Annotated in this window: 191 protein-coding genes, 7 pseudogenes and 1 riboswitch; of the genes and pseudogenes, 131 read left to right on the top strand and 67 right to left on the bottom strand. The window is 70.1% G+C overall.

Translation table 11 applies throughout. The features are described from left to right. Positions 1-89: 89 nt before the first annotated feature. A complete protein-coding gene (locus tag ACFZDJ_RS30660; RefSeq protein ID WP_054235399.1) occupies positions 90-749 on the top strand; it encodes an HU family DNA-binding protein in 660 nt (219 codons plus the stop codon). A gap of 139 nt (positions 750-888) precedes the next feature. On the opposite strand, the gene ACFZDJ_RS30655 is transcribed toward ACFZDJ_RS30660, so the two are convergent. Then, complete coding sequence (locus tag ACFZDJ_RS30655) at positions 889-1,092, bottom strand: hypothetical protein (RefSeq protein ID WP_054235398.1); 204 nt, start codon at positions 1,090-1,092, stop codon at positions 889-891. A 93-nt stretch (positions 1,093-1,185) separates the two neighbouring features. Further along, positions 1,186-1,833 (bottom strand): 2-phospho-L-lactate guanylyltransferase, encoded by a 648-nt coding sequence (gene cofC, locus ACFZDJ_RS30650; RefSeq protein WP_391063653.1) that lies wholly within the window; start codon positions 1,831-1,833, stop codon positions 1,186-1,188. 145 nt (positions 1,834-1,978) lie between these two features. Between cofC and ACFZDJ_RS30645 the strand changes: the two genes are divergently transcribed. From ACFZDJ_RS30645 to ACFZDJ_RS30635, 3 genes are all read left to right on the top strand, one after another. Then, a complete protein-coding gene (locus ACFZDJ_RS30645; RefSeq protein ID WP_168511532.1) occupies positions 1,979-2,785 on the top strand; it encodes a 1-acyl-sn-glycerol-3-phosphate acyltransferase in 807 nt (268 codons plus the stop codon). Continuing rightward, the gene (locus tag ACFZDJ_RS30640) at positions 2,782-3,792 is read left to right on the top strand and encodes an NAD(P)H-dependent glycerol-3-phosphate dehydrogenase (protein WP_168511534.1); all 1,011 of its coding nucleotides are present in this window, start codon (positions 2,782-2,784) and stop codon (positions 3,790-3,792) included. Before ACFZDJ_RS30645 ends, ACFZDJ_RS30640 begins: the two co-directional genes overlap by 4 nt. A gap of 137 nt (positions 3,793-3,929) precedes the next feature. Next, the gene (locus ACFZDJ_RS30635; protein WP_168511536.1) at positions 3,930-5,087 is read left to right on the top strand and encodes a D-alanine--D-alanine ligase family protein; all 1,158 of its coding nucleotides are present in this window, start codon (positions 3,930-3,932) and stop codon (positions 5,085-5,087) included. A gap of 57 nt (positions 5,088-5,144) precedes the next feature. On the opposite strand, the gene ACFZDJ_RS30630 is transcribed toward ACFZDJ_RS30635, so the two are convergent. Continuing rightward, a complete protein-coding gene (locus ACFZDJ_RS30630; RefSeq protein ID WP_390933622.1) occupies positions 5,145-5,639 on the bottom strand; it encodes a DUF3515 family protein in 495 nt (164 codons plus the stop codon). 20 nt (positions 5,640-5,659) lie between these two features. Next, the gene (locus ACFZDJ_RS30625) at positions 5,660-5,893 is read right to left on the bottom strand and encodes an Lrp/AsnC family transcriptional regulator (RefSeq protein ID WP_103548548.1); all 234 of its coding nucleotides are present in this window, start codon (positions 5,891-5,893) and stop codon (positions 5,660-5,662) included. Positions 5,894-6,099: 206 nt separating this feature from the next. On the opposite strand from ACFZDJ_RS30625, the gene ACFZDJ_RS30620 reads away from it, so the two are divergent. Next, entirely contained in the window at positions 6,100-7,065 is a 966-nt protein-coding gene (locus ACFZDJ_RS30620; protein WP_054235392.1) for a thiamine-phosphate kinase, read from the top strand. 12 nt (positions 7,066-7,077) lie between these two features. Here ACFZDJ_RS30620 and ACFZDJ_RS30615 read toward each other — a convergent pair whose 3' ends face one another. From ACFZDJ_RS30615 to rpmB, 3 genes are all read right to left on the bottom strand, one after another. Continuing rightward, a complete protein-coding gene (locus tag ACFZDJ_RS30615) occupies positions 7,078-8,286 on the bottom strand; it encodes an FAD-dependent monooxygenase (RefSeq protein ID WP_391063859.1) in 1,209 nt (402 codons plus the stop codon). Positions 8,287-8,416: 130 nt separating this feature from the next. Then, entirely contained in the window at positions 8,417-11,494 is a 3,078-nt protein-coding gene (locus ACFZDJ_RS30610) for a BTAD domain-containing putative transcriptional regulator (protein WP_391063650.1), read from the bottom strand. A gap of 259 nt (positions 11,495-11,753) precedes the next feature. Next, complete coding sequence (gene rpmB / locus ACFZDJ_RS30605; RefSeq protein WP_003993230.1) at positions 11,754-11,939, bottom strand: 50S ribosomal protein L28; 186 nt, start codon at positions 11,937-11,939, stop codon at positions 11,754-11,756. A gap of 259 nt (positions 11,940-12,198) precedes the next feature. On the opposite strand from rpmB, the gene ACFZDJ_RS30600 reads away from it, so the two are divergent. Continuing rightward, positions 12,199-14,049, top strand: a complete 1,851-nt coding sequence (locus tag ACFZDJ_RS30600) for a DAK2 domain-containing protein (RefSeq protein ID WP_391063648.1) — start codon at positions 12,199-12,201, stop codon at positions 14,047-14,049. Between the two features lie 195 nt (positions 14,050-14,244). Here the strand turns inward: ACFZDJ_RS30600 and ACFZDJ_RS30595 are convergent, their stop codons facing one another. Next, positions 14,245-17,316 (bottom strand): tetratricopeptide repeat protein, encoded by a 3,072-nt coding sequence (locus tag ACFZDJ_RS30595; protein ID WP_391063646.1) that lies wholly within the window; start codon positions 17,314-17,316, stop codon positions 14,245-14,247. Then, complete coding sequence (locus ACFZDJ_RS30590) at positions 17,313-19,151, bottom strand: HSP90 family protein (protein WP_391063644.1); 1,839 nt, start codon at positions 19,149-19,151, stop codon at positions 17,313-17,315. Before ACFZDJ_RS30590 ends, ACFZDJ_RS30595 begins: the two co-directional genes overlap by 4 nt. 166 nt (positions 19,152-19,317) lie before the next feature. Here ACFZDJ_RS30590 and recG point away from each other — a divergent pair, with 166 nt between their 5' ends. The 8 genes from recG (at position 19,318) to mutM (ending at position 26,777) form a co-directional block, all read left to right on the top strand. Beyond that, positions 19,318-21,540 carry an ATP-dependent DNA helicase RecG gene (gene recG / locus ACFZDJ_RS30585; RefSeq protein ID WP_390933616.1) on the top strand — a complete coding sequence of 741 codons (2,223 nt, stop codon included), beginning with the start codon at positions 19,318-19,320 and terminating at the stop codon, positions 21,538-21,540. 39 nt (positions 21,541-21,579) lie between these two features. Continuing rightward, a complete protein-coding gene (gene rsmD / locus ACFZDJ_RS30580) occupies positions 21,580-22,167 on the top strand; it encodes a 16S rRNA (guanine(966)-N(2))-methyltransferase RsmD (protein ID WP_391063641.1) in 588 nt (195 codons plus the stop codon). A 26-nt stretch (positions 22,168-22,193) separates the two neighbouring features. Next, positions 22,194-22,673, top strand: coding sequence for a pantetheine-phosphate adenylyltransferase (coaD, locus tag ACFZDJ_RS30575; protein WP_306454782.1), 480 nt, complete (start codon positions 22,194-22,196; stop codon positions 22,671-22,673). 99 nt (positions 22,674-22,772) lie between these two features. Further along, positions 22,773-23,846 carry an ATP synthase F0 subunit B gene (locus tag ACFZDJ_RS30570; protein WP_384911890.1) on the top strand — a complete coding sequence of 358 codons (1,074 nt, stop codon included), beginning with the start codon at positions 22,773-22,775 and terminating at the stop codon, positions 23,844-23,846. A 172-nt stretch (positions 23,847-24,018) separates the two neighbouring features. Continuing rightward, the gene (locus ACFZDJ_RS30565) at positions 24,019-24,672 is read left to right on the top strand and encodes a DUF177 domain-containing protein (protein ID WP_168511552.1); all 654 of its coding nucleotides are present in this window, start codon (positions 24,019-24,021) and stop codon (positions 24,670-24,672) included. Positions 24,673-24,674: 2 nt separating this feature from the next. After that, entirely contained in the window at positions 24,675-24,848 is a 174-nt protein-coding gene (rpmF, locus tag ACFZDJ_RS30560) for a 50S ribosomal protein L32 (RefSeq protein ID WP_006139588.1), read from the top strand. A gap of 19 nt (positions 24,849-24,867) precedes the next feature. Then, positions 24,868-25,725 (top strand): ribonuclease III, encoded by an 858-nt coding sequence (gene rnc, locus ACFZDJ_RS30555; RefSeq protein WP_390933613.1) that lies wholly within the window; start codon positions 24,868-24,870, stop codon positions 25,723-25,725. 167 nt (positions 25,726-25,892) lie between these two features. Continuing rightward, positions 25,893-26,777, top strand: coding sequence for a bifunctional DNA-formamidopyrimidine glycosylase/DNA-(apurinic or apyrimidinic site) lyase (mutM, locus tag ACFZDJ_RS30550; RefSeq protein ID WP_391063637.1), 885 nt, complete (start codon positions 25,893-25,895; stop codon positions 26,775-26,777). A 31-nt stretch (positions 26,778-26,808) separates the two neighbouring features. Here the strand turns inward: mutM and ACFZDJ_RS30545 are convergent, their stop codons facing one another. Further along, positions 26,809-27,216 (bottom strand): winged helix-turn-helix transcriptional regulator, encoded by a 408-nt coding sequence (locus ACFZDJ_RS30545; RefSeq protein WP_391063634.1) that lies wholly within the window; start codon positions 27,214-27,216, stop codon positions 26,809-26,811. 101 nt (positions 27,217-27,317) lie between these two features. On the opposite strand from ACFZDJ_RS30545, the gene ACFZDJ_RS30540 reads away from it, so the two are divergent. Together ACFZDJ_RS30540 and ACFZDJ_RS30535 are read left to right on the top strand one after the other, a co-directional pair. Then, positions 27,318-27,926, top strand: coding sequence for an NAD(P)H-dependent oxidoreductase (locus tag ACFZDJ_RS30540; protein ID WP_390933611.1), 609 nt, complete (start codon positions 27,318-27,320; stop codon positions 27,924-27,926). A gap of 672 nt (positions 27,927-28,598) precedes the next feature. After that, the gene (locus ACFZDJ_RS30535) at positions 28,599-30,092 is read left to right on the top strand and encodes a protein kinase (protein WP_390933610.1); all 1,494 of its coding nucleotides are present in this window, start codon (positions 28,599-28,601) and stop codon (positions 30,090-30,092) included. A 550-nt stretch (positions 30,093-30,642) separates the two neighbouring features. Here ACFZDJ_RS30535 and ACFZDJ_RS30530 read toward each other — a convergent pair. After that, on the bottom strand, positions 30,643-30,918 hold the full coding sequence (locus ACFZDJ_RS30530; RefSeq protein ID WP_391063631.1) for a hypothetical protein: 276 nt from the start codon (positions 30,916-30,918) through the stop codon (positions 30,643-30,645). 86 nt (positions 30,919-31,004) lie between these two features. Continuing rightward, positions 31,005-31,247 (bottom strand): annotated as a pseudogene (locus ACFZDJ_RS30525) (transcriptional regulator NrdR); the annotation flags it as partial. A 159-nt stretch (positions 31,248-31,406) separates the two neighbouring features. Here ACFZDJ_RS30525 and ACFZDJ_RS30520 point away from each other — a divergent pair. Beyond that, positions 31,407-31,622: pseudogene (locus ACFZDJ_RS30520) on the top strand (hypothetical protein); the annotation flags it as partial. Here the strand turns inward: ACFZDJ_RS30520 and ACFZDJ_RS30515 are convergent. Then, a complete protein-coding gene (locus ACFZDJ_RS30515) occupies positions 31,616-32,611 on the bottom strand; it encodes a CAP domain-containing protein (RefSeq protein ID WP_391063629.1) in 996 nt (331 codons plus the stop codon). The pseudogene ACFZDJ_RS30520 and the gene ACFZDJ_RS30515 overlap by 7 nt on opposite strands. A gap of 140 nt (positions 32,612-32,751) precedes the next feature. Here ACFZDJ_RS30515 and ACFZDJ_RS30510 point away from each other — a divergent pair, with 140 nt between their 5' ends. The 4 genes from ACFZDJ_RS30510 to ACFZDJ_RS30495 all read left to right on the top strand — a co-directional run bounded on the left by ACFZDJ_RS30510 (position 32,752) and on the right by ACFZDJ_RS30495 (position 39,263). Continuing rightward, entirely contained in the window at positions 32,752-33,033 is a 282-nt protein-coding gene (locus tag ACFZDJ_RS30510; RefSeq protein WP_054235378.1) for an acylphosphatase, read from the top strand. 382 nt (positions 33,034-33,415) lie between these two features. Then, a complete protein-coding gene (locus tag ACFZDJ_RS30505) occupies positions 33,416-33,619 on the top strand; it encodes a hypothetical protein (RefSeq protein ID WP_028802434.1) in 204 nt (67 codons plus the stop codon). A gap of 213 nt (positions 33,620-33,832) precedes the next feature. After that, positions 33,833-37,591: an AAA family ATPase gene (locus ACFZDJ_RS30500; protein WP_391063626.1), complete on the top strand. Its 3,759-nt coding sequence runs from the start codon at positions 33,833-33,835 to the stop codon at positions 37,589-37,591. Between the two features lie 253 nt (positions 37,592-37,844). Further along, positions 37,845-39,263 carry a sugar porter family MFS transporter gene (locus tag ACFZDJ_RS30495; RefSeq protein WP_391063623.1) on the top strand — a complete coding sequence of 473 codons (1,419 nt, stop codon included), beginning with the start codon at positions 37,845-37,847 and terminating at the stop codon, positions 39,261-39,263. An 87-nt stretch (positions 39,264-39,350) separates the two neighbouring features. Here the strand turns inward: ACFZDJ_RS30495 and ACFZDJ_RS30490 are convergent, their stop codons facing one another. From ACFZDJ_RS30490 to ACFZDJ_RS30480, 3 genes and pseudogenes are all read right to left on the bottom strand, one after another. Beyond that, positions 39,351-40,322 carry an LLM class flavin-dependent oxidoreductase gene (locus ACFZDJ_RS30490; RefSeq protein WP_391063620.1) on the bottom strand — a complete coding sequence of 324 codons (972 nt, stop codon included), beginning with the start codon at positions 40,320-40,322 and terminating at the stop codon, positions 39,351-39,353. Positions 40,323-40,366: 44 nt separating this feature from the next. Then, a pseudogene (locus ACFZDJ_RS30485) lies at positions 40,367-40,829 on the bottom strand (cytosine permease); the annotation flags it as partial. Beyond that, the gene (locus ACFZDJ_RS30480) at positions 40,787-40,912 is read right to left on the bottom strand and encodes a hypothetical protein (protein ID WP_390933605.1); all 126 of its coding nucleotides are present in this window, start codon (positions 40,910-40,912) and stop codon (positions 40,787-40,789) included. The gene ACFZDJ_RS30480 and the pseudogene ACFZDJ_RS30485, both read right to left, overlap by 43 nt. A gap of 239 nt (positions 40,913-41,151) precedes the next feature. Here ACFZDJ_RS30480 and ftsY point away from each other — a divergent pair, with 239 nt between their 5' ends. Next, positions 41,152-42,360, top strand: coding sequence for a signal recognition particle-docking protein FtsY (ftsY, locus tag ACFZDJ_RS30475; protein ID WP_384911919.1), 1,209 nt, complete (start codon positions 41,152-41,154; stop codon positions 42,358-42,360). Positions 42,361-42,454: 94 nt separating this feature from the next. On the opposite strand, the gene ACFZDJ_RS30470 is transcribed toward ftsY, so the two are convergent. Then, a complete protein-coding gene (locus ACFZDJ_RS30470; RefSeq protein ID WP_382182880.1) occupies positions 42,455-43,117 on the bottom strand; it encodes a bifunctional DNA primase/polymerase in 663 nt (220 codons plus the stop codon). 458 nt (positions 43,118-43,575) lie between these two features. On the opposite strand from ACFZDJ_RS30470, the gene ACFZDJ_RS30465 reads away from it, so the two are divergent. The 6 genes from ACFZDJ_RS30465 to ftsH all read left to right on the top strand — a co-directional run bounded on the left by ACFZDJ_RS30465 (position 43,576) and on the right by ftsH (position 53,366). Further along, the gene (locus tag ACFZDJ_RS30465) at positions 43,576-45,051 is read left to right on the top strand and encodes a hypothetical protein (protein ID WP_385387600.1); all 1,476 of its coding nucleotides are present in this window, start codon (positions 43,576-43,578) and stop codon (positions 45,049-45,051) included. Positions 45,052-45,388: 337 nt separating this feature from the next. Then, positions 45,389-46,726 carry an ammonium transporter gene (locus tag ACFZDJ_RS30460; protein WP_384911925.1) on the top strand — a complete coding sequence of 446 codons (1,338 nt, stop codon included), beginning with the start codon at positions 45,389-45,391 and terminating at the stop codon, positions 46,724-46,726. Further along, on the top strand, positions 46,723-47,061 hold the full coding sequence (locus ACFZDJ_RS30455) for a P-II family nitrogen regulator (RefSeq protein WP_054235369.1): 339 nt from the start codon (positions 46,723-46,725) through the stop codon (positions 47,059-47,061). Before ACFZDJ_RS30460 ends, ACFZDJ_RS30455 begins: the two co-directional genes overlap by 4 nt. A gap of 26 nt (positions 47,062-47,087) precedes the next feature. Next, positions 47,088-49,538: a [protein-PII] uridylyltransferase gene (locus tag ACFZDJ_RS30450; RefSeq protein WP_390933604.1), complete on the top strand. Its 2,451-nt coding sequence runs from the start codon at positions 47,088-47,090 to the stop codon at positions 49,536-49,538. 161 nt (positions 49,539-49,699) lie between these two features. Next, positions 49,700-51,253, top strand: a complete 1,554-nt coding sequence (ffh, locus tag ACFZDJ_RS30445; protein ID WP_391063617.1) for a signal recognition particle protein — start codon at positions 49,700-49,702, stop codon at positions 51,251-51,253. 175 nt (positions 51,254-51,428) lie between these two features. Further along, on the top strand, positions 51,429-53,366 hold the full coding sequence (ftsH, locus tag ACFZDJ_RS30440; RefSeq protein WP_391063614.1) for an ATP-dependent zinc metalloprotease FtsH: 1,938 nt from the start codon (positions 51,429-51,431) through the stop codon (positions 53,364-53,366). 122 nt (positions 53,367-53,488) lie between these two features. Here the strand turns inward: ftsH and ACFZDJ_RS30435 are convergent, their stop codons facing one another. Beyond that, positions 53,489-54,316 carry a class I SAM-dependent methyltransferase gene (locus tag ACFZDJ_RS30435; protein ID WP_384911937.1) on the bottom strand — a complete coding sequence of 276 codons (828 nt, stop codon included), beginning with the start codon at positions 54,314-54,316 and terminating at the stop codon, positions 53,489-53,491. Positions 54,317-54,515: 199 nt separating this feature from the next. Here ACFZDJ_RS30435 and proS point away from each other — a divergent pair, with 199 nt between their 5' ends. The 18 genes from proS (at position 54,516) to ACFZDJ_RS30345 (ending at position 69,239) form a co-directional block, all read left to right on the top strand. After that, the gene (proS, locus tag ACFZDJ_RS30430) at positions 54,516-55,931 is read left to right on the top strand and encodes a proline--tRNA ligase (RefSeq protein WP_391063611.1); all 1,416 of its coding nucleotides are present in this window, start codon (positions 54,516-54,518) and stop codon (positions 55,929-55,931) included. A gap of 251 nt (positions 55,932-56,182) precedes the next feature. Next, positions 56,183-56,779, top strand: a complete 597-nt coding sequence (locus ACFZDJ_RS30425; RefSeq protein WP_054235363.1) for a hypothetical protein — start codon at positions 56,183-56,185, stop codon at positions 56,777-56,779. 308 nt (positions 56,780-57,087) lie between these two features. After that, positions 57,088-57,516, top strand: a complete 429-nt coding sequence (gene rpsP, locus ACFZDJ_RS30420; protein WP_060901212.1) for a 30S ribosomal protein S16 — start codon at positions 57,088-57,090, stop codon at positions 57,514-57,516. A 2-nt stretch (positions 57,517-57,518) separates the two neighbouring features. Then, positions 57,519-57,758 carry an RNA-binding protein gene (locus tag ACFZDJ_RS30415; RefSeq protein ID WP_005479813.1) on the top strand — a complete coding sequence of 80 codons (240 nt, stop codon included), beginning with the start codon at positions 57,519-57,521 and terminating at the stop codon, positions 57,756-57,758. Between the two features lie 107 nt (positions 57,759-57,865). Continuing rightward, a complete protein-coding gene (rimM, locus tag ACFZDJ_RS30410; protein WP_384911944.1) occupies positions 57,866-58,453 on the top strand; it encodes a ribosome maturation factor RimM in 588 nt (195 codons plus the stop codon). Continuing rightward, entirely contained in the window at positions 58,453-59,274 is an 822-nt protein-coding gene (gene trmD, locus ACFZDJ_RS30405; protein WP_391063608.1) for a tRNA (guanosine(37)-N1)-methyltransferase TrmD, read from the top strand. The genes rimM and trmD overlap by 1 nt, the downstream gene beginning before the upstream one ends. Before the next feature lie 131 nt (positions 59,275-59,405). After that, complete coding sequence (rplS, locus tag ACFZDJ_RS30400; protein ID WP_054235359.1) at positions 59,406-59,756, top strand: 50S ribosomal protein L19; 351 nt, start codon at positions 59,406-59,408, stop codon at positions 59,754-59,756. A gap of 45 nt (positions 59,757-59,801) precedes the next feature. Continuing rightward, positions 59,802-60,518 (top strand): signal peptidase I, encoded by a 717-nt coding sequence (gene lepB, locus ACFZDJ_RS30395; RefSeq protein WP_390933600.1) that lies wholly within the window; start codon positions 59,802-59,804, stop codon positions 60,516-60,518. Continuing rightward, on the top strand, positions 60,511-61,593 hold the full coding sequence (gene lepB / locus ACFZDJ_RS30390) for a signal peptidase I (RefSeq protein ID WP_390933599.1): 1,083 nt from the start codon (positions 60,511-60,513) through the stop codon (positions 61,591-61,593). Before lepB (ACFZDJ_RS30395) ends, lepB (ACFZDJ_RS30390) begins: the two co-directional genes overlap by 8 nt. Next, the gene (gene lepB / locus ACFZDJ_RS30385) at positions 61,478-62,428 is read left to right on the top strand and encodes a signal peptidase I (protein ID WP_168495963.1); all 951 of its coding nucleotides are present in this window, start codon (positions 61,478-61,480) and stop codon (positions 62,426-62,428) included. The genes lepB (ACFZDJ_RS30390) and lepB (ACFZDJ_RS30385) overlap by 116 nt, the downstream gene beginning before the upstream one ends. Before the next feature lie 80 nt (positions 62,429-62,508). Further along, positions 62,509-63,252 (top strand): signal peptidase I, encoded by a 744-nt coding sequence (gene lepB / locus ACFZDJ_RS30380; protein WP_390933598.1) that lies wholly within the window; start codon positions 62,509-62,511, stop codon positions 63,250-63,252. Next, positions 63,242-63,772, top strand: a complete 531-nt coding sequence (locus ACFZDJ_RS30375; RefSeq protein ID WP_390933597.1) for an NUDIX domain-containing protein — start codon at positions 63,242-63,244, stop codon at positions 63,770-63,772. Before lepB (ACFZDJ_RS30380) ends, ACFZDJ_RS30375 begins: the two co-directional genes overlap by 11 nt. 55 nt (positions 63,773-63,827) lie before the next feature. Next, on the top strand, positions 63,828-64,136 hold the full coding sequence (locus tag ACFZDJ_RS30370) for a DUF2469 domain-containing protein (RefSeq protein WP_003965949.1): 309 nt from the start codon (positions 63,828-63,830) through the stop codon (positions 64,134-64,136). A 145-nt stretch (positions 64,137-64,281) separates the two neighbouring features. Then, positions 64,282-64,653, top strand: coding sequence for a YraN family protein (locus ACFZDJ_RS30365; RefSeq protein WP_168495969.1), 372 nt, complete (start codon positions 64,282-64,284; stop codon positions 64,651-64,653). Next, on the top strand, positions 64,653-66,278 hold the full coding sequence (locus ACFZDJ_RS30360; RefSeq protein ID WP_391063605.1) for an ATP-binding protein: 1,626 nt from the start codon (positions 64,653-64,655) through the stop codon (positions 66,276-66,278). Before ACFZDJ_RS30365 ends, ACFZDJ_RS30360 begins: the two co-directional genes overlap by 1 nt. Beyond that, positions 66,275-67,423: a DNA-processing protein DprA gene (gene dprA, locus ACFZDJ_RS30355; protein ID WP_391063602.1), complete on the top strand. Its 1,149-nt coding sequence runs from the start codon at positions 66,275-66,277 to the stop codon at positions 67,421-67,423. The genes ACFZDJ_RS30360 and dprA overlap by 4 nt, the downstream gene beginning before the upstream one ends. Before the next feature lie 272 nt (positions 67,424-67,695). Continuing rightward, the gene (gene whiG / locus ACFZDJ_RS30350) at positions 67,696-68,538 is read left to right on the top strand and encodes an RNA polymerase sigma factor WhiG (RefSeq protein ID WP_067371119.1); all 843 of its coding nucleotides are present in this window, start codon (positions 67,696-67,698) and stop codon (positions 68,536-68,538) included. A gap of 143 nt (positions 68,539-68,681) precedes the next feature. Continuing rightward, positions 68,682-69,239, top strand: coding sequence for a TetR family transcriptional regulator (locus ACFZDJ_RS30345; RefSeq protein ID WP_390933714.1), 558 nt, complete (start codon positions 68,682-68,684; stop codon positions 69,237-69,239). Positions 69,240-69,470: 231 nt separating this feature from the next. Here the strand turns inward: ACFZDJ_RS30345 and ACFZDJ_RS30340 are convergent, their stop codons facing one another. Continuing rightward, complete coding sequence (locus tag ACFZDJ_RS30340) at positions 69,471-70,106, bottom strand: peptidoglycan DD-metalloendopeptidase family protein (RefSeq protein WP_391063599.1); 636 nt, start codon at positions 70,104-70,106, stop codon at positions 69,471-69,473. Positions 70,107-70,376: 270 nt separating this feature from the next. Here ACFZDJ_RS30340 and rpsB point away from each other — a divergent pair, with 270 nt between their 5' ends. The 5 genes from rpsB (at position 70,377) to ACFZDJ_RS30315 (ending at position 75,046) form a co-directional block, all read left to right on the top strand. Further along, entirely contained in the window at positions 70,377-71,306 is a 930-nt protein-coding gene (gene rpsB / locus ACFZDJ_RS30335; protein ID WP_390933553.1) for a 30S ribosomal protein S2, read from the top strand. Between the two features lie 95 nt (positions 71,307-71,401). Continuing rightward, positions 71,402-72,238 (top strand): translation elongation factor Ts, encoded by an 837-nt coding sequence (gene tsf, locus ACFZDJ_RS30330; protein ID WP_384911969.1) that lies wholly within the window; start codon positions 71,402-71,404, stop codon positions 72,236-72,238. A 179-nt stretch (positions 72,239-72,417) separates the two neighbouring features. Continuing rightward, positions 72,418-73,188, top strand: coding sequence for a UMP kinase (pyrH, locus tag ACFZDJ_RS30325; protein WP_101400921.1), 771 nt, complete (start codon positions 72,418-72,420; stop codon positions 73,186-73,188). Positions 73,189-73,358: 170 nt separating this feature from the next. Next, on the top strand, positions 73,359-73,916 hold the full coding sequence (gene frr, locus ACFZDJ_RS30320; RefSeq protein WP_384911972.1) for a ribosome recycling factor: 558 nt from the start codon (positions 73,359-73,361) through the stop codon (positions 73,914-73,916). Then, the gene (locus ACFZDJ_RS30315; RefSeq protein WP_391063596.1) at positions 73,916-75,046 is read left to right on the top strand and encodes a phosphatidate cytidylyltransferase; all 1,131 of its coding nucleotides are present in this window, start codon (positions 73,916-73,918) and stop codon (positions 75,044-75,046) included. The genes frr and ACFZDJ_RS30315 overlap by 1 nt, the downstream gene beginning before the upstream one ends. A 78-nt stretch (positions 75,047-75,124) precedes the next feature. On the opposite strand, the gene ACFZDJ_RS30310 is transcribed toward ACFZDJ_RS30315, so the two are convergent. Beyond that, positions 75,125-75,490, bottom strand: coding sequence for a DUF6479 family protein (locus ACFZDJ_RS30310; protein WP_248297003.1), 366 nt, complete (start codon positions 75,488-75,490; stop codon positions 75,125-75,127). Between the two features lie 151 nt (positions 75,491-75,641). Here ACFZDJ_RS30310 and ACFZDJ_RS30305 point away from each other — a divergent pair, with 151 nt between their 5' ends. The 3 genes and pseudogenes from ACFZDJ_RS30305 to ACFZDJ_RS30295 all read left to right on the top strand — a co-directional run bounded on the left by ACFZDJ_RS30305 (position 75,642) and on the right by ACFZDJ_RS30295 (position 76,579). Further along, a complete protein-coding gene (locus tag ACFZDJ_RS30305; RefSeq protein WP_391063593.1) occupies positions 75,642-76,082 on the top strand; it encodes a hypothetical protein in 441 nt (146 codons plus the stop codon). Positions 76,083-76,101: 19 nt separating this feature from the next. Then, a pseudogene (locus tag ACFZDJ_RS30300) lies at positions 76,102-76,269 on the top strand (NUDIX domain-containing protein); the annotation flags it as partial. 85 nt (positions 76,270-76,354) lie between these two features. Then, positions 76,355-76,579, top strand: coding sequence for a hypothetical protein (locus tag ACFZDJ_RS30295; protein WP_391063868.1), 225 nt, complete (start codon positions 76,355-76,357; stop codon positions 76,577-76,579). Positions 76,580-77,059: 480 nt separating this feature from the next. On the opposite strand, the gene ACFZDJ_RS30290 is transcribed toward ACFZDJ_RS30295, so the two are convergent. The 4 genes from ACFZDJ_RS30290 to ACFZDJ_RS30275 form a co-directional block, all read right to left on the bottom strand. Further along, positions 77,060-77,548 carry a hypothetical protein gene (locus ACFZDJ_RS30290; RefSeq protein WP_391063590.1) on the bottom strand — a complete coding sequence of 163 codons (489 nt, stop codon included), beginning with the start codon at positions 77,546-77,548 and terminating at the stop codon, positions 77,060-77,062. 674 nt (positions 77,549-78,222) lie between these two features. Continuing rightward, entirely contained in the window at positions 78,223-78,621 is a 399-nt protein-coding gene (locus ACFZDJ_RS30285; protein WP_391063587.1) for a DUF6234 family protein, read from the bottom strand. Between the two features lie 454 nt (positions 78,622-79,075). After that, the gene (locus ACFZDJ_RS30280) at positions 79,076-79,342 is read right to left on the bottom strand and encodes a DUF6959 family protein (RefSeq protein WP_391063584.1); all 267 of its coding nucleotides are present in this window, start codon (positions 79,340-79,342) and stop codon (positions 79,076-79,078) included. A gap of 678 nt (positions 79,343-80,020) precedes the next feature. After that, on the bottom strand, positions 80,021-80,779 hold the full coding sequence (locus ACFZDJ_RS30275) for a DUF6928 family protein (RefSeq protein WP_391063581.1): 759 nt from the start codon (positions 80,777-80,779) through the stop codon (positions 80,021-80,023). A 207-nt stretch (positions 80,780-80,986) separates the two neighbouring features. Between ACFZDJ_RS30275 and rlmN the strand changes: the two genes are divergently transcribed. From rlmN to ACFZDJ_RS30250, 5 genes are all read left to right on the top strand, one after another. Next, positions 80,987-82,093 (top strand): 23S rRNA (adenine(2503)-C(2))-methyltransferase RlmN, encoded by a 1,107-nt coding sequence (gene rlmN / locus ACFZDJ_RS30270; RefSeq protein WP_266586194.1) that lies wholly within the window; start codon positions 80,987-80,989, stop codon positions 82,091-82,093. A 91-nt stretch (positions 82,094-82,184) separates the two neighbouring features. Next, positions 82,185-82,303, top strand: a riboswitch (TPP riboswitch). Positions 82,304-82,382: 79 nt separating this feature from the next. Further along, on the top strand, positions 82,383-83,495 hold the full coding sequence (locus ACFZDJ_RS30265; protein WP_391063577.1) for a thiamine ABC transporter substrate-binding protein: 1,113 nt from the start codon (positions 82,383-82,385) through the stop codon (positions 83,493-83,495). Beyond that, positions 83,471-85,183 carry an ABC transporter permease subunit gene (locus tag ACFZDJ_RS30260; RefSeq protein WP_391063574.1) on the top strand — a complete coding sequence of 571 codons (1,713 nt, stop codon included), beginning with the start codon at positions 83,471-83,473 and terminating at the stop codon, positions 85,181-85,183. The genes ACFZDJ_RS30265 and ACFZDJ_RS30260 overlap by 25 nt, the downstream gene beginning before the upstream one ends. Continuing rightward, positions 85,183-86,346: an ATP-binding cassette domain-containing protein gene (locus ACFZDJ_RS30255; protein ID WP_391063571.1), complete on the top strand. Its 1,164-nt coding sequence runs from the start codon at positions 85,183-85,185 to the stop codon at positions 86,344-86,346. Before ACFZDJ_RS30260 ends, ACFZDJ_RS30255 begins: the two co-directional genes overlap by 1 nt. Positions 86,347-86,356: 10 nt before the next feature. Next, a complete protein-coding gene (locus ACFZDJ_RS30250; RefSeq protein WP_391063567.1) occupies positions 86,357-87,157 on the top strand; it encodes a maleylpyruvate isomerase family mycothiol-dependent enzyme in 801 nt (266 codons plus the stop codon). An 82-nt stretch (positions 87,158-87,239) separates the two neighbouring features. Here the strand turns inward: ACFZDJ_RS30250 and ACFZDJ_RS30245 are convergent, their stop codons facing one another. The 7 genes from ACFZDJ_RS30245 to ACFZDJ_RS30215 form a co-directional block, all read right to left on the bottom strand. Further along, positions 87,240-87,929 carry an LAETG motif-containing sortase-dependent surface protein gene (locus tag ACFZDJ_RS30245; protein ID WP_390933546.1) on the bottom strand — a complete coding sequence of 230 codons (690 nt, stop codon included), beginning with the start codon at positions 87,927-87,929 and terminating at the stop codon, positions 87,240-87,242. Positions 87,930-88,078: 149 nt separating this feature from the next. Continuing rightward, entirely contained in the window at positions 88,079-89,194 is a 1,116-nt protein-coding gene (locus ACFZDJ_RS30240) for an LOG family protein (protein WP_391063564.1), read from the bottom strand. A 98-nt stretch (positions 89,195-89,292) separates the two neighbouring features. Beyond that, the gene (locus ACFZDJ_RS30235; RefSeq protein WP_075031245.1) at positions 89,293-89,700 is read right to left on the bottom strand and encodes a VOC family protein; all 408 of its coding nucleotides are present in this window, start codon (positions 89,698-89,700) and stop codon (positions 89,293-89,295) included. A gap of 188 nt (positions 89,701-89,888) precedes the next feature. After that, positions 89,889-91,136, bottom strand: a complete 1,248-nt coding sequence (locus tag ACFZDJ_RS30230; RefSeq protein ID WP_391063561.1) for a hypothetical protein — start codon at positions 91,134-91,136, stop codon at positions 89,889-89,891. After that, a complete protein-coding gene (locus ACFZDJ_RS30225; protein WP_168511620.1) occupies positions 91,118-91,855 on the bottom strand; it encodes an ABC transporter ATP-binding protein in 738 nt (245 codons plus the stop codon). The genes ACFZDJ_RS30230 and ACFZDJ_RS30225 overlap by 19 nt, the downstream gene beginning before the upstream one ends. A gap of 189 nt (positions 91,856-92,044) precedes the next feature. Beyond that, complete coding sequence (locus ACFZDJ_RS30220; RefSeq protein WP_099920431.1) at positions 92,045-93,427, bottom strand: aspartate aminotransferase family protein; 1,383 nt, start codon at positions 93,425-93,427, stop codon at positions 92,045-92,047. Beyond that, positions 93,412-93,930, bottom strand: coding sequence for an Lrp/AsnC family transcriptional regulator (locus tag ACFZDJ_RS30215; protein ID WP_054235338.1), 519 nt, complete (start codon positions 93,928-93,930; stop codon positions 93,412-93,414). The genes ACFZDJ_RS30220 and ACFZDJ_RS30215 overlap by 16 nt, the downstream gene beginning before the upstream one ends. A 165-nt stretch (positions 93,931-94,095) precedes the next feature. Between ACFZDJ_RS30215 and ACFZDJ_RS30210 the strand changes: the two genes are divergently transcribed. After that, on the top strand, positions 94,096-95,535 hold the full coding sequence (locus ACFZDJ_RS30210; protein WP_168496093.1) for a gamma-aminobutyraldehyde dehydrogenase: 1,440 nt from the start codon (positions 94,096-94,098) through the stop codon (positions 95,533-95,535). A 472-nt stretch (positions 95,536-96,007) separates the two neighbouring features. Beyond that, positions 96,008-97,198, top strand: a complete 1,191-nt coding sequence (locus tag ACFZDJ_RS30205; RefSeq protein WP_168511622.1) for a spermidine/putrescine ABC transporter substrate-binding protein — start codon at positions 96,008-96,010, stop codon at positions 97,196-97,198. A 95-nt stretch (positions 97,199-97,293) separates the two neighbouring features. On the opposite strand, the gene ACFZDJ_RS30200 is transcribed toward ACFZDJ_RS30205, so the two are convergent. Then, the gene (locus ACFZDJ_RS30200; RefSeq protein ID WP_391063558.1) at positions 97,294-98,199 is read right to left on the bottom strand and encodes a helix-turn-helix domain-containing protein; all 906 of its coding nucleotides are present in this window, start codon (positions 98,197-98,199) and stop codon (positions 97,294-97,296) included. A 275-nt stretch (positions 98,200-98,474) separates the two neighbouring features. Here ACFZDJ_RS30200 and ACFZDJ_RS30195 point away from each other — a divergent pair, with 275 nt between their 5' ends. The 8 genes and pseudogenes from ACFZDJ_RS30195 to ACFZDJ_RS30160 all read left to right on the top strand — a co-directional run bounded on the left by ACFZDJ_RS30195 (position 98,475) and on the right by ACFZDJ_RS30160 (position 102,941). Next, entirely contained in the window at positions 98,475-98,798 is a 324-nt protein-coding gene (locus ACFZDJ_RS30195; protein WP_390933541.1) for a carboxymuconolactone decarboxylase family protein, read from the top strand. A 78-nt stretch (positions 98,799-98,876) separates the two neighbouring features. Then, entirely contained in the window at positions 98,877-99,284 is a 408-nt protein-coding gene (locus ACFZDJ_RS30190; RefSeq protein ID WP_168511628.1) for a cupin domain-containing protein, read from the top strand. 189 nt (positions 99,285-99,473) lie between these two features. Further along, positions 99,474-99,929, top strand: a pseudogene (locus ACFZDJ_RS30185) (zinc-binding dehydrogenase); the annotation flags it as partial. Positions 99,930-100,107: 178 nt separating this feature from the next. Further along, entirely contained in the window at positions 100,108-100,527 is a 420-nt protein-coding gene (locus ACFZDJ_RS30180) for a sortase-dependent protein (protein ID WP_391063556.1), read from the top strand. Beyond that, positions 100,524-101,135 carry a class F sortase gene (locus ACFZDJ_RS30175; protein ID WP_390933539.1) on the top strand — a complete coding sequence of 204 codons (612 nt, stop codon included), beginning with the start codon at positions 100,524-100,526 and terminating at the stop codon, positions 101,133-101,135. The genes ACFZDJ_RS30180 and ACFZDJ_RS30175 overlap by 4 nt, the downstream gene beginning before the upstream one ends. A gap of 146 nt (positions 101,136-101,281) precedes the next feature. Further along, complete coding sequence (locus tag ACFZDJ_RS30170) at positions 101,282-101,773, top strand: RNA polymerase sigma factor (RefSeq protein ID WP_054235333.1); 492 nt, start codon at positions 101,282-101,284, stop codon at positions 101,771-101,773. Next, entirely contained in the window at positions 101,757-102,269 is a 513-nt protein-coding gene (locus ACFZDJ_RS30165) for a hypothetical protein (protein WP_391063553.1), read from the top strand. Before ACFZDJ_RS30170 ends, ACFZDJ_RS30165 begins: the two co-directional genes overlap by 17 nt. Positions 102,270-102,359: 90 nt before the next feature. Next, positions 102,360-102,941: a helix-turn-helix transcriptional regulator gene (locus ACFZDJ_RS30160; RefSeq protein WP_390933537.1), complete on the top strand. Its 582-nt coding sequence runs from the start codon at positions 102,360-102,362 to the stop codon at positions 102,939-102,941. Positions 102,942-102,975: 34 nt separating this feature from the next. On the opposite strand, the gene ACFZDJ_RS30155 is transcribed toward ACFZDJ_RS30160, so the two are convergent. Further along, positions 102,976-103,974: an Lrp/AsnC family transcriptional regulator gene (locus ACFZDJ_RS30155; RefSeq protein WP_248297006.1), complete on the bottom strand. Its 999-nt coding sequence runs from the start codon at positions 103,972-103,974 to the stop codon at positions 102,976-102,978. A gap of 152 nt (positions 103,975-104,126) precedes the next feature. Then, positions 104,127-105,746, bottom strand: coding sequence for an MFS transporter (locus ACFZDJ_RS30150; protein ID WP_391063550.1), 1,620 nt, complete (start codon positions 105,744-105,746; stop codon positions 104,127-104,129). Positions 105,747-105,950: 204 nt separating this feature from the next. Here ACFZDJ_RS30150 and ACFZDJ_RS30145 point away from each other — a divergent pair, with 204 nt between their 5' ends. After that, positions 105,951-106,775 carry a methyltransferase domain-containing protein gene (locus ACFZDJ_RS30145; RefSeq protein ID WP_391063547.1) on the top strand — a complete coding sequence of 275 codons (825 nt, stop codon included), beginning with the start codon at positions 105,951-105,953 and terminating at the stop codon, positions 106,773-106,775. On the opposite strand, the gene ACFZDJ_RS30140 is transcribed toward ACFZDJ_RS30145, so the two are convergent. Further along, entirely contained in the window at positions 106,768-107,946 is a 1,179-nt protein-coding gene (locus tag ACFZDJ_RS30140; protein ID WP_391063544.1) for a serine hydrolase, read from the bottom strand. The two genes, ACFZDJ_RS30145 and ACFZDJ_RS30140, sit on opposite strands and share 8 nt — an antisense overlap. 337 nt (positions 107,947-108,283) lie before the next feature. Between ACFZDJ_RS30140 and ACFZDJ_RS30135 the strand changes: the two genes are divergently transcribed. Next, the gene (locus ACFZDJ_RS30135) at positions 108,284-110,014 is read left to right on the top strand and encodes a sigma-70 family RNA polymerase sigma factor (RefSeq protein WP_391063542.1); all 1,731 of its coding nucleotides are present in this window, start codon (positions 108,284-108,286) and stop codon (positions 110,012-110,014) included. 31 nt (positions 110,015-110,045) lie between these two features. On the opposite strand, the gene ACFZDJ_RS30130 is transcribed toward ACFZDJ_RS30135, so the two are convergent. Continuing rightward, a complete protein-coding gene (locus ACFZDJ_RS30130; protein ID WP_390933532.1) occupies positions 110,046-110,729 on the bottom strand; it encodes a glycerophosphodiester phosphodiesterase family protein in 684 nt (227 codons plus the stop codon). Positions 110,730-110,749: 20 nt separating this feature from the next. Then, a pseudogene (locus ACFZDJ_RS30125) lies at positions 110,750-111,903 on the bottom strand (adenosine deaminase). A gap of 63 nt (positions 111,904-111,966) precedes the next feature. Between ACFZDJ_RS30125 and ACFZDJ_RS30120 the strand changes: the two are divergent. After that, positions 111,967-112,842, top strand: a complete 876-nt coding sequence (locus ACFZDJ_RS30120; RefSeq protein WP_391063539.1) for a DUF4190 domain-containing protein — start codon at positions 111,967-111,969, stop codon at positions 112,840-112,842. 25 nt (positions 112,843-112,867) lie between these two features. On the opposite strand, the gene ACFZDJ_RS30115 is transcribed toward ACFZDJ_RS30120, so the two are convergent. Continuing rightward, entirely contained in the window at positions 112,868-113,458 is a 591-nt protein-coding gene (locus ACFZDJ_RS30115) for an NADAR domain-containing protein (protein WP_391063536.1), read from the bottom strand. Positions 113,459-113,636: 178 nt separating this feature from the next. On the opposite strand from ACFZDJ_RS30115, the gene ACFZDJ_RS30110 reads away from it, so the two are divergent. From ACFZDJ_RS30110 to ACFZDJ_RS30075, 8 genes are all read left to right on the top strand, one after another. After that, positions 113,637-115,160, top strand: coding sequence for a gamma-aminobutyraldehyde dehydrogenase (locus ACFZDJ_RS30110; protein WP_384912041.1), 1,524 nt, complete (start codon positions 113,637-113,639; stop codon positions 115,158-115,160). A gap of 100 nt (positions 115,161-115,260) precedes the next feature. Beyond that, positions 115,261-116,508 (top strand): extracellular solute-binding protein, encoded by a 1,248-nt coding sequence (locus ACFZDJ_RS30105; protein ID WP_390933529.1) that lies wholly within the window; start codon positions 115,261-115,263, stop codon positions 116,506-116,508. A gap of 89 nt (positions 116,509-116,597) precedes the next feature. Next, the gene (locus ACFZDJ_RS30100) at positions 116,598-117,749 is read left to right on the top strand and encodes a polyamine ABC transporter ATP-binding protein (RefSeq protein WP_391063533.1); all 1,152 of its coding nucleotides are present in this window, start codon (positions 116,598-116,600) and stop codon (positions 117,747-117,749) included. Then, positions 117,749-118,672 (top strand): ABC transporter permease, encoded by a 924-nt coding sequence (locus ACFZDJ_RS30095; protein WP_075031263.1) that lies wholly within the window; start codon positions 117,749-117,751, stop codon positions 118,670-118,672. Before ACFZDJ_RS30100 ends, ACFZDJ_RS30095 begins: the two co-directional genes overlap by 1 nt. Beyond that, a complete protein-coding gene (locus ACFZDJ_RS30090; RefSeq protein ID WP_168496130.1) occupies positions 118,673-119,473 on the top strand; it encodes an ABC transporter permease in 801 nt (266 codons plus the stop codon). 72 nt (positions 119,474-119,545) lie between these two features. Beyond that, on the top strand, positions 119,546-120,964 hold the full coding sequence (locus ACFZDJ_RS30085; RefSeq protein ID WP_391063530.1) for an FAD-dependent oxidoreductase: 1,419 nt from the start codon (positions 119,546-119,548) through the stop codon (positions 120,962-120,964). Between the two features lie 175 nt (positions 120,965-121,139). Beyond that, positions 121,140-121,592: a hypothetical protein gene (locus ACFZDJ_RS30080; protein WP_390933527.1), complete on the top strand. Its 453-nt coding sequence runs from the start codon at positions 121,140-121,142 to the stop codon at positions 121,590-121,592. Positions 121,593-121,703: 111 nt separating this feature from the next. Next, the gene (locus tag ACFZDJ_RS30075) at positions 121,704-123,512 is read left to right on the top strand and encodes a carbohydrate binding domain-containing protein (protein ID WP_391063528.1); all 1,809 of its coding nucleotides are present in this window, start codon (positions 121,704-121,706) and stop codon (positions 123,510-123,512) included. On the opposite strand, the gene ACFZDJ_RS30070 is transcribed toward ACFZDJ_RS30075, so the two are convergent. After that, positions 123,500-124,318: a phosphatase PAP2 family protein gene (locus tag ACFZDJ_RS30070; RefSeq protein ID WP_391063525.1), complete on the bottom strand. Its 819-nt coding sequence runs from the start codon at positions 124,316-124,318 to the stop codon at positions 123,500-123,502. The two genes, ACFZDJ_RS30075 and ACFZDJ_RS30070, sit on opposite strands and share 13 nt — an antisense overlap. A 200-nt stretch (positions 124,319-124,518) precedes the next feature. Then, positions 124,519-125,853 carry a 4-aminobutyrate--2-oxoglutarate transaminase gene (gabT, locus tag ACFZDJ_RS30065; RefSeq protein ID WP_385380677.1) on the bottom strand — a complete coding sequence of 445 codons (1,335 nt, stop codon included), beginning with the start codon at positions 125,851-125,853 and terminating at the stop codon, positions 124,519-124,521. A gap of 331 nt (positions 125,854-126,184) precedes the next feature. On the opposite strand from gabT, the gene ACFZDJ_RS30060 reads away from it, so the two are divergent. The 3 genes from ACFZDJ_RS30060 to ACFZDJ_RS30050 all read left to right on the top strand — a co-directional run bounded on the left by ACFZDJ_RS30060 (position 126,185) and on the right by ACFZDJ_RS30050 (position 132,166). After that, positions 126,185-128,626, top strand: coding sequence for an ATP/GTP-binding protein (locus ACFZDJ_RS30060; RefSeq protein ID WP_391063521.1), 2,442 nt, complete (start codon positions 126,185-126,187; stop codon positions 128,624-128,626). Between the two features lie 131 nt (positions 128,627-128,757). Next, entirely contained in the window at positions 128,758-130,419 is a 1,662-nt protein-coding gene (locus ACFZDJ_RS30055) for a PucR family transcriptional regulator ligand-binding domain-containing protein (RefSeq protein ID WP_390933523.1), read from the top strand. 301 nt (positions 130,420-130,720) lie between these two features. Further along, entirely contained in the window at positions 130,721-132,166 is a 1,446-nt protein-coding gene (locus ACFZDJ_RS30050; RefSeq protein ID WP_391063518.1) for an aldehyde dehydrogenase family protein, read from the top strand. 109 nt (positions 132,167-132,275) lie between these two features. Here the strand turns inward: ACFZDJ_RS30050 and ACFZDJ_RS30045 are convergent, their stop codons facing one another. Next, positions 132,276-134,828: an alpha-L-rhamnosidase C-terminal domain-containing protein gene (locus ACFZDJ_RS30045; RefSeq protein WP_391063515.1), complete on the bottom strand. Its 2,553-nt coding sequence runs from the start codon at positions 134,826-134,828 to the stop codon at positions 132,276-132,278. Between the two features lie 490 nt (positions 134,829-135,318). Next, positions 135,319-138,174 (bottom strand): glycoside hydrolase family 3 C-terminal domain-containing protein, encoded by a 2,856-nt coding sequence (locus tag ACFZDJ_RS30040; protein WP_391063512.1) that lies wholly within the window; start codon positions 138,172-138,174, stop codon positions 135,319-135,321. 375 nt (positions 138,175-138,549) lie between these two features. Between ACFZDJ_RS30040 and ACFZDJ_RS30035 the strand changes: the two genes are divergently transcribed. The 7 genes and pseudogenes from ACFZDJ_RS30035 to ACFZDJ_RS30005 all read left to right on the top strand — a co-directional run bounded on the left by ACFZDJ_RS30035 (position 138,550) and on the right by ACFZDJ_RS30005 (position 147,785). Continuing rightward, the gene (locus ACFZDJ_RS30035) at positions 138,550-140,247 is read left to right on the top strand and encodes an extracellular solute-binding protein (RefSeq protein ID WP_391063509.1); all 1,698 of its coding nucleotides are present in this window, start codon (positions 138,550-138,552) and stop codon (positions 140,245-140,247) included. Positions 140,248-140,274: 27 nt separating this feature from the next. After that, entirely contained in the window at positions 140,275-141,309 is a 1,035-nt protein-coding gene (locus ACFZDJ_RS30030; RefSeq protein WP_384912082.1) for an ABC transporter permease, read from the top strand. Next, the gene (locus tag ACFZDJ_RS30025) at positions 141,306-142,241 is read left to right on the top strand and encodes a carbohydrate ABC transporter permease (RefSeq protein ID WP_390933518.1); all 936 of its coding nucleotides are present in this window, start codon (positions 141,306-141,308) and stop codon (positions 142,239-142,241) included. Before ACFZDJ_RS30030 ends, ACFZDJ_RS30025 begins: the two co-directional genes overlap by 4 nt. 150 nt (positions 142,242-142,391) lie before the next feature. Beyond that, a pseudogene (locus ACFZDJ_RS30020) lies at positions 142,392-142,925 on the top strand (1,4-beta-glucanase); the annotation flags it as partial. Positions 142,926-142,945: 20 nt separating this feature from the next. Next, the gene (locus ACFZDJ_RS30015) at positions 142,946-144,793 is read left to right on the top strand and encodes a beta-galactosidase (RefSeq protein WP_391063505.1); all 1,848 of its coding nucleotides are present in this window, start codon (positions 142,946-142,948) and stop codon (positions 144,791-144,793) included. Further along, positions 144,790-147,036, top strand: coding sequence for a glycoside hydrolase N-terminal domain-containing protein (locus ACFZDJ_RS30010; protein ID WP_391063502.1), 2,247 nt, complete (start codon positions 144,790-144,792; stop codon positions 147,034-147,036). The genes ACFZDJ_RS30015 and ACFZDJ_RS30010 overlap by 4 nt, the downstream gene beginning before the upstream one ends. Positions 147,037-147,071: 35 nt before the next feature. Next, a complete protein-coding gene (locus tag ACFZDJ_RS30005) occupies positions 147,072-147,785 on the top strand; it encodes a hypothetical protein (RefSeq protein ID WP_168511683.1) in 714 nt (237 codons plus the stop codon). An 18-nt stretch (positions 147,786-147,803) separates the two neighbouring features. Here the strand turns inward: ACFZDJ_RS30005 and ACFZDJ_RS30000 are convergent, their stop codons facing one another. From ACFZDJ_RS30000 to ACFZDJ_RS29990, 3 genes are all read right to left on the bottom strand, one after another. Then, on the bottom strand, positions 147,804-148,295 hold the full coding sequence (locus ACFZDJ_RS30000; protein ID WP_390933515.1) for a hypothetical protein: 492 nt from the start codon (positions 148,293-148,295) through the stop codon (positions 147,804-147,806). Positions 148,296-148,412: 117 nt separating this feature from the next. Beyond that, complete coding sequence (locus tag ACFZDJ_RS29995) at positions 148,413-150,464, bottom strand: TIM-barrel domain-containing protein (protein ID WP_391063500.1); 2,052 nt, start codon at positions 150,462-150,464, stop codon at positions 148,413-148,415. A gap of 182 nt (positions 150,465-150,646) precedes the next feature. Then, on the bottom strand, positions 150,647-151,660 hold the full coding sequence (locus ACFZDJ_RS29990; RefSeq protein WP_391063498.1) for a substrate-binding domain-containing protein: 1,014 nt from the start codon (positions 151,658-151,660) through the stop codon (positions 150,647-150,649). Positions 151,661-151,978: 318 nt separating this feature from the next. Between ACFZDJ_RS29990 and ACFZDJ_RS29985 the strand changes: the two genes are divergently transcribed. The 4 genes from ACFZDJ_RS29985 (at position 151,979) to secA (ending at position 158,280) form a co-directional block, all read left to right on the top strand. Beyond that, on the top strand, positions 151,979-152,785 hold the full coding sequence (locus ACFZDJ_RS29985) for an endo-1,4-beta-glucanase (protein ID WP_384912099.1): 807 nt from the start codon (positions 151,979-151,981) through the stop codon (positions 152,783-152,785). A gap of 174 nt (positions 152,786-152,959) precedes the next feature. After that, on the top strand, positions 152,960-154,891 hold the full coding sequence (locus ACFZDJ_RS29980; RefSeq protein WP_390933512.1) for an acyl-CoA dehydrogenase family protein: 1,932 nt from the start codon (positions 152,960-152,962) through the stop codon (positions 154,889-154,891). A gap of 103 nt (positions 154,892-154,994) precedes the next feature. Then, positions 154,995-155,480: a hypothetical protein gene (locus ACFZDJ_RS29975; RefSeq protein WP_391063495.1), complete on the top strand. Its 486-nt coding sequence runs from the start codon at positions 154,995-154,997 to the stop codon at positions 155,478-155,480. Positions 155,481-155,496: 16 nt separating this feature from the next. Then, positions 155,497-158,280: a preprotein translocase subunit SecA gene (gene secA / locus ACFZDJ_RS29970; RefSeq protein ID WP_391063492.1), complete on the top strand. Its 2,784-nt coding sequence runs from the start codon at positions 155,497-155,499 to the stop codon at positions 158,278-158,280. A 21-nt stretch (positions 158,281-158,301) separates the two neighbouring features. Here the strand turns inward: secA and ACFZDJ_RS29965 are convergent, their stop codons facing one another. Beyond that, a complete protein-coding gene (locus tag ACFZDJ_RS29965) occupies positions 158,302-158,754 on the bottom strand; it encodes a lamin tail domain-containing protein (protein ID WP_168496180.1) in 453 nt (150 codons plus the stop codon). A 245-nt stretch (positions 158,755-158,999) separates the two neighbouring features. Here ACFZDJ_RS29965 and dxr point away from each other — a divergent pair, with 245 nt between their 5' ends. The 11 genes from dxr (at position 159,000) to ACFZDJ_RS29910 (ending at position 170,078) form a co-directional block, all read left to right on the top strand. Then, positions 159,000-160,274 carry a 1-deoxy-D-xylulose-5-phosphate reductoisomerase gene (gene dxr, locus ACFZDJ_RS29960; RefSeq protein WP_390933508.1) on the top strand — a complete coding sequence of 425 codons (1,275 nt, stop codon included), beginning with the start codon at positions 159,000-159,002 and terminating at the stop codon, positions 160,272-160,274. Continuing rightward, positions 160,271-161,575 carry a site-2 protease family protein gene (locus tag ACFZDJ_RS29955; RefSeq protein WP_391063489.1) on the top strand — a complete coding sequence of 435 codons (1,305 nt, stop codon included), beginning with the start codon at positions 160,271-160,273 and terminating at the stop codon, positions 161,573-161,575. The genes dxr and ACFZDJ_RS29955 overlap by 4 nt, the downstream gene beginning before the upstream one ends. Before the next feature lie 174 nt (positions 161,576-161,749). Next, positions 161,750-162,907 carry a flavodoxin-dependent (E)-4-hydroxy-3-methylbut-2-enyl-diphosphate synthase gene (ispG, locus tag ACFZDJ_RS29950; protein ID WP_095852303.1) on the top strand — a complete coding sequence of 386 codons (1,158 nt, stop codon included), beginning with the start codon at positions 161,750-161,752 and terminating at the stop codon, positions 162,905-162,907. A gap of 248 nt (positions 162,908-163,155) precedes the next feature. Beyond that, the gene (locus tag ACFZDJ_RS29945) at positions 163,156-164,004 is read left to right on the top strand and encodes a GNAT family N-acetyltransferase (protein ID WP_390933507.1); all 849 of its coding nucleotides are present in this window, start codon (positions 163,156-163,158) and stop codon (positions 164,002-164,004) included. Positions 164,005-164,160: 156 nt separating this feature from the next. Continuing rightward, positions 164,161-164,730 carry a GNAT family N-acetyltransferase gene (locus ACFZDJ_RS29940; protein WP_168511702.1) on the top strand — a complete coding sequence of 190 codons (570 nt, stop codon included), beginning with the start codon at positions 164,161-164,163 and terminating at the stop codon, positions 164,728-164,730. A 72-nt stretch (positions 164,731-164,802) separates the two neighbouring features. After that, positions 164,803-166,500: a proline--tRNA ligase gene (locus tag ACFZDJ_RS29935; protein WP_099943600.1), complete on the top strand. Its 1,698-nt coding sequence runs from the start codon at positions 164,803-164,805 to the stop codon at positions 166,498-166,500. Positions 166,501-166,669: 169 nt separating this feature from the next. Beyond that, entirely contained in the window at positions 166,670-167,017 is a 348-nt protein-coding gene (locus ACFZDJ_RS29930) for a hypothetical protein (protein WP_391063485.1), read from the top strand. Beyond that, positions 167,017-167,991, top strand: coding sequence for an FAD:protein FMN transferase (locus ACFZDJ_RS29925; RefSeq protein WP_391063482.1), 975 nt, complete (start codon positions 167,017-167,019; stop codon positions 167,989-167,991). Before ACFZDJ_RS29930 ends, ACFZDJ_RS29925 begins: the two co-directional genes overlap by 1 nt. Then, positions 167,988-168,587, top strand: coding sequence for a ferric reductase-like transmembrane domain-containing protein (locus tag ACFZDJ_RS29920; RefSeq protein WP_391063479.1), 600 nt, complete (start codon positions 167,988-167,990; stop codon positions 168,585-168,587). Before ACFZDJ_RS29925 ends, ACFZDJ_RS29920 begins: the two co-directional genes overlap by 4 nt. Beyond that, the gene (locus ACFZDJ_RS29915; protein WP_391063477.1) at positions 168,584-169,831 is read left to right on the top strand and encodes an NADH-ubiquinone oxidoreductase-F iron-sulfur binding region domain-containing protein; all 1,248 of its coding nucleotides are present in this window, start codon (positions 168,584-168,586) and stop codon (positions 169,829-169,831) included. Before ACFZDJ_RS29920 ends, ACFZDJ_RS29915 begins: the two co-directional genes overlap by 4 nt. A gap of 1 nt (position 169,832) precedes the next feature. Further along, positions 169,833-170,078, top strand: coding sequence for a ferredoxin (locus ACFZDJ_RS29910; RefSeq protein WP_391063474.1), 246 nt, complete (start codon positions 169,833-169,835; stop codon positions 170,076-170,078). Positions 170,079-170,090: 12 nt separating this feature from the next. On the opposite strand, the gene ACFZDJ_RS29905 is transcribed toward ACFZDJ_RS29910, so the two are convergent. From ACFZDJ_RS29905 to ACFZDJ_RS29895, 3 genes are all read right to left on the bottom strand, one after another. Beyond that, positions 170,091-171,032, bottom strand: coding sequence for an aminoglycoside phosphotransferase family protein (locus ACFZDJ_RS29905; protein ID WP_391063856.1), 942 nt, complete (start codon positions 171,030-171,032; stop codon positions 170,091-170,093). 90 nt (positions 171,033-171,122) lie between these two features. Further along, positions 171,123-171,614, bottom strand: coding sequence for a DUF4439 domain-containing protein (locus ACFZDJ_RS29900; RefSeq protein WP_391063472.1), 492 nt, complete (start codon positions 171,612-171,614; stop codon positions 171,123-171,125). Further along, a complete protein-coding gene (locus tag ACFZDJ_RS29895) occupies positions 171,611-172,153 on the bottom strand; it encodes a hypothetical protein (RefSeq protein WP_390933501.1) in 543 nt (180 codons plus the stop codon). Before ACFZDJ_RS29895 ends, ACFZDJ_RS29900 begins: the two co-directional genes overlap by 4 nt. Before the next feature lie 216 nt (positions 172,154-172,369). On the opposite strand from ACFZDJ_RS29895, the gene rimP reads away from it, so the two are divergent. The 9 genes from rimP (at position 172,370) to ACFZDJ_RS29850 (ending at position 184,482) form a co-directional block, all read left to right on the top strand. Then, the gene (gene rimP / locus ACFZDJ_RS29890; protein ID WP_384912140.1) at positions 172,370-172,876 is read left to right on the top strand and encodes a ribosome maturation factor RimP; all 507 of its coding nucleotides are present in this window, start codon (positions 172,370-172,372) and stop codon (positions 172,874-172,876) included. 2 nt (positions 172,877-172,878) lie between these two features. Then, on the top strand, positions 172,879-173,901 hold the full coding sequence (nusA, locus tag ACFZDJ_RS29885) for a transcription termination factor NusA (RefSeq protein WP_101400981.1): 1,023 nt from the start codon (positions 172,879-172,881) through the stop codon (positions 173,899-173,901). 90 nt (positions 173,902-173,991) lie between these two features. Then, the gene (locus tag ACFZDJ_RS29880; RefSeq protein ID WP_101400982.1) at positions 173,992-174,270 is read left to right on the top strand and encodes a YlxR family protein; all 279 of its coding nucleotides are present in this window, start codon (positions 173,992-173,994) and stop codon (positions 174,268-174,270) included. A 147-nt stretch (positions 174,271-174,417) separates the two neighbouring features. Further along, the gene (gene infB / locus ACFZDJ_RS29875) at positions 174,418-177,573 is read left to right on the top strand and encodes a translation initiation factor IF-2 (protein ID WP_384912146.1); all 3,156 of its coding nucleotides are present in this window, start codon (positions 174,418-174,420) and stop codon (positions 177,571-177,573) included. Between the two features lie 237 nt (positions 177,574-177,810). Continuing rightward, positions 177,811-178,104, top strand: a complete 294-nt coding sequence (locus ACFZDJ_RS29870) for a DUF503 domain-containing protein (protein ID WP_143609353.1) — start codon at positions 177,811-177,813, stop codon at positions 178,102-178,104. 33 nt (positions 178,105-178,137) lie between these two features. Continuing rightward, complete coding sequence (gene rbfA, locus ACFZDJ_RS29865; protein ID WP_054232827.1) at positions 178,138-178,593, top strand: 30S ribosome-binding factor RbfA; 456 nt, start codon at positions 178,138-178,140, stop codon at positions 178,591-178,593. Next, positions 178,590-179,495 (top strand): tRNA pseudouridine(55) synthase TruB, encoded by a 906-nt coding sequence (truB, locus tag ACFZDJ_RS29860; RefSeq protein WP_168496202.1) that lies wholly within the window; start codon positions 178,590-178,592, stop codon positions 179,493-179,495. Before rbfA ends, truB begins: the two co-directional genes overlap by 4 nt. Before the next feature lie 254 nt (positions 179,496-179,749). Next, on the top strand, positions 179,750-183,412 hold the full coding sequence (locus ACFZDJ_RS29855) for a trypsin-like peptidase domain-containing protein (protein WP_391063467.1): 3,663 nt from the start codon (positions 179,750-179,752) through the stop codon (positions 183,410-183,412). A 116-nt stretch (positions 183,413-183,528) separates the two neighbouring features. Then, entirely contained in the window at positions 183,529-184,482 is a 954-nt protein-coding gene (locus tag ACFZDJ_RS29850; RefSeq protein ID WP_168496204.1) for a bifunctional riboflavin kinase/FAD synthetase, read from the top strand. A gap of 160 nt (positions 184,483-184,642) precedes the next feature. On the opposite strand, the gene ACFZDJ_RS29845 is transcribed toward ACFZDJ_RS29850, so the two are convergent. The 8 genes from ACFZDJ_RS29845 to eccE all read right to left on the bottom strand — a co-directional run bounded on the left by ACFZDJ_RS29845 (position 184,643) and on the right by eccE (position 196,883). Continuing rightward, positions 184,643-185,647 (bottom strand): oligopeptide/dipeptide ABC transporter ATP-binding protein, encoded by a 1,005-nt coding sequence (locus ACFZDJ_RS29845; protein ID WP_391063465.1) that lies wholly within the window; start codon positions 185,645-185,647, stop codon positions 184,643-184,645. Continuing rightward, positions 185,644-186,663, bottom strand: coding sequence for an oligopeptide/dipeptide ABC transporter ATP-binding protein (locus tag ACFZDJ_RS29840; RefSeq protein WP_391063462.1), 1,020 nt, complete (start codon positions 186,661-186,663; stop codon positions 185,644-185,646). Before ACFZDJ_RS29840 ends, ACFZDJ_RS29845 begins: the two co-directional genes overlap by 4 nt. Then, positions 186,660-187,583, bottom strand: a complete 924-nt coding sequence (locus ACFZDJ_RS29835; protein WP_390933712.1) for an ABC transporter permease subunit — start codon at positions 187,581-187,583, stop codon at positions 186,660-186,662. Before ACFZDJ_RS29835 ends, ACFZDJ_RS29840 begins: the two co-directional genes overlap by 4 nt. Before the next feature lie 23 nt (positions 187,584-187,606). Further along, positions 187,607-188,674 carry an ABC transporter permease subunit gene (locus ACFZDJ_RS29830; protein WP_390933495.1) on the bottom strand — a complete coding sequence of 356 codons (1,068 nt, stop codon included), beginning with the start codon at positions 188,672-188,674 and terminating at the stop codon, positions 187,607-187,609. An 82-nt stretch (positions 188,675-188,756) separates the two neighbouring features. Beyond that, positions 188,757-190,628 carry an ABC transporter substrate-binding protein gene (locus ACFZDJ_RS29825; RefSeq protein WP_391063458.1) on the bottom strand — a complete coding sequence of 624 codons (1,872 nt, stop codon included), beginning with the start codon at positions 190,626-190,628 and terminating at the stop codon, positions 188,757-188,759. Between the two features lie 357 nt (positions 190,629-190,985). After that, entirely contained in the window at positions 190,986-194,324 is a 3,339-nt protein-coding gene (locus ACFZDJ_RS29820) for an SCO5717 family growth-regulating ATPase (RefSeq protein WP_391063455.1), read from the bottom strand. Positions 194,325-194,682: 358 nt separating this feature from the next. Then, positions 194,683-195,549 (bottom strand): hypothetical protein, encoded by an 867-nt coding sequence (locus ACFZDJ_RS29815; RefSeq protein WP_391063453.1) that lies wholly within the window; start codon positions 195,547-195,549, stop codon positions 194,683-194,685. 5 nt (positions 195,550-195,554) lie between these two features. Continuing rightward, entirely contained in the window at positions 195,555-196,883 is a 1,329-nt protein-coding gene (gene eccE / locus ACFZDJ_RS29810) for a type VII secretion protein EccE (protein WP_391063450.1), read from the bottom strand. Between the two features lie 197 nt (positions 196,884-197,080). Here eccE and eccB point away from each other — a divergent pair, with 197 nt between their 5' ends. The 8 genes from eccB to ACFZDJ_RS29770 all read left to right on the top strand — a co-directional run bounded on the left by eccB (position 197,081) and on the right by ACFZDJ_RS29770 (position 206,163). Beyond that, positions 197,081-198,610 carry a type VII secretion protein EccB gene (gene eccB / locus ACFZDJ_RS29805; RefSeq protein WP_391063447.1) on the top strand — a complete coding sequence of 510 codons (1,530 nt, stop codon included), beginning with the start codon at positions 197,081-197,083 and terminating at the stop codon, positions 198,608-198,610. Positions 198,611-198,677: 67 nt separating this feature from the next. Continuing rightward, positions 198,678-199,880 carry a type VII secretion-associated serine protease mycosin gene (mycP, locus tag ACFZDJ_RS29800; RefSeq protein WP_391063854.1) on the top strand — a complete coding sequence of 401 codons (1,203 nt, stop codon included), beginning with the start codon at positions 198,678-198,680 and terminating at the stop codon, positions 199,878-199,880. A gap of 185 nt (positions 199,881-200,065) precedes the next feature. Further along, on the top strand, positions 200,066-201,457 hold the full coding sequence (locus tag ACFZDJ_RS29795) for a PQQ-binding-like beta-propeller repeat protein (RefSeq protein WP_391063444.1): 1,392 nt from the start codon (positions 200,066-200,068) through the stop codon (positions 201,455-201,457). A gap of 299 nt (positions 201,458-201,756) precedes the next feature. Next, complete coding sequence (locus ACFZDJ_RS29790) at positions 201,757-202,227, top strand: hypothetical protein (protein ID WP_391063441.1); 471 nt, start codon at positions 201,757-201,759, stop codon at positions 202,225-202,227. Continuing rightward, positions 202,227-204,032, top strand: a complete 1,806-nt coding sequence (locus tag ACFZDJ_RS29785; RefSeq protein WP_390933488.1) for a WXG100 family type VII secretion target — start codon at positions 202,227-202,229, stop codon at positions 204,030-204,032. The genes ACFZDJ_RS29790 and ACFZDJ_RS29785 overlap by 1 nt, the downstream gene beginning before the upstream one ends. Before the next feature lie 93 nt (positions 204,033-204,125). After that, positions 204,126-205,343, top strand: a complete 1,218-nt coding sequence (locus tag ACFZDJ_RS29780) for a S8 family serine peptidase (RefSeq protein WP_391063438.1) — start codon at positions 204,126-204,128, stop codon at positions 205,341-205,343. Positions 205,344-205,454: 111 nt separating this feature from the next. Beyond that, the gene (locus tag ACFZDJ_RS29775) at positions 205,455-205,793 is read left to right on the top strand and encodes a WXG100 family type VII secretion target (protein WP_355486514.1); all 339 of its coding nucleotides are present in this window, start codon (positions 205,455-205,457) and stop codon (positions 205,791-205,793) included. A gap of 64 nt (positions 205,794-205,857) precedes the next feature. Continuing rightward, complete coding sequence (locus tag ACFZDJ_RS29770; protein ID WP_390933486.1) at positions 205,858-206,163, top strand: WXG100 family type VII secretion target; 306 nt, start codon at positions 205,858-205,860, stop codon at positions 206,161-206,163. A gap of 247 nt (positions 206,164-206,410) precedes the next feature. Here ACFZDJ_RS29770 and ACFZDJ_RS29765 read toward each other — a convergent pair whose 3' ends face one another. The 7 genes from ACFZDJ_RS29765 to eccCa form a co-directional block, all read right to left on the bottom strand. Further along, the gene (locus ACFZDJ_RS29765; protein ID WP_391063435.1) at positions 206,411-206,890 is read right to left on the bottom strand and encodes a hypothetical protein; all 480 of its coding nucleotides are present in this window, start codon (positions 206,888-206,890) and stop codon (positions 206,411-206,413) included. A gap of 145 nt (positions 206,891-207,035) precedes the next feature. Continuing rightward, positions 207,036-209,288, bottom strand: a complete 2,253-nt coding sequence (locus tag ACFZDJ_RS29760) for a DUF6571 family protein (RefSeq protein WP_391063432.1) — start codon at positions 209,286-209,288, stop codon at positions 207,036-207,038. After that, complete coding sequence (locus ACFZDJ_RS29755; protein WP_075031312.1) at positions 209,288-209,806, bottom strand: hypothetical protein; 519 nt, start codon at positions 209,804-209,806, stop codon at positions 209,288-209,290. The genes ACFZDJ_RS29760 and ACFZDJ_RS29755 overlap by 1 nt, the downstream gene beginning before the upstream one ends. A 313-nt stretch (positions 209,807-210,119) precedes the next feature. Beyond that, entirely contained in the window at positions 210,120-210,539 is a 420-nt protein-coding gene (locus tag ACFZDJ_RS29750; protein WP_391063429.1) for a hypothetical protein, read from the bottom strand. A 164-nt stretch (positions 210,540-210,703) separates the two neighbouring features. Continuing rightward, complete coding sequence (locus ACFZDJ_RS29745; protein WP_391063426.1) at positions 210,704-212,776, bottom strand: hypothetical protein; 2,073 nt, start codon at positions 212,774-212,776, stop codon at positions 210,704-210,706. After that, positions 212,776-213,225: a hypothetical protein gene (locus ACFZDJ_RS29740; protein ID WP_384923323.1), complete on the bottom strand. Its 450-nt coding sequence runs from the start codon at positions 213,223-213,225 to the stop codon at positions 212,776-212,778. Before ACFZDJ_RS29740 ends, ACFZDJ_RS29745 begins: the two co-directional genes overlap by 1 nt. A 131-nt stretch (positions 213,226-213,356) precedes the next feature. After that, a complete protein-coding gene (gene eccCa / locus ACFZDJ_RS29735) occupies positions 213,357-217,316 on the bottom strand; it encodes a type VII secretion protein EccCa (protein ID WP_391063423.1) in 3,960 nt (1,319 codons plus the stop codon). A gap of 410 nt (positions 217,317-217,726) precedes the next feature. Between eccCa and eccD the strand changes: the two genes are divergently transcribed. Next, the gene (eccD, locus tag ACFZDJ_RS29730; protein WP_391063851.1) at positions 217,727-219,235 is read left to right on the top strand and encodes a type VII secretion integral membrane protein EccD; all 1,509 of its coding nucleotides are present in this window, start codon (positions 217,727-217,729) and stop codon (positions 219,233-219,235) included. A gap of 77 nt (positions 219,236-219,312) precedes the next feature. Here eccD and ACFZDJ_RS29725 read toward each other — a convergent pair whose 3' ends face one another. After that, a complete protein-coding gene (locus tag ACFZDJ_RS29725; protein WP_390933480.1) occupies positions 219,313-219,651 on the bottom strand; it encodes a DUF397 domain-containing protein in 339 nt (112 codons plus the stop codon). A gap of 265 nt (positions 219,652-219,916) precedes the next feature. Between ACFZDJ_RS29725 and rpsO the strand changes: the two genes are divergently transcribed. The 5 genes from rpsO (at position 219,917) to ACFZDJ_RS29700 (ending at position 225,451) form a co-directional block, all read left to right on the top strand. Then, positions 219,917-220,204 (top strand): 30S ribosomal protein S15, encoded by a 288-nt coding sequence (gene rpsO / locus ACFZDJ_RS29720; RefSeq protein WP_037741887.1) that lies wholly within the window; start codon positions 219,917-219,919, stop codon positions 220,202-220,204. 387 nt (positions 220,205-220,591) lie between these two features. After that, a complete protein-coding gene (locus tag ACFZDJ_RS29715; protein ID WP_384923332.1) occupies positions 220,592-222,808 on the top strand; it encodes a polyribonucleotide nucleotidyltransferase in 2,217 nt (738 codons plus the stop codon). Continuing rightward, on the top strand, positions 222,805-224,184 hold the full coding sequence (locus ACFZDJ_RS29710) for a M16 family metallopeptidase (protein ID WP_384923335.1): 1,380 nt from the start codon (positions 222,805-222,807) through the stop codon (positions 224,182-224,184). Before ACFZDJ_RS29715 ends, ACFZDJ_RS29710 begins: the two co-directional genes overlap by 4 nt. Positions 224,185-224,210: 26 nt before the next feature. After that, positions 224,211-224,963: a 4-hydroxy-tetrahydrodipicolinate reductase gene (dapB, locus tag ACFZDJ_RS29705; RefSeq protein WP_390933479.1), complete on the top strand. Its 753-nt coding sequence runs from the start codon at positions 224,211-224,213 to the stop codon at positions 224,961-224,963. A gap of 32 nt (positions 224,964-224,995) precedes the next feature. Then, entirely contained in the window at positions 224,996-225,451 is a 456-nt protein-coding gene (locus tag ACFZDJ_RS29700; RefSeq protein ID WP_391063420.1) for a hypothetical protein, read from the top strand. A gap of 164 nt (positions 225,452-225,615) precedes the next feature. On the opposite strand, the gene ACFZDJ_RS29695 is transcribed toward ACFZDJ_RS29700, so the two are convergent. Both ACFZDJ_RS29695 and ACFZDJ_RS29690 read right to left on the bottom strand, forming a co-directional pair. Next, positions 225,616-226,173 (bottom strand): hypothetical protein, encoded by a 558-nt coding sequence (locus tag ACFZDJ_RS29695; protein WP_168511767.1) that lies wholly within the window; start codon positions 226,171-226,173, stop codon positions 225,616-225,618. A 122-nt stretch (positions 226,174-226,295) separates the two neighbouring features. After that, positions 226,296-226,535, bottom strand: a complete 240-nt coding sequence (locus ACFZDJ_RS29690; RefSeq protein WP_054232800.1) for a hypothetical protein — start codon at positions 226,533-226,535, stop codon at positions 226,296-226,298. A 216-nt stretch (positions 226,536-226,751) separates the two neighbouring features. Here ACFZDJ_RS29690 and thyX point away from each other — a divergent pair, with 216 nt between their 5' ends. From thyX to ACFZDJ_RS29675, 3 genes are all read left to right on the top strand, one after another. Beyond that, complete coding sequence (gene thyX, locus ACFZDJ_RS29685) at positions 226,752-227,492, top strand: FAD-dependent thymidylate synthase (protein ID WP_101403792.1); 741 nt, start codon at positions 226,752-226,754, stop codon at positions 227,490-227,492. Between the two features lie 210 nt (positions 227,493-227,702). Further along, positions 227,703-228,602, top strand: coding sequence for a 4-hydroxy-tetrahydrodipicolinate synthase (dapA, locus tag ACFZDJ_RS29680; RefSeq protein WP_390933478.1), 900 nt, complete (start codon positions 227,703-227,705; stop codon positions 228,600-228,602). A 137-nt stretch (positions 228,603-228,739) separates the two neighbouring features. Further along, positions 228,740-230,425, top strand: a complete 1,686-nt coding sequence (locus ACFZDJ_RS29675; RefSeq protein WP_168496264.1) for a ribonuclease J — start codon at positions 228,740-228,742, stop codon at positions 230,423-230,425. Positions 230,426-230,686 lie beyond the last annotated feature (261 nt).

The raw sequence follows: 230,686 nt of genomic DNA, 5'->3' as shown, positions 1-230,686 counted from the left end.
GTTTCGTGTTTGATTTGCGGTATATATCTGCCTAACGTGCGAAAAAGCTTGAACGCATTCGTTCGGGCAATGTCTCCGAAGGGGAAGACGTGAACAAGGCGCAGCTCGTAGAAGCGATTGCCGACAAGGTCGGCGGGCGTCAGCAGGCCGCCGACGCGGTCGACGCCGTACTGGACGCGATCGTCCGTGCAGTTGTCGGCGGGGACCGGGTCTCGGTCACCGGCTTCGGTTCCTTCGAGAAGGTCGACCGTCCGGCTCGTTACGCCCGCAACCCGCAGACCGGTGAGCGTGTTCGGGTCAAGAAGACCTCTGTGCCGCGCTTCCGCGCGGGTCAGGGCTTCAAAGACCTGGTGAGCGGCTCGAAGAAGCTCCCGCGTGGTGGCGAGGTCGCGGTCAAGAAGGCGCCCAAGGGCAGCCTGACCGGCGGCGCCGCGGCGACCGTGAAGAAGGCCGCGGCCAAGAAGGCCACCACCGCCAAGAGGGCGACGGCCGCCAAGAAGACCACCGCCGCCGTGAAGAAGACGGCCGCGAAGAAGACCACCACCGCGGCGAAGAAGACCACGGCGACCGCGAAGAAGACGACCGCCAAGAAGACCACGGCGACCGCCAAGAAGACCGCGGCGAAGAAGACCACCGCCAAGAAGGCGACGGCCAAGAAGGCCCCGGCGAAGAAGGCGACCGCCAAGAAGGCCCCCGCCAAGAAGTCGACGGCTCGCAAGACCACCGCCAAGAAGGCCACCGCCCGCTAGAAGCTGGGGCGCAGGGCAACTCACGCGCCGGGCCGGACTCCCACGGGGAGCCCGGCCCGCGGCGTGTCCGGGATCTGGTGAGAGTGCCTGGTCAGACGGTACGGCGAAGGTCTGGCGAAGGTGCGGTCGGAAGGTCCGGTCAGAAGGTCTGGAGCGTCACCAGGGTGATCCGGCGGGCCTCGCCGTCACCCTCGGTCTCGATGCGCACGCGCTGTCCCGGGCGCAGCAGCCTGAGCCCGCCGGCGTCGAACGCCGCGCCGTCGAAGGGCACCGGCGTGCCGTCGTCGAGCAGCACCTGTCCGCTACGGGTGTCGGGGTCGTACGTGTACGCGGTCGCCTGCATGCCGAAAGCCTATCCAGCGCCGGTGCGCGCCGCCGATGGGTCCGGCGGACCTGACCGGGCTTCGGGAACGCCGGTTCGCGTGGCCAGGTGCCTTCAGGTGCCGGGTTGGCCCGGGATCAGGAGTTTCGCCGCCAGTGTGGCCGTGCGCGGGCCCACCCCCAGGGCGAGCGCCGCGCGCAGATCGTCGCCGGTGTCCACGTCCTGGCGCACGGAATCCACCGCGGTGAGGAGGAGTTCCGCGGCTCCCGAGGCGCGATGACGGGCTCGGGAATCGGTGCCGAAGGCGGGGCGCAATTCCCGGCCGGGGGATGCGGCCAGCAGAGTGGTGCCGATTGCGGCCGCATCGGAGAGAAAAGCACGCGGGAATTCGGCGGCGGCATCGAGTACCCGGGTCAATTCCATGGGACGCAACGCGGGCAGATCGGCGTTCAGGGCGGCCACGGCGCATTCGGGACTTCGGGAGCGTACGGCCGCCGTCCCGTGCGCCAGCGCGGCGTTCAGACCGCCTCCCGGCTCGTCCGGCACGATCCACGCCCCCAGTGCGGCCAGCTCCCGCCCGGCCAGCGCGTCGTCCGTGACGACCGCCACATCGCCGACCGCCGCGCAGGCCAGCGCGGCCGCCACGGTGTCCTGCGCGAAGGCGAGGGCGAGTCCGGGGCGCACCGCGTCGGCGGCGGTGTCCGAGAGCCTGCTCTTGGCCCGCGCCAAGGCTTTGAGGGGGATGACCAAGGTCCACTGCACGAGCGCTCCGTTCCTCCCTTGTCGCGCCCATTGTGACCCGGCACCCCTGGCGGTCCGGACGTCGGGGCGTACGGTGTTCTCGACAGACAGGCGGCCTGGGGCGACACTTGTGCGGCCCCCCAGGCCCTAAGAGGAAGGTGTCCGCGTGCCCCGCCGCAGAATCGGCTTCTGGTACCGCTTCGCAGCGGTCCTCTGCAAACCACCACTAGTGGTTCTGATCAAGCGGGACTGGCGCGGAATGGAGAACATTCCGGCTGAGGGCGGATTTATCACCGCGGTGAACCACAATTCGCATGTGGACCCGTTCGCGTATGCCCACTATCAGTACAACACTGGGCGTGTTCCGCGTTTCCTGGCCAAGGCCGGGCTTTTCAGGAAGGGATTCGTGGGGGCCGCGATGCGCGGCACCGGACAGATCCCCGTGTACCGCGAGAGCACCGACGCGCTGAGCGCGTTCCGGGCCGCGATCGACGCCGTGGAGCGCGGCGAGTGCGTCGCGTTCTACCCCGAGGGCACCCTCACCCGCGACCCCGACGGCTGGCCGATGACCGGCAAGACCGGCGCCGCCCGGGTCGCCCTGCAGACCAAGTGCCCGGTGATTCCGGTCGCCCAGTGGGGTGCCAACGAACTGCTGCCGCCGTACGCCAAGAAGCCCAACCTCCTTCCGCGCAAGACCCACCACGTTCTCGCGGGCCCTCCGGTGGATCTGTCGCGTTTCTACGACAAGGAGATGAGCCCGGACCTCCTGAAGGAGGCCACCGAGGTCATCATGGCCGCCATCACCGCGCAGCTGGAGGAGCTCCGCGGCGAGAAGGCCCCTGAGACGCCCTACGACCCGCGCCAGGTACGGATCGAACAGCGCAGGCGTACCAGGGCCCAGGAGAGGGCTCAGGAGCGGGCACAGGCCGAGCAGCAGGCACAGGCACAGCAGGAAGAGGGGCAGAGCACGTGAGCAAGCCGGTCAAGGCGGCCGTCTTCGGGACCGGATCGTGGGGTACGGCCTTCGGCATGGTGCTCGCCGACGCGGGGTGCGAGGTCACCCTGTGGGCGCGGCGTGCCGAGCTCGTCGAGGCGGTCAACTCCACGCGCACGAACCCGGACTACCTGCCGGGCGTCGAACTCCCCGAGAACCTGCGGGCGACGACCGACGCCGCCGAGGCCGCGCGTGACGCCGATTTCACCGTGCTCGCCGTGCCCTCGCAGACTTTGCGCGGCAATCTCGCCGAGTGGACGCCGCTGCTGGAGCCCGACACGGTCCTGGTCTCCCTCATGAAGGGCGTCGAACTCGGTTCCGCGATGCGGATGAGCGAGGTGATCGAGGACGTCGCCAAGGTCGGCGCCGACCGTATCGCCGTGGTCACAGGACCGAACCTGGCCCGTGAGATCGCCGCCCGGATGCCGGCCGCCGCCGTGGTCGCCTGCACCTCCGAAGCGGTCGCCCAGCGCCTCCAGGCCGCCAGCCACAACCCGTACTTCCGCCCGTACACCAACACCGACGTGGTGGGCTGCGAGCTGGGCGGCGCGGTGAAGAACGTGATCGGTCTCGCCGTCGGCATCGCGGACGGCATGGGTCTGGGCGACAACGCCAAGGGCTCGCTGATCACGCGCGGGCTCGCGGAGACCACCCGACTCGGCGTCGTCATGGGCGCCGACCCGCTGACCTTCTCCGGACTCGCGGGCCTCGGCGACCTGGTGGCCACCTGCTCCTCGCCGCTGTCGCGCAACCACACCTTCGGCACCAACCTCGGCAGGGGCATGACCCTCCAGGAGACCATCGCGGTCACCAAGCAGACCGCCGAGGGCGTCAAGTCCTGTGAGTCCGTGCTGGATCTGGCCCGCAGGCACGGCGTCGACATGCCCATCACCGAGACGGTCGTCGGCATCGTCCACGAGGGCAAGTCGCCGGTCGTCGCGGTCAAGGAGCTGATGGGGCGCAGCGCCAAGCCCGAGCGCCGCTGAGGATCCGCGCCGCGGCGCCGGGAATCAACGCTCCGCAACGGCTCGTACGACGCTGAGCGACCACCCGTGCGACGTTGGACAACGGCCGCGGTGGGGCGCTGACTCAGCGCCGTACCAACGGGTACTCTCAACGCGATATGAGCACCGAGAACCTCCCCCAGAGCCCTGAGCAGCCGCCTCGCAAGCCGCGCGTGGCCGTCGTCTTCGGCGGCCGCAGCTCCGAACACGGGATCTCCGTGGTCACGGCCGGCGCCGTCCTGCGCGCCATCGACCGGACGAAGTACGACGTTCTGCCGATCGGCATCACCCGGGACGGCCGTTGGGCGCTCACCGCCGACGAGCCGGACCGGATGGCCATCGTCGACCGGCGCCAGCCGGACGTGGAGCAGCTCGCCGAGTCGAACGAGGGCGGCGTGATCCTCCCCGTCGACCCGGCCAACCGCGAAGTCGTCTACAGCGAGCCCGGATCGGTCCCCAAGGCCCTGGGCGAGGTCGACGTCGTCTTCCCCATGCTGCACGGCCCCTACGGCGAGGACGGCACCCTCCAGGGCCTCCTGGAGCTCTCCGGAGTCCCGTACGTCGGTGCGGGTGTGCTCGCCTCGGCCGTCGGCCAGGACAAGGAGTACATGAAGCGGGTGTTCACCTCCTTCGGGCTGCCCGTCGGCCCGTACGTGGTGATCCGGCCCCGTGAGTGGGAGCGCGACGAGTCCGCGGCCCGCAAGAAGATCATCGACTTCGCGGGTGAGCACGGCTGGCCGCTGTTCATCAAGCCCGCGCGCGCGGGCTCCTCGATCGGCATCACCAAGGTCGACTCCCTCGAAGGCCTCGACGAGGCGATCGAGGAGGCCCAGCGCCACGACCCGAAGATCATCGTGGAGGCGCTGCTGCGCGGCCGCGAGATCGAGTGCGGGGTGCTGGAGTTCGAGGACGGTCCGCGCGCCAGCGTGCCCGCGGAGATCCCGCCCGTGCAGTCGCACGCGTACTACGACTTCGAGGCGAAGTACATCGACTCGACGCCCGGTCTCGTGCCCGCCCCGCTGACCCCCGAGCAGACCGCCGAGGTCCAGCGGCTCGCGGTCGACGCGTTCGAGGCCGCCTCCTGCGAGGGCCTGGTGCGCGCGGACTTCTTCCTCACCGAGGACGGCGAGTTCGTGATCAACGAGATCAACACCATGCCGGGCTTCACGCCCATCTCCATGTACCCGCAGATGTGGGAGGCGAGCGGCGTGGCCTACCCGGAGCTGGTGGACCGCCTGATCCGGGCGGCGCTGCGCCGCCCGACGGGGCTTCGGTAGACCTGGGGCACCGGGGCTCCGCTCCAGGGCACACGCCCCCGCGCGCACGTGTGTACGTCAGTCGGCGATCCCTTCGGGGATCGCCTTCTTGATGGGCGCGGCCAGGTCGACGAGCGAGTCCGACCCGTCCCGCTGGACCCACTTCTTGGGCACGCTGACCTCGACGTACGCGCGCCGCAGGCTCGTGGTGAAGCGGTACGACCCGTCGTCCTGCTTCTCCATGAGCCAGCCGACGCCGTTCACCTCGCCGCTGAGCGCGTTCTGGTCGCTCATCTTCGCGGGTCGTTCGACACCGCAGCGCAGTATGATCGCCGGGCTTCCCCAGCCCGCGGTCAACGCGGACCGGGGCTCGGGATCGTTCCGGTCGAGGCCGTCGATCTTCTTCGGCAGCACCTTGTCCAGGTTCTGACACAGTCCGGTGACCTTCGCCTCCGGGCTGGGAACCGCGGCCGATCCGCCGTCGTCTGCTGAGGAGCAGCCTGTGGCGGCGATCAACAGGGCGAGAACGGGCAGCCCGAAGAGAGCGGTGTGCCGGTGACGGGAGAAGTTCACCGGCCAAGGGTAGACGGGGGCTAGAGGTGCACCACCGGGCAGGTCAGCGTACGGGTGATGCCGTCCACTTGCTGGACTTTCGCGACCACCATGCGGCCGAGTGCGTCGACCGTGTCGGCCTGGGCGCGCACGATCACGTCGTACGGTCCTGTCACGTCCTCGGCCTGGATCACCCCCGGGATCTTGCTGATCGTCTCGGCGACGGTCGACGCTTTGCCGACCTCCGTCTGGATCAGGATGTACGCCTGTACCACGGAACCTCCAGGGCGGCCACGAGGATCATGTGGGGAAAAGGAACGCCACGGTATCGCGTCGCCGCTCGCCACGGGGAGACCCGCGGTGGCTGGGGCTTGCGCGCCGGGGTGCACGGACTGCACAAGTTGACGGTCAACTCGACCGTACCGAGTACAGAGACGGCTCGCGACCGGGCACGGGTAGCGGCAGAGGGAGCAGTACGATCATGAAGGGCACCGTGGGCGAGTTGGGGGAGTTCGGGCTCATCAAGGAGCTCACCTCGCGTCTCACCACCACCCCGGCGGTCCGGGTCGGCCCGGGCGACGACGCCGCGGTGGTGGCCGCGCCCGACCGCAGGGTGGTGGCGAGCACCGACATCCTCCTGGAGGGGCGGCACTTCCGCCGCGACTGGTCCACGGCGTACGACGTCGGGCGCAAGGCGGCCGCGCAGAACCTCGCGGACATCGCCGCGATGGGCGCCGTACCGACCGCGCTGCTGCTCGGTCTGGTCGTCCCGGCCGAACTCCCCGCCACCTGGCCCTCCGAGATGATGGACGGGCTGCGTGACGAGTGCCAGGTCGCGGGCGCCTCCGTGGTCGGCGGCGACGTCGTGCGCGGCGACACCATCATGATCTCGATCACCGCGCTCGGCGATCTGCGCAACCACGAGCCGGTCACCCGGGGCGGTGCCCAGCCCGGTGACGTGATCGCCGTGACGGGCTGGCTGGGCTGGTCCGCGGCCGGGCACGCGGTGCTCTCCCGCGGCTTCCGCTCACCGCGCGCCTTCGTAGAGGCCCACCGCCGCCCCGAGCCGCCATACCACGCGGGTCCCGCCGCCGCAGGGCTCGGCGCGACGGCGATGTGCGACGTGAGCGACGGGCTGATCGCCGACCTGGGCCACATCGCCGAGGCGAGCAAGGTGCGCATCGACATCCGTTCGGGCGCGATCGACATCCCCTCGCAGATGAACGACATCGGCCAGGCCGTCGGCGTCGACCCCATCCAGTGGGTGCTGACCGGCGGGGAGGACCACGCGATCGTGGCGGCCTTCCCGCCGGACGTGAAGCTGCCCGCGCGCTGGAAGGTGATCGGCGAGGTCCTCAACCCCTCGGCGCTGCCCCAGGTCACGGTGGACGGCGCGCCCTGGACCAGCAAGGGCGGCTGGGACCACTTCGGCGACATCGAGTCGTAGCCGCACACCCCGTCAGGCGGGGTATGCGCGGAGTTTGATGCCGGTGGCCGCCTTCTCGGTGAGCTTCTTGAAGAAGCCCGCCAGGAGGCGGGAGCTGAGCAGCCGGTAGGTGCGGTCCCGGCTGCGGATCCGCCGCTCGGTCGGCGGCGCGAAGAACGGCCCCGCGTTGCCCGAGATCTTCTGGCAGCCCTTGGCGAAGTCCCGGACACGGGTCTCGTACTCGGCGAAGGCGGTGCGGTGGTCGCCACCCGCGAGGGCCAGCTCGCCGGCCAGGACATACGCCCCGACGATCGCCACTCCGGTGCCCATGCCGCCCATCGTGGCCCCGTACCCGGCGTCCCCGAGCAGCACCACGCGCCCCTGGGTGAGCCGGTCGACATGGATCTGGGCGATCGCGTCGAAGTACAGGTCGTCGGCCCGCTCCAGGGCCTTGAGGACTCCCGGTGTCTCCCAGCCCATCCCCGCGAACCGTTCCGCCAGGATCCGCTTCTGCGCGGCCACGTCACGGCGGTCGAACTCCAGCTTCTCGGACCGGAAGACGAGCAGCGCGCCCGCCCGGTCCGGGTCGCCGTCGTAGTTGCCGACGACCACCGCCCGCCCCGGTTCGCAGTACAGCCGCCCGGTGCGGTCGAGCCCCAGGTCGTTGGGGACGCCGAAGGCCGCCACGTAGTGGTCGAGGAAGCGCAGGTGGCGGGACTCCTCACCGAAGACGAGCCGACGGGTGAGGGAGTGCAGTCCGTCGGCGCCCACGACGAGGTCGAAGCGGCGCGGGGCGCCACGCTCGAAGGTCACGTCGACGCCTTCCGGGGTCTCGGTGAGGGTGGCGATCGAGTCCCCGAAGACGTACTCCACCGTGTCCTTGGTGCGTTCGTACATGATCCGCGCCAGCTCACCACGGAGGATCTCCACGTCGCCGCTCATCATCTCGGCCGGCAGGTCCACGCGCGGGGTGCCGTCGGCGTCGACGACGGTCTGACGGCCCATGTGCGTCTGATGGGCGTGGATCTCGTCCCAGATGCCCATGGCGGTCAGGACGGTCCGGTGGACGTGCCCCCGGAAGTCGACCGCGAATCCGCCGGGCCGCAGGTCGGGTGCCTTCTCGACGACGGTGACGCGGGCGCCGTACCGGATCAGGTTGAGGGCGAGGGCGGGACCCGCGACGCTGGCGCCGGAGACGAGGACGTGGAGGTGGGCGAGCTTGCGCGCCGGATTCTCCGCCATGTTCTGTGTCGTGTTCTGTGTCGTGTTCTGTGTCGTGTTCGTTGTCATGGGCAGGAGCTTGGCGGGAGGGGCTGACCGTGCTCCTACCGTTCGCTGACCGTGTGCCTGGCCGCCGGTCGGCGCCGCCGTCCTAGTCGGCGGCGAGTGCCGCCGCCCCGAGCACTCGCCCCCGCTCAAAGGCCCTTTCGTACGCTTCGGGGGACAGCTTTTCGCGGATGTCCCGCTCATTGCGTACGGCTTCGGGGTCGCCCCGCAGCGCCGCCCCGCGCAGGCCGACGGCGGCGCCCAGCAGGACGGCGGCGCGCTCGGGTGATTCGGTGAGGACCGCCAACGCCTCCGCGGACTCGGCGAGTTCCAGTACTCCGGGACTCTCGACGGCGAGGTCGGCCGCCTGGCGGGCCCAGTCACGCGCCTCGTCGAGGCGCCCCTCCGCGGCCGCGGAGCGGCCCAGACCGATGAGGATGCGCACGGTCTCTCCGATGCTGAACCAGTTGGTGGCGCAGGCTTCCAGGGCGCTTTCGTAGTGCACACGCGCGTGGCCGGTGTCTCCCGCCAGCCGAGCGGCGTCGCCCAGGCCCCGCAGGGCACCCGCGACCTTGTCGGTGAGGCCCACGGTGCGCGCCAGCGTCAGGGCCTGCCCGAAGTGCTCCCTCGCCTCGGCCAGTTCCCCCTGGTGCAGCAGCACGGTCGCACGGTTGCGCAGGAGGTCCGAGGTCTCCTCGGGGGCGGCCAACTCCCGGACATACGAGAGCCCTTCGTCGAGCAGTTCGAGAGCGCGCCGGTGTTCCCCGCGCCAGTCGGCGAACATGCCCAGCGGGTCGAGGCAGTTCGCCATGCCCCAGCGGTCCCCGGTCGCGCGAAAACCCGCCAGAGACCGTGCGAACGACTCCTCGGACGCCGTCGGACGCCCGGCGAACTGCTCCTGGAAGCCGAGGCCGACATCAAGAAGAGCCCGCCCCCACGCGTCGCCCCCGACCTGCACCCGCACCCGGTCGTTCGCGTCGGGCCGCGGTCCGCCCACCACCGACCACAGCACCACGGTGAAGGGCAGCCGCAGAGGCCCGCGCAGCCCGGCCATCACGTCCTCCACGCGGGCCAGGCGCCGCTGGTCGGCCGGATCGTCGCTCGCACCCGAGAGCGCGTTGATCACGCACAGGACGTACTCCTCCGCGAGATCCGCCGGCGGCTCGGCGCCCACGGCCGCGAGCAGCTCCCTGGCCGAGGACGCCTGCTCTCCGTAAAGACCGCGCAACCGCCAGAACCAGGAGAGCTCGGCCATCAGCCGCAGGGCCTTCTCCCGGTCGGCGCGCACGAGATGACGCAGGGCCGCGTCCAGGTTTCCGTGCTCGGCGGTCAGCCGGTCGAGCCAGGGCAACTGGCCACCGCCGCGCAGAAGCGGCTCCGCCCGTTCGGCCAGCCGCAGGAAGTACGCGGCGTGGGCGTCCCGCAGCCGGTGCTGCTCGCCCGCGCGGACGAGGTGCTCGGCGCCGAACGCGCGGATGGTCTGCAGCATCCGGTAGCGCCCCTCGGCGACCTCAAGGAACGACTTCTCGGCCAGCGAGGCCAGCAGGTCCTCCGGAAAGGGCGTCCCGCACACGGCCTCGACCGCCTCGACCGTCGCGCCCCCGGAGAACACGGTCAGCCGTCGCGCCAGCTCCCGCTCCTCCTCGTCCAGCAGCTCCCAGCTCCACTCCACGACGGCACGAAGGGTGCGGTGCCGGGGTGCCTTGGTTCGGTCACCCCGGGACAGCAGCCGGAAGCGGTCGTCCTCGACGTGCTCGGTGAGGCGGTCGGCCAGTTCGTCAGGGGTCAGCGTCCGCAGCCGCGCCGCCGCCAGCTCGATCGCCAGCGGCAGCCCGTCCAGGGCGGCGCAGATGTCCGGCACGCGCGCGTGCCCCGCGAAACCGGGGCGCACGGCGGCCGCCCGGTCCAGGAACAGTCGCGCGGCCGGCTCCGCCGACAGCGGTGGCACCGGGCACAGCACCTCACCGGTGATCCCCAGCGACTCACGGCTCGTGGCGAGGATCCGCACACCCGGGCAGGCGCCGAGGAGCAGCCCGGTGATCCGTGCCACGTCCTCGACCAGATGCTCGCAGTTGTCCAGGACGAGCAGCAGTTCGCTGTCCTCCAGGGCGGCGAGGAGGCGGTCGGTGGTGTCCCCCGCGGGGGTGCGGAAACCTTCGCGCAGACCGAGGGCGGTGAGCAGGGCGTAGGGGAGCTGGGAGGGGTCGGCGAGAGGGGCGAGCTCGACGAGGCAAACGTGTGCGTAAGCGTTTGCGTAACCGTTTGCGCGAGCGTTTGTGCTGACGCGCGCGTCCGCGTCCGCATGGGCGAGCTCGATCGCCAGCCGGGTCTTGCCCGCTCCGCCCGGCCCGGTGAGTGTGACCAGGCGCTCCTGGGTGAGCAGAGCGCCGATGCGCGCGAGTTCGCCGTCGCGCCCGATGAAGCGGGTCAGCTGGGCGGGGAGCCGCCGGTGGGCGGGGCCCGCGCCCTGGAGCAGTTCCAGGTGGAGGGCGGACAGGTCGGGCGAGGGGTCTGCGCCCAGTTCCTCGGCGAGGGTGCGCCGCGCCTCCTCGTACACCGTCAGCGCCTCGGCGGCCCGGCCGCTCGCGTGCAGGGCCCGCATCAGCTGTCCGTACAGCCGCTCGCTCAAGGGATGCGCGCCGAGCAGTTCCCGCAGCTCCGGGACGAGTGCGGGGCCGCCGCCGAGCGCGAGGTCCGCGTCGACACGGTCCTGTACGGCGGTGAGCCTCAGCTCTTCGAGGCGGGTCACCTGGGCGTGCGAGCCCGGGAGGTCGGCCAGGGCCGGGCCGCGCCACAGGGTGAGCGCCTCCCGGAGCAGGGCCGCGGCTCGGGAGTGGTCGCTCTGGGCGAGGGCCGAGGCTCCCTCGCGGGAGAGCCGCTCGAAACGGTGGGCGTCGACGGCGTCGGGGGAGACGGTGATGCGGTAGCCGGTGGGGTCGGCCTCGATCCCGGTGTCGGGGCCGAGCCGCCTGCGCAGCCGGGAAACCTGGGACTGGAGGGCGTTGGCGGCCCCGGCCGGCGGCTCGGTGCCGTACAGACCGTCGGTCAGCCGCTCTGTGGAGACGGTCCGGCCCGCGTCCAGGAGGAGCAGGGTGAGCAGCGCGCGGGGGCGGGGGCCGCCGGGGTCCAGGGGGCTGCCGTCCGTGGTGCGGATCTCGAGGGGGCCCAGGATGCCGAAGCGCATTCGGCAGATTCTGGCAGGTCCGGAAGACGGGGGCGACGCCGGCCGCGGCCCCGTGGCGGGCCAGCTTGCCGCCGCGGCCGGCGTCGCCTACGCGCGCGTGGGACACCCCATGCCCGATACGGCACAGCGGATGGAAGCAAGAGGACGACAAAAAACCGGCCCACCGTGAAGGTGGACCGGTTTTTAAGCGAACCAGCAGTGGCCGCGCGCATGGGGGTTCCCCCTGCTCGAGCGGAGTCGAGAGCTTGGGGGAGTTGCGTCAGCGCGAGACCTTGCCGGCCTTGATGCACGAGGTGCAAGCGTTCACGCGCTTCGGCGTCCCGCCCACCACGGTACGGACGCGCTGGATGTTGGGGTTCCAGCGACGGGACGTACGGCGGTGCGAGTGCGAGATGTTGTTGCCGAAGCCCGGCCCCTTGCCGCAGACGTCGCAGTTGGCAGCCACGGGTCACTCCAAAGACTTCAGATGCTCTTACGGTTGATCCCGGCATGCCGGAATCGAGATCTAGGATCTGAGTGGCGGTGCCAGGGGGAAGACCCGATCGAATCGGGCAACTGGAGCAGCATACAACGACTGCGTCCGGAGAACGAAACTACCATGGCCGGCCCGGGGCTCACCCCGGCCCTCCTTGGGGCCCCCTACCGTCAGTAACCCGTCCTGGGTCTACGCTGCGTGCCACGTCCAGAAGCTCAAGGAGGCGCAGGTGCCGCAGGTGCCGCAGACATTGGATGCTCTCGCGGTGCGCACCTGGTGCGGCCTCGCGCTGGAGGCGCTGGGGCGGGCCCGCGAGGAGATCGACGCCATCAATGTCTACCCGGTCGCGGACGGGGACACCGGGACGAATCTGTATCTGACGGTGGAGTCTGCGGCCGCGGCGGTGGAGGCGGTTTTCGCGGGCTACGAGACGGTGACGGGGGCCGGTCCCACGGGGTCCGCTCCCACTGGAGCCGTTTCCACGGGGGTCACGGGGATCGGTCTGCCCACTCTCGCCGACGCCGTGCGGGCGATGGCGCACGGGGCGCTGATCGGGGCCCGCGGGAACTCCGGGACGATCCTCGCGCAGCTGCTGCGCGGCATGGCGCAGGTACTCGCCGCCGATGGTGAGGCCGGGAGTGAGACCGCCGGTGAGACTGCCGGTGAGGCCGAGGGTGAGACCGCTCACACCGACGGACAGGCCCTTCGGCTGGCCCTGCGACAGGCAGCCGACTCCGCACGCGAGGCCGTGGCGCACCCCGTGGAGGGCACGGTCCTCACGGTCGCCGCGGCCGCCGCCGAGGCGGCCACCGGTACGGAGGGCGACTGCGGCGCGGTCGCGTGCGCGGCGTACGAGGGAGCACGGGCGGCCCTCATGGCGACCCCCGGCCAGCTGGCCGTGCTGGAGCGCGCGGGTGTGGTCGACGCGGGTGGGCGGGGGCTGCTGGCGGTGCTGGCGGCACTGGCGGAGACGTTCACGGGGGAGTCCCCGGGCGCCGGAGGGGTGGCGGGCGAGGTCCACACGCGCGTGAATGGCATGGACGGCGTGAGTGGCGTGGACGGCGTGAGTGGCGTGGACGGTGTGAGTGGCGTGGACGGTGTGGACCGTGTGGATGTGAACGGCGTGTGCGTGGACGGCCGGCCCGGGGAAGACAGCCCGGCCTTCGAGGTGACCTACCTGCTGGAGGCCGAGGACGCGGACGTGGCACGGTTGCGGGCCCGGCTCGACCGCCTGGGCAACTCGCTCGTCGTGGTCGGCGGGGACGGGCTGTGGAACGTCCATGTGCACGCGGACGACGCCGGTGCCGCAGTGGAGGCGGGGGTCGAGGCCGGGCGGCCGTACCGGATCAGGATCACGCACTTCGGGCTCGGCGACGCCCACACGGCGGGCGCGGCCGGGCGGCCGCCCCGGGAGCGGGCGCAGCGGGCCGTGGTGGCGGTCGTGCCCGGCGAAGGGCTGGCCGGGCTGTACGCCGAGGCCGGGGCGACCACTGTGCTCGCGCGGCCCGGGGAACCGCCCGCGAGCGGGGAACTCGTCGAGGCCGTACGCCGGGCCCACGCGCGCGAGGTGGTGTTGCTGCCCAATGACGCCGATCTGCGCCACACCGCGGCGGCCGCCGCCGAGCAGGCCCGTACGGAGGGCGTCCGGGTCGCGCTGATCCCGACCCGCTCCGCGGTCCAGGGCATCGCCGCGCTCGCCGTCCACGAGCCCGAACGTCGCTTCGACGAGGACGTCGTGGCCATGACCTCGGCGGCGGGCGCCACGCGCTACGCCGAGGTCGCCGTCGCCGAGCGTCAGTCCTGGACCATGGCCGGCATCTGCCAGGCCGGCGACGTCCTCGGGCTCATCGACGGCGATGTCGCCGTGATCGGCTCCGACATCACCGCCACCGCCGAAACCGTCCTCGACCGCATGCTGGCCGCCGGCGGGGAGATGGTCACCCTCGTCCTGGGCGACGAGGCTCCCGGCTCCATCGCCGCCCATCTCGAAGCGCGGGTCCGGGAGTCGTACTTGGCCGTGGACACGGTGGCGTACCGGGGCGGGCGACAGGGTGCGTTGCTGCTGATCGGGGTGGAGTAGCCGGCGGGGGGCGCGGTTCCCCGCGGCCCGTGGGAGCGCCGGCGCGCGTCATTCAGCCCGTCCGGCGTTCGAGGACGAGGCCGTTCGGGCCGAAGCGGGGGTCCGGGGGCGGAGCCCCCGGGGGACGGGAGCGGGTAGGGGCGGCGGGGGCGAGACCTCCCGCCCCCAACCGTCACTGGTCCCGCTGTTTCTCCATCACGCCTTCTCCGTCACGCCCAGCATCTTCTCCGCCTCGGCCCGACGTGCCGCCGCGGCCTCCCCGTCCACACCCGCGTACGCGGAAAGCACCGCACGCGCGCGTGCGGCCGCCGCCGCGGGCCTGAGCAGATCGGCCTCCAGCCACCCCGCCGCGAGTTCGGCCCCGGTGCGCGCGTCGAGGGCGTCGTCTCCGAGGGACGCGAAGACGGAGATGGCCCGCGTGTAGTGGCCCAGAGCCTCCTGCGCGTCGTCCGGAACGGAACGGGCGACGAGGTCACCGAACTGCCGGTGGGTGTGACCGAGTTCAGCTACAAGGCGATGACGGGCCTCCACGGCATCGGAGTCCTCCACGGCATCCGAGCCCTCCGCGGCATCGGAGCGCTCCACAGCCTCGGCCCCGACGGAGGACGACATCGCCAGAAGCCCCTCCTCGCACTCCCGCACAGCCGCCGCCATCGACTCCCGCGCCCCGTCCAGCCCCGAGTCCGTACGCAACGCGACCCACGCCCGGGCCCGCAGCGACCGGATCAGACCGTGGACGTTGCCGACGGCACGCCACAGATCACCGGCGCGCGCGTACGCCTGCTCGGCCTGCGCGGGCAGTTCGGCGTGGCCGAGCGCCTCGGCGGCGAGGTGGGCGAGCATCGCGTGGTCACGCTGCTCGGGCCAGTGCCGGGCGATGTCCGCGGCCCGCAACCAGTGCTCGGCCGCCGCACGGTGTTCGCCGAGCTCGGTGAGACAGTCGCCGAGCCACCACCGCGTCTGCACGATCGCACCGTCCCCGTGCATCTCGGTGGTCAGGTCGGGCAGCGCCGACTCCAGGATCTCCGCGGCCTCGGCCCACCGCTCCTGACGGAGCAGGAACCCGCCGAGCTGGTGCCGGGCCCAGGCGCCGAGGGTGGGCCCTTGGCCCGCCTCGTCGGCCCAGTGCGCGGCCTCCAGGGCGTGTTCCGAGGCGGGCCCGAACTGCCCGGCGGCGTCCAGGACCTCGGCGAGCTGCAGGTGCAGCTGCGCGTGCCCCATCGGCTCCAGGCGAGGCCCTCCGTGCTCCAGCGCCGCGCGCGCGGCCCGCTCGGCCCCCTCCGCGTCGCCCAGGTGCCGGGCGATCCCGGCGAGCCGGGACTCGTACTCGACGGCGAACCACGGCAATCCCGCCGCCACGAACGCCTCCGAGGCCTGCCCGAGCAGTTCCGCGGCGGCCTCGGCGTCCCCGGCGTGTGCCGCGAGCTCCCCGAGCATCGCCCGCGCCTCCGCGGCCCGCGAGGCCATCCGCACGTCCGAGATGTGCGGCTCGGCCAGCGCCAGCAGCTCCCGCACGGCCGCCTCGGCGGCACCCACGACCTCGTCCCCGGCGGTCCCGGAATCGGCGGTCCCGGAGCCGGCCGTCCCGGATGCCGTCGCCCCCGGCTCGTCCTCGTCCGCGCCCTCCTGCACCAACTGCATCAATATTCGCGCCCGCCCCACCAGCACGGACGCCGCCTGGGACACCCCCGTCCGGCCGTCCGCGAGGAGGGCGAGCACCCCCTCGTACAGCTTCGAGACGGTCGCGAGCGCCTCCTCGGGCCCGCCGGTGAGGGCGAGGACGTACGCGGCACGGGCACGGGCCGCGAGCGCCTCGCCGGGGTCGCCCGCCTCGGCGTAGAGCCCGGCCGCCTCGTGGAAGAGTTCGATGCCCTCGGGACCGCGTTCCATCGCCGCGTGGTCGGCGATCTCCGCACGGTCGCGGACGTCCAGCTCCCGGCCCTCGGCGGCCCGTGAGACCGCCGCCCAGGCCTCGACGGCGTCCGGGCTCCGGGTCGCGGACAGCCGCCGGGCCTCGGCGAGCAGCGCCGGGAGCGAGGACGGGTCCGGGCCGGCATCCGACTCCACGAAGGCGGCAGACGAGCGGGCCGAAGCCGAAGCGGAACCCGAACCCGTAGCGGAGCCCGAAGGCGACAAGTGTCGCGCGGACCGGGACCGCACCCCCAGCGGCAACCGCTCGACCAACGGCCGCTGATCCATCCGCCCACGAGCCCGCTCACTGACGTACAACGTGCCGTTACGCGCGTCGAAGAGCGCCGCCAGGGAAAGGGCCTCCCCGCGCGCGTGGACCGCGAGCCCGCTCGCGGTCCACTCCCGGCCCGCCGGTCCCGGCACCGGCTGATCGCCGAGACCGAGCCCGGTCAGGCGGTCCATGAGGAGAGCCGTCACGGCCATGAAGTCGAGCTTGCTGCGCGGGTCCCCGGAGTCGGTGAAGTAGGCGGGGCGCTCCGCGAGCAGCTCCAGGGCGCGCGCCTCGTTGCCGGAGAGCGCGCAGAACTCCACGTGGTCCGCGTACGCGCCACGCATGCTCTCCATGGGGCGCACCAGCCGGAAGCCCCGCAGGTGATGGGCGCGGGCCTCGTCCAGGCGGCCCAGACGCAGCAGGGGGACCAGGGAGGACGCCAGGACGGTGTGCGGCTCGTGGGCGCAGGTGTACTCGCCCTCCAGGACCGGGCGCCACAGTTCCAGCGCCTCCTCGTCGGCGTCGCGCTCCGCCCGCCACCACCCCTGGCTGTGGAGTTCGCACGCGTGGCAGTCGGCCATGGTGTCCCGGTCGGCGGCCAGCCACGCGGTGTACGCCCGCTCGGCGCGACCCACGTCGCCCAGGTGCGCGGCGACGCTGAACTCGGCCCCGCGCACGGCCCGTTCGGAGTGCCCGGCCAGCCGGTAGCGGTGCTCCATCTCGCCGAGCCACTTCTCTATGGAGGCGAGCGGGATGTGCGGCTGGTCGAGCATGCCGGCCGACATCCACTTGAAGACCCAGTGCAGGGAGTGGGTCTCGTACTCGTCGAAGTCCTCGGGGCGCTCGTCCCACATGCGCAGCAGACGCGCGAAGGGGACGAACATCTTGTCCTTCTCGGAGCTGTAGTTGTAGACCTTCAGCTGGTGTCCGAGCGCCTCGATCACGGCGAGCGGGATGTTCAGCTTCTCGGCCTCGACGAGCAGTTGCTCCGCGCGCGCGTTGCGGGCGGGACCCTCCGGCTGCTCCTGGTTGTCCGCCATCGCCTGGCGCAGGGTGTCGAAGTCCATGCCCATGGCCTGGCTCATCGGAGGTCGTCCTTCCCGGGCTCGGTGTGGGTGGCCCACTCCAGGAGGCCGATGAACGCGCGGTTGAGGAGCGCGGAGTCGGCAGGCCGCAGGGGGCGCTGCGCCATGAGGAGGGCCTGCCCGTAGAGGGACTCCGTGGCGGTGCCTATCAGCTCCGGGTCGCGCAGTGAACTGATCCTCCGGATCAGTGGGTTGAGGTGGTTGAGGACCAGGCGGGCGCGGGGCGCGCTGCCGCGCAGCGAGCCGAGAATGCCCGCCCACAGGTCGTCGGCCTGCTCCTCGGCCTCCGCGCGGGCCTGCTCGTGGCGGGCCGCCCGGTCGTCCAGGTGCAGGGCGGGCACGGAGAGCGGGTGGAAGGCGCGCAGCACCACGTCGCAGCCCAAGGGGTCGAGCTTGGCCCGGGCGGTCATCAGGAAGCCCGAGAGGGCCAGCTCCTCGGCCGGGTCGACGGCGTCCAGGTGCGCCGTCACGGTGTCGGCGTCCAGTTCCGAGACAACCGTCCCCGGACGCACCGACGGCAGCGCCTCCACCAGCTCGCTGTCGTACGTGTAGCCGCCGTTGATCACCCCGATGCCCTGCGCGGAGGCGATGGGCGCGACCTGGCGGTACTCCTCCACGGTCCGCGTGAAGTGCACCACCGGGTGACGCAGCGCGAACTCCTCCAGGGACAGCCGTCCGTCGGTCGTCTCGAAGGGCAGCCACGGCAGCATCGTGCGCAGCATCTCGTTGTCGTGCCGCGCCAGGGACTTCACGCCCAGGTGGTGCACCGACAGGAAGGCCGCCAGACGCTCCGGGTCGCCCGCCGCGAGCCCCGTCAGCCACGACCGGATGCGCTCGCCCAGGGCCTCGCGCACGGCCGCCAGGGTCTCGTCCTCGTACAGCGACTCGCGCGAGGCGGTGGGCCGCAGGCTGTCCGTGTCCAGGACGCAGCGCACGAAGAACGCCCAGTCGGGCAACAGTTGTTCGGCCCGCTCGGTGAGCAGCATGCCCTTCAGGTGCACCCGGTGGCTCGCGCGCTGGGCGGGGCTGACCGCGGACGGCAGGACGTACGCCACGCCGCGGACTCCGGCGAGCGGCACGTTCAGGTCGATCGTGTCCAGCGGTGTGAAACCGAACAGGTCGTGGCAGTGGCGGGCCAGGGCCACCCTGCGGGTGGCGGGGCTCGGATGGGTGCGGTCCCAGGGCGCCGGAAGGTCCGCGATCGCCTCGTCGCCGACGCGTACGTCGTACGGCAGCAGCGAGCCGAAGTCCCGGGCCAGGGAGCGGACCCGCTCCTCGGTGAGCCATTCGCCGGCTCCGGCGCGCGCCACCAGGTGCACGGTGGTGCCCGGTTCGGGACGGGCCTCGTGAGGCAGCGTGCGCACGGTGTACGAGCCGTCGTCGGTCGCCGTCCACTCCACGGGCGCCGCGTCGGGCGTACGCGCGCTGCGGCTGACGACGCGGATGCGTTCGGCGACCACGAAGCACGCCAGCAACCCGATGCCGAACTGCCCCAGGAAGTCGGAGCGCGCCGCCTGCAGGCCGTCCTCCCGCTTGGAACTGCGGCCGATCGTCGCGAGGAGGCTGTGGACGTCGGACTCGGTGAGCCCGATGCCGGAGTCCTCCACACGCAGCGTGCCGCCCTCGGCGTACAGGCGCACGGCGGCCGGGGCGTGCGGCTGCTCCGCCCGTCGGGCGGTGATCGCGTCCACGGCGTTCTGCAGCAGTTCGCGCAGGTAGACCTTGGGACTGGAGTAGAGGTGATGGGAGAGCAGGTCCACCAGACCACGCAGGTCGACCTGGAAGGTGTGAGGTGACTGGGATGCCTGTGATGGCTGTGAGGTCTGGGAGTCCATCGTCGCTGCGCCGAGGGTGGGGGGACGTGCGACGGCGCGGGGTCGGGCGGTCCCGGGGGACGGTGACCGCGAAGAGGGCCGGAGCGCGTCATCCTAGGCCCGGAACGAGCCGTCTGACCAGCGGATTTCCGGGACGTATACGGCAATGTCAGTGGTGTGGTGTGCAATGGATCTCGTGCCCGCGCTCGATGAACCACTGAAGAAGGTGCTCGGTCCCCCCACCGCGAAGGTGATGGCCGAGCACCTCGGCCTGCACACCGTCGGCGACCTGCTGCACCACTACCCGCGCAGATACGAGGAGCGCGGGCAGCTCACCCACCTCGCCGACCTGCCCATGGACGAGCACGTCACGGTGGTCGCCCAGGTCGCCGACGCGCGCCTGCTCACCTTCGCCTCCGCCAAGGCGCCCCGCGGCAAGGGCCAGCGCCTCGAAGTGACCATCACCGACGGCAGCGGCCGCCTCCAGCTGGTCTTCTTCGGCAACGGCGTGCACAAACCCCACAAGGACCTGCTGCCCGGCACCCGCGCGATGTTCTCGGGCAAGGTCTCCGTCTTCAACCACCGCCTCCAGCTGGCTCATCCGGCGTACGAGCCGCTGCGCGCCGACAGCGACGACGCCGCCGAGACCGTCGACTCCTGGGCGGGCGCGCTCATCCCGATCTACCCGGCCACCGCCAAGCTGGAGTCCTGGAAGATCGCCAAGTCTGTGCAGACGGTGCTGCTCAGCGCCCAGGAGGCCGTCGACCCGCTGCCGGACTCCCTGCGGGACGGCCGCGGCCTGGTCTCCCTCCCCGAGGCCCTTCTGAAGATCCACCGCCCGCACACCAAGGCGGACATCCACGACGCCCGCGCCCGTCTCAAGTGGGACGAGGCCTTCGTCCTCCAGGTCGCCCTGGCCCGCCGCCGCCACGCAGACGCCCAACTCCCCGCCGTGGCCCGTCTCCCCAAGCCGGACGGGCTGCTGACCTCCTTCGACGCCAAGCTGCCCTTCACCCTCACCGAGGGCCAGCAGAACGTCTCCAAGGAGATCTTCGACGACCTCGCCACCGAGCACCCGATGCACCGGCTGCTCCAGGGAGAGGTCGGTTCCGGGAAGACGATGGTCGCCCTGCGCGCCATGCTCGCCGTCGTCGACGCGGGCGGGCAGGCCGCGATGCTCGCGCCGACCGAGGTGCTCGCCCAGCAGCACCACCGGTCGATCACCGAGATGATGGGCGAGCTGGCCGAGGGCGGCATGCTCGGCGGGTCCGAGCACTCCACCAAGGTGGTGCTTCTCACCGGTTCCATGGGGGCGGCGGGGCGGCGGCAGGCGCTGCTCGACCTGGTCACCGGTGAGGCCGGGATCGTGATCGGCACCCACGCGCTGATCGAGGACAAGGTGCAGTTCCACGACCTGGGCCTGGTCGTGGTGGACGAGCAGCACCGCTTCGGTGTCGAGCAGCGCGACGCCCTGCGCGGCAAGGGCAAGCAGCCGCCGCACCTCCTGGTGATGACCGCCACGCCCATTCCACGCACGGTCGCGATGACCGTCTTCGGCGACCTGGAGACCTCGGTCCTCGACCAGCTCCCCGCCGGGCGTTCGCCGATCGCCAGCCATGTCGTCCCCGCCGCCGACAAGCCGCACTTCCTCACGCGCGCGTGGGAGCGCGTGCGCGAAGAAGTGGAGAACGGCCATCAGGCGTACGTGGTCTGCCCGCGCATCGGCGACGACATCGATGAACCTGCCGACCCGAAGAAGGCCAAGAAGAAGTCCCCCGAGGACGAGGCCGAGAAGCGCCCGCCTCTCGCCGTCCTCGACATCGCCGACCAGCTCGCCAAGGGACCCCTCCAAGGACTCAAGGTCGAGGTCCTGCACGGCCGTATGCAGCCCGACGACAAGGACGCCGTGATGCGCCGCTTCGCCGCGGGCGAGACGGACGTCCTGGTCGCCACGACGGTGATCGAGGTCGGGGTGAACGTGCCGAACGCCACGGCCATGGTGATCATGGATGCCGACCGGTTCGGCGTGTCCCAGCTCCACCAGCTGCGCGGCCGCGTCGGCCGTGGTTCCGCCGCCGGACTGTGCCTCCTGGTCACCGAGATGCCTGAGGCGAGCCCGGCCCGCCAGCGGCTGACCGCGGTGGCGTCCACGCTCGACGGCTTCGAGCTCTCCCGCATCGACCTCGAACAGCGCCGTGAGGGCGACGTGCTCGGCCAGGCCCAGTCCGGCGTCCGCTCCTCGCTGCGGATGCTCGCCGTCATCGAGGACGAGGAGATCATCGCCGAGGCCCGCGAGGAGGCCGCCGCGGTCGTCGCCGCCGACCCCGAGCTCGCCGCCCTCCCCGGTCTGCGCACGGCCCTGGAGGCGCTCCTCGACGAGGAGCGCGAGCAGTACCTGGACAAGGGCTGAGAGACTGGCCCCGACACACTCCGAGCGCAAAGGACCCTCATGACCCGCGTGATCGCCGGCCGGGCCGGCGGACGCCGTCTGGCCGTCCCGCCGGGCACCGGCACCCGCCCCACCTCCGACCGGGCGCGCGAGGGACTCTTCTCCACCTGGCAGTCCCTGCTCGGCGGCCCGCTGGAGGGCGAGCGCGTCCTCGACCTCTACGCGGGCTCGGGCGCCGTCGGCCTGGAAGCGCTCAGCCGCGGCGCCGGGCACGCCCTGCTCGTCGAGGCCGACGCCCGCGCGGCCCGGATCATCCGCGAGAACGTGGAAACGCTGGGCCTGCCCGGCGCCGAGGTCAGATCGGGCAAAGCAGAGCAGATCGTCCAGGGGTCGGCGCCTACGGATCCGTACGACCTGGTCTTCCTCGACCCGCCGTACGCCGTCTCCGACGACGATCTTCGCGAGATTCTGCTCACACTACGGACGCAGGGCTGGCTCGCGGACGAAGCGCTCGTCACCGTGGAGCGCAGCACCAGAGGCGGCGAATTCGGCTGGCCGGACGGTTTCGACGCGATCCGGGCCCGTCGTTACGGCGAGGGGACGTTTTGGTACGGTCGCGCCGCCTCTACGTGCGAAGACGCACGATGACCGGACCGGAGAGCGAGGAACCACAGTTGCGCCGCGCCGTCTGTCCGGGGTCATTCGACCCCATCACCAATGGACACCTCGACATCATCGCCCGCGCTTCCAGGCTCTACGACGTCGTGCACGTCGTGGTGATGATCAATCAGTCGAAGCAGGGCCTGTTCACCGTCGACGAGCGGATCGAGCTGATCCGCGAGGTCACCGCCGAGTACGGCAACATCCAGGTCGAGGCCTACCACGGCCTCCTCGTCGACTTCTGCAAGCAGCGCGACATCCCCGCCATCGTGAAGGGCCTGCGCGCGGTCAGCGACTTCGACTACGAACTCCAGATGGCCCAGATGAACAACGGCCTCTCGGGCGTCGAGACGCTGTTCATCCCGACCAGCCCCACCTACAGCTTCCTCTCCTCCTCGCTCGTGAAGGAGGTCGCCCAGTGGGGCGGCGACATCTCCCACCTGGTGCCGGAAGTCGTCCTGGAGGCGCTCAAGGGGCGGCTCGGAAAGAGCTGAGCACCTGACAGTGCGTCACCAGGTGTCGGGCGGGGTGGGAGTGGTCGTACAGTCGACCCGTCCGTCTCCATCACAGCTGTAGAGAGTGGCGAGCACACGGTGGACGTGCAGAAGAAGCTCGATGAGATCGTCGCGGCGGTCGGCAGCGCCCGTTCCATGCCCATGTCGGCCTCGTGCGTGGTCAACCGCGCCGAGCTCCTCTCGATGCTCGAAGAGGTGCGCCAGGCGCTGCCCGGCTCCCTCGCGCAGGCCGAGGAGCTGATCGGCGGCCGAGAGCAGATGGTCGAGCAGGCCCGCCAGGAGGCCGAGCGGATCATCGAGTCGGCGCACGCCCAGCGCGGCTCCCTGATCTCCGACACCGAGGTCGCCCGCCGCTCCCAGAACGAGGCGGACCGCATCCTCGCCGAGGCCCGCCAGGAGGCCGAGGAGATCCGCGCGGAGGCCGACGACTACGTCGACTCCAAGCTCGCCAACTTCGAGGTCGTCCTCACCAAGACCCTCGGCTCCGTCGGCCGCGGCCGAGAGAAGCTCCTCGGCACCGGCCCCGGCACCGACGAGCAGGGCTACGAGGACGAGGACGCCCCCGAGCGCAGCCACGACCCGGAGACCCTGCGCCGGGACGCCGACGTGTACGTGGACGTCAAGCTCGGCGCCTTCGAGGCGGTCCTCGCCAAGACCCTGGAGGCCGTCGGCAAGGGTCGCCAGAAGCTGCACGGCCGCATCGCCAGTGATGACCTGGGCGAGCTGGGCACCTTCGCGGAGGACGGGACGCCCGGCCATCACACCAGCGACTCCGACTACCTGGCCGGCCTCGCCGAGCTCTCGGAGACCCCCGAGCGGCCCGTGCAGACCCCCGAGGTGCCGGCCCAGCCGAACTACGGACAGCAGCAGGACGCCTACGCGTACCAGCAGCAGCCCGACCCCTACGGCTATCAGCAGCAGTACGCCCAGCAGGACGCGTACGGCTACCAGCAGGCCGACCCGTACGCCGCCTACCCGCAGCAGCAGGGCTACGACCAGCAGACGGCGTACGACCAGAGCGGGCAGCAGGCCTATCCGCAGCAGCAGCCGGGGGCCCTGGACCCGATGGCGAACGCCCTGGACGAGACCAGCCTCTTCGACACCACCATGATCAGCGCCGAGCAGCTGCGCGCGTACGAACAGGGTCGCTGACCCCGAACGGGCACCGGGCGGACACTGTCCGAGTACCGGCTGGGCACCGGATTGGGCCGAGAGCGAAAGGTCCAGTATCCTGGTTCTTCGGTCGCGTGTACGCCCGCGATCACTGCTGCCCGGGAACACCAGGGGCGGCGACCCCTCGAGTTTCGAAGATCGAAAGCAGGAAATGGCTCTGAACACCCACCTCGACCACCGCAATCCTCTCGTGTTCGACACACACGAGCTGGGGCGGCGTCCTGGTGCGCTGCAGCGCTTGACCCGCACGATCGACGCCCCCAAGGATCTCGGGATCCAGGGAGTCATCGGAGTGCCGGAAGGCGCCCCGATGGAGCTCGAGCTCCGGCTCGAGTCGGTCATGGAAGGTGTGCTTGTCACAGGCACCGCCCGTGCACGGGCCGAGGGGGAGTGCGTAAGGTGTCTGGAGCCGCTCGAGCTGGAGCTCGCAGCGGACTTCCAGGAGATGTTCTCGTACCCTGACGCCGACGACCGGGGCCGCGTGAAAGCGGAGCCGGCCGACGACGCCGAGGAAGACGAGGACAGGCTCTTCATCGAGGACGGACTGTTCGACCTCGAACCCGTGCTGCGTGATGCGGTGGTGCTCGCACTGCCGATGCAGCCGGTGTGCCAGGACGACTGCCTTGGCCTGTGCTCCGAATGCGGAGTCCGGCTCGCGGACGACCCGGACCACCACCACGACGCCGTCGACATCCGTTGGGCGGCACTGCAGGGACTCGCTGGTTCATCCGGAGACGGCGAGAAGGACGAGTTGAGCGGCGGCGCGCTTCCATCAGCGCACGTCGACGAGAAGCAGGAGAAGTAGCCGTGGCTGTTCCGAAGCGGAAGATGTCGCGCAGCAACACGCGCCACCGCCGGTCGCAGTGGAAGGCTGCGGTCCCCACCCTGGTTGCGTGCGAGCGCTGCCACGAGCCCAAGCTGCAGCACATCGCGTGCCCGGCTTGCGGCACTTACAACAAGCGCCAGGTCCTCGAGGTCTGAGCGGCTGGTGAGAGGTCTGATGTCTGACGCCAAGGCGGACCCAAACGCCAAGAAAAAGGCGGACAACACAGCCTCGTCCCACACGCTTCTGGAAGGGCGGCTCGGGTACAAGCTCGAGTCCGCCCTTCTGGTGCGTGCGCTGACCCACCGTTCCTACGCGTACGAGAACGGCGGTCTGCCGACCAACGAGCGTCTGGAGTTCCTCGGGGACTCCGTGCTCGGCCTCGTGGTCACGGACACGCTGTACCGCACTCACCCCGACCTGCCCGAAGGCCAGCTGGCCAAGTTGCGGGCCGCGGTGGTCAACTCGCGTGCGCTGGCGGAAGTGGGCCGCGGCCTCGAACTCGGCTCCTTCATCCGGCTCGGCCGGGGCGAGGAAGGCACGGGAGGCCGGGACAAGGCATCCATCCTCGCCGACACCCTTGAAGCGGTGATCGGCGCGGTCTATCTCGACCAAGGTCTGGACGCGGCGGGCGAACTCGTCCACCGGCTCTTCGACCCACTGATCGAGAAGTCCTCGAATCTGGGCGCAGGCCTGGACTGGAAAACCAGTCTCCAGGAACTCACCGCGATCGAGGGGCTCGGCGTTCCCGAGTACCTGGTCTCGGAGACCGGCCCGGACCACGAGAAGACCTTTACTGCTGCCGCCCGCGTCGGAGGCGTCTCGTACGGCACCGGCACCGGCCGCAGCAAGAAGGAAGCGGAGCAGCAGGCCGCGGAGTCCGCGTGGCGTGCCATCCGCGCCGCCGCGGACGAACGAGCGACGTCGGCCCAGGCCGCCGAGGAAGCGGCTCAGGCCGCCGAGCAGGCTGCCCAGGTCGCCGAGGGGACCGCCGACACCCCCTCGGCTCCGACGAGCGACTCGGCCACGGCCTGATTCCTTCGTAGCACCTTCGTAAGCATCGGGCCCCTGTCGCAGCGCACGCGCCGCGACAGGGGCCCGATGCGTCTTGTGTCCGTGTGTTCCGGGCCCCCGTCCGGGTGACGCGAGCACGAGGTAGCCTTCGGGCGTCGTTCCCGTGCCCGCCCCTACGGAGGAGTCCCGTGCCCGAGTTGCCCGAGGTCGAAGTCGTGCGGCGCGGCCTGGCGCGGTGGGTCAGCGGGCGGACCGTGGCCTCGGTCGAAGTACGGCACCCGCGCGCCGTACGGCGGCATCTCGCCGGACCCGAGGGGTTCGCGAAGGCGCTCGCGGACCACCGCGTAGGACCAGCCATGCGCCGCGGCAAATACCTCTGGCTGCCCCTCGAAGACTCCCCGTTCTCCGTCCTCGCGCACCTCGGCATGAGCGGCCAGCTCTTGGTGCAGCCTCAGGACGCCCCGGACGAGAAGCACCTGCGCATCCGCATCCGCTTCGACGACACCCGGACGCCCGCCCCCGCCGGGGCGGAGGGCACCGAGCTGCGCTTCGTCGACCAGCGCACCTTCGGCGGGCTCTCCCTCCACGAGAACACCCCTGACGGCTTGCCGGACGTCATCGCGCACATCGCCCGCGACCCGCTGGACCCCCTCTTCGACGACGCCGCGTTCCACACGGCCCTGCGCGCCCGGCGTACGACGATCAAACGCGCCCTGCTCGACCAGTCGCTGATCAGTGGGGTCGGCAACATCTACGCGGACGAGGCGCTCTGGCGCGCCAAACTGCACTACGAACGTCCCGTGGCCGGCTTCACCCGGCCGCGCACCGCCGAACTCCTCGGCCACATCCGCGACGTCATGAACGAGGCCCTCGCTGTCGGCGGCACCAGCTTCGACAGCCTGTACGTCAACGTCAACGGCGAGTCCGGCTACTTCGACCGCTCGCTCGACGCGTACGGCCGCGAGGGCGAGCCCTGCCGCCGGTGCGGGACGCCGATGCGGCGGCGCGCCTGGATGAACCGGTCCAGCTACTTCTGCCCGCGCTGCCAGCGTCCGCCGCGCGTCACGCCGTAGCCGCTCGGCCCGACGTGGCCGCAAGCCCGGATCAGCTCTCGCGGGTCTCGTCGTAGCGCTCGCGGGACGCCAGGACATCGTCCATGCGGTCCTCGACGAAGTGGATGAGGGTCAGCAGGCGCTCGGAGACCTCGCGACCGAGCGGGGTGAGCGTGTAGTCGACGCGCGGGGGGTTCGTGGGCTGCGCCTCACGGTGCACCAGGCCGTCGCGCTCCAGCGCGTGCAGTGTCTGGGAGAGCATCTTCTCGCTGACGCCGTCGACCCTGCGCCGCAGCTCGTTGAAGCGGAACGTTCCCTCGTGCAGCGCTCCGAGCGTGAGCGATCCCCAGCGTCCGGTGACGTGCTCCAACGTGCCCCGGGACGGGCAGCTGCGTGCGAACACGTCGTACGGGAGGTCCTGACACTCACCGCGCTCGGCGGTCTGCACGCTGGGTTTCATGGGCTCACCATACTCCGACGCAGCGCTAACCAGTGAGTTGCGCTAACCAGAAGTTAGTGCTTTCCTTTGGTTCGTTGTCACCACCTGGAGGAGTCCCCATCGTGAGCACCCCGAATACCCCTGTCGTTTCCATCGCCTACCACTCCGGCTACGGCCACACCGCCGTCCTCGCCGAGGCCGTTCGCTCCGGTGCCGTCGAGGCAGGTGCCCAGGTGCACCTGATCAGCGTCGACTCGATCACCGACGCCCAGTGGGAACTGCTCGACGCCTCGGACGCGATCGTCTTCGGCTCGCCCACCTATATGGGCACCGCTTCCGGCGCCTTCCACGTCTTCGCCGAGGCGTCCTCGAAGCGCTGGTTCGGACAGGACTGGCACGACAAGCTCGCCGCCGGATTCACCAACTCCGGCTCCAAGAGCGGCGACAAGCTGCACACCCTGCAGTTCTTCCAGATCCTGGCTGCCCAGCACGGAATGAACTGGGTCAACCTCGGTCTGCACCCGGGCTGGAACAGCTCCTCGGCCTCCGAACACGACCTCAACCGGCTCGGCGTCTTCGCCGGCGCCGCCGCCCAGACCAATGTCGACGAGGGTCCGGAGACGGTTCACAAGGCCGACATCGCCACGGCGGAACACCTCGGGCGCCGGGTCACGGAGGCGGCGCGGGTGTTCGCGCTGGGGCGCGCGGCGGTGGCCGGGGCGGCCGCGTAAACGCTTGCGCAATCGTTTGCGTAAACGCTTCCGAGGAGCTGCGCAAACGTTCGCGCAAAGGTTTGCGTAAGCGTTTACGCAATCGTTTACGCACCCGCACGACAAAGCCGCGCCCCATCGTTCAGCGAGGGGCGCGGCTTCGTCTTGTCGTGAGGGGCGGGCCGTCGGCTAGTAGCCGAAGAAGTGACGGGCCGGGTCTGTGACCTGCGGTCATGTAATCGACCAACGCCGCGACCTGCGACTTAGCTGTCGACGGTTGTCAGCGTTGGTTGTTGTCGAGCACCCCCGTACGGCCCAGAGACGGCCCGAGCGGGGGTGCTGTGGTGCGTGCCCCTCGATGCGAACTACGGGCTGGACGGTCTGGGATCCGCCTCGGCAGGTCAGTCGGTCGTCCGAGGCGGGCGGGGTGCTGTCCAACGGTGAGTGGATCAACTTCCCGTGGTCTGTTTTGCCCCCATGCCGTAAGTCTGGCACGCCGATCACACCATCGAAAGATGCGCTGCAAGAGGCCTGTGCCTCGTGGTCGCCTGCGTATGAGGCTCTGATCACGTCATCCGATGGGAACGGTACCCGGCGTCCAGCGTCTCCTTCCATGTGTCGAACGCGATCTGCGAACCGCGGACTGCCGGCGTCGACACGCAGAGGACGTGGACGGCCCGTTGGGGGAACGCGGTGGAGCACAGGACGCTGGGGCAGCGGTACGAGCTGGTGGAGCAGCTTGGCCAGGGTGGGATGGGCACGGTGCACCGGGCCGTTGACCACCGCCTGCGCCGTACCGTCGCGGTCAAGACGCTCTCCGCCGAGCTGGTGCGGCAGCCGCAGTTCCTCGCCCGGTTCCAGCGCGAGGCACACGCGGCCGCCGCGCTCAACCATCCCGGCGTAGCGACCGTGTACGACGTGGGCGAGGACGCGGTGGACGGCTTCGCCGTGCCGTATCTGGTCATGGAGTACGTCGAGGGTCGGACCCTCGCCCAGGTACTGGGAGACGGACCGCTGCCGACCGAGCAGGCGGTCGACGCGGCGGGGCAGGTGCTTGAGGCCCTGCGGCACAGCCACGGCCACGGCATAGTGCACCGGGACATCAAGCCGGCGAACGTCATGTTCACCCGGGCCGGGATAGCCAAAGTCCTCGACTTCGGTATCGCGAAGGCGCTCAGCGAGATGGCGACCCGATTGACCGGGACGGGCGTGGCAGTCGGTACGCCCGCCTATCTGGCGCCGGAGCAGATCGAAGGCCGCGACACGGACCACCGGACGGACCTGTACGCGGTGGGCTGCCTGCTGTACGAGTTGCTGACCGGCCGCCCTCCGTACACCGGGGAGTCGCCGTTCTCGGTGATGCACCAGCACCTGGCGCAGGAACCTGTACCACCGTCGCGGCTGCGCCCGGGACTGCCGCCAGGCGTGGACGCGGTCGTGCTGCGGGCGCTGCACAAGCGCCGGGAGGACCGGTTCGCTGACGCGGCGGAGATGAAGGCGGAACTGGATCGAGTCGCGGAGTACGCGCAGATACCCACGGCGCCCGCGATGCCGACCCCGACCGCCATGGATCCCCGTGCTCAGGCGGACCGGCCCGAGCCGGCAGAGGCTCCGCGACACGACCGGGCTGCGAGGCGATCGGATGGGATCAGGTCCCTGGGCCGGGTGGTGTTCCAGCCCACGCCGGAGGGGATGGTCGCACTCCTCGGAAGCACCCTCGCGGTGGTGGTGTCGCGGTCCGAGATGATCGCCACTGAGCACTTCCCCCTGGTCGCGCTGCTCAGCGGCCTCGCGGGGTGTGTACTGCTGCTGTGGTCGGCCCGCCTGGCGTGTGCCGTGGCCTGGGCTCCGGTGGCGGAGGCCGTGGCGGTGTGGTCGGAGTTCTCCCGCGCCAATATGGGCTGGGAGACGCGGTACGTCGTCATCGCCCTGCTGCTGGGGCTCGTCGCCGGGGCGTGCCTGACCGCCGGCTACCGAGACGAGCGCACGGGCGGGTTCGCACTGATGGCGTTCTGGTTCACGGGGCTGACGTCGGTGTGGTACTTCCTCGACGACCTGCGCAAGATCGGCGTGTTCTACGTCCTGCTGCTCGGGGTCTGCCTCGCCCTCGGCGCCCAGACTCTGAAGACCCGTCTCGCCGATTCCCGCAGCCGCGCCGTCTCGGCCCCGGAGCCGGCCGCCCGGTGAGTCGGTCCTGGCTCGCAGGCCCCGTCTTTCGGGTCATGCCGTGAGCGCCAGGCTTCCGGAGAGCGCCGGATCTACATCAACCTATAGGTGAACCTTCGTTGGAGTGCTGCCTGTAGTACGTAAGTCCGGCGAGCCGGTCACGCCGTCGAAAGAAGCGCTCTGACCTGGAGTTTCTTCGACAGGCGTAGAGAGGGCCCCGCGGGCCGCCGCTTTAAGGAGCGAGGTGAGGCGAGTGCCGCTCTGGCCTGCGAACTGTCCAGGTGGGTCGATCGAGGGGCACTCACCCGCCGGCCACTGCCGTTCCCCGGAGTTCCCCTCCGGATCTGGCACGGGTGTGGCACGGGGGACTTCTGATCCGTAGCTCTAGATAGATCGGTCAATGACGGTCATACAGGCCGCACTTCGGGTCTACATGGACGCTACGGGATGGGACCGGTTGCTGTGGTTGCTGTACTTCGCTGCTGTACCGCCGCCTCAGGGCCCGATCCTTCGTCCCGGCTGACTCTGTTCCGGGGCGCAGGGCACGAGGTGGATGCCCTGGCACCCGCCCCTATTCGTTGATGTTGGTGTCAGCCGCTGATGTCAGCTCGTCGCTCCTGCGGATGCGGTGTCGACGCAGCCTCTGAACTACGAGCCCCGCCAGGCTGACGAGTACGCCGCTGACAACGTTGATGGCAAGATCCTGGATCAGTGATCCCATGAAGGCGTGGGTGCGCTCAAGGGCCGGACTGCGCACCGCGCTCCTCGCGTGCGGAATCAGACGGATAAAGCGACGACGCTGGATCAGCCCCGGCCCGAAGCAGGAACCAGCGGGAACGGCGACCATGCGCCATTCCTGCTGGTGTCAGTCTCTTGGAGTACCGGGTGACGGCAGATATAGGGAGCCAGAGAGCATCTCTTCGATCTGCGAGATCGGGCATGTGCATCGACAACGCGCAGGCGTCGTTGCGCTGCTGTACGAACGCCAGTCATCACGGACTGCCTTGAGAAAGGTTCCGTGACCCCGGCCCGGCTCAAGGCAACGAGCGAACACGTCTCAACCGTCGTGAACCTTCGCCGGCAGTCCGAACACTGTCGTCGCCGCCTGATCGAACCGTTCTCGTCTTCTCGCAAATCCACGACCACCGTGGACGCTGAACAGAAGGGGCACTGCATGAGCTCCTCCTCGATCAGCGCATGGGGACAAGGCCACTGTAGGACGGGGACGGGCTCCGTGTGGGGCGAACCGGGACAATGCACGGCCAGGTCGGTGAAGTCTCATGACTGATGCAAGCCAGCGGGACGCCGCGCCCTCCCCCGCCCATCGGGCGGGGGCTTGATGCGGGGGAGAGCATCAAGGCGCTCAGTGAGTACCTGGGACACCATGATCCCGGCTTCACACTGCGTACGTACACGCACCTGATGCCGTCGAGCGGGACCCGTACCCGGGCCGCCGTCGATCGCGTCTTCAGAGACGGTGAACCTGCGGATGACGGCCCCGAGACGGCCCAGGGCAGTGAATGGGGCGCTGACCTGCGGTTATCTCAGTAGCCGAAGTCCTGCGTCCACCAGGGGCCGCCGGTGCCGAGGTGCACACCCACGCCCAGGGTCTTGAAGTCGCAATTCAGGATGTTGGCGCGGTGGCCGGGGCTGTTCATCCAGGCGTCCATGACGGCGGCGGCGTCGGCCTGGCCGCGGGCTATGTTCTCGCCGCCGAGGCTGGTGATCCCGGCCTTGGCCGCCCGGTCCCAGGGGCTGAGCCCGCTCGGGTCGGTGTGGTCGAAGAAGTCGCGCGTGGCCATGTCCTCGCTGAAGGCCTGGGCGAGGTCGGACAGGGCGCTGTTCGCCGCCACCGGACTGCAGCCGACCTTGGCCCGCTCGTCGTTGACCAGCTTGAGCACCTCGGTCTCGGCCGCCGTTTGGGCGGAGACGTCGACCGGGGCGGTGGTCTTGGGCGCCTTGGTCTTCGAGGCCTGACCGGGCGGAGTCGCGGGCTTGTTCCCGTTGGCGGACTTGCCCGGCTTGGTGGTGGTGGGCGCCGGGGAGGGCGCCGTCGTCGGCGCGGCCGGCGAGGTCACGGGAGTGGTCGACGCCGGTGCCGAAGCCGAGGGCGACGCGGAGCGGTCGGCGTCACGGCTCGTCGACGTGCCTTCGCGGCCGTCCGCGCTCGCACTGCCCGACGTACCGCCCTGCTGGGTCTCCTGGCTGGACGGGGACCCCACGGCCTGCACGCTGTCGGAGTTGTTGCTGCCACCACCGAGCGAGTAGTTCTCGGTGCCGGGCAGCACGCCGGAGGCGACGGCCACGGTGCCCAGTGCCACGGCCGCGGAGACGCCGAGCAGACCCGTGCGTACCGGCGTCGCGGTCTTCCGCTTGCGGTGCGAGCGGGCAGCGGCGGTCGGCGGGAGGTCGGCGACGGCGGCGTAGCCGTACAGGTTCTCCGGGCCGTAACTTTCCGTAAGGGGTCCGTGGTTCTCCGTGACCCCGGTGGTGCGGCCCGTGGCGGCGCGACCGGCGGCGGAGCGTCCGTGGCGTCCCATCTCCTGGCCTTCCTCGTTCTTGGTCAGCGTCCCTCACTCGAAAGAGTGAGTTTCATATGAGACTCATTGGGTCGGGACGGTACCGCATGGCGGGAGGGGAGGAAGTGCTGCGAGAGACTTTGTCCGGTTAGCGTGCACCCATGAACGAGGTTGTACGGCTGGTCGTTTGGGTGCGCGGACGTGTCCAAGGTGTGGGTTTCCGCTGGTTCACGCGGGCCAAGGCGCTGGAGATCGGCGGCCTGAGTGGCTTTGCTCTCAATTTGGACGACGGACGGGTCCAGGTGGTCGCGGAAGGAACCCGGGCCGGATGCCAGGGTCTGCTCGACTGGCTCCAGGGGGACGACACACCCGGGCGTGTGGACGGAGTCACTGAGATCTGGGACACGCCCCGGGGGATCTACGACGGCTTCGCGATCCGGTGACGGCGACGTGCGCAACGCCCCTGGCGGAAGCGGTATGGCATGCCACCGGCACCTGCCAGAAGCAGAAATGACCTGGTGGTTGCCAAGAACGGCTCGGCGTGGCAGGCTCCGCAGAGAAGGATGATCTCCAGGCCCCCGGGCCCCGCAGGAGTCGCAGCGCCAGCCGTTCGAAGGGCCGCGCGACAGTGGGTTGCCCGCCGATACGGGGCGTGATCGTGTTGACCGTCAAACTTTTTGGTGAGACGCTGAAAGCCCCGCGCACCTTAGCTGTTTGGCATGTGGAACCGCAGCAAAAATTTAGTAAGTGTCAAGCATCGCGGGTGCGATTCCCTCACGACCCACACCGCTTCGGTCGGTCACTCAGTGTGGAGGACCATCCATCATGGCAAAGGCGCTTCTCGGTTACGTCGGCGGTTCCGACCCGCGACTCATCGCCGAGATGCGACGGCTCCAGCAGCGTGTACAGGACCTCGAATCCGAGCTCGTACGGATTCAGGCCGAGAACGACGCGCTCGCGGCTGCCGCTTCTCACGACTCGCTTCTCGAGAGCATCGACGTACCCCAGGCGGAGCCTGCGCTCACCTGACCACTGCACCGCACTACGACAGCAGTGGTTGGGCTGCCCGTGTCAACCGCTAAGTTGTCAGCTGTCAGAATTGCAAGGGACGCCTCTTCGGCGTCCCTTCTTCTTTCCCCCGCGTGCCCTCCCACTCTTTAACGTCTGGTGTGCCCTGCACGTTCATGGGTGAAACCGTGGGTTCATGGAGTGAGACCAGCCCGAAAGGTAGAGTCCGGCGGCGTGCACCTCAAGGCCCTGACCCTGCGCGGGTTCAAGTCGTTCGCCTCGGCGACCACGCTGCGGTTCGAGCCGGGCATCACCTGCGTCGTGGGCCCCAATGGTTCGGGCAAGTCCAATGTCGTGGACGCCCTGAGCTGGGTCATGGGTGAGCAGGGGGCCAAGTCGCTGCGCGGCGGCAAGATGGAGGACGTGATCTTCGCCGGCACCACCGGGCGGCCGCCGCTCGGCCGGGCCGAGGTGTCCCTGACCATCGACAACTCCGACGGGGCGCTGCCCATCGAGTACGCCGAGGTCACCATCACGCGGATCATGTTCCGCAACGGCGGCAGCGAGTACCAGATCAACGGTGACACCTGCCGTCTCCTCGACATCCAGGAACTGCTGTCCGACTCCGGCATCGGCCGCGAGATGCACGTCATCGTCGGACAGGGCCAGCTCGACTCCGTCCTGCACGCCGACCCGATGGGCCGACGCGCGTTCATCGAGGAGGCGGCGGGCGTCCTCAAGCACCGCAAGCGCAAGGAGAAGGCGCTGCGGAAACTGGACGCGATGCAGGCGAACCTGGCCCGCGTCCAGGACCTCACCGACGAACTGCGCCGCCAGCTCAAGCCGCTGGGCCGGCAGGCCGCCGTCGCCCGTCGCGCCGCCGTCATCCAGGCCGACCTGCGCGACGCACGCCTGCGCCTCCTCGCCGACGATCTCGTACGACTGCGGCAGGCGCTCCGGTCCGAGATCGCCGACGAGGCCGCGCTCAAGCAACGCAAGGAAACCGCCGAGGCCGAACTGAAGAAGGCGCTCCAGCGGGAGGCCCTCCTGGAGGACGAGGTCCGGCAGCTCACGCCCCGTCTCCAGCGCGCCCAGCAGACCTGGTACGAGCTCTCGCAGCTCGCCGAGCGGGTGCGCGGCACGATCTCGCTGGCCGACGCGCGGGTGAAGAGCGCCACTTCGGCGCCCGCAGAGGAGCGGCGCGGGCGCGACCCCGAGGACATGGAGCGCGAGGCGGCGCGGATCCGTGAGCAGGAGGCCGAGCTCGAAGCGGCCCTGGAGGCGGCCGAGCACGCCCTGGAGGACACGGTCGCGCACCGGGCCGAACTGGAGCGCGAACTCGCCGCCGAAGAGCGCCGCCTCAAGGATGTGGCCCGCGCCATCGCCGACCGCCGCGAGGGTCTGGCCCGCCTCAACGGTCAGGTCAACGCAGCCCGTTCGCGGGCCGCCTCCGCCCAGGCCGAGATCGACCGGCTCTCCGTCGCCCGTGACGAGGCCCAGGAGCGGGCGTTCGCAGCGCAGGAGGAGTACGAGCAGCTGAAGGCCGAGGTCGACGGCCTGGACGCGGGTGACGCGGAACTGACGGAGCGGCACGAGGCGGCCAAGCGTGCGCTGTCCGAGGCGGAGGCCGCGCTGAGCGCCGCCCGTGAGGCGGCCACGGCGGCCGAACGCAGGCGCGCCGCCACCCAGGCCCGCCACGAGGCCCTCGCCCTCGGTCTGCGCCGCAAGGACGGCACGGGGGCGCTCCTGGGGGCCAGGGACCGCCTCACGGGGCTCCTCGGCCCCGCCGCCGAACTGCTGTCCGTCACCCCCGGCCACGAGGTCGCGCTCGCCGCCGCCTTCGGCGCCGCGGCGGACGCCATCGCGGTCACCACCCCCGCCTCGGCGGCCGAAGCCATCCGCCTGCTGCGCAAGCAGGACGCGGGCCGTGCGGCCCTGCTGCTGGCCGGGGCTCCGGAGGAGGCGGGGGTACACGAGACCAAGGGCATCGACGGCACCGGCCAGCACCGGGCGGCGGGTGACAAGGCTTCCGGTGCGGTGCCGTTCGGCGGTCACCCCGACGGGCGTGACGCATCCGGCGGCGCGGGACCTTCCGCGGCCTCTCTGGGCGACACGACCGCAAGAGCCGCCTCCGGGGCCCTGAATCGGAACGCCACCCCCGGTGACGTGGCGCCGCGGACGGCCCCCAGCGGACCGCCGTACGCCGCCGACCTCGTCCGTGGTCCAGCCGAGCTCATGCCCGCGGTACGGCGGCTGCTGCGCGGGATCGTCGTGGTCGGCACCCTCGAGGACGCCGAGGACCTGGTCTACGCGCGGCCGGAGTTGACCGCGGTCACCGCGGAGGGCGACCTGCTCGGAGCGCACTTCGCGCACGGCGGGTCCGCCGGGGCGCCCAGCCTTCTCGAAGTGCAGGCGTCCGTCGACGAGGCGGCTGCCGAGCTCGAGGAGCTCGCCGTGCGGTGCGAGGAAGTCGGCGCGGCGCAGCACCGGGCCGCCGAGGAGCGGGGGGAGCGGGCCGCGCTCGTCGAGGAGTTGGGGGAGCGACGGCGGGCCGCCGAGCGTGAGAAGTCGTCCGTGGCGCAGCAGTTGGGGCGGCTGGCCGGGCAGGCGCGCGGCGCGGCCGGGGAGGCCGAGCGGAGCACCGCCGCCGCGGCGCGGGCGCAGGAGGCGCTCGACCGGGCCGTGGAGGAGGCGGAGGAGCTGGCCGAGCGGCTCGCCGTGGCCGAGGAGATGCCCGTTGAGGAGGAGCCCGACACGGCCGTACGGGATCGGCTCGCCGCGGACGGTGCGAACGCGAGGCAGACCGAGATGGAGGCCCGCCTCCAGGTGCGCACGCACGAGGAGCGGGTGAAGGGGCTCGCGGGACGGGCCGACGGGCTCGACCGGGCCGCGCGGGCGGAACGTGAGGCACGCGCGCGTGCGGAGCAGCGGCGGGCGCGGCTGCGGCACGAGGCGGCGGTCGCCGAGGCCGTCGCCTCCGGAGCGCGGCAACTCCTCGCGCACGTCGAAGTGTCGCTGCGCCGGGCGGAGGAGGAGCGCACCGCCGCCGACACGGCCAAGGCCCGCCGTGAGCAGGACCTCGTCGCCGCGCGCAACGATGGCCGCGATCTCAAGGCGGAGCTCGACAAACTCACGGATTCGGTTCACCGCGGCGAGGTACTCGGTGCCGAGAAGCGGCTGCGGATAGAGCAGCTGGAGACGAAGGCGCTGGAGGAGCTCGGTGTCGAACCGGCGGGGCTTGTCGCGGACTACGGTCCGGACCAGCTCGTGCCGCCCTCGCTCCCCGCCGAGGGCGAGGAACTGCCCGAGGACCCGGAGCACCCGCGCAACCAGCCCCGGCCCTTCCACCGCGCTGAGCAGGAGCGACGGCTCAAGTCGGCCGAGCGGGCCTACGCACAGCTGGGGAAGGTCAATCCGCTGGCGTTGGAGGAGTTCGCCGCGTTGGAGGAGCGTCACAAGTTCCTCAGCGAGCAGCTGGAGGACCTCAAGAAGACGCGGGCCGATCTGCTGCAGGTGGTGAAGGAGGTCGACGAGCGTGTCGAACAGGTCTTCACCGAGGCGTACCGGGACACCGCACGTGAGTTCGAGGGTGTCTTCAGCAGGCTGTTCCCGGGAGGGGACGGGCGGCTGATCCTGACCGACCCGGACAACATGCTCACCACGGGGGTGGACGTCGAGGCGCGGCCCCCCGGCAAGAAGGTGAAGCGGCTGTCCCTGCTGTCCGGTGGGGAGAGGTCTCTCACCGCAGTCGCACTCCTTGTGTCGATCTTCAAGGCGCGGCCCAGTCCGTTCTATGTGATGGACGAGGTGGAGGCGGCGCTCGACGACACCAACCTGCAGCGGCTGATCCGGATCATGCAGGAGCTGCAGGAGGCCTCGCAGCTGATCGTGATCACGCACCAGAAGCGGACGATGGAGGTCGCCGACGCGCTGTACGGCGTCTCCATGCAGGGCGACGGTGTGTCGAAGGTCATCAGTCAGCGGCTGCGCTAGATGCATGTAGTGCACACCGGTCGCGACCTGGGCTTCTAGTTGAGTTCAAGTAGTGAATGCATCATGACCGCTTGGGTGCGAAAAATTCACAGCTGTCGAACTGTTGACTTCGAAACTTGAAGGCATAGTCTCTGCAACGTTGCTTTTACCTTCAGGTGGTGGCAGGCGTGAAGTTGTGTGCCACTGGTACCACCACCGAAGGGCTTGCCCCCACACCCCCGGCAGCGAGGCCGGGTGGCCCGAGGAGTTACACGTGACCAGCACCGCGCAGGCACCCCAATCAGGAGCCAGGACGGCTCATCCCGAACATCTCGGGCATGTCATCTTCATCGCGGCGGCGGCCGCAATGGGCGGCTTCCTGTTCGGTTACGACAGCGCCGTGATCAACGGTGCCGTCGAGGCCATCCGAAGCCGCTACGACATCGGCTCGGCGACCCTGGCCCAGGTCATCGCCATCGCGCTGATCGGCTGCGCCATCGGCGCCGCGACCGCGGGTCGCATAGCCGACCGCATCGGCCGCATCCGATGCATGCAGATCTCCGCCGTCCTCTTCACGGTCAGCGCCGTCGGTTCCGCGCTGCCGTTCGCGCTGTGGGACCTCGCCTTCTGGCGCATCATCGGCGGATTCGCCATCGGTATGGCCTCCGTCATCGGCCCCGCCTACATCGCCGAAGTCTCCCCGGCCGCGTACCGCGGACGCCTGGGCTCCTTCCAGCAGGCCGCGATCGTCATCGGCATCGCCATCTCGCAGCTGGTCAACTGGGGCATCCTGAACGCCGCCGGCGGCGACCAGCGCGGCAAGCTGATGGGCGTAGAGGCCTGGCAGGTCATGCTCGGCGTCATGGTCATCCCGGCCGCCCTCTATGGTCTGCTCTCCTTCGCGATCCCCGAGTCGCCGCGCTTCCTGATCTCCGTGGGCAAGGAAGACCGCGCCCGTGAGGTGCTCAAGGAGGTCGAGGGCGACAGGATCGACCTGAAGGCCCGCGTCGCCGAGATCGAGCACGCCATGAAGAGCGAGCACAAGTCGACCTTCAAGGACCTGCTCGGCGGCAGCTTCTTCTTCAAGCCGATCGTCTGGGTCGGCATCGGCCTCTCGGTCTTCCAGCAGTTCGTCGGCATCAACGTCGCGTTCTACTACTCCTCGACGCTGTGGCAGTCGGTGGGCGTCGACCCCTCGGAGTCGTTCTTCTACTCGTTCACGACGTCGATCATCAACATCATCGGCACCGTGATCGCGATGATCTTCGTGGACCGGATCGGCCGTAAGCCGCTGGCCCTCATCGGTTCCGTCGGTATGGTCATCGGTCTCGGACTCGAGGCCTGGGCCTTCTCGTACGACCTCGTCGACGGCAAGCTGCCGGCGACACAGGGCTGGGTCGCCCTCATCGCCGCGCATGTCTTCGTCCTCTTCTTCGCCCTGTCCTGGGGTGTCGTGGTCTGGGTCTTCCTCGGCGAGATGTTCCCGAACCGGATCCGCGCCGCCGCCCTTGGCGTCGCCGCCTCCGCGCAGTGGATCGCCAACTGGGCCATCACCGCGAGCTTCCCGTCGCTGGCCGACTGGAACCTCTCCGCGACCTACGTGATCTACACGATCTTCGCCGCGCTCTCCATCCCCTTCGTGCTCAAGTACGTCAAGGAGACCAAGGGCAAGACGCTGGAGGAGATGGGCTGAGCCTCCTGAAGAGGCCCCAAGACTCGAGGAGAAGGGCCAAGTCCCCGCTGCCCCTCTCCTCGTACCCGTAAGACGTACTGCCCCGGCTCAATCCCCGAGCCGGGGCAGTACGTCTTCGCAGAACAGGTGCAGGCTGCGCCAGCCCTCGTCGACCGGCATCCCGCCGGACAGCGGGTGCAGCACGTGGTTGTCGAGACCCTGTGCCACGCACTGGTCGGGCGTCAGGATCCGGTACACGCCCTCCGCGCGCAGTTCCCCGACCGTCGTGGCAGCCGACTTCACCGCCGAGCGGATGTCACCGGACTGCCAGGAGGCGTACGTCCGCGCCTCGTGCAGGAAGTGCCCGCCGTACTCGGCCCACGCCCGGTCCGGGTCCTCGGCGATGTGCAGCAGAGGGGTCTCGGCGGCGGGCATCATGGTCCAGCCCTCGGTGCCGTACTCGACGAGTCGCTCCTTGTAGTACGCCTCCAGCTCGGGGAGGTGCGCGCTGGGGAAGAAGGGGAGCCCGAGCCGGGCGGCGCGCCGGGCCGCGGCCCTGGACGAGCCGCCGACCAGCAGCAGCGGGTGCGGATCGGAGAACGGGCGCGGTGTGACCCGTACCGTACGGTCCCGGTAGGTGAACTCCTCGCCGGTCCACGCCTTCAGCACCGTCTCCAGGAGCTCGTCCTGGAGCGCCCCGCGCCGCTTCCAGTCGACGTCGAAGAGGGCGTACTCCTCGGGCCGGTAGCCGATGCCCGCGACGGTGACGAGGCGGCCGCCGCTGAGCAGGTCGAGCACGGCGATGTCCTCGGCGAGGCGCAGCGGATCGTGCAGCGGGCCGATGACGGCGGAGACGGTGACCGCGAGATGCCGGGTCGCTCCGAAGACCGCGCCCGCGAACGCGAACGGCGAGGGCAGCCAGTTGTTGGCGACGCCGTGGTGTTCCTCGGTCTGCACGGTGGTGATGCCGCGGTCGTCGGCGTAGGCGGCCATCTCGATGGCCGCCTTGTAGCGGGCACTCAGCGACGCGGGGGTGGCGGCGGGGTCGACGAGGTTGAAGCGCACGACGGTTACGGGCATGGAAGCCCCCCTTCGGTGTGGAGGGGACGGTAGCTGACGGTACGTCAGACAGCCATAGTCGCGGACCCTTTCGCGGGCTGTTCCGCGGGCGCCACCGCGGGCTTCGGCAGCACCACGTACAGCAGGAAGGAGACGGCGACGGTCGCCACCCAGCCGAGGCCGTATTCGCCGACGGGGTTGTTCGACGCCGGCGGACCCGTGAACCAGCCGGAGGTGCTGAACAGCAGGCCCGAGCCGAGCCCGAGCGCCCACGCGGCGACCGCGGCCGGGCCGAAGCCGCCCCGGTACCAGTGGGCGCTGGTGCGCGTGGTGTCGAGCAGGGCCCCGGCGTCGTACCCCTCGCGGCGCAGCATGCAGGTAGGGCACCGCGATCCACAGCGGCAGGATCGTGCCGAGGAAGGAGACCGGGTCGGCGGCCGAGGGGAGGTCCGGCGTCGAGCCCGCCATCACCGCGCCCATCAGGATCAAAGGGAGTACGACAGACCCACCAGGCCGTACGACACGACCGGCGCCGCGAGGCCGACGGCCAGGGCCTGCCAGAAGTTGAGTCCGAAGGAGACGCCCGGCGTCGCACCCGTGGTCAGTGACACGTCGATGTCGGCGGCGAGGGCGTGTCTCGGTCCACGGTATGGGCCGTGACACGCCCTGGGTACGCTGCGCGCACCCGACGCGCCCTTTCCCATACTGGGCGCGTTGTGACTCCACCCCTGAGGGGCTTCCCGGCCGACGAGAGGTCGGGTGGCGGGCCGGCCCGACCCGTAGGACATGCAGCCCCACACGGACAACGAACGGTCGTGCGGGTGGTCACGCACGCCATACTGGGCTTGTTATGGAAACCGTCATCCTTGCTGTAGTCATCGCCGTGGTCGTGATCGGCGCACTCGGCGGGCTCGTCATCGGCAGTCGCCGCAAGAAGCAGCTGCCCCCGGCGCCCCCCACCACGCCCGACATCACCGCCCCTCCGGCCGAGCCGCACGTCGGCGAAGAGGCCGAGATCCCGCACGACGAAGAGCGCCGGACGATAGAGGAGGTGGATCTCCCGGACGGCTCGGCCGCGCCAGTCGTCGTCGAGGAACCCGCACCCGTTGTCGAAGCCCCCGCGATCGAGATCCCGGAGCCGACCGCCGGGCGTCTGGTGCGACTGCGTGCCCGCCTCTCCCGCTCGCAGAACGCGCTCGGCAAGGGGCTGCTCACGCTCCTCTCGCGCGAGCACCTCGACGAGGACACCTGGGAGGAGATCGAGGACACGCTGCTGACCGCCGACGTCGGCGTGCAGCCCACCCAGGAGCTGGTCGAGCGGCTGCGCGAGCGCGTGAAGGTGCTCGGTACGCGGACGCCCGACGAGCTGCGCACCCTGCTGCGCGAGGAACTGCTGCAGCTCCTCGTCCCCGAGTTCGACCGGACGGTCAAGACCGACTCGAACCTCGACACCCCGGGCATCGTGATGGTCGTCGGTGTCAACGGCACCGGGAAGACCACCACCACCGGCAAGCTCGCCCGCGTACTCGTCGCCGACGGCAAGAACGTGGTGCTCGGCGCCGCCGACACCTTCCGTGCCGCCGCCGCCGACCAGCTGCAGACCTGGGGCGAGCGCGTTGGCGCCCGTACCGTGCGGGGCCCCGAGGGCGGCGACCCCGCCTCGATCGCCTTCGACGCGGTCAAGGAGGGCATCGAGGAGGGCGCCGACGTCGTCCTCATCGACACCGCCGGACGACTTCATACCAAGACCGGGCTCATGGACGAGCTCGGCAAGGTCAAGCGTGTCGTCGAGAAGCACGCCCCGCTCGACGAGGTGCTGCTCGTCCTCGACGCCACGACCGGCCAGAACGGTCTGGTGCAGGCCCGCGTCTTCGCCGAGGTCGTCGACATCACCGGCATCGTGCTGACCAAGCTCGACGGCACCGCGAAGGGCGGCATCGTGATCGCGGTCCAGCGCGATCTGGGGGTGCCGGTCAAGCTGGTGGGTCTGGGCGAGGGCGCGGACGATCTGGCGCCGTTCGAGCCGGAGGCGTTCGTTGACGCCCTTATCGGAGAGTGACCCCCACCTCCCGAAGTCGGTAGGTGGTTCAGGAAGCGTCCGCCCCCGAGATGCGGTTCGGGGGGCGGACGCTTTGCTGTGTACGGCGTTGTCGCTACGCGCGCGACCGGTGCGCCACGTACGCCAGCGTCCCCAGCAGCAACCGTGCCTGCGGCGGCTTCGTCGCCGAGTCCAGGGCGGGGGAGCGCAGCCAGCGGACCGGACCGAGGCCGGCGCGGTCGGAGGGCGGGGCGGTGACGTACGTACCGGGGCCGAGGCCGTGCAGGTCGAGGGAGGCGTCGTCCCAGCCCATCCGGTAGAGCAGCTCGGGGAGCTCGGCCGCGGCGCCGGGGGCGACGAGGAAGTGGGCGCGGCCGTCCGGGGTCGCGGTGACCGGCCCGGTGGGCAGTCCCATCCGCTCCAGTCGGACGAGCGCGCGGCGACCGGCGGCCTCGGCGACCTCGATGACGTCGAACGCGCGGCCGACCGGGAGCATCACCGCGGCACCCGGGAACTCGCCCCAGGTCTCGGAGACCTCGTCGAGCGTGGCGCCCGCTTCGAGCACCGGTGCGAAGTCCAGCGGATGCGCCCCCGGCGCGGGGCAGCCGGCCTTGCCACAGGAGCACGCGCCCGCGGCGGCCCGGGCGCCGGGGATCACGTCCCAGCCCCACAGCCCGGTGAACTCGGCCACTGCGGTGCACTCCGACGAGCGGCCGCGGCGACGGGTGCCGGGCCGGCTTTCGCGCATCCCCCGACTGCTGCCGATCGTGAAGCCCATGCCCCCTCCAACGGGTCCGACGCACCGACGGTTACGCCATGAACGCGGAATGTTACTCAGTGTGTTCCCGTTCTCGGATGTCACGTGATTGGCGACGCGATCCCGGCGGCGCCCGGAAGCGTCCCGGGTGGTGCACCCGGCGGCGCGCGCCCCTGAATGCATCGCAGCGCCACTTCTGGCTGTCCTATGTCAAGTGAATCGCGTACAGGCGATCAGGAGTTCATTCGAAGGGGTGGCGAATGGTGGCGTTTCCGGGATCGCCATGGCTGGACGCGTGATCGTAGGATTACTTTGAGTGCACGAGCCCTGGGGACGTATGCACTCGTGGGTATGCCGGAGGCAACTCGGCTTCCCGTTCGAAGGGTGAGAACTGCCGGACGCGCGGCCGTATTTACCGGCATTCTGATAGGGCTTGGCGCACGCAGCGTACAAGTGGTCTCAGGGATGGGGGCGTTCCAGTGGGCGGCAACGGCGGAAGCGGTACGAACGCTGACAAGCGCCCGAATGAGCTGTTGGGCTCGTGGTTCGTGCGCAGTGGCTGGTCGAAGGGCGAGCTGGCGCGGCAAGTGAACCGAAGGGCCCGCCAGTTGGGGGCCAATCACATCTCCACGGACACCTCCCGGGTGCGCCGCTGGCTGGACGGCGAGAATCCGCGCGAGCCGATTCCGCGGATCCTGTCCGAGCTGTTCTCCGAGCGGTTCGGCTGTGTGGTCGCCGTCGAGGACCTCGGCCTGCGCGCCGCCCACCAGTCACCGTCCGTGTCGGGTGTCGACCTGCCCTGGACCGGCCCGCAGACCGTGGCGCTGATCAGCGAGTACTCGCGCAGTGACCTGATGCTGGCGCGGCGCGGCTTTCTCGGCAGTTCGCTGGCCCTCGCCGCGGGCCCCGCCCTCATCGAGCCCATGCAGCGCTGGCTGGTGCCCTCGCCCGCCGCGCCCCAGGAGGAGCCGGAGTCCCCGGCCGCCGCGCGCCGCCCCGGCCGGCTCTCCCAGCCCGAGCTGGACCTCCTGGAGTCCACCACGGTGATGTTCCGCCAGTGGGACGCCCAGTGCGGCGGCGGTCTGCGCCGCAAGGCGGTCGTCGGCCAGCTGCACGAGGTGACCGACCTGCTCCAGGAGCCGCAGCCCGGGGCGACCAGCAAACGCCTGTTCAAGGTCGCCGCCGAGCTGGCCGAGCTGGCGGGCTGGATGAGCTACGACGTGGGGCTGCAGCCCACCGCGCAGAAGTACTTCGTGCTCGCCCTGCACGCCGCCAAAGAGGGGGGCGACAAGCCGCTGGGCTCGTACATCCTCTCCAGCATGAGCCGCCAGATGATCCACCTCGGGCGGCCCGACGACGCGCTCGAACTCATCCATCTGGCCCAGTACGGGAGCCGTGACTGCGCGAGCCCGCGCACCCAGTCCATGCTGTATGCGATGGAGGCCCGGGCCTACGCGAACATGGGCCAGCCCGGAAAGTGCAAGCGAGCCGTCCGGATGGCCGAGGACAGCTTCGAGGACGTTCACGAGTGGGACGACCCGGACCCCGACTGGATCCGCTTCTTCTCGCTGGCCGAGCTGCACGGCGAGAACTCGCACTCCTACCGCGACCTGGCCTACGTCGCGGGCCGCAGCCCCACGTACGCCTCGCTCGCCGAGCCCCTGATGCAGCAGGCCGTCGACCTCTTCGCCAAGGACGGCGAGCACCAGCGTTCGTACGCACTCAATCTCATCGGCATGGCCACCGTGCACCTGCTGCGGCGCGAGCCCGAGCAGGGTGCGGTATTGGCCAAGGACGCAATGGCGATCGCCAAGAAGGTGCGCTCCGAGCGCGTCAACACTCGTATCCGAAAGACGGTCGACACGGCCGTCCGCGACTTCGGTGACCTCGCCGAGGTCGTGGACCTCACCGAGCAGCTCGCCGTCGACCTTCCCGAGACCGCGGAAGCGGTCTGAGCGCGGGCCGCGGAAGCGGTCCGATCCCAGTACCCCGGCCACGGCCGGTCGTCCCGAACCGCCCGACTCGGCTCCCCCATGCCAGGTCATCGGACGACCAGCCGTGGCCGGTTTGTTTGCCTTCTGGGAAGGTTGCGCCACGATAACGATCGCTCCGCCCGGTATCAGCCAGTTCATGGAGGCGTAACACACGAGGTGCCTTCGTCACTGCGGCGAAACATCGAGGGGCGTCGACGGAAACCGCGCTGCGTCAATCTCATGGCGCATAACCGGCCCACCCCTCATGACCGCTCAGGCTTCGCCCGCACGGGGCCGTACCAACGACGAGGAGACGCCGATGGCACCAGCCATCACGCTAGCCGCAGAAGCTCCCAAGCTCTCGGCCGCCAACACCGGGTTCATGCTCATCGCTTCCGCCCTGGTGCTGATCATGACCCCCGGCCTCGCCTTCTTCTACGGAGGCATGGTCCGTGTCAAGAGCACCCTGAACATGCTGATGATGAGCTTCATCAGCATGGGGATCATCACGATCCTGTGGGTGCTGTACGGCTTCTCGCTCGCCTTCGGCACGGACAAGGGTTCGTTCATCGGCTGGACCTCGGACTGGGTCGGCCTCAGCAACATCGGCCTGACGGAGCTGTGGCCGGGCTACACCATCCCGATCTTCGTCTTCATGGTCTTCCAGCTGATGTTCGCCATCATCACGCCCGCGCTGATAAGCGGTGCGCTGGCGGACCGGGTGAAGTTCACCGCGTGGTCGCTGTTCATCGCGCTGTGGGCCACGGTCGTCTACTTCCCGGTCGCCCACTGGGTCTGGGGCACCGGCGGCTGGGCGTTCGACCTCGGCGTGATCGACTTCGCCGGTGGTACGGCGGTCCACATCAACGCGGGTGCCGCGGCGCTCGGCGTGATCCTGGTCATCGGCAAGCGCGTCGGCTTCAAGAAGGACCCGATGCGTCCGCACAGCCTCCCGCTGGTGATGCTCGGCTCCGGTCTGCTGTGGTTCGGCTGGTTCGGATTCAACGCCGGTTCGTGGCTCGGCAACGACGACGGCGTCGGCGCGCTGATGTTCGTCAACACGCAGATCGCCACCGCGGCCGCCATGCTGGCCTGGCTCATCTACGAGAAGATCCGCCACGGCGCGTTCACCACGCTGGGCGCCGCCTCCGGCGCGGTCGCCGGTCTGGTCGCCATCACCCCGTCCGGTGGCGCGGTCTCCCCGCTCGGCGCGATCGCCGTCGGTGCCATCGCCGGTGTCGTGTGCGCCATGGCCGTCGGCCTCAAGTACAGGTTCGGCTACGACGACTCCCTCGACGTGGTCGGCGTGCACCTCGTCGGCGGTGTCATCGGCTCCCTGCTGATCGGCTTCTTCGCCAGCGGCAAGGGCCAGTCCACCGTCGAGGGCCTCTTCTACGGCGGCGGTCTCACCCAGTTCTGGAAGCAGTGCGCCGGTGTCTTCGCCGTCCTCGGCTACTCCCTGGTCGTCTCCGCGATCCTCGCCTTCATCATCGACAAGACGATGGGCATGCGGGTCACCGAGGACGAGGAGATCGCCGGCATCGACCAGGCCGAGCACGCCGAGACCGCATACGACTTCAGTGGAGCGGGCGGCGGCATCGTCGGCGGCTCGGTTTCCGCCCTCGCGGGTACGGAGAGCAAGAAGGTGGACGCATGAAGCTCATCACCGCCGTCGTGAAGCCCCACCGGCTCGACGAGATCAAGGAGGCCCTGCAGGCCTTCGGGGTGCACGGTCTCACGGTCACGGAGGCCAGCGGCTACGGTCGGCAGCGGGGACACACCGAGGTCTACCGTGGTGCCGAGTACACCGTCGACCTGGTCCCCAAGATCCGCATCGAGGTGCTGGCCGAGGACGACGACGCCGAACAGCTGATCGACGTCGTCGTGAAGGCGGCCCGCACCGGCAAGATCGGTGACGGCAAGGTGTGGTCCATCCCGGTCGAGACGGCCGTCCGGGTCCGGACCGGCGAGCGCGGCCCGGACGCGCTCTAAACAAAGAAAAGAACAGGAGCCACTGGGTGACGAGTACGGGCATGCGTACGGAAGCAGAGGACTCGGGACCCAGCGGCTACGCGGCGGCCCGGCTGCGCCTCCTCCAGGAGGGGGCGCAGTCCGGGCCGCCGCGCCGTGCTGCCCTCGCCCAACTCACGGACGAGTGGCTGACCGGCTTGTTCAGCGCCGGTGCCGAGGGTCTGCGCGGCGTCTCGCTCGTCGCCGTCGGCGGCTACGGCCGCGGCGAACTCTCCCCACGCAGCGATCTCGACCTGCTGCTCCTGCACGACGGCGCCGACTCCGGCGCGGTCGCCGCCCTCGCCGACCGCATCTGGTACCCCATCTGGGACCTCGGCCTGGCCCTCGACCACTCGGTGCGTACGCCCGGGGAGGCGCGCAAGACCGCGGGCGGGGACCTCAAGGTGCAGCTCGGCCTGCTGGACGCCCGCCACATCGCGGGCGACCTCGGCCTCACCGCCGGACTGCGTACGGCCGTCCTCGCCGACTGGCGCAACCAGGCGCCGAAACGTCTCCCCGAACTCCAGGAGCTGTGCGCCGAGCGCGCCGAGCGCCAGGGCGAGCTCCAGTACCTCCTGGAACCGGACCTGAAGGAGGCTCGCGGTGGCCTGCGCGACGCCACCGCCCTGCGTGCCGTCGCCGCCTCCTGGCTCGCGGACGCGCCCCGTGAGGGCCTCGCGGACGCCCGGCGCAGGCTCCTGGACGTCCGTGACGCCCTCCACCTGACCACCGGCCGCGCCACCGACCGCCTCGCGCTCCAGGAGCAGGACCAGGTCGCCGCCGAACTCGGACTCCTGGACGCCGACACCCTCCTGCGGCAGGTGTACGAGGCCGCGCGCGTCGTGTCGTACGCCAGTGACGTCACCTGGCGGGAGGTGGGGCGCGTGCTCAAGTCGCGTGCTGTGCGGCCACGGCTGCGCGCCATGCTCGGCGGCGGTGCCAAGCCTGCCGTGGAGCGCTCACCGCTCGCCGAGGGTGTGGTCGAGATGGACGGCGAGGTGGTACTCGCCCGCGCCGCGCGCCCCGAGCGTGACCCCGTACTCCCGCTGCGTGCCGCGGCCGCCGCCGCGCAGGCCGGGCTCCCGCTCTCCCTGCACGCCGTACGGCGCATGGCCGCCGTCGCGCGTCCACTGCCCACACCCTGGCCCGCCGAGGCCCGGGAGCAGCTCGTCACGCTGCTCGGCTCGGGCCGCCCGACCATCGAGGTCTGGGAGGCACTGGAGGCCGAGGGCCTGATCACGCGGCTCCTGCCCGACTGGGAGCGGGTGCGCTGCCGCCCGCAGCGCAACGCCGTACACATCTGGACCGTCGACCGCCATCTCATCGAGACGGCCGTCCGCGCCTCCGAACTGGCTCGCCGCGTGGGCCGCCCCGACCTCCTGCTCGTCTCCGCCCTGCTGCACGACATCGGCAAGGGCTGGCCCGGCGACCACTCCGTCGCCGGCGAGATCATCGCCCGGGACGTGGCCGCCCGCATCGGCTTCGACCGCGCCGACGTGGCGGTGCTCGCCACCCTCGTACGCCACCACCTGCTGCTCATCGACACCGCGACCCGACGCGACCTGGAGGACCCGGCGACCGTCCGGTCGGTCGCCGAGGCCGTCGGATCGCAGGGCACCCTCGAACTGCTGCACGCCCTCACCGAGGCGGACGCGTTGGCCACCGGGCCCGCGGCCTGGTCCTCCTGGCGCGGATCGCTCGTCGCCGACCTGGTCAAACGGGTCGCCGCCGTGCTCGCCGGAGACGCCCCCGAGGAGCCGGAGGCCGCCGCGCCCACCGCCGAGCAGGAGCGGCTCGCCATCGAGGCGTTCCGCACCGGCGGCCCCGTACTGGCACTGCGCGCGCAGACCGAACCGCCCACCGAGGAGGAGCCCACCGGCGATCCCGAGCCCCTGGGCGTGGAACTGCTCATCGCCGTACCCGACCAGCCCGGAGTGCTCCCCGCGGTCGCCGGTGTCCTCGCGATGCACCGCCTGACGGTGCGCACGGCCGAGCTGCGCGCCCTGGACCTGCCCGACGGCGTCGAGGGCTCGGTGCTGCTGCTGAACTGGCGGGTCGCCGCCGAGTACGGCTCCCTGCCGCAGGCCGCCCGGCTGCGCGCCGACCTCGTGCGCGCCCTGGACGGCTCCCTGGACATCGCGGCCCGGCTCGCCGAGCGCGACGCCGCCTATCCGCGCCGCCGGGGCACGATCGCGCCGCCGCCCCGGGTGACGGTCGCCTCCGCCGCCTCCCGCCACGCGACGGTCATCGAGGTCCGCGCCCACGACGCTCCCGGCCTGCTGCACCGCATCGGCCGGGCGCTGGAGGACGCGAGCGTATGGGTGCGCAGCATGCATGTCTCCACCCTCGGCGCCAACGCCGTGGACGCCTTCTACGTGACCGGCCCCAAGGGTGCGCCCCTGCCGGCGGAGGAGGCGGTCTCGGTGGCGCGTGGGCTGGAGGAGATGCTGCGGGGATGACCTCGTGGCAGATGCCGCGGGAGTGACCTCGCGGTCTTCTCTCCGTCCATCGAGTGCGGTCCCTGTCGTGTATTCACACCGGGCAGGGGCCACCAACCCTTTTCGGGCAGATACCCTGGAGGGCAACCCAACCGCCCCCGACTCCGAGGACCGACGCCACCGTGTTCGATACCCTCTCAGACCGCCTGAGCGCGACTTTCAAAAACCTCCGCGGGAAAGGCCGGCTCTCCGAGGCGGACATCGACGCCACGGCCCGCGAGATCCGCATCGCGCTCCTCGAAGCCGATGTGGCCCTGCCGGTCGTGCGGACCTTCATCAAGAACGTCAAGGAGCGTGCCCTCGGCTCCGAGGTCTCCAAGGCGCTGAACCCGGCCCAGCAGGTCCTGAAGATCGTGAACGAGGAGCTCGTCACGATCCTCGGCGGCGAGACCCGCCGCCTGCGGTTCGCCAAGAACCCGCCCACCGTGATCATGCTCGCGGGCCTTCAGGGTTCCGGTAAGACCACGCTCGCCGGAAAGCTCGGCAAGTGGCTCAAGGACCAGGGCCACTCCCCGCTGCTGGTCGCCGCCGACCTCCAGCGCCCGAACGCCGTGAACCAGCTGAGCGTCGTCGCCGAGCGCGCCGGTGTGGCCGTCTACGCCCCCGAGCCCGGCAACGGCGTCGGTGACCCGGTCAAGGTCTCCAAGGACTCCATGGAGTTCGCGAAGACCAAGGTCCACGACATCGTGATCGTGGACACCGCCGGCCGTCTCGGCATCGACCAGGAGCTGATGCAGCAGGCCGCGGACATCCGCGACGCCGTCAGCCCCGACGAGATCCTCTTCGTCGTCGACGCGATGATCGGTCAGGACGCGGTCAACACCGCCGAGGCCTTCCGTGACGGCGTCGGCTTCGACGGCGTCGTCCTGTCGAAGCTCGACGGTGACGCCCGCGGTGGTGCCGCGCTCTCCATCGCCTCGGTCACCGGCAAGCCGATCATGTTCGCGTCGAACGGCGAGAAGCTCGACGACTTCGACGCCTTCCACCCGGACCGGATGGCCTCCCGCATCCTCGACATGGGTGACCTGCTCACCCTGATCGAGCAGGCGGAGAAGACGTTCAGCCAAGAAGAGGCCGAGAAGATGGCCTCCAAGCTGGCGTCCAAGAAGGGCCAGGACTTCACCCTGGACGACTTCCTGGCCCAGATGGAGCAGGTCAGGAAGATGGGCAGCATCAGCAAGCTGCTCGGCATGCTCCCGGGCATGGGCCAGATCAAGGACCAGATCAACAACCTCGACGAGCGCGACGTCGACCGCACGGCCGCCATCATCAAGTCGATGACGCCGGGCGAGCGCCAGGAGCCGACGATCATCAACGGCTCGCGCCGCGCCCGTATCGCCAAGGGCTCGGGTGTCGAGGTCAGCGCGGTCAAGAACCTGGTCGAGCGCTTCTTCGAGGCCCGCAAGATGATGTCCCGCATGGCCCAGGGCGGCGGCATGCCCGGGATGCCCGGGATGCCGGGCATGGGTGGCGGCCCGGGCCGCGCCAAGAAGAAGCAGAAGGTGGCCAAGGGCAAGCAGCGCTCCGGCAACCCGATGAAGCGCAAGCAGCAGGAGGAAGAGGCCGCGGCGCGCCGTGAGGCCGGTGCTCAGCCGGGCGGCGCCTTCGGTCTGCCGGCCGGGCAGCAGGCTGAGGACTTCGAGCTGCCGGACGAGTTCAAGAAGTTCATGGGCTGACGGTTCGTTTCCGTACGGGTCTTTCGTACGGGGTCTCGCGTACGGGGTCGTCCGTACGAGGCCTTCCGTACGGGGTCGTTCTCGTACGTCACTGGGGGCGCCCCTCGCCGGAGGGGCGCCCCCGGCGGCATTTTCTGCGCATGCTGGCGAGCATTTCGTGTCGTAACGTCCTAATATGAGTAACCCTGTGCCGCCGCGCAAGGACCCTGACCAGCCGTGGCGTACCGAGGGAACGCCACCGGACTCGACCGGTCCGCCCTCCGGGCGAAGGAAGATGCCCGGTGGCTGGATCGGCCTCGTCGTCGCCGTTCTGGTCGTGTTCGTGATCGCCCTCCTGGCGCTGTCCTTCTTCAACGAGGGCACCGAGCCGACGATCTCGTACACGGAGTTCAGCAAGCAGGTCGACAACGACAACATCACCAAGATCTACTCCAAGGGCGACGCGATCCAGGGCCAGCTCAAGACGGCCCAGGCCAATCCGGACGGCGGCGCGAAGTACACCAAGTTCAAGACCCAGCGCCCGTCCTTCGCGGACGACAAGCTCTGGCAGAACCTGGAGACGCACCACGTCACGGTGACCGCCTCACCGGTGGTCCAGCAGCGCAGCTTCCTCTCCAACCTGCTGATCTCCCTGGCCCCGATCGTGCTCCTGGTACTGCTGTGGATGTTCTTCGCCCGGCGGCTGCGGGCGGGCATCGGCGGCCCGGGCGGCATGCTCGGCCGCAAGGCGCCCCCGAAACCGGTCGAACTGCAGCCCGGCGCCCAGCGCACGACCTTCGCCGACGTGGCCGGAATCGACGAGGTCGAGGGCGAACTGAACGACATCGTCGACTTCCTCAAGAATCCGGACGCGTACCGCAGGATGGGCGCGAAGATGCCGCGCGGTGTGCTCCTCGCAGGCGCGCCCGGCACGGGAAAGACCCTGCTCGCGCGTGCCGTGGCGGGGGAGGCGGGCGTTCCGTTCTTCTCGGCCTCCGCATCGGAGTTCATCGAGATGATCGTGGGCGTGGGCGCGTCCCGGGTCCGGGAACTCTTCGCCGAGGCCCGAAAAGTGGCCCCTTCGATCATCTTCATCGACGAGATCGACACCATCGGGCGGTCCCGGGCAGGCGGCTCGGCGATGGGCGGCCACGACGAGCGCGAGCAGACCCTGAACCAGATCCTCACCGAGATGGACGGCTTCTCGGGCTTCGAGGGCGTCATCGTCATCGCGGCGACGAACCGTGCGGACATCCTGGACCCGGCGCTGACCCGCCCCGGCCGCTTCGACCGGATCGTCAACGTCGCGCCCCCCGACCGCCGTGGCCGTGAGGCGATCCTGCGGATCCACACCCGCGAGATCCCGCTGTCCCCGGAAGTGGACCTGGCCCAGGTGGCCCGCACGACGCCGGGCATGACCGGTGCGGATCTGGCCAACCTCGCCAACGAGGCGGCGCTGCTCGCCGTCAAGCGCAAGCAGGACGAGGTGATGCCGCCGGACCTCTCCGAGGCGCTGGAGAAGGTGCAGCTCGGTGCGGAGCGTTCCCTGGTGATGCCCTACGAGGAGCGCCGCCGGACCGCGTACCACGAGAGCGGCCACGCCCTTCTCGGCATGCTGCAGCCGGGCGCCGACCCGGTTCGCAAGATCACCATCGTCCCGCGCGGGCGCGCGCTGGGCGTCACGCTCTCGACACCGGACACCGACCGGTACTCGTACACCGAGGAGTACCTGCGCGGTCGGATCATCGGTGCGCTGGGGGGCATGGCCGCCGAACACGTCGTCTACGGAGTCGTCACGACCGGCTCCGAGAACGACCTCGAACAGGTCACCAACGTCGTTCGCGGCATGGTCGCCCGCTGGGGCATGAGCGAACGGGTCGGCCGCCTCTCCGCCCTCCCGAGCGACGCCCAGCAGGCCTACGGCCTCGCCGCCGCGCCCGCCACCCTCGACTCCATCGACCACGAGATGCGGCGCATCGTCGACGAGTGCTACGAGGAGGCGTGCCAGAAGCTCCGCGACCACCGGGACCAACTGGACGCCCTCGCGGAGGCCCTCCTCGCGAACGAGACGCTGGAGGAGGCGCAGGCATACCGGATCGCCGGCGTGACGCGCGTGAAGAAGGAGGAGGTGTGAGGCAGTTCCCCGTGCCCCGTTTCCAGGGGCGCGGGGAACTGCGCAATCCTTTGGCGGGGGTCTGGGGGCGGAGCCCCCCGGGACGGGACGGGTAGGGGCGGCGGGGGCGAGACCCGGCGACCTCAGCCCGTGCGCGCGATCAGGTACCGGAACACGTTCGGCATCCACACCGTGCCGTCCGCGCGCTGATACGGATGCAGCGCCTCCGTCAGCTCCTTGCCGACCTGCACCACATCCGTCGCACCGACCGCCGCGTCGAACAGCCCGGTCGACAACAACCCCCGCACCGCGCTCTCCACGTCCGCGTACCCGAAGGGACACGCCACCCGCCCGGACCCGTCCGGCCGGAGCCCCGCGCGCTCGGCGACCTCCTCCAGGTCGTCCCGGCGAGGAGCCTGCCCGCACCCCTCGCCCGGCAGCACCGCGGACGTGGCACACCGCTCCGGCGGCCCCCATCCGACCAGCACCACGGCCGCCCCCCGCTCGGCGAGCGGAGTGGCCGCCGACAGCAGTTCCCCGAGTTCCTCGGCGTCCCCCGGCGCGCACCCGATCGGCTCGAACGCGGTCACCAGCGTGTACGCGGCCGCCGCCGGGTCGGCGAGGTCCGAGGGGGACCCCTCCACGATCCGGGCGTCGGCACGCGCGCGTGTGCCCCACCCGTCCGGCAGTAACCGTTCCCGCGCGAGTGCCACGCGTTCGGGCGAAGAGGAGTCGACGCCGGTCACCGCCGCTCCCCGGGAGGCCGCCATCAGAAGGGCCAGCCCCGTACCGCAGCGCAGGCCGAGGACCCGTGTCCCGGCGCCCACTTCGAGCCGCTCGTAGACGGCTTCGTAGAGCGGCACCAGCATCCGCTCCTGGATCTCGGCCCAGTCACGCGCGCGTGCACACGGATCCACCCGGGGCGGCGCGGCCGCGTGAGGTAGGTGATGCCGCACGAGCGTAGGTGTCATCGAAAGCGCCCCAATCCGCCGAGAGTTGCCGCTGCGCCCCGTTTCCCTTGCCCCCGTGCAGTGCGCTCGCTCTTCCCCCGTATGTCAGGTAACTCCGCACTCGTCGCGCCGTCCAGGGGTTGTGGCGCGCTGCTTGCGCGCTGTCCGCGCGCGGCACAAGAATTCACATGCCGGCAACGTGTGCCCGTACCATCGCGCCATGGCAAAGGCACCCGTTCTCACGCCCCAGGCGGACGACTTCCCGCGCTGGTACCAGGATCTGATCGCCAAGGCCGAGCTGGCCGACAACGGACCGGTGCGCGGCTCCATGGTCATCCGACCGTACGGGTACGGGCTGTGGGAGCGGATGCAGGCGGAGATGGACGCCCGCATCAAGGAGACGGGTACCCAGAACGCGTACTTCCCGCTGCTGATCCCGCAGTCGTACCTCACCAAGGAGGCCGACCACGTCGAGGGCTTCGCACCGGAGCTCGCGGTGGTCACGCACGGCGGCGGCAAGGAGCTCGAGGAGCCCGCGGTCGTCCGCCCCACCTCCGAGATGATCATCAACGACTACTTCTCGAAGTGGGTGCAGAGCTACCGCGACCTGCCGCTGCTGATCAACCAGTGGGCGAACGTGGTCCGTTGGGAGCTGCGGCCCCGCCTCTTCCTGCGCACGTCCGAGTTCCTCTGGCAGGAGGGCCACACCGCGCACGCCACGTACGAGGACGCCCGCGACTTCGCCGCGCACATCCACCGCCAGGTGTACGAGGACTTCATGCTGAACGTTCTCGGCATGGATGTCGTCCCCGGCCGCAAGACCGCCAAGGAGCGCTTCGCGGGTGCCATCAACACCCTCACGCTCGAAGGCATGATGGGCGACGGCAAGGCCCTCCAGATGGCCACCAGCCACGAGCTGGGCCAGAACTTCGCCAAGGCCTTCAACACCCAGTACCTGTCGAAGGAAGGCAAGCAGGAGCTGGTCTGGCAGACCTCCTGGGGCTCGACGACCCGCATGATCGGCGCCCTGGTGATGATGCACGGCGACGACAACGGACTGCGCGTCCCGCCGCGGCTCGCCCAGATCCAGGCCGTCGTCCTCGCGATCAAGGGCGACGAGGCGGTTCTGGCCAAGGTCCGCGAAATCGGAGACCGGTTGAAGGCGGCGGGTGTACGCGTCCACGTGGACGACCGCACCGACGTCCCGTTCGGGCGGCGCGCCGTCGACTGGGAGCTCAAGGGCGTCCCCGTCCGCGTCGAGGTCGGGCCCCGTGACCTGGAGAACGGCACCGCGATGCTGGTGCGCCGTATCCCCGGCGGCAAGGAGCCGGTCGCCATCGACGCTCTGGCGGAACTGCTCCCCACCGTCCTCGAAGAGGACCAGGCGCTGCTTCTCAAGCAGTCGCGTGAGCGCCGGGAGTCCCGCACTTCGGAGGTGTCGACGATCCAGGAGGCCGTCGAGACGGCCGCCGCCGGCGGCTGGGCGCGCATTCCGTGGGCCGACCTCGGGGAAGAGGGCGAGGCCGAACTCGCCGAGCACTCCGTGACCGTACGGTGTCTGGTCGCCGAGGACGGGTCGGTGCCCGACGCCGACGACGCACCCGGTAACGTCGCGGTCGTCGCGCGCGCTTACTGAGTAGGCCGCCAGCGAGGCCGAAACGCCTCTTGCGCATCTGATGACCACAGGGGCCCCGGCGTGCGGACACCGTCTACGCGCCGGGGCGTACGCGCTACTACGTACCAGCTTGGTGTGAGCTGTGAGGCTTCTCCGCAGATCAGCGCACCCGCCCTCGTCCGGACGCATCAGCGGCAACTGACGGGTACGTGCAAATTATTTGGGATGCCCCGGAATAGGAACACAGAGGCCCCCCGGCTCGTTGTCATTACGTGAGCACGACACCACCTGTTCTCGCCGCAGAGCTGGCAGGGGCGTGGGCCGACATTCAGCGGCACCACCCCGAACTGCCCGATCTTGCCGCGCCAGAGTCCCTGATCGGAGAGTCGTCGTCCGCCTGCGGGCACGAACTCTCCTTCGAACGACTGCTGCATGAGGCAGTCCATGGCATCGCAGCCGCCCGCGGAGTCCGCGACACTTCGCGCGCCGGCCGGTACCACAACCGCAGATTCCTCGCCATCGCCGAAGAGCTGGGCCTCGACCACCCGGAGGAGCCGCACCCCAGCAGTGGTTTCTCCCTGGTCACGCTCAACCCCGAGGCGAAGCGGCGCTACCGCCCGACGATCGAGCGGCTGCAGCGCGCCCTCAAGGCGCACACCGCCGCGACCGCCGCGGACACGGCCCGCTCGTTCCGGGGCCCGGCCGCCCGGCACGGCTCCTCCGGGGGAGGCGTCCGCGTCAAGGCGGTCTGCGACTGCGGCCGCAACGTACGGGTCGTCCCGTCCGTGCTGGCGCAGGCGCCGATCGTGTGCGGAGGATGCGGGAAGCCGTTCCGCATCCCCGAGGTCGTGGGCGCCGCGGCGAGCTGAGCGGACGGCTGCTCGTGGCAGCCGTACTCAGTCGGAGTCAGCCCCGCGCGGCGGCACCCGGTCCGAGCCGGGCGCGCTGCCGATCCCGGCGGTGACCCCCGGTGCCGTGCATGCGGCGCCGGGGGTCACCGCACGCTGCCCCGTGAAGGCGACCCGCCAGGGTGTGGCACAATGGCTAGCTGTACTCGACAGCCGCACAGGACCCCTCTCTCCTCCGGCTGACGCGTCCATCGGGCACTCGGGTACCGCAACCCCACGCGGCCATCTCGCCGTGCCCAACCACGTCAAGACCAGGAGACACCACTTCCGTGGCAGTCAAGATCAAGCTGAAGCGTCTGGGCAAGATCCGTTCGCCTCACTACCGCATCGTCGTCGCCGACTCCCGTACCCGCCGTGATGGTCGGGCCATCGAGGAGATCGGTCTGTACCACCCGGTGCAGAACCCCTCGCGCATCGAGGTCGACTCGGACCGTGCGCAGTACTGGCTGGGTGTCGGCGCGCAGCCGACCGAGCCCGTTCTCGCCATTCTGAAGCTGACCGGCGACTGGCAGAAGTTCAAGGGCGAGCCCGCCCCCGCTCCGCTGCTCGTGGCCGAGCCGAAGGCGACGCGCCCGTCGTTCGACGCCCTGGGCGGCGACGACGAGGGCAAGGGTGAGGCCATCACCCAGAAGAAGAAGGCTGAGAAGAAGGACGAGGCCCCGGCCGCGTCTTCTTCGTCTGAGTCGACCGAGGCCTGAGCATGCTCGAGGAGGCTCTCGAGCACCTCGTGAAGGGCATTGTCGACAACCCCGACGATGTGCAGGTCGCTTCGCGCGACCTGCGCCGTGGGCGCGTTCTCGAGGTCCGGGTGCACCCCGACGACCTCGGCAAGGTGATCGGCCGCAACGGCCGAACCGCCCGCGCACTGCGGACCGTCGTGGGTGCCATCGGCGGCCGAGGTGTCCGCGTCGACCTCGTCGACGTGGACCACGTCCGCTGACGTAACAGGCAGCACCGGCTCGGGCCGGGGAGGGCTTTCGAGCCGTCCCCGGCCCGTAGTCGTCTACGAACCCATGCCGTAGGCACATCGACAGGAGATCAAGCACAGTGCAGCTGGTAGTCGCTCGCGTCGGCCGCGCCCACGGCATCAAGGGCGAGGTCACCGTGGAGGTCCGTACGGACGAGCCGGAACTCAGGCTCGGGCCCGGCGCCGTCCTGCTCACCGATCCGGCCTCCGCCGGACCGCTGACCATCGAGACCGGCCGGGTGCACAGCGGCCGTCTGCTGCTGCGCTTCGCAGGCGTACGCGACCGGAACGCCGCCGAGGCGCTGCGCAACACCCTTCTGATCGCCGAGGTCGACCCGGACGAGCAGCCGGAGGACCCGGACGAGTACTACGACCACCAGCTGATGGACCTGGACGTGGTCACCAAGGACGGGATGGAGGTCGGACGGATCACGGAGATCTCCCATCTGCCCTCGCAGGACCTGTTCGTGGTCGAGCGGCCCGACGGGACCGAGGTCTTGATCCCCTTCGTCGAGGAGATCGTCACCGAGATCGACCTGGACGAGCAGCGGGCCGTCATCGACCCGCCGCCGGGCCTGATCGACGACCGGGCGGAAATCGACTCCTCCACGGACACGGAAAACGCCTCCGCCAAGGACGACGAGGACTCCTCGGGGGCCGACGCCTGATGCGGCTCGACGTCGTCACGATCTTCCCCGAGTACCTGGAACCCCTCAACGTCTCGCTCGTCGGCAAGGCACGCGCGCGTGGGCAGCTGAATGTGCACGTGCACGACCTTCGGGAGTGGACGTACGACCGCCACAACACGGTCGACGACACCCCGTACGGCGGCGGCCCCGGCATGGTGATGAAGACCGAGCCCTGGGGCGACGCCCTGGACTGCGTCCTGGCCGACGGCTACGAGACCGGCTCCCACGGGCCCGTCATGGTCGTGCCCACGCCGAGCGGGCGCCCCTTCACCCAGGAACTCGCCGTCGAGCTCGCCGAACGCCCCTGGCTGGTCTTCACGCCCGCCCGCTACGAGGGCATCGACCGTAGGGTCATCGACGAATACGCGACCCGGATGCCCGTCTACGAGGTGTCCATCGGCGACTATGTACTCGCCGGCGGAGAGGCCGCCGTACTCGTCGTCACGGAGGCCGTGGCGCGACTGCTGCCGGGTGTTCTCGGCAACGCCGAGTCCCACCGGGACGACTCGTTCGCCCCCGGCGCCATGGCCAACCTCCTGGAGGGGCCCGTCTACACCAAGCCCCCGGCGTGGCGCGGCCGTGAGATCCCCGGAGTGCTGGTCAGCGGCCACCACGGGAAGATCGCCCGCTGGCGCCGCGACGAGGCCCTGCGTCGTACGGCGGCGAACCGGCCCGACCTCATCGAGCGTTGCGACCCTTCCGCCTTCGACAAGAAGGACCGCGAAATGCTCTCGATCCTGGGCTGGCAGCCGGAACCCGGCGGCCGATTTTGGCGCAGACCAGAGGCCATGGAAGAATAGGCCGCTGTTGTCTGCGTAGACCGGGCGCCCCTGCCACAGGGGGACACGACGTCCGCCACGACGCGGCAGCACCCTCTTGGAAAACTAGCTCCCGTTGATGACCTGTGGCATCAGCGAAGAAAGCAGACGAAATGTCTCACCTGCTCGACTCCGTCGACAGCGCGTCGCTGCGCAGCGACATCCCGGCCTTCCGCCCGGGTGACACCGTCAACGTCCACGTCCGCGTCATCGAGGGCAACCGCTCCCGTGTGCAGCAGTTCAAGGGCGTAGTCATCCGCCGTCAGGGCGCCGGTGTCCGCGAGACCTTCACGGTCCGCAAGGTCTCCTTCTCGGTCGGCGTCGAGCGTACCTTCCCGGTGCACACCCCGATCGTCGAGAAGATCGAGCTCGTCACCCGTGGTGACGTGCGTCGCGCGAAGCTGTACTACCTGCGTGACCTGCGCGGCAAGGCCGCGAAGATCAAGGAGAAGCGCGACAACTGAGCTCGCGAAGGGGTTCACATGGACGCCGGATAACATCTGGCTCCGATGGACACCGAAGCACAGCACACGGAGCGCGACCGCTCCTCCCGCCCCACTGAGTCCGAGGACATCTCGGACGCCGAGGGGCCGGAGGGACGGTCGCGTTTCGCGTTGGTGGCCCGGGCCGCGGACTGGATCCCCGGTGGGCGGATCACTCTGACCGCGCTGGTCTGTCTGCTGTTCCTGGTGCTGTTCAGCAACTTCGTGATACAGCCGTTCGAGATTCCCAGCAGCTCGATGGAGCGCGGATTGAGGATCGGGGACCGCGTTCTCGTAAATAAGTTGGCGTACCGTTTTGGTGCCGAGCCGCGGCGGGGCGATGTCGTCGTGTTCGACGGCACTGGGTATTTCGGGAACGCCGACTATGTCAAACGCGTCGTCGGTGTGGGGGGAGACCACGTGGTCTGCTGCGACAAGGAGGGGAGGCTCGAGGTGAACGGCCGGTCGGTCGACGAGTCGACGTTTCTGTACCCGGGGGACAGCCCGTCCGACGTCTCCTTCGACGTCGTGGTGCCCACCGGCAGCCTGTTCCTCCTCGGTGACCACCGCAGCGACTCGAGCGACTCCCGCGACCATCTGGGGTCTCCCGGCGGCGGCATGATCCCCGTCGGTGACGTGATCGGCAGGGCCGACTGGATCGCCTGGCCGGCGGGCCACTGGACCCGGCTGGAGCGTGCCGCCGCCTACGCGCGTGTGCCTACCGCGGACGGCGCCCATGGGTAACCGTGGCAGGCCGCGTGGGGTCTCCGACCATGCGGCCGACAACCTGCTTCCCACCGGTACCCGGCGCGCCGCCGGCGGCGCCGCCCGGCCGGGCCGTGCCGAGCGCCGCAAGCTCCAGCGCAAGGTCAAGCGGCGCCGACGGCGCTCCGCGATCAAGGAGATACCCCTCCTCGTGGGCGTCGCGGTGCTCATAGCCCTGGTCCTCAAGACCTTCCTCGTCCAGGCCTTCGTGATTCCGTCGGGTTCCATGGAGAACACGATCCAGATCGGCGACCGTGTGCTCGTCGACAAGTTCACGCCATGGTTCGGCTCCAAGCCCCAGCGCGGCGACGTCGTCGTCTTCAAGGACCCCGGCAACTGGCTGGCCGGGGAGAAGACCACCAAGAAGAACGACCCCGTCGTCGTCAAGCAGGTCAAAGAGGGCCTGACGGCCATCGGTCTGCTGCCTTCCGACAACGACAAGGACCTCATCAAGCGGGTCGTCGCGGTCGGCGGCGACACCGTGAAGTGCTGCGACACCCAAGGGCGCGTGACCGTCAACGGCATGCCGCTCAACGAGCCGTACATCCAGGCCGGGAACAAGCCGTCGGACTTCTCCTTCGAAGAGACCGTGCCCAAGGGCCGTCTCTGGGTGATGGGCGACCACCGGGCCAACTCCGCCGACTCCCGCTACCACCGCACCGAGAAATACGGCGGTACCGTCTCCGAGAGCTCGGTCGTCGGCAGAGCGATGGTCATCGCCTGGCCCTTCGGGCACTGGGCCCGTCTGAAGGAACCGGACACGTTCGCGTCCGTACCGAGCGGGTCGGCAACCGCTCTCGGCGCGTCGCATAGGGTGGCGTCCGCGGATCTCAATCGATTGATCCCGCTCCCGAGCCCTGCGGAACTCCCGCTCGTTATGGGAGTGGTGGGCCTGCGCCGGATCCGGCGCAGGCGGCGGCACGGAGTGAGGAGTGGATGTGGGGGATTTGGCGGTCGGCGCACGATCCGGACACGATGGCCCCGAGGAGCAGCCGGAGCGACCCGACGGATCGGCCACCCCGGCCACGAACGACGTCACTGGTTCCGGGAGTGACTCCGGGGACGGTGGCGGCGGTACCAAGGAGCAGGGTGAGCAGGAGCCGAAGCCCAAGAAGCCGCGTTCCTTCTGGAAGGAGCTTCCGCTCCTGATCGGTATCGCGCTCGTCCTCGCGCTTCTGATCAAGACCTTCCTGGTCCAGGCGTTCTCGATTCCCTCGGACTCGATGCAGAACACCCTTCAGCAGGGCGACCGGGTCCTGGTCGACAAGCTCACCCCGTGGTTCGGTTCGGAGCCCTCTCGCGGCGAGGTGGTCGTCTTCCACGACCCCGACAACTGGCTGGCGGGTGAGCCCACGCCCAACCCGAACGCCGTGCAGACGTTCCTCAGCAAGATCGGCCTGATGCCGTCCGCCAACGAGAAGGACCTCATCAAGCGGGTCATCGGTGTCGCCGGTGACACGATCGAGTGCAAGGGCAGCGGCCCGGTGAAGGTCAACGGCAAGGCACTGAACGAGGACTCGTACGTCTACACCGGGAACACCCCGTGCAGCGTCGACGACCAGGGCGGCCAGTTCAAGGTGACGGTACCCAAGGGCAAAATCTGGGTCATGGGTGACCACCGGCAGAACTCGCTGGATTCGCGCTATCACCAGCAGGACGATCACCAGGGCTTCGTGCCGGTGGGCAATGTCGTCGGCCGCGCCATCGTGATCGCCTGGCCGCCCACCCGCTGGGACACGCTGCCGATTCCCGACACCTTCGACCAGAACCTCAGCGCGGCCGCTCCGGGCGCGCTCGGACTGGCCGGCGCGGTGCCGCTGGTGCTGTGGCGCAGGCGTCGCCTTACCGCCGGAAACCCGAGGGTTTCTGGTCGGGGTACCGCCGGGTAGGGTGCCGTCCCAGATCGCCGATCTTCCGCGGCCCACAGGTCGGGCCGTGGGATCGATTCTCCGAGTTGGGGAGCACTGGGATGAGCAGGACATCAGGTCGTACGGACGAGGGCCGCGGGCGGCTCGGCAGCGTGCTGTCGGGGCTGGCCGTGGCCCTCGGCTGTGTGCTCTTTCTCGGCGGCTTCGCCTGGGGTGCGATCGAATACCAGCCGTACACCGTGCCGACCGAGTCGATGGTGCCGACCATCAAGGCGGGCGACCGCATTCTGGCCCAGCGGATCGACGGCAGTGACATCAAGCGCGGCGATGTCATCGTCTTCAAGCAGAAGAGCTGGGGCGACATGCTCCTCGTCAAGCGGGTCGTCGCGGTCGGCGGTGACACGGTCGCGTGCTGCACGAACGGCAAGCTGACCGTCAACGGCAAGCAGATCGACGAACCGTATCTCCCCAAGGGCCAGGCCGCAGAGTCGAGCCAGATCCCGACCGTCGAGGTACCCAAGGACCGGCTCTTCCTGCTCGGCGACGAGCGCAGTGGCTCACTGGACTCCACGGCCCACCTCACCGAGGCCTTCAACGGCACTGTCGCGCGCAGTGCGGTGAAGGCCCGTGTGGACGCCATCGCCTGGCCGATGAACGGCATGCTGGCGCGCCCCACGGGCTTCGAGAAGCTGGGCGGGATCTCGTCGCCCGGGCCGCTGCGGCTGGTCCTGACCGCCATCGTGGTCGGGGCGGTGCTGGTGCTGGGCGGGGCGGCGTACGGGCCGATCGCCAAGCGGCTGAGCCGGCGCGGCCGGGCGCGGACGGAGCTCGCCGGTGCCGCCTGAGGCATCGGACTGGGGTTCGGTCGAGGACTCCAGCGGCGGCGGGCCCCGGAAGGTGGCCCGGGTCGTGCTGCTCGACGCGGAGGACCGCATTCTGCTGCTGCACGGTCACGAGCCGGACGATCCGGCGGACGACTGGTGGTTCACGCCCGGCGGGGGCCTCGAGGGCGACGAGACGCACGAGGAGGCCGCGCTGCGGGAACTCGTGGAGGAGACCGGCATCACCGAGGTCGAACTGGGCCCGGTGTTGTGGCAGCGGAGCTGCTCGTTCCCGTTCGCGGGGCGGCGCTGGGACCAGGACGAGTGGTACTTCCTGGCCCGTACGACCCAGAAGGGAACCGTCGCCGCCGGGCTGACGGAGCTGGAACGGCGCAGTGTCGCAGGAGCGCGCTGGTGGACGTGCCGGGAACTGACCGAGGCACATGAGACGGTGTATCCGACCAGGCTCGCCGGGCTGCTGCGCAGGCTGCTCGACGAGGGTCCTCCGGCCAGGCCCGAGATCCTCGACACCGAAATCGTCTAGAGGCTCGCGGGGCTGGCGCACAATAGGGGGACGCACGGCTGAAGGGGAACATGCCATGAGCGCCGAGGACCTCGAGAAGTACGAGACCGAGATGGAGCTGAAGCTCTATCGGGAGTACCGCGACGTCGTCGGTCTGTTCAAATATGTGATCGAGACCGAACGGCGCTTCTACCTCACCAACGACTACGAGATGCAGGTGCACTCGGTCCAGGGCGAGGTGTTCTTCGAGGTGTCCATGGCGGATGCCTGGGTGTGGGACATGTATCGACCTGCCCGCTTCGTGAAGCAGGTGCGTGTCCTCACGTTCAAGGACGTGAATATCGAGGAGCTGAACAAGAGCGATCTGGAGCTGCCGGGCGGCTGATGACGGGTGGCCGATGGCAGGCGGCTGACGACGGACCAGGAACCCTCGTGTGGGTGAGGGAGTTGTCCACAGTCGGCCGCTTGTCCACCAAGATCCAATAGTCGGTCGAAGTGGCCTCAGTGTTGGCGCCGGAGGTGGTGCCGACATGAACACACCCGAGGCACGCAACGCGCTGGGCAAGTACGGCGAGGATCTGGCCGCACGGCGGCTGACCGAGACCGGGATGACGGTCCTGGCGCGCAACTGGCGCGGTGGCAGGACCGGAGAGATCGACATCGTGGCCCGGGACGGCGACGCGCTCGTCGTCTGCGAGGTCAAGACGCGCAAGTCGGGAGCCTTCGAGCACCCGATGGCGGCCGTCACCCCGGCCAAGGCACAGCGCCTGCGCGGCCTGGCCGAACGCTGGCTCCAGGAACACGGTGGGGCGCCACCCGGCGGCGTCCGCATCGATCTGATCGGCGTCGTCCTCCCCGAACGCGGCGCCCCCGTGGTCGAGCACGCGCGGGGGGTGGCCTGATGGGATTCGCGCGCACCTGTGCGGTGGCCCTCGTGGGCGTCGAGGGCGTGGTCGTCGAGGTCCAGGCGGACCTGGAGCCGGGCGTCGCGGCCTTCACCCTGGTCGGCCTGCCCGACAAGAGCCTGACCGAGAGCAAGGACCGGGTCCGGGCGGCGGTGGTGAACTCCGGTTCGGCGTGGCCCCAGAAGAAGCTCACGGTCGGCCTGAGCCCGGCATCCGTACCCAAGGGCGGCAGCGGTTTCGACCTGGCCGTCGCCTGCGCGGTGCTGGGCGCCGCCGAGCGCATCGATCCGCGGGTGCTCTCCGACATCGTGATGATCGGCGAGCTGGGCCTCGACGGACGCGTACGGCCGGTGCGGGGCGTGCTGCCTGCGGTCCTGGCCGCCGCGGACGCAGGGTACGAGCAGGTGGTGGTGCCCGAGTGCGCGGCGGCCGAGGCCTCGCTCGTACCGGGGATCTCGGTGCTCGGGGTGCGCAGTCTGCGCCAGCTGATCGCGGTGCTCACGGACGAGCCGGTGCCCGAGGAGGGCCCGGACGAGCAGGGGCGACCGGATCCGCTGATGGCGGGACTGCGGATGCCGGGCACGGGCGCCGCCACCGGCATGCACGGCATGGGCGCCGCCCAGCACGACCACGGTCACGACCTCGCCGACGTCGTGGGCCAGCACTCGGCACGGACCGCCGTGGAGGTCGCGGCGGCGGGCGGCCACCACCTTTTCCTGGAAGGCCCCCCGGGAGCGGGCAAGACGATGCTCGCCGAGCGGCTGCCGGCCATCCTGCCGCGGCTCACCAAGGGCGAATCCCTGGAGGTGACCGCCGTCCACTCGGTCGCCGGCCTGCTGCCACCGGGCAAACCCCTGGTCGACATCGCTCCCTACTGCGCCCCGCACCACTCGGCGACCATGCAGGCCCTCGTCGGCGGCGGCCAGGGGATCGCACGGCCGGGCGCGGTGTCCCTGGCTCACCGCGGAGTGCTCTTTCTGGACGAAACGCCCGAATTCAGCAGCCAGGCCCTCGACGCGCTGCGCCAGCCCCTGGAGGCGGGCCATGTGGTGATCGCGCGCAGCGCGGGGGTGGTGCGGTTTCCGGCGCGGTTCCTGATGGTGCTGGCGGCGAACCCCTGTCCCTGCGGCCGTTTCTCACAGCGGGACGACCTGTGCGAGTGCCCGCCCTCCATGATCCGCCGTTACCAGGCCAGGCTCTCCGGACCGCTGCTCGACCGCGTCGACCTGCGGGTCGAGGTGGACCGCGTCACCCGCTCCGAGCTGACCGGGCGCGGTGCGCGGGGCGAATCCACCGAGACGGTCGCCGACCGGGTGCGGGCGGCCAGGGAGCGGGCCACCGTGCGGCTGGCGGGCACGCCCTGGCGGACGAACAGCGAAGTGCCGGGACGGGAGCTGCGCAGCCGCTGGTACGCGTCCCTGGGCGCGATGGACGAGGCGGAGCGGAGCCTGGAGCGAGGTGCCCTGACCGCTCGCGGCCTCGACCGGGTGCTGCGTGTCGCCTGGACCGTCGCGGACCTGGTGGGACACGACCGGCCCGGCGCGACGGACGTCGCCCTCGCCCTGCAACTGCGCACCGGCGTCCCCCGTGGGGTGCCGATGGCGATCGGCGCGCTGTCGTGAGCCAGGAGGACGAGAGGCTTCAGCGGGCCTTCCTCGCGCGGGTGATCGAACCGGGCGACGAGGTCTGCGGGCGCTGGCTCCGTGCGGTCGGTGCCGCGGAGGCGGTCCGGCGGCTCGTCGCGGGCGGGGAGCGACCACGGGGAGTGACGGACAAGCGCTGGGCGGGACTGCGGGCCCGGGCGGAGCGGGCGGACCCGGAGCGGGACCTCGCGGTGGCGCGGGAGGCCGGGACCCGGTTCGTGTGCCCTGGAGACCCCGAGTGGCCGGCGCAACTCGACGACCTCGGCGACACGCGTCCCACCGGCCTGTGGGTACGGGGGCGGCCCAGCCTGCGGATATGGGCGCTGCGCTCGGTCGCCGTGGTCGGCGCGCGGGCCTGTACCGAGTACGGCGCCCACATGGCGGCCATGCTCGGCGCCGGGCTCGCCGAGCGGGGCTGGGTGGTGGTGTCGGGCGGTGCCTACGGGGTGGACGGCGCCACGCACCGGGGCGCCCTCGGGGCGGGCGGTGCCACTGTCGCCGTGCTGGCCTGCGGAGTCGACCGGCCCTATCCGCGCGGACACACCGAGCTGATCACCAGGATCGCCGAACAGGGACTGGTCGTGGGGGAGTTGCCGCCAGGCGACCATCCCACGCCGAGCAGATTCATCCTCAGGAACCGGGTCATCGCCGCGCTCACCCGGGGGACCGTGGTCGTCGAGGCCGCGTACCGCAGTGGCGCGCTGGTCACGGCGCGGGCGGCGCAGCGGCTGGGGCGGTTCGCGATGGGGGTGCCGGGCCCCGTCACCAGCGGGCTGTCGGCCGGGGTGCACGAGCTGCTGCGCGGGGAAGCGGTCCTGGTCACGGACGCCGCGGACGTCGCCGAACTGGTGGGCGACATCGGCGAGCTGACCCCGGACCGGCGCGGGCCCGTGCTGCCGCGCGACCTGCTGGATCCGGGCGCCGGACGTGTGCTGGACGCGCTGCCGGCGCGCGGTCTGGCGGGGGCGGAGGACATCGCCCGCGGGGCGGGGACCACCACGGACGACGCGGTCGGGAGGCTGTACGAACTCCGATCACTTGGTTTCGTCGAACGACACGGCGACGGCTGGAAGTTGACACGCCAGGCAATGATCTCGGTCCGCGGTGATCATAGCGAGTGCTGACCGAGCGTGTTCGGCCGTCCGGGCGAAGGCCGACAGCCTTGGCAATTCCCGCAGTTGATGTCTCTCGGCGATCACGGAGGGCGACGAACATGCCCCCGAGGGGCGCACAGCGGAACGTATCTGCGCACGGGTGATCCGCTCTCCTTCGCGCACTGCGACGCTCCAGTCACGCTACGCTCACGTGGATTCCGACGCAGGACAGGCAACTCGACATCAGCGCGACAGCTCACCCAGGTACCCCCAGTTCACGGCAGAACGGCACAAGGCGACGAATGCCCCAGCACACCTCCGGGTCCGATCGGGCGGCGATCCCCCCAGCCGCCCGCGACGGCGGTAGCGTGCGGCCGCCCGCTCCCTCGACGCTCGACGAGCTGTGGCGGTCGTACAAGGCGACGGGGGACGAGCGGCTGCGTGAGCAGTTGATCCTGCACTACTCGCCGCTGGTGAAGTACGTCGCGGGGCGGGTGAGCGTGGGTCTGCCGGCCAATGTGGAGCAGGCCGACTTCGTCTCGTCGGGGGTGTTCGGGCTGATCGACGCGATCGAGAAGTTCGACATCGAGCGGGAGATCAAGTTCGAGACGTACGCGATCACGCGGATCCGGGGCGCGATGATCGACGAGTTGCGGGCGCTGGACTGGATCCCCCGGTCCGTGCGGCAGAAGGCGCGCAATGTGGAGCGGGCGTACGCGACGCTCGAGGCGCGGCTGCGGCGGACGCCGTCGGAGGGGGAGGTGGCCTCCGAGATGGGGATCGGGGTGGAGGAACTCCACGCGGTCTTCAGCCAGTTGTCGCTGGCCAACGTGGTGGCGCTGGAGGAGCTGCTGCACGTCGGCGGTGAGGGCGGCGGCCGGCTGAGTCTGATGGACACGCTGGAGGACACCGCGGCGGACAATCCGGTGGAGGTCGCCGAGGACCGGGAGCTGCGGAGGTTTCTGGCGCGGGCCATCAACACGCTGCCGGAGCGGGAGAAGACCGTGGTGACGCTCTACTACTACGAGGGCCTGACGCTCGCGGAGATCGGGAACGTGCTGGGAGTGACGGAGAGCCGGGTGAGCCAGATCCACACCAAGTCGGTGCTGCAGTTGCGCGCCAAGCTGGCGAGTTTCGGGCGCTGACCTCGAGCGGGGCAAGCTGCTGAATCGTCCCTGCCTGGTCAATTTCCCTCGCTGGCGCGTTCCTTTCGGGTGGTGGGAGTGACTGCCGTCCCGGGCGGTCCGTCCGTAAAGTGGAGGGCGTGCCAAGGATTCGAGCGGCCTCCGTGGCCGAGCACCGGTCGATGCAGCGAGCCGCCCTGCTGGACGCGGCCCGGTCCCTGCTGTCCGAGGGCGGGACGGAGGCGCTGACCTTCCCGGCCCTCGCCGAACGCACGGGGCTCGCGCGGTCCTCCGTGTACGAGTACTTCCGGTCCCGGGCGGCCGTGGTCGAAGAGCTGTGCGAGGTGGACTTTCCGGTCTGGGCCGCGGAGGTCTCGGCGGCGATGGCCGCGGCGGACGGGCCCGAGGGCAAGGTCGAGGCGTACGTCCGGCAGCAGTTGGCGCTGGTCGGGGACCGGCGGCACCGGGCTGTCGTGGCCATCTCCGCGAGTGAGCTCGATGCCGGGGCCCGGGAGAAGATCCGCGCGGCGCACGGCGGGCTGGTAGCGATGATCGGCGACGCGCTGCGGCAGATGGGCCACGCCGAGCCTCGGCTGGCCGCGATGCTCCTTCAGGGCGTGGTCGACGCGGCGGTCCGGAGGATCGAGCTGGGGGCCGCGGAGGAGCCTGGCGCGATCACGGACGCCGCGGTGGTGATGGCACTACGGGGCGTACGGGGCTGAGCCCCTGCATGTCGGGTGCCCGGCGCCGGGGCGACGGGGCGGACGGCAGGGCCCGGCTGTGTGCGAAGCGCCGCGCCCCCTTGCGGAGGGAGACGCCTCTCCTGGCCCAGCCCATGCCGACCGGCGGACAGCGCTTCGGGCGCCCGTCGCACATGCCTACGCGGGGCCGACTCTGCGCGAGCCGGGCGCCCGGGTCTGAAGCGTGGCCGCGGGCGGTGGTTTCCTCGACTCTCACGGCAGGAGGGTCAGGGACCCGGACGGCTGTTGCTGCGCGCTCGTCACCGGGAGCAGGCGGGACGGGCCCCTGTGCAGGAGCCAGGGTGGGAGCAGGGACAGGGGGTTCAAGTAGGTTCTGTCTCTTCGCAGGCCCCAGTGCAGACATGACGTTCCGCAGTGGGCGTCGCCCGGTTCGAGCGTGCCCAGTACCTCGCCCGCGGCCACCTCGTCGCCCTGGTGCACCGTCGCCCGTACGGGGGTGAAGGTCGTGCGCAGGGGCGGAGCGCCCGTGCCCGTCAGTTCGACGGCGACCACTCCACGGCCCGCGACCCGCCCCGCGAAGGAGACGCGGCCCGGCGCGACGGAGCGGACCGGGGTGCCCGGGGGCGCCGCGAGGTCCACCCCGCGATGGCCGCGGGCGTACGGCGACGCAGGCGGGTCCCAGCCCCGCAGGACCGAGGGGCGCAGACCCACCGGCCAGAGGCGGGCGAGCTGCGGAACCGTCGCGTCGGGGGCCGGCGGACCCGCGGGAGACGGCGGCGCCGGACCGTTCGCCCGGGCCAGGGCTGAGGGGGTCAGCGCACCCAGCACGGTCACCGTCATTCCCAACAGCAACCCCAGCCACGTGCGCACACATCGTTTCGCTTGCATGCGAGAACGGTCCCGCATCTGACGGATCATGGCCGGGATCTGTGGACCACCGGCCGGTTGTGGACAGCGGCGTCACCCTGCACCTTCCGGGTCCCGTACACTTCTCGTGGCGATCCGGGTCACCGGGTCGACTTCGCACGCCCCGACACCCGGCCATCAAAAGCCGGTGTCAGCGCCCCTCGGTCCCTCGTGGCAAGGCGCATCGCGGGCGTCAGGCGCGAGTGCCGTCCGGCACACGCGGCACAACCGAGAACACCAAGGAGAACGGCCATGGCCGTCGTCACGATGCGGGAGCTGCTGGAAAGCGGCGTCCACTTCGGTCACCAGACCCGCCGCTGGAACCCGAAGATGAAGCGTTTCATCTTCACGGAGCGCAACGGCATCTACATCATCGACCTGCTCCAGTCGCTGTCGTACATCGACCGCGCCTACGAGTTCGTCAAGGAGACCGTCGCCCACGGCGGCACGGTCATGTTCGTCGGCACGAAGAAGCAGGCGCAGGAGGCCATCGCCGAGCAGGCCACCCGCGTCGGCATGCCCTACGTCAACCAGCGCTGGCTGGGCGGCATGCTCACCAACTTCTCCACCGTCTACAAGCGTCTGCAGCGCCTCAAGGAGCTCGAGCAGATCGACTTCGAGGACGTCGCCGCTTCCGGTCTCACCAAGAAGGAGCTTCTCGTGCTCTCGCGCGAGAAGGCCAAGCTGGAGAAGACCCTCGGTGGTATCCGCGAGATGCAGAAGGTGCCCAGCGCCGTCTGGATCGTGGACACCAAGAAGGAGCACATCGCGGTCGGTGAGGCCCGGAAGCTCAACATCCCGGTCGTCGCCATCCTCGACACCAACTGCGACCCCGACGAGGTCGACTACAAGATCCCGGGCAACGACGACGCGATCCGCTCCGTCACCCTGCTCACCCGCGTGATCGCCGACGCCGTCGCCGAGGGCCTCATCTCCCGCTCCGGTGCCGGCAAGGCCGAGGGTGACAAGGCCGCGGGCGAGCCGCTCGCCGCGTGGGAGCGCGACCTGCTCGAGGGCGAGAAGAAGGCCGACGACGCCGAGGTCCAGACCTCCGCCGAGACGGAGAAGGTCGCCGACGCCGAGCAGGCCGAGGTTGTCGCCGAGGCCGAGGCCGTTGTCGAGGCCCCGGCCGCCGAGGCCCCCGTCACCGAGGCCCCGGCCGCGGACGCCGAGCAGGCCTGACCCCTCACCCCTTCGGGTCACGAACGGCGGGGGCACATCGAGCCCCCGCCGTTCGGCCCGTAGATCTTCAGACTTCGAGAGAGATTCCAGGAATCATGGCGAACTACACCGCCGCCGACGTCAAGAAGCTCCGTGAGCTCACCGGCGCCGGCATGATGGACTGCAAGAAGGCGCTGGACGAGGCCGACGGCAACGTCGACAAGGCCGTCGAGGAGCTGCGCATCAAGGGCCAGAAGGGCGTCGCCAAGCGCGAAGGCCGCTCCGCCGAGAACGGCGCCGTGGTCTCCATCATCGCTGACGACAACACCTCCGGTGTCCTGGTCGAGCTGAAGTGCGAGACGGACTTCGTCGCCAAGGGTGAGAAGTTCCAGACCGTCGCCAACGAGATCGCCCAGCACGTCGTCAAGACCTCCCCGGCCGACCTCGAGGCGCTCCTCGGCTCCGAGATCGAGCCCGGCAAGACGGTTCAGGCGTTCGTCGACGAGGCCAACGCCAACCTGGGCGAGAAGATCGTCCTGGACCGCTTCGCCCAGTTCTCCGGCGCCTACGTGACCGCGTACATGCACCGCACCATGCCCGACCTGCCCCCGCAGATCGGTGTCCTGGTCGAGCTGGACAAGGCCGACGCCGACCTTGCCAAGGGTGTCGCGCAGCACATCGCCGCCTTCGCGCCGAAGTACCTCTCCAAGGAGGACGTCCCGGCCGAGGTCGTCGAGTCCGAGCGCCGCGTCGCCGAGGAGACCACCCGCGCCGAGGGCAAGCCCGAGGCCGCCCTTCCGAAGATCGTCGAGGGTCGCGTCAACGGCTTCTTCAAGGAGGCCACCCTCCTCGGTCAGCCGTACGCGCTCGACAACAAGAAGTCCGTCCAGAAGGTCCTGGACGAGGCCGGTGTCACCCTGAAGCGCTTCGTGCGCATCAAGGTCGGCATCTGAGTCCGTACCGCGATCGACGCGCGACCCCTATAGGGTCGGCAGCAGTCGTCCGCGTACGCCGACACGCGCGCGTGCGTGACGGACGACAGCAGATCTGACGAGGAGGCCATTGCCGCGTATGGGAGACAACACCCCACCGGCAATGGCCTTCTTCGTATGTGCACCATGAGGAGATCTCCATGACCACCACCCAGGCCGACAAGGGCGAGAAGACCGACGACGGCAAAGGCGCGGGCCGCTTTCTGCTGAAGCTTTCCGGCGAGGCGTTCGCCGGCGGCGGCGGACTGGGCGTCGACCCCGACGTGGTGCACAAGATCGCCCGCGAGATCGCGGCCGTCGTGCGCGACGGCGCCCAGATCGCCGTCGTCATCGGCGGCGGCAACTTCTTCCGCGGCGCCGAGCTCCAGCAGCGCGGCATGGACCGGGCCCGCTCCGACTACATGGGCATGCTCGGCACGGTCATGAACTGCCTCGCCCTCCAGGACTTCCTGGAGAAGGAGGGCATCGACAGCCGCGTGCAGACCGCCATCACCATGGGCCAGGTCGCCGAGCCGTACATCCCGCTGCGCGCCGTACGGCACCTGGAGAAGGGCCGTGTGGTCATCTTCGGCGCCGGTATGGGCATGCCGTACTTCTCCACCGACACCACCGCCGCCCAGCGTGCTCTGGAGATCGACGCCGAGGCCCTGCTGATGGGCAAGAACGGCGTGGACGGGGTCTACGACTCCGACCCCAAGACCAACCCCGAGGCCGTCAAGTTCGACTCGCTCGGCTACGGCGAGGTCATCACGCGCGACCTCAAGGTCGCCGACATGACCGCCATCACGCTGTGCCGCGACAACAAGCTGCCGATCCTGGTCTTCGAGCTCCTGGCGGAGGGCAATATCGCGCGGGCCGTCAAGGGTGAGAAGATCGGCACACTCGTGGGTGACCAAAGCGGCCGGGCCTGACCGGGACCGACCTCGGCCGGGGACAAGCCCGGGCCGAGGACGGACCCTGACCGGGGGATGGACAATGTCCTGCCGGTCCGGAACCGTGCAGGAATAAGACGCGACGCAGCCGGCCGCCACCCCGACGAGGAGCAGCTGCCGGGCCTACTCAAGACACGCAGGAGCAAGTGGTGATCGAAGAGACCCTCCTCGAGGCCGAGGAGAAGATGGAGAAGGCCGTCGTGGTCGCCAAGGAGGACTTCGCCGCGATCCGCACCGGCCGTGCGCACCCGGCGATGTTCAACAAGATCGTGGCCGACTACTACGGCGCGCTGACGCCGATCAACCAGCTGGCCTCGTTCTCGGTGCCGGAGCCGCGCATGGCCGTGGTGACCCCGTTCGACAAGAGCGCGATGCGCAACATCGAGCAGGCGATCCGCGATTCCGACCTGGGCGTCAACCCGAGCAACGACGGCAACATCATCCGGGTGGTGTTCCCCGAGCTGACCGAGGAGCGCCGCAAGGACTACATCAAGGTCGCCAAGACCAAGGCCGAGGACGCCAAGGTGTCCATCCGCTCGGTCCGCCGCAAGGCCAAGGACGCCATCGACAAGCTGATCAAGGACGGCGAGGTCGGCGAGGACGAGGGCCGCCGCGCGGAGAAGGAGCTCGACGACACCACCGCGAAGTACGTCGCACAGGTGGACGAGCTCCTGAAGCACAAGGAAGCGGAGCTGCTCGAGGTCTGATGAACGACTCTTCCTGGGGGGCGCCGCCACAAGCCGGGTACTGGGGGCCGTCCGAGCAGGGGCCTGTCCAGGGGGCAGCCCCGGCGGGTCCCGCATACGATGCGCATAACGCGCAGCAGACTCGCCCCATGCCCATCGTGCCCGACGTACCCGCACACGGCGGAGACCAGGATGACGACCGGGGGGCCGCTCGGCTGAGTGGCCCCCTGTTCCGCGACGACACCCCGTCGGCGGGATCCCTCGGGACCCCGTCGCAGAAGCCGCAGGAGCCCATGCCCAGCCCCGTCCCACAGCCCGCCCCCGCACCACAGAAGAAGAGTGCGGGACGCGATCTGGGTGCCGCGATAGGGGTCGGCGTCGGGCTCGGTGCGGTGATCGTCGCGTCGTTGTTCGTCGTCAAGGCCGTGTTCGTCGGGGTCATAGCGGTCGCCGTGGTGGTGGGCCTGTGGGAGCTCACGTCACGGCTCGAGGAACGCAAGGGCATCAAGGCGCCGCTCGTCCCGCTGGCGGTGGGCGGTGCGGCGATGGTCGTCTCCGGCTACGTCCGGGGCGCCGAGGGCGCGTGGGTGGCGATGGCGCTCACCGCGCTGGCGGTCCTGGTCTGGCGGATGACGGAACCGCCCGAGGGCTATCTCAAGGACGTCACGGCGGGCGTCTTCGCGGCCTTCTACGTGCCGTTCCTGGCGACGTTCGTGGCCATGATGCTGACCGCCGACGACGGTCCGCGCCGCGTCCTGACGTTCCTGCTGCTGACGGTCGTCAGCGACACGGGCGCGTACGCGATCGGCTGGCGCTTCGGCAAGCACAAGCTGGCGCCACGCATCAGCCCCGGCAAGACCCGCGAGGGACTGTTCGGAGCGATCACCTTCGCGATGGTCGGGGGCGCGCTGTGCATGCAGTACCTGATCGAGGACGGCACGTGGTGGCAGGGGCTGATCCTGGGCTTCGCGGTCGCGGCCACCGCCACGCTCGGCGACCTCGGCGAGTCCATGATCAAGCGGGATCTGGGCATCAAGGACATGGGCACCCTGCTGCCGGGCCACGGCGGCATCATGGACCGGCTGGACTCGCTGCTGCCGACGGCGCCGGTGGTCTGGCTGCTGCTGGTGCTCTTCGTGGGATCCGGCTGACCTGCGCACATCCCATTGAGGGGCTCGTCGTCCACAGGGCGGCGGGCCCCTTTTCGCGGCGTGGCCGACGGGTCGGTGTCAGTGGTGGCCCAGCCCACCGCTGCCGAACGAGCCGCTGCCGCCGTCGTGCCAGCGCTCTCGTTTCTGCGACGGGCTCGTGCGGGTCGACATGTGGGTCAGCTCGTACGGGGTGAGAGCGTGCTGGCCCTTGGCCACCTTGGGTATCTCGGCGGGCTCCCGGATCTCCCGCATCTCGCGGACCGGGCCGCCCTGCGGCATGTGCGGCTGTTCCTCGGCGCGCGGCAGACGCGGTGCGCGGGTCCGCATACGGCAGCTCAGCCAGAAGCTGCCGGCCAGGAGCGTGATGAGTGCCACGGCGATCAGGAACAGCGCGAGGCTGATCAGACCGCTCGGCTCCGCCAAATACATCGATGCAGTACTCATATCAGGTAAATACCCGCAAATTACCCATCGAACCAGCCACTCCGACCGCACCGAACGCCGACGGGACCGTCGACGATCACCCCGGAAAGGCCTGGCCGGCGCGACTCCCGAGTTCCTGTCGATCTTCGGAACGTTGTATCTCACGGGTTCCATGGCGGCGGCTCACGCGGAGGACCGCGGTACGACGCTCACCTTCCTGGGGGAAGCGGATCGGGCGGCGCGGCGACTCGGCGGCGATGCCAACCACGTGTGGACAGCCTTCGGCCCGACGAACGTCGACATTCACCGAGTGGCCACCGCAGCAGAGCTGGGCGACATGCAGGTTGCCTTGGATCTGGGCACGCAGATCGACACCCGTGGACTCCCGATCGAGCGTCGGACCCGCCACAACCTCGAAGTGGCCCGAGCGCTCAGCACCCACAACCGCATGGATGAGGCGCTGGCAAAGGTCCTCGAAGCGGAGAGCTGGGCACCCGAGCAGGTGCGAAACCACTACCTCGCACGCGAACTGGTCCTCACCTGGATTCGGAACCAGCGGGGCCGACCGAGCCGCAACCTGGCAGACCTGGCCAACAGGATGCACCTCGTCTGAGCTGGGTACCCTCGGCTCTATGGCACCGAACGCACACGAAGCGAAGATGGCGCATCCGCGCATGGCAGCGGGTGCGCTGTTCTTTGACGCCGCGGACCGGATCCTCATGGTGGAGCCCACGTACAAGGACTACTGGGACATCCCCGGGGGATACGTCGAGACCGGCGAGTCACCCTTGCACGCTGCCGTCCGAGAGGTTCGCGAGGAACTGGGCATCACGCCGGCGCCTGCTCGCGGTCGACTGGGCACCGAACGAGGCCGAGGGCGACAAGGTGCTGTACCTCTTCGACGGCGGCCAGCTCAGCCAAGACCACCTTGCACAGATCACCTTGCAGCCAGACGAGCTGAAGAGCTTTTCCTTCCTGCCCCCGGAACGAGTTGCCGAGCGCACGATCCCGCGACTGGCCCGACGCATCCTCGCGGCGGCGGAGGCCAGGAACCAGACGGCTCCGGTCTACCTGGAGCTCGGCCAGAAGCCCGAGAGCCGAGCCGCGTGATCGTCGGCAACTTGACCATGATCGCGGTGCGGTAGAACTTTCCCTACTTCATCAAGCCCCGGCTGCGCTCCGCTCCGCCGGGCGCGCTTCCCGGCTCTGGCTGCGCCCGCGCTCCTGCCTTCGGCCCGCTCGGCGCTGCCGCCGCCGACGCGCGCCCACATGTGGATAGGGCCGGTAGCCATGAGTCGATCACCGCATGGAGCGGCCTGCGGTCAAGACGATGCCTCCGGCGGGGGATCGGCCGGCACCGGGATGGAGGGGGCGCCGTTCCCGACTGCGGGCCCGTAGTGGCGTGCGCGGGGAGCTCCCATCCCGCCCACCGTCGACCCAGGCAGAGCCGAGCAGACGCGGCCCAGGGGCGTCAAGTTCGTTCGTACAGTGGCGCGCTCCACCTTGACGCCCCTGAACCACGCCCGCTCCACGGTGTGTGGGTCGACGGCGGACGGGATGGGAGCTGGGGTAGGTGCGTGGTCGAGCTGGTCAGGCGAGGGACGACCGGATCCGGTCGATGGCGCGCAGAACCTCATCTCTGTTCTTCGCACTCTTGATCCAGGTTGGTAGCCGCGCGACGAGCGTCATCTTTTTTACTTGCGCATCCCACGGGGCTCGCTCACGCAACGGTGCCTGTACGAACTTCCGGATCAGCTCCAGATGTTCTGGGTTGTAGGCCCACAGCCAGCCGTGTCGCATCTCTGTCTGCAACCACAACGGCAGACCGAAGTAAGGATCTGTCGCTTCGCCTCGCCCTCGAAAGAGGCGGAACCCTCCCCCAGCAGCATTTCGCGACAGACCGCACGCCCTGCACACGAGACGGCGGCGCGCGAATACCGAGGGGACCGCGTCCTCGGCCGCAGGTGCCACCGGGGCAACGTGTGCAATCCCGGCGCACTTCGGGCAGCGCACGAGCACATGATCAATGAAGTGGTACTTCGTGTGCTGGGCGTCGCGGAACCGCTGTGGCGAGAGCATGACGCCAGTATGCGATCCTCTGCTTGACCATGCTCATGCACGGAAGAACCGTGCCTCTTCCGTGCCCGATCAGGCGGGGAATCGCGAGGAACCATGGTCGCTCACAGCGAGAAGGAAGTGAGGCGGGTGGCGAATCTGTCAAGTTCGCCCACGGCGGCTGACACCCACGCCTGACACCAACAGCCCCGAACAGCAGCGGTCGGCGCCGCGTCATCGCACCGGAAGCGTGTTCTGTGGCAAACCAAGATCAGGGAGCAGGCGGAATGACCTCGTTACGGTGCGAAGCCACTCGCTGGGCGCTCGAGGATGACGACGACTTCTGGCCAGGGTGGGTCGAGGTGCGCCTGACCGATGCCCATGGCCGGCAATGGGTCTTCTTTGATAAGCCGCCGATCTTCGGTGGCGGTGATGCGTTGGGCCCCAGCGCCGCGTACCCCATCGCTGTGACGATCGGCTGCACAATCTTGAGTCGCACCTCAGATCGGGACGACAACGAGGTCGTCACGATCTCTACAGGTGGACGGCCGGAAGCCACAGAGGGTGACCGGAGCGAGTTCGACGTTCGACCTGATCAGCTAGTAGAGCCCTGACCGCCAGAGGGAGGCACGGCACGATTCAGGTCGTGCCACTCTCGTCATTAGCAGGCAACAGCGTGGCCCGAGCCGCTGGCTGTCTCAGCAATTCGCGCTATAGCGGATGCACCCGGCTGGCGGAGCATGGTCGTGATCCCACTGCTGCTGCACGTGCCCGAGCACCCCTGCGGCCACGAGAGCCACCATCAGGTGCGCGATCACCGTCCAAGGGGCACGGAAGAGCCCCGCGAGAACTGCCAAAACAAGGACGGTGACCAGCAGCACCCGCACCCTGCCCATAAACGCGAGGCTGGCCGTGTCGACCTGCGCTTGGTCGCCCTGCGCCGCCCATACCTCCATGCCGAAACCAAGCACCCAGTCCATCACCAGCCATGCGGTCCCCACCAGGAACAGCGGGATCGCGAGAGCAAGGTCCGGGCCCAGGGGTGTTCGGTGCGACCAGGGCCATCGACGTTCCGGCGCTAAAGCGGTCTTCGTCATGGCTGCATGGTGACGAGACCGGTGGTGATGCGCATGAGTACGCGTACTCACCTCTCTTGCGGGGCGGAAGGTGGCCAGGCAGGTGCAGCGCCGGGAAGGCTCCCGGCCCGACGTCGGCCGGCGGGCAATGCTGACCGAGGAGGACGCACCCCGGGCCCTGTCGAATGCGTGTCGAGGGTTGGCCGACGGGACCCCAGGGTGGTGGGAGCGGTGCAGGTCAGAGGCGGTGATTCGGGTGACGTGCCAGGCGCCTTCTAAGCCCGTAGCCCTTCTGTGCGTGCCACAGTCGTGCCACATAGTGCGGTCAACCACGGTCAACGACGGCTCGCCACAGTCGAGATGTGCCGATGAGCTGGGCTGGCGCTACGGCTGGAATGACCTGGACATCCCCGCGATTGACCACGGCCGCCCTTACAAAGCAGCGATCCAGCTTTCAATGACCAGAGCCTTGCGATCAGTACGGCCGCGGGACCTGGTGGGCGTCCAGCGCGGCGGTGTACCGCGCCAGCAACTCATCAAGGTCAGCCAGCAGAAGGCCGGCGGCTTCCCGTGCCCCGGCGAGGTCGCCCTGGTCGCAGGCTTCAAGGACTTCGGCAACTTCGCTGCGGATGACGGAGAGAGAGTCACCCTGGATCAAGACGCCGGGGAACCGACGCGGTGGCAGGCGCACCACAGCGTTGTTCCCACCGTCCGTGAACAGCTCTGCCTCAACGCGCTCCATCGCACCATCCAACCTGACATCACCAGCTGACATCAACGACGGCGTACACAGGCAGCCTTGAGCAACCGCACGCGCCCGACGAGCGAGGGCCTAAAAGCTCCAGGGCGGCTGATGGATCGAACTTACAAAGCGGTGGTACCAGCAGGCTCCGCCTCATACCCTGCGCACATGTGCCGCTATGGGATGGCCTACTACAAGCGCCACTTCGTGTGTCTTGCGCGCCGGTCATCGTTCAAACGCGACTGGCCAAACGAGCGTGAGCAGCCTTGCCCGCGTTGCGGTGCCGCCATGATCGATGCTGGGCACGATCTCGCTGTCCCACGCCGCCGAGACGCCGCCGGATGGAAGGCCCTCGGCGTCGTGCTGAAAGCGGGACTGACCTTTCATTCGTGCGGCTGTGGTGGTCCAGGGTTCCGGCCGCGCACACCTGTGGAAGTGCGCGTCAGACGGATCGCCGCGGTACGACTGGGCGTACCTCTTCGGGAGGCATTGCAGCGCACTGAGGTCGATTGAGCGGAGCCGGTGCCTAGACCCGGCGTGCGTGTCTGACTGCGTGACAACGCCCACGAACAGCGCCGGACAGGCGCGCACGCTTGTGGACCATCGCGGCAGGCGAGAGGCATAGCGGCCCAAGGTCAGACGCCCGCCCAAGCTGCTTCGGGACGAAGAGGCCGTGGGCTACGGGCCGTCGCGCTCGATCAGCGGGCCATCGGGGCTCAGCGTGTAGAAGCGCGGCGGCCCCATGGTTTCCGTGATCCTTTTCAACTTCGCTTCTTCCTCCGCAGGGTCAGGCCCGTGAGGGTCCCGCACGTGGAATCCGTGGAGGTCGATGCCGTATGCGTCGATGTCGTCAGGTTCGGGGTGGCCCTCCTGGACGAAGCCGCAGAGCGCGCGCAGGGCGTCTTCGCCCAGGTCCAACGGGTGGAAGGGCAGGGGGTACGGCTCTTCGTCCTCGTCCGGCCAGGGGACGATGTCCGCAGGACGGTCCCCGGCCCAGTAGGGCAGCTCGAAGGGGAGCGGTTCGCCGATGTTCTCGATGATGCCGCTGTCCGGCGACAGACTCAGGGAGCGGACCAGGCGCCCGTCCTCCCACACCGCGAACGCGAGCCAGTCGACGACACTGTGCATGGCGTGCAGGACGAGCCGTCGGCCGGCGCTTGCCGCGACGAGGTGCTCGGGAAGCTGGGACGGGAAGTCGATCATTACCCGTTGGTCGCAGACGATCTCCACGCCCGGTCGGCTCGCGGCGTACGCCGTGTCTTTCGGGGGATACACGCCGCCTCCCAGTGACGAGCCTGAGAGCTGCTCGATCTCCCAGCCCGGGTAAAGGCGCCGCATCATCTCGGACGTCCGCGGCAGGTCTGCCGCCTTCACCTGTCGCAGCAGGCCCGGCACCTCGCCGTCGGCATAGATGAGCAGTCCCGTTTTGGCTCCCATGGCCCCTCCCCGATGAGTCGCGCTCGATGGTCGTCGCACCATAGCCACCGGCACTGATATCGCCAGGAAGGTCCGACCGAGTGCCGCGCTGGGCCGTCCCTGGGCCGTGCGAGGCCGACCAACGCTGACAGTCGGCACCCGTGGGTGACCGCCCCCACCCCGCTCTGGCCTGGGCTGGCGGAGTTGATCTGCGACACTGGATGAGTTATGCCTGCACCCGGAGAACTCACATTCGTCGCCCCCCGCGGAGCCAAGAAGCCGCCGCGGCACCTCGCCGACCTCACGCCCGCCGAGCGCAAAGAGGCGGTTGCCGCGATCGGTGAGAAGCCGTTTCGCGCCAAGCAGCTCTCGCAGCACTACTTCGCGCGGTTCGCGCACGACCCCGCGGAGTGGACGGACATCCCGGCCGCCGCGCGCGGCAAGCTCCAGGAGGCGCTGCTTCCCGAGCTGATGACGGTCGTGCGGCATCTGTCGACCGACCAGGACACCACCCGCAAGACCCTGTGGCGCCTGTTCGACGGCACGCTCGTGGAGTCCGTGCTGATGCGCTACCCGGACCGGGTGACCATGTGCATCAGCTCGCAGGCGGGCTGCGGGATGAACTGCCCGTTCTGCGCCACCGGACAGGCCGGGCTCGACCGGAACCTGTCCACGGGCGAGATCGTGCACCAGATCGTGGACGGGATGCGGGCCCTGCGGGACGGCGAGATCCCGGGCGGCCCGGCGCGGCTGAGCAACATCGTCTTCATGGGCATGGGCGAGCCGCTCGCCAACTACAAGCGGGTCGTGGGCGCCATCCGCGCGCTCACCGACCCCGAGCCGGACGGCCTCGGGCTCTCGCAGCGCGGGATCACCGTGTCTACGGTCGGGCTGGTGCCCGCCATCCACCGGTTCTCCGACGAGGGCTTCAAGTGCCGTCTCGCCATCTCGCTGCACGCGCCTGACGACGAGCTGCGCGACACCCTCGTCCCCGTCAACACGCGGTGGAAGGTGCGCGAGGTGCTGGACGCCGGCTGGGAGTACGCGGCCAAGTCCGGGCGCCGGCTGTCCATCGAGTACGCCCTCATCCGGGACATCAACGACCAGGCATGGCGTGGTGACCGGCTCGGGCGGCTACTCAAGGGCAAGCCCGTGCACGTCAACCTCATCCCGCTGAACCCGACGCCGGGTTCGAAGTGGACCGCCTCGCGGCCCGAGGACGAGAAGGCGTTCGTCGAGGCGATCGCGGCTCACGGGGTGCCGGTGACCGTCCGGGACACCCGGGGCCAGGAGATCGACGGGGCATGCGGACAGCTGGCCGCGACCGAGCGATAGTCTGATCGGCGGCAGTGCCCGGCGGCGCCTTTTCAGTGCCGGCCAGTGTCAGTCAGTTCCTGTCAGCGCAATTTCGTATTCCGACATCTTCATATTCCGACAGGGGAGCGCCACAGCGCTGAGAGTGCGGTAGCCGGAGCACCGGTGGGCCGCAGACCCTCTGAACCTTGCCCAGGTCATTCTGGGTAGGAAGTTCGGGCATCACTCAAGCTGTTGCGCCCTGCCCGGGAACCTTCCGAGGATCCCGGGCAGGGCCGCGTCTCTTCCTGGTCATCCCAGGAGGAATTCAGTGAGCATCAAGAGGACGACCACGGCCGTGGCCATCGGGCTGGGCCTCGTCGCGCTGTCCGCGTGCGGGTCCTCCGACAGCGGCGGCGCCGGGGACTCCAAGACCGTCACGCTCGTCAGCCACGACTCATGGGCCGTGTCGAAGAGCGTGCTGCAGGACTTCGAGAAGCAGTCCGGGTACAAGGTCAAGGTCCTCAAGGACGGCGACGCCGGGCAGGCCGTCAACAAGGCCATCCTCACCAAGGACAACCCCCAGGGCGACGTCTTCTTCGGCGTCGACAACACCCTGCTGTCCCGTGCGCTCGACAACGGGCTGTTCCAGCCGTACGAGGCCAAGGGCTCCGACCAGATCGTCCAGCAGTACCGGATCGACCAGGACAAGCACCGGGTCACGCCCATCGACTCCGGTGACATCTGCGTCAACTACGACAAGGCCTACTTCAGCAAGCACAAGCTGGCCCCGCCCGCCTCGTTCGACGACCTGATCAAGCCCGCGTACAAGAACCTCCTCGTCACCGAGAACGCGTCCACGTCCTCGCCCGGCCTCGGCTTCCTGCTCGGGACCGCCGCGAAGTACGGGGATGGGGGCACCTCCCGCTCGAGCGAAGCCGAGAGTGGGGGAGGGTGGCAGGACTACTGGAAGAAGCTCAGGGCCAACGGCGTGAAGGTGGTCGACGGCTGGGAGCAGGCCTACAACGACGAATTCTCCGGGTCCGCGGGAGGCAAGAAGGCCAAGGCCGACCGGCCGCTGGTCGTCTCGTACGCCTCCTCCCCGCCCGCCGAGGTGATTTACGCCGACCCGAAGCCGAAGACCGCGCCGACCGGGGTCGCGAGCGGCACCTGCTTCCGCCAGATCGAGTACGCGGGGCTGCTGAGCAACGCGAAGAACACCAAGGGCGGCAAGGCGCTTCTCGACTTCCTCATCAGCGTCAAGTTCCAGGACGACATGCCGCTGAACATGTTCGTGTACCCGGTCCGCGAGACCGCCCAGGTGCCCGAGGAGTTCGTGAAGTTCGGCCCGCAGGCCAAGGACCCCGAGACCCTGGCGCCCGCCAAGATCGCCGACAACCGTGACCAGTGGGTCAAGTCGTGGACCTCGCTCGTACTGAAGTAGCGCCTCGGAGGAGCCGCAAGGAGAGCGCGACGCGGATCGGGCTGATGGCCCTGCCCGTCGCGTTCTTCGCCGTCTTCTTCGCCTACCCCGTCGCCGCGATCGTCGCCCGTGGCCTCAAGATCGACGGGGCCTGGCGGTTCGGACGGATCGGTGAGGTGCTCGCGCAGTCCGACATCCGGCACGTCCTGTGGTTCACCACCTGGCAGGCGCTCGCCTCCACGGCGCTCACGTTGCTGATCGCGCTCCCCGGCGCGTACGTCTTCGCGCGCTTCGATTTCAGGGGCAAGCAGGTGCTGCGCGCGGTGGTGACGGTCCCGTTCGTGCTGCCGACGGTCGTGGTCGGTACGGCGTTCCTGGCTTTGGTGGGCCGGGGCGGACTCCTCGACCAGCTGTGGGGCGTACGGCTGGACACTACCGTCTGGGCGATTCTGCTCGCGCACGTCTTCTTCAACTACGCGGTGGTCGTACGAACCGTCGGCGGGCTCTGGGCGCAGCTCGACCCGCGTCAGGAGGAGGCCGCGCGGATGCTGGGTGCCTCCCGGTTCGCGGCCTGGCGCAAGGTGACGCTGCCGGCGCTGAGCCCGGCCGTGGCCGCCGCCGCGCTGATGGTCTTCCTCTTCACCTTCACCTCGTTCGGTGTGGTGCAGATCCTCGGCGGGCCGACCTTCTCCACCCTGGAGGTCGAGATCTACCGGCAGACCTCGGAGATCTTCGACCTCGCGACCGCGGCGGTGCTGACGATCGTCCAGTTCGTGGCGGTCGGCGCGATCCTCGCCGTGCACGCCTGGACCGTACGCCGCCGGGAGACCGCCCTGCGTCTGGTGGCTCCGGAGGTGACCGTGCGCCGCCCCCGCGGGGCCGGTCAGTGGGCGCTGCTGGGCGGGGTCCTGGCGAGCATCCTCGTTCTCCTCGTCCTGCCGCTCGGGGTACTGGTCCAGCGGTCCCTGGACGCACCCGGCGGCTACGGATTCGCGTACTACAAGGCGTTGACCTCGGCCGACAGCGGCATCTTCCTGGTGGCACCGATCGCGGCGATCGGCAACTCGCTGGAGTACGCGCTCGCCGCCACCGCCGTCGCCGTCGTGATCGGCGCTCTGGCGGCCGCCGCGCTCACCCTCCCCCAGTCTCGGCTTCGCTCGACCGGGGGGACCCCCATGACCGGGCGTCTCGTACGGGGTTTCGACGCGCTGCTGATGCTGCCGCTCGGCGTGTCCGCCGTGACCGTCGGGTTCGGCTTCCTCATCGCGCTCGACGAACCGCCCCTGGATCTGCGTTCCTCCTGGATCCTGGTGCCGCTCGCGCAGGCACTGGTGGGCGTCCCCTTCGTCGTACGCACCATGCTGCCGGTGCTGCGGGCGGTGGACGGACGGCTCCGGGAGGCCGCTGCCGTCCTCGGAGCGTCGCCCTGGCGGGTGTGGCGGGAGGTCGACCTGCCGATGGTGCGGCGGGCGCTGCTGATCGCGGCGGGGTTCGCCTTCGCCGTGTCGCTGGGCGAGTTCGGGGCGACGGTCTTCATCGCGCGGCCCGACAACCCCACCCTGCCGGTTGCCGTGGCCCGGCTCCTCGGGCGTGCGGGTGACCTCAACTACGGCCAGGCGATGGCCCTTTCGACGATCTTGATGGTGGTGTGCGCGGTGGCCCTGTTGCTGTTGGAGCGCATCCGCACCGACCGGACGGGGGAGTTCTGATGGCGCGACTCGCGAAGCAAGCGACGCAGGAGGCGCAGGAGGCGCAGGAGGGGACGACGGAGCATCCCCGGACCCGGACCCGGACCCGGGCCCAGACACAGACCCAGGCCCAGACCCGGACGCGCGACGCCCTGCTCAGGGTCGAGGCCGCGACCGTACGCTTCGGCGGTCGGCCGGTACTCGACGCCGTCGGCCTCGACGTCGCCGAGCACGAGATCGTGTGTGTGCTCGGACCGAGCGGCAGCGGCAAGTCCACGCTGCTGCGGGCGGTGGCCGGACTGCAGTCGCTCGACGCGGGCCGCGTGCTCCTGGCGGGACGCGACCAGGCCGGGGTGCCCGCGCACAAGCGGGGCGTCGGGCTGATGTTCCAGGACCACCAGCTCTTCCCGCAGCGGGACGTGGCCGGCAATGTCGCCTTCGGGCTGCGCATGCACGGCGCGTCGAAGGACCAGCAGGCCGCACGGGTCCAGGAGCTGCTGGAGCTGGTCGGGCTGCCCGGGGCCCAGGCGCGCGCTGTCGCCGCCCTCTCCGGTGGTGAGCAGCAGCGGGTCGCGCTGGCCCGTGCGCTCGCCCCGCGCCCCCGGCTGCTGATGCTCGACGAGCCGCTCGGCCAGCTGGACCGCTCGCTGCGGGAACGGCTCGTCGTGGAACTCCGGCAGCTCTTCGGCGAGTTGGGCACGACCGTGCTCGCCGTCACCCACGACCAGGGCGAGGCCTTCGCGCTCGCCGACCGGGTCGTGGTGATGCGCGAGGGACGGATCGCCCAGTCCGGCACGCCACTTGAGGTCTGGCAGCACCCGGCGGACGAGTTCGTGGCCCGTTTCCTGGGCTTCGACAACGTGGTCGCGGCGACGGTGCGAGATCGGCTCGCGGACACCCCGTGGGGGAAGGTCCCGGTGCCGGAGGGCACCGCCCAGGGCCCTGGCACGCTTCTCGTACGACCCGCTGGGGTGCGGCTGGTCGACCCCGCGGACGGGCTGCGCTGCACCGTGGCCGCACGTACCTTCCGGGGCACCCACGTCGCCGTACAGCTGAAGCCGGAAGGCGCGCCGCCCATCGAGGCGGCGTGCGCGCTGCGGGAGGCGCCCGCGCCCGGTGACGAGGTCGGCGTGGCTTTCGAGGCGGCCGAAATCGTCGTGCTCGGGGAGCCGTCGGCGCCGTAGGGTGCGGTTCATGACGCCACTCGCACATGACCGCTACTGCGACGCGATCGAGCGGGAGGTGCGGCTGCTGAGGGACGTGGTGACGTCCGGGGCCGACCTGTCCGCGACCGTGCCGACCTGCCCGGACTGGTCGCTGGAGCGGCTCGTGCGGCACACGGGCGGGGCGCTGCGCTGGGTCGAGCTCATCGTCCGCACGAAGGCGCAGGAGAACGTCCACGACGAGCAGGTGCCGCTCCTTGAGGGACCCGCCGCCGAGGGCGACCCCGCCGCGCTGGACGCCTGGCTCGCCGAGACCGGCGAGATGCTCGTCGCCGCGCTGCGCGAGGCGGGGCCCGCCACCAAGGTGTGGGCCTGGGCCGGGGACCTGAGCTCCGGCTTCTGGGCCCGCCGGATGACGCACGAGCTGGTGATCCACCGCGCCGACGCGACGCCGGCGGCCGGGCTGCCGTACGAGGTGGCGCCCGATGTGGCCGCGGACGCGATCGACGAGTGGCTGGGGATCATCGAGTTCGTGCAGCGGACGCGACCGCACGACGCCGCCGCGGCCGCACTGCGCGGCCCGGGCCGCAGCATCCATCTGCACGCCACCGACACCCCGCCCGAACTCGACGCAGAGTGGGTCGTCGAGCTCACCGAGGAGGGTGTCGTCTGGCGCAGGGACCACGAGAAGGCGACCGTCGCGCTGCGCGGCCCGCTCACCGACGTCCTGCTCGCCTTCTACCGCCGACTGCCGCTGGACGACGGGCGGTTGGAGGTGCTGGGGGAGCGCGAGCTGCTGGACTTGTGGCTGGAGCGGGCGACCTTCGGCTAGCCGGCGCACCCGGACAGGCGTGTGGCCCGCCCCCTTCGAGAGGGACGGGCCACACGTTTCACGCGGAGGTACGGTGTGCGGTTCAGCTCGACTTCGAGGCGCCGCGGCGACGCATGCCGAAGAACACCGCTCCGCCGCCGACCAGCACGAGGGCACCGGCGACACCGGCGATCATCGGCGTGTTGGAGTTCGCACCGGTCTCGGCGAGGTTGGAGCTACCGGCCGCGGGGGACGGGGCGTTGTCGCCCGGCGTCGCGGGCGCGGCGCTGCTCTGCGACTCCGACGGGTTCGCGGAAGGCGTCCCCGAGGAGGCGGGCGAGGACGGGGTCTCCGACGGCTTCGGGGTCTCCGAGGCCGACGGCGAGGGCGACTCGGTCGCGCAGGCCGTGGACGGAGCGGTCACGTTCTCCTTTATGTCCGCGTCGACCTGGTTTCCGGCCTTGACGTGGACGCGGTACGTGGCGTTCGGCTTCCAGTCCTCGGCGAAGGTGATGGTGACGCCTTCGCGTGAACCCTTGACCTCCTGCTGGCCGACCTTCTGCACGTCGGCACCGTTGTTCTCGAGGAACACGGAGACGACCGCCGGAGTGCCGGAGTAATCCACGTCCGTGACGGCGATGACGCCCTTGGTGCCGTCACACTTGGCTTCGGCGGAGAACTCACTGATGTTGCAGGCAAGGGCGTTGCCGGCGGCACCGAGCGCGAGCGCGGCGGTGGCGGAGGCAACACCGAGGATTCGCACGGAACGTGCGGTACGGCGAGATATGGACACGATTGCCCTTCACAGAATGCGCAACTGCGGGGGGTTTAAGGGGGGTTCTGCTGTGTCAACAGGGCCCCCTCGGGCCTCACAGGTTTATAAGTGCCGCCTAAGGGCTGTCAATGCATATGCCCTGCCGTGCCGTCGGCTTTGCCTTGTCATTAACCGCCGAGGCGTTTGAGCGCCTCCGGTGCCTCCTCGATCCGGTCCACCAGTGCGATCCGGGACTCCATGGACCGTTCGCGGGCAAGGGACTGGAGAAGGGGCCAAGTGGGGTGTTTTTCGGTCCAATGCGCACGGTTCACGAGAACCATGGGGGTGGGCTCGCCGCGTGACTCGTAGTAGTTCGGGGTGGCGTTGTCGAAGATCTCCTGTACGGTCCCGGCGGCGCCCGGCAGGAAGACGACACCCGCGTTCGAGCGGGCCAACAACCCGTCCTCCCGGGTCGCGTTGGCGAAGTACTTGGCGATGTGGGCGGCGAAGGCGTTCGGCGGTTCGTGGCCGTAGAACCAGGTCGGGATGCCGACGGAGGGGCCGCCGTCCGGCCAGCGCTCGCGCACGGCGAAGGCGGCGCGCGCCCAGTCGCCGATGGAGGGGGTGAACGACGGTGCCTCGGCGAGGAGCCGGAGCGCCTCGGTGAGCATCTCGTCGTCGAACGGGGCGGCGTACGCGCCGAGGTTCGCGGCCTCCATCGCGCCGGGGCCGCCGCCGGTGGCGACCGTGAGCCCGGCGCGCGCCAGTTCGCGCCCCAGGCGTGCGGCGCCCTCGTAGGCCTCCGTGCCGCGCGCCATCGCGTGACCGCCCATCACGCCCACGACTCGGGTGCCGGCGAGGAGTTCGTCGAGCGCGTCCGACACCGAGTCGTCGTGGATCGCGCGCAGCATCGACGCGAGGACGTCGCCGTCGGCCTTGGTCTGCTGGAACCAGGCGTACGCGCGGGCGTCCGGGGTCGCCTCGTAACCCGTGTCGAGCGACGCGAAGAGCTCGTCCGGGGAGTAGAGCGATCCGCGGTAGGGGTCGAAGGGCAGTCCGGGTATGGGCGGAAAGACGAGCGCGCCGGTGGCCCGTACCCGTGCAGCCGCCTCGGGGTCCATCGGGCAGCCGAGGAAGACGGCGTCCGCGGTGTCCACGGCGAGCAGGGCGTCCGTACGGTCCGTCAGATCCACTGCCTGGACGCGGAACCGGGCGAGCGAGCCGTACTCCGAGACGACCTTGTCGAACTCGGCGAGGGACTCGATCTCGCGGTCATGGGCGGCGTGAAGGGGAGTTGGCTGCACGCGGCCATGCTAGGGGTGGGTCCTTCGGCCGCGGGCGGCGGTCTCCCCCCTTTGAGTGTGAGGGGGACACGCGCGTGAGTGTCCCCCCCGGGGGGTGCTCAGCTCTGGACCGCGGCCGGGTCCATCCACATGACTTCCCAGGTGTGGCCGTCCAGGTCGTCGAAGGTGCGGCCGTACATGAAGCCGTGGTCCTGGGCCTCCCGGGTCCCCGAGCCGCCCGCCGCGAGGGCCTTGTCACAGAGCTCGTCGACCTTCTCGCGGCTCTCGGCGCTCAGACACAGCAGCACCTCGCTGGTCTTCGTCGGGTCCGCGATCTCCTTCTTCGTGAAGTCCGCGTAGCGCTGCTTGCTCAGCAGCATCGCGATGATCGTGTCGCTGATGACGACACAGGCGCAGTCGTCCGTCGTGAACTGCGGGTTGATCGTGTAGCCGAGCTCGGTGAAGAACTTCTTCGAGGTGTCGACGTCGTTCACGGCGAGGTTCACGAAGATCATCTGCTGGTACATGAGGGGTCTCTCCCGGCGAGGGTGAAGTGATGTGGTGCCGTTCGCAGAGGTAGACCGCCACTCCGCGCGGAACTCATCGCCCGGCGGGAAAGAAGGAAGGGGGAAAGAAAAGAAGGAAGGGGGAAAGAAGGGGGGAGAAGAAGCGGGAGGGACCCAGGAGGGAAGCGGGCGAGAAACAGTACGCGTGCTCAGCGCACCAGCGGCACCGCCGCCAGCTCCGCGACCACCCAGGTCAGCGGGCCGAACGCGGCGAGCAGCGCGCCCGCGCGGAGCAGCGCGGCGCCCCGCAGCACCGTGGTCGGCGCCCCCATGCGCAGCAGCGCCGCCGTGGTGTCGGCGCGCGCGTGCTTGGCCTCGACCGCCGACGTCAGCAGGGTCGCGACGGTGCACCCGGCCACGAGCAGCGCTCCGAGCGTGCTGAGCGGACCGAACGAGGGCCGCGCCCCCGAGTACACCGTCGCCATGGCGTACGCGCCGGACGCGACCGCGCACACCACGCCGAGCGGGCGCCCGATGCGCCGGGCCTCCTCCTGAAGGACGCGCCCGGCGAGCAGCCGCAGCACGCCGGGGCGTACGGCCTGGAGCAGCCGCCCGCACAGGTGCGTGATCGCGGGGGCGGCCAGCATCAGCCCGAGCGCGGTCAGGGACCAGCCGCCGAACACCCGGGCGGGGCCGCCCGTGAAACGGCCGGGCAGCGTCAGGCCGGGTCCCGAACGGCTCGCGTACGCCTCCACGGCAAGGCCCGCCGCGATGACGGCGGTGCCCCAGGGCAGTCCCCCGGGGGTGGGCAGCGGAGGGGCGGGCTGCTGCGGATCCAGCGGGCGTCCCGGCTGGTCGGCGTACGGGCCGGACTTGGCGCGTGTACGGGACGGCTCACGGGGGGAGTCGCCGTCGGCGCCTGGCCGTCGGGGACGGGTCGGCCGGGGACTCCGCGGTCGCAGCGCCACCGCGCTCGCCAGGGAGGCGGCCAGCGGCACCAGCAGCAGCAGGGTCACGGCCGCGGGCAGCGGCAGCGGGTAGTCGGAGGCGAGGAAGGCCGCCGCGCCGCCGTCGAAGGGCACGCCGGGGAGGTCGCCGCGCAGGTGCAGGAAGACGAGCAGCGCGAGCACCGAGCCGAGCGTGGTCGACAGGGCGGTGGTGACCGCCGAGATCGCCATCAGCTGGCCGGGGCCGAGCCCGACCGCCGAGAGCCCAGGGCGCGGCCGGGTCCCCGGGTCCGTACGGGCGACCGCGACCGCGAAGTGCACGGTGGCGGCGGCGGGCGCGAGGCACCACAGGAGCCGGAGCAGCGCGCCGGCCGAGGGGTCCGGGTGCGCCAGCGCGTACCCCAGGGTGCACAGCAGCAGGAAGCCGGTGCCGGCCGAGGCGGCGACGACAAGAAGTCTGCGCAGCTGGACGAGGGAGTGGGCCCCGCGGGCTAGACGGAGAGCGAGCACGCGGCCCGGCCTTCCGTCTCGACGACCGGGGGCAGATGGAGGGTGTTCACGCGCCGTCCGTCGAGCAGCGAAATTGTGCGGTCGGCGAGGGCCGCGGTGTCCGCGTAGTGCGTGGCGAGGACGACCGTGATGCCGTGGGAGCGGGCCGCCGAGGTGAGGGTGCGCAGGACGTGGGCGCCGTCGGCGCGGTGCAGCGGGGCGGACGGTTCGTCGGCGAAGAGCACCTTGGGGGAGAGGGCGAGCGCCCGGGCGATGGCGACGCGCTGCCGCTCGGTCTGGAGCAGGGCGTGCGGGCGTTTGCGGGCGCAGTCGCGGATGTCGAGGCGTTCCAGCCATTCGAGGGCGGCGGTCTTGGCGGCCCGGCGGCCGCAGCCGCGCAGCATCAGGGGCAGCGCCGCGTTCTCCCAGGCGTTCAGTTCCGGTACGAGGACGGGCGTGGGGTCGATCCAGCCGAAGCGGTCGCGGCGCAGCCGTTCGCGGGTGACGGGGTCCATGGTGTGCACCGGCGTGCTGTTGAACCAGACCTCGCCCTGCTGGGGCAGCAGCTGCCCCGACAGACACTGGAGCAGGGTCGTCTTGCCGCTGCCGCGCGGGCCGCCGACGGCGAGGATCTCGCCGTCGCGGATGCCGAGCGAGACACCGCTGAGCGCGGGCGAGCCGTTGTGCTTGACGTGCAGGGCGCGTGCCCAGAGCACGTCGTTGTCCGGCGGGGCCACCATCGCGTACACCTCGTTCAGATCTGATTTGCGCTGCCAATCCCCCGGACGAGGGAACGAAGGCAGGGCCGATCGGTCACTTGGCACGCTAGGGAGTCGGGGCCGTCAGGCCGGACAGCACGCGGCCCCGGGGCGCCCATTCTCACTCGAACGGACGGCACCGGGGCCGTTGTTGATCATCCAGGAGGAAGATCAGAGCTTCGTCCACGCCTCCGTCAGCACCTGACGGACGATCCCCTCGATCTCGTCGAAGGTCGACTGGTCGGAGATCAGCGGCGGCGACAGCTGGATGACCGGGTCACCGCGGTCGTCGGCGCGGCAGTAGAGGCCGTACTCGAAGAGCTTCTTGGAGACGAAGCCGTAGAGCACGCGCTCCGACTCCTCGTCCGTGAAGGTCTCCTTGGTGGCCTTGTCCTTCACCAGCTCGATGCCGTAGAAGAAGCCGTTGCCCCGGACGTCGCCGACGATCGGCAGGTCGTGCAGCTTCTGCAGGGTCTGCAGGAAGTTGGCCTCGTTGTCGAGCACGTGCTGGTTGAGGCCCTCGCGCTCGAAGATGTCGAGGTTGGTGAGCGCCACGGCCGCGGAGACCGGGTGACCACCGAAGGTGTAGCCGTGCAGGAAGGTGTTGTCGCCCTTGTAGAACGGCTCGGCGATCCGGTCCGAGACGATGGTGGCACCGATCGGGGAGTAGCCCGAGGTCATGCCCTTGGCGCAGGTGATGATGTCCGGGATGTAGTCGAACTTGTCACAGGCGAACATCGTGCCGAGGCGGCCGAAGGCGCAGATGACCTCGTCCGAGACGAGCAGCACGTTGTACTGGTCGCAGATCTCGCGCACGCGCTGGAAGTAGCCGGGCGGCGGCGGGAAGCAGCCACCGGCGTTCTGCACCGGCTCCAGGAAGACCGCGGCGACGGTCTCGGGGCCCTCGAAGAGGATCTCCTGCTCGATCTGGTCGGCGGCCCAGCGGCCGAAGGCCTCCGGGTCGTCGCCGTGGATCGGGGCGCGGTAGATGTTGGTGTTCGGCACCTTGTGCGCACCCGGGACGAGCGGCTCGAAGGGTGCCTTCAGGGCCGGCAGGCCGGTGATGGACAGGGCGCCCTGCGGGGTGCCGTGGTAGGCGACCGCACGCGAGATGACCTTGTACTTCGTGTGGTTGCCGGTGAGCTTGTGGTACTGCTTCGCCAGCTTCCACGCGGTCTCGACGGCCTCGCCGCCGCCCGTGGAGAAGAACACCTTGTTCAGGTCGCCCGGCGCATAGTGCGCGAGGCGCTCGGCGAGTTCGACGGCCTTCGGGTGGGCGTAGGACCAGATCGGGAAGAAGGCCAGCTCCTGCGCCTGCTTGAAGGCGGTCTCGGCCAGCTCCACGCGGCCGTGGCCCGCCTGGACCACGAACAGGCCCGCAAGACCGTCGAGGTAGCGCTTGCCCTTGTCGTCGTAGATGTAGGTGCCCTCACCACGGACGATGGTGGGAACGGGCGCGTTCTCGTACGAGGACATGCGGGTGAAGTGCATCCACAAGTGGTCGTACGCGGTCTTGCTCAGGTCCTGTGTGCTCACGGCTATCGGGTTCCCCACATGTAGGTCTGCTTCTTGAGCTTCAGATAGACGAAGCTCTCGGTGGAGCGCACCCCGGGCAGGGCCCGGATGCGTTTGTTGATGACGTCCAGCAGGTGGTCGTCGTCCTCGCAGACGATCTCGGCGAGGATGTCGAACGAGCCCGCGGTCATCACCACGTACTCGACTTCCGACATGGCGGTCAGCGCGTCGGCCACCGGATCGAGGTCGCCCTCGACATTGACGCCGACCATCGCCTGCCTGCGGAAGCCCACGGTGAGCGGGTCCGTGACGGCGACGATCTGCATCACGCCCTGGTCGAGCAGCTTCTGGACGCGCTGGCGCACGGCCGCCTCGGACAGGCCGACGGCCTTGCCGATCGCGGCGTACGGACGGCGTCCGTCCTGCTGGAGCTGCTCGATGATGGCGAGGGATACGGAGTCCAGCTGGGGACTGCCGTTCCTGGACTCGCGGGTGGAGTCCCTGGGGTCTGCGCTTCGACTGGCCACGAGTTCACTGTGCACGACGTCTCGACGGTTCCGCAAGGCTGTAGCGATGAAATTCGTTGTTTACGAGGTCGTAGCTTGCGGATTTCGCAGTCAGGGGGCGACTGGGGGTGTTGAAAACGTGGGCCCACGGATTAGGGTGGGTGTCTCAGCGATTGGACACCTGAACTTGGAGGGCCGGCAGTGAGCACCGAGCTGCGTCGTCTGCGCAATTACATCGACGGTGAGTTCCGGGACGCCGCCGACGGGCGGACCACCGAGGTCGTCAATCCCGCGACCGGCGAGGCGTACGCGAGCGCGCCGTTGTCCGGTCAGGCCGACGTGGACGCCGCCATGGCGGCCGCCGCCGCGGCCTTCCCGGCCTGGCGCGACCAGACCCCCGCCGAGCGCCAGAAGGCCCTCCTGAAGATCGCGGACGCGTTCGAGGAGCGGGCCGAGGAACTGATCGCCGCCGAGGTCGAGAACACCGGCAAGCCGATCGGGCTGACCCGGTCCGAGGAAATCCCGCCCATGGTCGACCAGATCCGCTTCTTCGCGGGCGCGGCGCGGATGCTGGAGGGCCGCTCGGCCGGCGAGTACATGGAGGGGATGACCTCCATCATCCGCCGCGAGCCGATCGGTGTCTGCGCGCAGGTCGCGCCGTGGAACTACCCGATGATGATGGCGGTGTGGAAGTTCGCCCCGGCGCTCGCGGCGGGCAACACGGTCGTCCTGAAGCCCTCGGACACCACCCCCGCCTCCACCGTCCTGATCGCCGACATCATCGGCGGCATCCTGCCCAAGGGCGTCTTCAACGTCATCTGCGGCGACCGCGAGACCGGCCGCGCGATGGTCGAGCACCCGACCCCGGCGATGGCCTCCATCACCGGCTCCGTACGCGCGGGCATGTCCGTCGCGGAGTCGGCGTCCAAGGACCTCAAGCGGGTCCACCTGGAGCTGGGCGGCAAGGCCCCGGTCGTGGTCTTCGAGGACACCGACATCGCCAAGGCCGTCGAGGACATCTCGGTCGCGGGCTTCTTCAACGCGGGCCAGGACTGTACGGCCGCCACCCGCGTCCTCGTCCAGGAGTCCATCCACGACGAGTTCGTCGCCGCGCTCGCCAAGGCCGCCGCCGAGACGAAGACCGGCCAGCCGGACGACGAGGACGTGCTCTACGGCCCGCTCAACAACCCGAACCAGCTCAAGCAGGTCGCCGGGTTCATCGAGCGGCTGCCCGCGCACGCCAAGGTCGAGGCGGGCGGCCAGCAGGTCGGCGACAAGGGCTACTTCTACGCCGCGACCGTCGTCTCCGGCCTCAAGCAGGACGACGAGATCATCCAGAACGAGGTCTTCGGGCCGGTCATCACCGTCCAGTCCTTCACGGACGAGGCCCAGGCCATCGAGTGGGCCAACGGCGTCGACTACGCCCTCGCCTCCTCGGTCTGGACGAAGGACCACGGCCGCGCGATGCGGCTGTCGAAGTCCCTCGACTTCGGCTGCGTGTGGATCAACACCCACATCCCGCTGGTCGCCGAGATGCCGCACGGCGGCTTCAAGAAGTCCGGCTACGGCAAGGACCTGTCGGCGTACGGCTTCGACGACTACACGCGGATCAAGCACGTGATGACGTCGCTGGACGCGTAGTTCGTACGGTGTGAACCGCGCGGCCCCGGACGGGAGTTGATCCCGTCCGGGGCCGCGGTGTTCCCCCCTCGCGATGGTCAGGATCGCCAACAGTGGTCCGGTGATTCCGTCCGGCCGGGTGACCGACCTGTTCCAGCCCTTCCGCCGGCTCGGCGCCCTAACGCGTATGGGGACGCGACGGTCTCGGCCTGGGCCTGGGCCTGGGCCTGGGCCTGTCGATCGTCGCCGCCGTCGCGACGGCGCACGGCGGCTCGGTGGCGGCGTGGCCGCGCGAGCAGGGCGGACTGAGCGTGAAGGTCACGCTTCCGCCGCGCTGACTCCGTACGAGGTGGCCGTGCGAGGCGGCCTTACGAGGTGACCGCAGCAGGTAACCGCCTGGAAACCAGGCGATTGACAGGGTGTCGGGTCGGCGCGCGACCGCTCGACGCAGCGTCCATTGTCCGCGCGGAGTCGCAGCAGGCATGCTGCCGGGGTGCCAGAGATTCGGAAGACCTCGCCCCGCTCCCGCCGGTCCCTGCTGCGCGCCCTGGGCGGGGGTGCGGCGCTCGGGGCCCTCGCGGGCTGCGGGGTGCCCGCCGCGTACGTGTCACCCGGTGACCGCGCCGGAGCCGACCTCTCGGCCCGCGACAAGCGGCTGACCTGGGCGAACTGGCCGCTGTACATAGACACCGACGACAAGGACCACACGAAGCGGCCCACGCTGGACGCCTTCCGCAAGCGCACCGGGATCTCCGTCGACTACATCGAGGAGATCAACGACAACGACGAGTTCTTCGGCAAGATCAGCCCGTCCCTGATGAACCACCAGCAGACCGGCCGCGACCTGATCGTCATCAGCGACTGGATGTGCGCGCGCTTCGTCCGGCTCGGCTGGGTGCAGGAGATGGACCGCGCCAGGCAGCCGAACGTCGCCAAGTACCTCGACCCGCTGCTGAGCCGGCCCGCGTTCGACCCGGGCCGCAAGTCCACCGTGCCGTGGCAGTCCGGTATCACCGGCATCGCGTACAACCGCCGCAAGCTCGGCCGCGAGATCAACCACGTCTTTGACCTGTGGGCCCCCGACCTCAAGGGCAGGGTCACCCTGCTCTCCGGCCTCGACGAGGCGTTCGCGCTGCTCATGCAGGGCAACGGCGTCGACATCACCCGGTGGAAGGCCGACGACTTCCACAAGATCTGCGACCAGGTCGAGAAGTACGTGCACAGCGGCCAGATCCGCCGCTTCACGGGTAACGACTACACCAAGGACCTGGTCAGCGGTGACGTACTGGCCTGTCAGGCGTACTCGGGCGACGTGATCCAACTCCAGGCGGACAACCCGGACATCCGCTTCGTCGTCCCCGAGGAGGGCGCCGAGCTGTGGTCCGACTCGCTGATGATCCCCAACCTGGCCCGCCACAAGGCCAACGCCGAGAAGCTCGTCGACTACTACTACGAGCCCGAGGTCGCCGCCGAACTGGCGTCCTGGGTCAACTACGTCTGCCCGGTCCCGGCCGCCCAGCACGTCCTCGCCTCCTCCAAGGACGAGGACACCGCCGCCCTCGCCGAGAACCCGCTGATCTTCCCGAACGCCACCATGCGCAAGCGGCTGGCGATCGCGCGCGACATCACGTCCACGGAACGCACGGAGTTCGCCAAGCGCTGGAACACGATCGCGGGCCTGTGACGGCCCTGCGACGGACGACGCTTCCATCCGGAGCCATGCCTGGTGGAACGCCATGCGCACCGGCAGGCCGCTCACCTCGTCCGAGGTGGCATCACTCAGCTCCGCTGTGCGCTCTGCTCACCGCTGGTGGTTGCGGTGTCCGGCTGCTCGTCCTGGTCGAGGGTGGCGGCCCAGCCGGCGAGGAGTTTGAGGCTGTCGTGGGACGGGGTGCCGGGCTCGGCGCTGAGCGCGGTGAGGGTGAGGCCGGGGTCGGTGGGGATAGGCATGGCCTCGAAGGGGAGGGAGAGTTCGCCGACCGCGGGGTGGTGGAAGCGCTTGACGCCGGTCTGGTGCAGTCGCACGTCGTGGGCGGCCCACAGGGTGCGGAACTTCTCGCTGCGGGTGGAGAGTTCGCCGACGAGGTCGGTCAGGTCCCGGTTGTACGGATCGCGTCCCGCCTCGGTGCGCAGTAGCGCCACCGCTCCGGCGGCCTGGGCCTCCAGCTGGGGCAGGAAGTCGGCCGCGCCGGGGTTGAGGAACTCGTACCGGGCGAGGTTCACGGGCCGGGCCGGGTCGGCGAACACCGGGTCGTACAGGGCGCGGCCCAGCCTGTTGGTGGCCAGGATGTCCAGGCGGCCGTTGCGGATGAAGGCGGGTGCCTCGGTCATCGCGTCGAGCAGGTGCTGCAGGGTGGGCCGGATCGGCCGCGGGGTCCGGCGGCGGGGTGCGCGGCGGGTGGTGTTGGCGGTGCGGGCCAGGTCGTCGAGGTGGGCGCCCTCGGCTTCGTCGAGCTGGAGGGCGCGGGCGAGGGAGTCGAGGACGGTCTCGGAGACGCCGGAGAGGTTGCCGCGCTCCAGGCGGGCGTAGTACTCGGCGCTGACACCGGCGAGCAGCGCGACTTCTTCCCTGCGCAGCCCCTTGACGCGCCGGTTGCCGCTGTAGGCGGGCAGCCCCGCCTGCTGGGGCGTGATCTTGGCGCGACGGCTGGTCAGGAACTCGCGTACCTCGCTCCGGTTGTCCATGGCTTCGAAGCTACGTGGGCTTCCTCGGCGGTGTCTGCGGCGGTGGGGTGTACTGCCAGTACACGTATCGACGAGTTCTTCCACGCACGTGTGACCTGCGGTTCCATCGGTTGTGGCGCGATCGGCACCAGGCCGACCGGCCCGGTCGGCCGGAGCGTCGTCCGGGTGGCGGCGGCCGCGGCCTGCGGGCGCAATGAAACCCCGGCGCGGTGTCGCCCACCCGTCTGACGGCGGGCCGATCGGCGCCGTCGCGCACCGTGGAAAGGACACGAACGATGACGGAGAAGACCCAGCCGGGCCCGCGGGAGCTGTTCGGGGACGTCGCTCCCGCGCTGGCCGCCTACAGCGAGGACGTGCTGTTCGGGCAGGCGTGGAAGAGCCCGGAGCTGTCGCCGAGGGACCGCAGCCTGGTGACCGTGGCCGGCCTCATCGCCGGTGGCAGCAGCGAGCAGCTCACCTTCCACCTCCCCTTGGCCAAGCACAACGGCGTGACCGAGGCGGAACTCATCGAGACGATCACCCACATGGCGTTCTACGCCGGATGGCCCAAGGCGATGTCCGCCCTGACCGTGGCCCGGGAGCTGTTCCGCTCGGCCTGACCCCGTCCCACCTGCGGGACCTCGTTCTCGTCACCCCCTCACGGCCGCCCTGCGGCGGCCGACGCAAGGAGTACCACCATGGAGATCCTCAAGCAGCCGGCGACCATGAAGCTGCCCGCCCAGATGGTCACGGGCGACGCCTGGGCGGACGTGATCCACCGGGGCGAGGAGCCCTCCCGGGCGCGGGCCAACATGGTGCGCTTCGCGCCGGGTGCCCGCACCGCCTGGCACAGCCACGGCCTGGGCCAGACCCTGCACGTCGTGTCCGGAGTCGCCCTGATCGGCACCCGGGACGGCGTGATCATCGAGGCCCACCCGGGCGACACCATCGGTTGCCCGCCCGGCGAGGAGCACTGGCACGGGGCGACCCCGGACCGGTTCATGGAGCACATCGCGCTGTGGGAGGGCGACGAGGTCAACTGGCTGGAGCACGTCACCGACGCCGAGTACGACGGCCCGCGCACCAGCACCCGTACCTCGCACTGACCACAGCCGAAAGCAGCGCAGGCGTCAGCAGTGACCAGGGACGGCACACCCCACACGGTGGCGGTGATCACGCTCGCGGGAGATCGCCGAGCGGAACCGCCACGTGCCTCCTCCACAACGCCGTGGCAGCCGAACCGATGCTGACGCCGCCGACCGGATGACCTCGACGCGCCGCCGTCCGCAGAGCCGGAGCGGATCATCGCCAAGAGCCGCCACGCCTCCCGGCAGCAACTGGCGGCCGAGTTCGGCGCCACCGACATCGTCGCCGAGCGCGGTGACGGGGGCGTCGCCCGTATCAAGGAGCTCACCGGCGGCACCGGCGCCGACTCCGTCCTGGAGTGCGTCGGCACGCGGGAGTCCATGCGGCAGGCCGTTCAGTCCACCCGCCCCGGCGGCAACGTCGGCTTCGTCGGCGTCCCGCACGACGTGGCCATCGACGGCCAGGAACTGTTCTTCTCCCACGTCGGCCCGCGCGGCGGCCGCGCCCCGGTACGCCACTTCCTGCCCGACCTGATCGACCGCGTCCTGTCCGGCCGTATCGACCCGGGCAAGGTCTCAGACCTGGTCCTGCCGCTGGACGAGGCCGCCGAGGGCTACCGGGCCATGGACGAGCGCCGCGCCGTCAAGACGTTGCTGCGCCCCTGACCCAGCCCCGCTTGCGTGACCGCCGATGACCTGATCGCCGTCGGTGCCCGCCGGAACGGGCTCCGACGGCTTTGCCGGCTCTTTACAACCCGCTCTCCCGCTGCGTCGTCTCTTCGCACGATCCGTAACTCAGCCCGCCGGGTCACCGGGCGGGCGGACCGACGAAAGAGAGCGATTCATGCGCCGAACTGTCCTCAGCACCATGGCACTCGCGTGCACCGCCGTGCTGGCGAGCACGGTGCCCGCGTTCGCCAGTGGGGCGAGCCCGGTCCCGACGGTCCGTCCGACCGCCACCGCCGCCCCCTCCCAGGCGCCGACCGGCACCGCCGCCCCGAGCGCCGCCCCGAGCGCGGTGCCGACCACCCGACCCGCCTCCGGCACCCCGTCCCCGGTTCCGAGCGTCGGCACGCCGACCCGTGCGCCGTCCCCGGGTCAGGTCGCCGCCGTGCCGAAGGGAGCGCCCGACACCGGTGTGGCGCCGACGGCGTCGAAGTCCGGAGGCCAGGGCGGCTTGATCGGCGGGGGTGCCGCCGCGGCGTTCGTCATGGGTGGCGCGGCGGTCTTCGTCGTACGTCGCCGACGGGCGACCGGGGAATGACCTCGCTCTCCAGGCGCGCCTTCGTCACCGCGGCGGCGGCCTCGCTGCTCGTGAGCTGCGGCGGCCACGGAACCGACTCGACCGCACCCGAACACCTCGGGAGCACGCCGGTGCCCTCGCGGACCTCCGCCAAGGCCGCGCACGACCTCGGGCGTTCGGTCCCGGTCGGGTTGCGGATCCCGGCCATCGGGGTCGACACCCCGGTCATGCAGCTGGGGCTGGCCGCGGACGGCAGCGTCCAGGTGCCCCCGATCACGGCGCACGACCGGGCGGGCTGGTACCGGAACTCGCCGACGCCGGGGCAGACCGGTCCGTCGGTGATCCTCGGCCATGTCACGGTCGGCGCCTACGGGGACGGGGTCTTCCGCCGTCTCGCGCAGTTGCGCAAGGGCGACCGGATCGCGGCGCGTCTGGAGAACGGCACGACGGCGGCGTTCACCGTCACCACCGTACGGACGGTCGCCAAGGCCGACTTCCCGTCGGACGAGGTGTACGGGGACGTGGACCGTCCCGAGCTGCGACTCATCACGTGCGGAGGGGCCCGTACCGGTACGGGATACCTCGACAACGTGATCGTCTTCGCCACGCTGAGTTCAGCGGCGCCCTGACCCGCCGGGACCGAGCCCGGGCCGATGGAACGTACGCCGCCGGCCCGGGCTCTTCCCCCACAAGTGCCCGCACGAGACGGATGCCCGCACGAGACGGGTGCCCGCACGAGACGGGTGCCCGCCCGACGTCACGACCATGGAGAGCTTTGAAACGGTCCCGCGAGAAGGCCGCGTCCGAGCTGTTCGCCGCCCTCTATCCGCGCCTCGCCGGCTGGTGCCGCCGTCTCGTCGACGACGACGAGACGGCCCACGAGATCGCCTCGGAGGCGTTCACCCGGCTCTGGGCCCGCTGGACCTCCGTGGCGGAGCCCCGGGGCTTCCTCTACGTCACCGCGGCCAACCTCGTCCGGGACCACTGGCGCAAGCTGGAGCGCGAACGCAGGGCCGTACACCGTGCCACCGCCGAGGCCGCCGTCCGCCCGCACACCGAACAGTCCGACCCGTCCGTACGCCTGCTCGTGCAGTCGCTGCCGGAACGACTGCGCGTCCCGATCCTCCTGCACTACTACGCTGACATGCCGATCCGGGAGGTGTCCGTGCTGACCGGACGCAAGGAAGGAACCATCAAGGCCGACCTCCACGCGGCCCGCGAACTGCTCCGCGCCCACCTGAGGAGAAGCCTTGATCACACACTCTGACGAGGGTCCGGACTTCGAACCCGACGACCCGCTCGCCGTCATCCTGCGGCCCGCCTCCGACTACCTCGGCCCACCTCCCGGCCGCTACGAGGCGATCCGACGCGGCGCGGCCCGCCGCCGGCTGCGGCGTGCCGCGGTCGGGGTCGGGTCGGTGTGCGCCGTCGCCGCCCTCGTCGCGCTGCCGGTCCGCCTGTCGACGTCCCAGGCACCCGCGTCCCCGACGGTCCCGCTCGCCCCGCCGCCCTCCGAGGGCCGTCCTTCGTCCGTGCCCACCAGCCCGTCGGCGTCCCCCGTGCCCGTCAGCCCCAGTCGCACCCCGGGGAGCCGGACGGCCAGTCCCACCCCCGGGAGCCGGACGGCCGGCCCCACCCAGACGGCCCGGACGACCGGCCGCGTCACGACCCAACCGGCCGTCCCCACCCCGGCACCGTCGTCGACACCGACCACGCCCGTCGCCCAGCCGTCGATCGCGCCGAGCGGCTCTCCCCGCCATTGAGCCGAGCGGCTCTCCCCGCCATTGACCGAACGCCCTCTCACTCCGTTGACTAATCAATGGAGTGTCGATACAGGGTGTTAATTTGGGGAAATGGCTCTGCGCAACGCGGTGATGGCCGCGCTTCTGGAGGGCGAGGCGTCCGGATACGACCTCGCGAAGGGGTTCGAGGCCTCGGTCGCCAACTTCTGGATGGCCACCCCCCAGCAGATCTACCGCGAGCTGGAGCGCATGGAGGGCGAAGGGCTCATCTCCGCCCGCGTCGTGCAGCAGGAACGTCGGCCCAACAAGCGGCTCTTCTCGCTCACCGAGGCCGGACTCGACGCGATGCGCGCCTACACGGCCGAAGTCCCCAGCAAGCCGACGGCGATCCGGGACGAGCTGATGGTCAAGGTGAGTTGCGTCGACATCGGAGACGCCGAAGCCGTACGGGCCGGGGTCGCCGAGCGTGTGGAGCGGGCCGGTGCCAAACTGGCCCGCTACCGGCGCGCGCAGGAACGCATGCTGGCCGGCCGCAGCGAGGAGGAGTACCTCGCCACCGCCGAACGCGTGGGCCCCTACCTCACCCTGCTCGGCGGCATGGCCCTGGAGCAGGCGAACCTCCAGTGGGGCGAGACGGTCCTGAGGAGACTCGACCAGCGGACCGAGGCACTCGGCGCCACGGCTCGCGGCTGACGCTCCGGGTGCCCCGTGCCCGTTCTGGGCGAGGTCAGCGGCCCGGATCGTAGGCGAGTTGCTTGACCAGGCGCAGGGTCAGGGCGGTTTCGACGGCCTGGACGCCGTCGAGGGCGCCGATCTTCTCGCTCAGATACGTGTACAGCTCCGCGCTGTTGCGGTAGACGGTCGAGGCGACGATGTTGGCCTGGCCCGTGGTCGCCGCGGCGAAGCGCACCTCGGGATGCGCGGCGAGCGCCCGTCCGACGTCGGCGAGTGCGGCCGGCGCCACGGTGAGCCACAGCATGGCCTCCACCTCGTGGCCGAGGGGTTCCTGGTCGAACTGGACGTCGAAGTAGAGCACCCCGGTGGCCCGCATGCGCTCCAGACGCCGCTTGACCACGGACTCCGACTGGCCGGTGGACGCCTGGAGTTCGGTGAGCGTGGCGCGCCCGTCCCGGACGAGTACGGCCAACAGCGCCTCGTCGGCCGCCTCCAGCGTGAGGGCATCGGTGACCGGCTCGACCGGCGGTGGGCGCAGGGCCGCCTGCTGGTCGGGGGCGAGCCCGTTGGCCTTGTTGAGCCAGTCCAGTTGTCCGCCGTAGAACGAGTGCAGTACGCAGTGGGCGCTGACCGAGACCACACGGGGGGTGCGCTGCAACCGGTCGAAGAGCAGTTCGTCCCGGGCCTGCCGGCTGCGCGGCTTCATCGCGCACATCACCTCGGTGCCGCCGGAGATCAGCGAGACGTACGAGGTGTCGGGGCGCCGGGCGAGTGCGCCCGCCAACTGTTCGGCCACGTCCGGGGTGCAGCGCAGCCGGACGATCCAGTTGGTGCGGCCGAGCCGGCTCTCGTCGATCACGCCGAGCACCCGCAGGCGTGCCGTGGTGCGCAACCGCCGCATGCGCCGGGCGACGGTCTGGTCGGAGACCCCGAGCACCTCCGCGATCCGGATGAGCGGCGCCCGTCCGTCGATCTGGAGGCACTGGAGCAGTTTCAGGTCGAGTGGGTCGAGCGCGCGGGACGGCATCGACTCCGCCTCCTCTCGCTCCATGTGGACTCCCGGAGTCAATGATCGAGCATGACGGCGAGGCCCGGGACCTGTGTGGTCCCGGGCCTCGCACGGGCGCCCGTTCCGTCCCCACGAAAGGGCGCTCCCAGGGCCTGTCCGGCGGACCATGCCGCAGACGTGCCCTGGTGCCGGGGTCAGCCGCGCTGCCCCAGCCGGGGCTCCGCCGCCCCGGTCTCCTGCGGCGCCGCCGGGACGGCGCCGGATCCGGCCACCGGCCTGGTGGCCGACTGCCGCGGGCTGCGCAGCAGGACGGCACCGACCGCCGCGGCGACCAGGGTCAGCACCGCGGCGATGATCAGGCACAGGTGGAGGCCGTCGAGGAAGGCCTCGGACAGGGCGCCCAGGGCACGGCCCCGGTCGGCGCCCAGGTTCATGCTCGCGACCGCGCCCAGGCCGTTCGCGTCCACCGCGGAGGTGACGCTCCGTACCGTCGCCGCGGGCAGACCGACGTCGGTGAGGTGGCCCGGCAGGGTGTGCAGGGCCTTGGTGGACAGCACGGCGCCGAGGACGGCCGGGCCGAGCGCGCCGCCGACCTGCCGGAACGCGCTGTTCCCGGCGGCTGCCATACCGGCCTGGCGCAGCGGTACGGAGGCGACGGCCGCCGCCGTCATGGGCGTGATGACGAAGCCCAGGCCGAGGCCCAGCAGGGCCAGCCGCCAGGCCAGCGAACCGAACGACGTACCGGCGTCTATGGACGTCAGCGACAGCAGCGAGGCCGCGGTCACCAGCAGCCCGCCGGTGATCAGGACGCGGGGCGACACCTTGTGCATCAGCCGTCCGACCGGTGCCCCGACGAGGATGCACATCAGCGTGACCGTCAGCATCCGGGCCGCCGCCTCCAGGGTGCTGAGCTGCTGCACCATGCCGAAGTAGAGGCTGAGGGCGAAGAAGAAGCCGATCAGGCCCAGGAAGCTGATCATGGCGACGAGCGTCGTGGCGGTGAAGGCGGGACTGCGGAAGAGCGTCAGGTCCAGCATCGGGCTGTCACTGCGCCGCTCCGCCAGGACGAACGCGACGGCCGCGACCGCCGCCGCCACCAGCGCCACGATCACCTTCACATCGGTGAAGGAGCCGGCGCCGCCCTCGATGACGCCGTAGACCAGCGCGGTGATCGCCACCGCGGCGGTGATCTGGCCGGGCCAGTCCAGACGTCGTGAGCCGGGGGCGCGCGAGTCGGTCACCAGCCGGGCCGCGAAGGCCATCGCGAGGAGCGAGGCGGGGACGGGCAGCAGATAGATCCAGCGCCAGGAGAAGTGCTCCAGTATCAGTCCCGCGATCACCGGGCCGACGGCCAGCGCCGCCAGCAGGGCCGTGGCCCACAACCCGACGAACTTGCCGCGCTCGCGGTGGTCGGGCACCGCGTGGCTGATCAGCGCCAGCGTCGTGGGCAGCAGCGCGGCGGCGCCCAGACCGGCGAAGGCCTGGCCCACCCAGAGGACCTCGACCGACCGCGCGCACAGCGCGATCGCCGCACCCAACGCGCTGAACGCGAGACCCGCCTGGAAGACCTTCTTGCGGCCGTGGACGTCGCCGAAGACGCCGGCGGTCAGAATCAGCGCGGCCATGGGCAGCACGAACGCGTCCGAGACCCAGGACAGTTGGGCGGTCGACGTGTGCAGCGCCCGCTGGATGGTCGGCAGGCTCACCGAGACGGTGGTCACCGGAAGATACGCGACGAACACGCCCACGCAGGCCATGACGAGCGTGGCCGCCCGCCTCTCCCGCGGCTCGTTCGCCGTTGTCGTGACGTTCACGGAACTCTCTCTCCCCTGCGGCGCACCGCACCGCGATCGCTTGATACGGCGCTCACCTTCGGGGCCGCCCGCGGGCCGGGGCCAGCCACGGCAGGGGAAAACCAGGAAATTCGACATTCCGGACCCGGTTTCCCGGGATTTCCGTGATTGCCGTCAGGGGACGCCGCTGACCTGGCGCCCTGCTCGGCGGATAGGTTCGCGGGTATGACGACGACATCGCAAGAAGCGTTCCTGCGGGCCTTCCACGCCGAGCGGCCGGCGGTGACGGCGGATGCGTTCGCCGGTGGCCGCGCCGCGGACGGCCGGTCCAGCTACGAGATGCTGTGCGACCGGGTCGCCGGACACGGTCGGGTGCTGGATCTCGGTTGCGGCGACGGCCTGTTGCTCGAACTGCTCGCCCGGACCGAGGGACGGCGGCCGGCCGGGGTCGACCTCTCCCCGGAAGCCCTGGCGCTGGCGCGACGCCGACCGCTGCCCGCCGGGACGACGCTGTCGGAGAGCCGGGCCCAGCACCTGCCCTTCGCCGACGACACCTTCGACGCCTGTGTCTCCCACATGGCGCTGATGCTGATGAGCGAGGTGGAACAGGTGGCCGCGGAAGTGGCCCGGGTGCTGCGCCCCGGAGGCATGCTGGCCTGCGTGATCGGCGGCGGAGCCGTGGGCGGTGAGGCGTACGAGCTGTTCATCGGGCTGTTGCGGTCCGCGATCGAGACGGCTCCCGCCGGGCAGCGCATCCCCGCTCTGGGGGACCGCAGGACCCGCAGCCGAGCGGGGCTCGACAGCGTCCTCGCGCCGGTCGGATTCGCCCCGGTCGACTGGGAGACCGTCCCCATCGACCTGAGCGGTCCGGTGGAACAGGTGTGGGACGCCCTGGCGGGTGTCTATGACGTCGGCCCGCTCGACGCGGCCACCGTGGAGTCCCTGCGTGCGGCCTTCCTCACCGGGGCGAAGAAGCTCACCGCGCCGAACGGGGTCGTCCCGTGCGGGATGAACGTGCATCTGGTGACGACGAACCTGACGACTACTTGAGCGCCGCCATCGCGATGCGCAGGGCGACCGGGTTCATCTCCTCGCCCTTCGCGTCCGTGGCGTTGACCGAGTAGACGAGCGTGCGGGAGAGATCGCGGGTGGCCGCCATGACCGTCGTGTATCCATACCGCCCGCCCGACTTGAGCCAGTAGACCCGCCCGCCGTACTCGAAGCGCTCGAGTCCGGCGCTCATGGTGGCCCCGTCCATGCGCGACGGGACCGTGAACATCTCCTTCAGCTGCGGCTCCGGGACCAGGTCGCCACGGAAGAGGTGGGTGGTCAGCCGCTCCAGGTCCGCCGTCGTGGAGATCATGTCGCCCGCCGCCCAGCGGTCCGCCTGGTTCCACTCGGTGACGTCGACGAACTCCGTCGTGCCGTCCGCCCGCTTCACCGCCTGGTAGCCGAGGTTGTGCGGCCCCCGGATGCGCGGATCGGTACCGGGGAAGTACGTGTGCAGCATCCCGGCGGGCCGCAGCACGCGCCGGGTGGCCTCGGAGGCGTACGAGTGACCCGTGACCTTCTCGATCAGCATGCCGAGGATCGTGTAGTTGATGTTCAGGTAGTGCTGCCGCTTGCCGGGGCAGAACTCCGGCCCCTTCGCCACCGCGGAGGCGACGACCTGCCTGGGCGTGAGCGTGTCGAAGCGGTGTGCGTACGCGTCCGCGAAGGAGTCGCCGAAGCCGTCACCCGCCTGGATCCCGCTGGTGTGGTTCAGCAACTGGCGTACGGAGACGGGCTTGAAGGCCGGCGACAGCAGCCCGGGGAGATAGCGCTGCACGGGCGCGCCCAGATCGACCTTGCCCTCGGCCGCGAGTTGCAGCACGACCGCCGCCGTGACCACCTTCGTCGTCGAACCGGCCCGGAAGAGCGCGTTCGGGTCCGCCGCGCGTCCGCTCGCCAGATCGTGCACTCCGCCGCTCCCGAGCCAGCGGCCGTCGGTGCCCCCGACGCGTACGAGCGCGGCCGTCGCGTCGGCGTCCGGCAGCCCCGCGAGCGCGGCGCGCAGCGCGGCGGCGTCCGGTCCGGTCGTGACCGTGACCGCCGTGGCCGCCGTGGCCGTCCGTGGCGCGGCGGAGGATGCGGCGACGGCGGGCGCGGCCAGCGGGCCGGCCGCCAGGCCCAGCACGAGGGCGGTGGCGACGGCGGTGACGGTTCGGATACGGGAGGGCATCTGCGGCTCCTGGTGTGGACGGGACGGTGAGATCATCCTGCGGTCGCCGACCCGTTCCCGGGTCCTCCCCGAGGACGGCCCGATCCCTGACGCTGACCCGGATCAACTGCCTTTCCGCATAAGGGTGTTGCGGGGGATCGCCCCTAGGTGGGGCGCGGCGAAGGTTTCGAGGGTCGGGAAGGGCAAAAAACTGTTATCGCGGAGGGCGGCCCTCCGTCTCCTGTGTGTCAGGACCCGACGAACGGCTGTGATCTGCGGCATAGCGCGCGGACAGGCTTGCCGTGGTGGGGGATCCTGCACTCCCGCCCGTGTGTGCCAAGTGGCAGGGGCGGTCACCGTGACACCGGAGGGGACGTACGTGGACGGGCGGCAGTGGCGCTCCATCATCGCGGCCGCGCAGGCCGGCGACCGGCGCGCCCTCGACGAACTCGTCGCGGGCTGGCTCCCGCTCGTCTACAACATCGTCGGCCGCGCCCTGAACGGTCACGCGGACGTCGACGACGTCGTGCAGGAGACCATGCTGCGCGCCGTCGACAACCTCGGCTCGCTGCGCGACCCGGACAGCTTCCGGTCCTGGCTGGTCGCCATCACGATGCGGCAGATACGGGAGCGCTCGCGCCGCCGGACGGCCGAGCCGTTGGCCGACGGCGCCGGCCAACAGGCCGCCGACTTCGCCGAACTGGCAGTGCTGCGGCTTCAGTTGGAGGGGCAGCGGCGCGAGGTCGCGGAGGCGGTGCGTTGGCTCGACGACGAGGACCGCCAGTTGCTCTCGCTGTGGTGGCTGGAGGTCGCGGGCGAACTCACCCGGCGCGAGCTGGCGGCGGCGGTCGGGATCAGCAGGCAGCACGCGGCGGTGCGGGTGCAGCGGATGAAGCAGCGGCTGGAGACCGCGCGGGACATCGTGCGGGCGCTCGACGGCCACCACCCCGGCGCGGGCAACTCCCCCTGCTCCGACCTGCGGTTGGTGACCGCCCGCTGGGACGGACGGCCCGACTCGGTGTGGCGCAAGCGGGTGGCCCGGCACATCCGGGGCTGCGCGTACTGCTCGGGCGCCCGGGAGACCGTCGTACCGGCCGAACGCCTCCTCGTCGGGATCGCCCTCGTCCCGCTGCCGGTCGGCTTCACGCTGTCGCTCGCGCTCGGCGGTAAGACGGCGGTCGCCGCCACCTCCGTCGGCTGGTCCGCCAAGCTCCTCGGCCTGCTCACCAAGCCCGCCGTCGCCGTCACGGCCGGCGCCACCCTCGCGGCGGGCGGCCTGTACGTCGTCACGCGGACGCCCGACGACCCGCCCCCGGCCCTCGCCGCGCCCACGGCGGCGAGCACCGCACGCCCACCGTCGGGACGTACGGGCGAGCCGTCCGCCTCCCCGTCCCCCTCACCGTCCCCCTCCGCCTCCCCGTCACCGTCTCCGTCGCCCTCGAAGACCCGCGTCCAGCTCTACGGCACCGTCGTCGACGCCGTCGACAGCGCGCCCGCCGCGAGCGCGCTCCCGGCGGCGCTGCCCCGGCGCGCCGAGAAGGGCGTCACCGCCACCGGCGCGCCCGCCACGGGCCTCACCCACCGCGGGGAGACGGTCACCCTCAGCGGGCAGGGCTACTTCCGGGTCCGCTGGCAGGTCCTGCCCCAGCAGCGCACCGGCGCGCTGCTCATGCCGACCTGGACCGGGCTGAGCGGCAAGCTCTTCCACGTCGCCTCGGGCGGCGGTCATCGCATGGACGACGTGCAGTCGGGCTCGACCGACGGCACGACCTGGATGGGCGGCCCGTCCGTGGGCTACGCCGTCCTGCCCTCCGGCACCCAACAGATGTGGCAGAACGAGTACTTCTGGATCGACGGCACGGTCACCCTCCACCAGAACGAGGGCCCCGCCGACTACAACCTCTTCGTCCAGACCTCGACCTGGGACAAGGTGACCGAGGACGTCCGCACCGGCCCCGCCCAGGGCGTGATCCGCTACGGCCTCGTCCGCGACAACGGCAAGGACACCGCCCCGGTGCCGCAGTACCTGACCCGCTCGACCCCCGCCGACCCGGCGACGGTGAGCCGGCGCTCGCAGGTCACTTCCTGACTCCCTCCCCGGCTCACCGCGGTACGCCGACTCAGGCCTTGCGCAGCGCGCACAGCGCGTCGATGCGGTTCGTGGTGATCGAATCCACCCCCATGTCCAGCAGCCGGCGCATGGAACGGCGGGTGTCGGGCGTCCAGACGGAGAGCAGATGGCCGCCGCGGTGGACACGGGCCGTGAGGGCGCGGTCGACCAGGCTGAATCGATAGTTGAGCCAGCGCGGCCGTACGGCTTCGAGGAGGGCCGGGCGCGGCGGTGCGAGGCTCGTCCAGGTCAGCGCGATCTCGGCGGCGGGGTCGGCGGCGCGCACCGCCAGCATGGCCGGGGCGCCCGCGCAGTAGTACACCCGGTCCTGGGCCCCGCACTCACGGATGACGTCGACGATCCCGCGTACGGCCGCGCCGTCGGGCTCTCCCGGCAGATCGATCAGGATCCGGCTGTCCTTGGTCGTCTCCAGGGCCTCCGCGAGCGTCGGCACCCCGCCGCCCGTGAGCCCTCGCACCTCGTCCGAGGAGAGCGACCTGAGCGGCCGCTCCAGCTCCCACAGCCGTTTCAGCGTCTCGTCGTGCAGCAGCACGGGCACCTTGTCGCGGGTCAGCCGTACGTCGATCTCGACCGCGTCCGCGCCCAGTTGGAGCGCGGAACGCAGCGAGTCGAGGGTGTTCTCGCGGACGCGATAGGGGTCGCCGCGGTGGGCCACGGCAGTCACGGTGCGCATGGGCCCATTGTGCTGGTCGCTCAGGGTGTGAGCCACGCCGAGGCGTAGGTGTCGATCTCCTCGGCGAGGCGTGTCTTGCCGGCCGGGTCGAGGAAGGACGCTTCCACCGCGTTCTTGGCGAGCGCGGCGAGGCCGAGTTCGTCGAGGTCGAGGAGACGGGCGGCGACCGCGTACTCGTTGTTGAGGTCGGTGCCGAACATCGGCGGGTCGTCGGAGTTGATGGTGACGAGGACCCCGGCCCGGGTGAACTCCTTTATGGGGTGCTCGTCGAGGGTGCGGACCGCGCGGGTGGCGATGTTGGAGGTCGGGCAGACCTCCAGCGCGATGCGGTGCTCGGCGAGGTGGGCGAGCAGCTTCGGGTCCTGCGCGGAGGTGGTGCCGTGCCCGATGCGCTCGGCGCGCAGCTCGTTCAGCGCGTCCCAGACGGTCTCCGGACCGGTCGTCTCACCCGCGTGCGGGACCGAGCGCAGTCCGGCCGCGATCGCCTGGTCGAAGTACGGCTTGAACTGCGGCCGCGGTACGCCGATTTCGGGGCCACCGAGTCCGAAGGAGACCAGCCCCTCCGGCCGCAGCCGGTCGTCGGTCGCGAGCCGCAGGGTCTCCTCGGCCGCCTCGAGCCCCGCCTCGCCGGGAATGTCGAAGCACCAGCGCAGGACGACCCCGAACTCGGCCTCCGCCGCCTTGCGGGCGTCCTCGATGGCGTCCATGAAGGCGCGCTCGTCGATGCCGCGGCGGGTGGAGGACCACGGGGTGATGGTCAGCTCGGCGTAGCGGACCTGCTGCCGGGCCATGTCCCGGGCGACCTCGTACGTCAGCAGGCGTACGTCCTCGGGGGTGCGGATCAGGTCGACGACGGACAGGTACACCTGGATGAAGTGGGCGAAGTCCGTGAACGTGAAGTAGTCCGCGAGGGCCTCGGGGTCCGTCGGCACCTGGGAGTCGGGGTGGCGGGCGGCGAGGGTGGAGACGATGCGGGGGGAGGCGGATCCGACGTGGTGCACGTGCAGTTCGGCCTTGGGCAGCCCGGCGATGAAGGCGTGCAGGTCGCGGACGCCCTCGCGGGTGCTGAGCTGGTCGGTCAAGGATTCCTCCCCGGAACGGCGCCCCCGGACCGTGGTCGGGGGACGCGGGTGATCGGCTGATCGGTGATTCGGGGATCATCGTAGGCCGCCACTCACGGGGTGAAGCCCCGGGCCGTAGCATGACGGCAGGTACGACAGAGGAGGGGACCTCACGCATGTCCGAGGACGCGCAGGCACCACAGGTGCCGCAGAACGCCGCCGCGACCCCGTGGGCGTCCCCGGACCAGTCGGCTCCGCCGCCGACGCAGATCGACGTGCCGTTGGCCGTCGGTTCCGAGGACGCGATACCCGGCGGGAACCCCCAGCCGGGTTCCCCGCCCGCCGGCCCCCCGGACAACGGCGCCGCCGGCCCGCGACCCGAGCCGAACCCCTGGGCCCCGCCCGCGGACCAGGCACCCTCCCGCGCGCCCGGTGCTCCCACACCCCCCTCGGTGCACAACCAGCCGACGGTCGTCGACCTCCCAGGGCCGGGCACCCCGAGCCACCCCCAGTCCCCGCCCCAGTCCTGGGACAACCCCTTCGCGTCCCCCGCCGCCGCGCCTCTGCCCCACCCCCGGCCCGCCCCCGGAGAGCCGGTACCCCCGCCGCCCATCGCTCCCGAGGGCCCCGGCCAGGTCCCGTACGGCTACGGATACGGCTACCCGGCCTACCCCGCGCCGGGAGCCGGCTACCCGGGCGCCCCCGGCTACGGCTGGCCGATGATGCCCCCGGCGCCGAGCAACGGCATGGGCACCGCCGGGCTGGTGCTCGGCATCATCTCGGCCGTCGTGTTCTGTCTGTGGCCGATCGCGATCATCCTGGGGATCCTCGCGGTGATCTTCGGCGTGCTGGGGCGACGCAGGGCGCGCCGCGGCGAGGCGAACAACCCCGGTCAGGCGCTGGCCGGGATCATCTGCGGAGCGGTCGGCATCGCGCTCGGCATCGCGATGATCGTGGTCTTCTTCGTCCTCCCGGACGACAGCGGCGACAGCGACCCGTTCAGCGGAGACAACGGCTACTCCACTTCACTCGTCGTGCCGCACCTCGGCTAGACCGCCAACCGCTCCCGCGCCTGGACTAGTCGTCCTCCAGGAGCCGCTCCCGCGCCTCCATCAAGGCGAATCCCAGCAGGTTCGGCCCCCGCCACCGCTCGGGATCGGCCGCCCGCTCGTCGTCCGCCGCGAGTCCTATGCCCCAGACCCGGTCCATGGGGCTGGCCTCGACCAGCACCCGCGTGCCCGTGCCCAGCAGGAACGCGCGCAGTTCGGGATGGGCGGCGAACTTGTGCACGCTGCCCTCGACGACGATCCCGAAGCGCTCGCGCTCCCAGGTCGCCTCGTCGAAGCCGCGCACGAGCCGTCCCACCTTCTTGGCGAGCGCGGGGCTGGACGCCTCGATCGCGCGCCGCTCCGCCTCCGCGTCGCCGAAGAGCCGTGCCTTGCCCGCCATCATCCAGTGCTCGGCGGTCGCGTAGGAGACACCGTCCACCTCGAACGGTGACGGCCACCACTGGCTCAGGCAGCTCGCACTCACCCGACCGTCCGGTCGCGGGCGGTGGCCCCAGAAGTGCAGGTACTTGACTCCCGCCCCCGAGCGGACCGCGCTGACCAGCGCTTCCCAAGAATCGATCTTCGCCATGCACGCCACTTTGGCACGCACCACTGACATTCCGTCCCGCCTTTTCCATGGGGACTCGACACCTGGTCGACAGATTCCGTCGCGTAACCAAAAGGCAACAACGGAATCACTTGTTGGAGTCCCTTTGCTCTGTCAGGATCGGCACTCAAATCGAGCTGGAGCTACGCCCACCCCCGCGGCAGTGGGGAGAACGGCGGAGGAGAGCGACATGCACAATCCGGGCCATCGCTTCCAGGCGCAGGACCGTTTCGCGGAAGGCGCGCAGTACATCGCGGGCCGCCTGACCAAGGGCACTTCGGGCCGTACGCACGCGGTCGTCGACCCCGCCACCGGCGACGAGGTCTACACGTACGAGCTGGCGAGCACCGTCGACGTGGACGCGGCCGTCGCCGCCGCCCGTGAGGCGTTCCCCGGCTGGGCGGGCGCCACCCCCGGCGAGCGCTCCGACGCCCTGCACCGCTTCGCCGCCGTGCTCGCCGACCGCGCCGAGGAGTTCGCCCGGGCGGAGTCGCTCCAGTGCGGAAAGCCCCTCAAGCTGACCCGCGAGTTCGACGTGCCCGGCACCATCGACAACACCGCCTTCTTCGCGGGCGCGGCCCGGCATCTGCAGGGGCAGTCCGCGGGCGAGTACTCCGGCGACCACACCTCGTACGTACGCCGCGAGCCCATCGGTGTCGTCGGCTCCATCGCGCCCTGGAACTACCCCCTCCAGATGGCCGCCTGGAAGATCCTCCCGGCGATCGCCGCGGGCAACACGATCGTGCTCAAGCCCGCCGAGCTGACCCCGCTGACCTCGCTGCTCTTCGCCATGGCCGCCACCGAGGCGGGCATCCCGGACGGCGTGATCAACATCGTGACGGGGGCCGGCAAGGACGCCGGTGAGCACCTCGTCGGCCACCCCGACGTGGCGATGACCTCCTTCACCGGGTCCACCGCGGTCGGCAAGCGCGTCGCCGAGATCGCCACCTCGACCGTCAAGCGGCTCCATCTGGAACTGGGCGGCAAGGCCCCGTTCGTGGTCTTCGACGACGCGGACCTGGACGCCGCGGTGAACGGCGCGGTCGCGGGCTCGCTCATCAACACCGGGCAGGACTGCACGGCCGCCACGCGCGCGTACGTGCAAAGGCCCCTCTACGAAGAGTTCGTGTCCAGGACGGCAGCCCTGATGGCGAGCGTCCGCCTCGGCGACCCGTTCGCCTCCGGCACCGACCTCGGCCCGCTGATCTCGCACGCCCAGCGCGACCGCGTGGCCGGATTCGTCGACCGGGCCCGCGGCTACGCGCGTGTGGTGACCGGCGGAGAGATCCCCGAAGAGCTCAAGGACGGCGCCTACTACCGGCCCACGCTCGTCGCCGACGCTCCCCAGGACAGCGAGATCGTCCAGTCCGAGATCTTCGGTCCCGTCCTGGTGGTGCTCCCCTTCGACAGCGACGACGAGGGAATCAGGCTCGCCAACGACACTCCGTACGGTCTCGCCGCCTCCGCGTGGAGCCGGGACGTGTACCGGGCCAACCGTGCGACCCGCGAGATCAAGGCGGGCTGCGTGTGGGTCAACGACCACATTCCGATCATCAGCGAGATGCCGCACGGCGGCTACAAGGCGTCCGGCTTCGGCAAGGACATGTCGGCGTACTCGTTCGAGGAGTACACCCAGATCAAGCACGTCATGTTCGACAACACCGCGGTCGCCAGGAAGGACTGGCACCGCACGATCTTCGGGGACCGGCCCTAGTCGATCCGGAGCCGGCCGCGGGTCGGCTTCCGACTATCGCCGAGTGGCAGACCAGGCCGCGAGACCACGGCCGCGACCCTTCCGAAAGGGCATCACGAGCATGGAGCAGTACGAGCCCGACCGCCTCTCCCCGGCCCAAGTGGCCGCCATGCGGCGCAGTTTCAGGAATGGCAGGGCCGCGCTCAGCCGCCGCTCGCTGCTGCGCGCCTCCGCGGGCGGCGCGCTCGCCGTCGGCGGGCTCGGCGCGCTGAGCGGCTGCGGGATCCCGGCCGCGGGCAAGACCCAGGGCGGCGTCTCCGCCGACGACCACTCGGCCAAGGAGAAGGTCATCGACTTCTCCAACTGGCCCGAGTACATCGACGTGGACGACAGCGGCAAGCACCGTCCCACGCTCGACGCCTTCGCCAAGCGGACCGGTATCCAGGTCAAGTACACCGAGGACATCAACGACAACGACGAGTTCTTCGGCAAGGTCCAGCCGCAGCTCGCCTCGGGTCAGGACACCGGCCGCGACCTCATAGTGGTCACCGACTGGCTGGCCGCCCGCATGATCCGTCTGGGCTACGTCCAGAAACTGGACGCGTCCAACCTGCCGCACGCCTTCGCCAACCTGTCGGACCAGTTCCGCAGCCCCGACTGGGACCCCGGCCGGGCGTACTCGTACCCGTGGCAGGGCATCTCGACCGTCATCGCGTACAACAAGAAAGCGCTCGACGGCGTCGAAGTGAAGTCGGTCTCCGACCTGCTCGACAACCCCAAACTCAAGGGCCGCGTCGGCTTCCTGACCGAGATGCGCGACAGCATCGGCATGACCATGCTCGACATGGGCAAGGACCCGGCGAAGTTCACCGACGACGACTACGACGCGGTGATCGCCCGCCTCCAGAAGGCCGTCGACAAGGGCCAGATCCGCCGCTTCACGGGCAACGACTACACGTCGGACCTCACCAAGGGCGACTTCGCCGCATGCGTCGCCTGGGCCGGTGACATCGTCCAGCTCCAGGCGGACAGCCCTGACGTCGGTTATGTGATCCCGGACAGCGGCTACATGACGTCGACCGACAACATGCTGATCCCCAACAAGGCGCGCCACAAGACGAACGCCGAGCGGCTCATCGACTACTACTACGAGCTCGAACCGGCCGCCGAACTCGCCGCCTACATCAACTACGTGAGCCCGGTCGCGGGAGTGCAGCCCTATCTCGCCAAGATCGACAAGTCGGCGGCGGACAACCCGCTGATCATTCCCGACAAGGCCATGCAGGCCAAGTCCCACGCCTTCCGCTCACTGAGCTCGAAGGAAGAGACGGCCTACCAGCAGAAGTTCGCGAAGCTCACAGGGGCGTGACGCCTCCGGCGGCCGAGCGGTCGCGACCCGCGCGGCGACCGCGTCCCCGCCTGGAACCAAAGACGACCCCGACATCCAGGGACCACACCATGACGACAGACAACGGCGGCGACGTCCGCCTCTCCGGGATCAGCAAGACGTACGGCTCCTTCACGGCCGTCCACCCGCTCGACCTGACCGTCCCAGAGGGCTCCTTCTTCGCCCTTCTCGGGGCGTCGGGCTGCGGCAAGACCACCACCCTGCGGATGATCGCGGGCCTGGAGGAACCTTCCTCCGGCACCGTCTTCCTCGGCGACCAGGAAGTGACCCACCTGCCTCCGTACAAGCGGCCGGTGAACACCGTCTTCCAGTCCTACGCCCTCTTCCCGCACCTCGACATATTCGAGAACGTCGCCTTCGGCCTGCGCCGGCGCGGCATCAAGTCGGTGAAGAAGCAGGTCGAGGACATGCTGGAGCTCGTCCAGCTCGGCGAGCAGGCCCGCAAGAAGCCGCACCAGCTCTCCGGCGGCCAGCAGCAGCGCGTCGCCGTGGCCCGCGCCCTGATCAACCACCCCAAGGTGCTGCTCCTAGACGAACCGCTCGGCGCCCTCGACCTCAAGCTGCGCCGTCAGATGCAGCTGGAGCTCAAGCGCATCCAGACCGAGGTCGGCATCACCTTCGTACACGTCACGCACGACCAGGAGGAGGCCATGACGATGGCCGACACGGTCGCCGTGATGAACGCGGGCCGCGTCGAGCAACTCGGCGCCCCCGCCGACCTCTACGAGAACCCGCAGACCACGTTCGTCGCCAACTTCCTCGGCACCTCGAACCTCATCGAGGCCGCCGTCGACAGCAAGGACGGCGACGACATCGTCCTTGCGGCGGGCGGCGGCAAGCTGGTCCTGCCGCAGGCGCGATGTTCGGCGCCCACGACGACCGGCGGCAAGGTCCTGGTCGGAGTCCGCCCCGAGAAGATATCGCTCACGCACGTCGACGACGCGGGCGAGATCCCGGCCGGCCGCAACCGGATCACCGGCAGGATCGCCGACTCCAGCTTCATCGGCGTCTCCACGCAGTACGTCATCGACAGCGCCGTCTGCCCCGAGTTCGAGGTCTACTCCCAGAACATCGACCGCGACGTCCGGCTCGCCCCCGGCGCCGAGGTGGTCCTGCACTGGAGCCCGGCGCACACCTTCGGCCTAGACGCGGCGCAGGACATCGACGCGGGCGTCGAGACGGTCGAGGAGGAAGCCGCCTGATGGCCAGCGTCACCGAGGCGCCACTCCTCGCGCCGCAGCCCGACAAGAAGCCGCCCCGCAAGCGCGGCCGTCTCGTCCCGTACTGGCTGCTCCTGCCCGGCATCCTCTGGCTGCTGATCTTCTTCGCGCTGCCGATGGTCTACCAGGCCTCCACGTCCGTGCAGACGGGCTCCCTGGAGGAAGGCTTCAAGGTCACCTGGCACTTCCAGACGTACTGGAACGCGCTGGCCGACTACTGGCCCCAGTTCCTGCGCTCGGTGCTGTACGCGGGCGCCGCGACGATCCTGTGCCTGGTGCTCGGCTACCCCCTGGCGTATCTGATCGCCTTCCGCGCGGGCCGCTGGCGCAATGTCGTGCTGATCCTGGTCATCGCGCCGTTCTTCACCAGCTTCCTGATCCGCACGCTCGCCTGGAAGACGATCCTCGCGGACGGCGGCCCGGTCGTCGGCGCCCTCAACACCCTGCACGTACTGGACGTCACCAACTGGCTCGGCTTCACCTCGGGCGACCGCGTCCTGGCCACACCACTGGCGGTGGTCTGCGGCCTCACGTACAACTTCCTGCCCTTCATGATCCTGCCGCTCTACACCTCGCTGGAGCGCATCGACGGACGCCTCCACGAGGCGGCGGGCGACCTGTACGCGAAGCCGTTCACGACCTTCCGCAAGGTCACCTTCCCGCTGTCGATGCCCGGCGTGGTCTCCGGCACGCTGCTGACCTTCATCCCGGCCAGCGGTGACTACGTGAACGCCGACCTGCTCGGCTCCACGGACACCCGGATGGTCGGCAACGTCATCCAGACGCAGTTCCTGCGGATCCTCGACTATCCGACGGCCGCCGCGCTCTCCTTCATCCTCATGGCCGCGATCCTCATCATGGTCACCCTCTACATCCGCAAGTCCGGGACGGAGGATCTGGTCTAAATGGCCTTCGTACGCTGGTTCAAGCGGAATCTCGTCGTCATCGGTGGACTGCTGACGCTGGGATATCTGCTGCTGCCCAATGTCATCGTCACGGTGTTCTCCTTCAACAAACCGAAGGGGCGCTTCAACTACGAGTGGCAGCAGTTCTCCCTGGACGCCTGGCGCGATCCGTGCGGCGTCGCCGACATGTGCGGCTCGCTCTCGATCAGCCTCCAGATCGCCGTCTGGGCGACCATCGGGGCCACGATCCTCGGCACGATGATCGCCTTCGCTCTCGTGCGCTACCGCTTCCGGGCGCGCGGCGCGGTGAACTCGCTGATCTTCCTGCCGATGGCGATGCCCGAGGTCGTCATGGCCGCCTCGCTGCTCACCCTCTTCCTCAACCTGGGTGCTCAGTTGGGTTTCTGGACGATCCTGATCGCCCACATCATGTTCTGCCTCAGCTTCGTCGTGACGGCCGTCAAGGCGCGTGTGATGTCGATGGACCCGCGCCTGGAGCAGGCGGCACAGGACCTCTACGCCGGCCCGGTGCAGACGTTCCTGCGCGTCACCCTGCCCATCGCGGCCCCCGGAATCGCGGCGGGCGCGCTGCTCGCCTTCGCGCTCTCCTTCGACGACTTCATCATCACCAACTTCAACGCGGGCTCGACCGTCACCTTCCCCATGTTCGTGTGGGGCTCGGCGCAGCGCGGAACACCCGTTCAGATCAATGTCATCGGTACGACCATGTTCATCGTCGCCGTACTGTTCGTCCTGGCCGGAATGGTCATCAGCAACCGCCGCAACAAGCAAAAGGCATAGTAAAAGGCATCGCGGAAGGCATGACCCACAGAGAAATTTCGGTGGGTAATTCAGCTGTAGGGAGTTGAAATCATGGCCCCAAGCGCCATGACCCGTTGGACCACGTCTCTTTCCGAAGCCCAGCCGGTTCCGTACTGGCTGGACGACCCCGGCAAGCCCCACCCCGAGCCCGCTCTCACCGGCGCCGAGACCTGCGACCTGCTCGTCGTCGGCGGCGGCTACAGCGGACTGTGGACCGCGCTCATCGCCAAGGAGCGCGACCCGCAGCGTGAGGTGGTGCTCCTGGAGGGCCGCGAGGTGGGCTGGGCCGCCTCGGGCCGCAACGGCGGCTTCTGCGCCGCGTCCCTGACCCACGGCCTGGCCAACGGACTCACCCGCTGGCCGGACGAGATCAGGAAGCTGGAGGAGCTGGGCGCCCGCAACCTCGACGAGATCGAGGCGGCCGTCGCCCGCTACTCCCTCGACTGCGACTTCGAGCGCTCCGGCGAGATCGACGTCGCCACCGAGCCGCACCAGGCGGCCGAACTGCGCGAATGGCACGAGGAGCTGCAAGACCGGGGCCTGGCGGACGGCATCGAGTTCCTGGACGCCGACGCGGTCCGCGAACAGGTCGACTCGCCGACCTTCCTCGCGGGTCTGCACGACCGCCGCGGCGTCGCCATGCTCCACCCCGCCAAACTCGCCTGGGGCCTCAAGCGTGCCTGCCTGCGGCTCGGAGTGCGGGTGCACGAGCACACACCCGCGCTCGCCCTGAAGGCGTACGGCGCCGGCATGGCCGTACGCACTCCGTACGGTTCCGTCCGCGCGCGCAAGGTGGCACTCGCCACCAACATCTTCCCGAACCTGGTCAAGCGGGTGCGCGCGTACACCGTCCCGGTCTACGACTACGCGCTGATGACCGAACCCCTGACCGCCGACCAGTTGGCGTCCGTCGGCTGGAAGAACCGGCAGGGCCTCGGGGACTCGGCGAACCAGTTCCACTACTTCCGGCTCTCCGCCGACAACCGCATCCTGTGGGGCGGTTACGACGCGATCTACCCGTACGGCGGCCGGGTGCGCGCCGAGTACGACGACCGCCCGGAGACGTACGCGAAGCTCGCCGGGCACTTCTTCACCTGCTTCCCGCAACTGGAGGGCGTCCGCTTCACCCACGCCTGGGGCGGCGCGATCGACACCTGCTCGCGCTTCTCGGCCTTCTTCGGCACGGCGCACCACGGGAGGGTCGCGTACGCGGCCGGGTACACGGGTCTGGGCGTGGGCGCGACCCGGTTCGGCGCGGACGTGATGCTCGACCTGCTGGCGGGGGAGCGCACCGAGCGCACGGAACTGGAGATGGTCCGCAAGAAGCCCCTGCCGTTCCCGCCCGAGCCCTTCGCCTGGACGGGCATCGCGCTCACCAAGTGGTCGCTGGCGCGGGCGGACGCCCACGGCGGGCGGCGCAATCTCTGGCTGAAGACGATGGACAAGCTGGGACTGGGCTTCGACAGCTGAGCCGTGGCGGCGGGGCGTGCGCCGCAGTGATTGATCCACAGGCGTGCGCCCAGCTCATCCACTGTGATCCGACTCACCACCAACACGTGGCGGAACCCGCGTAATGCCCGGCCCGAACCTCCCTCCCCTCTGTGACGCGACCGGCGTCGACACGAGGAGAGAGGGAGGTTCCGCCATGACGGGGGCCAAGCCGGCGGTCGAGTGGCTGGCATCCGTCGCGCCGGATCCCGAGGCCTGCCGCCGGGAATGGGAGCGCAATCCGCTGGGGGTCGCGCTGCTGCCGGCCGGCAGGCTCTGGGACGTACTGATCCTGCCGGGCGACCTCGGCTATCCCACGCTCGACGTGCTGACCCGGGTGATCGACCGACTCGGCCCGGTGCTCGTCGACTTCGGCGACGCCCGGATGGGTTTCTTCGTGCCGCCCGGCACCGCGGCGCGCTGGCTCGGCACGGGGGTGCGCACGGCGGGGCGCGGTACGTGGATCGTGGTGCCGTACCCGGGACGGACCACCGGCGGGGTCCGCTGGCTGATCCCGCCGGACGGCACCGGCACGCTCACCGATCCGGCCCTGCTGGAACTGGCCATGCACGAAGCGGCGGCGGGCATAGCCGGAAACGAGGGTCGATAGCCGCCACGGGGCCGGACCCCGGTAACGGCCAAAGGTCTTGACAACAGGATTGGTCTGGACCAAATTGGGCGCGCTCCACCCTCCTGAATTCCCCCATGCCCGGAGGCAGTTGTGGATCGCACCGAACGCACCAGACCGTCCACGCGTCAGAGGCTGCTCGCCGTGTGCACGGCCACCGTTCTGGCCGTACCCGGCCTCGCCGCACTCTCTTCGGCCGCCCGTGCGGCCGACGCGGACCTGGTCAGGAACGGCGGATTCGAGGCGGGCCTCGACGGCTGGACCTGCACGGCGGGCGCCGTCGTCAACTCACCGGTACGGAGCGGAAGTTCGGCGTTGCAGGCGACCCCGGCCGGCAGTGACTACGCGCAGTGCTCCCAGACGGTGACCGTCAAACCCGGCTCCCAGTACACCCTCGCCGGATACGTCCGCGGCAGTTACGTCTACCTCGGCGCGAGCGGCACCGGCACCACCGACGTCTCCACCTGGACCCAGTCCGCCCCCGACTGGCAGCAGCTCACCACCACCTTCCGCACCGGCCCGTCCACCACCAAGGTCACCCTCTACACCCACGGTTGGTACGGCACCGGCGCGTACTACGCCGACGACGTCTCCCTCGTCGGCCCCGGCGCCGATCAGGGACAGCCCCCGGCCGCGCCCACCGGCCTGGCCGTCGGCACGGTCACCTCCTCGACCGTCGCCCTGTCCTGGTCACCGGTCACCGGCGCGACGGGCTACGCCGTCTACCGCGACGGGGTGAAGGTCCAGACGGCCACCGGCACCTCGACCACCGTGAGCGGCCTCGCACCCTCGACGGCGTACGCCTTCCAGGTCGCGGCGGTGAACGACGCGGGAGAGTCGGCGAAGTCGGCGACGGTCACGGCGACGACGTCCACGGGCTCGGGAGGCTCCACCGGGCACGCCCTGGTCGGCTACCTCCACGCGAGCTTCGCCAACGGCTCCGGCTACACCCGCATGGCCGACGTCCCCGACAGCTGGGACATCATCGACCTGGCCTTCGGTGAGCCGACCTCCACCACCTCCGGCGACATCCGCTTCACCCGCTGCCCCGTCACCGAGTGCCCGAGCGTCGAGAGCGACGTCGACTTCAAGGCCGCGATCAAGGCCAAGCAGGCCGCGGGCAAGAAGGTGCTGATCTCGATCGGCGGCCAGAACGGCCAGGTGCAGTTGACGACGACGGCCGCCCGCGACGCCTTCGTGTCCTCCGTCTCGAAGATCATCGACACCTACGGCCTGGACGGCCTGGACATCGACTTCGAGGGCCACTCGCTTTCCCTGGACGCGAACGACACCAACTTCAAGAGCCCGACCACACCGGTGATCGTGAACCTGATCTCGGCCCTGAAGACCCTGAAGGCCAAGTACGGCTCCAAGTTCGTCCTGACGATGGCCCCGGAGACCTTCTTCGTCCAGCTCGGCTACCAGTACTACGGCACGGGCAAGTGGGGCGGCCAGGACCCGCGGGCCGGCGCCTACCTCCCCGTCATCTACGCCCTGCGCGACGACCTGACCCTTCTGCACGTCCAGGACTACAACTCCGGCTCGATCATGGGCCTCGACAACCAGTACCACTCCATGGGCGGCGCCGACTTCCACATCGCGATGACCGACATGCTGCTGACCGGCTTCCCGGTCGCGGGCGACGCGAACAACGTCTTCCCGCCCCTGCGGCCGGACCAGGTGGCGATCGGCATGCCGGCGTCGACGAACGCGGGCAACGGTTACGTCGCGCCGTCCGAGGTCACCAAGACCCTGGACTGCCTGACCAAGAAGACCAACTGCGGCTCGTACGCCACGCACGGCACCTGGCCGGGGCTGCGCGGCCTGATGACGTGGTCGATCAACTGGGACCGCTTCGGGAGCTGGGAGTTCCAGCGGACCTTCGACGGCTATTTCGGCTGACGGCTGTTTCGGCCGAGGAGGAGCCGGAGCAAGAGCAGCAGCACCGCGCAGAGGCACCAACTGGCCGCCACGTCCAGCGGCCAGTGGTAGCCCCGCCGGATCAGGCCGAAGGCGACGCCCAGGTTCAGGGCGAGACAGCCGGCGAGCAGAGCGCGGCGGGCCCAGGCGCCCCGCAGCCACGGAATCAGCACCAGGGCCGCACCGCCGTACGCGATGACGGCGGTGGCGGTGTGGCCCGAGGGATAGAAGTTCGTGCCCGGGCCCATGACCGGTGGGCCCGGCCGGGCGACCAGTTCTTTCAAAGGCACGATCAATGCCGGAACGACCGCCATCAAGGCCGCCGCCGCGAGGGACGGCAGCCACCAGCGCTCCCGCCCGGCCGCGCGGGCCCGCCACGCCACGTACCCGAGCACGACGGCCAGGACCGGCACCGCGATCGTGACATTGCCCAGGTCCGCCAGCAGTTCGGAGACGTGGTCGGGGTGGACGAGACGGCCGCTGAGGCGTTCGTCCGCGCGGGCGAGGGGGCCGTGGGCCGCGACCTGCCAGGTGATCAGCGCGAAGAGGAGGGCCGGAAGGCCGAGGAAGCCGAGAAGTCCGGGACGCCCGAGGAGGAAGGTCGGCCGCCCCGGAACAGGGGGGGTAGTTCCGAGGCGGCCGTCCAGATCGGGTCGTCGCGCGCCCCGGGGGGTTTGGGGCGGGCGACTGTCCGATCGGTGAGGAGATCCGGAGCCGGAAGCTCCGGGTGTGTGCGCGAGGGCACGACCAGGGCGAAGCTGGGGATGCCTCGACCCGGTGTCACCCACAGTCCCCTGTGGGCGGGGTGTATCTCTCATCTGGGTAGAACCTACGGCAGGGGATCCGGCTCCGACAGACGCAATCGCGTCCCGTCATGCACCTCGCACACGTTCTTCACACGCTCTGACCCCGGTCGCCGCAGTCCCGGAACCAAGCGGAATCCGCGCGGGGCGGTCGGCCGGGATCCGGGGCGGGGACGGGTGGGGCGTCAGATACGGGCGAAGGCCTGCTCGATGATGTCGAGGCCCTCGTTCAGCAGGTCCTCGCCGATGACCAGCGGCGGCAGGAAGCGGAGGACGTTGCCGTAGGTGCCACAGGTCAGGACCAGCAGGCCCTCCTGGTGGCAGGCCTTGGCGAGCGCGGCGGTCGCCTCCGCGTTGGGCTCCTTGGTGGCGCGGTCCTTGACCAGCTCGATGGCGATCATGCCGCCACGGCCGCGGACGTCGCCGATGATGTCGAACTTCTCGGCCATCGCACCGAGGCGGGCCTTCATGACGGCCTCGATGTGCTTCGCCTTGGCGTTGAGGTCGAGCTCCTTCATCGTCTCGATCGCGCCGAGCGCGCCCGCGCAGGCCACGGGGTTGCCGCCGTAGGTGCCGCCCAGGCCACCCGCGTGCGCGGCGTCCATGATCTCGGCGCGGCCGGTCACGGCGGCGAGCGGCAGACCGCCCGCGATGCCCTTGGCGGTGGTGATCAGGTCCGGGACGATGCCCTCGTCCTCGCACGCGAACCACTGGCCGGTGCGGCAGAAGCCGGACTGGATCTCGTCCGCGACGAAGACGATGCCGTTGTCCTTGGCGAACTTGCTGATGGCGGGAAGGAAGCCCTTCGCGGGCTCGATGAAGCCGCCCTCGCCGAGCACCGGCTCGATGATGATCGCGGCGACGTTGTCGGCGCCGATCTGCTTGTTGATCATGTCGATCGCCTGGGCGGAGGCCTCGGCGCCGGCGTTCTCCGGGCCGGTCAGCCAGCGGTAGCCGTACGCCACCGGCACCCGGTAGACCTCGGGCGCGAACGGGCCGAAGCCGTGCTTGTACGGCATGTTCTTGGCGGTCAGCGCCATCGTGAGGTTCGTACGGCCGTGGTAGCCGTGGTCGAAGACGACGACGGCCTGGCGCTTGGTGTACGCACGGGCGATCTTGACGGCGTTCTCGACGGCCTCGGCGCCCGAGTTGAACAGGGCCGACTTCTTGGCGTGGTCACCCGGCGTGAGCTCGGCCAGCGCCTCGGCGACGGCGACGTAGCCCTCGTACGGCGTGACCATGAAACAGGTGTGGGTAAAGTCCTGGAGCTGCGCGGAGGCGCGGCGTACGACGGCCTCGGCGCTCGCGCCGACGGAGGTCACGGCGATGCCGGAGCCGAAGTCGATCAGACGGTTGCCGTCGACGTCCTCGATGATGCCGCCGCCGGCGCGCGTGGTGAAGACAGGGAGCACCGAACCCACACCGGCCGCGACCGCGGCGGTGCGTCGGGCCTGCAGTTCCTGCGACTTCGGGCCGGGGATGGCGGTGACGACGCGGCGCTCCTGCGGAAGTGCGGTCATGAGGGGCTCCCTGATGATCTTGCGAACCGGACGGCCCCGCGGCGGACGGGGTGCGCCGGGCGGGGTGTTTTCGGACTCTTGACTTCTTTCTTCGCAGGCTAGGGCCGGGAACGGAGGGTCGGCATGCTCCATGTGGGCGTTGTCGGAGGAATCCGTTGTCCGCGGTGGACATAGAGGGGCGAGAGGCTGATGGTCCCGGTCCGTCGCCGGTCCGTCGCCGCTCCGTCCGGGCAAGGCGCGGACCCGGCCGCGTAAACGGTGAACTCCCCCCGCAGGGGCACTAGATTGACTCGCGGACGAAGCAGGGAGCGGCTGGTCAGGGGGCAGGGCGATGGACAGCGACGGGACGCAGGACGCGCGGGGCGGGCATACCGGTGCCGTGCCGGGACCCGCCGTGCCGCCGCCACCCGGGCCTCCGCCACCTGGAGTACCCCCCGTACCGAGGGGAACGCCGCCGCGGCCCACGGGTCTGCCGTCCGTGCCGGAGCAGTCCCCGGCCCCCCGGCCCACCGTCGCCGACTGGCTCAACAAGCCACGACCCGCCGCCGGACCCGGGATCTGGCGGTACGGATACCGGGTGCGTCGCCCGTCGAAGGGCCGGGAGCGGCTCTCGCCGGTCACGATCGTCGGGCTCGCGGTCCCGCTCGTGGTGGCGCTGGTCGTCTGGTCGCTGTGGCGCCACGGCAGCGTCCCCTACATGTGGGTCGTGCTGAAGGTGTTCACACCGGACGACTGGTGGTGGAGCGGCACCACCTCGCCCAAGGTGTGGCAGGGGGCGGAGGCCATCGAGGTCTACAACGGGGTCTTCTTCGGCGTGCTGGTCTACACCATGGGCCGGCTGGGGAGCTGGCCCGAGGTCGTCCGCCACTACGTCACCGCCCGGCCCCAGCCCCTGCGCGCCGCCCTCGCCGCGCTGGGCGCGCTGATCGCCCTGACGTTCGTCTTCCCGAACGCCTTCCCCGGAGTCGGCTGGGACGCCCTGCCGGTCGTCGCCCCGCTGTTCTCCCTCGTGGCCCTGGTCTTTGGCGGCTATGACCTGTTCCAGTCGCAGCTGATCACCGACGGGCTCTACACGCTGATCACCCTGCTCGTGGTGTGGCCGTTCGCCCGTATCGGCGCCTGGCGGAGATACGCCAGGCAGTGGCTCGCCGCCCGGGCCGCGCGCAACGAGGCACAGGAGGCCGGCACCGCGAAGTTCGCGCCGGACCTGCCCGCCGCCCAGTGGCCCGAACTGCGTGACGCCGGACAGCACGAGGCGGCGGAGCTGCTCACCGCCGAAGTGCTCGGCGGCCGGATGAACGACGTGGACTGCGCCCGGGTGCGGCGCGCGTGGACCACGGCGAAGTGGGACGCCACGCGCCTGGCCGCCTTCGTCGACACCGTGCTGCGACGGGGCGGGGCGGCCTGGACGCATCCCTCCGGGGCCCGGGACCTGCCCGCCCGCACCGCGGCGCACGACGTGCTCGCGGGACAGGTGCGCATCGGGCGGTGGACGACCGGGGACCGTACCCCGGAGGCCTACGACGGCGGGGGCGCGGCCCTCGACCCGGAGGCCCTGGGCACCTCCCTGCTCGCCGTCGGTCCCTCCGGCTCCGGGAAGACTCGGCACCTGGTCGGACCCGTCGTCGAGTCGCTCGCCCTGCAGGCGCTCACCGGGCGGTGCGCCGTCGTCGCGGTCGCCGCCGCCGGGACGCCGCTCGGCCCGGACTCGGCCTTCGACGTCGTGGTGAAGATCGGCGACCCCGCCTCCGTCCACGACCTCGACCTGTACGCGGACTCCGACGACCCCGACGAAGCGGCCTCCTTCCTCGCCGAAGGGCTCGCCGGGGACCTCGACGCGGTGGCCGGCCAGCGGGCCACCACCGCGCTCGCCCAACTCCTCGGCCCCTACCGGGCCGTGCACCGCACCTTCCCGCCCATGTCCGTCCTACGGGAACTCCTGGAAGGCGTACCGGCGGCCCTGACCACCCTGCACCAAGCCCTCTCGGGACCGCAGCACGCCGGAATGCGCCGCGAACTGGAAGCCCGCATGCGGCAGGTCGGCAGCCCGGCCGACGCGGGCCCGGCGCTCGCCGACCGGCTGGCGCTCCTGGACCGGCCGGCCTTCGCCGACTTCTTCGGCGCGGGCGGCACCACCCGCGCCTTCTCGCTGCGCGCCGTGGCCCACCATCCGCTGCGGGTGCGGATCGACCTGCCCGAGCACGGACACGAGGAGGCCGCCCGGCTGCTCGCCCGGCTCGTACTGGCCCAGTTCACCGCCGTCGTACGCGGCGGCGAGCGCCCGCACTTCGCCTGCCTGGTCCTCGACGACGCCACCGGAACGCTGACGCCCGACTCCGTACGCCGCATCCAGCGCCTGCGCTCCCAGAACGCGGGGGTGGTGCTCGCCCTGCGCACGATCGGCGACATCCCCGAGGCGCTGCACGGGCCGCTGTACGGTGCCGTGGGCTGCCGGATGGCGTTCTCCGGCGTCACGACCTGGGACGGCAGCCGCTTCGCCCACGCCTGGGGCACGGAGTGGGTCGAGACCCGTGACGTGGCCAAGCACACCGTCTTCGCGGATCAGCCGATGACCCGGGCCATCCACGCCCTGCGCAAGCTGGTCACCGGAAAGGCCGTCACCACGGACGCGGTGACCATAAGGAAGGTCGAGCGGGAGCGCTGGTCGGCGTCCGAGCTGGCGCACGAGGTGCCGCCGGGGCACGCGGTGCTGTCGCTCACCACGGTGGGGGGAGAGCACACGCCGCCGTTGCTGGTGGATCTGCGGAGCTAGGGCCCGTCCGGGCACAAGGTCACCGGCGGACCGTACGGTGAGGCAGAATCGACATAGGTCGTTCATACGTTGCGGCCAAAAGATCACACAGTCCGTGACCGTCGAAGATCCTGTGAAGACCTGAAGGTCCCATGCGCCCCACGCTCGCCTCGATCGTCCACCACTCCGCGCTCAAACTGACCGTGCGGGCGGGCGAGGACCGTCTGGACGTACCCGTCCGCTGGGCCCACGTCAGCGAGCTCGCCGACCCCGTGCCGTACATGGAGGGCGGGGAACTGCTGCTGATCACCGCGCTCCAGCTGGACGCGGAGGATCCGGACGTCATGCGGCGCTACGTGAGGCGGCTGGTGGGAGCCGGAGTCGTCGGGCTCGGCTTCGCCGTCGGGGTCAACTACGACGAGATCCCGAAGGCCCTGGTCGACGCGGCGGAGGAGGAGGGCCTGCCGCTCCTGGAGGTCCCCCGCCGCACCCCCTTCCTGGCCATCAGCAAGGCGGTGTCGGCCGCGATCGCCGCGGACCAGTACCGGGCCGTGACGGCGGGCTTCGCCGCGCAGCGCGAACTGACGAAACAGGCCCTGAACGACGGCCCCGAGGGACTGCTGTCGGCGCTCGCGGGACAGCTGGACGGCTGGGCGGCCCTGTACGACGCGTCCGGCGCCGTCGTCGCCACCGCGCCCGAGTGGGCCGGGCGGCGGGCCGCGCGGCTCACCCCCGACGTCGAACGGCTGCGGGAGCGCCCCGCGCCCGCCAGCTCCGTCGTCGGCGGCGAGGACCGCGTGGAACTCCACTCCCTCGGCACCGGCCGCCGCCCCCGCGCCGCGCTCGCCGTCGGAACGGCCGCCGCCCTCGGCACCGCCGAGCGCTACGCCGTGCACTCCGCGATCGCACTGCTGACCCTCACCACCGAACGCTCACGGTCGCTGCACGCTGCCGAGCAGCGCATCGGGGCGGCGGTGCTGCGCATGCTGCTCGCCGGGCAGCCCGAGCACGCGCGGACCGTGGCCGGAGACCTCTACGGGGAACTGCTCGACGCGCCCTTCCGGCTGATCCTCGCCGAGTCGGCGTCCGCTTCGGCGGCGCGGGCGCACGCGGACGGGCACGCGCGCGTGGCCGCCGCGAAACCGTCCAAGGCCCCCGTCGTCGTGCCGGACCCGACGAACGGCGACCCGCTCGGCGGGCTCGCCGAGATCGTCGAGTCGGCCGCCGCCCGCTCCGGTGAGTCCGTGCTCGTCGTGCCCGACGGGGAGCGGCTGGTCGTGCTCGCCGTGGACGGAGGCGCGGCGGTGACGGCGTGCGGGGAGTACGCGGCCGCGCTGGACGCCGCGCGGATCGCCACCCGGGAGCAGCCCGTGGGCGACGAGGACGAACTGGTCGTCGGGTTGTCGGCCCCCGCCGGGCCGATCGCCGCGGCCGCCGCCTACAAGCAGGCCGAGCAGGCGCTGTCCGTGGCCCGGCGGCGGGGGCGGTCGCTGGTCGAGCACGAGGAGCTGGCCGCGGGGTCCGTGCTGCCGTTGCTCGCCGATGACGCGGTGCGGGCGTTCGCGGACGGGTTGCTCCGCCCGCTGCACGAGCACGACGCCACCGGGCGGGGGGATCTGGTCGCCTCGCTGCGGGCGTGGCTGTCCCGGCACGGGCAGTGGGACGCCGCCGCCGCCGACCTGGGTGTGCACCGGCACACCCTGCGATACCGGATGCGACGCGTCGAGGAGATCCTCGGCCGCTCCCTCGACGACCCCGACGTCCGCATGGAACTGTGGCTGGCGCTGAAGGCGACGGCGGCGGCGGGGGAGTAGGAACGCCGGGTGGGTTCTTCGTCCGCGGGGCGGTGGGGCCGGTCGCGCAGTTCCCCGCGCCCCTTCAGGGGCGCGGGGAACTGCGCGGTCTTTTGGGGGGTCGGGGGCGGAGCCCCCGTGGGATGGGACGGGTAGGGGCGGCGGGGGCGAGGAAAACCCGGCGGTCACCTCGATCGTGCCAAAGCGGAGTGCCACGACCCGGTACTGCTACGTCCCGGACAAACGACCTGCCGCCGCCCCGGCCCTACCGTGGACCACGAACGCCAAGGACTCCTCAACCTCGGAAGGGCCGGGAATCGACATGACTTCCACCCACGCCTTCTGGCTCGCCGGCCGCCAGGCCACCGGTGAGACCACCCTCGATGTCACCTCGCCGTGGGACGGCCGGGTCGTCGGTCAGGTCAGCGTCCCGACCGAGGCACAGGTCGAGGAGGCCGTCGCCGCCGCGTACGCCGTACGCGACGAGTTCGCCGCCACCCCCGCCCACGTCCGCGCCGCCGCCCTCGACCACGTCAGCAAGCGCCTGGTCGAGCGCACCGAGGAGATCGCGCAGCTCATCTCCGCCGAGAACGGCAAGCCGATCAAGTGGGCCCGCGGCGAGGTCGGCCGCGCGGTGTCCGTCTTCCGGTTCGCCGCCGAGGAGGCCCGCCGCTTCAACGGCGGCGAGGCCCAGCGCCTCGACACCGACCTCGGCGGCCAGGGCCGCCTCGCCCTCACGCGCCGCTTCCCGAAGGGCGTCGTCCTCGGCATCGCGCCCTTCAACTTCCCCCTCAACCTGTGCGCCCACAAGATCGCCCCGGCCATCGCCGCCGGCGCGCCGATCATCCTGAAGCCGGCGCCCGCGACCCCGCTCTCCGGCCTGATCATCGGTGACCTGCTCGCCGAGACGGAGCTGCCGGCCGGCTCCTGGTCGATCCTCCCGGTCTCCAACGACCGGATGCCCGCCCTCGTCCAGGACGAGCGGCTCCCGGTCATCTCCTTCACCGGGTCCGAGAAGGTCGGCTACGCGATCATGGACTCGGTGCCGCGCAAGCACTGCACCCTGGAGCTCGGCGGCAACGGCGCGGCCGTCGTCCTCGGCGACTGGGCGAGCGACGCGGACCTGGACTGGGCCGCGACCCGCATCGCCACCTTCTCCAACTACCAGGGCGGCCAGTCCTGCATCTCCGTGCAGCGCGTGATCGCGGACGCGTCGGTGTACGAGCGTCTGCTGCCGCGCATCGTCGCCGCCGTCGAGGCCCAGGTCACCGGCGACCCGTCCGACGACAAGACGGACGTCGGCCCGCTGGTCAGCGAGGACGCCGCCCAGCGCGTGGAGTCCTGGGTCGACGAGGCCGTCCGGTCCGGCGCCACCCTCCTCACCGGCGGCAAGCGCGACGGTGCCTCCTACGCGCCGACCGTGCTCACCGACGTACCGGCCGAGGCGACGATCTCCTGCGAGGAGGTCTTCGGACCGGTCCTCACCGTGCGCAAGGTGGACGGGGAGGCGGAGGCCTTCGCCGCCGTCAACGACTCCAAGTACGGCCTCCAGGCAGGCGTGTTCACGCACGACCTGCAGGTCGCCTTCCGCGCCCACCGCGCACTGGAGGTCGGTGGCGTGGTCGTCGGCGACGTGCCGTCCTACCGTGCCGACCAGATGCCCTACGGCGGTGTGAAGCAGTCCGGTGTCGGCCGCGAGGGCGTCAAGTTCGCGATGGACGACTACACGTACGAGCGGGTCCTCGTGCTGACGGGCCTCGCGCTCTAAGGAGCACGAGAGTTTCAGAGGCGCGACAGTCGACGGCCGGAACCCACTGTGCGGGGGTTCCGGCCGTCGGCGTCAGTGTCCTCGTCCGCCCGGCACAGCAGACCGCCGGCTACCGAGGCGTCACGGTGAAGCGGTGAGCGCCGGCGTGCGGAGCGGTGATCGTCACGTAGCCGTCGACGACCTTCACGTCACCACGTGCGGCGCGGTGTCCGTCCCACACCTTGTCCCCGTTGACGCGCACCACCACGTCCTTGGCCGGTTGAGGGAGGACGACCACACCGACGGTGTGCTGGGGAGCGTGGACGGTCAGATCGAACCGTGCGCGGGAGTTGGTCCACGCGACCCCCAGCGGACCGTGCGGGGTGGGCAGTTCACCTTGCGCCCAGGCAACGCTCCCCAGGTGGGGACGCACCGTCCACTCGCTGTATCCCGGCGAGGTCGGCCGGCCGCCCAGGAGCTCGTGTGTCAGAGCCGGCAGAACACCCGTCGACCACCCGTGGGCCATGCTGGTGAAACCGTCCTCGTAGAGCGACCCGTTGGGACCGATGCCCTCCCAGTTGGTGACGCCCGGGTCATGGCTGTCCATCCAGCCGTAGGTGCGCCGGATCTGGTCCAGTGCGGAGTCCGCGCGCCCGGTCAGGAAGCGGGCGACGATCTCCGGGTATGAGGTGAACGCGTACACGCGCTGCGAGGCGCCACCGAAAATGGTGTCGTTGTCCATGAACGCATTGCCGTAACGCAGCTGTGTGGTGGCATCGAGATGTGCGAGGGCGCTGGTGGCACGCTCGGAGTCGGCGACCCCTGCGGTGATGGCGATGGCATTGCCGTCCTGGGCGTGCCGGACCGGGCCGGTCGCGGAGTCGAGGTAGGCGCCCGCCGACTCGTCCCACAGATGGGTGTTGACCGCCTGGGTGACGTCGTCGGCGCGTCGCGCCCATCGTGTCGCGTCCGCGTCGTGCCCCAGCCACCGCGCCAGGCGTGCCGCGTCGTTGAGGGCCTGGACGTAGAGAGCGTTGTAGTAGGTGATCCGGCCGGTGCGGTCCAGGAAGGCGTAGTCGCCGTAGCCCGCGGTGTCGTTGAGTCCCTTGCTGAGCAGTCCGGCCGTGTCGGTCACGCTGGGATACCACGCGTCCAGGACTTTCAGCAGGTTCGGGTAGTAGTGGGCCGCGTAGGCCCGGTCCCCGGTGTACAGGACGTAGTCCCAGCTGCAGGTCACCCACCACAGGGGATAGTCGAACAGGTGAAGGTCGTAATGGGCGATGGATGCCGGGGGGATCCAGCCGTCGGCCCGCTGGTGGTCGGCGAGGTCCGCCAGGACGTTGCGCGCCGCGACCGCGGCGTCGTCGTGCGTGAGGTAAAGGGTCCGCGCGGACACCGCGAGGTCGCCGACGTAGGGGTCGCGGTCCCGCTTGGCACCGTCCTGCAGAACCAGCCTTCCCTCGAGCGACTCGCTCCAGGCGTTGCGAGGATCGACGTCGTCACGGCGGAACGTGTCGGTGACAAGCTCGTTGGTGTACGACGCGCCGTACCAGTAGCGGTTCAAGTCCTCCTCGGAGCACTCGAACCAGCCACGGTAGGTGTCCGGTGTCCCCAGATAGGCGCTGAACTCCAGGGCGACGGAATCGACCGCGACCGTGCCCCAGGGCTGTGCCGCGGGGGCGTCGGTGGTCAGGGCGTCCAGAGTGATCTTCAGGTACCGGAATCCGTGCAGTCCGTCCGCGTAGACCTTGTCCCCGGCCTGGAATCCCTTGTGGTCGAGCCAGTCGGCGCCCTGGACGGGAACGGCGAACTGGTCGGTTCCCTGGCCCGCTCCGCCGGCCTGGTCGGAGCGAGTGAAGTCGGAGCGGTCGCTCAAGAACTGCTTCGTCTCCGAAAAGGCCAGGCGCACCCCAGGGGAGTTGTCGGAGGCCGAGGCGAAGCGGAGACGCGGATACCCCACGACGACCTTGCCGAAGTCGAGCGTCACACTCGGCGCGGCGACCACCGCGATCGGCGCGGGCCACACCTCGTTGACACGGGTGAAAGCGCCGTGCGGCGTGTCCTGGACCGCGGTCACCGTGATACGGATCCGGGTGGTGGTCACCGCCGCCGCGAACGGCACCGCACACTGGACGACATCGTTGTCCGCGATCGTGGCGACGGTCCGCCACTGCTCGTCCTGCCAGGCCTCGACAGTGAAATCGGTCGGCACGCCATCGCTGTTGGAGACGAGTGTGAGACCGGACAGCTCCTTCGGCACAGGCAGCGTGATGGTCAGCGTGTCGGGTCCGGCGGCGATCGTGTCGTCGTTCCAGAACGTGTCCGGGTCTCCGTCGATGGCGTTGCCGGCCACGTAGGTGCGCGGCTTTCCGTCGTTGCCGTTGTTGCCGGCGTGCGCGGAGGACGCCTCGGCCACCGTTCCCTCGGGCCACCTGGGCGGGACCGCCGGCTTCTCACGGTGCAGGACGGTCGCGGCCCCGCCCGCTCGCAGCAGGGCGTCGGGCCGTCGTACGTCGCCGGTGGTGGCGATGACCTTGACCGGCCGCACGGTGGGGGAGGAGGGCGCCTGCACGTAGCGGTGCCAGGATCTGCTCCCCCCGGCTGCCCCGGGCGCGGCCTTTTCCAGGGGAGTCGCGCCGACTGATGCGGCCGCCGATCCGGAAACAGTGACGGACAGTGCCACGGCACTGGCTCCCGCCACCACCACTGCGCGTCGGCCGGGGCCTGGCTGCGAAGCCTGCTCGTCACTCGGGCTCATGCTGCCTCATCTCTCATCACCATTGATTGAAACGATTCAATCCCGGGGGGTGACGTGAAGCTATCGCAGGGCGTTCCCGCCGTACAGGGGTTGCACAGAGTGGGCGGCTCTCCGTGTGGGAATGGGTGGAAATGACCTGCGACTCGCCCCACGGAAGCCGCTGTACGGCGTCGTCAAGGGCGTGGTGAACAACCCCTTCCCCGCGCCCGCCACGCCCGCTGCCGCCGCGAGCCGGACATCCGCCAAGGCCGGTGCGATGGCATGGAATACCGGATCACGGGCCGCTGCGGCGCGGACACTCAAACGTTTCACGGGCTCGCTGGAACGGCGGTCGGCGGACGTCTCCCCCCGCACGAATGGCCCGGCACCGATGCCTTCCGGTGCCGGGCCCCTGGTGGTCGGCCTGTCCGGACCCTCAACCGGAGAAGTCGACCCGCGCGAGCCGCAGCGGGCCGCGCAGCCTGAGGTGCAGGTCGTGCACACCGTCGGCCGCGAACTCGGCGCCGGTGGTGGTGTAGTCGTACGGACCCTTCGTCCCGCCGAAGGTGACCGTCGCGAGTGACGGGCCCCCGTCCAGCGACACCTCGACGACTCCTTCGCCGGACGCCTCGACATCGACCCGCGTGACACCGCTTCCGAAGTCGCGGCCGCGGTAGGCGAGTTCGCCCGTCGCGTCGGCCCTCGGAGTCACCGCGTCGCCCGACACCTTCGTACGGTCGACGATCTCGATGTCCCGCTGTTCGTCGAAGTCGACTGCGTTCAGGCCGAGTTCGCGCACCGGGCGGGGGGTGGCGGGCTCGCCGGCGAGGTCGGTCGTGGCGCGCAGACGGATGTCCTCGCTGGACGCGCCCGCGAGGAGTTCGTACGCGCCCGGCTCCAGACGGGGCCTGCCGACCGCCACATCCCAGAACTCCAGTGCGGAGAGGGGGAGTTCGAAGGTCAGTCGCTCCGAGGTGCCGGGGGCGAGGTGGAGACGCCGGTGGGCCAGCAGCTCGCGGCGGGGGCGCGGCACCGACGGGTCCACGGCGCGCGCGTAGAGCTGGGCCACCTCGTCCGCGGGCGCCGCGCCCGTGTTGGTGACCGTGAAGGAGACCTTCAGTGCGGCCTGAGCCTCGGTGACCTCCAGATCCTCGTACGCGAACGTCGTGTACGCGAGACCGTGGCCGAACGGGAACAGCGGGGTGCCCTCGAAGTACAGATACGTCTGGCGGCCGCCGATCACGTCGTAGTCGAGCAGGTCGGGCAGGTCCGCGTCGGAGGCGTACCAGGTCTGCGGGAGGCGGCCCGCGGGGGAGACGTCGCCGGCCAGGACGCGGGCCAGGGCGGTGCCCGCCGCCTGGCCGCCGTGCGCGGTCCACAGGACGGCGGGGAGGTCGGTGGGGTCCACCGCGTAGGGGTACGCCGAGACCAGGGCGAGGACGGTGTCCGGGTTCGCGGCGCGGGCGGCGCGCAGCAGGCGCTCCTGGTGGGCGGGGAGCCGGAGGGTGGTGCGGTCCTGCGTCTCGCGCCCGTTGATGTGCGGGTCGTTGCCCGCCACGACCACGACCACGTCGGCCGCCTGCGCCACGCGGGCCACGGCGTCCTCGCCGCGCTCGGTGAACTCCAGCTCGAAAATCTCCGGGGCGTCGTCGGCAACCCTGACGCCGTCGGCGGCGACAGAGAGATGCCCACCCGTCCCGACATGCCTCAGGAGGTGGCCGCTCCCATGGGATCCGGAGCGGGAACCCGCCGGTTCGAGGCGGAACGTCTCCTGGACGACCCAGCCACCCGGCTGGTCGGCGGACGCGCGGAGGTAGCCGTCCTCGGCGACCGAGAGGTAGCGGCCGTCGGGGGCCCGCAGGGTCAGCAGCCCCTCGCCCCAGTCGATCAGCGCGAGGTCGGTGCCGGTGGCGTCGGTGGTGAGGGGCGGCAGGTCCGTGCGGCCCGCGAGCAGGGCGGGGTCCAGCGCGCCCTCGGCGCCGCGCACCTCGTCGTCCGCGTCCCCGGCGAGGGGCACCGACAGATACGTACCGGAGGAGGTCCTCAGGCGTACGCGGTCCACGCCCTCGGCGAAGTCGACGTGCTCGGCACCGAAGCGCTCGTACAGGCCCTCCAGCGGTGTGGAGCGGTGGATGAGTGTGCCGCTGTACCAGTCGAGCTTGCACTCGTCGGCGAGGAGGCCCACGACGGCGACGCGTACGCCCGGACGCAGTGGCAGCAGGCCGTCGTTCTTGAGGAGGACGATCGCCTGCTCGGCCGCCTCCCGGGCGAGCGCGCGGTGGGCCGGGGTGTCGAAGTCCGAGGCGGCGGCATGGGGGTCCGTGTGCGGGTCGAACTCGCCGAGCCGGAAGCGGATCGCGAGCTGGCGGCGGACGGCCGCGTCGATGTCCGCCTCGCCCAACAGGCCCTTCTCCAAGGCCCCTCGGACCCGGTCCACGATCTTCGAACCGTCCGTGCCGTGGTCCGTGAAGCTGTCGACCCCGGCGAGGATCGCGGCGGCGGTCGCCTCCTCGTGGGTGTCGAAGTAGTGCTCGGAGTCGACCAGGTTGGAGGGGGCACCCGCGTCGGAGCACACCAGGAGGTCCTGGTCCGTCCAGGTGCGCAGGTGTTCCCGGAGGTACGGGGAGACGTGGTTGGGGCGGCCGTTGACCAGGTTGTACGCCGGCATCACGCCCGCCACCGCGCCCGCCTCGACGGTCGCGCGGAAGGCCCGCAGGTCGTACTCGTGCAGCACGCGCGGGCGGACCGAGGAGGAGGCGGTGTCCCTGTCCGTCTCGTTGTTGTGGGCGAGCCAGTGCTTGAGGACGGGGGCCGTGCGCCAAAGGTCGGGGTGGTCGCCGCGCAGGCCCCGGGTGTACGCCGTGGCGATCGCGGAGGTGAGCTTCGGGTCCTCCGAGTAGCCCTCCTCGTTGCGGCCCCACAGCGGGTGGCGCAACAGATTGACCGTGGGGGACCAGACGTTGAGGCCCACCCGGTCGTCGCGGGCGCGCATCGCGCGGACCTCGGCCGAGACCGCGTCGCCGACGCGGCGTACGAGATCCGTGTTCCAGGTCGCGCCGAGGCCGACGGCCTGGGGGAAGACCGTCGCCGGGCCCATCCAGGCCACACCGTGCAGCGCCTCCTGGCCGGTGCGGAACGCGGCCACCCCGAGCCGCTCCACGGCGGGCGCGAACTGGTGCAGGAACGCGATGCGCTCGTCGAGCGTGAGCCGCGCCAGCAGATCGTCGATGCGCTTCGCGAACGGCAGCCGCGGATCGCGAAAAGGCGGCGTAGGCGGCGTTTGTGCGGTCACGTGGTGATCCCTTTGCGGTGGAGCGACGGGGTGCTTTCGAAGCGCTTCGATGCTCGATCGCCCGAGGGGTGGGTGTCAAGACACCTCGATGCAACAACTCCGTTTCCTCATTGGCATTTCAAGCGCCGGATGAGTCCGCTCCAGTCCTCCACACCTCCGAGGAATCTTGGAATCGGCTCTTGTGCACCCCCAGGTGTTCACTTAACCTCGCAGCAACATCGAAGCGCTTCGACTAGTGGGAGGCTCCCTCGGGAGCACGCAGTCCTCCACGCAGTCCTCCGAGGACCGCTTCGGCTCAGCCAGTTCCACTCAAGACACCGCAGCCGACGGCTCCACCGCCGGGTGTCCTGCTGTGCGCCATGAAGGGTTGACGCAATGACGCCGAACGCCGCCACCTCCGCCACCTCCGCTCCCAGCCGGAGAAGCTTCCTCGCCTCCACCGCGGTCGCCGCCGCGGCGGTGGCGGGAGGGATGCCGCTGCTCGCCGCCTGCGGCGGCTCGGACAGCGGCTCGGGCGGGGGCACGTCGGCGGGCAAGAACGCCAAGAAGCTGCTGCCGGCCTACGTCGCGACCAACGTGGTGACCCCTGACATCGCCGCCAAGAACGGCTCCGCGGTCGGCTTCACCAGCAAGCTCGACATCGCTTCCCTGAAGACCTCGGTGCCGAAGAAGCTCGGCAAGGGCGGCAAGGTCAGCATCATGTCGCCGTTCTGGGGTTCCCCGCCGAAGGGGGACAACGCCTACTACAAGGCGATGAACGACCTGATCGGTGTCGACGTCCAGTGGCAGAACCAGGACGGCAACACCTACGACCAGAAACTCGGCGCGGTCCTGGCCTCCAGTGACATCCCGGACGTCGTGGTCATCCCCGGCTGGAACATGGGCGGCAAGATACCCAGCGCCATCATCGGCAAGTTCGCGGACCTCGGCCCGTACCTCTCCGGGGACGCGATCAAGGAGTACCCGAACCTCGCGGCGATCCCGACGGACGCCTGGCAGCGCTCCCTCTTCGGCGGCAAACTGCGCGGCCTGCCCCAGCCGGCCCCGTACGTCACCGGCATCGTGCCCCTGTACCGCAAGGACATCTTCGACAAGGAGGGGTACGAAATCCCCACCTCGGCCGACGAGTTCACGGCGCTGTGCAAGGAGATCACCAACGCCAAGGCCAAGCGGTGGGCCTGCCTCGACATGAAGTGGACCGCCTTCCAGTCCTTCGGTGTGCTCTCGGGCAGCGAGAAGCCGCTCGGCTGGAACCTCGTCGACGGCAAGATGGTCTATCGCATCGAGACCCAGGAGTACCTCGAAGCGCTGGAGTGGACCCGCAAGCTGTTCGCCGCCGGATACGTCCACCCGGACGCCAAGCTGGGCAAGAGCGCGGCCACCGACCCGGGCCCCAAGTTCGCGGCCGGCGAGTTCCTCATCTACGCCCAGAACATCTCGCAGTGGTGGAGCCGCACCGCCGAACAGGCCACCCAGAACCCGGACTACAAGATCTGGGGCATGGACATCTTCGGCCACGACGGCGGTGCCCCGACCCTCTGGGCCGAGCAGCCGGCCGGCATCTTCGCCTTCGTCAGCAAGAAGGCCTCCGAGTCCGTGATCCGTGACGTGCTCGCCGTCGCGAACGTCACCGCCGCGCCGTACGGCACCAAGGAGTACATGATCACCAACTACGGCGTCGAGGGCACCCACTACACCGTCAAGAACGGCGTTCCCACCAAGACCGACCAGGGCAACAACGAGGTCATCAACGCCTACGTCATGGTCGCGAGCCCCACCGCGACCATCGCCCACCCCGACTTCCCCGAGGTCGCCAAGGCACAGGTCGAGTGGCAGCAGCGGATGGGCGCCTTCACCAAGAAGTCCTCCTTCTACGGCATGCAGATCACCGAGCCCTCCCGCTACACCAATCTCTCCAACGACTTCGAGCAGTTGGAGGACGACATCGTCCGCGGCCGCAAGAAGATCAGCGACATGCAGCAGGCCGTCTCCGACTGGAAGAGCAAGGGCGGCGACAAACTGCGCGACTGGTACAAGAAGCTGCTCGACGAGAACGGCTCGGCGACGAGCTGACCGGGCACCGAGGCAAGGAGAACGGCCGTGTCCCACAGCACGGTGCCTCGGAGCGGGACCGAGGCCGACACGACAGGGAAGACCCCGGTGGCGCCCGGCGGCGCCACCGGCTCCCGGGAGAAACGCCCCTCCGGGAAGGTGAGCCTGCGGCTCAGGTTCAGACGCGACCGCGTCCTGCTCCTGATGACGCTGCCGGCGGTCCTGCTGGTCCTGCTCTTCAACTATGTGCCGATCCTCGGCAACATCGTCGCCTTCCAGGACTACGACCCGTACATCAGCGACAACGGCATCGTCTCCATGCTGCACAGCCCCTGGGTGGGCATCGAGAACTTCCAGCGGGTCTTCGCGGACTCGGCGTTCTGGAGTGCCGTGCAGAACACCCTCGTGCTGTTCTTCCTCCAGCTCGTCCTGTACTTCCCGATCCCGATCGTGCTCGCGCTGCTCATCAACAGCGTGGTCAGGCCCAGGGTCCGGGCGCTCTCGCAGGCCATCCTCTACCTGCCGCACTTCTTCTCCTGGGTGCTGGTCATCGCCGTCTTCCAGCAGCTCTTCGGCGGCGCCGGAATCCTCTCGCAGCTGCTGCGGCAGCACGGGTACGACGGTCTCGACATCATGACCGACCCCACCACCTTCAAGTTCCTGATCACCGCGGAGAGCGTGTGGAAGGACGCCGGCTGGGGGATCATCGTCTTCCTCGCCGCGCTGTCCTCGGTCAGCCCGGACCTGTACGAGGCCGCCGCGATGGACGGCGCGGGTCGCTGGCGCCGCATGTGGCACGTCACGCTGCCCGCGCTGCGCCCGGTGATCGCCCTGCTGCTGGTGCTCCGCGTCGGTGACGCTCTCACCGTCGGCTTCGAACAGATCCTGCTCCAGCGCGACGCCGTCGGACCAGGAGCGGCGGAGGTCCTCGACACCTTCGTCTGGTGGAACGGCGTCCGCAACCAGGACTTCGGCTACGCGGCGGCCGCCGGACTGATCAAGGGCGTGGTCAGCCTCGGCCTGGTCCTCGCCGCGAACAAGGTGGCCCATCTCATGGGCGAGCAGGGGGTGTACAAGAAGTGACCGCCGTCATCGACAAACCCGTGCGCGGCCCCGGCCGCCTGGCCGCGCCGCCCCGGCCGGCGTGGGAGGAGGAGCCCAGCAAGGCAGGCCTCGCGGGCAAGGGACTCGTGCTGACCCTCGCCTGCCTGGGGATCTTCTTCCCGCTGTGGATCGTCATCGTCACCAGCCTCTCCTCACGGAAGACCATCGACGAGGCCGGCGGCCTGGTGATGGTGCCCAAGGGCATCACCTTCGTCGCCTACAAGGAACTCCTCAGCGGCGGCCAGGTCACCCGCGCCTCGGTCATCAGCATCCTGATCACCCTCGTCGGCACGCTGTTCTCCATGACGGTGTCCGTCCTGTGCGCCTACGGCCTCTCCCGCATCGGCTCGCTCGGCCACCGCTGGATCCTGATGGCGCTGCTGGCGACCATGTTCTTCAGCGCCGGTCTCATCCCGACCTATCTGCTGGTGCAGTCGCTGGGCCTGACCGACAGCTATCTCGCGCTGATCCTCCCGAGCGCGATCAGCGTCTTCAACATCCTGGTGCTGCGCGGCTTCTTCATGGGCATCTCGCAGGAACTCATCGACAGCGCCCGCATCGACGGCGCCGGTGACCTCCGCATTCTGTTGCGGATCGTCATGCCACTCTCCCGCGCGGTCCTCGCGGTGATCACCCTCTTCTACGCCGTCGGGTACTGGAGCGCCTGGTTCAACGCCTCGCTCTACCTCAACGACCAGGACATGATGCCGTTGCAGAACGTCATGATCCAGCTCGTGCAGAAGCAGGAGGCCCCGGTGGGCCTCGGCCAGGCCATCAAGACCGGCCAACTGTCCGGCCTGGCCGTGCAGATGGCGGTCATGGTGATGGCGTTGCTGCCGGTGGCCGTGTTGTCGCCGTTCGTGCAGAGGCATTTCAAGAAGGGCATGTTGACGGGCGCGGTGAAGGGCTGACCGGCGCCTGTTGAAGAGGGCTCTCCGGTTCTTCGGCGACCGCGGGTTGTTCGTGGCCGGTCGCGCCCACGCGGCGGAGCCGCATATCGATACAGCCCGGCGCCCCTCAGGTAGATCCCCTGACCGTCTCTCCGTAGAACGAGGTATGTCATGCACGCGTCCCGACTGAGCCGCCGGACCGTTCTCGCCGGGACTGCGGCCGCCGCCGCGCTCACCACCGTGGCGCTCCCCCAGGGCCGCGCGCACGCCGCCGAGGTCACCGCCGCCACCCCCTCCTACCGCTGGCGCAACGCCGTCATCGGCGGTACCGGATTCATCACCGGCGTGCTGTTCCACCCGGCCGTACGAGGGCTCGCCTACGCCCGGACCGACATCGGCGGCGCCTACCGCTGGGACGAGCGCACCGCCCGCTGGACCCCGCTCACCGACCACCTCGACTGGAACCTGCTCGGTGTCGAGTCGCTCGCCGTCGACCCCGCGCACCCGGACCGGCTCTACCTCGCCCTCGGCACCTACGCCCAGTCGTGGGCCGGTAACGATGCGATCCTCCGCTCCGACGACGCGGCCGAGACCTGGGTACGGATCAACGACGAAGCCCACCAGTGGGGCTGGATCGGCGAGGTCATCACCGGAGACCCGCGTGTGTACGGCCGTGTGTACCTCGGTACGAACGGGCGCGGCATCCAGTACGGGGAGCCGGTCTGATGCCCGCGCCCGAAAAGAAGCCCCTGGCACCCACCCTCGCGCACGCCACCCGCGCCCGCATCCTCTTCGGCGGCGACTACAACCCCGAGCAGTGGCCGCAGGAGCTCTGGCCGGAGGACGTACGGCTCATGAAGGAGGCCGGCGTCAACTCCGTCACCGTCGGCGTCTTCTCCTGGGCCAAGCTCGAACCGACGCCCGGCGCACGGGAGTTCGGCTGGCTCGACCGGCTCATGGACCTGATGCACGAGCACGGCATCGGAGTCGTCCTCGCCACCCCCACCTCCTCGCCCCCGCCCTGGATGGGCCGGCTCCATCCGGAGACCCTGCCCCGCGACGCGGACGGCCGTGTCGAGTGGTGGGGCGGCCGCCAGCACTTCGCCCACTCCAGCGCCGTCTACCGGCGCCACGCCGCCGCCATCACCGAGGACCTCGCCGCCCGCTACGGCGGCCATCCCGCCCTCACGATGTGGCACATCAACAACGAGTACTGCACCTACGACTGGGGCGACGAGGCGGCCGCCGCCTTCCGGCGCTGGCTCCAGGGCAAGTACGGCACGCTCGACGCCCTCAACACCGCCTGGGGCACCGCCTTCTGGAGCCAGGGCTACGACGTCTGGGAAAGCGTCGTCCCGCCGCGCCACGCCCACTACATGAACGAGCGGGAGGACGTGGTCTCCGTCGACATCTATCCGGACCCGCGCGACCCGCTCGGCGCCCAGTACGGCGCGCTCATCCACGACATGACCCGCTCGCAGGCCCGCGGCGGCCCCTGGATGGTCATGGAGCAGGCGGCGGGGCCCGTGAACTGGCGTGGCGTGAACCACCCGAAGCCCCATGGGCTCAACCGGCTCTGGTCCCTCCAGGCCGTCGCCCGCGGCGCGGACGCCGTCTGCTATTTCCAGTGGCGGCAGTCCCGGCAGGGCGCCGAGAAGTTCCACTCCGGGATGGTCAGCCACGCGGGGGAGCGCGGCCGCACCTTCCAGGAGGTCAAGCGGATCGGGTCCGACCTCGCCCTGCTGAGCGCCAAGGTGACGGACACGCGGGTCATCGGCGCCGACGTCGCCGTACTGCTGGACTGGAACGCCTGGTGGGCGAGTCAGCAGGACGGGCGGCTGTCCTGCGAGGTCGACCACCAGAGCGTCGTACGCGCCTGGCATCGCGCGCTGTGGGAGGCCAACATCACCGCCTCCTTCGCCCACCCCGAGCACGACCTGTCCGCGTACAAGCTGGTTGTCGTCCCTCAGCTGTATCTGCTGACGGACAGGGCGATCGACAACCTCGTCGGGTACGTACGCGGCGGTGGCACGCTCGTCTCCGGATTCCTGACCGGCGTCGCCGACCAGGACGACCGGGTGCGGCCCGGAGGCATGGACGTGCGGCTGCGTGAACTCTTCGGCATCCGCACCCTGCACGAGTGGTGGCCGCTGGACGCCGACGAGAAGGTCGAGGCCGAGGGCTTCCGGGGCACGTTGTGGTCCGAGGAGATCGAGGCCGCGGACGACACCTACGCGGTCGTCCGGTACAAGGGCGGTGAGCTGGACGGTCTTCCGGCCGTACTGCGCAAGGGCCGCGCCTGGTACCTGTCCACCCTCCCCGAGCCCGAGGCGCTGTGGCCGCTGCTCGCCGGGATCGCCGAGGACGCGGGAGTACGGCCGCCACTCGACCACCTCCCGGTGGACGTGGAGGCGGTACGCCGGGGCGAACTGCTCTTCCTGCTCCACCACGGGCGGGACACGGTGACCGTGCCGGTGCCGGGACGCCATCGCGACCTGCTGACCGGCCAGGACGTCATCGATGCCGTGGAGCTGGGGCGGTACGGGGTCGTCGTACTGGAGGCAGCGCCATGAGCGATCCCGCCCACGGCTCCACGGACGAGCCCGTCCACGGCTCCACCGACGCTCCCGTCCACGGCACCTGGGAGCCGGCCCCCGCCGCCCGCTGGGAGGACGCCTTCCTGAGCGGGAACGGCCGACACGGCGTCATGGTGTTCGGTGATCCGAACGACGACCGGGTCATCGTCAACCATCACTCCCTGGTCCGCCCGAACGGCAGTGCGGACGCCCGGCCGCCCGAGCTGGCCGAACGGCTGAAGAGCGTCCAGGACCGGTTGCTGGCCGGTGACGTCGACGCCGGGGAGGACTTCACCGACGGGCGACCGCTGCTGTGGGTGCAGCCCTTCCACCCGGCCTTCCAGGTGCGGCTGCGCCGGGCGCCACGGGAGTCGCGCACGTACCGGCGCGAGGTCGACTTCACCACCGGTGTCGTCCGCGCCGAGTGCGGGGACCGGCGCAGCGAGGTCTTCGTGTCGCGCGCGGACGACGTCATCGTCCAGCACGTGACCGAGGCCGACCTCACCGCGGACGTGACGCTCGACCACCGACTGCCGGGCGCTCCAACCGATTTGACGGTGGGTCACAGTTCCGCCCTCACCGCCGAGGGCGCTCTCCTCACCCTGCGGGCCCGCTATCCGGGCAGCGGGCGGGCGTACACCGGGGTGACGCTCGCCGTGGTCACCGGTGGCCGGACGCTCACCGCGCCGCCCGGGATACGGGTCGAGGGCGCGCGTTCGATGCTGCTGCTCACGCGGGTACGGCGGCACAAGGGGGAGTGGGACGCGCTCGCCGAGGCCCGTGAGCTGCGCGCCCTGCTGCCCGACGACGAGGAGGCGTACGACCGTCTCCTCGCCCGGCACACCGCCCTGCACCGCCCCGCCTATCTGCGGGCGGGCCTGGAGCTGGGCGCCGACCCGGCCGAACGGGCGCTCCCCGGCTCGGAGTTGGTCCGCCGTCCGAAGAGCCCCGCCCTGCTCGAACGGCTCTTCGCGGCCGGTCGTCACCACCTGCTGTCCGCCGCCGGAATGCTGCCGCCACGGCTGACCGGGCTGTGGACCGGCGACTGGGACACCGCCTGGTCGGGAGCCTTCACCACCGACGCCAACGTCAATCTCCAGACGGCGTCGGCCGCGGCCGCGGCGCTCCCGGAGGTGTCCGAGGCCCATGCCGCCCTGATCCACGGCCAGTTGCCGCACTGGCGCGACAACGCCCGGGCGATCTTCGGTACCCGGGGTGTCGTCGCCCCCGCGCACACCGACGGCGAGTCCGGGCACATCTACCACCTCAGCCGCGAGTACCCGCTGCACGTGTGGACCGCGGGCGCCGACTGGCTGCTGAAGCCCCTCGTGGACCACGACGAGACGCGCGGCGCACGCGACCCGCGCCTGGCCGCCGCGCTCGCCGAAGTGGCGTACTTCTACGAGGACTTCCTCACCCGGACCGACGAGAGCGGCCACGTCGTGATCGTGCCGTCGTACTCGCCGGAGAACCGGCCCGCCACCGCGCGCTGGATCACCCTCAACGCCGCCATGGACCTCTCCGCGGCACGCCACGCCCTCCGCACGGCCGCCGACCACCACCCCGGACCCGACGCCGAGCGCTGGCGCGCGCTCGCCGACCGGCTGCCGCCGCACCGCGTCAACGCCGACGGGGCACTCGCCGAGTGGGCCTGGCCCGGCCTCGACGACACCTACGACCACCGGCACCTCAGCCACCTCTACGGCGTCTGGCCGCTCGACGAGATCAACCCGTACGACACCCCCGAGCTCGCCGCGGCGGCCCACCGTGCCCTCGAACTGCGCGGCGCCGAGAACGACTCCGCGCACGGCCACCTCCACCACGCCCTGGTGGCGGCCCGGCTGCGGGACGCCCAGCGGGTGGCGGGAGCCCTCGACAACGTCCTGGCCGGGGACTTCTTCCATGTCTCCCTGATGAGCGGCCACTACCCGAACCGGCACGTCTACAACGCGGACGCCGCCCACACGCTCCCCGCCGTGCTCATCGAGATGCTCGTCCAGTCCACGCCCGGACGGCTGGTCCTCTTCCCCGCGCTCCCCACGGCGTACCCGAGCGGCCGGCTCCACGGCATCCGCACCCGGTTCGGCGCCGAGGTCGACCTGACCTGGAGTCCCGGCGAGCGCACGGCCGTCATCCGCCCCACCCGCACCACGCGGATCGATCTCAGGACTTCCGCCGGCGCGCGACCGCTCGCCCTGAGCGCCGGAGAAGACTGCGTCCTCACCCTGGGGCCGCAGTAGCACCCGCAGTTCCCCCCACCCATGGAAGGGACACCATGGCAACACGGACACTCGGCAGGGCCGCCAAGGCCCTGCTGGCCCCCGCGCTCGCGCTCGGCGCCACCGTCGGCCTCGCCTCCGCCCCCGCCCAGGCGGCCGTCTGGAGCTCCTGCGAGCAGTACGGGAACACCAGCCTCAACGGGTACACGCTCTACAACAACATCTGGGGCTCCGGCGCGGGCAGCCAGTGCATCTGGGCCAACTCCGGTACCAACTGGGGGGTTTGGGCCAACCACCCCAACACCGGTGGTATCAAGTCGTACCCGAACGCCAAGAAGGTGATCAACAAGTCGATCACCTCGCTCGGCTCGCTCAGCAGCGGCTACAACGTCACGGTCCCGTCGTCCGGCGCGTACAACACGTCGTACGACATCTGGGACACCGGCTACAAGTACGAGGTCATGCTCTGGGTGAACAAGACCGGAGCCGTCGGCCCGCTCGGCACCTCGCAGGGCACCCTCACCCTCGGCGGCCACACCTGGACCGTCTACAAGGGCAACAACGGATCCAACGACGTCTTCTCCTTCGTGCGGACCTCGAACTCCAGCTCCGGCACCGTCGACGTCCTGCCGATCCTCAAGTGGATCAAGGACACCAAGGGATGGTTCGGCAACGTGACCATCGGCGACCTCCAGTTCGGCTTCGAGATCACGTCCTCGTCCGGCGGCCTGGACTTCGCGACCAACAGCCTGTCGGTGAGCAGTAGTTGACCGACACTCCAGGAGGCATCAGCGGCCCGGTCCCCGCGTCGCGCGGGGGCCGGGCCGTCGCGACACGAGCCGCGCGGCACCGGCACACCCGGCGCCGGCCAGCGCGAAGCCCAGCACGCCGGGGTTCAGGTAGCCGGGAACGGCGTCGGTGACATAGCTGTCGCCGTCCCCCGTCTCGCAGACGAACCGGAGGGGCAGATAGCGCACCGTGTAGTCGACGATGCCGGGGTCCTGCGCCCACTCCTCCCAGCCCGGTGTGCGACAGGGCCGCAGCGGTGCCGAGTCGGCGCCGTTCTCCTCCGCGTCCATGACCGCGCCGACCAGATGGAGCAGTCCCCACACGTACAGAACGGCCGTGGCGGCCCCCATGAGGGCGGCGACGACGCGCAGCCACACCACGCGGTCGGCCTGCCGCAGGCCGATCCGGCCGAGGGTGCCGAAGCAGTACCCGACGAAGGCGAAGGCCGCGACCAGGCTCCCCGGGACGAGCGGCAGGAGCAGGTACACCATCCGGTGACTTCAGCAGCCCAAGATCGCCTCGGCTGTGATGGAGGCCACAGTTCCGGCAACAGTAGCGTCACAGACCATGCGGGGGAGGCCCGCCCGGCCTCCCCCGTATGCGCGCGGCTACTCCGCCACAGGCAGCCGCGCCCCGTCCCGCAGGAACAGCGGGATGCGGTCCAGAGGGGCGTCGACGGTGACGGCCGCGCCGCCCTCGTACGTCTCACCGGTCCACGCGTCGGTCCACCAGGCGCCCGCCGGAAGGTACGCCGTACGCGCCGTCGCGCCCGCCGTGAGCACCGGCGCGACCAGGAGGTCGGAGCCGAAGAGGTAGGAGTCGTCGACCGACCAGGCGGCGTGGTCCTCGGGGAACTCGAGGAACAGCGGGCGCATCACCGGCAGCCCCTCCTCGTGGGCCTCCCGCATGACGTCCAGCACATAGGGCTTCAGGCGCTCGCGCAGCCGCAGGTACTTCTCCAGGATCGCGCCGGCCTCCTCGCCGTACGACCAGACCTCGTTCGGGCCGCCGGTCATGTCGGGGCCCAGCGGCATACCGGGGTCGCGGAAGCCGTGCAGGCGCATCAGCGGGGAGAGCGCGCCGAACTGGAACCAGCGGACCATCACCTCGCGGTACGCCGGGTCGTCGGGGTCGCCGCCGTGGAAGCCGCCGATGTCGGTGTTCCACCAGGGGATGCCGGAGAGCGCGGTGTTGAGGCCCGCGGCGATCTGGCGGCGCAGGGTCGCGAAGTCGGTGCCGATGTCGCCGGACCACAGGGCGGCGCCGTAGCGCTGACTGCCCGCCCACGCCGAGCGGTTGAGAGTGACGACCTCGCTCTCCCCGACAGCGAGCATGCCCTCGTAGAAGGTGCGGGCGTTCTCGCGGGGGTAGAGGTTGCCGACCTCCAGACCCGGGCCCGCGTGGTAGCGCAGGTTCTCCTGGAAGCCCGGCTTCAGCTCCGGCTCGCAGGCGTCCAGCCAGAAGGCCGAAATGCCGTACGGGTCGAGGTAGTTGTCCTTCACGCGCGACCACAGGAAGTCGCGGGCCTCGGGGTTCGTCGCGTCGTAGAAGGCCACCTGGACGGTGGAGGCGACCTCTTTGTCGGGCCAGTCGGCGTGGGCCGTCGGGCCGTACTCGGTGCCGATGAAGTAGCCGCGCTGCTCCATGAGCGGGTGGTTCTCGGAGAGCGGGGAGACCGACGGCCAGACGGACACGACCAGTTTGACGCCGAGTTCGGCGAGCTCGCGCTGCATCGCCGCCGGGTCCGGCCACTCCGCCGGGTCGAACTTCCAGTCGCCCAGGTGGGTCCAGTGGAAGAAGTCGCAGACGATGGCGGACAGGGGCAGTCCCCGTCGCTTGTACTCCCGTGCCACGCCGAGGAGTTCGTCCTGCGTGCGGTAGCGCAGCTTGCACTGCCAGAAGCCGGCCGCCCACTCGGGCAGCATCGGCGTACGGCCGGTGGCGGCGCTGTAGCGGCGCTGGGCGTCGGCCGGGGTGCCCGCGGTGATCCAGTAGTCGAGCTGGCGGGCCGAGTCGGCGACCCAGCGGGTGCCGTTGCCCGCGAGCTCGACCCGGCCGATCGCGGGGGAGTTCCACAGGAACGTGTACCCGCGGCTGGACGTGAGCACCGGGACGGTGACCTCGGCGTTGCGCTGGATCAGGTCCAGGACCGCGCCCTTCTGGTCGAACAGCCCGTGCTGGTGCTGGCCGAGGCCGTACAGCTTCTCGCTCTCGTAGGCGGCGAAGCGCTGCTCCAGGCGGTGATGGCCGTTTCCCGTCGGGGTGTACAGGCGCGGGCCGGGCCACCAGAAGTGAGCGCGCTCCTCGGCGAGGAGTTCCGTGCCGTCGGCCGTGCGAAGGAAGCGGAGCAGGCCCTCGGCGCTGACCTCGACGGTCAGTGTGCCGACCGTCAACCGGCCCTCACCGTCCTGGATCTTGACGGTGCTCTCGGTCACCTGCGGCTCGTCGAGGAGCGCGCCGGGGAGGCCTTCGAGTACGGGGCCGCCCAGGCGTGCGCGGACCCGGACCGCGTCCGGGCCCCAGGGCTCGATACGGACGGTCTCCTGACGTCCGCTCCACTCCAGCGCGCCGTCCCGCTCACGGAACGTGCCGACGGTCGGGGAGGACTGCGCGAGGCTGACCGCGCCTGACTGGGTCTGGTTTTCGGCAGGCTGATTCACGGGGGCGCTCCTGAAGGAATGCAGACATGAGGAATGCAGACATGCAGACATGGGGGTGCCCGGCGAGGAGGGCACAACGCTGGGTCTGGGGCGGTGCGGTGCGGTGTGATGCGGTGCGGTGCGGTGCGGTGCGGTGCGGTGCGGTGAAGGGTGGGGCGGGGAGTGGCGTGGCCGGGCCCCGGTCAGGCGGCGGTCGGCGCCGGGCCGGTGCTCGCCCGTACCGTCAACTCGGGTGCGATGAGCACGACTTCGTCCTTGCCATGCCCTTCCAACTTGGCGATCAGATGCTCCACGGCGAGCCGGCCCATCTCCTGCGCCGGGATGGCGACCGAGGTCAGCCGCACCGAGGCCTGTGTCGCGACCTGGTCCGGGCAGATCGCGATCACCGACACGTCCTCGGGGACGGCCCGGCCCTGCTGGCGCAACAGCGCGAGCAGCGGCTCGACCGCCGACTCGTTCTGCACGACGAAGCCCGTGGTGCCGGGGCGCTCGTCGAGGATGCGGGCGAGGGTCAGGGCCATCGCGTCGTACCCGCCCTCGCAGGGGCGGTGCAGTACGCGCAGGCCCAACTCCCTCGAACGGGACCGGAGTCCGTCGAGGGTGCGCTCGGCGAAGCCGGTGTGCCGCTCGTAGACCGCGGGGGCCTCGCCGATGACAGCGATGTCACGGTGGCCCAGCAGCGCGAGGTGCTCGGCGCACAGCGCGCCCGTCGCGCCGAAGTCGAGATCGACGCAGGTCAGGCCGGAGGTGTCGGCGGGCAGGCCGATCAGTACGGAGGGCTGGTCCGTCTGGCGCAGCAGCGGGAGCCGTTCGTCGTCGAGCTCCACGTCCATCAGGATCATCGCGTCGGCGAGCCCGCTGCCGGTGACGCGGCGCACGGCGTCGGGACCCTCCTCGCCGGTGAGCAGGAGCACGTCGTAGCCGTGCGTGCGGGCGTGGGTCGCCACCGCGATGGCGATCTCCATCATCACGGGTACGTACATGTCGGTACGGAGCGGAACCATCAGCGCGATGATGTTGGACCGGCTGCTCGCCAGGGCTCGGGCGCCCGCGTTCGGGTGGTAGCCGAGCTCCTGGATGCTCCGCTCGACCCGCTGCCGGGTGCTCGCGGAGATGGACCGCTTGCCGCTGAGGACATAGCTCACCGTGCTCGCCGAGACTCCGGCGTGCTGGGCGACCTCGGCGAGGGTGACCATCCAGCTCTCCAAGCATTGTGTGAAGCGCTTCGACAGTGCGCATTGCGGACAAGGGCGTGTGAGGGTGGCTCGACAGTAGCTCGACGGGTGGTGGGTGTCCATAGGTTGTCGAAGCGCTTCGACAGGATTCTTGCGGTGCGGGTCGGCAGTCGTCGTCGCGCCGCGCGACGGCACGTTCGCCGTGCCGCGCTCGGGCGTGCTTCCAGTGTCGGGCGCCGGTACGTTTCGCGCCCCGGACTTCGCCGTGCGGCGGCAACCTTTCGAGCCCCGGTGGTCACTGAGAAGGCGTACGCAGACCGTTTTCCGGAAGGACCTTCGATGCAACACCGCCGACCGCGCCTGTCCAAGAAGGCGAAGACGATGCTCGCGGGAACGGTGGCGCTCGCGGCCGCCGCGGGCGTCACCGTCGCCCAGGCGGGCGAGGCCGGCAAGAAGTGCGGCGCCTTCGACACCGTCACGATGGGCAAGTACTACGTCAACAACAACCTCTGGGGGCAGGACGACGGCACGGGCACCCAGTGCGTCTGGGACACCTCGCGCTCCGGCGACACCATCGGCTGGGGCACGAACTACACCTGGACCAGCAAGGCCGGCAAGGAGAACAGCGTCAAGTCGTACGCCAGTACCGTGCTCGGCTGGCACTGGGGCTGGAAGACCGACAAGGCGGCCACCGAACTGCCCGTCCGGGTCGGCGACCGCAAGCCGGTCAGAACCAGCTGGGAGTTTTCGGTCAGTTCCGACCCCGGCACCATGAACGTCGCGTACGACCTGTGGCTGCACGCCAGGAACAACGCGGACTGGCAGGACCAGCCCACCGACGAAATCATGGTCTGGCTCAACCGGCAGGGCGGTGCGGGCCCCCTCGGCACCAAGTACGGCAGCGTGAGCCTCGACGGCGCCATGTGGGACATCTACCAGGGCGACATCGGCTGGAAGGTGTACTCCTTCGTCCGCCGCACCAACACCACCAAGGCCTCCCTCGACCTCGACGACTTCACTCAGGCCCTGGTCCGCCGCAAGCTGCTCGGCAACGACAAGTACCTCTCCGGCATCGAGTCGGGCAGCGAGGTCTTCCGCGGTTCGGGACGGCTGGACACCAAGGCGTACTCCGTCGACATCGGCTGACATCCGCTGACATCGGCCGGCATCGGCGGGCATCGGCCCAAACTCATGGGGTACACGTTCACGCGAACGCGCGCGAGGACTGGTGGGCTCACCCGTAATCGGGTAAATACGATCGAGTAGAACCGATCGGTAACGAAGGTCCCCAAGATCCCTATGCGCGGCGAGGTGAGCCTCATGTCCGCAACACCCCACCAGCCCACCGTCACTGAACGTGAGGCACGTCAGGTCGCGGAGGCGGCCCGCGAACAGGACTGGCGCAAGCCCAGCTTCGCCAAGGAACTGTTCCTCGGCCGCTTCCGCCTCGACCTGATCCACCCGCACCCCATGCCCGCCGAGGACGACGTACAGCGCGGCGAGGAGTTCCTCGCCAAGCTGCGCGACTTCTGCGAGACGAAGATCGACCCGGCCCGTATCGAGCGCGAGGCACAGATCCCGGACGAGGTCATCGACGGCCTCAAGGACCTCGGCGCCCTGGGCATGAAGATCGACACCAAGTACGGAGGCCTCGGCCTCACCCAGGTGTACTACAACAAGGCGCTCGCCCTCGTCGGCTCCGCGAACCCGGCGATCGGCGCCCTGCTGTCCGCGCACCAGTCGATCGGCGTACCGCAGCCGCTGAAGCTCTTCGGCACCCAGGAGCAGAAGGACGTCTTCCTGCCGCGCTGCGCCCGCACCGACATCTCGGCCTTCCTCCTCACCGAGCCGGACGTCGGCTCCGACCCGGCGCGGCTCGCCACGACCGCCGTCCCGGACGGCGACGAGTACGTCCTCGACGGGGTGAAGCTCTGGACGACCAACGGCGTCGTCGCCGATCTGCTCGTCGTCATGGCGCGCGTCCCGAAGTCCGAGGGCCACAAGGGCGGCATCACGGCGTTCGTGGTGGAGGCCGGCTCCGAGGGCGTCACCGTCGAGAACCGCAACGCCTTCATGGGCCTGCGCGGCCTGGAGAACGGCGTCACCCGCTTCCACCGGGTCCGGGTCCCGGCCGCGAACCGGATCGGCCCGGAGGGTGCGGGCCTGAAGATCGCCCTCACCACCCTCAACACCGGCCGCCTCTCGCTGCCCGCCATGTGCGTCGGCGCGGGCAAATGGTGTCTGAAGATCGCCCGCGAATGGTCGGCGGCCCGCGAGCAGTGGGGCAAGCCGGTCGCCTTCCACGAGGCCGTCGGCTCCAAGATCTCCTTCATCGCGGCCACCACGTTCGCCCTCGAAGCCGTCGTGGACCTGTCCTCCCAGATGGCCGACGAGAACCGCAACGACATCCGCATCGAGGCCGCCCTCGCCAAGCTGTACGGCTCCGAGATGGGCTGTCTGATGGCCGACGAACTGGTCCAGATCCGCGGCGGCCGCGGCTTCGAGACCGCCGAGTCGCTGGCGGCGCGCGGCGAGCGGGCGGTGCCCGCCGAGCAGATCCTGCGCGACCTGCGCATCAACCGGATCTTCGAGGGCTCCACGGAGATCATGCACCTGCTGATCGCCCGCGAGGCCGTCGACGCCCACCTGTCGGTCGCCGGTGACCTCATCGACCCCGACAAGTCCCTCTCGGACAAGGCGAAGGCAGGCGCGAACGCGGGTGTCTTCTACGCCAAGTGGCTGCCGAAACTGGTCGCGGGCCCGGGGCAGCTCCCGCGCTCGTACGGCGAGTTCAACCGGCAGGTGGATCTCTCCCCGCATCTGCGCTACGTCGAGCGCAATGCCCGCAAGCTCGCCCGCTCCACCTTTTACGCCATGTCCCGCTGGCAGGGCCGGATGGAGACCAAGCAGGGCTTCCTGGGCCGGATCGTCGACATCGGCGCCGAGCTCTTCGCGATGAGCGCGGCCTGCGTCCGCGCCGAACACCTGCGCCTCACCGGGCAGCACGGCCGCGAGGCCTACCAGCTCGCCGACGCCTTCTGCCGCCAGTCCCGCATCCGCGTCGACGAACTCTTCGGCCGCCTGTGGAGCAACACCGACGACCTCGACCGCAAGGTCGTCAAGGGCGTACTGGCGGGCACGTACGAATGGCTGGAGCAGGGCGTGATCGACCCGTCCGGGGAAGGCCCCTGGATCGCCGACGCGACACCCGGCCCGAGCCGGAAGGAAAACGTCCACCGCCCCATTCGCTGACCTTTTCCCCAGGAATTCACTGCCGTCCCGGTTCGCCATTCCGCCGCTTGCCGCACCGAATATGTGCGTCGACAATGAGGAGAATGGCGAACGGGGACGGCAGATGCGCCAAGGAATCGGGGAAGAACACGGTCACGGTCTTTCCGCGCAGCTGACGCGCGCCCGCGCCGAGGCCCGGCGTCAGCTCGACGAACCGGATCTCGTACGGGCCCTGCGGACCGTCCGCAAAGAGGTGCGGCCGCTGGCGCAGAAGCTGCGCGAAGCCGCGCCCGAGACCTTCGAGGCGCACCGCGACGCCCTCGCGGTTCTCCTCAACGACTGCGCGCTCGCCCTGGTCGACATGGAGCCGCGCCCGCCGGTGCCCTCCTTCGACGCCGTACGGATCCGGCGCATCGACCTCCGTGACGTCGACGGTCTGCTGGACGCCGGACGGCCGGGGGAACGGCCCGTCATCCAACAACTCTTCAAGAGCGCGCTCGACGTGGTCGACGATCCCGTCCTGCGCGAGGTGATCAAAGCGAATCAGCAGGGCGTCCACATTCTGCAACGAGCCAATCACTGGATTCGGCTGCTCGCGGACGCCGTTTAGTTCTGGGGGAATTCCTATGCCGGGCAAAGGTCTGGACGTCATCACCGGCAGGATCATGCGGGCCGGCGAGGGCCGGGTGCTGCGCAGGCTCCAGCGCGTCGTCGATCAGGTCAACTCCCTGGACGAGGAGTTCAGGGCCTTGTCCGACGAGGAACTCCAGTCCCTCACCCCGGAGTTCAAACAGCGCCACGCCGACGGCGAGAGCCTGGACGACCTGTTGCCGGAGGCCTTCGCCGCGATGCGCGAGGCGGCCCGGCGGACCCTGGGCATGCGCCACTTCGACGTCCAGGTGATGGGCGGCGCGGCGCTGCACCTCGGCAACATCGCGGAGATGCAGACGGGGGAGGGCAAGACCCTCGTCGCCACCCTCCCCGTCTATCTGAACGCCCTGTCCGGCAAGGGAGTCCACCTCGTCACGGTCAACGACTACCTCGCCGAGCGCGACGCCGAGTGGATGGGCCGCGCCTACCGCTTCCTGGGCCTGACCGTCGGTGTCATCAAGTCCGAGTCGACGCCCGCCGTGCGCCGCGCCCAGTACGCCTGCGACATCACCTACGGCACCAACACCGAGTTCGGCTTCGACTACCTGCGCGACAACATGGCCTGGTCGAGGGACGAACTCGTACAGCGCGGCCACCACTTCGCGATCGTCGACGAGGCCGACTCCATCCTCATCGACGAGGCCCGCACCCCGCTGATCATCTCCGGTCCCGCCGACCAGCCCACCCGGTGGTACGAGGCGTTCGCGGGGCTCGTACGACGGATGAAGGGCGTCCGCGTCCAGGAGGAGCTCTTCACCCGGCCGGCCGAGAAGGAGGAGCTGGCGGCGCTGCGGGCCACGTACGACTACGAGTACGACCCCAAGAAACGCACCGTCGCGATCCTGGACCGGGGCGTCGAGTACCTCCAGGACCAGCTCGGCATCGAGAGTCTGTACGAGTCCGAACACACCTCCCTCATCGGGCACCTCAACAACGCCCTGAAGGCCAAGGAGCACTTCAAGAGGGACAAGGACTACGTGGTCGTGGACGGCGAGGTGCTGATCGTCGACGAGCACACCGGCCGCATCCTCGCGGGCCGCCGCTACAACGAGGGACTGCACCAGGCGATCGAGGCGAAGGAAGGGGTGACGATCAAGGACGAGAACCAGACCCTCGCCACGATCACCCTGCAGAACTTCTTCCGCCTCTACGAGAAGCTCGCCGGCATGACCGGCACGGCGATGACGGAGGCGGCCGAGTTCCACCAGATCTACCAGCTCCAGGTCGTGCCGATCCCGACCAACCGGCCCCCGAAGCGCGCCGACGAACCCGACCAGATCTACCGCACCGTGGACGCCAAGTACGCCGCGATCGTGGAGGACATCGCCGAGCGGCACGCCCAGGGGCAGCCGATCCTCGTCGGCACCACATCGGTGGAGAAGTCCGAACTGCTCTCCGCGCTGCTCAGGAAACGCGGTGTCCGGCACGAGGTGCTCAACGCCAAGAACCACCAGCGCGAGGCCCAGATCGTGGCCCAGGCGGGCCGCAAGGGCGCCGTCACCGTCGCCACCAACATGGCGGGCCGCGGCACCGACATCATGCTCGGCGGCAATCCCGAGTCCCTCATAGCCGCCGAGCTGGAGAAGCGCGCACTCACCGAGGAGGAGCACCCCGACGCCTGCCGCGAGGTGCGCGAGCGCGTCACCGCCGCGGTCGGGGCGGCGTACGAGGAGGTCAAGGAGCTCGGCGGGCTCTATGTGCTGGGCACCGAACGCCACGAGTCCCGCCGTATCGACAACCAGCTGCGCGGCCGCTCGGGACGCCAGGGCGACAACGGCGCCTCCCGCTTCTACCTCTCCCTGGAGGACGACCTGATGCGCCTGTTCCGCGCCCAGGTCGTGGACCGCGTGATGGCCATGGCGAACGTCCCCGACGACATCCCCATCGAGAACAAGATGGTCACCCGCGCCATCGCCTCCGCCCAGGCCCAGGTCGAGCAGCAGCACTTCGAGTCCCGCAAGGACGTCCTGAAGTTCGACGAGGTGCTCAACCGGCAGCGCACCCTCATCTACGCCGAGCGCCGCCGCGTCCTGGCGGGGGAGGACCTGCGCGAACAGCTCCTGCACTTCATGGACGACACCGTGCGGGCGTACATCGAACAGGAGACCAGCGAGGGCTTCCCCGAGGAATGGGACCTGGAGCGGCTCTGGGGCGCCTTCAAACAGCTCTATCCGGTACGGGTCACGATCGAGGACCTGGAGGAGGCGGCCGGCGGGCGCGCGAACCTCACCGCCGACGACCTGACCGAGGCCATGACCCGGGACATCCACGACCGCTACGAGGACCGCGAGACCGAACTCGGCGCCGATACCCTGCGCGACCTCGAACGCCTCGTCGTCCTCAACGTCCTCGACCGCAAATGGCGCGAGCACCTCTACGAGATGGACTACCTCCGCGACGGCATCGGTCTGCGCTGGACGCTCGGCCGGGAACCCATCGTCGAGTACGAGCGCGAGGGCTTCGACATGTACGGCGCGATGACCGACGCCATCAAGGAGGAGTCGGTCGGCTACGTCTTCAACCTGGACGCCTCCGGCGGTGCGCCCGGGACCCTCGAACGCCGCGACCGGGTCGAGGACCTGCACTTCACGGCCCCCACCATGGACACGGCTCAGGGCGTGGTCGAGGGCGACTTCGCCCCGGCGGACGCCGACGCGCCCGCGACTGCTCCCGCGGCAGCCCCCGCGCCCGCCGCCGCGCCGTCACGCGGCGGCGCGCGCCCCGGCAGGTCCAAGGCGCGACGCCGCCGCAAGCGGTGAGGACGCGGGGGCCGGCAGGACCTAGCAGTACTTGTCGCTGGGGTCCCGCGTCGTCCACGAGCACGCGTCGACCTTGCCGCCGTTCGCCTTGGTGAGGGTGGCGGTGTCGCTGGTGTTGTTCCAGACGTACGCGCGGCGGTTCTGGTACTTGTCCCCCGCGGTGTCCCTACCGCTGCCCGTGTGCACCTTCATGGTCTTGTGCGCCCCGATCTTCACGTTCGGGAAGGTGTACCTGTGGTTCGAGACGTCCTTGAGGATCCAGCCCTTGAGGGAGATCGCCGCCGAACTGGTGTTCTTGATCTGCACCCACTCGGCGTTGAGGCTCGCGTTGGAGCGGTTGTCCGAACCGGGGCTGTCGAACCAGACGTGGTAGATGGTCACACCGCCGGCCGCCTGCGCCGGTGTGCTGAGAAGAAACGTGCCTGTCAGTGCCACGGCGCCCGCGAGCGCGGGCAGGGCAGCGCGTATCCGCATGAGAACCCCCCAGGGTGTCGCCCCCCGGCCGGTCGTCCACCGGCCAGTGAGAGTGACGACGTGCATGAAGTGCTATCACATGATCTTCACGCTGGTTTCACAAAGGGTGATTTCGCTTCCTCCGGTACGTCGGGGTGCTCATGGGGTCAGAAGATCGGGGTGCTCATGGGGTCAGAAGAGAGGAGAAGCGAGGAGAAGAGGGGAGCCCTGTCCTGTGTGGGTCGCGCAGCGGCCACAATGGGGGGATGAGCGACAGTCCAGCCCCCCTCGCTGATCCGCATCTTGTCTTCGACCCCGTGGACGGAGTCCGGGATGTCGTGATCCTCGGCTCCACCGGCTCGATCGGCACCCAGGCCATCGACCTCGTGCTGCGCAACCCCGACCGGTTCCGGGTCACCGCGCTCTCCGCCGCCGGCGGCAGGGTCGCACTGCTCGCGGAGCAGGCCCACCGGCTGCGCGTACGCACGGTCGCGGTCGCGCGCGAGGACGTCGTACCGGCGCTGCGGGAGGCGCTCACGGCCGAGTACGCACCCGGTGAGGCCCTTCCCGAGATCCTGGCCGGCGCGGACGCCGCCACCCAGCTCGCCGCTTCCGACTGCCACACCGTCCTCAACGGCATCACCGGCTCCATCGGCCTCGCCCCCACCCTCGCCGCCCTGGAAGCGGGCCGCACCCTCGCGCTCGCCAACAAGGAATCGCTCATCGTCGGCGGCCCGCTGGTGAAGGCGCTGGCCAAGCCCGGCCAGATCATCCCGGTCGACTCCGAGCACGCGGCGCTCTTCCAGGCACTGGCGGCCGGTACGCGCGCCGATGTGCGCAAGCTGGTCGTGACCGCCTCCGGCGGACCCTTCCGGGGGCGTACGAAGGCGGAGCTGGCGAACGTCACTCCCGCCGAGGCCCTCGCGCACCCGACCTGGGCCATGGGCCCGGTGATCACCATCAACTCCGCGACCTTGGTCAACAAGGGGCTGGAAGTCATCGAGGCGCACCTCCTCTACGACATTCCCTTCGATCGCATTGAGGTGGTGGTGCACCCGCAGTCGTATGTCCACTCGATGGTTGAGTACACGGACGGATCGACACTGGCCCAGGCGACGCCCCCCGACATGCGGGGACCGATCGCCATCGGTCTCGGCTGGCCCGAACGCGTCCCGGACGCGGCGCCCGCCTTCGACTGGACCAAGGCGTCGAGCTGGGAGTTCTTCCCGCTCGACAACGACGCGTTCCCCTCCGTCGGGCTCGCCCGGCACGTGGGGCAGCTCGCGGGTACGGCCCCGGCGGTGTTCAATGCCGCCAACGAGGAGTGCGTGGACGCGTTCCTGAACGGCGCCCTGCCGTTCAACGGGATCATGGAGACCGTCACCCGGGTGGTCGAGGAACACGGCACACCCGGAACGGGAACTTCCCTGACCGTGGCAGACGTCCTCGAAGCGGAGACCTGGGCACGCGCCCGGGCCCGTGAACTGACCGCACAGACGGCACCAATGGCACAGACGACAACCGCGGAGGCTCGTGCATGACGACCCTGATGATGATCCTCGGCATAGTCGTCTTCGCGGTCGGCCTGCTCATCTCGATCGCCTGGCACGAGCTGGGACATCTGTCGACGGCCAAGCTCTTCGGCATCCGCGTGCCGCAGTACATGGTCGGCTTCGGGCCGACCATCTGGTCGCGGAAGAAGGGCGACACCGAGTACGGGGTGAAGGCGGTCCCGCTCGGCGGCTACATCCGCATGATCGGGATGTTCCCGCCCGGCCCGGACGGCCGTATCGAGGCGCGCTCCACCTCCCCCTTCCGGGGCATGATCGAGGACGCCAGGTCGGCCGCCTTCGAGGAGCTCCAGCCCGGCGACGAGACCCGCCTCTTCTACACGCGCAAGCCGTGGAAGCGCGTGATCGTGATGTTCGCGGGCCCGTTCATGAACCTCGTCCTGGCCGTCGCGATCTTCCTCGGCGTGATGATGACGTTCGGGGTGCAGACCCAGACCACCACGGTCGGCAAGGTCTCGGACTGTGTCATCCAGCAGAGCGAGAACCGGGCGAAGTGCGCGGCGAGCGACCAGGCCGCGCCCGCCAAGGCCGCCGGGCTCAAGGGCGGCGACAAGATCGTCGCGTTCAACGGCAAGGCGATCGGCGACTGGTCGGCGCTGCAGTCCGACATCCGCTCCAACCCCGGCAAGGACGTCACGCTCACCGTCGAGCGTAAGGGCCAGAAGGTCGACCTGACCGCTCACCTGATCAAGAACCAGGTCAGCAAGACCGACGGCAACGGCGGCTATGTCGAGGGCAAGTACGTGTACGCCGGCTTCCTCGGTTTCACGCCCGCCTCCGGCATCGTCCAGCAGTCGTTCGGCCAGTCCGTGAACCGCATGGGCGACATGATGCAGAACGGCGTCGAGTCGCTCGTCTCGCTGCCCGGCAAGGTCCCCGACCTGTGGAACGCGGCCTTCGGCGACGGCCCGCGCAAGGCGGACTCCCCGATGGGCGTGGTCGGCGCGGCCCGTATCGGCGGTGATGTCTTCACCCTCGACATCCCGGCATCGCAGCAGGTCGCGATGATGCTGCTGCTGGTCGCGGGCTTCAACCTCTCCCTGTTCCTGTTCAACATGCTCCCGCTGCTCCCGCTCGACGGCGGGCACATCGCGGGCGCGCTGTGGGAGTCGCTGCGGCGGAACGCGGCGAAGGTGCTGAGGCGGCCGGACCCGGGCCCGTTCGACGTGGCGAAGCTGATGCCGGTGGCCTATGTGGTGGCCGGAATCTTCGTCTGCTTCACGATCCTCGTCCTGATCGCGGACGTTGTTAACCCGGTGAAAATCTCCTAGGCGGTCTCTTGGCAAGACACCGTTCGTGGCGGCCGGGCACCCTGGGTGTCCGGCCGCCATCCGTTGGGTGGGTTTAGGGGCGTGATGTGCTCGGGCGTGCGCCGGTGCCGTAATCTCGGAGCCTGGAGCCCACGATTCCGGGACCTTGATCCACAACTTGGGGTTGCACAGCAGATGACTGCGATTTCTCTCGGCATGCCGTCCGTTCCGACCAAGCTCGCCGAGCGTCGGAAGAGCCGGCAGATCCAGGTCGGAACCGTGGCCGTGGGTGGAGACGCACCCGTCTCGGTGCAGTCGATGACGACCACGCGTACGTCGGACATCGGCGCCACGCTGCAGCAGATCGCCGAGCTGACCGCCTCCGGCTGCCAGATCGTACGGGTGGCGTGCCCGACCCAGGACGACGCCGACGCCCTCGCCACGATCGCCCGCAAGTCGCAGATCCCGGTCATCGCGGACATCCACTTCCAGCCGAAGTACGTCTTCGCGGCGATCAACGCGGGCTGCGCGGCCGTCCGTGTGAACCCCGGCAACATCAAGCAGTTCGACGACCAGGTCAAGGAGATCGCGCGGGCCGCGAAGGACACCGGCACCCCGATCCGGATCGGCGTCAACGCGGGCTCGCTCGACAAGCGGCTCCTCCAGAAGTACGGCAAGGCGACCCCCGAGGCGCTCGTCGAGTCCGCCCTCTGGGAGGCGTCCCTCTTCGAGGAGCACGACTTCCGGGACATCAAGATCTCGGTCAAGCACAACGACCCGGTGGTCATGGTCAACGCGTACCGCCAGCTGGCGGCGGCGTGCGACTACCCCCTGCACCTCGGTGTGACGGAGGCGGGTCCCGCCTTCCAGGGCACGATCAAGTCGGCGGTGGCGTTCGGAGCGCTGCTCTCCGAGGGCATCGGCGACACGATCCGGGTGTCCCTGTCGGCGCCGCCCGCCGAGGAGGTCAAGGTCGGTCTCCAGATCCTGGAGTCGCTGAACCTCAAGCAGCGGGGCCTGGAGATCGTGTCCTGCCCGTCCTGCGGGCGTGCCCAGGTCGACGTGTACAAACTGGCGGAAGAGGTCACCGCCGGTCTGACGGGCATGGAGGTCCCCCTCCGCGTCGCCGTCATGGGCTGCGTCGTGAACGGTCCGGGCGAGGCCCGCGAGGCCGACCTCGGCGTCGCCTCCGGCAACGGCAAGGGGCAGATCTTCGTCAAGGGCGAGGTCATCAAGACGGTCCCCGAGTCGAAGATCGTCGAGACGCTCATCGAGGAAGCGATGAAGCTCGCCGAGCAGATGGAGGCCGACGGCATCGCCTCCGGCGAGCCTTCGGTGTCGGTGGCGGGCTGACCCACCTTGTGGCGCAAGGGACCCGGGTGCCCCTCCGGAGGTGGCGCCCGGGTCCCTTGCGTGCGGTGCTGCTTGGTATCTCCGGCTAAAGTACGGAGATCAGCAGACCGTGTGACTCCGCCCCAGGGGGCTTCTCGCAGTGATGCGACGGTCAAGCCCTGACCGGTGCCCACAAACGAGCACGCGACGACGCTAACAGGGTGCGCGACACGCTGTCGTTGCCCGCAAGGAGTGATGGAGTCGTCCCGTTGTTGACCCAGACCACCACCAGGGTCCTCGAACCGAGTGACCTGGACGCCGCGCTCGCCGTCCTCGACCGCGACCCGGTCGCGAACGCGTTCGTCGCGTCCCGGGTACAGGTCGCGGGCCTCGACCCCTGGCGGCTCGGCGGCGAGATGTGGGGCTGGTACGAGGACGGCATGTTGAGGTCCCTCTGCTACGCGGGCGCCAACCTGGTCCCGATCGGCGCCACCCCCCGCGCCGTCCGCGGCTTCGCCGACCGGGCGAGAAGGGCCGGCCGCCGCTGTTCCTCGATCGTCGGCCCCGTCGAGGCCACCGCCCAGCTGTGGCGGCTGCTCGAACCCAGCTGGGGACCGGCCCGCGAGGTCCGCGCCCACCAGCCCCTGATGGTCACCGACCGGCTCCCCGCCGACATCGCCCCGGATCCGTACGTCCGCCGCATCCGCAAGGACGAGATGGAAACGATCATGCCGGCGTGCGTGGCGATGTTCACCGAGGAGGTGGGCGTCTCACCGCTCGCCGGTGACGGCGGCCTGCTCTACCAGGCGCGGGTGGCCGAACTCGTCGGCACCGGCCGTTCGTTCGCGCGCCTCGACCAGAACGGCAAGGTCGTCTTCAAGGCCGAGATCGGCGCCGCCACCCGGCAGGTCTGCCAGGTCCAGGGGGTGTGGGTCGCCCCCGAGTACCGGGGGCAGGGGCTGGCGGCCCCGGGCATGGCGGCCGTCATGCGCTACGCCCTCGCCGACGTCGCCCCGCTCGTCAGCCTCTACGTCAACGACTTCAACACCCCGGCCCGGGCGACCTACCACCGTGTCGGCTTCCAGGAGATCGGCGCGTTCATGAGCGTGCTGTTCTAGCGCTCGCAGGGCCGCGGGGAACTCCCCGATCGACCCCAGACCGGTCCCCGATCGGCCCCCGCCCGGTTCCCGACCGGCCCCCGACCGGGCCGCATCGGACACAACCTCCCGTAGTCCCGGCGCGATCCGGCGAAGCGCCCCGGTAGTCTCCCCGGCATGCTGCGCTTTCCCGGTCAGGGCCCCCGCAACCCCGACGACGTGGTCGTCGGCCCGCTGGATCTCGCGGCGCGCGTCGACGAGGCGCTCGCCGTGCAGGCCCTCGCCTTCGGGCTCGGCGCCGACGAGGTCGCCGTACGCCGGCAGATCGTGCTGCGTCACCTCACGTACCCGGGAGCTCGCGCACTCGGCGCCACGACGCCCGACGGACGGCTCGTCGGCTTCGTCTACGGCATGCCCAACGACCGCACTCACTGGTGGTCCACCGTCGTGGAGCCGTATCTGCGCGCCCAGGGTCGCGACGCCTGGCTCGACCACTCCTTCGTGATCACCGAGCTGCACGTCCACCCGCACTACCAGAACCACGGCGTGGGCCGGTCACTGATCACCGACATCACGGACAGCGCCACCGAACCCCGCTCGATCCTCTCCGCCATCGACACCGACAGCCCGGCCCGCGGCCTGTACCGCTCCCTCGGGTACGAGGACCTCGCGCGGCAGGTTCTCTTCCCCAGCGCACCCAAGCCGTACGCCGTCATGGGCGCCCCGCTGCCCCTCCGCAGGCGCTAACCGATTTCCACCGGGATGGGCCGCCCGGCTAACCTCCTAGCCATCACCCTTACGCAGCAGGAGTCGAGAACCATGGCCCAGGTCCAGCGCATGTCCCGTTTGATGGTCAAGACACTGCGTGACGACCCGGCGGACGCCGAGACGCTCAGTCACAAGCTGCTCGTCCGCGCCGGCTACGTACGCCGCAACTCCGCCGGCATCTGGACCTGGCTGCCGCTCGGCAAGAAGGTCCTCGACAACATCTCCCGGGTCGTACGCGAGGAGATGGACGCCATTGGGGCGCAGGAGGTCCTCCTGCCGGCCCTGCTGCCCAAGGAGCCCTACGAGGCCTCCGCCCGCTGGGAGGAGTACGGCGACCTCCTCTTCCGTCTGAAGGACCGCAAGGGCGGCGAGTACCTGCTCGGCCCGACCCACGAGGAGATCTTCACCCTCGTCGTGAAGGACCAGGTCGCGTCCTACAAGGACCTGCCGGTCATGCTGTACCAGATCCAGACGAAGTACCGCGACGAGGCCCGCCCGCGCTCCGGCGTGCTGCGCGGCCGCGAGTTCCAGATGAAGGACTCGTACTCCTTCGACACGACGGACGAGGGCCTCGCGGAGTCGTACGCGCTGCACCGCGCCGCCTACCAGAAGATCTTCGCCCGCCTGGGCCTGGACTACCGCATCGTGTCGGCCGTCTCGGGCGCCATGGGCGGCTCGGCGTCGGAGGAGTTCCTCGCGCCCGCCGCGGCCGGTGAGGACACCTTCGTGGACTGCCCGTCCTGCGACTACGCGGCCAACACGGAGGCCGTCACCTTCGCCCTGAAGCCGGTGGACGGCTCCGGCGTCGGCCCGGTCGAGGAGCTGGACACCCCCGACACCCCCACCATCGAGACGCTCGCCGAGCACCTCGGCGTCCCGGCCTCCGCCACCCTCAAGAACCTCCTGGTCAAGGTCGACGGCGAGATCGTGGCCGTAGGCGTCCCCGGCAACCGCGAGGTCGACCTCGGCAAGCTGGGAGAGCACCTCGCCCCCGCCGTCGTCGAACTCGTCACCGCCGAGGACTTCGAGGGCCGCGGCGACCTCGTCCGCGGCTACGTCGGCCCGCAGGGCCTGGAGAAGGTCCGCTACATCGCCGACCCGCGGGTGGCCCCCGGCACGGCCTGGATCACCGGCGCCAACAAGGTCAACACGCACGCGAAGAACGTCGTCGCCGGCCGCGACTTCGAGGTCGACGACTACCTGGACGTCGTCGTGGTGGAAGAGGGCGACCCGTGCCCCAAGTGCGGCACCGGCCTCAAGCTGGACCGCGCCATCGAGATCGGCCACATCTTCCAGCTCGGCCGCAAGTACGCCGACACCTTCCAGCTCGACGTCCTCGGCCAGCAGGGCAAGCCGGTCCGCGTGACCATGGGCTCGTACGGCATCGGCGTCTCCCGCGCGGTCGCGGCGCTCGCCGAGCAGTCGGCCGACGAGCAGGGGCTGTGCTGGCCCAAGGAGATCGCTCCCGCCGACGTCCACGTCGTCGCCGCCGGCAAGGCCCTGCAGACCGAGCTCGCCCTCGACGTGTCCGAGAAGCTCGGCGCGGCGGGCGTACGCGTCCTCGTGGACGACCGTGCCGGGGTCTCCCCGGGCGTGAAGTTCACGGACGCCGAGCTCATCGGCGTACCGAAGATCCTGGTGGCCGGGCGCCGCTCGGCCGAGGGCGTCCTCGAACTGAAGGACCGCCGCACCGGCGAGCGCGAGGAGCTGACCGTGGACGAGGCGATCGCCCGCCTGGCGGCCGAGTAGCAGAACCGGCCGAGTAGCAGAACCGGCCGAGCAGCCGAACTGCTTGAAGTCTGAAATTAAAGACGTCTCTCAGAGACTTCTTCCGAGGCGTACGGGTGCCTCACAGATTTCTCTCAGGCTGCTCCCCGACCGTAGGACGTGACAGAGCGTCATTCGGAGGGGAGCAGCCATGACAGGCAGCGAGCGGGGGGCCGCCGCGGCGGTCCGCAGAGGAGCACGGCGCACGGCGGCCGCCGCGGCGGCGGTCACGCTGGCGGCGGCAGCCGGGGTCTTCGCCCTGGTCGGCACGATGCAGGCGGACGCGGACGCGGACACGGCTGCGAGCGGCACGACGAGTGCGACGAGTACGACGACGGCGACGAGTGCGACGAGTGCGGAGTCGTCCGGTTCGGAGTCGTCGACCACGGGCAGCGACAGCGATTCGAGCGGCAGTACGGACTCGACCCTTCAGGCCCCCTCCGCCAACCCCACCTCCTCCAGCGGCGGCTCCGCCGACTCCACCTCGGGGGCGTCGTGATGGCCACGCTCACCCGCCGCACCACGGCCGCCGCCGACTGGCGCGCCCTCGGCACCAGCGTCCGCCTGGTCACCACCGACCCGGCCCTGCTGGACTCCTGCAACCTGCTGCTCGCCCGGCACCTCGCCGAGGTCGACGCCGCGTGCAGCCGGTTCCGCCAGGACTCGGAACTGGTGGCCCTCGACCAGGCACAGGGCCGCCCGGTCAGGGTCAGCCCACTGCTCGCCGAGGGGCTGGCCGTCGCCCTGCGCGCCGCCGCCGCGACCGACGGGGCCGTCGATCCCACGGTCGGCTCGGCCATCGGCGCTCTCGGCTACGACCGCGACTTCCGTCTGGTCCAGGAGGACGACCGCCCGGTCCGGCTCACCGTCCGCCCGGTCCCGGGCTGGCGCGCGGTGACCCTGGACCGCGCGACCGACACGGTCACCGTCCCGGCCGGGGTCCGCCTCGACCTGGGCGCCACGGCCAAGGCCTGGGCCGCCGACAAGGCCGCCGCCCTGCTGGCCGGGACGGCGGGCTGCGGAGTCCTGGTGAGCCTGGGCGGCGACACGGTCGTGGCCGGCGAACCCCCGGCAGGCGGCTGGCGCATCCGCGTCCAGGACGCCACGGGCCCGGTCGAGGAGACACCCGCGCCGGGGACGTACGCCACGGTCGCCATCCGGAGCGGCGGCCTCGCGACCTCCGGCACCACCGCCCGCCGCTGGCGCCGGGGCGCCCACGACCTCCACCACATCGTCGACCCGTACACCGGCCTGCCCGAGACCCCCTGGCGCACGGTCTCCGTGGCCGCCGCGACCTGCGCGGACGCCAACGCGGCCGGCACGGCGGCCCTGGTCAAGGGCGCGGGCGCGGAACGGTGGCTGGCAAGGCTCGGCCTGCCCGCACGTCTGGTGGCGAAGGACGGCACGGTGGTGACGACACCGGGCTGGCCGACCTCCGACCCGGCCTGGCCCGGACCCGAGGCCGCCGCATGAGCGACTCCTCCCTCCTGTGGTACGCCAACAGAGCCACCGGAGCGGTCAGCCTGGTCCTGTTCACCGTCGTCGTACTCCTGGGCATCGCCGTACGTCTGCGCGGCAGACTCCCCGGCCTCCCGAGGTTCGGGACGGTCCAGCTGCACCGCGCCCTCTCCCTCTCCGCCACCGTCTTCCTGGCCCTGCACATCACGGCCGCGGTCGTCGACAGCTATGTGAGCATCAGCCTCCTCGACGTCCTCGTCCCGTTCGCCTCCACCTACCAACCCCTCTGGCTGGGCCTCGGCACGGTGGCCCTCGATCTGATGGTCGCGGTACTGATCACCAGCCTGCTCCGCGCCCGCGTCGGGCACCGCGCCTGGCGCGCCGTCCACTGGCTGGCCTATGCCTCCTGGCCGATCGCGCTCCTCCACGGCATCGGCATCGGCACGGACACCGGCGCCGGCTGGATGCTGTGGCTGACGATCTCCTGCGTGGCCGCGGTCCTCACGGCCTTCGGCATCCGCGTCGCCCACGCGGCCCGAGCCTCCGGGCGAACCCCGTCCACCCTGCTCCGTACGGCCGAAGCCCGTACGCCCGAAGGAGCCCGCCCATGACCACGACTACGACCGCGACCGCGACCATGGCCACCACCTTTACGGACATCTACATGCCACCCCGCCTGCTCGCTCCCGGTGGCGCCCCGGCCGGCTTCACCACCCACGAGCAGCGCTACGGCCCGGTGGCGCACGGCGATCCGGCCCAACTGCTGCGCACGATCGCCGAGTCCGGGCTCACCGGCCGCGGCGGCGCCGCCTTCCCCACGTACCGCAAGCTGGTCTCGGTCGCCGAGGCGGGCCGCCGCACCGGTCGCACCCCGGTCGTCGTCGCCAACGGCGCGGAGGGCGAGCCCGCGAGCGCGAAGGACAGGACACTGTTGCGGCTGTCGCCCCATCTCGTCCTGGACGGGCTGCAGTTGGCGGCCGAGGCGGTCGGCGCGGGGGAGGCGTACCTCGCGGTCGAGGACCACGCCACGCCCCTCGAAGCGGCGCTCGCCGAGCGACGGGACCCGCTGCGGGTACGCACGGTACGCGTCCCGAAGCGCTTCCTGTCCGGCCAGTCCTCGGCCCTCACCCAGTACGTCTGCGGACACGCGGCCCTCCCGCGCCACCAGCGGCCCCCGGTGCGTGAACAGGGCGTGCACCGCGCGCCGACGCTCGTCCAGAACGTCGAGACGCTCGCCCACCTCGCCCTGATCGCCCGCTACGGCGCCGACTGGTTCCGCTCGGTGGGCACCCCGGCCGAACCGGGCAGCGCCCTGTGCACGGTGCATGTGCCCGGCCGCGAGGTACGGGTCGTCGAAGCCCCCTTCGGCATGCCGCTGCACCGTCTCCTCCCGCTGGACGGCATCGGTGCGGTCCTGGTCGGCGGCTACCACGGCACCTGGCTCCCGGCCGCCGAGGCCGCGACCCGCACACTGACCCTCGCCGACCTCGGCGCGGGCGTGCTCGCCGCGCTGCCCACAGGCCGCTGCGGCCTGGCCGAGACCGCCCGTGTGCTGCGCTACCTGGCCCTCGAGTCGGCGGGCCAGTGCGGACCCTGCCTCAACGGTCTGCCCCGTATCGCCGCCGCCTTCCAGACCCTGGCCGCACCCGGTCCGCAGGGCGGCACCCGCGACGACATCACCCGTTGGGCCGGACTCGTCGAGGGCCGCGGCGCCTGCCACCACCCCGACGGCACGGTCCGCCTGGTGCGCAGCGCACTCACGACCTTCGCCGCCGAACTCGACGCGCACGCCGCGGGCCGCTGCACGGCGACCGACCACTCCCCGCTGCTGCCCGTCCCCGCGAACAGGAACTGACATGGCCCGCCACGCCCACCGCACCGACCGTGCGGACCGCACGTACCGCCTGGATGTCGACTGGACCGCCTGCCAGGGCCACGGCCTGTGCGCGGAACTCCTCCCCGAACACATCACGCTCGACGAGTGGGGCTACCCGCTCCTGGGCGAGGCACCCCTTCCACCCACCACCCTGAAACGCGCCCGCAGAGCCGCCGCCGACTGCCCGGTACTGGCCCTCAAACTCGCCACCGCACAGGGAAGTTAGGGGTCGGGGCGGTCAGAGCCAGCCCGCGAACTCCAGCAACAGCTCCGCGTCCTGCGGACGCCCGACCCGCCCCGCCCGTACGCCGGACTCGACCGCCCGGAACAACGTCCAGCCCCGCAGCCGCTCCTGGTCCACCTCCAGGGACTCGGCGAGCCGCTTCACCCGGCGCCGCGTGATCGACGACCCCGAAGGGGACGCGATCAGGTCCTCCACCCGGTCCCGGACCAGCCGGGCCAGGTCGAAGGCGCACTCGCCGACCACCGGGTCCGGGCCCACGGCCAGCCAGGGCATGCGCTCACCGGCGAGCACCTTGCTCTGCCGGAAGGTGCCGTGCAGCAACCGCTCCTCGGGCGGCCCGGCGAGGAGTTCCTCGCGGGCCGCGAGCGCCGCGTCGACCAGGGGCGCGACCTCGGAGTCGCCGCTCGCCGCCGCCCGCATCGCCTCGGCCTGCCGCCCGGTCCGCTCGGCGACGGTCTCGAAGACATGGGTGGCGGGCGGTTCGACCCACAGCCGCCGCAGCGTCCCGGCCGCCTCCAGCAGGGCCTTCGCCTCCGGCAGCGAACGCACGGACAGATCGGGACGCAGGCGCTCCAACAGCAGTACGCCGTGGATGTCGCCCTGCGCGTCGGCGGGGTTGAGAAGCTGCACGGCGCCCCGTCCGTCCCAGTGGGCGAGCGCGGCCCGCTCGCTCTCCGGACGGGCCCGCGGCGGCGCCAGCTTCAGTACGGCGGGCGTCCCGTCGGCCTGCCGGACGAGCAGGACGAGGCTGCTGCGGCCGCCGGGCGCCTGCACCCGCTCCACGGTCAACTCGCGTAGATCGACCGCCTGTTGCGCCAGCACGGGCAGCTTGTCCAGCCACTCGCCCGTCCCGTTGGACCCGCCGGAGCCGTTGGACCCGCTCCGCTGCGTCTCGCCGAGTGCCCGTACCAGGCGGCGCGGCGGTTCGAAGGCCATGCGCGAGTCCATTGCGCGAGGTGTTCCTTTCCAGCTGGTCCAGGTCGTCCAAGTCGTCCAGGTCGTCTCGGCCAGGCCGTCAGGGGCGCGTCACGAGGGCGACGGCGTCGCCGCGGCAGGGGTGGCCGAGGGGGCCGCCCGCTCGGCGAGACCAGGGAAGGCTACGCTCTCGCCGCGCCAGCGCACCGCCCGCACCGCCGCCTCCCGCAGCGCCTCGGCGGCCGAGCGCCGCCGATCGCCCGAGGAGGCGCGTACGAGGTCGGAGTACACCCCGGCCACGCGTTCCTCCAGGTCGGCCGCGAGCTGTACGGCCGCGGCTGAGTCCTTCACGGCGAACGGCAGCGCGTACGCCGCCGCCGAGACCTCCGGCCTGCCGCCCAGGTCGCGTACGGCGCGCGCGAGTTCGTCGCGCCGCGCCCGATGGGCGTCGTACGCCGACCGGGCCTCCCCCCGGCGTGCCTCGTCGGTCCTGCCGCCGACGACTCCGTACCCGTAGACGGCGGCGTGCTCGGCGGCGAGCGCGGCCTGCAACGCGCCGAGCTCGGCGGCCTTGGTGCTTTTCGTGTCCTCGGTCGTGCTCACTTGGCACCCTCCGTCAGCAGGAACGCGTGTGCGGCTCCGGCTGCGGCCACCGAGGCGAGCAGCCTGGCCAGCTCGCCCGGGACCGTCAGCAGGGCCTTCGTCCGCTGGTCGGCCAAGGCGCGCTCGGCGGTCGCGAGGTCGGCGAGGGCGTCCTTCTCCTGGACGGGCACGGTGGGGGAGGGGCTGGGGTGCGCCGAGGCGGAAGCCGAGGGCGAGCCGGAGGCGGAGGGCCGGCTGCCGGCGGTTCCGCTGCCCCCGAACGCCTGCGCGTGCCGTACGACCTCCGCCCGCAGTGGCTTCAGCCGGGCCGCCAGTGGGGGATGGGCGGTGATCACGGCGGCGTAGCGTGCCGCGAGCGTCTCGCTGTCGCGGGCCGCACGCGCGCGTGCGCGGTCCGCGGCCGAGGGGGTCTCGACCGTGGTGTCGGTGGACGACTCGGGGGCGGAACAGCCCACGAGCACGAAGGTGCCCGCGGCGGAGGCGAGCAGGCTCCTTCGGCGCGGCCCCGAGGGGGAGCGCGGCGGCAGGGTGAACGGCACGGCAGACGTCCTCGGAAGGCTGGTACGAAAGGGAGGGCGGCACGCCCGTGATCACGGTACCCGTGCCCCACCCGATCACCACCCAGGGGCTCGCCACCGCCACTCGGCCCCCGGGGGGCGGGGGACGGTGGACGGCAACACCCTCTGCGACCGGATACCCTTTGAGCAGACACACGACCAACCCACAACAGCACACGCGGCCGAGGAGTCACCCGGATGAGCACCACCCAGAGCGAGAGGCTGCGAGTACTGCTGGAACCGCTCGTCAGCTCTCAGGGCCTCGACCTCGAAGAGGTCGAAGTGGACTCGGTCGGACGCAAGCGTGTGCTGCGTGTTGTCGTCGATTCGGACGAAGGTGCCGATCTGGACGCGATCGCCGATGTGAGCCGCGCGCTCTCGGCGAAGCTCGACGAGACGGACGCGATGGGCGAGGGCGAGTACACCCTCGAGGTCGGAACCCCCGGTGCCGAGCGCGAGCTCAAGGAGCACCGTCACTACGTACGCGCCACGGACCGCCTGGTGAAGTTCCAGCTGGGGGACGGCGACGAGTTGGTCGCGAGAATCCTCGACGTGGACGACGAGGGAGTCGATGTCGAGGTGCCGGGCGTGAAGGGGCGCAAGCCCACCGCCAAGCGGCTCGCCTTCCAGGACATCGTCAAGGCCCGCGTCCAGGTCGAGTTCAACCGTAAGAACAAGAACGAAGAGAACGCAGAGGAGGCGTAGCCGTGGACATCGACATGAGTGCCCTGCGGGGCTTGGTACGGGAGAAGGAGATCTCCTTCGACCTGCTGGTCGAGGCGATCGAGTCGGCCCTCCTCATCGCCTACCACCGCACCGAGGGAAGCCGCCGCCACGCGCGCGTCAAGCTCGACCGGGAGACCGGCCATGTGACCGTGTGGGCGAAGGAGGACCCCGAGGACCTGGAGGAGGGGCAGGAGGTACGCGAGTTCGACGACACCCCGTCGGGGTTCGGCCGGATCGCCGCGACCACCGCCAAGCAGGTCATCCTGCAGCGCCTGCGGGACGCCGAGGACGACGCGACGCTCGGTGAGTACGCCGGGCGTGAGGGCGACATCGTCACGGGCGTCGTCCAGCAGGGGCGCGACCCCAAGAACGTGCTCGTCGACATCGGCAAGCTGGAGGCCATCCTGCCGGTGCAGGAGCAGGTCCCGGGAGAGACGTATCAGCACGGGCTGCGGCTGCGCTCGTACGTCGTACGGGTGGCGAAGGGCGTGCGCGGTCCGTCCGTCACCCTGTCGCGTACGCACCCCAATCTGGTGAAGAAGCTCTTCGCGCTGGAGGTTCCGGAGATCGCCGACGGTTCCGTCGAGATCTCCGCGATCGCACGCGAGGCCGGTCACCGTACGAAGATCGCCGTCCGGTCCACCCGTTCGGGTCTGAACGCCAAGGGCGCCTGTATCGGTCCCATGGGCGGCCGGGTGCGCAACGTGATGGCCGAGCTGAACGGCGAGAAGATCGACATCGTCGACTGGTCGGACGACCCGGCCGAGATGGTGGCGAACGCGCTCTCCCCGGCCCGTGTCTCCAAGGTCGAGGTCGTGGACCTCGCGGCCCGCTCCGCGCGCGTGACCGTCCCGGACTACCAGCTGTCGCTGGCGATCGGCAAGGAGGGCCAGAACGCCCGCCTCGCGGCCCGCCTCACCGGCTGGCGCATCGACATCCGGCCGGACACCGAGCAGCCGTCCGACGAGACCGCTCGGCGCGGCGCGGACCAGCACCGGGAATAGTTCTGAGCCGCAAGTGGCTTAGATCACGACAACAACCGTTCGATTCTTGCCCCAAAGGGGTGAGGTCGGTGCGGGGAGGTAGACTTAAGAGTGTCTGGCCGGACGCGAGCCCGCGCATGCCCTGAACGCACCTGTGTGGGGTGCCGGGAGCGAGCGGCCAAGACTGATCTGCTGCGGATCGTGGCGGTCGAGGGTGAATGTGTCCCCGATCATCGCGGTACGCTGCCCGGCCGGGGCGCATATGTGCACCCCGCCCTGGTCTGTTTCGACCTGGCGGTACGCCGCCGGGCGTTCCCACGGGCGCTGCGTGCCCCGGGACCGCTCGACACAGCGGCGTTGCGCCTCTGTGTCGAGCAGGCAACACCGTAAGGAGCGTCGTACGGAACCCCCGTGCGGCCCTGGTACCCCGCGAGTTGGAAGTAGGTCGAGATTGCGATGAGCACTCGATGAGCACGCGATGAGTACGCCCATGAAGTAGCGACGGTCCGGACGCAACCCGGACCTAAAAGGAGCGAAGTGGCTAAGGTCCGGGTATACGAACTCGCCAAGGAGTTCGGGGTTGAGAGCAAGGTCGTCATGGCCAAGCTCCAAGAGCTCGGTGAATTCGTCCGTTCGGCGTCCTCGACGATCGAGGCGCCCGTTGTACGCAAACTGACTGACGCCCTCCAGCAGGGCAGCGGCGGCGGCAAGCCCGCCCCCGCTCGTAAGGCTGCCCCGGCGAAGCCGGGTGCCCCCTCTCCGGCGCAGGCTGCCCGTCCGGCCGCCCCGCGCCCGCCGGCCCCGAAGCCGGCCGTGGCCGAGCGCCCGGCCGCTGCTCCGGTCACTCCGGCAGCTCCGGCGGCTCCGGTCACCCCGGCTGCTGCGGGCCCGCGCCCGACCCCGGGTCCCAAGCCGGCCCCGAAGCCCGCTCCGGCGGCTCCGGCTCCGGTCGCGGCCGAGTTCACCGCGCCCCCGTCGGCTCCCGCGGCTCCCGCCGCAGGTCCCCGTCCGGGCGCCCCGCGTCCCAGTGGCCAGGCTCCGCGTCCCGGCGGTGCCCGTCCGGCCGGTGGTCCCGGCCAGGGTGGTCAGGGTCGCGGCGACCGTCCCGAGCGCGGCGACCGTCAGGGCGCCCCGCGTCCCGGCGGCCAGGCCCCGCGTCCCGGTGCTCGTCCGGCCGGCCCGCGTCCGGGCAACAACCCGTTCACCTCTGGTGGCTCCACCGGCATGGCGCGCCCGCAGGCGCCCCGTCCGGGCGGTGCCCCGCGTCCCGGTGGCGACCGTCCCGGCGGCGCTCCGCGTCCGCAGGGCGCGGGTCAGGACCGTGGTCCCCGTCCCCAGGGCGGTCCCGGCGGCGCTCCGCGTCCGCAGGGCGGTCCGGGCGGTGCCCGTCCGACTCCGGGCGGCATGCCTCGTCCGCAGGGCGGCGCTCCGCGTCCCGGCGGTGGCCCCGCCGGTAACCGTCCCAACCCCGGCATGATGCCGCAGCGTCCCGCTGCGGGCACTCCCCGTCCCGGTGGTGGCCCCGGTGGCCGCGGTCCCGGTGGCGGCGGCGGTCGTCCCGGTGGTCCCGGTGGCGGCGGCGGTCGTCCGGGCGGCGGCGGCTTCGCCGGTCGTCCCGGTGGCGGCGGTGGCGGCTTCGCAGGTCGTCCGGCTGGTCCCGGCGGTGGCGGCGGCGGTTTCGCCGGTCGTCCCGGTGGTCCCGGCGGTGGCGGCGGTGGCCGTCCCGGCTTCGGCGGTCGTCCGGGTGGTCCCGGTGGCCGTGGTGGCACGCAGGGTGCGTTCGGCCGTCCCGGCGGTCCGGCGCGTCGTGGTCGCAAGTCGAAGCGGCAGAGGCGCCAGGAGTACGAGGCCATGCAGGCCCCGTCGGTCGGCGGCGTGATGCTGCCTCGCGGCAACGGACAGTCCGTCCGCCTGTCGCGCGGTGCGTCCCTCACCGACTTCGCGGAGAAGATCGGCGCCAACCCGGCGTCGCTCGTCGGCGTGATGATGAACCTCGGCGAGATGGTCACTGCCACGCAGTCCGTCTCCGACGAGACGCTGAAGCTCCTCGCGGACGAGATGAACTTCGTCCTCGAGATCGTCAGCCCCGAGGAGGAGGACCGCGAGCTGCTCGAGTCCTTCGACATCGAGTTCGGCGAGGACGAGGGTGGCGAGGAGTTCCTCGTCGCGCGTCCGCCGGTCGTGACCGTCATGGGTCACGTCGACCACGGTAAGACCCGACTGCTCGACACCATCCGCAAGACGAACGTCGTCGCGGGCGAGGCCGGCGGTATCACGCAGCACATCGGTGCGTACCAGGTCACGACCGAGGTCAACGAAGAAGAGCGTCGCATCACCTTCATCGACACCCCGGGTCACGAGGCGTTCACCGCCATGCGTGCCCGTGGTGCCAAGTCGACCGACATCGCGATCCTCGTGGTGGCGGCCAACGACGGTGTGATGCCCCAGACGATCGAGGCGCTGAACCACGCCAAGGCGGCCGACGTGCCGATCGTGGTCGCGGTCAACAAGATCGACGTCGAGGGCGCGGACCCGGTCAAGGTGCGCGGTCAGCTCACCGAGTTCGGTCTGGTGGCCGAGGAGTACGGCGGCGACACGATGTTCGTCGACATCTCCGCCAAGCAGGGTCTGAACATCGACCAGCTGCTGGAGGCCGTGGTCCTGACCGCGGACGCCTCGCTCGACCTGCGGGCCAACCCGGAGCAGGACGCGCAGGGCATCGCGATCGAGTCCCACCTCGACCGCGGCCGTGGTGCCGTCTCGACGGTCCTGGTCCAGCGCGGCACGCTGCGCATCGGCGACACGATGGTGGTCGGCGACGCGTACGGCCGTGTCCGGGCGATGCTCGACGACAACGGCAACAACGTCGAGGAAGCGGGTCCGTCGACCCCCGTCCTGGTCCTGGGTCTCACCAACGTCCCAGGCGCCGGCGACAACTTCCTGGTTGTCGACGAGGACCGCACTGCCCGTCAGATCGCCGAGAAGCGCGCGGCGCGTGAGCGCAACGCCAACTTCGCCCGCCGGGGTGTCCGGTTCTCCCTGGAGAACCTGGACGAGGCCCTCAAGGCCGGTCTGGTGCAGGAACTCAACCTCATCATCAAGGGCGACGCGTCCGGTTCGGTGGAGGCTCTCGAGTCCTCGCTGCTCCAGCTCGACGTCGGCGACGAGGTCGACATCCGTGTCCTGCACCGCGGTGTGGGTGCGGTCACCGAGTCGGACATCAACCTGGCGACCGGCTCCGACGCCATCGTCATCGGCTTCAACGTCCGCGCCGCGGGCCGCGCGGCGCAGATGGCGGAGCGCGAGGGCGTCGACGTCCGGTACTACTCGGTGATCTACCAGGCCATCGAGGAGATCGAGGCGGCCCTCAAGGGCATGCTCAAGCCGGAGTACGAGGAGGTCGAGCTCGGCACGGCGGAGATCCGCGAGGTCTTCAAGTCGTCCAAGCTGGGCAACATCGCCGGTGTCCTGGTCCGCTCGGGCGAGGTCAAGCGCAACACCAAGGCGCGACTCGTCCGCGACGGCAAGGTCATCGCGGAGAACCTCAACATCTCCGGGCTGCGTCGCTTCAAGGACGACGTCACCGAGATCCGCGAAGGCTTCGAGGGCGGTATCAACCTCGGAAACTTCAACGACATCAAGGTCGACGACGTCATCGCGACGTACGAGATGCGCGAGAAGCCGCGGTCGTAACGCAGTGGCTTGAGCTGGCCGACGGTGAGAAGTCACCGTCGGCCAGCTTGCCGTTTGGAAGATCGCGCAGTTCCCCGCGCCCCTCTCAGGGACGCGGGGAACTGTGTGAACGGCCCCCGCCGGTGCGGGGGCGGAAACTCCGTCGAGCGAGCCAGGGGTTCGTTGTACGGTTCTGATGTCCCTGCCAAGCGCATTGGCAGGCCATCTACCCCGTACCGGCGGGACATCCGGTTACACATGTATGTGGGGACGCTGTCCTTCGATCTGCTCCTCGGCGATGTGCACTCGCTCAAGGAGAAACGCTCTCTCGTCCGGCCGATCGTCGCTGAACTCCAGCGGAAGTACGCGGTGAGCGTGGCGGAGACGGGCAACCAGGACCTTCATCGCAGGGCCGAGATCGGCCTGGCGGTGGTCTCCGGAGACACCGAGCACCTCACCGACGTACTGGACCGGTGCGAGCGGTTCGTCGCGGCGCGACCGGAGGTGGAGCTGCTGTCGGTACGGCGCAGACTTCATACAGACGAAGACTGACGGAACAAGCAAGGCGAAGAAGGAGACGGACCAGTGGCCGACAACGCGCGTGCCAAGAGGCTGGCGGACCTCATCCGAGAGGTGGTGGCCCAGAAGCTGCAGCGTGGGATCAAGGACCCGCGGCTCGGCACCCATGTCACCATCACGGACACCCGGGTCACCGGGGACCTCCGGGAGGCGACCGTCTTCTACACGGTCTACGGGGACGACGAGGAGCGCGCGGCCGCGGCCGCGGGCCTGGAGAGCGCCAAGGGCGTGCTCCGCTCGGCGGTCGGCGCGGCGGCGGGCGTGAAGTTCACGCCGACGCTGACCTTCGTCGCGGACGCCCTGCCGGACACCGCCAAGACGATCGAGGACCTGCTCGACAAGGCACGGGCCTCGGACGCGAAGGTGCGCGAGGTCTCGGCCGGTGCCACCTTCGCCGGTGACGCGGACCCGTACAAGAAGCCGGGCGAGGACGACGAGACGGACGGCGACGCCGCGGAATGACGCAGAAGACCAAGACGCCCGACGGGCTTGTCATCGTCGACAAGCCGTCGGGCTTCACTTCGCACGACGTGGTCGCCAAGATGCGCGGGATCGCCAGGACCCGCCGCGTCGGACATGCCGGCACCCTCGACCCCATGGCGACGGGCGTGCTCGTCCTCGGCGTCGAGAAGGCGACCAAGCTCCTCGGGCACCTCGCGCTGACCGAGAAGGAGTACCTGGGGACGATCCGGCTCGGCCAGGACACGCTGACGGACGACGCCGAGGGCGACATCACCTCGTCCACCGACGCCTCTCGGGTGACCCGGGAGGCCATCGACGCCGGGATCGCCAAGCTCACCGGCCGGATCATGCAGGTGCCGTCCAAGGTCAGCGCCATCAAGATCGACGGCGTGCGCTCGTACAAGCGGGCACGCGAGGGCGAGGACTTCGAGATCCCGGCCCGCCCGGTGACGGTCTCCTCGTTCGCGGTGTACGACATCCGGGACGCCGTGGCCGAGGACGGCACGCCGGTGCTCGACCTGGTCGTCTCCGTGGTCTGCTCGTCCGGGACGTACATCCGGGCGCTCGCCCGGGACCTGGGCGCGGACCTGGGCGTCGGCGGTCACCTCACCGCCCTGCGCCGCACCCGCGTCGGCCCGTACAAGCTCGACTCCGCGCGCACCCTCGACCAGCTCCAGGAGGAGCTGACCGTGATGCCGATCGCCGAGGCCGCCGCGGCCGCGTTCCCGCGCTGGGACGTGGACACCAAGCGGGCCCGGCTGCTGCTCAACGGCGTACGCCTGGAGATCCCCGAGGAGTACGCGGGGGTCGGCGCGGTGGCCGTGTTCGACGCCGAGGGCCAGTTCCTCGCGCTGGTGGAGGAACAGAAGGGCAAGGCGAAGAGCCTCGCCGTGTTCGGCTGAGGCCGACGCCTGTTCGTGCTCGGGCACCTGCCCGTGGAGCGGCGGTCACGGGGTTTCGTGCCCGCCGCTCCACGGTCCCCCCTCGGTTCCCCCACCCAAGGGTGTATCCATCCGCTCTGCCCTATTCACCCCTTCGGGCAGGCGCTCGGAGTGAACCGAGGGAGCGGAAGGGGGCGCGTTTCTCGCGTGATCTGTCCCGCTGATCATTTGGCGCCTACCGTCGGAAGCAAGGAGCACGGCGGGGAGGTTCGAGCATGGCGGGACGGGGCCCGCGGGCCGGGAACGAGCAGACACCGGACGACGCCCGCCGCGCGCGGGACGAGACCCTGGTGCGCGTCTGCGACCTGGCCGGACGTCCGCGCGGCGTGGGTTTCGTCGCCGACCACCACGGCACGGTGATCACCAGCCACGAGGCCGTCGACGGTCTGGCCCGCCTCGTGCTGCACGCCCCCGGCGACCGTAGCTGTGTGGTGACCGCGGATGCCGTGACCCCGCTCCCCGAAACCGATCTGGCGCTCGTACGCACCGAGGGCCTCGGCCTCGACCCGCTCCCCGTCACCGTGCGCGAGAGGGTCGAGACCGGCACGTATGTCAGGATCCCCGCGGGCGGCTGGCGCGAGGCCCGGGTGCTGGGCAGCACCACCGTGACGTACGCGGCGACCGATCGCTTCCATCGCCTCGACGAGGCACTGGAGTTGGCGATCGGCACGGCCGGCGCGGACGCGCTCCGGCTGGGCGGCGGGGCGGCCGGGGGACCGGTCATCGACGCCTCGACCGGGGCGGTGATCGGGGTGCTCGGCACCGCGCTGCACACCGAGCACCGGGCGGCGGGTTTCGCGGTCCTCCTGCGCACTCCCGGCGTCACGGGTCCGCTCACCGAACTCCTCGACCGCAACGCCACCACCGTCCCCGCGTACGGGGCCGATCTCAATCCGGCAGGCGTACTCGAACTCACGGCGACCTCGGTGGGCTCGGACGGCCCTGGGGCCGCGACCTCGCCGGGCACCGGCGGCGCAGCGCCCGCCACCGTGGAACGGGCCGCCGTGGTACGGGAGTTCGCGTCCTTCGAGAGCGGCCCGGCCGCCGTCCTCGGACTCGTCGGCCCACCCGGCAGCGGCCGTACGACGGAACTCGCGGCGCTCGCCGCCCGCCGCACCCGCGGCGCCGCGGCGGCCCCCACGCTCTGGCTGCGCGGCGCCGACCTTCTCGCCACGGACACCTCCGTCGCCGACGCGGCCACCCGGGCGCTGGAGCGGGCGGGGCGGATCGTGGCGGCCCCGGAGGTGGGGGCGCGCCGGGAGGCGGGGGTGCTGCCGCCCGGCGGGTACGACGGAGAGCTCGGCGACATCGGTCCCGACCGGCTGGCCCGGCTGGCACGGGCCGCCGGACGGCCCCTGCTGCTCCTCCTCGACGGACCGGAGGAGATGCCGCCCGACCTCGCCCACCGGTTGCCCGAGTGGACCGCGGCAACGGCCGAGTGGCTGCGGGCGAGCGGGGCGCGGCTCGTCGTCGCCTGCCGCGTCGAGTACTGGGAGCAGGCGGGGGTCCAGTTCCCGGCGGAGTCGCTGCACCGGGCCGGTACCGACCCGGAGCCGTCGCTTCCGCCCTGCGTCCCGCTGGGCGGGCTGACCGAGGAGGAGGCGCGGCGGGTCCGCGCGCGGGCCGGGATCCCCGAGGGCGCGCTGGTGGCCGCCGACGCGCGGCATCCGCTGACGCTGCGGCTGCTGGCGGAGGTATGCGCCGCGCTGCCTGACGCGCCGACCCGGCCACTCGACCGGGACGAGGTCTTCGCCGCGCATCTGGACCTGATGTGCCTGCGCGTCGCGGTCCGGCTCGCCGCCGCGAACGGGCTGCGCGGCACGGCCGTACGAAGGCTCGCCGCCCGGGTCTCCGGCCGGGTGCACGAGGCCGCGCGGCGCTGCCTGGGGCCCGGTCAGGGCCGGCTGGACCGCGCGTCCTTCGAGGCCGTCTTCCCCTGGGGTCCCGCCCCGGGACGTATCACCGGCTGGGCCTCCACCGTCCTCACCGAGGGCCTCCTGGTCCCCGCCGGGAGCGGCTACCGGTTCGCCCACGAGGAGCTCGCCGACTGGATCCAGGGCACTCACCTGGATGTGGACCCGGCTCTGCACGCCCTGGTCCACCGGTGCCGCGAAGCCTGGCGTACCGAGCGGGTACCGGCCCAGTGGACGCCCGCACACCCATCCGCCCAGAGCCGTTCCGTGCCCGTCCCGCGCCACCGCATCGGCCCCGTCGTGCAGGCCCTCCTCCTGTTGGCCCGGCATCAGGGCGCCGGTGCTCTGGGCCGCCGCCTCGAAGACCTCGTCGAGGCCGTCGACGACCTGCTGGCGGAGGAGTCCGCCCAGACCGCGGACGGCACGGCGATCGGCGACGGTGCCCCGACCGGGGACGGCATCTGGTGGGCCACCCACCTCCTCGCCGACGTCCTGGTGCGCGTGCCCGACGCGACCCCGTACACCCGGGTGCTGGGGCTGCTCGTCGAGCGGATCGTGGCCTGGCGGACCGAAGGCCGGGGTGTGCCGGCGGAGTTCGGGCCCTCCTTCTGGGAGGCGCTGCCGCTGCCGGAGGCGGAGCGGTTCGATCTGCTCAGGCGCCTGGTCGTCGTGGACGGGGCGCCGCGTCAGGCGAGCCCGGCCGAGGGGTCCCGCACCGTCGCAGGCGCCCACCGCCGCCGTCCCCCGGAGGCCCCGCGCTACCTGGACGCCGTCGCCCGACTCCTCGCCGCCGACCCCACGGCCGTACAGCCCCACCTCATTCCCTGGTTCGACGACGACCGGCCGTTGCCCGCGACACCCCACGCGACCGTGGCGACCGCCGCGCAGGCCCTGCTGTACGCGCACCGGCGGCGCGCCCTGGACGACCTCGCCGAGGCCCTGGTCGACCGCGCCCACCGGCGCGGGGACGAGCTGCTGGCCGTGCTCGCCGAGGAGGAGCCCTCCGCCGTGTGCCGGGCGGTGGACCGGTGGGCGCACGACGAGCGCCCGGCCCGGCGGGTGGCGGCGATGGCGTACGGGCTGCGCGCCGCGCCGCATGTGCGCACCGAGGCCGACCGCGAGCTGCTGCGCTACGCGGCGCTGACCCTGCTCGCCAGCCCCGCCGACTGCACGCTGCACGGTGGCGCCCTCGGCCTGCTCGTACGGGACCCGTGGACGCGGGCCCGGTACCTGCCGCAGGCGCTGGAGCGCTTCGCCGCAGGCGATCCGCGGCTGCCCGCCGGCGCGCTGGTCGCCGCCCTGAACACGCATCCCGACCCGGTGCTCGAAGCCTTTCGGGTCCGGCTGCGACAGCCGGGCGCGGACACCTCGGAGGCGCTGCGCACGCTCGCCGACGTCACCACGCCCGCGCTCGCCCGCCGTGTGGGCGTGCTGGTCAGGGAAGTGGTGGAGCTGTGCCCCGAGGCCGCCGCGCACGTCGCCGCCTACGTCGACCGGCGCCTCGAACACGGATCCGCGGCACGATCCGTCCTCTTCCCGCTGGTCACCGGTCTGCTGGTCGGCTGCCCGGCTCCGGTGCGGGCGGCCCTCGCGGCCGTCCTGGCGGCGCCGGGCAGCCAGGACTGCGACCCGTTGCGGCGCGAGCTGCTGGACCTGCTGCTCGCGCACGAGCAGGACCCGGCCGTCCTCGACACCCTGCTGCGGGCCGCCGCGGACGGCGCGGCCCGCCGGGGCGAGGAACCCACCCGTGAGCTGGTGCACCGCACGGGCCTGCTCCTCGTCCGCACCCCGGCCGGAGCCACCGGATTCGACCGCGGTCTGGTCGAGCTGGCCCATCAGGTCCCCGGCTTCGCGACCCTGGTGGCACGCTGGCTGACCGGCTCCCCCGACGAGTGGGCCGTGGTGGTCGGCCCGAGCACCCGCCGCATGATCGAGAACCTCGCCGGGGTACGGGTTCCGGCCTGAACCGTGCGCGATGCGTCACACCCCGATGCCGATGCGAACCGAGCGCACTCGGCATGGCACCCTTAGAGCTGCGAATGAGGCAATGACGGACACGGGTTCGACAAGGAGCGGTCACAGTGCAGCGCTGGCGTGGCTTGGAGGACATCCCCGAGGACTGGGGGCGCAGCGTCGTCACCATCGGTTCCTACGACGGGGTGCACCGCGGACACCAGCTGATCATCAAGCATGCCGTGGACCGCGCCCGTGAGCTGGGCGTTCCCTCCGTCATGGTGACCTTCGACCCGCACCCCAGCGAGGTCGTGCGCCCCGGCAGCCACCCCCCGCTGCTCGCCCCGCACCACCGCCGCGCCGAGCTGTGCGCCGAGCTGGGTGTGGACGCGCTGCTCATCCTCCCCTTCACCACCGAGTTCTCGAAGCTGTCGCCCGCCGACTTCGTGGTGAAGGTCCTCGTCGACAAGCTGCACGCCAAGGCCGTCGTCGAGGGCCCGAACTTCCGTTTCGGCCACAAGGCCGCCGGCAATGTCGACTTCCTGCGCGAGCAGGGCAAGACGTACGACTTCGACGTCGAGGTGGTGGAGCTGTACGTGAGCGGTTCCGCCGGGGGCGGCGAGCCCTTCTCCTCGACCCTGACCCGGCGGCTGGTCGCCGAGGGCGATGTCGAGGGCGCGCGCGAGATCCTGGGCCGCCCGCACCGCGTCGAGGGGATCGTCGTCCGCGGCGCCCAGCGCGGCCGCGAGCTCGGCTTCCCCACCGCCAACGTCGAGACCCTCCCGCACACCGCGATCCCCGCCGACGGCGTCTACGCCGGCTGGCTGCACGTCGGGGGCGAGGCGATGCCCGCCGCGATCTCCGTCGGCACGAACCCGCAGTTCGACGGCACCGAGCGCACGGTGGAGGCGTACGCCATCGACCGCGTCGGCCTCGATCTGTACGGCCTGCACGTCGCCGTCGACTTCCTCGCCTACGTCCGCGGCATGGCCAAGTTCGACTCCATCGAGGCGCTGCTGGAAGCCATCGCGGACGATGTGAAGCGCTCGCGCGAGCTGATCGAGGCGTACGAGGGGGAGTGACTCCGTCGTACGCGGCAGGGGCGCCGGTGCTTTCGAAGGCACCGGGCGCCCCTTTTCACGTACGGAGTGCCCAGCTGTACGTCCTCTGCTTCACGTACTGAGTTCCCAGCCGCACGTCCTCTGCTTCACGTACTGAGTTCCCAGCCCCACGCCCTCTGCTTCACGTACCGAGCCGTGCCCAGTGGCATGCCACCTGTGCCTCGCCGCTGCCGTTCAGTACCTCCGGGTCCTCGCCCCGGCACGCGTCCGCGACGCCCGCCCGTTCGGCCTCTCCGCTCGCCAGGATCTGGCAGCGTGCGTGGAAGCGGCAGCCGGCGGGGATGCGGGAGGGGTCCGGGGGTTCGCCGGTGAGGACCACCGGGGCGCCCGGGGCCTCCGGGAGGACGGACAACAGGGCCTGGGTGTAGGGATGCCGGGGCGCGGTCAGGACCTTCTCCACCTCGCCCGTCTCCACGATCCGGCCCAGGTACATCACCGCGACCCGGTCGGCGATGTTCCACGCCAGCCCCAGGTCGTGCGTCACCACCAGGGCGGACAGGCCGAGTTCGGTGCGCAGCCGCAGGAGCAGGGCGAGGATCTCGCCGCGTACCGACGCGTCGAGGGAGGCCACCGGCTCGTCGGCGACGATGAGTTCGGGCTCCAGTACCAGCGCGCCCGCGATGACGACGCGCTGGCGCTGACCGCCGGACAGCTCGTGCGGGTAGCGCAGGAAGAAGCGCTCCGGCGGGCGCAGACCGGCCCGGGAGAGGGCTTCGGCGACCGCCGCCCGCTCGTCGCCGCCGTACCTGTGGATGCGCAGTCCCTCGGCCACCGCGTCGTACACCGTGTGCCGGGGGTTGAGCGAGCCGCTGGGATCCTGCAGGACCAGCTGGACGCGCTTGCGGTAGGCCTTGAGGGCGCGTGCGGAGTAGTCGAGCGGCCTTCCGTCGAAGGTGACGAGGCCGTCCGTCGGCGGGACCAGACCGAGCAGGGAGCGGGCCAGCGTCGTCTTGCCGCAGCCCGACTCGCCGACCAGGGCGACGATCTCGCCGGGGCGGATGTCGAGGTCGACCCCGTCCACGGCACGTGCGCGGGCGGCGCCGTGACGTCCGGGGAAGGCGATGTGCAGGCCCTCGGCCCGGAGCAGAGGAGCCGCGCCCGCCGGGGGCACAGGGGTGGTGGTCATGGGGCGCTGCTCCTGGCTTCTTCGGCCGGGATGCCCGGCTCGGGGACGGTCGCGCCGGCGTGCACACAGGCGGCCCAGCGCCCCGCACCCGCCTCCCGCAGTGCCTGATCCTCGCTCGCACAGCTGTCCAGCGCCACCGCACACCGGGGATGGAACGTACAACCGGACGGCAGCGCCGACGGGTCCGGTGGATCGCCCGGCAGTCCGCGCGGCGCGAACCGCGAGGCGGCGTCGCCGATGCGCGGGAACGCCGCCGACAGCGCCTTGCCGTACGGGTGCCGGGCCGCCTCGTACACCTGCCGGGCCGGGCCCTCCTCGACGACACGGCCCGCGTACATCACCGCGAGCCGGTCGCAGGTGTCGGCGAGCACAGCCAGGTCGTGGCTGATCATGATCAGGCCCAACTCCTGCTCGGCGACGAGCTGTTCGATCAGACGCAGGATCTGGGCCTGGATCATCACGTCCAGGGCCGTGGTCGGTTCGTCGGCGATGACGAGCCGGGGGTCGCAGGCCAGCGCCATGGCGATCATGACGCGTTGGCGCTGCCCGCCGGACAGCTCGTGCGGGTAGGCGTTCGCTCGGGCGGCGGGCAGACCCACGTGCTCCAGCAGCTCGCCGGTCTTCTTCTTCGCGCCCGCCGGGGTCGCCTTCTTGTGGAGCAGGATCGGCTCGGCGATCTGGTCGCCGACGCGGTGCACGGGGTTGAGGGAGTGCATCGCGCCCTGGAAGACGATCGAGGCGCCCGCCCAGCGGACCGCCCGTACCCGGCCCCACTTCATCGTCAGCACGTCCTCGCCGTCGAGCAGGATCTCCCCGCTCGTACGGGTACCCGTGGGCAGCAGTCGCAGCAGTGCGAGCGCCAGCGTGGACTTGCCGCAGCCGGACTCGCCCGCGATACCGAGCTTCTGGCCCGCGTCGAGGGAGAGGTCCACGCCGCGTACCGCGGCCGCCCCGCCCGCGTACGTCACCTCGAGGTTTCTGACCTCCAGCAGACGCCGCTTCGCCGGAGCGCTCATCGGGTCACCCCCAGCTTGGGGTTGAGGACCGACTCGACCGCGCGTCCGCACAGCGTGAACGCCAGCGCCACCACCGCGATCGCGACCCCCGGCGGCACCAGGTACCACCACTTGCCCGCGCTGACCGCGCCCGCCTCCCGCGCGTCCTGGAGCAGCCCGCCCCAGGACACGACCGTCGGATCGCCGAGGCCGAGGAAGGCGAGGGTCGCCTCGGCGAGGATCGCGGAGGAGATGATCAGGGTGGTCTGCGCCAGCACCAGCGGCATCACATTGGGCAGCACGTGCCGGGACATGATGTGCCAGTGCCCGCCGCCGAGCGCCTTCGCCCGCTCGATGTAGGGCCGCGACTCCACGGCGAGGGTCTGCGCCCGCACCAGCCGGGCCGTCGTCGGCCAGGTGGTGACGCCGATCGCCAGGATGATCGTGCCGATCGAGCGCGACATCACGGTCATCAGCGCGATCGCGAGCACCAGCGTCGGCATCACCAGGAACCAGTCCGTGATCCGCATGATCACGGTCGCGTACCAGCCGCGGAAGTGGCCCGCGGTGATGCCGATGAGCGCGCCGATCGCGACGGAGAGCACGGCGGCGAGCAGCCCGACGAGCAGCGAGACCCGGGCGCCCCACACCACGAGCCCGAGCAGATTGCGCCCGAACTGGTCGGTGCCGAGCGGGAATCGGGCACTGGGGCTCTCCATCGGGCCGCCCGGCGCGTCGGTCACGCTCTGCACGTCGGAGCCGACGGTCAGCGGCGCGGTCAGGGCGATCAGCGCGAAGAGGGAGAGGGCGGCCAGTCCGAAGACGCCCGCCCGGTGGGTGCGGTACTGCCGCCAGAAGCGGGCGGCGGAGTGGCGGCGGCGCTGCCAGGCGAGGGTGCGCGGGCCGACTGTGGCCACCTGCGGGGTTGCTTCGGTCGTCATCGGCCCGTCCGACTCGGTCGTGGTCATCGGCCCACCCGTGGGTCCAGCAGCGGATAGATCAGATCGGCCAGGGTGTTCATCACGATCACCGCCGAGGCGAAGACGAAGAACAGCCCCTGGACCAGCGGCAGATCGGGCACGCTCAGCGCCTGGTAGAAGAGCCCGCCCAGGCCCGGCCAGGAGAAGACGGTCTCGACGAGGATCACTCCCGCGACCGTCCGGCCGAGGTTGATGAAGATGAGGGTGACGGTCGGCAGCAGCGCGTTCGGAACGGCATGCCGACGGCGGACGAGATCGTCCCGCAGCCCCTTCGCGCGCGCCGTCGTCAGATAGTCGCTGCCCATCTCGTCGAGCAGCGCCGAGCGGGTGACCAGCAGGGTCTGCCCGTACTCGACGGCGACCAGCGTCACCACCGGCAGGATCAGATGGTGGGCGACATCGAGGACGTAGGCGAAGCCCTCCTTGCCCCCCGACTCCATGCCGCCGGTCGGGAACAGGCCCGGGATCGGGCCCATGCCCACCGAGAAGACGATGATGAGCAGCAGACCGAGCCAGAAGGACGGGATCGAGTACAGCGTCAGGGCCAGACCGGTGTTGAGGCGGTCGCTCGTGCCGCCGTTGCGCCAGGCGGAGCGGGTGCCGATGAAGATGCCGAGCGCGGTGTAGAGCACGAACGCCGTGCCGGTGAGCAGGAGGGTGTTCGGCAGCGCTTCGGAGATCTTGTCGATGACGGGGGCCCGGAACTGGTACGAGGTGCCCAGGTCGCCGGTGAGGGCCTTGCCGCAGTAGTCGGTGAACTGCTGCCACAGCGGCAGATCGAGTCCGAACTCCGTCCGGTAGTGGGCGAGTTGCTCGGCGGATACCTGACGGCCGCCCGTCATGTACTTCACCGGATCGCCGGGGATGAGACGGAAGAGGAAGAAGCTGGTGACGAGGACGGCCAGCAGCGAGACGGCCGCGCCGCCCAACTTGCCCGCCACGTACCGTAGATACGCGGTGGTGGTGCGCGCCCGTGGCCCGCGGACCGACGGCCCGGCCAGGGCCGGACCGTCGGTCGCCTCGACCAGCGAGGGTGTTGCCTCAGCGGTCATGAACTACTCATTCGCTCGTACGTTCATGGGGTGCCCGTGGGGGTCGGGAGACGGGAGACGGGGGACGGGTGGCAGGGGAGGTCTACTCGCGGTCCTCGGCCGTGGCGCGACGTCGCATCGCGAAGAACGCCCCGACGCCCGCGAGGACGACGACGCCCGCGACGATGCCGATGATGACGCCCGTCGAGCTCGAACCGTCGGAGGACGCACCGGAGGCGTCGGCCGGAACCGCCGACCACCAGCTCCAGTAACCGTCCTGGCCGTAGATGTTGCCAGCGGCCTTGGGCATCGTCTCGATCGACTTGATCTGGTCGGTGCGGTAGGCCTCGACCGCGTTCGGGTACGCCATGACGTTCATGTACCCGGTCTCGTAGAGCCGCGACTCCATCTGCTTGACGATGTCCGCCCGCTTGGCGGTGTCGTACTCGGCGAGCTGCTGGTCGTACAGCTCGTCGTACTTCTTGTCGCAGATGAAGTTGTCCGTCGCTCCCGTGTCCTTGGAGGTGGCGGGCAGCGCCCCGCAGGTGTGGATGGACAGCACGAAGTCGGGGTCCGGGTTGACGGACCAGCCGTCGAAGGCCAGGTCGTACTTGCCGGCCAGCCAGGGGTCGGTCACGTTGTCGAGGCAGTTGAGGGTGACGCCGATGCCCAGCTTGCCGAACCACTCCTTCACGTACTGTCCGACCGCCTTGTCGTTCGGGTCGGTGGCGTGACAGAGGATCCGGTAATCGATCGGCTTGCCGTTCTTCTCGACGCGCTTGCCGTCGGCGTTCTTCTTGTAGCCCGCCGCGTCGAGGAGCTGGGCCGCCTTGGCCGGGTCGTACGCGAGCTCCTGGCTCGCCGACGGCTTCCAGTGGTACGTGGAGAAGCGCGGCGGGATGTATCCCTCGCCCTCGACGGCATGGCCCTGGAAAACCTTGTCGATGAGGGTCTTCCGGTCGATCGCCATGAAGAGCGCCTGGCGCACCTTCTCGTTCAGCAGCGACTCGGCGCCGTCACCGAAGTGCTTGCCGTCCTTGGACTGGGCGCCGGGGTTGGTGGCGAGGGCGTAGAAGCGACGGCCCGGAGCATCGTTGACCTTGATGTTCGGCTCGCCCTTGAGGGACGCCGCCTGGGCGGGGGTCAGCGCGGGGGAGCCCGCGACGAAGGAGACCTCGCCCTTGCGCAGGGCGGCCACCGCGGCGTCCTGGTCCTTGAAGTACTTGAAGACCAGCTCGTCGAACTTGGGGGCGCCGCGCCAGAAGGTCTTGTTCGGCCTCAGCCGCACATAGCTGTCGGCCTTGTAGTCGGTCAGGACGAACGGCCCGTTGCCGACGATCGGGAAGCTCTGGTCGTTGTTGAACTTCGAGAAGTCCTTGACCTTCTCCCAGATGTGCTGGGGGACGATCGGCACATCGAGCGCGCCCATCGTGGCCTGCGGCTTCTTCAGCTCGATGACGAGCTGGGTGGGGCTCGGGGCGGTGACCTTCCTGAAGTTGGTGACGAAACTTCCGTTGGCGGTGGCCGCGCCCTGGTCCGTCATCATCTTGTTGAACGTCCACGCCGCGTCCGCGGCGGTGGCCTGCTGACCGTCCGACCACTTGGAGTTCGAGCGGATCGTGTAGGTCCAGGTGAGCTTGTCGGCGGACGGCTCCCACTTGGTGGCCAGGCCCGGGACGGTGTGGTTGTCGGCGGGGTCGTAGTTGGTCAGGTACTCGTACATGAGCCGGTGGATGCTCGTACTGAGCAGGCGCGAGGCCAGGAAGGGGCTCAGCGAGTCGACGCTCTGCGCGACCGCGACGGTGAGGACCTTCTTGCTCTCCTTGGCCTGCTGGCTCCCCTTGGCCTGGGCCTGTTGCGGGGCCGGGTTGAGCGGGGTCGCGAGACCGGCGGAGAGGGTGAGCGCGGCGGCGGCTGCGGCGGCGAGGAGCCGGGGGCGCAGACGTCCTCTGTTGGGCTGATCGTGTCTGTTCATGGGTCGGTGACCTCGCGTCATCGCTCGCACAGGGATGGCTGGTTGACCTACTGGATCAGGGTGATCGGGGGACGCCGGCGGGATTGATGTGTGTGTCTATCAGCGGCGGTCTCGGCGCGTCAACGGCGCGTGAACCCCGTGTGGCCTGCGGAAATAACGAGTTGGCGCGGATTTTTCGCTCATTGGTTCAGACCGGTGAAGCCCTCCTGGCCAGGGGGTGACGCCCTGTTTCGTGCCTGGACACGCGAAGGCCCGCACCCTGGGGGAAGGGCGCGGGCCTCGGCGAGAAACGGTGGCCCTGAAGGGCCCGATCGGGTTACTGATGTCCGGTTGTCGACGTCTGGCGTCGATGGCCGGTTACTGCTGTGGGGGTGCGGGCGGGGGAGGGGTCTGAGGGGGCTGGCCCTGGTACGGCGGGTAGGGCTGACCCGGCTGACCCGGCTGACCCGGCTGACCCGGCTGACCGGGCTGACCCGGCTGACCGGGCTGGAACTGCTGGCCCGGCTGCGGATAGGCCTGGCCGGGCTGCGGGGGTCCCGCGTACGGCTGGCCCGGCTGCTGGGGATAAGGCTGCTGCCCCGGCATCGGCGCTCCAGGCACTCCCTGCGGGTAGGGGTACTGACCCGGCATCGGCGGGGCGGCCACCGGCGGCGGGTTGCCGTCGTTCGTCCACAGCCCGTGCGACTGCTGGTGCCGGACGATGTCCTCGGCGACCAGCGCGGACAGGTTGAAGTACGCCTCCCGCACCTTGGGCCGCATCATGTCGAGGTCGACCTCGGCACCCGCGGCCAGGTGCTCGTCGAAGGGCACGACCACGACACCACGGCAGCGTGTCTCGAAGTGGCCGACGATGTCCTCCACCTTGATCGTCTTGCCGGTCTCGCGGACACCGGAGATGACGGTGATGGAGCGCGACACCAGTTCCGCGTACCCGTGCGCCGACAGCCAGTCCAGCGTCGTACTGGCACTGCTGGCACCGTCGACGGACGGAGTGGAGATGATGATGAGCTGGTCGGCGAGGTCGAGCACCCCACGCATGGCGCTGTACAGCAGACCGGTGCCCGAGTCGGTCAGAATGATCGGGTACTGCTTGCCCAGGACGTCGATCGCGCGCCGGTAGTCCTCGTCGTTGAAGGTCGTGGAGACGGCCGGGTCGACGTCGTTGGCGATGATCTCCAGACCGGAGGCGGCCTGCGAGGTGAACCGCCGGATGTCCATGTACGAGTTCAGGTACGGGATCGCCTGCACGAGGTCACGGATGGTGGCCCCGGTCTCGCGGCGCACCCGGCGTCCGAGCGTGCCCGCGTCCGGGTTGGCGTCGATCGCGAGGATCTTGTCCTGCCGCTCGGTGGCGAGCGTGGAGCCGAGCGCGGTGGTGGTCGTCGTCTTGCCGACACCGCCCTTGAGGCTGATGACGGCGATCCGGTAGCACGACAGCACCGGCGTCCGGATCAGCTCCAACTTCCGCTGCCGCTCGGCCTCTTCCTTCTTCCCGCCGAGCTTGAACCGAGAGGAGCCGCCGGAGGGACGACCGCTCTTGGCCTTCTGCTTCTTGTTGTTGAGCAGCCGGTCGGAGGACAACTCCACCGCGGCCGTGTACCCGAGCGGGGCGGCGGCCGGGTTGGTGGGCTGACGCTGGTCGTGCTGGATGGGCTGCGGCCAGGCGGCTCCGGTACGGGGGTCCACCGGCGGCTGGGGCTGCGCCTGCCGGGCCTCCGGCTGCGGTCCCGGGTGGGGCTGCTGCGGGAAGCCGTAGCCGCCCTGCTGGGGCGCGTTCGGAGCCGGGGGCTGGGGGAAGCCGTAGCCCGACTGCGGGCCGGGAGCCTGCGGTGCGGGGGGCTGGGGCACGTTGGCCTGCGGCGCGTCGGTCTGTGGCGCGGCGGCCTGCGGTGGGGTCGGCTGGGGAGCGGGGGCGCCCGTCTGCGGGAACCCGTAGCCGCTCTGCTGCGGTCCCGGCTGGGACGGGACGGGGGCGCTCGGCTGTGGGAACCCGTAACCGGTCGGCGGGGCCGGGGGGTTGGGCGCGGCGGGAGCCGGGATCCCGGGGTGCGGGAAGCCGTAACCGTCCTGCGGCGCGGGCGGGGCGGGCGGCGCGGGTACGGGAGCGTCGGCGACCGGCGGGGCCACGGGGCCCGGCGCGGGCGGCGTGCCCAGCGGATGCCAGGCGGCGGGCGCGGGCTGGGGAGCCTGCGGCTGGAACGGCGGCTGCGGCTGGGCGACCGGCGGTTGCGGCGGGGCCGTCGGCTGGGCGGGCGGCGGTCCCGGGTGGGGCTGCTGCTGGGACTGCTGATGGGGGAAGCCGTAGCCACCCTGCTGGGGCGGCACGGGCGGTTGTCCCTGCGCGGCGGTCGGCTGGGGCGGCACGGGCGGCTGTCCCTGCGCGGCGGTCGGCTGCGGCGGCACGGGGGCCTGGCCCTGCGCGGCCGTCGGTTGCGGCTGCTGAGGGGGCCCGGGCTGCGGTGGCACGACCGGCTGGGGCGAGGGCCACTGGGCCGCGGGGGCCGGGGCGGCGGGCTGGTAGGCGGGCGGCAGCGGCGGCAGTCCGCTCTGCGGCATCGGCGGGGGCGCCCAGGCGGGTGCGGCGGCCTGCGCGTCCTGCGCTATGTCGGTCCCGGCGTTCTGTGAGGTGTCCTGGGGCCAGTCGTCGAAGACCTCGGCATCCTGCGCCGCCGCGTCCGGGGTTACGGGGGCCTCGGGAGCGGAGTCCTGAGGCGCGGTCTCCGCGTCAGTGGCACCCTCGGTACCCACGGCACCCTCGACGTCGCCGTCAGAGGCACCCGCGGGCTCCTTGAAGCCACCGTCGGCTGCTGCTGTGGCGGCGTCCTCGGAGTCGTCGTCGCCCGCGTCGGCCGGAACCTCCGAGGCCTCGGCCTCACCAGGCGGGCCGTCTTCACCACCGGTCGGGTCCGTCACGTCGGCCCCGACGTCCGTGGACTCCTGCGCGTGTCCCGCGGCGGACTCGGTGGCGGCGGAGCCGTCGCCCACGGGGCTGTTGTCGGAGCCGTCGCCCGCAGGGGCGGCGCCGGTGCCGTCGTGCTCGCTCGTGCCCGCGTTCGCGCCTTCCGTCGGCGAGGACACCTCCCCGCCTGCCGCGGCCTCACCGGAGGCAGGGGCGGACTGCTGCTCCCCGGCCGGCACGGCGGGCGCGCTCAGCTCGAAGTCACCGCCGGTCGTGTCCTCGCCCTCCGGTCGGTCACCGACCGGCTCGCCCTCGGCGCCGGCGGTGTCCCCGGCCGGGCCGGCGGACGTTTCCTCGGCGGTCCGGGGCGCGGCCTCCCGCTCAGCGAACTCACGCTTGAGCGCGGCGGCGGAGAACCTCATGGTCGCGCCGCTCTCGATGTCACCGCTCCCGAGACCGGCCTCGTCGGCCGGTACGGTCGGCGGCGTCCAGGCAGGCTGCGGTCCGGACGCGGGAACGGCCGGAGGCGCCGGCACGGCCGGAGACACCGGCGCTGTCGGCGGAACCGGTGCGGCCGGGTCGAACGACACCGGCGCGGCGGACGGCGCGGGAGGAGCCGGGGGAGGTGGAGTCGGCGAGGCCTGGGCCGAATGGCCCGACGCGTTCTGCGTGTACCAGGCGGGCGGCGCGTAGTCGATGGTGAACTCGCCCGTCGCCTCGACGGCGGACTCCGCGTCGGACTGGTCATCGCCGGGTGTGGCCCAGCCCCCGCGGATCCCGTCCCGATCGCTGTTCACAATTCCTCCTGGTGTGGTCAAGCACCCTCAATGCCGTGCTGACGCGACCGTTCGCTTCGCGTCCGTCTTCGCGTCTGTTCGTGCGAAGCGCGGGCGGGTCCGTCGACGGGTGGGTCGAGGGATACGGGTCGCGCCCGGTCCCAGCCTAATCACCACGAGCGCCACGACGGCAGGCCCGTCCGCCCCTCCGCACGGGTCCGCTCCGTCACACCTTGCCCAGAAGCGGCGTACGCACGCGTCAAGGGAGTAAACAAAACGGGCAATCGTGGAGAACAAGCCGGGCGCGACAAGGGGGAAATCATTCCCAAAGGTCCAATTGCGGACCGATGTTGAGTCGGCGAAGCCCGGGCGCGCTCGGTCAGTCCATCCTGCGCGGCGTACCGAACAATCCGGTCTCGGCGTCCGTGGGCTGAGTCATCACGTACTGCCGGTCGCGGTCGGCGCACCAGAGCGTGACCCCGTCGGCGAGCGTGGGCAGTGAGTCCACATCGCCTCGGGGCAGCGCCAACGCCCGCCCGATTTCAGCGGCTTCGTCCGGTGAGACCCGCTGCACGCCGACGAGCCGCGCCTGCCGCAGCAACCGGGGGGCCACCGGGCTGAGATACGGCAACAGCGTCAGCACCGACTGCCAGGGGCCGGAGACCACACGCCCGCGCGGCGGCCGCATGCCGCAATCGCGCACCACCAGAACCGGGTTGCCGGCCGAGGAGCCCTGCGGCGGAACCCGCCCCACGTCGTGCACACTCATGCCGTTCTGCCCGCCGCCCATGGCGTGCACCATCTGCATCCAGGCCGGCGCCCGTCCCGTCTCCACGGCGACGCGCGCCCCCGTGGCCGCCGCTCTCAGCGCGAGCACCTGCGCGGTCCAGAGACCGCCGATCAGGACGACGTCGTACGGCGTCGGCCGGTTGAGCCCCAGCACGGCGGGCTGCCCCTCGGCGTCCACCCCGATGACGACCCCGTCGTCCCCGATGGGCAGCGCGAGCGAGTCGACCTGTTCCACGGACAGCGAGTGCCGCCCGTGCCGGGGCCCGATCAGCCCGAACCCGCTGCGCAGACGCCCACGCCCACGCTCCGCGAGCGAGTCGGGAGAGCCGGCCGATCCGTTCCCCGAGGCTCCACGAGCTCCCGGATCCCCCGAAGCCCCGGACGGCCCCGAAGCCCCGAACCCACCCGAATTCCCGTTCCCGTACGCCCCCGAGGCGGTGACTCCACCTGTGGTCATGGCCATCAGCGAACACCCCCGAGAGGCAGCGTGGCGAGCACACCGGGCAGCTGCTCGCGATCGAGCCGGGCCAGCCCCGTGCCGGCCTGGCGGGCGGCGTGCCCCAACGAGCGGCGTGCCGCGACCAGTTCATCGTCGCTGCGGCCGGTCACTCGCATGTGCCCGCACAGCGACACCTCTTGGCGCTCCCCGCGCCGCAGCGTCAGGCTGAAGGTGGTCGCCAGCGCGGGCACGGCCGTGAGCAGCGCGACGAGTTGCGGCAGGGAAGGTCCACCGCCACCGCCCAGTTGGGGCCAGCGCCGCACCCAGTACGTCGTGTGTCTGCGGTTGTCGCAGCGCCAGCTGCGGCCGGACTCCTCGGTCCGCCGCGCGGGCAGGTCGGTGCGTCCCGCCTCGGCCGTCACCAGAGGGTTGGCACACGCCGAGGTCGCCACCGCGGCCGTCAACTCCTCCTCGTTGAGCACCGTGGTACGAAAACCCGCCCCCGTGAGCCGACTCGCGAGATGGTCCGCGGCGCGCACGACGCACTTCTGCGCGCCGACGAGTCCGCCCCCGCGCGCGGCCACCGCCTCCGGGCACAGCTCCGGATCGAGCTTCAACGCGATCCAGGTGATGCGCACGGCGGGCGCTCCGGTCTGCTCCTGCAGCGGCGCGTAGTTGCTGACGGCCACGGACTGCTGCGGCAGGTGCAACGCGGGCGCGGGCTGCGTGTGCAGCACGATCTGCGCCGACTCCAGATGGATGTCGTCCACGTCCAGCGTGTCCCGCACCAGCCCGAGCGGGAGCGGCTGACGGCTCCGCTCGGCGCGCAGCGCGGTCGCGTCGGCCTCCACCTGAAGAACGGCGGTCACGAACGTACCGTCCCCGATCACGCCGACGGGCCGCCGGTCCCGCGCGCTGTACGCGGAGGTCCGCAGGCCCGGATCGCACTCCACGGCTGGGGCGAGACCGGGCTCCGTCCCGGGCGGTATCGGCGTACTCGCCGCGCGCCGCTGCCGCGCCCGCAACGCCCGTGCCGTGGCGAGCCATTCGGGCAACGAGCGGCCCCGGCGGCGTACGAAGGCCAGGAGGACGAGTGCGACCGCGACGACAGCGGCCGGCATCAGCGCGAACGGACCGACGATCCACCCGACGAGCAGCGCGGCGGCGGCGATTTCCAACAGAACGATCCGTTGCAACCGGAACGAACCCGACTGCCCGGGACGCACCTTGAGATGCAGCGCCCCTGTCTGCCCCTGAGTCCTCAAAGGCGGCGCGGACCGCTGCGACCGGGGTGCCGAGGAGCCCTGCTCCCGCGACCGGTCACGCGACCGGAACCGCGTTCCGGAAGCCATCACTGCATCCCCCCGTTTTCCTTACAACTCATTGGAACAACGCCACCACACAGGGCCCTTGAAGGCCCCGATACCCTACCCGCTCCACAAGGTCGATCCCTTACCAGGCATAGTAGGGGGCCGGTCTGACAACGGAGGGCGGGGGACGGTGTACCCCCGAGCGCCGCCAGGCGATACACGGGGAGAATCAGGCACACATGGCATCTCGGCGGGACCAGCTCAACGCCTACACCTTCGCGAAGCGGCGCATGCTCGCGTCCTTCGTCCAGTCGTCTCCCGACGGTTCGGAGGAAGGGGCGCCGCGCCCGTTGCGGGCCGTGCTGCCTGGCACCCTCGTCGGCGTGATCATCATGGCCGCGTTCGGGGCGTGGGGGATGTTCAAACCGACCGCGCCGCAAGGCTGGAACGCCGTCGGCGAGAAGGTGATCATCGCCAGCAAGTCCACCACCCGATACGTGGTCCTGAAGACCGACGGCAAGGTCCAACTGCACCCGGTCCTCAACATGGCGTCCGCGAAGCTCCTGCTCAAGACGGGCAAGGGTGACGTCGTCACCGTCGACGAGTCCATCCTCGACAGGGGCACCATCCCGCGCGGGGTCACCATCGGCATTCCCTACGCCCCCGACCGGCTTCCCGCCGCCTCCGAGGCGGGCTCCGCGAAGCGGTGGGCCGTCTGCGAACGCCCGAGCGCGGGCGGCAGGTCCATCCAGAAGGCCGCGTTCGTCCTGGCCTCACGCGACATGGACAAGACCGAGGGAAGCAAGCAGAAGCTGCGGGGCGGCGAACTGCTGTACGTCGTGGGCCCGGACAAGACCCGCTACATCGTCGACGCGAGCGGCACGTCGTACGAGGTCGACAAGAACGACGAGTTGCTGCTGCGCACGCTCGTCGGCTCCGGCCGCGAACCACAGCGGGTGTCCAAGGAGTGGCTGGAGACCCTGCACCAGGGCGACCCCATCACCTTCCCGAAGATCGAGGGGCGGATCGGCACCGCCGCCGGCGTCCAGGGCAGCCTGTCCGACGAGGCGAACAAGGTCGGCATGGTGCTCAAGGCGCCCAACGGCGCGACCGAGCAGTACTACGTCGTCGAGCAGGGAAAGGTGGCTCCTGTCTCGGACTTCACCGCCAAGCTGCTTCTGAACAGCAGCGACCTGGTCGGCCTCGGCCAGGCCGGCAAGGCTCTCGACGTCAGCGCCGGAGCCTTCGTTCCCAATGCGGCCGGGTTCGCAACGGACCACACCTGGCCGAGCCGCATGCCCGTTCCCGTCAACGAGGCGGACGCATCGGACGGGCACCGCAACACCGTCTGCAACGTCCTGCGCGACGTCGACAAGGCCAAGGGCGTGACGACGCTCAGCACCTGGGCGGGCACGGACTTCCCTGCCACCCTCCCGACCGGTTCCTCCAGCGCGTACGTCACTCCTGGCTCCGGTCAGCTCTACCGCCAGTTCCAAGGCGAGGAGACAACGGCGGGCGGTGTCTTCCTGGTCACCGACACCGGCCTGCGCTACGCGATGCAGTCCAACGACGACAGCGCCACGAGTGACGCGGGCATCGGCACCACGGCCAAGGAGCGCAAGCAACTCGAGCAGGAAGCCCGCCTGGCCCAGATCAGCCTGGGCTACTCCGACGTGGACCCGGCGCCCATCCCGGCCGCCTGGTCCAAGTTCCTGCCCACCGGCCCCCGTCTGTCGACATCGGCGGCACGCCAGCCGCAGGGTTCGTAAGGGGGAGTCCATGTCGTACGCACCGGCCGCAAGGCCTCTTCGTACCGTGGTCGTGATGGCCGCGACGATGCTCGCTTCCACCGTCACCGTCGTCCTCGCACCGCTCGCTTCCGCGGACACGTCCACGGACCAGTGCACCTTCCCGAACAAGAAGTACGCGGGCCGCCCTTGGGCGCTGCAACGCGTCCTGCTGGACGAACTGTGGAGCCAGTCAAAGGGCAAGGGCGTACGGGTGGCTGTGATCGACACGGGCGTGGACGTGAAGAACCCGCAGCTCACCCATGCCGTGGACACGGCGGCAGGTCTCAACCTCCTCCCGAAGAAACTGAAGGACGACAACGGAGACCCGATCGCACGCGGCAAGGAGAACGGCACGACGGACACGGTCGGCCATGGCACCCGCGTGGCGGGCATCATCGCGGCCCGGCCCATCTCCGGCACCGGATTCGTGGGCCTGGCTCCCGAGTCGACGATCATCCCCATCCAGCAGAACGACGCCGAGGGCCACGGCACGGCGGAAACGCTCGCCACGGCCATCCGGGACGCGATCCGGGCCAAGGCCAACGTCATCAACATCTCCCAGGACACCTCGAACGCGGTGAAGCCGGCCCCGGACCTGAAACGGGCGGTGGACGAGGCACTGGCCGCCGACATCGTGGTCGTCGCGTCGGCGGGCAACGACGGCCTGGGCGGCAACGACAAGGACACCTACCCGGCCTCGTACCCCGGCGTCCTGGCGGTCGCCGCCTCGGACCGCAACAACGAACGCGCTTCCTTCTCGCAGTCCGGCGACTTCGTGGGCGTGGCGGCCCCCGGCGTGGACATGATCTCCACCGTCCCCAAGGGCGGCCACTGCTCCGACAACGGCACCAGCTTCTCGGCCCCGTACGTCGCCGCAGTCGCCGCTCTGATCAAGGCGAAGCACCACGACTGGACCCAACAGCAGATCGTGGCCCAGATCGAACAGACCGCGGAGCGCTCGGTGGCGGGCCATGACCGCCTGGTCGGCTGGGGAGTGGTCGATCCGGTCCGCGCCCTGACGGAGGACGACCGTCCCATCGAATCCCCCAACCCTGACGAGGGTCTCTCGAAGGCCGAGGCCCCGACCCCGGCAAAACTGCAACTGGGCGAAACCCCGGACGAACGGAACGCACGACTGGCCACGTACGTGGCTGTGGGGGCGGCGGTTCTGCTGGCGGGGCTCAGCGGGGTGGCGGTGGCGGTGCGGGACGCGCGGCGGAGGAAGCGGCGGGTGGCGGGGGCGGAGTGACGGCCTGGGGCACATGGCTGTTCTCGACATCTCCGATGCCCGGCCACTGACTTGTCGGACACCCATCGCGGTCATCGAAAGGACCTTTCCGCGTGAGCTTCGGCCCACCTCCTTCCATGTACACACACTCCGCTCTGACAGCGGACGGCATACGAAAGAAGCGCCGCAGGAGACTCTTCGGTGGTGTGGCAGTCCTGCTGATCGGAGCGCTGTGCGCGGGCAGTTGGCTTCTCTGGCACGGTGACGACGGCTCGGCGCAGACAGCCGACAAGCCGTCGGCCAGTGCCGAACAGGGCCCGCTCGACATCCGGGAGACGGTCGAGAGCCGCCCCGCGAACATGACTGGACGCATGGCCTTCAGGTTCTCCGCCGACGACATGGCGCCCGGCGAGTCGCACGTGATGCCGGGCATGTGGGCGACGGACAAGATCCTCGCCAAGGGCATCAACAGAACCCTCGTGGGCTTCAAGATCGGCAAGGATGCCACCACGGGCGACGAAAGCTGGCGCATCAGACTCGCCGGACCGATCTGCGGTACGACGCGTCATGTGACCGTCGGGGACCGCACGGCGGTCCTGTTCCGGTCCGGTGCCGACACCCACGCACCGTGCGATCACGTGGCCTTCGTCGACCTCGACACGGGCAAGAAGCTTTGGGAGGCCCGGTTCTCCAAGGTGAACGCCCTCTACGACACGCCGAGTGTGACCATGACGCGTGCCACGGTCGCTGTGGCGTGGGGCAAGGGCTCGCAGGCGTATGACATGGACCAGGGAAAGCTCCTCTGGACGAGTACCCCTCCCCCCAAGTGCAAGGACGGGGGCCTGGCCGGCGGACGCGCCCTGCTCATCCGGACCGACTGCTTCGACGAGAAGAGCCTCGCCTCGTCGTACCGGGTCCGGAAGGTCGACCCCCGCACAGGCAAGGTCGAATGGACGTATCAGGTCGCCAAGGGCGTCCAGAGCGTCTACCTGGTGTCCGCCGAACCCGCCGTCCTCGCCGTGGCGGCGGGCGACGTCGAGATAACCGACCTGATCTCCCTCGACGAACACGGCAAGTACCGCGTCACGATTCGCGTCGAAGGAGGCCACTACGTCGCCGACTGTGTCGATGACGCGGAGGACGGGGCGGTGGACAACTGCCCGACGATCGTGGTCGGAGACGGCCAGGTCTTCCTGACGAGCAGGGAGGACCCCGACGGAACCATCGTGAACAACTCCAACTGGATCATCGGATTCGACCTCGCGACAGGGAAGACGGTCAAGAAGTTCGAATCAGGTCATGAGCAATTGCTGCATCCTCTTCGGATGAGTGGTGACCAGCTCCTCGCACTTCGCGAGAGCAGCGACCACATCACGCCCATGGGACTCGTCAGCCTGAACCCGCGAACCGGCAAGGAAACCCCGTACCTCTACTTCGATCTGCCCTCCGAAGCCTGGACACTCACAGACCCGACACTGAACGACATCATCGTGCAGAACGGACGGATCTTCTTCGGCACGAAGCAGGCGAGCGGGCCGAGCAACGCCAAGGAGAAGGCCTGGGAGTGGCTGGTTCTCGGGGTGGGGAGTGCGGGGTAGATCGTCGAACGGGTGCCCGTCCCTTGCGAGTTCGCAATGGCTACACAGCAACGCCGAATGAGTAGGAGTACTCAGGTCCGTCGCCCTGTGGGCCACGTAGTGTCGAGTGGCGGCACGGGCCCAGGCGAGCGCGAGGGCGCGGTGAAGAAGCAGTGAAGCTTCGCTGGGTGGTAGCACAGCTGTTGCATATGGCAGTTGGGGCTGTCATAGGAAACGACTAGAGTGATGTCGTTGCGGATATGAACGCTTGAGGGGTGCAGTCGCCCGGAGCGGGCGACAAAACGGGGAGGGAAGGCGTCATGCTTCCTGCGGACATGACAGGTGGGGCGTCGCCAAGCACAGCTGCGGACCTGAAGGTCGGCGCCGGCGTGCTGATGACGTTCAAGCAGCGCATCGACAAGCTCTTGTCAGAGTTCGAGGACTCGGCCGGCAGCGCGTCCAAGGTGGGTGCGCACCGCGTCTCGCGGACTTCTCTCAGCGGGCACGGCACCCCCTTCCATGAGGCGGACGCCCTGTTCACTCAGTACGAGCAGGTTCACGAGCACATCACGCAGCTCTCCAAGACGCTGGGGCTCCAGATCGAGGCCATGGGCATCGCGACGCAGGGCGCGCAGAACGGCTTCGACAGCCTCGATGACGACCAGCGCCGCCGTTTCTGGGAGATCCAGATCGAGACCGACCGCCTGTACAGCGAAGCCCAGCAGGAGAAGTCCGGCGAGGGTGAGAAGAAGCTGAGTGACGCCAAGAAGTCCACGAAGGGACTCCAGTAGTGAGCGGCGACGACAAGACGCCGAAGGAGTTGACTGACCAGCAGCGCGTCGACGTTCAGGTCGGCCAGGTCGATGCGGTGTCCGGTGTGTCGAACGTGATGCACGACGCGTTCGGATTCAAGCGCGTCCGCCTCCTGACGTACGGGAAGGTCACGGACTTCGAGGACCACAAGCTCAACGCCATGATCGACCTGGTCCATCAGGCGAACCCCGCCGACCTGGAGCACGCCGGCGAGACGTTGGCGAAGGCGAGCAAGGCGATCAGCGAAGCCGCCGTGGAGCTCAGGCGTCACCTCAAGCATGCGGGTGAGGACTGGCAGGGCGAGGCCGGCAAGGCGTTCCAGAAGTGGGGAGAGGGCCTCGCCACGCACACCGAGAGCCTGGCCACGTACGCCGACGGCGCCGGGGTGCAGGTCACGGCTGCCGCGACGGGGCTCGCATCCGTGCGCAGCTCGCTGCCGCCCCGGGACCCGCGCTCTGCCCTTGACCAGAAGAAGCCGGGGCAGCTCCCGGTGCTCCAGCAGTTCGAGGGCAACAAGCAGTATGCCGAGGCGGTCCGGGTCGAGAAGGACCGGCAAGAGGCGATCAACCAGATGAATCGCCTCGCCTCCTTCTACTCGGTGTCCGGGTCCGAACTGGCGAAGCTGGACCCGCCGGCTTTTCAGTCGATGCCGGATGTGGGGATGCCGCCTGCGGACGAGGCGTCGAGTGGAGGTACCAATGAGCACACGCGCCACTCCAACCTGAGCTCAGTCCACCAAGCGGCTGCGGGTGCGAGCGAAGTCAGCCATGTGTCCCACAGCGATGGCGATTCCGGGAACGGCCGTCTTCCCTCTGCGCATCCAGCCGTGGGCACAAGTGTCGATCTGCATCGCCCCACTGTCGGTACGGAGATCAACAGCGTTGGCACGCTGCCGCCAGAAACCGCGAAGCCGGCGCCAGTTCTCCCCCCTTCCACGGCAACGGGACCCAGTGCGCCTTCTGGGGGAATGCTCCCGCCCATGGGGACCGGCGTGGTACCTCCCGCCTTCAAAGGCCCGGTCGCGCGCGCGACCGGACTTGGCGGAGGAGCGGGCGGCAGGACTCCCGGATCGGTTCAAGGACGGGTCACCACCTCTGAGGGAACCACTGCCGGAGGCCGTACGGGACGCGGCCCCGCGGGACCGCTGGGCCGCGCATCCGCGGTTGGCCAGCAGGGTGCCCCTGGGCCTGCATCTGCGACGGGCAGGTCGCCCATGGGGCGGGGTGTCACCGGCGGCATGCCCAGAAGTGCGGGTACGGCTGGTTCACGCACCGGCGGCACGCCGGGCGGGCGTGTGGGCGGCGTGCCCGGTCAGCCTGCGGCACGGACGGGCCCCGGAGCCACGGGTGCTGCGCGTACGGGCGGCGTGGTCGGTGGCAGGCCTACTTCTGAAGCGGGCCCGAGTGGGACTGGTGCCAGGGTTCCACGCGGCACGGTCATCGGCGGCGAGGGCGCAACCGGCGCTCGCACAGCGGGTGAAAGGCCGGGGCAGCGCGGAGTGATCGGTGCGAACAATCCGGCGTCGGGCACGGGGCAGGGACAGTCTCAGCGCCGGTCCCCAGGTAATGCGGACAGTGTGGTCGGCGCGCCCGCGAGTCGGGCCGGCAGCAGGGGCAACGGAGCCGCGTCCGGTGGTTCTGGCCTGGTGTCCGGTTCCGCGGAGGGCCGCAGCCCTGATCGTGCCGCCGGCGGGAGAACGCAGCGTCAGCAGCACTCTGCGGAGGACAAGAAGCGCTCACGTGATGACGCGCGGCGCGGCGATGCGCCGTCGGCGACCGACTGACCGAAACGACCGAGGACGTACAGAAGCATGAAGTCAGGACTTGGCGTACGCCGTGTGCGGGCCGCGCTGTGGGCTAGGCATGCCCGGAGACATGTGACCACCGTGGGCGCGACGCTGGGTGCTCTGGCCGTCATGTCTGTTGGGCCGGCCCCTGCCGCGGCTGCCGACGACATCCAGTCGCAGCAGTGGTACTTGGACGCGATGAACGCCCAGGGGCTGTGGAAGGTCAGCACAGGCAAGGGCATTTCGGTCGCGGTTGTCGACACGGGCGTGAACCCGGACACGAATTCGTTGAAGGGCCAGGTGCTACCTGGAGTCGACGCCACGGGAACCACCGGCGATGAAACGGACGACTACACCGGTCACGGCACGTCGATGGCCGAGTTGATCGCAGGGACCGGCCGTGGAGGCGGGCTCAAGGGGGTGGCACCCGGGGCAAAGATCATCCCAATCCGCACGGTACTCCTCGGAATTGGCAAGAAGGGTGAGGAGCAGGGTGACACTTCAGCGAAGGCCATCCGAGCTGCTGCCGATTCCGACGCAAAGATCATCAGCATGTCGTTCGGTACGTATTCTGAGGACGACGGTGAACGTGAAGCCGTGCAGTACGCGCAGAGCAAGGGGAAGCTGCTCATTGCCGCTGTGGGTAACGCTGCCGATATTGCAAAGAACTACATCGGCTATCCCGCCAAATACCCCGGCGTGGTCGGAGTCTCGGCGATCAACGAGAACGGCGAGGTAGCCAAGTTCTCGCAGGACGGCGCGTATGTGGACCTGGCCTCGCCAGGCGTGGATGTGCCGACCTGGTGTGACAAGACCTTCAAGTCCTACTGCCCCCAGAGCAATGGCACCAGCCAAGCCACCGCCATCACCTCCGGCGCCGCCGCCCTCATCTGGTCCGCCCACCCCAAGTGGACCGCCAACCAGGTCCTCCGCGTGATGATCGACACCGCCGGCCGGGACTGGCCGAAGAGCACCCCGAGCCGGTACCTCGGGTACGGCACGATCCGCCCGGCGCAGGTTCTCCTGAAGGGTAAGGGGGATCCCGGAGCCGCCGACGTCGACCCCGTCACGAACAAGAAAACGCCCGGCCTGTCTGCCGGCACCGGCACTGGCGCCTCGCCCTCGGCTTCCGCATCAACCTCGTCACAAGCCGCGAACTCCACTTCAGGCGGCCAGACTTCAGCGGCAGGATCGAGCTCGGACTCGTCCGGCAACACCACGCTGTGGGTCGCTCTCGGAGCCGCGGCGGCGGTCGTGGTGATCGGCGGCGGGGCCTTCGCGGTGATTCGCTCACGGCGAGGCGTATGACTGTCATGGCCCACCACCCGTGAGGGACAACGGGTCGCGCAATGAACGAGCGCCTCACCACCCGGTGTAGCGCCAGGAACACAAATCCTTCTCACGAAAGGCAGTGCCGAGATGGCTGACGGCCGCAAGCTAGATGACGCACACGTACAAAAGCTCCAGACGAACGTCATCGACCGGTACGACAACGTCAAGAAGCACCTTCAGCAGCTCCAGGGATGCATCGACATGATCGAGGCCAACTGGACGGGCTTCGGCGCCAATGCGTTCAAGACCAAGCAGCACGAAATCAACGAGCACATGGCCGGGATCGGCCGTATGCTCGACGACTTCCTGAACGGAATCCACCTCACCAAGCAGGACAAGGACAAGCTCGAGGACGAACTCCACTCCACGATCTCCAGCATCGAAGTGGACGCCGGCGCGAAGACCTCGGCGCTCAACCTTTACTGACGGGCCCCGAGTCGCACCCCCGGACCGTGAGGTCCTTCTCACATCGTCAAGGAGATGAGGAAACATGACCGGCACGCCACACCTCCAGGATCTTTCCGTCAAGTACGGCGTCCTGGACGCGCTCGCCACTGAACTCGGCGGCCTGGCCAAGCAACTCGAGAGCGATCTCACCCAGTTGAAGCAGGGCGTCCACAACGCGGCAGAGGGCTGGGCCGGCGACGCCTACGACGCCTTCCAGCGGAAGTCGAAGGAGTGGGACAACCACACCAGCGCCATCCACCAGGCGCTGCTCTCCATCACGCAAAAGGTGCACCAGGCCGGCGGTGACTACCGCGGCGGCGACAAGAAGGCGGCCAGCTTCTTCGAGTGAGACGGGCTGGCTGGAGTCACCGGGGGTGGGCACGCACGGGAGGTGCCCACCCCGCGTTGCGTTCACGAGAACGAGCAGCACCCCGTGGTCATGTTCCGGCGTGTTCGAGGACCGCCGTACTCCCCGTGGCGCTGGAGATCACGGGATCCGTTCCTCCGCCTTGACCACGTAGGGCGAGTGGCGCACTGCGCCTCGACCGCCGCCGCCGGGCGACGGGCTCATCGCGGTGTTTGCGTCCTCGCTCACATCAAACGCACTTGTACTTCTCCTGGATCTGCTTGGTGTAGTCGACGATCAGACGCTTCATCGTGGCGGCGTCATCGAGGTCGGGCGCAAACACCTGTATGACGGTGAACAAATACTGATCCGGATGGGTCGAATCACTGCAGCCTTCGGCTTTCCCGACTGCACCGGTTCCTGAGTAAAGATATCTTTTGTCATCTGTCACGGTCCCGGGGGTGACCTGTGCATGCACGGCGGCAACGTCCATGACGGTGCCGCCCTTCTCCCACCACAACTGACCTGCAATCATGGCGACTTTGCCATCGATGCTGATCTTGCATCGCTCGGTTCCACCGTTGGGCGACTCTTGTTGTGTGGAAATTTTCTTGCCGGCTGGCAAGAAGGGAGACAGCAGGTCGGATTTCACGGTGACGCCGCACAGGGATTTCGGCAGCGCATACTCCCGCACCTCTTCTGTCGAGCAGCCGGACAGCGCGATTCCCATGGCGACGGCCGTCGTCAGGAAAGCGACTCTCCTGGGTGTCGGTGAGGATCGGAGACGAGAGTACTTCAAGATCGCATGCCTCTCTGGACAGTGTGAATGTTGTTCGAGGTCCGAGACCGATGCCCGACATCTCGACGTCTCGACGTCAGACATCCGTCTTGAGGTCCGGTGCCATGGCGATGACATTCGTCCCGGACGCGTTGAATCCGCGTTGTGCGCCATCGCGCGCCCATTCCCCGACGTCCGGGAGATCGGTCCGGTTGTGGTTCTTCGCCGCAGCCTCGGCTGCCTTCTCGGTGTACTTGCTGTTGCTGTCCAGGCCGGACTCCCAGTGCTCGCCCATAACAGGGCCGGCGTCGTCCTTGGCCTTCCCCTCGGCGTCCTTGAAGAGTTCCTCCAGGACCATGCTCGTCGCGGTGCCCGCGATTCCGCCCGCCGCCGCCCCTCCGGCAGGGCTGGTGATGAAGGTCGTACCGACGCCGGTGATGGTGCCGACGGTTCCGGAGATGGCGTTCTTCCACTGAGCCACCGAGTGCTCGTAGGCCTTGTCCTTCTCGTCGGCCTCACCTGCGACGACTTCCGCGCGGCCCTGTGCAAGGGTTCCCGAGACTTCGCCGGACCCTTTCGCGATCTGCTCGACCACGAATTGCGGGTCCTTGGCGTAGCGCTGGTCCTCGGGGAGATCGGGATTCAAGTGGTATTCCATCAGGTTGGCCATGTAGGCCTTCTGGCCTACTTCGACCGCTGCGTACCCCTCGGGATTCTGTCCGACGGTGAACAGGAATCGTGTCACGTCCCGATGATTGAACTCGGCCTCAGAGCCGGCGATCGGGAAGAGCCGATTGGTGTCGTCGTCTCCGTCATCGGTCATGGCTCGGTTGAGGTCCGGAAGGTACTCCGACGCGATCTGCCCGATGCTGTCGCCCATGTACCCGTGTTTGGTGACGCGCTCGTTGTCGTCCGAAATGGAGGCGACGAGGCTCTCCATCAGCTTCGTCTGCTCCGGGTTGTGCGAAGGCGTGTCGAGCGTCGGCAGCTCACCCGCCGGGTGCCCCGTGGTCGCGGCCTCCAGAGCCAGCGCCAGGTTGTTCCGACCCGCGATGCCGGCATCGCCCTTGTCGTCCTGGTCCTGCGGCCAGGCACGCTCCTCGAAGAGGTAGTCGAAGTTGGACAGGGCCTTCTTGTGGTCCTCGTCCTTGCCGATGAACTGGTCGTTGAAGAACTCGGTGGCCGCGTCGGGGCTGTTCGACAGTGCCTTCAAGTAGCCGGTCATCGGGTCGTAGCCGCCGTCGGTCCCCGTACGGTTGAGGTCCGGGTCGAAGCCCATCTGCTGCCAGGCGACGTGCTGACCGTTGTGCGTCAGCTTCCGCTCCGTGTCCATCAGTTTCTTGCCGTAGTCGCCAAGAAACTGGTCGTCGTAGTCGCCCCAGCGCATGAAATTACTCACGACCTGGACGCCGAACGGGAACCCACCACCCCTGCCGACGGGCTTGTCGCCGAGGTCCACCATCTGGCGCTTCCACTCCGTCATGGCCGCGGTGTCGCTCTGGGTGGCGGTGGCGAGGGTGAGGCCGATGTGCTGCTGCAGATCGTCGAGTTGCTCGCGCCTCGCCCGGAACAGCTCAGGGTTCGTGGTCGGCTCGGTGAGCTTCGTCCAGAACTCAAGCGTTCCCTTGGCGCCGAGTCTGGTGGCGAAGCGCTCCGCGAACAGGTCGTCGTTCGCGTACTTCTTCAGGCCGGCATCGAGTCTGTCGAACTCCTCAACCGTGAGGTCCTTCGGATCCTTCTGTGCCAGCTTGGCGAGTTCATCGGCTTCCTTGACGGCGTCAGCCGCCGAGTCCCGGTCCGCATAGCCGGCGTCGGAGAAGCCGAGTCGGCTCTGGTCGACGAGGGCCTGCAGTACCGTATTGGCCGAGTTGTCGCTCTCCGTCGCGGCATTGAGGATCCTCTGGACCTCGTCCCGCAGGGCGGTGACGTCACTCGCGTCGTGTTCGGGAACTGTCGTCCCCTTCGCGGCCCGGTCCGGGTGGATGTTCATCGTGACCGTGAATTCGCCACCCGTGGTGGGCACCACCGTCAAGTTCTTCTTCAGGCCTCGCTCAATGGCCGCGTTGAGCTTCTTCTGGTGGTCCTTCAGCTCGCCGAGCGTGTCCCTCAGGATGTTGCGGATGGACGTCGCCTGGGTGTGGGCATCCGCGAACTCGCCGAACGTCTTGCCGATGAACTCCTTGGAGACGGTGGCGTTCACGCCCGCCCAGTTGGCCTTGTTGGCCGCGCTCCTGAGGCCCTTGTCGGCGGACTCCTTCAGGTCGTCGAGGTCACGGATCATCGTCGTCCAGTCCTCCACGGCGTCGTCGAGGAGTGTGAAGTCGGCGAATCGAAGGGCTTCGAGGTCCATCAGTTCTTGTCCTTCTTCTCACCCGAGTCGCCGTACACCGGGTTCTTCTTGCCGGGGTCACCCACACGCTCGTCGAAGCCTGCGTCCAGCACGTCGATGCTGCTCATCTGCCGCCGGATGTAGTGGTCGTCGCCCGCGTGCAGTTTCTTGGTGACCTGCATGTGGTTCGAGATGTGCGCGCACGCGTCCCTGAGGGACGAAAGCTGTTCGTCCCAGCGGGTCGACACGTGCTGGAGTCCGCCACCCAGCGCGAAGCCTTGTGTGGAGAGGTTTCCCGCGGCCTTGTCGCTGCTGGGGACCGCCCTGCGTCCCTTGCTCCACAGGTCGTTGTACAGCGTGAACGCGTGGTCGCCGATCTTCGCCAGATCACCCTCGCGCACAGTGAGATCGCCGTACTGACTGGGATCCGCGGTGTTGCCCCCGCCGCCCGCGCCGGGCTCCACCTGGTTCAGCTGCATCTGTGCCGACTGGCGCTCCGCCGCCTGTGACTTCAGCTGTTCCCACTCGTCCCACGCCATGCGTTCGGATCACTTCCCCGTGTCCCCGTGAAGCCCGTCCTTCGGACGGGATCGCTACGTCGAATCCGTCGAACTACAAACTGGCCGGATCCGTGAGCTTGAGTCAAGGAAGTCTAAATAGCTCACCATGATCTCCACAACATGGCGCATGTCTCTGGAGGGCTGAGGTGACCGGGCCCATGACCGTCGCTCGTGCGATGCGGGCTTCTCTCCAGTCGGCTAGGACGAAGTCGACGCGGGCAGCCGAGGGCGTCGCTGGACCCTGCTCCGGACTGGTTGACGACGTCCGGAGGCCAAGGCGTACCGCGCCGTGTTACTGGCAGCCCTGCTTCTCCATGGCCTTCGGGAAATAAGAACGGAGGAAGGAGCGCAGGGCATCGCGCCGTTCCGAAACCTTCTCAGGAACGTTCTTCTCCAGCTGAACCAGCACGGCGAATTTTTGCTGCTTCCCCTTGTAGGTGCAGCCGGCGACCGCCATTGCTCCACGGTCGGCGATTACGGCGTCGTCGCCAATGTCGGCAGCGGCGGGACTCCCGAGGCGCACGAGTGCCCGATCCTGGACCTTGATGGGATCGGTGTCGCCGGCAACGACATCTCCCGAAAGATAGACGACCAGCTTCTGGTCCACCAGCAGACGACAACGTGGACTCTCCGGGCCGGCGTCGTACGACTTCTCGGTGAGTTTCTTCCCGTTCGGAAGGAGGGGAGACAGCGAGTCGGAATCCACGGTCACACCGCATGCCTTGTCCGGGACCGCGTAGTCGCGAGATCCCGAACAAGCGGTCGCCGACAGAAGGACTACGGTCACAGCAGCAGCGGCGGCGACACTTCGCGTACGGCGCTGAGATCCTCCCGTACGTGCCGCGAGCCGACCCGGATGCAGAGAAGTACCGTTGTTCACTGATCGCCTGCCAGTCCCTGAGCACGGCCATTGCCGTCGAACGCGGCGCCGTTGATCTCGGATGTGATCGTGTACCTGTTGTTGTTGCCGTGGTTCGGGTTGGCGTCCATCCACAGGTCGGCCAGTTTCTGCAGTTGGTTCTCCCGCGCGGTGAAGACTTCGCCGTTCTGCCGAGCGGTCTCCTCGTTGATGCGTGCTTGCTCGTCCAACTGCCATTGGTAGGCAAGGGCGTCGACGCCTCGCTGCGCGGCATCACCGACAACCGGGATGAAGTTCACGGCACCACCGAAGCCGTGATACAGCCACTTGGCGTCCCATGAAGGGTCGTGCTTGTCCGTCTTCAAGGCCTGATAGCGGGCTTCTTCGAGGAATCCGACGGTATGCCCTGCCCGGAGCAGCGTTTCCCTCGGATCGCTCGGATGGTCCGCGTAGATGTCGCGCACCATCTCACGGTTCAGGCCGTCGTTGAGTATTCCGTAGGCGTTCTGATCACGTGACACCTGCTTCGTCACTTCCAACAGCTGATGTCGATCGAGCTGTCTCGGGTCGCTGTGATCGTCAGCGAGGGAACTTGCGGTGTGATTGACCTCGTCGCCATAGTTCACCAGCACTTTGGCCATGTCATCACGCATCTCGGGAGCGAAGTCGTCGCCCACACCCGAGATGATCTTCAGTGAGCGATCGAGGACGTGCCGGTTCTCGGCCGTGTGCTCCACGGGAACGGCATGGGGGTCGTTGGGGTTGACGCCCGTGGCTGCGGCGACGAGGGCATTCCCTGTCGCGTCACGCGACTGGTTTCCGTCGTGGCTGTTCAGGGGGGTGTCGTCGAATGCTGGGCGATCCTTGAGCACCCATTCAGCGTTGTCCTGGGGCTCGGTCCTGTTGAAGAAGTCGGTCGCGGCGTCGGGGCTGTTCGAGAGAGCTGTCATGAATCCGGTCATCGGATCCCGGCCGAACTCGTCGCCCATGAAATTCATCTTGGGCATGAGAGGTCCGCCCACGCCACCGTTCCAGTAGTGGTCCGGCAGCTTCATCTTCTTCTCGGTTGACACCAGGGCGTCACCGTACTTGTTCAAGAACGCGTCATTGTAATCCCCGACTCGCATAAGGTTGCTCATCAGCTGGAAACCGTAGACCTGTGTTCCACGGGTCTGGATGCGATCGTCACCCAGCTGGACCATGTCGTCCTCCCAGTGCCGCATCGCAGGGGAATCCGACTGTGTCGCTCCTGCGAGAGTGAGACTGAGATTCTTTTGGAACTCGCCGAGCTGATCGAGGCGCGCCCGCTGCAGATCGCCGCCGTCCGAGGGATCGGAGAGGTCGGCCCAGAAGTCCAACGTCCCTTTCGGGCCGAGGGTGGTGGCGAACCTCTCCTGAAAGAGGGGGTCGTTCTTGTAGCCGGCGAGATTCCGGTTGAGTTCATCAAATTCCTGGGGAGACATTGAATCTCCCTTGCTCTTGATGAGGTTCGCGTACTTCTCGGCGTCCTCCAGAGCCTTGGTCGCCGAATCCCTGTCGCCGTACGAGGCGCCGGAGAACCCGTACTCGGCCTGCTCGACGATTGCGCGAAGCGCCTCGGACGCGGTCTCGTCGCTGTGCGTGGCTCTGCCGAGAATGCGCTGGACGTCATCGCGCAGCTCGGTCACATCCTGTTCGCTGTGATCAGGGACCGTGGTTCCCTTGGCCGCGCGATCGGGATGGATGTTCATGGTGACGGTGAAGGAGCCGTTGCCGGTGTCCATCACTGTCAGGTTCTTCTTGAGCCCGCGTGATATCGCCTCGTTGAGCTGCTCGTGGTAGCTGACGAGCTCCTCGTGGGTGTCCTTGAGGATGTTACGGATGGTGCTGGCCTCGGTGTGGGCGTCAGTGAACTCGCCCGCCGTCTTGGTGATGAACTCGCGCGAAACAGTGGCGTTCACGCCGGCCCAATTGGCCTTGTCCGCCAGGCCTTTGAGTCCCTCGCGGGCGTTCTTCTCAAGGGTCTCCAGGTTCCCCACAACCCGAGTCCAGTCGGCTATGGCAGTACCGAGCGACGCGAAGTTCCCAAAACGGAGCGTATCCAGATCCATCAGTGACCCTTCCCCCCGTCGAAGCCCTTGTCGAGCGTGGAGATGCTGCTGATCTGGCCGCCGATGTAGTACTCGTCGCCCTGATGGACCTTCTTCGTGAAGTCCATATGGTTGGAGATATGGGCACACGCGTCGAGGAGCGACGTCAGTTGTTCTTCCCAGCGGCTCTGCACCCGGTCGACCGCCCCACCCAGTTTGAAGCCCTGGGTCTTGAGATCCGACGCCGCTGTCTGGCTGCTGGACCAGGCGTCACGCCCATAACGACCCAAGTCCTCCCACAGCTTGAACGCCCGGTCGCCGATCGCGGCGAGATCCTTTTGGTCAACGGTCAGATCACCCTGCGGGGTGCTGCCACCGCCACCGTCGGCCGGCAGCTGATTGAGTTGCATGTGCGCGGATTGGTTCTGCGCCGCCTGGTTCTTCAGCTGCTCCCATTCGTCCCAAGCCACGTCCGCATCCTCCCCGTTGTTCCCGTGAACGCGGCCGTCGGACCGACGGCCGCCGGGCTACTTCAACGTACCAATGGAACAGATGTGACGCCTCGGAGCTGTCGAGTGCGAAGACTTTCGCGTGTACTTCATCAGTACTCCACACTCATCAACCCGGTCTGAACCAATGGCTTTCCCCGCCTACGAGAGACAAAGACGCCCCGCCCCGCAGGCATCGGCCGAGGCCGCACTCCGCCCAGGACGTCGCCCTCGCCCGGATCGCCGGCGAGCACCACACCCTGCGCACCCAGCTCCCTCATCCGCTGCATGAACGGCTCGTACGCAGCGCGCCCCGCGCCGGCACTCGACCGGGCGATGATGAACCGCACGCCCACATCCCGCGCGAACGGAAGCAGTTCCGTCAGACCGCCCAGCGGGTTCCCGCTCGACGTGGACACGAGGTCGTAGTCGTCGACCACGACGTACACCGTCGGGCCGCGCCACCAGCTCCGCTCCCGTAGCTGCTGTGCGGTCACGTCCGCCGTGGGTGTCCGGCGTTGCATCAGCTCCGCCAGCGCGCTCATGTGGTGCTCCATGGCGTTGGACATGGGGATGTACTCGGCGAGGTGCGTGGACGGTGTGACGTCCAGCAGTGAGCGCCGGTTGTCGACCACGAACAGCTTGCAGTCGTCGCCCGAGTAGCGCTCGGTCAGCTGCTTGATTAGCAGGCGCAGCAGGTTCGACTTGCCCGACTCGCTCTCTCCGAAGACGAGGAAGAACGGGTCCTGCTCGAAGTCGACGAAGACGGGTTCGAGGTTGTCCTCGTCGAGCGCGAAGGCCACGCCGCGCTGCGGGGAGTGGTCGCCCGGAGGCAGTTGCTGCGCCGGGAACTCGCGGGGGAGCAGCCGGACTTCGGGGGCGCCGGGCGCCTGCCAGTGGCGGGACACCTCCGTCGCCAGCGCCGCCGTCGCGTCGGCGAGGTCCGTGTCCGACGTCAGACCGTCGATGCGCGGTACGGCGCCCATGAAGTGCAGCTTCCCCGGCGCCTGACCGCGGCCGGGCACGCCCGTGGGGACGTTCACCGCCACCTTGCGGTCCAGCTCGGAGTCCATCGTGTCGCCGAGGCGCAGCTCCAGGCGGTTCATCAGGTGGTCCTTGAGGTTCGCCCGGACCTCCATCGACCTGGACGCGGTCAGGACGAGGTGGATGCCGTAGCCGAGGCCCCGCGCGGCGATGTCCAGGACGACGCTCTCCACGGCCTCGTAGTCCGCACGGAAGTTGCCCCAGCCGTCGATGACCAGGAAGACGTCACCCCACGGCTGGTCGGTCACGGAGATCTGACCGCGCGCCCGCTTCGTGCGGAACTCGGCGATCGACGAGATGCCGGAGGAGCGGAAGTACTCCTCGCGGCGCGTCATGACGCCGTACACCTCGGCGACCGTACGCCGCACCTTCTCCGGGTCGAGGCGCGAGGCCACCCCGCCGACGTGCGGCAGTCCGGCCACGGCCGCCATGCCGCCACCGCCGAAGTCGAGGCCGTAGAACTGCACCTCGTGCGGGGTGTGGGTGAGGGCGAAGGAGGCGATCAGGCTGCGCAGCAGCGTCGACTTGCCGGACTGCGGGCCGCCGACGATCTGCATATGGCCGGCCGCGCCCGAGAAGTCGACCCACAGCGGGTCGCGACGCTGCTCGTACGGCTTGTCGACGAGACCGACGGGTACGACGAGCCGTCCTGCCCCCTCGTACCCGGGCTGAGTGAGCCCGCGCCCCTGCACCGCGGCCAGTCCCGGGAGCAGCCCGTCCAGTGACGGCGGGCTGTCCAGCGGCGGCAGCCACACCTGATGGGCCGCCGGGCCCTGCGCCTCCAGACGGCGCACGATCACGTCGAGCACGGTGTCGGCCAGGGCGTCGTCCGTCTCCGGCGTCTCCTCGCGCTGCTGGGGCACGGCGACGTACCGCACCGGCACCTCCGCCGCGGTGAACAGCACCGGCCGCCGGTCCACCGGCAGCGCGCCGCCGAGCGAGGACCGGGTCGGACCCGTGCGGTACACCCCGGAGACGTACGCCGCCTTGAAACGCACCATCTCGTCGGTGCCGAACTTCAGGAAGCCGGAACCGGGCACGTTCGGCAGTTCGTACGCGTCGGGGACTCCCAGTGCCGCACGCGACTCGGCGGCGGAGAACGTCCGCAGGCCGATCCGGTACGAGAGGTACGTCTCCAGACCGCGCAGTCGGCCCTCCTCCAAGCGCTGCGAGGCCAGCAGCAGATGCACGCCCAGCGAACGGCCGATGCGGCCGATCTGCACGAACATCTCGATGAAGTCCGGCTTGGCGGTCAGCAGCTCACTGAACTCGTCGATCACCAGGACGAGGGACGGGATCGGCTGGAGCGGCGCCCCGGCCGCCCGCGCCTTCTCGTAGTCGTGGATGTTCGCGTAGTTGCCCGCGTCGCGCAGCATCTCCTGGCGGCGGTTGAGCTCACCGCGGATGGAGTCGCCCATGCGGTCGACCAGCGTCAGGTCGTCCGCCAGGTTGGTGATCACGGCTGCCACGTGGGGCATCTGCGCCATCCCGGCAAAGGTGGCACCACCCTTGAAGTCCGCGAGGACGAAGTTCAGCGTCTCCGACGAGTGCGTCACTGCCAGACCCAGCACCAGCGTGCGCAGCAGCTCGGACTTGCCCGAACCCGTCGCACCCACGCACAGTCCGTGCGGGCCCATGCCCTCCTGCGCGGCCTCCTTGAGGTCCAGCATCACGGGCCGCCCGTCCTCGCCGACACCGATCGGCACGCGCAGCCGTTCGGCGAGCGAACGCGCCCGCCAGGTGCGCTTGGTGTCCACCGAGGCCGCGTCTCCGAGGTTCAGCAGATCCGTGAACTCCAGGTTGGCGAGCAGCGGTTCGTCGTCGTCCCCGCCCGAGGCCACGCGCAGCGGCGCCAGCTGCCGCGCCAGCGCCTCCGCGGACTCGTACGAGAGGGCGTCCGGTGTGCCCTCGTAGACGATCCCGTGCCCGGACTCCAGATGCAGCGCGTGCGGCTGCACGACGATGGAGAGGTCACCGCGGGCTCCGGACAAGTCACCGGGGACGACCTCGACGACCGTCACCCCCTGCAGTCCCTCGGGGGTGGCCAGGACGGAGTCCGGCGGCAGCGACAGGCCATCGAGTACGACGACGATGTGTGGTTCGTCAGGGAGCGGAGCGGCGTTCGGATGGAAGCGTGGGCGCCCTGTCAGCCGGGTGGCCAGCAGCTGTTCCAGCTCGCGCGAGTCACTGCCGATCAGCCGGCGGCTGCCCGCGCCGTCCACCGCGTCGGAGAGCTGCACGTGCGGCAGCCACTTGGCCCACTCCCAGTGCGAGAGCTCCTCACGCCCGGCCGCGACCACGATGGTCAGGTCCTCGGGCGAGTGCAGCGAGGCCAGGGAACCCGTCAAAGCGCGCGCCGAGGCACGCACGGACTGAGGTTCACCACTGACCGTGACGTGGTAGAAGGCGCGCAGCGAGACTGCCATCGGCAGCGCGTCCAGGACGCCGTGGGTGGCCACGAAACGCTGCATCGCGCCTGCGGTCAGAGGCTCCAGCTGTTCGACCGGACCCGTCTCGGGGGAGACCAGCGGGGTGGCCAGCGACTGCGGACCGAGGCCGATGCGCACCTGGGCGAAGTCCTCGTCCCCCGGCCGCCGTTCCCACACCCGGCTGCCCTCGGCGACCAGCGCCCACAACTGCTCGGGGGAGGGGTGCAGGTAGTACTGGGCGTCGCGCTGCGCCTTCCCCGTGTCCAGGGCCGTGCGTCGGGTCTGCGACAGATAGCTCAGATAGTCGCGGCGCATGTCCGCGAGCTGGCCCTGGGAGCCGCGACGGAAGCGGACCACCATCGCGATGGACATGGCCACCGTCGACGCGATCATCACCATGCCCATGATCTTCATGAACGGCTGCCCGTTCGTGAAGAAGAAGACCACCGAGCCGCCCATGCCGAGCGTCGGCAGCAGCTGCATGAGGACGCTTTCCTGATGCCCGCGCGGAAGCTCCGGCGGCGGCTGCAGGACGACCTCTTCCGTGGGCACTTCGGACGGCAGCGCCCGAGGTGGGCGCTTGACGATGATTTGGCTCACTGCTCACCAATTCCCTTGCCGGCCCCAGGGTCTTCCGCCCGCCGCCCCGTGTCAGGCGGACGCAGGCCGCCGCGTGATCCTACTGACTTACTACTGACTTCATGGGAGACGGGTGGGCGGTAGGGTGCCGGATGTTCGCCTGAGCACACGCGAACAGGGCTGGAAAAACAGGGCATTCCGTGCGATGTGGTGGTGTGCGGAACCCAAGAACCCGCCGCACGGACCTCTTTCCGCCGCCTCGCCGCACCGTTGGCCGAGTGGTCCGGACAAAGAGACGCAGGACCTTCACACCGTGGCCCCAGAACCACCGCAGCCGCGGCTCGATCGCGGCCGCGGAACCGACGCAGACGCAAGAGCATGACCGAGATCCCAGACGCAGGACCATCATTGAGGGGGAGCAGCAGGTGAGCATGACGGCCTCCGCGACAACCACCGGAGCCGGAGGGCCGGGACCCGGAGCCCCTCAAGGGGCGGGCACGGGCCTCGGCTTCTGCCGGGTCACCATCGTCGCGCCCGACAGCCGGATCGACGTGGCGCTGCCCGACGACATCCCGGTCGCCGACATCTATCCGGAGATCCTCAGGCTCTCCCAGCAGAGTCCCGCCCAGGGCGCTCCGGTCGGATACCACCTCGTACGCCGCGACGGCGCTGTCCTCGACAGCTCGCGCTCCTTCGCCGCGCAGCGGATTCTCGACGGCGAACTCCTCACCCTGCGCCCCTTCTCCGAGTCGCTGCCCCCCGCCGTCTTCGACGACGTGTCAGAGGCGGTCGCATCCGCGGTCACCCGTGAACGCACCCTGTGGAGCGGCGACCTGACGCGCGCCGCGGGGCTCGTCGGCGGCGGTGTCCTGCCGACGCTGCTCGCCTTCGTCGCCTGGACCGCCGATCCGCGCCACGACATGCACAGCCTGCCCGGCATCCTCGCGGGCGTCACCGGTGTACTCCTCGTCGTCCTCGCCGCGATCCGGGCACGGATCTACGACGACCGGGCCTCCGCCGTCGCGCTGGGGCTCGGCGCGCTCTCGAACGTGGGCGTGGCGGGCTCCGGGCTGCTGTCACTGGCGGGCGGCGAGGGCATCGGCAAACTGCAGTTCCTGCTCGCCTGCGCCGCGGTGCTGGTGGCCTCGGTGGTCCTCACCCTGTGCTCGCCGCGCGGGGACGGCCCGTTCGTCGCCTTCGTGTTCGCCTCTGCCATCGCCCTGGTCGTGGTGTTCGTGGCACTGCTCGTGCACTGGACGCCCACCGAGATCGCCGCGCTGTGCGCGCCCGTCGCCGTGGGAGCGCTGGCCTTCCTGCCGGGCATGTCCATGCGCTTTGCCCGCCTGCCGATCGGCTTCGACCCGCCGAACGCCGCTCCGCGCAGCGCGTACGGTGCCGATCCCGCCCCGCCGGAGCCGGTCGACGCCGAACGCATCGAGGCGCAGGCCCGCCGCGGCCACGAACTCCTCGTCGGGCTCGTGGGCGGCTGCGCGCTGCTGGCCGTCGGCGCCTCTGCGGTGCTCGGCTTCTCCGACAACGTCTGGGGGCAACTGCTCGCCTTCGCCACCGGCGTCGCCATGCTGATGCGCGCCCACCTCTTCCGCTACACCACCCAGGTCGCGCCCGTCCTGGCCGCAGGTCTCGGCGCCCTCGTCCTGCTCGGCCTCGGCCTGGCGCTCAACCCGCCGCACGCTCTGATGCGCGACGCCCTCACCGGCGACCGTGCGGACCTCGACATCCGCACGATCTGGCTCGTCGCGGCGATCGCGGCGGCGGCAGCGCTGGTCACCGCACTCGGCCTGATCCTGCCGCGCGGCGGCCTCACCCCGTTCTGGGGCCGCTTCCTGGAAGTCGCCGAAGGCTTCGTACTGCTCACCCTGATTCCGCTGGCCCTCGCCGTCTTCGACGTGTACGGCGCGGCCCGGTCCATGACCAGCTGATCACCGAGCCGAGAACGGGGAGGGCGGTCGGCTCACAAGCCGACCGCCCTCCCCGTCTTCATCCCTCAACACGTTGCCTACCGCGGGGCAAGCCCTCCGTTGTGCGGCGCCGGCTCCAGATCGAACTCCCCGTCCCGCGCCCCCAGCACAAAGGCCCGCCACTCCGCCTCCGTGTACCGCAGGACCGTGTCCGGGTCGAGGGACGAACGCATGGCCACCGCGCCCTCGGGCAGGTACGCGATCTCGACCCGCTCCTCGTGTTCCTCCGTGCCCGGCGCGCTGTGCCATTCGACGTCGGAGATGTCCAGGGCGTAGAGCTCGTCCTTCTCCCGCTCCTTGCGCGCCTTGACGTCGGCGTCCGTCTCCGCCGCGATGTCCTTGTCCGCTACGCCCGCTGCGTCCGCTGCCTCGGCCATGTTCAAGCGGCCCCTTCCCCACGTACGAATGACCTGTGCGGTCACCCTAGTGGCCACGTCCGTGTCACCAGGCGGGTTCGGGGACCCGGACAGACGCATCCGGCCAGGCTGGTACGCTGTGTGACGGCCGTTTGTGTACGCACCCCCGGAGCCCTTCGCTCTGGAGGCCGCGCCCAGCGGATCCCCGCCTCCCGAGTAACGGAAGCTCCCCTGAGATGTGGACCAGGGGCACTCGGTGGCTACTCAGAGACTACGAGGAGTACGCGTGTCGCTCGACGCCGCTACGAAGAAGCAGATCATCAGCGAGTTCGGTCAGAAGGAGGGCGACACCGGCTCCCCCGAGGTCCAGGTCGCCATGCTCTCGCGCCGTATCTCGGACCTGACCGAGCACCTCAAGACCCACAAGCACGACCACCACTCCCGTCGTGGTCTGCTGATCCTGGTCGGTCAGCGCCGTCGGCTGCTGCAGTACCTGGCCAAGAAGGACATCCAGCGCTTCCGTGCGCTGGTCGACCGCCTGGGCATCCGCCGCGGTGCGGCGGGCGCCAAGTAAGACGCCGTGAAGGGAGCGGTTCCCACCTCTTGGGAGCCGCTCCTTTTGCTGTACGTGCCGCTGCCGTGAGCATTGCCGCAAGCACTGCCGTACGTCTCTGTACGTGCGGAGTGTCACCGACGCTTTGTAGTGTGGTAGCACAACGCAATACGCAGGACACAGCACGTACGACACAGCGTGATGACTCCGTACCCGCCGGGTAGGGACCGTCACGTCAACGAACGAGGAGACGCGCACCGCACCGCCGCCGGTCCTCGGTAGTGGCCCCCGGGGAATGAGATCCCGGGTGCTTCGATCGAAGACCGGCCCGCACCAGACGGAGCGCCTCTCCGCCACCGTCCCCCTGCCACACGGGCAGGACGGGACGAAGACGAGGAGAAAACGCTAGTGGAGAACGAGACCCACTACGCCGAGGCCGTTATCGACAACGGTTCCTTCGGCACCCGCACCATCCGCTTCGAGACGGGCCGCCTGGCCAAGCAGGCCGCCGGCTCCGCCGTGGCGTACCTGGACGACGACACCATGGTGCTGTCGGCCACCAGCGCTTCCAAGAAGCCCAAGGACAATCTCGACTTCTTCCCCCTCACGGTGGACGTCGAAGAGCGGATGTACGCCGCCGGCAAGATCCCCGGCAGCTTCTTCCGCCGCGAGGGCCGTCCCTCCGAGGACGCCGTCCTCACCTGTCGTCTGATCGACCGCCCGCTGCGCCCGTCCTTCAAGAAGGGCCTGCGCAACGAGATCCAGGTCGTCGCCACGATCATGGCCCTTAACCCCGACCACCTGTACGACGTCGTGGCGATCAACGCCGCCTCCGCGTCCACGCAGCTGGCCGGTCTGCCCTTCTCCGGCCCGGTCGGCGGCGTCCGCGTCGCGCTGATCAACGGCCAGTGGGTCGCGTTCCCGACGCACACCGAGCTCGAGGACGCCGTCTTCGACATGGTCGTCGCCGGTCGCGTCCTGGAGGACGGCGACGTCGCGATCATGATGGTCGAGGCCGAGGCCACCGACAAGACCATCCAGCTGGTCAAGGGTGGCGCCGAGGCGCCGACCGAGGAGGTCGTGGCCTCCGGCCTCGACGCCGCGAAGCCCTTCATCAAGGTTCTGTGCAAGGCGCAGTCGGACCTCGCCGCGAAGGCCGCCAAGCCGACCGCCGAGTTCCCGATCTTCCTCGACTACGAGGACGACGTCCTCGAGGCCCTGACCGCCGCGGTCAAGAGCGAGCTCGCCCAGGCGCTCACCATCGCCGGCAAGCAGGACCGCGAGGCCGAGCTGGACCGCGTCAAGGAGATCGCCGCCGAGAAGCTGCTCCCGCAGTTCGAGGGTCGCGAGAAGGAGATCTCCGCCGCGTACCGCGCGCTGACCAAGAAGCTGGTCCGCGAGCGCGTCATCAAGGACAAGGTCCGTATCGACGGCCGCGGCGTCACGGACATCCGTACGCTCGCCGCCGAGGTCGAGGCCATCCCGCGCGTGCACGGATCGGCGCTGTTCGAGCGTGGCGAGACCCAGATCCTGGGCGTCACCACCCTCAACATGCTCCGCATGGAGCAGCAGCTGGACACCCTTTCCCCGGTGACCCGCAAGCGCTACATGCACAACTACAACTTCCCGCCGTACTCCGTCGGTGAGACGGGCCGCGTGGGCTCCCCGAAGCGCCGCGAGATCGGCCACGGCGCGCTCGCCGAGCGCGCGATCGTGCCGGTCCTGCCGACCCGCGAGGAGTTCCCCTACGCGATCCGTCAGGTGTCCGAGGCCCTCGGCTCCAACGGCTCGACCTCCATGGGCTCGGTCTGCGCCTCCACCATGTCGCTGCTGAACGCCGGTGTGCCGCTGAAGGCCCCCGTCGCCGGTATCGCCATGGGTCTGATCTCCCAGGAGATCGACGGCCAGACGCACTACGTCGCCCTCACCGACATCCTCGGTGCGGAGGACGCCTTCGGCGACATGGACTTCAAGGTCGCCGGCACCAAGGAGTTCGTGACCGCCCTCCAGCTCGACACCAAGCTGGACGGCATCCCGGCCTCCGTCCTGGCCGCGGCCCTCAAGCAGGCCCGTGACGCCCGCCTCCACATCCTCGACGTGATGATGGAAGCGATCGACACGCCGGACGAGATGTCCCCGAACGCCCCGCGGATCATCACCGTCAAGATCCCCGTGGACAAGATCGGTGAGGTCATCGGCCCCAAGGGCAAGATGATCAACCAGATCCAGGAGGACACCGGCGCCGAGATCACGATCGAGGACGACGGCACCATCTACATCGGTGCCGCCGACGGCCCGGCCGCCGAGGCCGCCCGCGCCACGATCAACGGCATCGCCAACCCGACCATGCCGGAGGTCGGCGAGCGCTACCTGGGCACCGTCGTGAAGACGACGACCTTCGGCGCGTTCGTGTCGCTGCTCCCGGGCAAGGACGGTCTGCTGCACATCTCGCAGATCCGCAAGCTCGCCGGCGGCAAGCGCGTGGAGAACGTCGAGGACGTCCTCGGTGTGGGCCAGAAGGTCCAGGTCGAGATCGCCGAGATCGACTCCCGCGGCAAGCTCTCCCTGATCCCCGTGATCGAGGGCGAAGGCGACGACGACAAGAAGGACGACACCGACCAGTGACGTCTCGTAGCTCCACGGCGACGGCCCGCACCTCTTCGGAGGCGCGGGCCGTCGCCCGTACCCAAACCCTCATCAAGGGCGAGAACGGCATCGGTACGGTCCGTAAGACCACGCTCCCCGGCGGCCTGCGCATCGTCACCGAGACCCTCCCCTCCGTACGCTCGGCCACCTTCGGGATCTGGGCGCACGTCGGCTCCCGCGACGAGACGCCGACGCTGAACGGCGCCACGCACTACCTGGAGCACCTGCTCTTCAAGGGCACCTCCCGGCGCAGCGCCCTGGACATCTCCTCCGCCATCGACGCGGTCGGCGGCGAGATGAACGCGTTCACGGCCAAGGAGTACACGTGCTACTACGCGCGTGTGCTCGACACCGACCTCCCGCTCGCCATCGACATCGTGTGCGACATGCTCACCGGCTCGCTGATCGAGCAGGGCGACGTGGACGCCGAGCGCGGTGTGATCCTCGAAGAGATCGCGATGACCGAGGACGACCCGGGCGACTGCGTGCACGACCTGTTCGCGCACACCATGCTCGGCGACACCCCCCTCGGCCGCCCGGTCCTCGGCACGGTCGACACGGTCAACGCCCTCGGCGCCGACCGCATCCGCCGCTTCTACAAGAAGCACTACGACCCGACGCACCTCGTGGTCGCCTGCGCGGGCAACGTCGACCACAACAAGGTCGTACGCCAGGTCCGCGCCGCCTTCGAGAAGGCCGGCGCCCTCAAGGAGAGCGCCACCGAGCCGATCGCCCCGCGCGACGGCCGCCGTGCCATCCGCACCGCGGGCCGCGTCGAGCTCCTCGGCCGCAAGACCGAGCAGGCTCACGTCGTCCTCGGCATGCCGGGCCTCGCCCGCACCGACGAGCGCCGCTGGGCCCTGGGCGTCCTGAACACCGCCCTGGGCGGTGGCATGTCCTCCCGCCTCTTCCAGGAGGTCCGCGAGAAGCGCGGCCTGGCCTACAGCGTGTACTCGTACACCTCGGGCTTCGCCGACTGCGGCCTCTTCGGCGTGTACGCGGGCTGCAGGCCGAGCCAGGTCCACGACGTGCTCAAGATCTGCCGCGACGAACTCGACCACGTCGCCGAGCACGGCCTCTCGGACGACGAGATCGGCCGCGCCATCGGTCAGCTCCAGGGCTCCACCGTCCTGGGCCTGGAGGACACCGGCGCGCTGATGAACCGTATCGGCAAGAGCGAGCTGTGCTGGGGCGAACAGATGTCCGTCGACGACATGCTGGTCCGGATAGCGTCGGTCACCCCGGACGAGGTCCGTTCGGTCGCCCGCGACATCCTGGGACAGCGGCCCTCGCTGTCGGTCATCGGCCCGCTCAAGGACAAGCAGGCCTCCCGTCTGCACGACGCGGTCGCGTAATTCCCGTCTCGGTAAGGAACGAAGCAATGAGCAAGCTGCGCGTGGCGGTCCTCGGTGCCAAGGGCCGGATCGGGGCCGAGGCGGTACGAGCCGTCGAGGCCGCCGAGGACCTGGAGCTGGTGGCCGCGCTGGGCCGCGGTGACGAGCTGGAGGCGCTGGTCGCCAGCGGCGCCCAGGTCGTGGTCGAACTGACGACCCCGGCCTCGGTGATGGGCAACCTCGACTTCTGCGTCCGGCACGGCATCCACGCCGTGGTCGGCACGACCGGCTGGACCGACGAGCGGCTCGCGCAGCTCAACACCGCACTGGCCGCGTCCCCGGAGACGGGCGTGCTCATCGCGCCAAACTTCTCCATCGGGGCCGTACTGACCATGAAGTTCGCCGAGGTCGCCGCGCCGTACTTCGAGTCCGTCGAGGTCGTCGAGCTGCACCACCCGAACAAGGTGGACGCCCCCAGCGGCACCGCCACGCGCACCGCCCAGCTCATCGCCGCGGCCCGGGAGCGCGCGGGCAGCGCCCCGCAGCCGGACGCCACGGCGACCGCCCTGGACGGCGCCCGCGGCGCGAACGTCGACGGCGTACCGGTGCATGCGGTCCGTCTGCGCGGGCTCCTCGCCCACCAGGAGGTCCTGCTCGGTGGCGAGGGCGAGACCCTCACCATCCGCCACGACTCCCTCCACCACAGCAGCTTCATGCCGGGCATCCTGCTCGGCGTCCGCCGCGTGGTGACCACCCCGGGCCTCACCTTCGGCCTGGAACACTTCCTGGACCTCGGCTGAGCCGAGGGACGTACAACAGATAGCCGGCAGACATGCGTGCGAAGATCACCTACGCCGTCACGGCAGCCGTCCTGGTCGTCTATTTCGTCCTGGTCGGCAGCCGAGGCGTGCTGCTCATCCAGAACGGCACCCTGATCACCGTCACCTTCGGTGTCGCGGTGCTGATCCTGCCGGTCATCGGCATCTGGTTCCTGTGGAAGAACACCCAGTTCGTCCGCAAGGCCAACCGGCTCGCCGCCGAGCTCGACGCCGAGGGCGGCCTGCCCGTGGACGAGTTGAGGCGCACCCCGGGCGGCCGTATCGACCGTGGCTCGGCCGACGAGGTCTTCGCCAGGCGCAAGGCCGAGACCGAGGACGCCCCGGACGACTGGCGCAGCTGGTTCCGCCTCGCGGTCGCCTACCACGACGCCCGCGACACCCCGCGCGCCCGCAAGGCGATGCAGCGGGCGATCGCCCTGCGCGAGGGCAGGCCCCCCGTCGAGGCCTGAGAGCCACGGCGCACGCGAGAAGTGCGACGAGCGGCACGGCGGAGAAGGACGTCGAAGGGGCCGGCCCGCGGAGTGCGGACCGGCCCCTTCGCCCTGCTACGGCGGCCTACTACGTCGCCTTGCCACGGCTCCCTGCCACGACGCCCTGCTACGACCGCTGGGGCTCAATCCCGCCGGTACTCGTCGGCCCACACCTCGACGGCGTCCGCCGCCCGGTCGAAGGCCTCCGTACGCGCCAGGAAGTCGGAGTTGTGCGAGGTGAGCAGGGGCGGCAGGCTGTCCGCCGCACGACCCTTGCGTACGAGGATCAGCGCCTGTCCCTGCACGGTGCGCGGCAGCCCGAGCCAGCGCACCGGCTGCTGGACGGTGCGTACGGCGACGACCTGCTCCCAGGACGCCGTACTCGTGTTCAGGAAGCCCACGCGGCGCAGCCCCCGCGCACTCACCCAGACGCCCATCCGCAGCAGCCGCAGCGCGCACAGGATGACGAGCACGGAGCCACCGAAGCAGAGCAGGGCGGCGGAGCGGCTCCCGGTGAGCGCGACGAGCACGGCCGCGACGAGCACGTAGGACGCGAGCAGCAGCACGAGCGCGGCGAGGGCCACCCGCCACGGCCCGGGCCGGTAGGGGCGCCGCCAGCGGCCGCGGTCGTCGAAGGGCAGGGCGAGTTCGTCCGCCACCTCGTCAAAGTCACGGTCCGCCGTCAGGAAGGGCAGGGGCACGACTGATCCTCACTCAATCCACGCATGGGCTGTGCCCGGTGAGGCTATCGAGCGGGGTCCCCGCTCACCACCCTTGGGGGGCCATGGGGGTGCCCCCACGCCCTCGGGGCAGCGGGGGAGGGTCAGCGGCCGTTGGAGGCTTCGGAATGCTGGGTCGTCGCGGACGACTGGTCGAGCGACAGGGCGGGCATCCCGACGATCAGCGCGCCCACCAGCCCGGCGACCACGGTGAGGCCCAGGAGCCAGCGGCCGAATATCTCGCCGGCCGACGAGCGTCGGCGGGGTGGGGGAGCGACATTGCTGCGGAACTGGTCGGCTTCTGCGATGAAGGCGAACGGTACGGGCTCGCGCCGACGGAACATGGGGGTTGCTTCTCCTCTGGAGGTTCGAACGGGAGGCTCGAACGGATCACTGTCACCAATACAGACGAGCGAACGCCCCAAGAGGTGCCCGGAATCACCGAATTCGCTGAAGTTCGCCGACGAATGTCGCGGCACGGCACCGAACGCCCCGTTGTCAGTGGCGGCCCGTAGAGTGGGCGCCGCCCGAGAGATGTGATGGGAAGGACCCTCCGCACCGTGACCGACACCCCCGCCGACGACCTCAAGCCCAGTTTCCGCAGCGATGTCACCGTCGAGCTGGTCAAGCACACCGCGTCCGACTCGGACGTGCTGTTCGCCGCCCGCGTCTCGACCCTCGGTGAGCAGTCCCTCGACGAGCTCCAGAAGGACCCGGAGCGCTCCAAGGGCCTGCTGAACTACCTGATGCGGGACCGGCACGGCAGCCCCTTCGAGCACAACTCGATGACCTTCTTCATCAGCGCCCCGATCTTCGTCTTCCGCGAGTTCATGCGGCACCGCGTGGGCTGGTCGTACAACGAGGAGTCGGGCAGGTACAGGGAGCTCGAGCCGGTCTTCTACGTCCCGGACGAGTCCCGCAAGCTGGTCCAGGAGGGCCGCCCCGGCAAGTACGTCTTCGTCGAGGGCACCCAGGCGCAGCAGGAGCTCACGGGCCGGGTGATGGAGGACTCCTACCGACAGGCGTACGAGGCGTACCAGGAGATGCTGGCCGCCGGTGTGGCCCGCGAGGTGGCCCGCGCCGTCCTCCCCGTCGGCCTCTTCTCCTCGATGTACGCCACCTGCAACGCACGCTCCCTGATGCACTTCCTCGGTCTGCGCACCCAGCACGAGCTCGCCAAGGTCCCGTCCTTCCCGCAGCGGGAGATCGAGATGGTCGGCGAGAAGATGGAGGCGGAGTGGGCCAGGCTCATGCCGCTCACCTACGCGGCCTTCAATGCCAACGGGCGCGTGGCGCCGTAACGCGCTCCCGCGCGCCGTTCGGCACAGATGTGCGGATCAACCGAGCGAGGTGTCCGTATTGCGGCATTTCGAGAAGTTCATCTAGCCTGATCAAACGGACCCGGCACTGCTTGAACCCCCGAGCAGGCAGTGCCGGGCTCCGCATTTGTCACGCTTTGTCGTGTCCCCCGAGGGCAGACCACGCCTTGAGCAGCGAGTAGCGTGTTACCCATGGCTCCGACCTCCACTCCGCAGACCCCCTTCGGGCGGGTCCTCACCGCCATGGTCACGCCCTTCACGGCGGACGGCGCACTCGACCTCGACGGCGCACAGCGGCTCGCCACCCACCTGGTGGACGCAGGCAACGACGGCCTGATCATCAACGGCACCACCGGTGAGTCACCGACCACCAGTGACGCGGAGAAATCGGATCTCGTACGAGCCGTACTCGAGGCGGTCGGCGACCGTGCCCACATCGTCGCGGGCGTCGGCACGAACGACACCCACCACAGCATCGAGCTCGCCCGCGCCGCCGAGAGGGCCGGCGCGCACGGCCTGCTGACCGTGACGCCGTACTACAACAAGCCCCCACAGGAGGGCCTGTACCGTCATTTCTCGGCCATCGCCGACGCGACCGAGCTGCCCGTGATGCTGTACGACATCCCCGGCCGCAGCGGCGTACCGATCAGCACCGAAACCCTCGTGCGGCTGGCCGAGCACCCGCGTATCGTCGCGAACAAGGACGCCAAGGGAGACCTCGGCCGAGCCAGCTGGGCCATCGCCCGCTCCGGACTCGCCTGGTACTCCGGCGACGACATGCTGAACCTCCCGCTGCTCTCCGTGGGCGCGGTCGGCTTCGTCTCCGTCGTCGGCCACGTCGTCACCCCGGAGCTGCGGTCCATGCTGGACGCGTACGTCTCGGGAGACGTGCAGAAGGCCACCGAGATCCACCAGAAGCTGCTCCCCGTCTTCACCGGCATGTTCCGCACCCAGGGCGTCATGACGACCAAGGCCGCGCTCGCCCTCCAGGGCCTGCCCGCCGGACCGCTGCGCGCCCCGATGGTCGAGCTGTCGCCCGAGGAGACCGCCCAGCTCAAGATCGATCTTGCTGCCGGCGGGGTAGAACTCTAAATACAGACTTCACAACTGAATATGCACGACAACGCAGGCCAGGGGCCTGCACCCCACACAGACAACTGCTACTGCACGAACGTCATGCGCGCCACGTGCCTTGCCAGGTACGTGGCGCGTGTGGTGAGGAGAGTCTTTTGAGTCATCCGCATCCTGAACTTGGCCCGCCGCCGAAGCTCCCCCAGGGAGGCCTGCGGGTCACCCCGCTCGGTGGCCTTGGCGAAATCGGCCGGAACATGACGGTCTTCGAGTACGACGGCCGACTGCTGATCGTCGACTGCGGAGTGCTCTTCCCCGAGGAGGAGCAGCCCGGAATCGACCTGATCCTGCCGGACTTCACGTCCATCAGGGACCGCCTCGACGACATCGAGGGCATCGTCCTCACACATGGCCACGAGGACCACATCGGCGCTGTCCCGTTCCTCCTGCGGGAGAAGCCGGACATTCCGCTGATCGGCTCCAAGCTGACCCTCGCCCTCATCGAGGCGAAGCTCCAGGAGCACCGCATCCGCCCGTACACCCTCGAAGTCGCGGAGGGCCACCGCGAGCGCATCGGCCCCTTCGACTGCGAGTTCGTGGCGGTCAACCACTCCATCCCGGACGCCCTCGCGGTCGCCATCCGCACCCCCGCGGGCATGGTCGTCCACACCGGCGACTTCAAGATGGACCAGCTCCCGCTGGACAACCGCCTCACCGACCTGCACGCGTTCGCACGTCTGAGCGAGGAAGGCATCGACCTTCTCCTCTCCGACTCCACGAACGCCGAGGTCCCGGGCTTCGTCCCGCCCGAGCGCGACATCTCGAACGCGCTGCGCACGGTCTTCGCCAGCGCCCGCAAGCGGATCATCGTGGCGAGCTTCGCCAGCCACGTTCACCGCATCCAGCAGATCCTGGACGCGGCCCACGAGTACGGCCGCCGGGTCGCCTTCGTCGGCCGCTCGATGGTCCGCAACATGGGCATCGCACGCGACCTGGGCTATCTGAAGGTCCCGCCGGGCCTCGTGGTGGACGTCAAGACGCTCGACGACCTCCCGGACCACGAGATCGTCCTCGTGTGCACGGGCTCGCAGGGCGAGCCGATGGCGGCGCTGTCGAGGATGGCCAACAGGGACCACCAGATCCGGATCGTCCAGGGCGACACGGTGATCCTGGCCTCGTCGCTCATCCCGGGCAACGAGAACGCGGTCTACCGCGTCATCAACGGCCTCACCCGCTGGGGCGCCAACGTCGTCCACAAGGGCAACGCCAAGGTGCACGTCTCCGGCCACGCCTCCGCGGGCGAGCTGCTGTACTTCTACAACATCTGCAAGCCGCGGAACCTGATGCCGGTCCACGGCGAATGGCGCCACCTGCGCGCCAACGCCGAGCTCGGCGCCCTCACCGGCATCCCGCACGACCGCATCGTGATCGCCGAGGACGGAATCGTCGTCGACCTCATCGAGGGCAAGGCCAAGATCTCAGGCAAGGTCCAGGCGGGTTACGTGTACGTCGACGGCCTCTCGGTCGGTGACGTGGGCGAGCCGGCGCTCAAGGACCGCAAGATCCTCGGTGACGAGGGCATCATCTCGGTCTTCGTGGTGATCGACTCGAGTACGGGCAAGATCACCGCCGGCCCGCACGTCCACGCGCGTGGTTCGGGCATCGACGACTCCGCCTTCGCGGACGTCATCCCGAAGGTCACGGAGGTCCTGGAGCGCTCGGCCCAGGACGGCGTGGTCGAGCCCCACCAGATGCAGCAACTCATCCGCCGCACGCTGGGCAAGTGGGTCTCGGACAACTACCGCCGCCGTCCGATGATCCTGCCGGTCGTCGTCGAGGTCTGACCCCTCGCACGCGCCAACTCCGGAGCGGGGCCCCTCGATTTGCATCGGGGCGCCCCGCTCCAGTACGTTTACGGCTCCGCCTGAACGGGAACCCGGCACGACCGTGTGCCAGGAACCACCCCGAGCGGGACGGAAATTCCGACTCAGAATCTCTGATAAAGTCGGAACCGCCGGAAAGGGAAACGCGAGAGCGGGAACCTGGAAAGCACCGAGGAAATCGGATCGGGAAACGGTCTGATAGAGTCGGAAACGCAAGAACAA

Source organism: Streptomyces sp. NPDC007896, assembly GCF_042959425.1.
In the GTDB taxonomy this organism is placed as follows: domain Bacteria; phylum Actinomycetota; class Actinomycetes; order Streptomycetales; family Streptomycetaceae; genus Streptomyces.
This window is presented reverse-complemented; position numbering and strand designations above follow the sequence as displayed.

Coding starts and splice junctions, on each gene's coding strand:
- ACFZDJ_RS29965 (WP_168496180.1), bottom strand. CDS start 158,754: ATGCGGATACGCGCTGCCCTGCCCGCGCTCGCGGGCGCCGTGGCACTG.
- ACFZDJ_RS30250 (WP_391063567.1), top strand. CDS start 86,357: ATGACGCCACTCGCACATGACCGCTACTGCGACGCGATCGAGCGGGAG.
- ACFZDJ_RS30565 (WP_168511552.1), top strand. CDS start 24,019: ATGGCTCTGAACACCCACCTCGACCACCGCAATCCTCTCGTGTTCGAC.
- ACFZDJ_RS29690 (WP_054232800.1), bottom strand. CDS start 226,535: ATGTTCCGTCGGCGCGAGCCCGTACCGTTCGCCTTCATCGCAGAAGCC.
- ACFZDJ_RS30180 (WP_391063556.1), top strand. CDS start 100,108: ATGCGCCGAACTGTCCTCAGCACCATGGCACTCGCGTGCACCGCCGTG.
- lepB (WP_390933598.1), top strand. CDS start 62,509: ATGAGCAGGACATCAGGTCGTACGGACGAGGGCCGCGGGCGGCTCGGC.
- ACFZDJ_RS30360 (WP_391063605.1), top strand. CDS start 64,653: ATGGGATTCGCGCGCACCTGTGCGGTGGCCCTCGTGGGCGTCGAGGGC.
- ACFZDJ_RS29985 (WP_384912099.1), top strand. CDS start 151,979: ATGCAACACCGCCGACCGCGCCTGTCCAAGAAGGCGAAGACGATGCTC.
- ACFZDJ_RS29905 (WP_391063856.1), bottom strand. CDS start 171,032: ATGGCCTTCGAACCGCCGCGCCGCCTGGTACGGGCACTCGGCGAGACG.
- ACFZDJ_RS29790 (WP_391063441.1), top strand. CDS start 201,757: ATGCTTCCTGCGGACATGACAGGTGGGGCGTCGCCAAGCACAGCTGCG.
- ACFZDJ_RS29830 (WP_390933495.1), bottom strand. CDS start 188,674: ATGACCGCTGAGGCAACACCCTCGCTGGTCGAGGCGACCGACGGTCCG.
- truB (WP_168496202.1), top strand. CDS start 178,590: ATGACGCAGAAGACCAAGACGCCCGACGGGCTTGTCATCGTCGACAAG.
- ACFZDJ_RS30490 (WP_391063620.1), bottom strand. CDS start 40,322: ATGCCCGTAACCGTCGTGCGCTTCAACCTCGTCGACCCCGCCGCCACC.
- ACFZDJ_RS30085 (WP_391063530.1), top strand. CDS start 119,546: ATGGCCCCAAGCGCCATGACCCGTTGGACCACGTCTCTTTCCGAAGCC.
- ACFZDJ_RS30510 (WP_054235378.1), top strand. CDS start 32,752: ATGAACGAGGTTGTACGGCTGGTCGTTTGGGTGCGCGGACGTGTCCAA.
- ACFZDJ_RS30080 (WP_390933527.1), top strand. CDS start 121,140: ATGACGGGGGCCAAGCCGGCGGTCGAGTGGCTGGCATCCGTCGCGCCG.
- eccD (WP_391063851.1), top strand. CDS start 217,727: ATGACGGCCTCCGCGACAACCACCGGAGCCGGAGGGCCGGGACCCGGA.
- ACFZDJ_RS30115 (WP_391063536.1), bottom strand. CDS start 113,458: ATGTCAGTGGTGCGTGCCAAAGTGGCGTGCATGGCGAAGATCGATTCT.
- ACFZDJ_RS30415 (WP_005479813.1), top strand. CDS start 57,519: ATGCTCGAGGAGGCTCTCGAGCACCTCGTGAAGGGCATTGTCGACAAC.
- ACFZDJ_RS29825 (WP_391063458.1), bottom strand. CDS start 190,628: ATGAACAGACACGATCAGCCCAACAGAGGACGTCTGCGCCCCCGGCTC.
- ACFZDJ_RS29940 (WP_168511702.1), top strand. CDS start 164,161: ATGCTGCGCTTTCCCGGTCAGGGCCCCCGCAACCCCGACGACGTGGTC.
- ACFZDJ_RS30050 (WP_391063518.1), top strand. CDS start 130,721: ATGACTTCCACCCACGCCTTCTGGCTCGCCGGCCGCCAGGCCACCGGT.
- ACFZDJ_RS30105 (WP_390933529.1), top strand. CDS start 115,261: ATGGAGCAGTACGAGCCCGACCGCCTCTCCCCGGCCCAAGTGGCCGCC.
- ACFZDJ_RS29745 (WP_391063426.1), bottom strand. CDS start 212,776: ATGGATCTGGATACGCTCCGTTTTGGGAACTTCGCGTCGCTCGGTACT.
- dxr (WP_390933508.1), top strand. CDS start 159,000: ATGAGCGACAGTCCAGCCCCCCTCGCTGATCCGCATCTTGTCTTCGAC.
- ACFZDJ_RS29925 (WP_391063482.1), top strand. CDS start 167,017: ATGGCCACGCTCACCCGCCGCACCACGGCCGCCGCCGACTGGCGCGCC.
- eccE (WP_391063450.1), bottom strand. CDS start 196,883: ATGGCTTCCGGAACGCGGTTCCGGTCGCGTGACCGGTCGCGGGAGCAG.
- ACFZDJ_RS30235 (WP_075031245.1), bottom strand. CDS start 89,700: ATGTACCAGCAGATGATCTTCGTGAACCTCGCCGTGAACGACGTCGAC.
- ACFZDJ_RS29840 (WP_391063462.1), bottom strand. CDS start 186,663: ATGAGCGCTCCGGCGAAGCGGCGTCTGCTGGAGGTCAGAAACCTCGAG.
- rsmD (WP_391063641.1), top strand. CDS start 21,580: ATGACCCGCGTGATCGCCGGCCGGGCCGGCGGACGCCGTCTGGCCGTC.
- ACFZDJ_RS29770 (WP_390933486.1), top strand. CDS start 205,858: ATGACCGGCACGCCACACCTCCAGGATCTTTCCGTCAAGTACGGCGTC.
- pyrH (WP_101400921.1), top strand. CDS start 72,418: ATGACCACCACCCAGGCCGACAAGGGCGAGAAGACCGACGACGGCAAA.
- ACFZDJ_RS30015 (WP_391063505.1), top strand. CDS start 142,946: ATGCCCGCGCCCGAAAAGAAGCCCCTGGCACCCACCCTCGCGCACGCC.
- ACFZDJ_RS30195 (WP_390933541.1), top strand. CDS start 98,475: ATGACGGAGAAGACCCAGCCGGGCCCGCGGGAGCTGTTCGGGGACGTC.
- ACFZDJ_RS30160 (WP_390933537.1), top strand. CDS start 102,360: ATGGCTCTGCGCAACGCGGTGATGGCCGCGCTTCTGGAGGGCGAGGCG.
- ACFZDJ_RS30515 (WP_391063629.1), bottom strand. CDS start 32,611: ATGGGACGCCACGGACGCTCCGCCGCCGGTCGCGCCGCCACGGGCCGC.
- ACFZDJ_RS29700 (WP_391063420.1), top strand. CDS start 224,996: ATGCGTGCGAAGATCACCTACGCCGTCACGGCAGCCGTCCTGGTCGTC.
- secA (WP_391063492.1), top strand. CDS start 155,497: ATGCCGGGCAAAGGTCTGGACGTCATCACCGGCAGGATCATGCGGGCC.
- rplS (WP_054235359.1), top strand. CDS start 59,406: ATGTCTCACCTGCTCGACTCCGTCGACAGCGCGTCGCTGCGCAGCGAC.
- ftsH (WP_391063614.1), top strand. CDS start 51,429: ATGAGTAACCCTGTGCCGCCGCGCAAGGACCCTGACCAGCCGTGGCGT.
- ACFZDJ_RS30200 (WP_391063558.1), bottom strand. CDS start 98,199: ATGGACAACCGGAGCGAGGTACGCGAGTTCCTGACCAGCCGTCGCGCC.
- ACFZDJ_RS29815 (WP_391063453.1), bottom strand. CDS start 195,549: ATGACCACAGGTGGAGTCACCGCCTCGGGGGCGTACGGGAACGGGAAT.
- ACFZDJ_RS30225 (WP_168511620.1), bottom strand. CDS start 91,855: ATGGTGGCCCCGCCGGACAACGACGTGCTCTGGGCACGCGCCCTGCAC.
- ACFZDJ_RS29870 (WP_143609353.1), top strand. CDS start 177,811: ATGTATGTGGGGACGCTGTCCTTCGATCTGCTCCTCGGCGATGTGCAC.
- tsf (WP_384911969.1), top strand. CDS start 71,402: ATGGCGAACTACACCGCCGCCGACGTCAAGAAGCTCCGTGAGCTCACC.
- proS (WP_391063611.1), top strand. CDS start 54,516: ATGGCAAAGGCACCCGTTCTCACGCCCCAGGCGGACGACTTCCCGCGC.
- ACFZDJ_RS29975 (WP_391063495.1), top strand. CDS start 154,995: ATGCGCCAAGGAATCGGGGAAGAACACGGTCACGGTCTTTCCGCGCAG.
- ACFZDJ_RS30595 (WP_391063646.1), bottom strand. CDS start 17,316: ATGAGCCAGGCCATGGGCATGGACTTCGACACCCTGCGCCAGGCGATG.
- ACFZDJ_RS30190 (WP_168511628.1), top strand. CDS start 98,877: ATGGAGATCCTCAAGCAGCCGGCGACCATGAAGCTGCCCGCCCAGATG.
- ACFZDJ_RS30130 (WP_390933532.1), bottom strand. CDS start 110,729: ATGCGCACCGTGACTGCCGTGGCCCACCGCGGCGACCCCTATCGCGTC.
- ACFZDJ_RS30635 (WP_168511536.1), top strand. CDS start 3,930: ATGAGCACCGAGAACCTCCCCCAGAGCCCTGAGCAGCCGCCTCGCAAG.
- dapA (WP_390933478.1), top strand. CDS start 227,703: ATGGCTCCGACCTCCACTCCGCAGACCCCCTTCGGGCGGGTCCTCACC.
- ACFZDJ_RS30315 (WP_391063596.1), top strand. CDS start 73,916: ATGAACGACTCTTCCTGGGGGGCGCCGCCACAAGCCGGGTACTGGGGG.
- ACFZDJ_RS30280 (WP_391063584.1), bottom strand. CDS start 79,342: ATGGAGCGCGTTGAGGCAGAGCTGTTCACGGACGGTGGGAACAACGCT.
- ACFZDJ_RS30155 (WP_248297006.1), bottom strand. CDS start 103,974: ATGGAGCGAGAGGAGGCGGAGTCGATGCCGTCCCGCGCGCTCGACCCA.
- ACFZDJ_RS30285 (WP_391063587.1), bottom strand. CDS start 78,621: ATGACGAAGACCGCTTTAGCGCCGGAACGTCGATGGCCCTGGTCGCAC.
- ACFZDJ_RS30175 (WP_390933539.1), top strand. CDS start 100,524: ATGACCTCGCTCTCCAGGCGCGCCTTCGTCACCGCGGCGGCGGCCTCG.
- ACFZDJ_RS30275 (WP_391063581.1), bottom strand. CDS start 80,779: ATGGGAGCCAAAACGGGACTGCTCATCTATGCCGACGGCGAGGTGCCG.
- ACFZDJ_RS30305 (WP_391063593.1), top strand. CDS start 75,642: ATGGCGGCGGCTCACGCGGAGGACCGCGGTACGACGCTCACCTTCCTG.
- ACFZDJ_RS30090 (WP_168496130.1), top strand. CDS start 118,673: ATGGCCTTCGTACGCTGGTTCAAGCGGAATCTCGTCGTCATCGGTGGA.
- ACFZDJ_RS30610 (WP_391063650.1), bottom strand. CDS start 11,494: ATGCGCTTCGGCATCCTGGGCCCCCTCGAGATCCGCACCACGGACGGC.
- rlmN (WP_266586194.1), top strand. CDS start 80,987: ATGCCTGCACCCGGAGAACTCACATTCGTCGCCCCCCGCGGAGCCAAG.
- ACFZDJ_RS29760 (WP_391063432.1), bottom strand. CDS start 209,288: ATGGACCTCGAAGCCCTTCGATTCGCCGACTTCACACTCCTCGACGAC.
- gabT (WP_385380677.1), bottom strand. CDS start 125,853: ATGACCGCACTTCCGCAGGAGCGCCGCGTCGTCACCGCCATCCCCGGC.
- rpsB (WP_390933553.1), top strand. CDS start 70,377: ATGGCCGTCGTCACGATGCGGGAGCTGCTGGAAAGCGGCGTCCACTTC.
- ACFZDJ_RS30340 (WP_391063599.1), bottom strand. CDS start 70,106: ATGCAAGCGAAACGATGTGTGCGCACGTGGCTGGGGTTGCTGTTGGGA.
- lepB (WP_390933600.1), top strand. CDS start 59,802: ATGGACACCGAAGCACAGCACACGGAGCGCGACCGCTCCTCCCGCCCC.
- ACFZDJ_RS30010 (WP_391063502.1), top strand. CDS start 144,790: ATGAGCGATCCCGCCCACGGCTCCACGGACGAGCCCGTCCACGGCTCC.
- ACFZDJ_RS29935 (WP_099943600.1), top strand. CDS start 164,803: ATGGCCCAGGTCCAGCGCATGTCCCGTTTGATGGTCAAGACACTGCGT.
- ACFZDJ_RS30000 (WP_390933515.1), bottom strand. CDS start 148,295: ATGGTGTACCTGCTCCTGCCGCTCGTCCCGGGGAGCCTGGTCGCGGCC.
- ACFZDJ_RS30100 (WP_391063533.1), top strand. CDS start 116,598: ATGACGACAGACAACGGCGGCGACGTCCGCCTCTCCGGGATCAGCAAG.
- ACFZDJ_RS30005 (WP_168511683.1), top strand. CDS start 147,072: ATGGCAACACGGACACTCGGCAGGGCCGCCAAGGCCCTGCTGGCCCCC.
- ACFZDJ_RS30055 (WP_390933523.1), top strand. CDS start 128,758: ATGCGCCCCACGCTCGCCTCGATCGTCCACCACTCCGCGCTCAAACTG.
- trmD (WP_391063608.1), top strand. CDS start 58,453: ATGCGGCTCGACGTCGTCACGATCTTCCCCGAGTACCTGGAACCCCTC.
- ACFZDJ_RS30110 (WP_384912041.1), top strand. CDS start 113,637: ATGCACAATCCGGGCCATCGCTTCCAGGCGCAGGACCGTTTCGCGGAA.
- recG (WP_390933616.1), top strand. CDS start 19,318: ATGGATCTCGTGCCCGCGCTCGATGAACCACTGAAGAAGGTGCTCGGT.
- ACFZDJ_RS30460 (WP_384911925.1), top strand. CDS start 45,389: ATGGCACCAGCCATCACGCTAGCCGCAGAAGCTCCCAAGCTCTCGGCC.
- ACFZDJ_RS30365 (WP_168495969.1), top strand. CDS start 64,282: ATGAACACACCCGAGGCACGCAACGCGCTGGGCAAGTACGGCGAGGAT.
- ACFZDJ_RS30620 (WP_054235392.1), top strand. CDS start 6,100: ATGAAGGGCACCGTGGGCGAGTTGGGGGAGTTCGGGCTCATCAAGGAG.
- rnc (WP_390933613.1), top strand. CDS start 24,868: ATGTCTGACGCCAAGGCGGACCCAAACGCCAAGAAAAAGGCGGACAAC.
- ACFZDJ_RS29930 (WP_391063485.1), top strand. CDS start 166,670: ATGACAGGCAGCGAGCGGGGGGCCGCCGCGGCGGTCCGCAGAGGAGCA.
- ACFZDJ_RS30145 (WP_391063547.1), top strand. CDS start 105,951: ATGACGACGACATCGCAAGAAGCGTTCCTGCGGGCCTTCCACGCCGAG.
- rimP (WP_384912140.1), top strand. CDS start 172,370: ATGAGCACCACCCAGAGCGAGAGGCTGCGAGTACTGCTGGAACCGCTC.
- ACFZDJ_RS30095 (WP_075031263.1), top strand. CDS start 117,749: ATGGCCAGCGTCACCGAGGCGCCACTCCTCGCGCCGCAGCCCGACAAG.
- ACFZDJ_RS29910 (WP_391063474.1), top strand. CDS start 169,833: ATGGCCCGCCACGCCCACCGCACCGACCGTGCGGACCGCACGTACCGC.
- ispG (WP_095852303.1), top strand. CDS start 161,750: ATGACTGCGATTTCTCTCGGCATGCCGTCCGTTCCGACCAAGCTCGCC.
- ACFZDJ_RS29920 (WP_391063479.1), top strand. CDS start 167,988: ATGAGCGACTCCTCCCTCCTGTGGTACGCCAACAGAGCCACCGGAGCG.
- ACFZDJ_RS29755 (WP_075031312.1), bottom strand. CDS start 209,806: ATGGCGTGGGACGAGTGGGAACAGCTGAAGTCACAGGCGGCGGAGCGC.
- ACFZDJ_RS29725 (WP_390933480.1), bottom strand. CDS start 219,651: ATGGCCGAGGCAGCGGACGCAGCGGGCGTAGCGGACAAGGACATCGCG.
- ACFZDJ_RS30455 (WP_054235369.1), top strand. CDS start 46,723: ATGAAGCTCATCACCGCCGTCGTGAAGCCCCACCGGCTCGACGAGATC.
- ACFZDJ_RS30310 (WP_248297003.1), bottom strand. CDS start 75,490: ATGAGTACTGCATCGATGTATTTGGCGGAGCCGAGCGGTCTGATCAGC.
- ACFZDJ_RS30545 (WP_391063634.1), bottom strand. CDS start 27,216: ATGAAACCCAGCGTGCAGACCGCCGAGCGCGGTGAGTGTCAGGACCTC.
- dapB (WP_390933479.1), top strand. CDS start 224,211: ATGAGCAAGCTGCGCGTGGCGGTCCTCGGTGCCAAGGGCCGGATCGGG.
- ACFZDJ_RS29855 (WP_391063467.1), top strand. CDS start 179,750: ATGGCGGGACGGGGCCCGCGGGCCGGGAACGAGCAGACACCGGACGAC.
- ACFZDJ_RS29990 (WP_391063498.1), bottom strand. CDS start 151,660: ATGGTCACCCTCGCCGAGGTCGCCCAGCACGCCGGAGTCTCGGCGAGC.
- ACFZDJ_RS30290 (WP_391063590.1), bottom strand. CDS start 77,548: ATGCTCTCGCCACAGCGGTTCCGCGACGCCCAGCACACGAAGTACCAC.
- ACFZDJ_RS30120 (WP_391063539.1), top strand. CDS start 111,967: ATGTCCGAGGACGCGCAGGCACCACAGGTGCCGCAGAACGCCGCCGCG.
- eccB (WP_391063447.1), top strand. CDS start 197,081: ATGGCATCTCGGCGGGACCAGCTCAACGCCTACACCTTCGCGAAGCGG.
- ACFZDJ_RS30140 (WP_391063544.1), bottom strand. CDS start 107,946: ATGCCCTCCCGTATCCGAACCGTCACCGCCGTCGCCACCGCCCTCGTG.
- ACFZDJ_RS30615 (WP_391063859.1), bottom strand. CDS start 8,286: ATGGCGGAGAATCCGGCGCGCAAGCTCGCCCACCTCCACGTCCTCGTC.
- ACFZDJ_RS30435 (WP_384911937.1), bottom strand. CDS start 54,316: ATGACACCTACGCTCGTGCGGCATCACCTACCTCACGCGGCCGCGCCG.
- ACFZDJ_RS30060 (WP_391063521.1), top strand. CDS start 126,185: ATGGACAGCGACGGGACGCAGGACGCGCGGGGCGGGCATACCGGTGCC.
- mycP (WP_391063854.1), top strand. CDS start 198,678: ATGCTCGCTTCCACCGTCACCGTCGTCCTCGCACCGCTCGCTTCCGCG.
- lepB (WP_390933599.1), top strand. CDS start 60,511: ATGGGTAACCGTGGCAGGCCGCGTGGGGTCTCCGACCATGCGGCCGAC.
- ACFZDJ_RS29845 (WP_391063465.1), bottom strand. CDS start 185,647: ATGACCACCACCCCTGTGCCCCCGGCGGGCGCGGCTCCTCTGCTCCGG.
- ACFZDJ_RS30255 (WP_391063571.1), top strand. CDS start 85,183: ATGGCGCGACTCGCGAAGCAAGCGACGCAGGAGGCGCAGGAGGCGCAG.
- ACFZDJ_RS30530 (WP_391063631.1), bottom strand. CDS start 30,918: ATGGTCGCCGTTCCCGCTGGTTCCTGCTTCGGGCCGGGGCTGATCCAG.
- ACFZDJ_RS30035 (WP_391063509.1), top strand. CDS start 138,550: ATGACGCCGAACGCCGCCACCTCCGCCACCTCCGCTCCCAGCCGGAGA.
- ACFZDJ_RS30655 (WP_054235398.1), bottom strand. CDS start 1,092: ATGCAGGCGACCGCGTACACGTACGACCCCGACACCCGTAGCGGACAG.
- ACFZDJ_RS29765 (WP_391063435.1), bottom strand. CDS start 206,890: ATGGGAATCGCGCTGTCCGGCTGCTCGACAGAAGAGGTGCGGGAGTAT.
- ACFZDJ_RS30590 (WP_391063644.1), bottom strand. CDS start 19,151: ATGGACTCCCAGACCTCACAGCCATCACAGGCATCCCAGTCACCTCAC.
- ftsY (WP_384911919.1), top strand. CDS start 41,152: ATGGAAACCGTCATCCTTGCTGTAGTCATCGCCGTGGTCGTGATCGGC.
- ACFZDJ_RS30505 (WP_028802434.1), top strand. CDS start 33,416: ATGGCAAAGGCGCTTCTCGGTTACGTCGGCGGTTCCGACCCGCGACTC.
- ACFZDJ_RS29980 (WP_390933512.1), top strand. CDS start 152,960: ATGTCCGCAACACCCCACCAGCCCACCGTCACTGAACGTGAGGCACGT.
- ACFZDJ_RS29835 (WP_390933712.1), bottom strand. CDS start 187,583: ATGACGACCGAAGCAACCCCGCAGGTGGCCACAGTCGGCCCGCGCACC.
- ACFZDJ_RS30470 (WP_382182880.1), bottom strand. CDS start 43,117: ATGGGCTTCACGATCGGCAGCAGTCGGGGGATGCGCGAAAGCCGGCCC.
- ACFZDJ_RS29915 (WP_391063477.1), top strand. CDS start 168,584: ATGACCACGACTACGACCGCGACCGCGACCATGGCCACCACCTTTACG.
- ACFZDJ_RS29955 (WP_391063489.1), top strand. CDS start 160,271: ATGACGACCCTGATGATGATCCTCGGCATAGTCGTCTTCGCGGTCGGC.
- whiG (WP_067371119.1), top strand. CDS start 67,696: ATGCCCCAGCACACCTCCGGGTCCGATCGGGCGGCGATCCCCCCAGCC.
- ACFZDJ_RS29775 (WP_355486514.1), top strand. CDS start 205,455: ATGGCTGACGGCCGCAAGCTAGATGACGCACACGTACAAAAGCTCCAG.
- ACFZDJ_RS30370 (WP_003965949.1), top strand. CDS start 63,828: ATGAGCGCCGAGGACCTCGAGAAGTACGAGACCGAGATGGAGCTGAAG.